Genomic DNA, 219,060 nt, shown 5'->3' on the forward strand with positions numbered 1-219,060 from the left:
CATCGTCGCGCGCGTGAGGAAGTAGCCGTCGGCGTTCTCCGCGCGCGAGGGATAGCGTGCGTTCTCGCCCGCATCGGCATAAGCGCCGACGACGTCGGTGACAGGATAGACCAGGAGCTGCGCGGCGAGCTTGATCCCGGCATCGCGGCAGGCGATCGCGGTCGTCGCTGCGAGATTGCCGCCGGCGCTGTCGCCGGCAACGCCGAAGCGCTTTGCGTCACCGCCAAATTCCGCGATGCGGCCAAACACGTCGCTCACCGCGGCGAAGGCATCCTCGAAGGCGCCGGGAAAGCGCGTCTCGGGCGGACGTCGATAGTCGACGGAGACGACGACCGCGCCGGTCTCGATCGCAAGGTTGCGCGCCTGCCGGTCGTGGGTTTCGAGATCGCCCGCAACCCAGCCGCCGCCATGGAAGAACACCACCGTCGGTGCCGGCGTGGCGCCGACCCGGTAGACCCGCGCAGGAAGCGGACCGGCGCCGCCTTTCACCTTGATATCCTCGACGCTATCGACGGGCGGCGGCGGAATGGCGGCACGCGAGGCAGCGAGTGCGCGCAAGGAATCGCGGGCGCTCTGTGGCGTCATGACCGTGGGATCGCGCATCGGCATGAGCGGAATGATCTGGGCGATGACGGGATCGAGCGGTGCGGCCATGGGCTTTCCTCACAGGGTTCTTGGTCTTGCTTGGTCATTAGCATAGGTTTTGCGCGCCGCATCGGCAACCGGTGGTCTGTCGCAACGCCGGACGAGCGGGCAGGGAGGTTCACGAGGTGGAATTCGAGACGCTGGTCCAGTCGCGCCGCAGCGTGCGTGGCTTCAAAAACACGCCGGTGCCGCGCGCGGTGATCGCACCCGGCAGGTCGACATCGCCATGCGCTCCGACATTGTGCGCGAGGTCGCCAAGATTCCGGAAGGACGAGGTCATCATGAGCGTCGCGATGGGCTATCCCGACGACAGCTTTGCCGCGAACGTAGTTCGCTCGGACCGCGAGCACAACCACGAGTTCGTGCGTCACGTGGGTTTTGCCGATTAGCGCGAGCAAGAGGAGATTATTCTCTGGCGGAAATTTTTTTGGTGCGGCGTCGCGAGTGGCCTCTTGCAATCTCGAAGTTGCGGGAGGAACAATATGCGGACTGAGAGGTTTGTTGCTGGCGCGAGGGAATTGACATGCGGCGGCTGGCTAGCCTGGTTCGGCGGTTCTTCGGTCCGCGATTGCGGCACAAGATCGATGATGATCCAAGTCTTCCTTTCACACCCGAAGAGTTCGGCCGACTGATTCGCAGCGGCCGGCACGAGGACATGAAGCTGCTGGCCGACGGGCTGGCCTGCCGCTCCATCCCGCGCCGCGCCAGCTATCGTGCGACGCATTAAGGCGGCGTTCGAGACGGGGTACAGCGCTCATCGTGTGAGCGCGACCTGCTTGAACGAGCGGACCAGCGCCTTTTCCAGCTTGCCATTCATCCCGCACAGAACGTCGTAGGCCTCCGCGCGCGGCATGGTCGGCTTGTAGTGCCGGTGCTCGATCAGCGCTGCGAAGATGTCCGAGATCGTTAGAATCCTGACGATATCGCCAATGCTCTCGCCGCAGAGCGCATCGGGATAGCCGCTCCCGTCCAGATACTCGTGATGGTGGCGAACGGCATCGAGGATCTCCCGCGAGATTCCGTCATGGTCCTTGAGAAAGTCGTAGCCGGCGGCCGGATGCGTTTCGATCAGCGCGCGTTCCGTGGCATCGAGGCGACCAGGCTTGTCGAGCACCGCGAGCGGAATCTGCGCCTTGCCGATGTCATGGAACATGGCCGCCGAGTAGAGACGTTCCAGGTCGGCCCTGCCGACGCCAAGGCTCAGTCCGAAGTCGATGGCGAGACCGGTCACCAGCAGGCAGTGCTGATAGGTTCCTTCGTGGTGGCGCCGCACCGTCATGAGCCACTCGGTCAGGCCCTGCCGGGTGATGCGCTCGGCGATCTGGCGACCGGCCTCCTTGGCACCATCGACATCGAGCGGCTGGCCCAAGGTGACAGCCGCGAACATCGATGCGATCGCGGTCGCTGCGGTCTCGACGGCGTTGTCGGATTGCAGCGTATCGCCTGACGAAGCGGACGGCCCGTCGGCCGGATCGGCCAGTGCCGCCAGCAGCTTGGTCCGGCCGACCGTGCTGGGAAGGACCAGCGTCGCCCCGAGCGCATAGGCCTGGGAAATGCAGACGTGGGAGGTGTGCTCGAGCAGGAAGATGCGCTTCCCGACCTTCGCCAACTTGGCAGCCCGCTGCTTGATGGCGGCGATATTGTCGACGTCGCGCAGCTCCGCGCGAATGACGATGGCGACCGGTGTCTGCGACAGCCTGGAATCGGCATCGAGCCGCTCGCCTGCAATGGCGAACCTCTCCTGGAGGATCGAGCAGATGCCCGAGAGCTTGTCGGACGTGTCGGCCAGCACGTGCAGGAGGGGACGAGCCGTTGCCGTCGTTCGGATGCCGGCGTCACCATTGACGGAGCCGGATCTGGTTCGCGCGTCTTGCACGGTCTGACCTGGATTGCGACTATCTGGATGTGAAAACTGCGGGTGGATCTTCGAATTCTATTTGCCTCTATTTGACCTGGACCGCGTTCTGCCCGGGCGCTGGTGCGCCGGCAGATTTCTTCTTGCCGTCAACGGTAATGAAATGGACGCCGGCGGTGGTGCCGTCGATCCAGACCAGCTCGCAGCGCCGGTAGGCGAGGCCTGTCGACGACAGCACCATGAAGAATTCCTTGGCCTTGAGCACGTCGAGCGTGCCCTCGACCTCGACCTTCGCGCCCGTCTGCGATACGTCGAGCAGGACGCAGCTGCGCCGCCAGGTGCCGTCGGACCCCATGAGATTGACCGGCTGCCTGTGGTCCAGCTTCACGCGGGCGGCTTTTCGACCGTCGAACTTCATCAGCTAACCCCCATGCTCTTTGCGTCCCGATGACCCCGACCGCTCTCCTTGGCGTTTGCGGCAATTTCGCCCCAACGCACCGTCCACTGGCTGGTCGACAGCAGCAACGTCTCGAAAATGTGCTGTGCGCGTCCGCGCTCGGCGAAGGAAAGCCGCGTGCCGCAGCGGTTGCTCAGGATGGCGAGCGTGGTCTGCCAGTTCAGCCGCGAGGCGCGGCAGGCCATGACGAGACCCTCGCAATCCTCGTCGGTGATGACATGCTCGACGATCTCGATGGGAGTCCCCGACAGCACCGACAGCGCCGTAACGAGGTTGGCAGTCTCGCCGCGAATGGCGAAGCGGTTTACCGTGGAATCGTTGAGCTTGCCGGTGCGGTTGAGCGCGACGATTTCCGGCCGCGCGCGTGCATAAGCGGCGGCGCAGGGCAGCCTGGCGACGTTCGGCGCGGCCGTTGCGGTCTGATGCGAGCCGATGGCCTTCGGCCCTGTGCCAGATTTCGGCGCTGGCAAGGCCGACAGCAACTCCCGCATGACCCTATCGGGCGTGTCCGGCCTGAGCGCCAGAGCTTTGGTCAGTCCGTCATCCGACAGGCACTTCTCAATCAACGCAACGTAGGCGGCATCGGAGAATCTTGCCTCCCTGTTGCCGATCAGTGCGAGACAAACACTGGGGGCGCCAGACTTGATCAGCGTCTCGATCACCAGTGGATCGATCGGCGCGCGGCCGGCGATCGCACATTGTTGTCGTTCGCCGCTCGCGGCTGCGACCGACTTGAGATCGGCCGTGGACAGTGATTGCGAGCGGAGCAAGACAGGGCAGGCGACTTCCGGATCGTGGTGCGAGGCGAGACGTCGCACGGTCTTCGGCGGAGCCACTTTGAGCTCTGCGAGCGCCGCGCTGACATCAATCAGCGTGCTGGCCTCAACCCGCTCGACCAGCCGCAGCAGGACGCCGTCGGCCATGTCGGCGAGTAATTCCTGAGATCGGTCGCGGCTGCTTGTGAGCAGTTGCAATATGCCTGAGAGGATGCGAGCACACCGGTCCAGCGGACATGTTGCAACCGCGTTCTCCAGATCGACCAGACTATCAGCAGGCGAATTTGCCATCATGGCAGGAGCCTGAAATTAAATAAATTGAACGATCAAACGACGGTCATTCCGCCTCAAAGGCGTTAATTTGAATTTTAATCGTCGAAGGCTGGGGTATTGGCGCACCGGCTGCCTTGTAGGAAACGTTATCGAAATTCGGCGAGGCAGGGTTGTCCCGGATTGTTCTTTCAACCGACCTCTCTCCATTTAATCAGGACATAGTTAGGATCGATTCTGACGAAATAATCTAAGGAGGAAGCGAACCGGCACCCCGCGGCCGGACGCACATCCAGAGCGGCGCGGCATTTTTTTCTTGTTCCATGAACAGCATCGACGATGTGCCGAGGTCGGCACTCAAAACATTTCGCTTTTCAGACGTCGACGAATTTCGAAACGCCATACGCGGGCTGAACTTCGAATTCACCCCTTTTGTGCGGAAGATTTCGGCTGAGCAGACAATCCTTGCCTTGCCCGGCTGCGACGTGAATTTGACGCGCGCGTTTCCGCGGGTGGTTGACGCACAACTCGTGGAGAATTGCACTGCGATCGGCTTCACGATGGACGATCTCAACGTGCCGATTCGCTTCAACGGCTCGCAACGTGCGCGACCGGTCGTGGTCATTGGCAATGGCGGAGCGGCCTACACCACCATCGAGGAGGTGCAGCGGCAAATCGCCTCGGTGATTTTCCGGCCCGAGGTGAGGGATCGTGGTTGGCCGCTCACGCTCTCGAGCTTCAAGATCTTTGAAATCTCCACGGTCGGCTTGCAGCGGTTGCGCGGCGTGGTTCGCGAAGTGCTGGCCGAGGCGTCCGGCCCGGTCGAGGCGCAGGAGCTCTTGTTGAAGGGCGCGGCGATGAAGGAGTCCCTGCTCGGAGCCGTCGACGAGGCCTTTGCAGCGATCGTTGCGGCCCGCTGGACCCTGGGTCCCAACGACGGACGGAAATTCAAGATGTTCCAGGACATCCGCGCGCTGCTGTCTGAGGACCTGTCGGAGCCGATTTATAGCGATGAGATCGCGCGCAAGCTCGGGCTGTCCGTTCGCACCATGCACGACGTCGTTCGCCGCTATCGCGGCATGAGCCTGCACCGCTACTTGCGTCTGCACCGGCTGTGGCTGGTTCGCCGGCGCCTTATAGCCGGGGCCGACAGCGTCAAGGCGGTGGCGCTGGCGTATGGCTTCTGGCATCTCAGCGATTTCTCCAGAAGCTACCGCGACCAGTTCGGCGAGACGCCGTCGCAAACGCTGGACCGCGGTCGCAGAAGGTAGCGCGACAAATCGGGTAGGGCTGGGCGCCGGCTTCGTGCTACCGTTCGGCCATGAGCAATCGCATTCTCGTTCTCTACGGTTCCTACCGTTCCGACCGCATGGGCATCCGCCTTGCGAATTTCGTCATCAACCGGCTGCGCGGCCGCGGCGAGGACGTCGAGTTCATCGACGCCAAGGCGATCGGGCTGCCGATGCTGGACCGCATGTACAAGGAACATCCCAAGGGCTCGGCGCCGGAGGCGCTGGAGAAGCTGGCCGGGCAGATCCGCGACGCCAACGGATTCGTCTTCGTCACCGGCGAGTACAATTGGGGCATCCAGCCCGGCCTGAAGAACCTCACCGACCACTTCCTGGAGGAATGGTTTTGGCGCCCGGCCGCGATCGTGAGCTATTCGGCCGGCCGGCTGTCCGGCGCCCGCGCGGCGACGGCCTGGCACGGCACGCTCTCGGAGATGGGCATGGTGGTGGTGTCGAGCACCATCGGCGTCGGCCCGATCGCGCAGACGCTGTCGGAAGCCGGCGAACCGATCGGCGACGGCGGCAAGGCCCTGGAGCGCGCGTTCCCGCGCTTCGCCGACGATCTGGCCTGGTGGATCGAGGCGGCGAAAGCACAACGGGCGCGCAAGGCACCGCCGTATTGACGTCGCGCTACGCCGACCGGACCTCGCCGAGAAAGCGCTCGAACTGGCCGGCGAGATCGCGCGACTGGGTCGAGAGCTGCTCGGCTGCGCCCAGCACCTCTCTCGCGGCGGTGCCGGTATCGTCGGCGGCGCGCTGCACGCCGGAAATGTTGCTGTTGACCTCCTGCGTGCCGCGGGCGGCCTCCTGAACGCTGCGGGCGATCTCCTTGGTCGCCGAGCCCTGCTCCTCGATCGCCGCCGCGATCGCGGTGCCGATCTGGTCGATCTCGGCGATGACGTCGGCGACGTTGCGGATTGCCGCCACCGTCTCGTCGCTCGCGGACTGGATCGCGGTGATCTGCTCGGAGATCTCGGTCGTGGCCTTGGCGGTTTGGCCGGCCAGCGACTTGACTTCGGAGGCAACCACGGCAAAGCCGCGGCCGGCTTCGCCGGCACGGGCAGCCTCGATGGTCGCGTTCAGCGCAAGCAGGTTGGTCTGCTCGGCGATGCTCTGGATCAGCGTCACGACGTCGCCGATCTTCTGGGCGCCCTCGGCGAGCGTGCGCGCGGTGTCGCCGGTGCGGCGGGCATTGTCGACGGCACGGGCCGCGATCTCGGTGCTTTGCGCGACCTGACGCCCGATCTCCGCGATCGAGGAGGTCAGCTCTTCGGTGGCGCTCGCGACGGTCTGCACGTTGGTCGAGGTCTGCTCGGAGGCGGCGGCGACCACGGCGGCCTGGCTGTTGGTCTGCGCCGCCGTCGAGGTCATCGACTGCGCGGTGCTTTCCATCGCCGCCGAGGCTCGCGAGAGGCCGCCGACCAGCTCGGTGACCTTGGCCTCGAAGGCGCGGGTGAGATCGTCGAGCGCCTGGGCGCGGCGCATCTTGCCGTCGTTCTCGGCCTGCTTCTCGGCCGCGAGCCGGTCGGCCCGGATCATGTTGTCCTTGAAGATCTGAACGGCCGCGGCCATCGCGCCAATCTCGTCGGAGCGCTCGGCGCCGGGAATCTCTTCCGCAACCTCACCGTCGGCGAGCCGCGACATCCGCGTCGTCAGGCCGACGATCGGCGCGCAGACGCGGCGGCGAACCGTCACGATGAGGCCGGCGCTGGCCATCAGCACGGCGACAAGGCCGACGAGGGCGATCGTGAAGCTGGTGCGCGCGGCGGAGGAGGCCCCGGCGAGGATCTGCTCCGCGTTGTCGTAGAAGGCGTCGCGGACCTCGATGACGGTGGACAGGCCGCGCTGCGTGGCGGCGTAGTAGGTATCCACGTCGTGCTCGTACTTGCCGGTGACGGCGCCGTCCTTCGCCAGCTTGAGCTCGCGGCCGAACTCCTCGACATAGACCGAATTGAACTTCTCCAGCGCCGCGGCGACGTTGGCGGGCGTTGCCGGATTGCCGCGCAATTCCAGCAGCGCCATCACGAGCTGGTCGTTGCGGCCCTGCGAGCGGCTGATGTCGGCCTTCTCGGCATCGGTAGCCGGCTTCTTCCCGCCAACGAGATTCTTGTGCAGGCTCGAGTTGAAGCCGCCGACGTCGCGCAGCGTCATCGCGATATTGGCGTAGCTGGCCTGCCGGTAGGCGTCACCGTTCAGGATCGCCATGCGGCGGACCTGCTCGTTGAGCAGCGCGGTCACGCCGCCGTTGAGCACGGCATTGTCTGCGACGATCTTCTTGGCCGCGTCCTTGCGCGCCTCGGCGGGACCTGCCAGCGCCTTGTCGATGGCCTCGCGCAACGCGATGAACTTCGCGTTGATGCCGTCGATGTTGCTGCCGATCGTGGTGCCGTCGTCGAACGGGCCGGGCAGCTCCTTGCGCAGCGCGTTCATCTTGTCGCGGGCGCTGTCGGTCTGCTTGCGCAGCTTGTCCTGCTCGGCCAGCAGCGCGGGGTCGATGGCCGCAGGCCCGTACAGGATGTTGGTGGAATAGCCGCGCTCCGGATTGAGATAGCGCGGGATGTCGCTGACGGCACGGACGATCGCGAGCCGCCCCTGCGCCTCGGTGATCCGCTCCATCGTCTGGTATTTCGTCACGGCAACGTAGACGGCGAGGCCGCCCCCGACGGTCGAGAGCGAGACGATGGCGCTGGTCAGGAGCGTACCGATTTTCATGGTCAGTCCGGCAAATAACGGAGAATTATTTTGCCCGGACGATAGGGCGGCCATGTTAATCTGCGGTTTACGCTACCTGGCCGGCTCAGCCGGATGTCCGATCGAGCCTGGCAAGGATCTCCAGCGTGGCGCCGTCAGGCTCGCTTGCGAAATATCGGGCGAGCGCCTGATCGAAGACGGGCTCGTCGGATACCGCGCCGAACAGCGTCATCGACGAGCGGAATTTGGCGTCATCCGGCGCGCCGAGGATCGCGTTGATGGTCCGGCCCTCGACCGCGAGCACCAGCCTGGTGCATTCGATCAGCCGCCCGCCCAGGATGGGGTGGGTGAGATAGGCCTCGGCTTCAGTGCGCGAGCCGATGGCGTAGCGCTGCGACATGGCGCTAACGCCGAGACCTGCGATCTGGGGGAAGATGAACCACATCCAGTGAGTCTGCTTCCGGCCCCGGGCTAGCTCGCCCTGGACGTCGCGAAAAACCGGGTTTTGGGCGTGGACGAACCGTTCTAGGTCGAAAGTATCGGTCATCGGATACCCCCGAAGGTGTCTTACCGGCCCCGATTATGCCTAACTTTTGGCTCCCAATGTGGTAGCTGGTATAGAGTCTCCGGGTGGGTGGGTAAGCCCCCGGGGTCGATTTGGGGATCTGATGGTTTCCGACGCAGCACACGCCGAAAGGCTGTTGTCGCGCCGCCGTGTCGGGCGGGCTGAAAGGATTCTGCTGTCTCTGGCAGGGATCGCGCTGGCGCTCGGCGCCGCCGCGTGGGTCGCCGACATTAGCGATTCGACCCCGCTGGTCTCCGCCGCGTTGCCGCCGGCCAGTGCCCCCTCATTCGAGGACCGTTTCGCTTCGGCCTCCGCCGGCCCGTCGCCGCGCGAGCTCGGCCTGCGGGTGTTGGAGCGCTCGGCGGTGAATGCGGTCCAGCTCAAGCTGCGGGACGCCAAGGCGATGCTCGCCCAGAAGCTCCAGGGCGACGACTGGCGCTCGATGCTGACCGAGGACGACCGGTCCGCGGCCGAGGAGGCGAGGTCCTCGCAGCGCGCCGACGCCATCCCGATGCCGCGCGCGCGCCCGGTCCAGGCGGACTTCTCCGCCCAGATCGCCTCCAGCCAAGCCTATGCGGACACGAACCTCAGGGTCGACAACCGCAATTTCTTCGAAAAATTCACCGACAAGATCAGGCTGGCCTCGCTGACGCCCGGCGACGGCCTGTTCAGCAAGGCGCCGGATCTCGCCGCTCTCGGCTACGATTCGCGCACGGCGGTCTACGATATCTCGGCCAAGGCGGTTTACCTGCCGAGCGGCGTGGCGCTGGAAGCCCATTCCGGCCTGGGTGCGCTGATGGACGACCCTGAACATGTCGACCGGCGGATGGTCGGCGCGACGCCGCCGGCGACCTACGACCTCAAGCCGCGCGAAAAGCCATTCCACGGCGTCCGTGCGCTGCGCATGACCCCGGTCGAAGGTACCAGCGCGCTCGGCCGCGTCGGGCTGCTCACCCACAACTACTTGCTCGGGCCGCGCGGCGATTCCAACGGCTGCGTCTCGATCAAGGACTATGATCGGTTCATCAAGGCCTACGACAATGGCGAGTTCAACCGCCTGGTCGTGGTGCCAAACCTGCGCGGAGCGGCGACCGCCTCGCAGCGCGCGAGCACCGATTCCTGAAATTCGCCTGCGACGGCGGGGCTGCCGTTTCCCCTTCGTTAAGCCGTCCTCGTCCAGAAGCAGCCCATGAGTGATCCATCCAGTTCCGAAACCCCGCTGCGCACGACGTTCAAGATCAAGCTGAACGGCGACACGTTGGCGATCGCGACCGTCGGGCAGGCCTATCAATTCCTCACCAACTTCAAGTCGGTCGAGTGGATGGAATTTCGCTCGCTGCACGAGGATGCCGTCGCGGCCCTGGAAGGCGCTGCCGGTAACGCCATGCTGGCGGTGCAGGCAACCAACGCCGTGCGCGCGCTGTTCGTCAGCGCCAAGCTGCTGTGAAGCGAGCTACAGGCCGTTCTGTCGCATCTTGAACTCCGCTTTGGGAACGGGCAAACGGTCCGCGAAGGCCGTCGCCGTGCAGCCGCATGTTTGAAACTTACTTCAAGGGAGAGTCCTCATCATGAAACGCCGTACATTCCTGCAAGGCGGCGCGGTTGCCGGCGCGACGACGCTGGTTGCTGCGCCTGCGATCGCGCAGAGCGCGCCCGAGATCAAATGGCGCCTGACCTCGAGCTTCCCGAAGTCGCTCGACACCATCTACGGCACGGCGCAGACCTTTGCGAAATATGTTGCCGAGGCCACCGACAACAAATTCCAGATCCAGACTTTTGCCGCCGGCGAGATCGTCCCCGGCCTGCAGGCGCTGGATGCGGTCAGCACCGCCTCGGTGGAGATGGCGCAGACGCCGCTCTATTTCTACATCGGCAAGGAGCCCGCGCTGGCCTATGCCACCGGCGCGCCGTTCGGCATGAACCATCGCCACCAGGAATCGTGGTGGCATTTCGGCGGCGGCGCCGATCTCACCAACGAGGCGCTCAAGCCGTTCAAGGCGCACGCCATCCTCTGCGGCAATTCCGGCACCCAGATGGGCGGCTGGTTCCGCAAGGAGATCAAGACCGTCGACGACCTCAAGGGTCTCAAATTCCGCATCGCAGGCTTGGGCGGCCACGTGCTGGCAAGGCTCGGCGTCGTGCCGCAGCAGATCGCCGGTGGCGATGTGTATTCGGCCCTCGAGAAGGGCACGATCGATGCCGCCGAATTCGTCGGTCCCTATGACGACGAGAAGCTCGGTTTCCACAAGGTCGCCAAGTACTATTACTTTCCCGGCTGGTGGGAAGGCGGCGCGATGCTGCACATGGTCGTCAACGACGAGAAATGGGCCTCGCTGCCCAAGCACTATCAGGCGATCGTCAACCAGGCGGGCGCGGCGGCCGGGGCCTGGATGCTCGAAAAATACGACAGTGTGAATCCGGCGGCGCTCAAGCGCCTGCTCGCAGGCGGCGCGGAGCTGAAGGCGTTCCCGCAACCCGTGCTGGAGGCCTGCTACAACGCGACGCAGGACCATCTGAACGAGCTCGCCGCCAAGAGCGACCTGTTCAAGCGCACCAAGGACAGTCACGACGCGTATATGAAGGAGCTGTTGTTCTACACGCAGATCGCGGAGAATTTTTACGACAATTATCTGCTGAGCAAGATGCGCAACAAGAGCTGAGCGTACAGCTCTCGTAGGGTGGGCAAAGGCGCACTTGCGCCGTGCCCACCATCTTTCCGGGAATCGGAGAGAGGCGGTGGGCACGCTTCGCTTTGCCCACCCTACGGGACTACGAGATCTGAGCGAGCGGCCTACGCCGCGCCCAGGCCCAGCTTCGCGTAGATCCGCCGTGCATAGGCGCCGAACGCGTCCGTGGTCTTCAGCGGAAGGTCGCGCGGGAAGGGCAGGTCGATCGCGAAATAGTCGGCCATCTTCGCCGGGCCGGCGGTCAGCACGGCGCAATGCGACGACAGGAACACCGCCTCCTGGATCGAATGCGTGACGAAGATGATGGTCTTGCCGCTCTCGCGCCAGATCCGCAGCATCTCCAGATTCATCTGCTCGCGCGTCAGCGCGTCCAGGGCGCCGAACGGCTCGTCCATCAGGATCAGTTTTGGATCGTGAATGAAGGCACGCGCGATCGCGGTGCGCTGCTGCATGCCGCCGGACAGCTGCTGCGGATATTTCTGCTCGGAGCCGGCGAGCCCGACGAGGTTGAGCAGATCGCGCGCCCGCTCGCGCGCGGCCTTCATCGGCAGGCCGACGATCTCGGCCGGCAGCAGCACGTTGTCCAGAATCGTCCGCCACTTCAGCAGCAGCGCCTGTTGGAACACCATGCCGATGTCACGCGTCGGATCGAACGGGCTGTTGGCATTGCCTATCCTGACGCTGCCGCCGTCGGCGCCATGCAGGCCGGCCAGGATCTTCATCACCGTGGTCTTGCCGCAGCCGGACGGGCCGACCAACGAGACGAGTTCACCCTCAGCCACGTCCATCGTGACGTCGGAGACCGCCAGAAATTCGGCGCCGCCGCTCCGATAGACCTTGCGGACGCCTTGCAGGCTGATGAACGGGTCTGAGCTCATGCCAGCCATTTGTTCAAGTTGGCGGCGACGAACTGATCATCGCTGAGGTCGGCGTGCTCGCGTGTGACGCGGTCGATCTCCTCCTTCTGGCCTGGGCTGAGGCTCTCGTTCGGATCGAGGCACCACAGGCCCCGCATCAGGCCCTGGCGCCGCAAGACTTCGTGGCAGCCGGCGATGCAGCCGTGAAAATTGTTGGCCACATCGAAGAATGCGCTGTTGCAATCTGTGACGCGGGCATCGAGCGCGAGCAGGTCGGCGGGTACGCTGTCCTTGTGCCGCGCCGCCTTGCAGCGCTCGAACTGCTTGATCGCTTCGGCCGTCCAGACCGACCAGTGGCCGAGCAGGCCGCCCCTGAAATAGGTGCGGGTGGTCACGCCTTTGTCGCGAAGATCGAACGGCAGCACCAGGTCGAGCAGGATGTGATCGTCATTGCCGGTGTAGAGCGCGACGCGGTCGAGCGCGCTCGCCGCCGCGACGCCGCGCAGGACATCGAGCGTGCGGTAGCGGTTGAACGGCGCGATCTTGATGGCAATGACATTGTCGATCGAAGCAAAGCGTTGCCAGAACCGGCTCGACAGGATGACGCCGCCCACCGCCGGCTGGAGGTAGAAGCCGACCAGCGGGATTTCTGCGGCAACGGCCGTGCAATGCGCGATGATCTCGTCCTCGGAGGCGCTCTTCATCGCGGCGAGGCTGAGCAGGCCGGCGTGGTAACCGATATCGCGCGCGGTGCGGGCCTCGCTGACCGCCTGCTTTGTCGGACCCGCGAGGCCGGCGACCATCGCCAGCGGCCGCGTGGTCCAGTTCGCGGCGGTCTCGGCGGCGAGCTCGAGCACGGGACGGTAGAGGCCGACATCGCGGATCGCGAATTGCGTGGTGTGCACGCCGACCGCAAGGCCACCGGAGCCGGCGTCGATGTAATAGCGCGTCAGCGCGCGCTGGTGCGTCTTGTCGAGCTGGCGCTCGGCGGTCAGCGCGAGGGGATGTGCCGGCAGCACGGTGCCTTGGGCGATCAGCTTGCGGATTTCGCTGTTGATCTGGCTGTGGTGCATGATGTCCTATCCGAATTCGGGGCCGGCGACGGCGAACGGCGTTTCGTCCGCAGCGATGGTAGTGGGGCCGAACCGCATGCGCTGGAACGGGCGCTCGATGGTCCAGCCGGAGGCGGTCAAGCCGTCCAGCAACGCGGTTTGCGAGGCGACGGCATCGAGCAGCAGCGGGCCGGTCTCGGAGCGCATGATCGCCTCGACCAGAGCCAGAGCTGCTGCGGCATCGTCGGCCAATAGCGGGCCGATATGGCGGGCGGTGCGGCCGTCGCGGACCAGCGCAATGGCGCCATTCGCGGCGAGGATGCGCGAGCCCGGACGCTGGGCGAAGGCAGAGAGCAGGGCGGTTCGGTCGAAGCCGGTGGCCCGCCGGTCGCGCGCACAAAGCGCATCGAGTGTTGCGGATGACGATGGCGCCGCTTCGGCACGTCCGGGCCTCGCCAGCTTCAAGCGGCGCAATTGCAGCGTCGGCGTAAACCCGAGCGGTCCATAGACGGCGGCGCCGTCGGGCGTGGCATCGAGCCAGCTCGTCAGGCCGTTCTTGCGCGCGGTTTCCAGGCAGGCATCGACCAGGCGCGTTGCAAGGCCGCGGCGGCGGTGCGTGCCTGATACCAGCACCATGCTGACCCAGGCGTTGTTGCCGGAATAGGGCAGCAGTGCTGCGGTGGCGACCAATCGCGCGCCGTCGCGGATGCCGAACACGACACCATCACGCAGGAAGATGCGCCAGTCCTCTTCGGTCTGGTTCCACTGCGCTTCCGTCGAGAGCGCCAGGGCGGCGATCGCATCCTGGACGCCGAGCTTGAGGATGGGTGGAGCGTCAGTAGCGTCCATCGCGCACCTCGTATTTGGTGGGCTTGCCGAGGCTCGGCATGGCACGAGAGACCCAATCCGCGGTCCAGCCGATCAACTGCTCGGTGTCGACGACGGGCAGGCCGAACAGCTCGACCGCCTTTGATGTGTCGGTCAGCCACGCCGTCGGCTCCTCCTTGCCCGTCAGCACCGGCGCGCGGCCGAACCTTGCGCCGAATTTCTCGGCGAGATCGCGTACCGCCAGGATCTCGTGACCGCTGACATTGATCGGCGAGGTCGGCGTCGTGCAATAAGCGAGACAGCGCAGCGCCTGTGAGGACGCATCGCCCTGCCAGATGAAGTTGACGTGGCCCAGGCTGACATCGATCGGCGTGCCGGTCAGCACTCTTGTGGCGATATCGTGCAGCACGCCGTAGCGCATGTCGATCGCGTAATTGAGGCGGAACAGGCGGCCCGGCGTGCCGAACTTGCGGGAGAAATGTTCGAACATGCGCTCGCGGCCGACGCAGGACTGGGCGTATTCGCCGGGCGGGTTCGGTGCCATGTCCTCGGTCGAGCCCTGGCCGTCGACGGGAACGAACGGATAGATGCAGCCGGTCGAGAACGCGACGATGCGCGAGGACGGGAACGCCTGCGCGACCAGCGCCGGCACATGCGCGTTCATCGCCCAGGTCAGCGACAGATCGCCCTCGGCGCCGAACTTGCGGCCTGCCATGAAGACGATGTTCGGCGCCTTCGGCAGCGCCGCGATCGGCTTCTCGTCCATCAGGTCGCAATTGATGGTTTCGACCCCGCGCGCTTGCAGCCAATCCTTGACGCTCGCGTCGCTAAAGCGGGCGACGCCGATGATGCGGCGATCCGGCACGGCGGCTTTCGCGAGCCCCGCCAGCGTCGGACCCATCTTGCCGGCAACGCCGAGGATCATGATGTCGCCCTCGACCTTGGCGAGGTCGTCGATCAGCGCCTGGCTCGGCCGGCACAGGAGATCGTCGAGGGCTGCGACATCGGGGATGGTTTTCGGCAGCGTCTGGCGGGTCAAGATCATGGATTCGTCCTTGGTCTTCAGGTCTGTCTCGCATCGCCGACCACGAACATGCGTTCGAGGGCGAGCACGAGGCCGTAGAGAGCGACGCCGAGCAGCGTCAGCAGCACGACCGCCATCACCATCGCGGGCGTGTCGAGCGAGGACTGCACCTGGATCATGAGGTAGCCGAGCCCGCGCTCGGAGGCGATGAACTCGCCGACGATGGCGCCTGCGACCGCCAGGATGGCGCCGACCTTCATGCCGGAGAACACGTAAGGCAGCGATCCCGGCAGCTGGATCTTGCGGAACAGCGTCCAGCGCGAGCCGCGCAGCGATTTGACGAGGTCGAGCAGGTCGGGCTCGACCTCGCGCAGGCCGCGCGCGGTGGTGAGCAGGATCGGGAAAAAGCAGATGCTGAAGGCGATCAGGATGTTCGGCACAATGCCGTAGGAGAACCAGACGATGAAGAGCGGGCCGAGCGCGACCTTCGGAATCATGTTCAGCGTCACGAACAGCGGCAGCAGCACGAGGCTCAGCAACGGCGCCCAGCTGAAGATCACCGCGAGCGCCACGCCGACGAACGCACCCAGTGCGAAGCCGCCGAGGATCTCGATCGCCGTCACCAGCGTGTTGGCGCCCCAGGCATAGCCTGTGGTTCCCAATGTTTGGATCGTCGCGAGCGGGGAGGGCAGGATGAATTTGGGCACATGGAAGGCGTCGACCGCGACCTGCCACAGCACGAGCACGGCGAGGTGCACGATCAGGATGATCGCAAAGCTGCGCCAGCTGCGTGCGCTGTCTCCTGCCACCGACTGCTCCTGTTGTCGGCAGTCACCCTGCCGCCGGCTGCAAGCCTAGCCGTCCTCCAGGGAAGTTTCAACCAGTTGGTTGATTATGGCCGGAGCGACTGCAGCACGAGATCCGCGACATGCCGTCGCCGGGCGCGCCGTGCGCTGCGGCTCGACAGGTCCTTGCCGAAGATCGCCGACAGCGTCGGCGTGTTGGAGAAGAAGAAATAGCTGAGGCCCGCTATCGAGATATAGAGCTGGATGGGGTCGATCCCCTTGCGGAACACGCCCACGCGGACCCCTTCGTGGAGGATGTGCGAAACACTCTTCACGAGCGGTGAGTGCATCGCCTCCAGCCGGGTCGAGCCGCGGACGTGGCGGGCGCCGCCGCGGTTCTCGTCGTTCAAAAGCACGATGAAATCAGGGTTCGCCGCCAGGTGATCGAACGAAGCTTCGATCAGCTTGCGGATCGCCTTCTCCGGCGCCAGACCCTCGAGATTGAGTCTGCGCTCCTGCGCGCGGATGTCCTCATAGACCCATTCGAGCACCGAGAGGTACAGCGCGTCCTTGTCGCCGAAATAATGATAGACGAGCTGCTTGTTGACGCCGGCGCGCTCGGCGATCTCGTCGACGCGGGCGCCCGCAAATCCGTGCCGGGCGAATTCCTGGCGCGCCGCGGTCAGCAGCTTCTTGCGGGTGGCGACGGGGTCGCGGCGCTGCGGCACGGTGTCGCCAGATCGTTTTGCGGGCATTTCCAACCAAACAGTTGACAAGTGAAGGGCGGGCTTGTTGCATTGGTATCCTCACAAGGGGAGAGCGACAAGCCGGGTCGCGGCAACGAGGAGAGATGCGATGAAGCGTTTGCAGGCGGCGGGCTCTGCCCTGATGTTGGCCTTGGGGCTCGGTGTGTCGGTCGCGCCCGCGCATGCGGGAGAAGCCGTCAATCTGATCCTGAACTGGACGCCGACGGCCGACCACTCGCCCTATTATTTTGCCAAGGCGCAGGGCTGGTACGAGAAGGCCGGCATCGACCTCACCATCGAGACCGGCAAGGGCTCCGGCGTCTCCGCCGCCAAGGTCGGTTCGGGCGGCTCGCCGTTCGGCGTCGCCGATCTCGCCACCATGCTGGTGGCCAAGAGCAAGGGCGCCGACGCCGTTGCGGTGATGAGCGTCTATGCCAATACCGGCCAGACCTTCTATTGGCTGAAGAGCTACGGCGTGAACGGCGTGAAGGATTTTGCCGGGCACAAGATCGGCAATCCGCCGGGCGATGCCTCGCGCGTGATGTGGCCGGCCTTCGCCAAGGCCGCAGGCCTTGCGCCCGACTCCGTCGGCTTCGTCAATGTCGGACCGACCGCGAAGATCGCAGCGCTGAAGAGCCATACGGTGGACATCATCAGCGACTTCTACAACGAGCACGACCTCAAGGTCATCGAGTTCGGGCCCGATCTCGGCTACGTCAACTGGAAGGACATTGGGCTCAACCCTTATGGTAATTCGCTGATCGTCAACGGCGCTTACTTGCAGAAGAACCCGAAGGTCGTCGAAGACTTCGTGCGCGTCACGCAGAAGGCCTTTGCAGCCTGTGTCGCCGACGTCGCGCCATGCCTGAAGGCGCTGCTCGATCAGGTCTCGGGTCTCGACAAGGAGAATCAGGAGCGCCAGTGGGAGCGCATCAAGTTCCTGATGACCGACGAGTTCACCACGAGCAAGGGGCTCGGCTGGATCGACGGCGAGCGGATGAAGAAGGACTATGAGCTGGTCCAGACCTATCTCGGCATGGAGAAGCCGTTCGACGTGACGACGGCGTTCACGACCAGGATGCTGGACCAGAGCATCAAGATGGACGCGAGCAAGGTGAAGAAGTAGGGCGTTTGCCCATGGACGGAGTCATGCCCCGGCTTGACCGGGGCATCCAGTACGCCGCAGCCCATCGATTCAATCACAACGGTCTCGGAGTACTGGATCGCCCGGTCAAGCCGGGCGATGACGGCTGTGCTGGGGGGGAGCGCGCTCCTAATACCGTGAGCCCCGCGGAGAAATTAACCCGCCGTTAACCATATCCGCCGCATCGTTAACCATTCAATAACAGGGAACGAGTCGGCCGCCATGGAGGCTGCAGCAAAGGTCCAACGTCAAATGGTGCGCCTGCGGGGGCGCTCCTATGTGGCTTTCGTGTTCACGCCGACGGTTCCGGTCCAGGACTGGCTGCACGAGATTGATGCCACGATTGCGCGCTCGCCCGGCTTCTTCGCCGGCCGGCCCGTGGTGATCGACCTGTCCTCGGTCGATCTCAGCCAAGCCGGCATCGGCCATCTCCTCACCAGCCTCCAGGACCGCAATATCCGTGTGCTCGGCATCGAGGGCGTGGAGGAGGGCCGGCTGACGCCGGCGATGCCGCCGCTGCTGTCGGGCGGACGTAGCTGCGTGGTCGAGCCGAGCGCGCCGAAGAAGGCCGACGTGAAGGCCGAGACCAAGCCGACCTCCCTGCTGCTCGATAGCCCCGTGCGCTCGGGCCAGACCGTGATCTTCCCGGACGGCGACGTCACCATCCTCGGCTCGGTCGGCTCCGGCGCCGAGGTCGTCGCCGGCGGCTCCATCCACGTCTACGGCGCGCTGCGCGGCCGCGCCATGGCCGGCGTCAACGGACACACCAGCGCGCGCATCTACTGCCAGAAGATCGAGGCCGAACTGCTTGCAATCGACGGGTTTTACCAGACTGCGGACGACATCGACGCCGCCTTGCGCGGCAAGCCGGCGCAGGCCTGGCTGCAGGGGAATACCATGCGAATTACAGCACTGAACTGACCAGCAAAGGAGACATTTCAGATGAGTAAGGTACTGGTCGTGACATCAGGCAAGGGCGGGGTCGGCAAGACCACGACGACCGCCGCGCTGGGAGCTGCCTTGGCGCAGCGCGGCGACAAGGTCGTCGTCGTCGATTTCGACGTCGGCCTGCGCAACCTCGATCTCGTGATGGGGGCCGAACGCCGCGTCGTGTTCGATCTCATCAACGTCGTGCAGGGCGTCGCCAAACTCCCGCAGGCGCTGATCAAGGACAAGCGGCTGGAGAATTTATGGCTGCTGCCGGCTTCCCAAACCCGCGATAAGGACGCGCTGACGGAAGAGGGCGTCGGCAAGGTCATCGCCGAGTTGCGCAGCCGGTTCGACTGGGTGATCTGCGACAGCCCGGCCGGCATCGAGCGCGGCGCCTCCATGGCGATGCGCTTTGCCGACGAGGCCGTGATCGTCACCAATCCGGAAGTCTCCTCGGTGCGCGATTCCGACCGCATCATCGGCATGCTCGATTCCAAGACGGTGCGGGCCGAGAAGGGCGAGCGCGTCGAGAAGCACATCCTGATCACCCGCTACGATCCCTCGCGCGCCGCGCGCGGCGAGATGCTGACCATCGATGACATCCTGGAGATCCTTGCCACGCCCTTGCTCGGCATCATCCCCGAGAGCCAGGACGTCTTGAAGGCCTCCAACGTCGGCACGCCCGTGACTCTGTCGAATGCCGATGGAGCGCCGGCACGAGCCTATATGGACGCGGCCAAGCGCCTCTGCGGCGAGAACGTGACGATGCACGTTCCTGCCGAGCGCAGAGGATTTATGGACCGCCTGCTGCGACGGAGGGCTGCATGAGCATGGGTCTGCTTCGACTTCTCCGCGGCAAGAAGGCCTCGGCACCCGTCGCGCGCGAACGGCTGCAGATCCTGCTTGCCCATGAACGCGGAATGCGCGGCCAGCCCGATCTGCTCGGTGTGCTGCGTGAGGAAATTCTCGCCGTCGTGTCCAAGCATGTGACGCTGGACCCGACCAAGGTCATCGTCCGGCTCGAGCGCGGCGACGAGGTCTCGACCCTCGAGGTCGATATTGAGGTGCCCAACGACATCGAGCGGAAAAAGGTGGCGGTCGCGTAGGGACGCGGCCGCAGCCTCCCGTCTTGGGGTGGGTGAGAAGGCGGTCCGCCGGGCATGGCGGGCCGCCTTTGTCTTGCCGCTCGCATCGATGGGACGGAACGCGCCCCGCGCCTCGACCGTTGTAACAACCCGCGGCAGCGTTGCACCGCGGCCGGTCAGACGGGAGAGCGCCCATGATGTCCGAGGTCCAGGTCCATACCGTTGCCAGGCAGATGCTCGAAAAGCACGGCTTTGCTGCGATCGCGAAGGCCGCGGAGCAGGCCCAGGCCTGCGAGGGCCGCGGCGAGGCCGACGAGGCGAGGGAATGGCGTCACATCGTGGACGCCATGAAGATCATGCGCGGCCCGCATCAGAGCTGACATTCGAACGCGCGAACGTCTTCAACGCTCCTCGCGATCGGCGCCTTGCTGCGACGTGCGATTTTGTGTCTGTGGCTGCGCGCGCTCGCGCGATTCCCTGCAGGGCAGCGGTTCCCACGTGCCGTCCGGCGCCTGCTGATAGGCACTGCAGGACGGCGAGGTGGACTTTTCCCCGCCCTTCTCGGCGTCGGAATTCCTCGCCAGGGCGGGCGCAGTCAGCACCGCGGCGGCTGCAATCGCGCCGGCGAAAACGAAATGGATATTCCGCATGAGGACCTCCTGTTCGAATTCGGAAAGAGGCCGCATGCTTTCGAGCATTGTGACGTTTTTGGGCCGCGGCAGAGGTTCCGTCGCGGCGTGCTTAACGCGGCAATGCCGGGGCGCTAGCCGCCCTTGCTCCGGATCAGGCCGGCGAGATTGGTCTTCTGGGCTTCGCACCAGCCGGACATGCCGAGGCGGCGCTGGTCCATGTCGGTCGCCTGGGTCGCAACCGCGACTTCCGCCATCAGATCGTCGTCCTGCTTCTCGCCCATCTTGCCGCCGGTGTGCATCCAGGCGATCGCCTTGCGCACCTTCTCGGTGGTGCCGTCGGGCAGTTGCATCTGCTGCGCCCTCTGCACGAGGTCCTGATAGACGAGATCGGTGTTGGGGCACTCGACCTTGGCGGCGAAGGCCTGCAACACCATCGTCACATAGGTCGCCCGCGGTGGCGCCTCGCCCGCGAGGGCCGGCGCGGCCAACAGCAACAGGGCCGTCATCAGAAAACCGGTGCGCATCCTTGGGACCTCCTCCGTTTTCCCGAGAGGCTAGCGTCCGGCGCGCCGCTCCGCAATGGTGCGCAGTGCGATTGTCGTCCGTCGGGGCGGTGGGCTAACCTGCTGCTTCCCAGCATCGGAGCGCGACATGAGCCTGTTCAGCACGCCGTTCGATCCCGCACGCGACACCGCGCTCGTCACCGGCGCGGGCAATGGCATCGGCCGCGCCATCGCGCTCGGCCTGGTCGGCGAGGGCGTCCGCACCGTGTTCGCGGATGTGAGCGCGGAGCGGGTGCGCGCCGCGATCGGCGCGAGCGAGAGGCCTGGTCTCGCCGTGCCCTGGGTCGGCGATCTCGCCAGCCTCGAGGCCTGCGATGAGCTGCTGACGGCCGCACACGCCGCGCTCGGCGAGGTCACGCATTTCGTCCACAGCGCCTCGCCGCCGCGACGCGAGGCCGATCATGCGCTCGCGGTCGATCGCAAGACCTGGCAGGAGATGCATGCCGTCAATCTCGATGCCGGCTTTCACCTCGCTCGCGCGCTGGCAAAGCGGCTGATCGCGGCGAAGCGACCGGGTTCGTTCCTGTTTCTGACGTCGCTGCATGCGGGCACGCCGCGCAACCTGGCGCATTATTCGACGGCAAAGGCCGCCATGGCGATGCTGGTGAAGGAGCTGGCCAAGACGCTCGGACGTTACGACATCCGCGTCAACGCACTGGTGCCGGGCGCGATCGCAGCCGGCGGGTTCGTCGCCGATCCCGCGCTGGCGCGGCACATTCCGCTCGGGCGGCTCGGCGAGGCCATTGACCTCGCACCGATGGCGCTCACGGTGCTGTCGAACAAGCTGTCCGCTTACGTCACCGGCGCAGCCTTCGTCGTCGACGGTGGATTGTCGCTGACGAACTGGTTCGAGGCGCCGGCGCTGGATTAGCCTAGCGCTGCCAAGCCGGCACGGGATCGAGCGGCGTGCGATACAGCTCGTTGTGATCGCGATCGGTGACGCGCACCGCGCAGCCCTTCTGCTGCAGCTCCGGCTTCACCTGCGACAGCTCGCAAGCCAATTGATCGGCGCGATCGGAGGCAACCTCGATGTCTTCGAGGATGATTCCACCCTGGTTCTTGAACTCTTCACCAACCACGAGATCGAAATAGTAGTAGGGCATCCGAATTCCCCGGTGTGACGATCTGAGCTTCAGTGCAAGTCTCAACGCATGTCGGATGATACCACTGAGTCGATATCTATCGAACGAACAGAGCGCGCAATCTCTGAGCTTATGGCGCAGAAATGATGTGCAGTGTGCAGGGTCGTTAGGAATTTATTAAATATGCCTGCGCAATCATTAAGGCATGGAATTGCAGCAGAACCGGGCTCCGGGAACCGGGAGCTGCAAGAGAAGGCCGCCGGCATAGATCCCGACGGCCTTTTCTCTTGAGCGTGAGATCGCTTCCCGTAATTCCCCGGAGTTAACGCATCGCATCGACTCGGACAGCGTACGCGAGCGCACGACAGCGAGGCCGCGGCGTTGCTCTAAAGCGCGATGCGATGAATCGTCATCGCGCCTCAGGTTAGTGTTTGAGCATGATCTCTTCGGAAAACCGCTACGCGCTTTGCGCTAACGCGGCCCTTCGGGTCCGGATCATGCTCTAACGCAGCGGCATCGGCGGGCGCACGATCGGTCCGTCGTCATCGGCAACGGCTTGCGTCGTCGTGGTCGGCGCAGCTGACGGCGGCGCGGCAGCGGCCTGCGATGCCGGCGGCGGAGGTGCGAGCGGCGAGGGCGAAGAGGCCGGCATGTAGGTCCGCGTCACAGGCGGCTTGGGCTTGCGAACCGGCGGCGCGACAGGTTGCGGCGGCAGTGCAGCTGCGCGTGCGCGCGGATCGACCGGCGGCCGCGCTTCGGTGACCGGCTTCGGTGCAGGAGGCCTGGCCATCTCACGCGCCATCTGCTCCTGTCCGGCCTTCAACTCGGCGATGTTGGCCTTGAGCTGCTCGATCTGCTGCGCCATCGCGGCGAGATCGCGTGTCATCGATTGCACCTGCGCTGCATCGACAGGCTGTGTCGCTGCAGGCGCGGCCGCAGCAAGCTGAGCCGCGGGCGGGGTCGCAGCTTGATCCGCCGTTTGGTTGGGTGTGGCTTCGGCTGCGGGCGGCGCAGCCTCGGCGGCGGCGACCGGCGCGCTTTGCTGCGGTGTCGCAGACAGCAACGAGGTGGTCGGGAGCAGCGAGGTCAGCGCCGGCGTCCATTCGGCCAGCAACTGCTTTGCCGTGTCGCCGTGCTTCTCCCAAGCGACGCTGGCGGCCACGCTGGCGCCGGCAAGCAGGAACGTGACGAACGCGCCGCGCAGCCATTTGCGGACCGTGGATCGCTTCTTCATCACGGGACCATCGCTGGACGTGACGCGGACAGCCGTGTCGATCGACGGGGCCGCGGCGGATTTTCCGTAGACGACGTTGATGGTGGGCTCGGGGGCGCGCGCGGGCTCCAGCGTGAATTTCGGCATGAGCTTGGGCTCCGGGGCAAACTTGGGCTCCGGACGCCGCGCGATCTCCGGCGCCAGCGCAGGCGACACGCTGGTGGGGCGTGAGGCGAGCACGATCTCGGGCGAGATCTGGACCGCGTCGTGCGGATCGTTGTCCTTGACCGTGTCCTTCACGATCTCATCGACGATTTGCTTGGCGTTCAGCGTCGCGAGCATCGCAGCTCCTTTGAAGCGCAGTGTTCGAGGTTTAAGTCATCCGCATTGGCGCGGGGCTGATCCGAGGTGAGCCCATGCCGGTCCCCATGACGCACGAGTCCAGCCGGGTTTGACCAAAGCAAGGCGAGGGGATGGAGATGATGCGACAGTCTTCCGCCCTTTGTGGTGATGGAACCCAATTTGCCGAACACGCGCATGTGTTCCCGCACCGCCTTGTTTTCAGCATGATTTTGGCAATATCTGGCGCTGCTGGGGGCGCTGTTGTTCCGCTATTGGGGGGCCGGCGGTGCCAAGATCTCTACTCGTTTTGTTCGTCGCAGCCCTGTTGCCGCTGGGCGGCTGCATGCAGACGACACTTTCGCCATCGACGGATGCGAGCATGACACCGCGCGACCGTCAGTTGCTCGCGCACGCGCCTTACGCGAAGGCGAACGTGCCCGAGCAATATCTGCGTCACATCGTCGATTACCACCGCAAGGAGCAGCCGGGCACGATCCTGGTCGATACCGACGCGCGCTATCTCTATTACGTCCTGCCCGAGGGCAAGGCGATCCGCTACGGCGTTGCCGTCGGCGAGGAAGCCATGGCGTTCTCCGGCGTGGCGCGGGTCGGTCGCTTGGCGGAATGGCCGGACTGGGTTCCGACCGCGGATATCCAGGCGCGACTCGGCCCGTATCCGGCGCGCGTTCCCGGCGGTCCCGCCAATCCGCTGGGCGCGCGGGGCATCTATCTCTTTGTCGGCAACAAGGACACGCTCTATCGCATCCACGGCACCAACCAACCCGAATATATCGGGCAGGCGATCTCGTCCGGCTGCATCCGGATGCGTAACGAGGACGTCATCGATCTCTACGACCGGGTGAAGCTCAATTCGATGGTCGTGGTGCTGCCGCCGGGGCAGAGCGCGCAGGCCGAGGCGGGTGGACGCTGGCGGGGGTAAGGCCGCCCGACCGGCCGGATCGCGTTCTCGTGGATTGTTTGTGCGCGGCTACTCAGGCCGGGCGACCCGCCATTGCAGCGTCGTGGCGTTGCCGTTGGCGTCGCCCGGCGCCTTGTCGGCGGGCGAGGTATAGAGCGGGCGATACCGGTACGCCCACATCTTGCTGCCGTCGTTGCGGCTGATCACGGTGAAATCGCCGACGGCCTTGGCGTCTGCGGTTGCTGGCAGCGGGACCCAGCTCTCGGTGCACTTGCCGTTGCAGTTCGACGTCTTTCCGGTGGTGTCGCGCTCGTAATAGTAGAGCGTCATACCCTTGAGATCGACGAGCTTGGGACCTTGCTTGGTCAGGACCACCTTCGCCGGCGCAGTCGTCGCCTCGGGCTTCGGCGGCGCGGCATCGCCGCCGCCATGGCCGTTGGCGAGCGCGTGACCGGTCGAGAGCGCGATGGCCGCGGCTACAACGAGGAACCTGAACATCCGAAACTCCGCCCCGCAAAGTTAATCGCGCGTTAAGCGCCCAATGCGCGCCGACGTTAGCAGCCGAAGGTTAGTTCCTGGTTTCGTGCGCTGCGACAATTACGGACATGGCCGGAGATCAGACTTGCGCATCGCGCAGCGGCGCGCGGCTGAGCTCGTTGCCGGCGGCGATGGCCTTGCGCAGCAGCCGCATCAGCTCCTCGCCCTCTTTCGCGCTGAGGCCGCGCAGCATGATACGCTGCGCAGATTCAACGGCCGGGGTGATCTTGCGCAGCGTGCGCCGGCCCTCGTCGGTGATCTCGAGCTCGCGCGCGCGGCGGTCGCGGCTGGACGGACGACGCTCCACGAGGCCCTTCTGGACGAGGCGATCGATCACGCCGGTGATGGTGGTGCGATCGTAGGCGATCAATCCGGCGAGCGTCACCTGGTCGAGCCCCGGATTGGCCTTGATGGTCGCAAGCGCGGCGTACTGCACCGGCGTGAGATCGAATCCGGCGTCCTCGACCTCGGCCAGGAACACCGCGACCGCGATCTGCTGAAAGCGGCGCGCCAGATGGCCGGGCATGTCGTTGTTGTCTTTCACCGAAATCTCCTCTGCGGGCAGGGGCGCCGCGGGTCGTTGACAAGCATACTGATAGTCAGCATACTGAGCAATATTCAAGCAGAAACTGGCGGGAGAGGTGCTCATGCAATTCCATCTCAATGGATTTCAGCCGGGCGACCCTGAAATCGCCGATCCTGCCGCGCGCGTTCAGGCATCGGGGGCGGAGGGCGCCGTGCCTGGCGAGGTCGATGTCCTCATCGTCGGCTGCGGGCCGGCGGGCCTGACGCTCGCCGCCCAGCTCGCGCAATTCGCTGACGTCAAGACCTGCATCGTCGAGCAGAAGCCGGACCGCCTGCTGGTCGGCCAGGCCGACGGCATCGCCTGTCGCACCATGGAGATGTTCCACGCCTATGGCTTCGGCGAGCGCGTGCTGAAGGAGGCCTATTGGGTCAACGAGACGACGTTCTGGAAGCCCGATGAAGGGACGCCGGAGAACATCGTCCGCAGCGGCCGGGTGCAGGACGTCGAGGACGGGCTGTCGGAATTCCCGCACCTCATCCTGAACCAGGCGCGCGTCCATGACTGCTTTCTCGACGTCATGCGCAAATCGCCGGCGAAGCTCGCGCCGTATTACAGCCGACGTGTGCTTGATCTGAATGTCGATCCGGCCGCCGCTGCCGACAATCATGCCGTGACCGTGCGCCTCGAACGCGTCGATGCCGCAAACGAGGGCAATGTCGAGACGATCAAGGCCCGCTACGTCGTCGGCTGCGACGGCGCCCGCAGCACGGTGCGCAAATCGATCGGTCGCGAGCTGCACGGGGATTCCGCCAACCACGCCTGGGGCGTGATGGACGTGCTGGCCGTGACCGATTTTCCGGACATCCGCTTCAAGTCGCTGATCCAGTCGGCGAAGGACGGCAGCCTGCTGATCATTCCGCGCGAAGGCGGCTACATGGTCCGCATCTATGTCGAGCTCGCCAAGCTCGATGCCGGCGAACGCGTTGCCAATCGCAACATCACGGCCGACGACGTGATCGCGAAAGCGCAGCGGATCCTGAAGCCGCATCGGCTCGAGGTGAAGGAAATCGCCTGGTGGTCGGTCTACGAGATCGGCCAGCGCCTCACCGACAAGTTCGATGACGTGCCGGAAGGCGAGGTCGCTGCGCGCCTGCCGCGCATCTTCATCGCCGGCGATGCCTGCCACACCCACAGCCCGAAGGCGGGGCAGGGCATGAACGTCTCGATGCAGGATGCCTTCAATCTCGGCTGGAAGCTCGCGGCCGTGCTGCGGAGGCAGTGTGCGCCGAGCCTCTTGCATTCCTACTCGGCCGAGCGCCAGGCGGTCGCGAAGGAGCTGATCGATTTCGATCGCGAGTGGGCGGGGATCCTCGCCTCCGCCGCCAAGGCCGGCGGCGCCGATGCCGCCAAGACGCAGGACTATTTCGTCCGGCACGGACGCTACACGGCGGGTACGGCAACGCATTACAGGCCCTCGGTGCTGACAGGCGCGGCCACGCATCAGCATCTCGCGCAGGGCTTTATCGTCGGCAAGCGCTTCCATTCCGCGCCGGTGATCCGGCTGGCGGACGCCAAGCCGGTGCATCTCGGCCACGCGGCGCAGGCCGACGGACGCTTCCGCATCTACGCATTCTCGCCCGCTGAGAACCCGGTTGCGTCGGGCTCGGCCACTCGCGCCTTGTGCAATTTCCTCGCGGAGTCCCGGAAATCACCGATCCGTCGGTATACTCCTGTTGGAGCCGACATCGACAGCGTGATCGATTTGCGCTCGGTGTTTCAGCAGGACCATCGCGAGCTTGCCATCGAGGCGATGCCGGCGATGTTGCTCCCGAGCAAAGGCCGTTACGGCTTGCACGATTACGAGAAGATGTTCTGCCCTGACCTCAAGAGCGGCCACGACGTTTTCACGATGCGCGGCATCGATCGGACGGCCGGCTGCATGGTCGTGGTGCGGCCCGACCAGTATGTCGCAACCGTGCTGCGGCTCGACGATTTTGCCGGGCTCGCTTCCTTCTTCGACGCCTTCATGCTGCCGGTGGAGTGACGCCGAAAGCGCCGTGCCGATGAACGATGGATGAATATTGAACTTCGCGCGTTCGCGCGTTCTCAATCTTTCTGCTGATGCGATGATGACGGGCGGAACGCTCGTTCCGCCTGCGCGTTCCGTCGAAAGAGGAGGAACACGCCATGAAATTCAGAAGCGTTCTGGTTGCCGCATTGCTACTCGTCCCGACAGCCGCGCTGGCCGCGCCGGGCATAGTGACCATCTCGACCGGCTTGCGGGCCGGGCCGGGCACGGGCTTTCCCCTGGTCGATCGCATCCCCGGAGGCGCCCGCGTCAACATCCATGGCTGCCTGCGCGGCAAGGCCTGGTGCGACGTCAGCTTCTCCGACGATCGCGGCTGGGTGTCGTCGCAATATCTCGAATATCTCTACCGCAATCGCTACGTCTATCTCCCCGACTATGTCGACGAGATCGACGTGCCCGTCGTGCCGTTCGTGCTGACCTCGTACTGGTCGAGCTACTATGCGGGACGGCCCTGGTACCGCCGCCACGCTTATTGGAATAATTACTGGAGCTCGCACGAGCGCTTTGCGACGCGGCTGACGCTCGATCCGCGCGCAGCCCGCATCGGTCGCGCGGCGACGCGCGATGCGGCGGTCGCACTCGAGCGCAGCGGCGTGCGCGGCAAGGGCGAGGCCGCCATCTCCGGACGTGACGCCGTCACCGCGCGGCCGGACGCTGCGATCGCAAAACGCGATGCTGCGATCGGAAAGCGCGACGGCGCGATCGCAAGGCGCGACGCTGCGATCGGAAAGCCCGACGCTGCGATCGCGAAGCGCGACGCTGCGATCGCCAAGCGCGACGCTGCGATCGCCAAGCGCGACGCTGGAGTAGCAACCGACCGGACGCGCGCCGGCAGCAGCGAGCGCATCGCGCACGAGCGGGTCAATGCGCAGAGCCGCAATCCGCGCGATGCACAGGCGCGCATGATGCACGAGCAGGCTGCAGGCCGTGCTGCCGTCCGCACCCAGCCGATGCCGCGCGCGCATGAAGCACCGCGCGTGTCGGCCGCGCCGGCCGCGCGGCCCTCGATGCCGCATGCGGCGCAGCCGAGCGTCAGCCATGGTTCGCCGATGAACGCGCATGCGCAGACGCCGGCGCCGCGTGCCGCTGCGCCTGCCATGCCGCACGGCGGTGGCGGCGCTCCGCGCGTCAATGCCGCGCCGCATGGCGGCGGTGCACCGGCGGGCGGGCCCGGCGCGCACCAGAAGCGCTAGCTCCCACGAAAGCCCGGCCCTCGTGCCGGGCTCTCCGCTTGCGCGCCCTCCGGTTCCGTGCGCGTACAATTTAAGAAAGTTCTTCGCGGGCAGATTTCATCGATCGTAAGATGTCTATCCAAAGCTGTAAGCATCCACTCGGGGCAGCGGGGCACCGGAGGATGACGATGAGACAGAACCAAGCGGAGACGCGCCGTCAGCAAAATGTCGCGAAGCGGTCGATGACCAAGGAGGCCAAGCAGCTGGCCGGCTTGATTGCCGGACTGCGCGAATCCCTCGAGGAGATCCACAAGGAGCGGGCGGGTGCCAAGCTCTCGGGCGCAGAAATGGGACTACTCGATGAGCGTCGCAACAATCTGCTGCTCACCATCGCAGCCCTCAATGACCGCCTCTCGGCGGTGCAGGGCCTGATCAATCTCGGCCGCCCTCATATTATCCGCGTGCACTAGCGCCGATCCGAGGTCACGAGATCGGCTCTGTTGCGACGGCACGGGGCCGGCCACAGGCCTCGTGGACGGCACCAAATTGCCACGCTCCCGGCGAATTGCCGCCAAAGCCCGCTGCCACGAGAAGGCCGGGTGCAGGGCGACGCAAGGGGATGCGAATTGGCCTACAAGATGGTCGCAGAACGCGACAACGAGAAGTACAGTTTCGCCCGCGAAAGCCGGTTGCTCATCGTGGCGAAGGCGAAAGTGTGGGCGAGCGAAGGATGGCGGGTGGTCATCACCGACCAGGATGGCAAGGCCTACGCGCCGCCCGAATTCGATCAGCTGTCCGCAGCGTGATGGTGAGGCGGGGCCTGACTGCGCCTCTGCTCATTCTAACGGCCGCCATGCTGCCGGCGACGGCCGCCGTCGCGCAAAATCTGGATGCCGGCAAGTCGCCCGCGAAGCTGTTCGCCGAAGGCTGCGCGACCTGCCACCGCAGCCCGCGCGGCCTGGCCAAGGGACGCTTCAGCCTGACGCTGTCCTGGTTTCTGAGGGATCATTACGTGACCAGCTCCGATTCGGCGAAAGCGCTCGCCGCTTACCTGGCATCGGTTGATGAGCCGCCGCCCCGGGGGGCGGCCAAGCCCGGTGCCAAGGCGCCCCGGTCCGCCCCGCGTCCGCCCACGCCCGCTCAGAGCCGGTAACCGCGCGCGTCAACGCAACGTGGTCTCCGAGAACAGGTTGATGATCACGACTCCTGAGACGATCAGCGCAATGCCGACGAAGGCTGCGGCGTCCAGGATCTGACGGAACAGCACGAAGGAAACGGTGGCGGTCAGGATGATGCCGACCCCGCCCCAGATCGCATAGGCGATGCTCAACGGGATCACCCGGATCGCCACCGAGAGCGCGTAGAACGAGGCGACGTAGAACAGCACCATCGCCAGCGTGGGCCAGGGACGGGTGAACTGGGCGGATTGCTGCAGGAACGCCGACGCGGTGACCTCGAACACGATGGCGAGGGCGAGAGCCGTATAAGCGTTGAAGGCGGAGGTCATGAGCCTCTCGGCGTGAGGAAGATACCGCGCGGCTGTCGCGAATATCACGTGGGAATGACGAACCTGCGACACGACGGGCAGACGGGAGGCCGCCGCGCGACGATCGTGCGGCGGCTCGAGATGGCCCGATTCTTCGACCCGGCCCTAACCGATCCGCACCGAGAGTTCGACATCTTCGGCAAAGGGCGTCGACAGGTAGCCGCCGACGGGCGCGCGCACCCGTGCCAGATAGTCAGGGCTGTCGTCGGCATTGTCGGCGACGATGATCGCCCCCGGCCGCAGACGGCCTTCGACCAGATCCAGGATCTCGGGGTAGAGCGCCTTGGCACCGTCGAGCAGTACGAGATCGATCGTTTCGGGCAGGCCGGTGCTGAGCGTCTTCAGCGCGTCGCCTTCGCGGATGTCGACGAGATCGATCAAGCCGCCGGCCGAGAGGTTGTCTCGCGCCCGGGCAACCTTGGACGGCTCGAACTCGCTGGTGATGAGGCGCCCCCCGCCATTGTCGCGCAGGCCTGCGGCAAGGTGCAGTGTCGAGATGCCGAACGAGGTGCCGAACTCGACGATGGACCGGGCGCGGGAGCTGCGTGTCAGGATGTAGAGCAGCGCTCCGGTCTCGCGCGAGACCGGAAGCGGTGCGTCCTTCAGGCGTCCATAGAGATTGCGATATTCGGTTTTGCTCCGCATCATCCGCTCCCGCTCTGCGTCGGACAGGTCTGCGACTGCGGCTTCCGTTGCCTCGCTTGCTGCCTCGGCTTCGCCGAACAGGCGATCCAGCAGCGGCGCAAGCGAAGTGATGGTCGGGATGGTCATCGAAGTCTCCAGAGTTGGCGAAAGAAGCGCGTGCTTGCGCGCCGATTGAAATACGACTAATTCGTCGCGTTTCCTATTCGCATTGCCCGAGCGAGCCATGGCCGACCGTCGAAGCCGTTCAATTTCCTCACGAAAACAGCCGCAGCAAGCTCGCTCAACGGAGCTGGTGGCGGCCATTCTGGATGCGGCTGTTCAGGTTCTAGCGAAGGAGGGCGCGCAGCGTTTCACCACGGCGCGGGTGGCGGAGCGGGCCGGGGTGAGCGTCGGGTCGCTCTATCAATATTTTCCAAACAAGGCCGCGATCCTGTTTCGTCTCCAGAGCGACGAGTGGCGGCATACGAGCGAGCTGCTGCGCGGTATCCTCGCGGATCGCGCCAAGCCGCCACCGGCGCGGTTGCGCGCGCTGGTCCATGCCTTCATCCGCTCCGAGTGCGAGGAGGCTGCGATGCGCACGGCCCTCAACGACGCCGCGCCGCTCTATCGTGACGCGCCCGAAGCGCGCGAGGCCCGGGCGGCCAGCAGGGGCATCGTCGATGTCTTCATGCGAGAGGCGCTGCCCAAAGCTTCCAATGCGACGCGCGGCCTCGCCGGCGAGCTGATCACGACCACGCTCAGCGAGGCCGGCAAGCGATTTTCGGAGACCCGGCGCAGCGAGGCCGAGATTGCGCGTCATGCCGACGGGCTGGCCGACATGTTCTGCGCCTATCTCGGGGAATTGGCCCGACGCTGAAGCGCGAGATCCGGGCGACACTTGCATCGCCCCGCGTTTGTCCGTACGGACCTCCTTCATGCTCGTCATCTCGATCCAGAGCCAGGTGGTCCACGGCCATGTCGGCAACAGCGCGGCCGCGTATGCCATGCAGGCGGAGGGCGTGAACGTTGCGGCGGTGCCGACGACGCTGCTGTCCAACCATCCGCGCTATCCGAGCCTGCGCGGGCGGGTGCTGGAGACCGAGCTGGTCGCCGATCTCCTGAAGGGTGTCGAGGAGCGCGGCCTGGTCGACGAGGCTGCGGTGCTCGTCACCGGCTATCTCGGCTCGCCCGGCAATGCCGCCGTGATCGCCGATTTCGTCGAGCGGGCGCGTTCGCGGAATGCGAAGCTGGTCTATCTCTGCGACCCCGTGATCGGTGACGACGGCCGCGTCTATGTCGCGGACGGCATTTTGGACGTGGTCCGGCACCGGCTGCTGCCGGCGGCGAACCTGACGACGCCGAACCAGTTCGAGCTCGAGCTGCTCTCGGGAGCGACGATTGCAGATGCCGAGGGCCTGAGTGCGGCGTGTGCGATGCTGGCAGGGACGGGCCGCACCGACGTCGTCGCCACCGGCTGCACCCTCGCTGACACGGCGGCCGGGCAGGTCGAGACGATCCTGTGCAGCGACGGGCGATTGTCGCGCTTTGCGACGCCGCGCCTGCCGATCCGCCCCTACGGCACCGGCGATCTCCTCACCGGGCTGATCGCGGCGCATCTGGCCAAGGGCGAAGCGATGGGCTCGGCCGTGCGGCGCGCGGTCGACACGGTTTTTGCGGTGCTGGTGCGGACGCAGGACGCCGGCTCGGCCGAGATGCGGCTGGTGCCGCTGCCGACGGCGGAGCGCAAGCCGTAAACCGTCAGGTCGCGCGCTTGACGGCCGATTGCGCCGATTTCTGCGGCTTGGCCGGGCTCTTCTGCTCGCGCGCGGCGTGGGCCTTCGGCGGCTTGGCGCTGGCGATGGCGCGCGGCTTCTTCGGCTTGGCGCTGGCAACGTCCTTGCGATCGGAGGTGCCGCGCTTCGAGATATATTCCTTGCCGTCGATCGGGCCGACATGCGGCGGATCGCGGCCGAGATAGGGCCTGCCGATGCCGAACGCCTTGCCGTTGGCATCGACCCACTTCCACAGGATTTCGGTCGAGACCCAGCGCTGTGCCCGATTATTGCCTTGCGTGCTGACGATGTCCGCGGCCATGCCGTGGCCATACCCGCCGCGTGTGCTGCCGCCATGATAGGAGCGGTTGGACGCGGCCTTCAGGCCGCTTGCGATCGACTGGCGATAATCGTCGCGGAACGCGCTGGTGATGCCCGGCGACAGGCCGGCAGCTTCGGCCGCGAGCATCATGCGGAACAGCTTCTGCTTGAAGCTCTTGTCCATGCCGCCGATGACGTAGTCCATCATCGACATGCCGGCGCGCTCGGCCGCGTTCGGATCCTTCCAGGTGAAGTCCTGATCGACCAGCTTGGTGAAGCTGCGCATCACCGTGACGGTCTTGCCCTTGCGCTTGATGGTGACCGCGCGCCGCTCCTGAACCTTGATCGTGTCTTCCTTGGCGGTGCGCTGATAGAGCGCCCAGAGATAGCGGTCGATGCAGGTATCCATGACGAAGCATTCGTCGAGCACGGCGACGGTGTCGGCGGGCGGAGACGCCTTGCTCGCAGGCGCGACAGGACCGCTCGCGATCGCCGCGGGCGACAATGCGTCCGTCGTCACGATCTCGGTGGGATCGGCGGATGCGAGCTTGACGGGGTCGGGCAGAGGGGCGGGGGCAATCTCGCTGACGATCGGCTCCGGTTCGGGGGAGATCTGCGGCGCGGGAGCAGGTTCCGCCGGCAGGATCAGCACCGGGTCGGCCGAGGCAAGCTTGACGGTGGAGGCGGGCTGCTCCGGCGTTGCCTCTGCTGGCGTAGCAGGGGTGGCAGCGACGGCGGCAGCGATGTCGGCGGTCAAGGCGAGGCCATCCTCGATGGTCGCAGCCCGCGGCACGTCGGCGAGGTCGATGCGGCCGTGATCCTTGGCGTGATCCTTGGCGCGCGAGATGGCGGCTGCATTGGCACCGCTGTTCTCGATCAGCGCAGGCGCATAGGCCGAGAGAGACAATGCGAGCCAGCCGGCGAGAACGGCCGAGGGACACGACACCGCCACCAGAAGAGACCGCCGATCGTTCATGATCCCTGCCTCCAAACGGTCTGTTCGAAGCGTCTGGCTCGAACAGTGGTGATGCAAACAGTCTGACGAAACAGTCTTGCACGGAAAGGCACGCAGCACGCCCATTGTTCGGGCCACGTTGTGGCGGCGCAATGGCGCAAATCGGCGGTTGCGGGCTTTTCGAGGCAGGTGTTGCCCAGGTGCAACGCCCGGTTCCATGCGGCATTGCCGCAACTTTGTTGCTGCTGGTGCGTTGGAGGCGCCATGACGCATCCCTCGCTTCGTCCCATGGACGCCTTCGACCCCACCGAGCCCGCCATCCTGCACGATCGTGTTTCGGACACGATCATTACCTGGACCGCCGATCAGGCCGAGGACTACCGGCGCGCCAGCCGGCCCGGCGCGGATGGGACCGTGGCCTGGAAGACCTACCTGTTCGATGGCTGGGGCAACGTGCTCGGTGGCTGAGCACCGCCCTGAAGCGCGAGCTAGGCCTTCCTCACGAACTCCGACTTCAGATTCATCGCGCCGATGCCGTCGATCTTGCAGGCGATGTTGTGGCCGTCGCTGGCGTCCTGCAGGCGGATGTTGCGCACCTTGGTGCCGCCCTTGACCACCGAGGACGAGCCCTTGATCTTGAGATCCTTGATCACGATGACGCTGTCGCCGTCGGCGAGCACATTGCCGTTGGCATCGCGCACGCCCGCATCCTGCGCCGTGTCTGCAGCCGCTTCCGCTGCGCCGCTCCATTCATGGCCGCATTCCGGGCAGACCCAGAGATCGCGGTCCTGATAGGCGTGCTCGGAATTGCAGGTCGGGCATTTCATCGTGTCGGTCATGACGGGTCTTGTCTCGCGGGTTCGTTCGCGGCGCGACCGTAGAGGCGGGAACCGGGAAAGCAAGGAAAAGCTGCCAACGGCGTGGGCCGAGCGTTACCTGCCGGTGCGATATCACCGAGAAACGCGCGACGAACGTGGCGAGTGAGGGCGCGGCCAAGCAAGAAGTTTTTCGAAAAACAACCCCATGCACAGTAGACATGCCTTTGGAATCCTGGGGCTTTGTTTATATTCGGTAATCCCGAACGAACATTTGACCCGTCGGGCAAAACAATGGCATGATGCCATGGTGGCGTTCGTCCGTTGCGGGGTGATTCATCAGGGCCGTCGGGTGCGGCACCATCCCGGATTACGCTGACGCTCCATCCGGGCTAGGCTCGCTCCGCAATCTGCGACGAGCCCCTCATGAGCTTCCTTCTCAACATCGATGTTCCCGACGTGGCGAAAGCCACGACGTTCTACACTGAAGCCTTCGGCCTCACGGTCGGCCGCCGCTTCGGCGCCGACTTCGTCGAGCTCAACGGCTGGCCGGCGCCGGTGTATCTCCTGACCAAGCAGGCCGGCACGGTCGGCGCCGGCGGCGATCGTCGCCGCTATGAGCGGCACTGGACGCCGGTGCATATCGACGTCGTCGTCGACGATGTCGACGCAGCCGTCGCGCGTGCGCTCGCTGCGGGCGCGATCCTCGAGGCGGACGCGCGCGATGCGCCCTATGGGCGGATCGCGATGCTGGCCGATCCGTTCGGGCACGGCTTCTGTCTGCTGGCGTTCAGCGCGCAAGGCTATGACGCGCTGCTGGGACGTGAGTAGCCCGGATTGCGCTTTGCTCCACCCGGGCTACGCTCGCTCGCGGAAAGCTGCGCCGGCATCGGAGCGACATGCCAAAGAAACTGAAGACCTACCAGACCTCGCTCGGCTTCTACGATCAGGCGATCGCCGCGCCCTCGATGAAGGCGGCGCTTGAGGCCTGGGGCGCCAGCTCCAATCTGTTCCATCAAGGCGTTGCCAAGGAGACGGACGACCCCGACATCGTCGCCGCGACCATGGCAAAGCCGGGTGTCGTGCTCAGGCGCCCGGTCGGCTCGGATGGCCCGTTCACCGAAAGCGCGGAGCTGCCGAGCGATCTCGGCGAGGGCGAGACGAGGCCCAGGAGAAGATCGAAGAGCAAATCGGGAGCGCAGAAGCGTCCCGCCAAGGCGGCGCGGAAAGCAAGCCGCGAAATCGATGATGCGGCGGCCCGCAAGGCCGCAGCGGAGTTCGAGAAGGAGGAGCGACGGCGCGAGGCCGCGCGTGCCAAGGAAGAGGCCGCCCGCGCCAGGGAGCGCGCACGCCGCGACAAGGCGGTCGCCGCAGCGGAAGCTGCGCTCGACAAGGCGCGGCGCGAGCACGACGCCAAGGCCGAGGCGATCGAAGCCGAGCGCGCCGCGCTCGATGCGCGCGCCGAGGCCGAGCAGGAGCGCTGGGACAGGCAGAGGAAGAAGCTCGAGCAGGCCCTGCGCCGCGCGCGCGAGTGACTTTCGCAGGTGGGGAGGAATTTCTTTACCATGCCGTCCGGTCCCCGCCGTTTCGCCCGACGTTTAGGAGTTGAGCCAAAATTCCGCGCTATCTTCGCCCCGATAGGAATTGCGCTTCGGGAGCCGTCATGGGTGATCATCGCGCCGCAGTCAGGCATCACACGCTGAGGACCGGCATCGTCGAATTCGACAATGGCAGCGGCGGCACGGTCAGCGTGCCCTGCACGATCCGCGACGTTTCCGCCGCCGGCGCGCGGCTGGAGTTCAATTCGTCGCTGTGGGTCGCCGAGCAGTTCACGCTGATCTTCAGGGGCGGCCTGCGCAAGGGCTGCCGCGTCGCCTGGCGCAAGGGCCGGCTGATCGGCAGCGCGTTCGCGGACGGCTATGCGAGCGCGGACGAGCAGGCGGTGATGATGACCATGGAGGAGCAGGCCCGGCACCGCCGCGGCATCGGCGCCCGCGTCAAGGCGACGCGCGAGGCCCGCGGCTACACCACAGCCCAGCTCGCCGAACACCTCAGTGTCACGCCAGCCTTCGTGGCGTCGGCCGAGCAGGGCGAGGCGGACATTCCGCTGTATCAGCTGATGCACATCGCCGATCTCTTGATGGTCGGCCTCGACCGGCTGGTGGCGGGGGCGGCGGAGGAGATGGATGCGGCGTAGGTTTCGTAGCCCGGATGAGCGAAGCGACATCCGGGACTCTGTTGGTTATTCGGAATACTTTTGCATCCATTCTCCGTCATTGCGAGCGCAGCGAAGCAATCCAGACTGTCTCCGAGGAGGGACTCTGGATTGCTTCGCTGCGCTCGCAATGACGGGGAGAGGTCGGAGCGCAAAAGCCGACAGCCCTTATGTCCGCACCTCGCGCGAAATTTGCTTGCCTTGCGCGGCATCCTTTTGCACTCTTTGAGCGAAGGAGACCACCGCATGACAAAGATGACCGCCGCCTTTGCGCTCGGAACGGCGCTCGTGCTGAGCAGCCTTGCAACATCAGGTGCGGAAGCGAGGGCGCGGAAAGCCGTCGTCGTTCGCGCCCCACAAGAGCGGCTCATCGTCACGGCGCCCGTGCTGAGGCCGACGCCGTGGGATTACAACATCGTCCCGCGCTATCGCTATCGCCCCGAGGACGACAAGGTCGATCCCTACGGCCCGCCCTTCGTGCCGTCCTACGTGCGCTATGAGGGATGGCGCTGGCCGTATTGGTGGTAGGCGGCAATTCGCAGGGTGGGCAAAGCGACTTGTCCGCCGTAGCTCGAAGAGCGAAGGCGGAAGCGTGCCCACCATTGCGTGTGATTGTGAGAGTACGTGGGCACGGCGCAAGGGCGCCTTTGCCCACCCTACGGCACCACGTCATTTGGTACGCGGACAAATTGAAGTTTGATGCCTGCCCATCTCTGCGTGCAGGGATTGCGATTGGGCAAAAATGGCAAAGTGGAGACTGTCAAGAATACATAGAGGTAGAACGGCACTTATCCCCGTAATAAACCCAATGCTGCTTGGGGTTCTGGGCGCGTATTGGGAGAACAGTCATGGCAAGTGTCGAACAATTGCACAGACGGGACGGAGTGAACTTGGTCCAACTCGAAGCCGATATCAGTTCGATCCGGTCGGGAAGCTCCATTACTTCAATTAATCTACCTGATTACGTCGAGCACACCGCGGGCGTGTCGCGCGTCGGTGCGCTCAGTGCCGAAGCGGTCATTCGCGACTATGAGTCCGCTGCGAAAGAGATCGAGGCCATGGGCACCGAGTTGATCGACGCCGCGCAAAAGTGCGAGGCGCTGACGGCCCAGGTTCATGATGCGATCGCCTTCATGCGGGAAACGGCGGCAGGCTATCGGGAAGAAGGACGGAAGATTTTCAAGCGTATCGAAGAATGCGCGCTGTTCACCGAAGACGTTCGCAAGACCTGCGAACAGGTCAAACGCAGAATGACCGACGTCTCGTTCGGCCCATCTTCCGATGAGGAGCTGGCGCCGCAAGAGCCCGAGCTGACGGGGATCGCGGCCAAGGTGACGATGAGCGAAGTCCGGTGAGGGGAGCGTAGGTCCGTAAGGGTGGGTTAGCCCTGTGATTGCGCGAAGCGCAATCACAGGGCGTAACCCACCATACCTGCCTCCGCGGAAATCAAAGAGCGGGTTACGCGAGCGGACTGCGCTTCGCGCCGCCGCAGGCTAACCACCCTACGGCACTTCAAATCCAAGCGCGCCCTTCGCGAAACGGGCTCACCAATCCGGATCGCCGTAATAGGGGCCGGCCATATAAGGCGGCGGCATCCAGGGGCCTCGCGGCGGTCTGGAGCGCCGTGGCGCGGCGTCTGGTACGTGCGCCCGGGCACGCGCATCGTTGTTCACCACGCTGCGCACGACGGGCTTGGCGGCCGCAGAGGCGGATGAGGCCGATGTTGCGCTCAGTTGCGTTTGCAGCGCCTGGACCTGGGCGGCGAGGCGCGCATTGTCCGCCGCATCCTTCTCCTGCGCGCCCCTGAGCTGCTCGATGGTGGCGGCCTGGTCGCGCAGGGTCTGCTCGCTGCGGCTCTTCAGCTGCTCGAGCTTGCCGCTGATGTTCGCAAGCTCGCTCGTGATGGTCTTGAGCGATTGCGCGAGCTCGGACGATGACGGCTCGGCCGCCGCGGCGGCAGGCCTGGAAGCGCTTTCCGGGTCCTTGGGCCCCGGCGGCGGAGACACCGGGCTCGGCTCATCCGCGGCCGCCAGCAGCACCGTCGCCGGCTGCGCCGGATTGTCCGCCGCGGACGCCTGTGGGGGTGTGCTCGCGGCCGGCGGAGCCCATCGCGCCATGATCGACTTGCCGATCGATGTCGCCTCGCCGCTGTATTGCGAGGCGACGGCGGCACCGAGCAGGCCGATCGCCAGCACGAGAATGACCAAAGCGCGCATCATGGCCTTGTCTCTCCTCAGGCCCTGATCGCGAGGCTTGGTGCTTAGAGGCTTGGTGTTGAGAGGCTTGGCATCAGGCGCCGCCGCCTTGTTTGCGGACGTGGCGGCTGCCGTGGCGGCGGCGCTTGCGTGCGAGGTCCGCGGGGCTTCGCTGCTGCGTTCCATTCCGGAAACCAGCCGGTCCAGCCGCGCAAGGTCTTCTTCTGCGCTCTTGATCCGGTCGTAGGCCCGAGTCAGCCCGCTGTCGGCACGTGTCTCGTCCGGCTTCGCTGCATCGGGCTTGGCGTCATCGGCCTTGCGGGTCTCTGGTTTGGGGTCGTTCGTGTCAGGCATCGATGCGCTCTCCATTCGGTCGGGCGTCAATGGGAGGCAGTCCGATCAAGGATAGGTCTCGCCGCTGTCCGACACAACGCGTGTGCAAAGGAGAAATTATGGCGGGCTCGGCACATGATGCGCGACACGGCGCTGTCGTGCGATCGCCTTGCTGGTCTCACCATGACCGTTCGCTGAGAGGAACGGGCGCTGGTCCATTCCGTTTTCTTTGAGGGGGCCTGTTCGAGGAGGACAACATGAAAGCAAGGATCATCGCGCTTTCGGCTGCCGTTGTCATGGCTACAGCCCCAGCCGTATTTGCTCAGGGTGTATCGAGCAAGACGCCAGGTCAGGAGATGCAGCAAATGGGTTCCCAGAAGGGCGAGCCGGGCGCTTCCAGCTACGCTCCTGGGCATAAGAAGAAGCATCAGGCGAAGGCCTCGAAGAGCACCAGCCCCGGCGCGTCGAGCTACGCTCCAGGAAAAACTACCGGACAAACCACAGGTCAAACCACCGGCGCGAGCACAAGGCCGACCACCGGCACGAAGTCAGGGTACTGAACTCCAGGCGGTCCTTAAGCGGGTAGGGTGGGTTAGCTCCGCGAAGGCGCAAAGGGCAGTCGCGTAGCGTAACCCACCTCATTCATCTCGGCGCGCGGAGAGCCGGAGGGTTACGCCGGCGCCGCAATACGCAGCTAGCGTTTAGTGACGTAGCGCGCGGATTTCGAGCGTCGTCTGGGTGAGCCTGGCCACGAACCCCTCAAGATGCATGACCCTTTGTCTGGTCAATTGTTCATGCAACTCGGTGATCTTCTGGGATTCGGCGACAAACGAGTCGCATGCCTGTTTCGCATACGCCATCTGAAGCTCAAACGCCTCGACGGGTGAGCGCGCCGTCGCGAGCTTTCCCAGGAAGTTCCAGGCTTGCTCGAGCGACGTCCTGACGTAGTCGCTATAGGCGTCGGCAATCGCCTGCGTGCTGGCCTCCAAGGGTTCGACCGGTGCGACGGGCGGGCCTGCAGCGATCTGCATCCCGGAAGCCTCGTCCGGCAGGGCTACAGCCGACGGTATCTCCGCACTGATCGGTCGGCTCGGCTCTTGCTCGGTCTCTTGCTCGATCTTTTGCTCGATCTTTTGCTCGGTCTCTTGCCTGTTCTCCGCCGAGGCATCCGGCAATTGATGCTCTGCACTGGCGCGTTGCTCGCTGGCCCCGGTCCGTTGTCCCGACTTCTTCTTGCCGCCGCGCCGGCCGGATTTTCCGGTTGGCTTGTTTCCCACCGCACTCAACATTGCAAATGGCTCCCGAATATCGATGAAGCCGCGAGCCTCCGTCGCGTTTGCGCTGAAATCGCGATTGTGGGCTGTCGCCCGCGTGGCGGCCATGTGGTGAGATTTTGCCGCTGCATCTTCGGTGTATCCGGCAAAGAGTCGCGGATCGCGATACCTGCGGATGGCCGCCTTTGTTGCCACATCCCACGAGCTCTTTTGCCGAACGCGTAATCCACCATTCTTGCTTCTGCGGAGGCGGGCTACGCCGAGCAGACGCGCTTCGCGCGTCTGCATGACGAAATCCAACCTGCGCGCTCAGATGAGGAAGTCGGTCGCGTGCAGGCTCGCAGCGTGGACGCCGTCGAGGGTGATGGTGTCGTTCGCCGAGAGGTGAACCACGGCATCGCCGGCGGCATTGTCCTTGATCTGGCTCGATAGCGCCGTCCAGTCAGCAAAGCCGTAATCGTGCACGTCGATCAAATCGTGCTCGGTCGCGGTGCTGCCCATCGCCTTGTTGCCTTGGTCGAAGTCGTTGAGCATGTCGTTGCCGGAACCTTTGTTGAAGACGAAGATGTCGCCGTTTCCTCCGCCCCAAAGCTGGTCGTCGCCGGCGCCGCCGTTCAGCGTATCGTTGCCGCCGGTGATCGAGCCTGGTGATGCAGGCGTGTAGATCCGCGCATCGCCATACATGAAGTCCCGGCCGGCGCTGCCGTTGAGGACATCGTTGCCGCCACGAGCATGACCCGCCATGACCGGCGCGTCGCCGAACAGCGACGAGCTCGCGTCAGCGTACTGGCCGGCCATCTTGACGGTCAAGATATCGTCGCCGCCCTGGGTCAGATCCATCAGGGACGTCGACGAATCCCCCGACAGGCTGGCGCCGGATATCGGGCTGTCGCCGTCCAGGGTGGCGCTCAGATTGTCGTTGCCGCCTTGCGCAAGGCCGCGCATGGCGCCGATCGCGTCGCCGCTGACGGTTGCTCCGCCATCGATGGTGAGAACGCTGACATCGATCGTGTCATTGCCGCCGTGCGAGGTGTCGATCATGGAACCGCCGGCATCGCCCGCGAACAAATTGGCGCCGCCACGCCACCCGATCGAGCCGGTGATGTCGTCATTGCCGCCCCGCGCGTTGCCCGACATGTCGTCCGCGACGTCGCCGAAGGCCGAAACGGTGGTGTAGACGGTGCCATAGGCATCCGCGACGATGGTGTCGTGGCCGCCTTTGGCGTCGTCGATCATCGATTGGGTGTCGCCCACCACGAGCGCGGTGTTCCAGCCGCCGCCGATGTCGGCAATGAGCGTGTCGTTTCCGCCTTGCGAGTGACCAAGCAGCGTCGTGTGGTCGTCGCCGAAAACAGTGAGTTGCGTATTGCGCTCGGTGACGGTGGCCGTCACGGTGTCGTTGCCGCCGACGACGTCCGTGCTTGAAGGAAAGCCGGGGTCTCCGTACACGGTCGCGATTTGACCAAACTGGTCGAGGGTGACGTCGAAGGTGTCGTTCGGCAGATGCTGCATGGCGTAACTCCCAGTTCCATTGTCGGAAGCGGGCCCGCGTGCAGATTTTCTTGCAAGTCGCGTTGTTGACCACGCTTCACCGGCAGCATTCTACCTTTGGTCGATGGCAGAGATTTGTAGGAATTCGGGAGAGAGTTTGATCGTGAGGCTGGAACTGCGGGCGCGAGCGTGGAGATGGTGCGTAGGGTGGGTTAGCCCCGCGACTGCGCGAAGCGCAGTTCGCGCGGCGTAACCCACCGCTTCTGTCTCTGCGGATACGAACAGAGGTGGGTTACGCTGCGCTAACCCACCCTACAAGCTACGAGCTATCACCAGAGATTCTGGCGACGACAATCAATAGCGCCCGCCGCTGCTCTTCTGCTGCGTGATCCAGTCCGACAATGATTTCGGTGTCGATTTCGCCGTCCGGCCCGCTGATGCCTTCGGATTGTCGCGGACGCCTTTCGCCGGACGGGTGCGCGGCGCTTGCGTTGCGCCAGCGCCCTTCAAGGCAGCCGCCGATGCCTCTGCGGCTTCCTTCTCCAGCCGCAGCTGCTTCAATCGCGCCATCTTGATGCGCTCTGCCTCGACTTCGGGGCGTTCGGCTAGCTGCGGCTTGTGTTGAGCAAGCTCGGCCGGGACCAGGACGCCGAGAATGGTCGTCTCGCCGAGCGCCTTGCAGGCCTCTAACCGATGCAGTCCCTCCACCAGAACCAGGCGGTCTCCGTCGAGCCAAACGGAAATGGGGGCCTGTTGTCCGATCTCCAGAATACTTTCCGCGATCTCCCCGACGATTTCGGGCTTGATGGCTTTCTTCTGCTTCGTGGGAACGAAGATCTTTTCGATCGGGAAGCTTTCCGGTTTGGGCATGACTTCTACTCCGCTTCTACCGGGCTCGTCGGAACCCATGCCGGTGGGGTTGGGAGTTTAAGAGGGAAGGGCTCGGCCGCAAAGGCAATTATGGCGAGGGGGAATGATGGGTAGCGAAGCCGGAGCCAAGATGCGATCAGGAGGGCAGTGCACTCAGTCCGGGGGCGCATGTGAAAGTCAGCGGAATTGGCCGATCCGGCAATAGCGAATAATATCGTGCACTCACCGTAATTCGGGGCGAAGCGTAAATCCGGGGGCTCACCAAGTTGCACTGTCCCGGATTGCGCTCCATCCGGCTACGCTTGCTTACTTCCGTTTGTCGGTCATCCGTTAAGCTCGAGCCACCGCGGTACCTGTACCGTCTTCCCGAATGTATGGCTAAAGCCTCGTCCATCCGCGTAGTCGAACGAACAATCGAGAAGGAGGTATGTTGCTTTTCTCGGAACGCGCGCGACGTAGGAGTATTTTGCGACCACGGACGGCCCTACCGTGAAGTATTCGAAAGTCTTCGGTATGAAAGATCCTTTGACGACCTTATGCGGGAACTTGACTTGCCCGCCGTATTTCCGCGTTACGTCGATACTGTCCTCTGCATAGATCGCAGCGAGGTCGAACTCGAACTTGTTTATCTTATGCTGCACCTTGCCCTTGTTATTCAGGATGGCAATCAACTCCACAATCCAGAAGTCACCCTGCGAGCCTACGAAGGTAATCTCCGAGGAGGTCTCGATGTGTGGATAGTTGTTCTCTTCAACGATATAGCGCCGGTAAGCCCAGATGCCGCCGACGATGAGCGCGCCAGGCGTGATAACATGCTGAATTAGTTCAGCCACGGTTTCCCAATATTTGATATCCATTTGGATTTTCTCAGCCGAAACAAAAAGTGTGCGTAGTCCGGTAGGATGGATGGAGCCCTTGCGAAGCCCAAAGTTGTCTTGGCCGCCGATGGGTTTCGCTCCGCTCTACCCATCCTACGAGCTGGTCAACCCTGACGGTGGGTATTGCTTCGCTTCATCCATCTTTGGCTTATTTCCTTGGCCAAGGCGTATCCGGCTCGACATGTTCAGGTAGGGGCCAAGGTTCGTGTCTTGGAGTGGGCGGCGGCGCCGGGCGAGGCTCGGGACGAGGGGCTGGGCGTGGCTCGGGGCTGGGTTGGGGCTTGGGTTGGTTACTCGTTTCAAAAGACGTGGTCACGGCCTCACTCCGCTGGGATGAAAAAACTTTCAGGAGGCAATTCTTGGCGGACCTCCTCCTCACACATCCGCTTCACTCTCTTGGACTCACGTGTTTCTGGATTCTTTGAGATGAGAATCTTTTCGCGCTGAATAGCTTTCTTCAATTCGCTCTGATGTATCTGGTCGTATTTCTGCTTCTGCTCGATTGATGACTTAATCTCCATGAGGTCGTATTCGAGTGTACGGTATCCAGACAAAATGTTTTCGTAGTCCTTTATACGTTTAGTGAGACCTAGAAGCGGCTTTGTGACAGCTGCTACCGCAGTCAGAATTCCCAGGTATTGCCATACATATTTCCCGTACTCCGTTCCCCAAAACCAGAGTCCTGCGATTGCTGAGGATGGCGCAGATGCTAGGAGCAGGAGTTCAATCCAAAAATTAGTTCTTTCGGCCAGCTGAAGGCGGCAGCTGTAATATTTTACGTTAAGCCTTGCGGAGCGCAGTTTATCGTACACCGTCCAGACGGGGTGGGTATCACGATCCATCTTCTCAAATCGTTCTGCTGCTTGCGGGTGGAAAATAGAGTCAGTTCTGAAAAGCCAAAAGACGAAATTTTCTGTTAAGTTGTCTATTGTTAAGATGCTATGCTCTGGTTGTAAATAGAAAAGGCGGCCTTTCGGCCGCCCTTCGCAGATGTTCGGGTCAATTCGAACTAGCTTCGGCGCGCTCTACCCCCTCACGAACACCCCGTCGTGCTGCCGCAAGTATCGCACTTCATGCACGTGCCATTCCGCACCAGCGTGAAGTTGCCGCACTCGCTGCACATCTCGCCCTCGTAGCCCTTGGCCTTCGCCTCTGCGCGGCGCTCGGCCTTGCTCGGGACCAGCGTTGCGGCGCTGCCGGCCTTGCTCCACTGCAGCTGCTCGAGCTTCTCCGTCGGCGACAGATCGTGCTGGGCTTCCTGCTTCAGGGCGACGGCGCCTTCGATGGTGTCACTGAGGCGGGACGAGGTGCCGTGGGCGGCCAGCGCCGTGACCCGGCTGCCGCCGGAGGGCGCGCTGTCGTTGCCTTGGCTGACCGCGGCCGAGCCGCCGCGCATCACGACGAGGTTGTCCGTGCGCGAGCGGGTGAGGCCGCGCGAGACCAGTTTTGTCGCGTGGTGGCCGCCGTCCTCGTCCGGCTCCTTGCCTTCCTCGACGCCCTTGCCGAGCGCGTCGAAGCCCGTCTCGTTGGGATCGACGTGGGCGAGGTCGAAGCGCGAGAGATAGCTCACCGCCAGCTCGCGGAAGACGTAGTCGAGGATCGAGGTCGCGTACTTGATGCTGTCGTTGCCCTGCACGGGGCCCGCCGGCTCGAAGCGGGTGAAGGTGAAGGCGTCGACATATTCGTCCAGCGGCACGCCGTATTGCAGGCCGAGCGACACCGCGATGGCGAAGTTGTTGATGAAGGAGCGCAGCGCCGCGCCTTCCTTGTGCATGTCGATGAAGATCTCGCCCAAACGGCCGTCATCGTATTCGCCGGTGCGCAGGTAGACCTTGTGGCCGCCGACCACCGCCTTCTGGGTGTAGCCCTTGCGGCGATCCGGCATCTTCTCGCGCTCGCGCATCACGACGATGCGCTCGACCAGCTTCTCGACGACCTTTTCGGCCACATGGGTGGCGCGCGCCGCCATCGGCTTCTCGTGCAGCAGCTCGACCGCATCGTCCTCGTCCTCATCGTCGCTGATGAGCTGCGAGTTGAGCGGCTGGCTGAGCTTCGAGCCGTCGCGATAGAGCGCGTTGGCCTTCAGCGCCAGTTTCCACGACAGCATGTAGGCGGACTTGCAGTCCTCCACCGTGGCGTCGTTCGGCATGTTGATGGTCTTGGAAATCGCACCCGAGATGAAGGGCTGCGCCGCCGCCATCATGCGGATGTGGCTCTCGACCGACAGATAGCGCTTGCCGATCTTGCCGCAGGGGTTGGCGCAGTCGAACACCGGATAGTGCTCGGCCTTGAGGTGCGGGGCACCCTCCACCGTCATCGCGCCGCAGATGTGGACGTTGGCCGCCTCGATCTCACGCTTGGTGAAGCCGACGGCCTGGAGCAGGTCGAAGCCCGGAGCCGCAATGGCTTCGGCGCCGATGCCGAGCTGGTCGCGGATGAAATCCTCGCCAAAGGTCCACTTGTTGAAGGCGAACTTGATGTCGAAGGCGGTCGGCAGGGCCTTCTCGACCTTGGCGATGGCTTCATCGGTGAAGCCCTTGGCCTTGAGGGTCGAGGCGTTGATGCCGGGGGCGTTGGAGAGCGAGCCGTGGCCGACGGCGTAGGCCTCGATCTCCGCGATCTCGCTCTCGCGATAGCCGAGCGCGCGCAGTGCGGCCGGCACCGCACGGTTGATGATCTTGAAGTAGCCGCCGCCGGCGAGCTTCTTGAACTTGACCAGCGCGAAGTCGGGCTCGATGCCGGTGGTGTCGCAATCCATGACGAGGCCGATCGTGCCGGTCGGCGCGATCACCGTGGTCTGGGCGTTGCGATAGCCGTGCTTCTCGCCGAGCTCGAGCGCCGCATCCCAGGCCGCCTGGGCATGGCCCACGAGATCTCCTTGCGGGCAGGAGACGAGGTCGAGCGGCACCGGGTTGACGCTGAGCGCCTCATAGCCGGAGGCCTCGCCGTGCGCGGCGCGGCGGTGGTTGCGGATCACGCGCAGCATGTGCGCGGCGTTCTTCTTGTAGCCGGGGAAGGTGCCGAGCTCGGCGGCGATCTCGGCCGAGGTCTTGTAGGTGATGCCGGTCATGACGGCGGTCAGCGCGCCGCAGAGCGCGCGACCTTCCTTAGAGTCATAGGGCAGGCCCATGGTCATCAGGAGGCCGCCGATGTTGGCGTAGCCGAGGCCGAGCGTGCGGAACTCGTAGGAGAGCTCGGCGATCGCCTTCGACGGGAACTGCGCCATCATGACGGAGATTTCCAGCACGATGGTCCAGAGCCGGCAGAGGTGCTCATAGCCTTCGACGTCGAAGCGCTTGGTTTCGGTGTTGTAGAACGTCAGCAAGTTGGCCGAGGCGAGGTTGCACGCCGTGTCGTCCAGGAACATGTATTCCGAGCACGGATTGGAGGCGCGGATGTCGCCGGACGCCTTGCAGGTGTGCCAGTCGTTCATCGTGGTGTTGAAGTGCAGGCCCGGATCGGCCGAGGCCCAGGCGGCGTAGCCGATCTTCTCCCAGAGGTCGCGCGCCTTCAGCGTCTTCGTCACCTTCCTGGAGGTGCGGGCGTTGAGATTCCAGTCGCCGTCGGTCTCGACCGCGCGGAGGAAGTCGTCCTTGAGCGAGACCGAGTTGTTGGAGTTCTGGCCCGAGACGGTGAGATAGGCTTCGCTATCCCAGTCGGTGTCGTAGGTGTCGAACTGGATGTCCTTGTAGCCTTGCTTGGCAAACTGGATGACGCGCTTGATGTAATTGTCGGGCACGAGGCTGCGGCGCGCGAGCTTGATTTCCCGGCGCAGGGCAGGGTTCTTCTCGGGGTCGAAGCAATCGTCGCCCGAGCCTTCGCAGTTGACGCAGGCCTTCAGCACCGCCTTGAGGTGCTTCTGGTTGATCTTGGAGCCCGTGACGAGGGCGGCGACCTTCTGCTCCTCCTTCACCTTCCAGTCGATATAGGTCTCGATGTCGGGGTGATCGACGTCGACGACGACCATCTTGGCGGCGCGGCGCGTGGTGCCGCCGCTCTTGATCGCGCCCGCGGCGCGGTCGCCGATCTTGAGGAAGCTCATCAGGCCCGAGGAGCGGCCGCCGCCGGAGAGCTTTTCGCCTTCGCCGCGCAGGCGCGAGAAGTTGGAGCCGGTGCCGGAGCCGTATTTGAACAGGCGCGCCTCGCGGACCCAGAGGTCCATGATGCCGCCTTCGTTGACGAGGTCGTCACCGACGCCCTGGATGAAGCAGGCGTGCGGCTGCGGGTGCTCATAGGCCGACTTGGACTTGGTCAGCTTGCCGGTGAAGGGGTCGACGTAATAATGGCCCTGGCCGGGGCCGTCGATGCCATAGGCCCAGTGCAGGCCGGTGTTGAACCATTGCGGCGAGTTCGGCGCCACCATCTGCATGGCGAGCATGTAGCGGAGCTCGTCATAGAAGGCCTGGGCGTCGTCGTCGGTCGAGAAGTACTTGCCCTTCCAGCCCCAATAGGTCCAGCAGCCGGCGAGGCGGTCGAACACCTGCTTGGCCGAGAGCTCGCTGACATAGCGCTCTTTCTCGGGCAGCGCATTGAGCGCATCGGTATCGGGCACGGAGCGCCACAGGAAGGAGGGGACGGATTCCTCCTCGACCTTCTTCAGGCGCGCGGCAACGCCGGCTTTGCGGAAATATTTCTGGGCCAGCACGTCGGAGGCGACCTGCGACCACTCCGTGGGCACCTCGACATTGTCGAGCTTGAACACGACCGAGCCGTCGGGATTGCGAATCTCCGACGTGGTCAGGCGGAAGTCGATTCCCGCATAAGGTGACTGTCCTTGGGTGGTGTGGCGCCGCTCAATCCGCATTGTCTTGCCCCGTCCTTTTCTTTGACCAGTCCCGCCCCTCGTTGTGGGCGTGCCGGGTCGTCATTGCATCTCGCGGGCGCCTTCAGCCGTTCGGCCTTGGGGCACCGCAGTTCAGCCGGTGGATCCGGCCCTGTTTTTTCCCGGCACGACCCCGATGCGTCGCATCGATCATCCCGCCGGCATGTCCACACCCATCCGCCCCCAAGGGGATGCGTGCGACATGCGTCCAACGCCCCACAACGTCACTTCGTCTTCGATGCCATCCGAGCCTGTTGCCGGCCCGTTCTGGCGCCCGAAGAGCCTGCATTCCGAGGGCAGACAAGCCCTCATCCGCAGCCTTTGGCCGGCTGGCGGAGCGGAGATTTGCGAGACCCTTTGGGGGAGTGCCGGCGGGACGCAAACTCACTCGCGCCGAACGGACCGAAAACTAGGACTCTCCGTTGCGCCCGTCAAGAACTAGTGCGAGTTCCTGAATCAAATACTAAATATGGTGGATTGTGGGGGATAACAGGGGCAGCGCCGCGCCTGTTGTGGACCCAAGTATCAGTGAGTCCTCAGGGATTCCCAACCGAAAAAATTTGCATCCCGTGATGATGCGGAAGCTTCATCCCGCTGTTCACAGGGCAGCTATATTTTTGAGCAATGGGATTGCGTCAGCAGGACTCACGTAGCCCTACGGAAGGTGAGGGCAGGCATGCCCGCCGAAGTGGTGGTGGGACCTGCGAATCCGGGCCAAGCTGACTGTCGATTTTGCCGGACTACCTGACATGCTTGATTCGACGACGCCGGGCGTGCGGCCGCGCATCGCCCCGGCCGGCCTGATGTTCCTTGCGATCACCTCGGTCGGCTGGGGCTTCAACTGGCCGGTGACGAAATTCCTGCTCGCCGAGCTGCCGCCTTTGACGCTGCGCGGGGTCACCGGCGTGCTCGGCGCGCTGCTGCTGGCACTGCTTGCGGTGATCCGCCGGCAAAGCCTGCAGGTGGAGGGCGCGATCTGGCCGCGCCTCCTCACCTCGGCCGTGCTCAACGTCACCGGCTGGATGGTGCTGATGGGGCTGGCGCTGCTCTGGCTGCCGGCGAGCGAGGCGGCGCTGATCGCCTACACCATGCCGGTCTGGGCTTCGGTCATCGCCTGGCCGGTGCTCGGCGAGCAGCCGACGCTCCTGCGCACGCTGGGGCTGCTGCTGGCCTTCGCCGGCCTTGCCACGATCATGGGCGGCAACGGCTTTGCCGCCAGCGTCGAGAAGCTGCCAGGCATCGTCATGGCGCTCGTCGGCGCATTCGGCTTTGCCGTCGGCACGGTGTTCTCGAAGAAGTACCCGATCCGCCTGCCGCCGCTCACCGCCGCAGCCTGGCAGATCGGGATCGGCTGCCTGCCGGTCTCGATCGTCGGCCTCCTGGTCGAGACCACGCATCTGTCGCAGGTGACGCCGCTCGGCTGGTGGCTCCTGGTCTATTCGGTCGTCGGGCAGTTCTGCATCGCCTATGTCAGCTGGTTCGCTGCGCTCGCGCGCCTGCCGGCCTCGGTCGCGGCGATCGGCACCATGGCGGTGCCGGTGATCGGCGTCGTGACCTCGGCCGTGGCGCTGGGCGAGCCGCTCGGGGCAGGGCAGATCGCCGCGCTGCTGCTCACGCTGGCCGCCGTGGTGATGGCGACGCGTTAGCCTTCCGGACGCTGAGATATCAGTGGTCCTGAAGCTCTTTCTCTCGCCGGCGTTGCGCCGAGCCCGGCGGTTTCAACGGCAGGTCAGCAGGTGCGACAGCAAAGACTTCGAGAGCCTGGTCGTAGCCTTTGATGCTCCGCTGTCCGAGCGAGGCCAACGGAACGCTGTCCCTTACCCTTCCGGCGATCGTGGGATCGGCCAGGATCTGCGCGTCCTTCGCGAGATTGCAGAGCCGCGATGCCAGATTCACCACGGCTCCCATCGCCGTGTAGTCCAGCCGACCGTTATAGCCAACCGTTCCTACCGTTGCCGGACCCATGGCAACGCCCACACCAAAGCCGATCGCGTGGCCGGCGTCACACCATTTGCCGGCAAGGGACTGCACCGTCATTTGCAGGTCGATCGCGAGCCGGACCGCTTGCGTTGCCGGCTGTTCGCATGCGATCGGGGCATTGACCAGGAGCATGACTCCGTCGCCATCAAAGCCGATGAGCGTTGCCTCGTGACGAGTCGTCACGGCGCCGACGGCCTCGTAGTACTCTCGCATCACGGCCATGATGACATCGGGTTCATTTCGCGTGGAGAACGCCGTGAAGCCGCGCAAGTCGCCAAAAATGACAGCCACTTCGCGTCGCTGCCCTTCGAGCAGTTCATGAGAATGCTCGACCAATTCGGCGACCTGTGACGGCAGGAACTGCTTCAGCCGTTCGATCCGCGCAGATTTCTGCTGCGAGATCGCCAGTTCAGAAGCCATTTCGTTGAAGCGCAACGCCAGTTGCTGCAACTCGTCACCGCTGAAGATCTTGATGCGATGCTCGAATTGTCCGGTTCTGATCCGCTCCACGCCCTCCTCCAGTTGCTTGATAGGACCGGACATTCTGTGCGCGCGCCAATAGGCGAGCGCCAGCGCGATAAGAACACCAAAGGCAATGAGAATTGACGAGCGCCACAAGGCCGCGCGAATTGATGCAAAGGCTTCCGAGGTCGGCTGCATCGCGATCACCGTCCATCCCACATCGGCGGCCTGAACGGATAGCGCCACCACCGGGTTGCCTCGCTCCCCGGTTATCACCGCCGCTCCGCTCGTCGCGCCAACGAGATGCTTGATCGGGCCAAAACTGCCGGAGCTGGCGCGGCCGCGCAGAACCCGACTGATATCGGGATGTGCGATCAGATGACCGGAATCATCGACAACTATGGCGTAGCCGGTCTCGCCAATTCTAATGGCTGCGATGACATCCCAGATCAGCTTCAGATTGACCTCGGCGATCGCAACCCCCGCGGCCGGCAGGCTCCCGGCAACCGCGATCCTCATATAGGGCTCTGAATCTCGCCGGTACTGAACCGGTCCGTACCAGACTTCGTTGGCGCGTGCGCCCAGAACAGCGGGATCCGTCGACATATCAATGCCGCGCCCGGTCCTGTTCAGAAGCAGCCTGGAAACAAAGACCCGTTCGGTGCCGGTCTCATCAAGAAGCGAAACCGAGACGATTGCAGGGACCTGCTGCAGGAGGCGCAAGGCATCGATCTTATGTTGCGCATCACCTCCGGCAGACCAGGGAAGCTGCACCACCCAACCCAGCTGATCTCGGATGCCATCGGTGAACGCCTCGATCCTGTCGGACGCAGCGCGAGCATCGGCCTGCAGAACCGCGCTGATCTGGCGGCGCTGGTCCCGGTACCCGAAAGAAGCCTCGACGGCCGCGCCGAGTATCAGAGGCACGACCGCAGCGACAAACAACGTCGCGAAGTACTTACAGAACAGCGAGCGACGCGGAGGCATCGTGCACGAAGAGGACTGCGCAGCACCGTCCGTCATGACTACTCTCAGGAGATCACCTTGCTGGCGCGAAACAGGATCGACGACACATCCAGCTCGATACCCAGAAGCCTGGCTGTCTTCAGATTGACTGCAAGTTCAAACTTGTCGGGACGCATGACCGGAAGATCCGACGGATCTTCACCGCGCAGGATGCGATCGGCATAAGTGGCAAGCCGAAAATAGGTCGTGCGCTGGTTTGCGCCGTAGCTCAAGAGGCCTCCAGCGTCACAATATTCAGACCAGCCAAACATCGAAGGCAGCCGGTGCGCGATTGCAAGCTCCGCAATCTTCGCACGATGCACCAGCGTCACAGCGTCGGGAAACACGAGGAGAGCATCCGCGTCCACCTTGCCGGCAGCCATCAACCCATTCTCGATTTCGCGAGCGCCAGAGAACGGAACGTAGGCTGCCTCAATGCCAAGATTTCGGCACGACTCCAAAGTCGCACGCCATTCCAGTGGCTCTCCCGGATGATCCGTGTTCGAGAACACCGCCAGTTTTCGCAGCCTTGGATAAATGTCCTTGAGCAGCTCAACGCGCTTTCCTGCCAGCTCGAGCGACAGGAATGTGCTGCCGGTGAAATTGGTGCCGGGGTGAGCAAGGCTCTTCACCACACCCAAAGCGACGGGGTCACCGCTCAATGCAAACAGCACGGGGACTTCGGTCACCGCAGTCATGACGCGTGTCGCCGGACCGCTCGAGACCACAAGGTCGACATCCCCTCGCTGCAACTCGGAGACGATCTTGCGCAGTGCCTGCGGGTTTTCAGGGGCATAATGCGTCTCGATTGTTACGGTCCTGCCCTCGACGTATCCCAGCGCGCGCATTCCCTCGCGAAAGCCGTCCAGGAAGGGATCCGGTCCGGACTGAGTCGAGACCCAGAAGATGCGATGCAGCTTGGCTCCGCCCTGCGCCCGTGCGATCGCAGGCCAGGCCAGCCCCCCGCCAATCAACAAGATGAACTCTCGTCTTTTCATGCGAGCACCTGTCGAAGCTGAGCCGTCAATTCCGGCCGCAGACCAAGATCCTAGCTGTGCATCTGATGACTGCGCTCGGTACTGCGCTCCGCAAGCGGACTGTCGCGACACCGGCTCCTACATTTGTCGCCGAGAGCATGCTCAGAGACTGGTCTGGCGAGACGATTTGTCCTTGAGGTGCGCTTGATTTTTGCTTGAGACCGACCCGATGACGATCAAAACGGCCTTACGCGGTGCATAGCGCGGTGTCAAAATACCTCCGGCGCGCGGATCCGGGCGAGCTACGGCGTCTCAAGAGGACAATTGGAACTCACATCCTGAGGCAGTGCCCTCGGCCTCATATATGGTGTGACTGCAGCGCGCCTTCGGCAGTTCACGCGCTAGCTCGCCGCCATCCCGCTGCCGTTCAGCGCCTTGCGGATCATCTCGGCGAGCTGGTTGCGGCGGTAGGGCTTGGTCAGCAGCAGCACGCCGTCATCCAGCTTGCCGTGATGGACGATGGCGTTGTCGGTGTAGCCGGAGGTGTAGAGCACCTTCACGCCCGGCCGACGCCTCGCCACCTCCTCGGCGAGCTCGCGGCCGCTCATGCCGCCGGGGATGACGACGTCGGTGAACAGCAGGTCGAAGCTCTGGCCGGCCTCGATCAAGTCGAGCGCAGCCTTGCCGTCGGACGCGGCCACCGTCTTGTAGCCGAGGCTCTGCAACTGCGCGGTGACGAAGTTGCGCACCAGCGGATCGTCCTCGACCACGAAAATGGTCTCGGCGCCGCCTTCGGCCTGCGGCGTGACGCCAGCTGCGACGTCCGCGCCGCCTTCGCCCGGCGGCAGATAGAGCTTGATCGTGGTGCCGTGGCCTTCCTCGCTGTAGATCTTGATGTGGCCGCCCGACTGCTTGACGAAGCCGTAGACCATGGAGAGGCCGAGGCCGGATCCCTTGCCGACCTCCTTGGTGGTGAAGAAGGGCTCGAACGCCTTCTGCTGGATCTCCACGGACATGCCGGTGCCGGTGTCGCTGACCGCGAGCATGACATAGGGTCCGGGTGTCACGTCGGCATTGGCCTGCGCGTAGGCCTCGTCGAGCGCGACGCGGTGGGTCTCCAGCAGCAGCTTGCCGCCGTTCGGCATGGCGTCGCGGGCGTTGATCGCCATGTTGAGCACGGCGTTGGTGAGCCTCGACGGATCGATATGCGTCGTCATCGGCCCCTGTTCCAGCACGGTCTCGATCTGGATCTGCTCGCCGAGGGTGGGGCGCAGAAGCTTTGCGATGTCGGAGATCGCGGCGTTGATGTCGACGTTGCGCGGCTCGAGCGGCTGCCGGCGCGCGAACGCCAGCAGATGCTGGATCAGCTCGGCGCAGCGCTCGGCGGCATCGTCGATCAGCCGCGCCGTGCGCTGCAGCTCGGGCTGGTCCTTCAGGCTCTCGACCAGCGTCTCGGTGTTGCCGGAGATGACGGTGAGCATGTTGTTGAAGTCGTGCGCGACGCCGCCGGTCAGCTTGCCGATCGCATCCAGCTTCTGCGACTGGTGCAGCTGCCGCTCGGTTTCGCGAGAGGTCGTCGCATCGTGATAGACCAGGACCGCCCCGGAGACGTTGCCTTGCCCGTCCCGCATCGGCCGGCCGCTGACCATGAGTTGGCGTGGCGGGTTGCCGCTGTGCGGGCGGACGATCATCTCCAGCTCTTCGAACTGCTCGCCGCGCAGCACGCGCGTCGACGGCAGCTCGTCGGCCAGAAGCGGCGTGACGCCGTCGCCGTGAAACACGTCCGACAGCGCGCGCAGATTGCCGACGTTCATGCCGGTGCGATGCAGCAGCATGCGCTCGGCGGCCGGATTGGACAGCAGCACCATGCCCTCGGCGTCGATGACCAGCACCGCCTCCGCCATGCTGCGGAACGTGCTCTGGAGCACGTTGACCGACAGGCGCAGCTCGTCATGGGCGGCGACGAGGTGCTCGGTGCGCTCGGCCACCGCCGCCTCGAGAGCGGTCTTGGCGGCCTGGGTCTGCTCGAGCGAGCTCTGGAGCTCACCCGTCGTGCGGCGACTTTCGCGCATCACCAAAGCGACCAGGAGCAGGATCAGCACGGCGCCGGCGACGTCGATGCCGAGCAGCACGATTCCGGTGCGGCGCGAATCCTGGGAGCGGGCGGCGAGCAGGCGTTCTTCCTCCGCGCTCAGACGGTCGAGATTGCCCATCACCGTGTCCATCAGCCCGCGGCCCTCGGCCTTGCTGTTGAGCGCGGCAATGCCGGCCTGGTCGTTGGCGGCGCGCAGGCGCATCGCGGTGGCGGCGATCTCGATCCGGCGCAGCGCCAGCGGCTCGGTGCCCTCCAGCAGCGCGACCTGATCGGGACTGTCGTGCACGTCGCGCTTGAGCTCGGCGAGGGCCGGCGCGATCTTGGCGTGCACCGCCTGGAATTCGTCGCTGAAGCCCTGGCTGCGATAGAGCTCGTAGCCGCGCGCGGCGCTCTCGGCCCGGCGCAGCAGCACGCGCAGATCGGAGATCTTCCTTTGCACCTGGACGGTGTGGTTTAGCCGCGCCGCGTCGGACCGCGACTTGACGTCGAGGGCGATCGAAGCCGCGGTGATGATCAGGAGGATGGCGAGTCCAACACCGAGAATGACGCGTTGCGTTGGAATCAAGGGGCTTCTTTCTGGTCCTTCGGCGGCGCGCTCGCGCCGGCGAGGCATTCCCGGATCGTGGTCAGCAGCGCTTCGGGCGTGAACGGCTTGCGCAGGCAGCGCGTTGCGCCGAGTTCCAGCGCCATGCGGAGAAAATCGGGAGAGGGCGAGGCAGACGAGGCGAAGGCGTAGCCCGACATCGCGATCAGCGGCGTGGCCGGGGCGCGCTCGTGAAAGATGCGGATGGATTCGAAGCCGCGCATATGCGGCATGAAGATGTCGACCAGCATCACGTCGAAGGCGTGCGATTCCAGCGCAGCCAGTCCTGTTTCGCCGCCGTCGGTGAGCGTGACGTCGAAGCCCTGACGTTGGAGGAGGACCTCGATGGTCGCGCCGACCATCGGATCGTCATCAACCACGAGAATACGCGGCATGACACTTCCCAGTAGATCGAAGTCCCCACTGTGGTTTGTGATATCCGCGAATCGTGGGTCGGGTCAATTTGGGATTGGATCGCGAAGGATATGCACGGTTCGGTGCATAAAGGTCCATTTGCATCGATTTGTATTTATCCTTGCACGTGCGAGCCGGTGAGGAAGACGCCGATTGCGAAAAAGGCGCCGCATCGCTGCGACGCCTTCTGCCTCACGCTTAGGCGATCCGATTACGGGCAGGGATGCCGCAGGCCGTCGTAGCCGAGATAAGTGCCCGAGGCCGGGTCGTACGATTTGTAGCGCTGCGCGCAATAGGCAGCGGAGTCGCCGCCGCTATCGGGCACCACCGCAACCGTCGGCTCGTCATAATAGCTGTCGTAGTAGTAGGGATCGTCATAGTAGCCGTACCCGCCACCGTAATAGGCGTAGGAGCCGAGGCCACCGATTGCGGCGCCGGCCGCAAAGCCCGGCCAGAAACCGCCGCCGCGACGATGGTGATGGTGGCGCCAGCCGCCGCTCCAGGTGCCGCCGCTGCCGCTCCACGTGCCCGGCGAGGCGGTCGCGACGCTGCGCGTGCCGCTGAACGTGGGCGAGATGCCGGGGCGGGCCGCCACGCCGCCTACAAAGCTGCCGCCGCTCGGACGGACCGCAGGGGCGGCCGCGAAACTGCCTCCGCTCGGACGCATCGCGGCGCCGCCTCCGAAACTGCCGCCGCTTGGGCGCATAGCGCCGCCGCCCGCCGCGAAATTGCCGCCGCCGCCATGGAAGGCCGCGCCGCCGCCACCCATGCGCGCGCCGCCACCGAAGCCGCCGCCGCCGATGTGAGCACCGCCGCCACCGCCGCCGACATGGGCGCCACCGCCCGCTCCGACCGCGGCGGCACGACTCTGTGCAAAGCTCGGGCTCGCCAAGGGAAGAACCAACGCCGCTGCTGCGGCAGCACTCAACAATTTCAGACTGTTCATGGTCAAACTCCTTTCCCGGAAAGCAAACCCTATGAATGCATTGGGGTTCCTGGGATCACGCCGGTTTGCGCGCGAATGGAGGCTCAGGCCCTGCTGCTGTACGGGGCATGAATGAATCGCGTCCGCTTTGCGGCAGGGGCGTGCGCGGTAGGCGGATTTGCGGGGGCGCCGGCGCGCCTGCCGAACTGGACATTTCGCCCCCCGGATGGCATCAGGACCCGACGAAGCAGGGCCCTTGCCGCATGAAACAATTCTTCCTCAAGTTCTTCACCTGGTGGAGTGGCCAGACGTTTGGCACCCAGCTCTGGACCAAGCGGTATGGCGAGCTGGTCGGGGAGGACGAGCAGGGCAACCGTTACTACCGCACGCGGGGCGGGGCGATCGATCCGACGCTCGGCTTCGAGCGGCGCTGGGTGATCTATAATGGCTACGCCGAAGCGAGCCGGATTCCGCCGGAATGGCACGGCTGGATCCACCACGTCGTCGACAAGCCGCCGACCGAGGTCAACTACCAGCCGCGCGAGTGGGAAAAGCCGCACCAGCCGAATCTCACCGGCACGGCCAAGGCCTATCGTCCCTCCGGCTCGACGCTCGCCAGCGGCAGGCGTCCCAAGGCGACCGGCGACTATCAGCCCTGGACGCCCGGCTAGCCTTTTCGGCGCACCCACGAACCACCATCGTCCAAAGCGGATGCATCTGCATCCGCGCCGCGCCGCTGTGGACAACGGGAACAGCGGGGACGCTGCTTGCGCGGGCGTTGCCTCGAGGCGGGCGATGCGGCTCAATGATCCCATCTTACGGAGATGGGAGACCATCGCGTTCGGTTCGGGCAACAGTTCGCGACTGTCCCGAGATGCAGCGGCCGCCGAGGAAGGACTCGATCGGGAGATAGGCCCCCGGTCTGGAAGCTCCGACATCGCCCGATGTGAATGTGCAGCCACCGTGAGACAGGAAAGGCCGCTCGGGAAACCGAGCGGCCTTTTTCTGTTGGGGCCCTCGTGAGTCTCGTGCCCCGGACGCTGCGCAGCGCGAAGTGGTGCGCAGCTGAGCCGGGGCCCATTCTGCTGCGTGCTGTGTGGCTCCCTGGGTCCCGGCTCTGCGCCGCATCGCTGCGCGCTGCAGCGCGTCCGGGACACGTGAGCGGAGTCTAGTTCACCCGCTCAGCCGCGCGCTGCACCGCTTCGAGACGGCGCGCCTGGTTCTGCGCGCCGCGCTCCCTCAGCAGCGCCAGCACCCCGGCGGGCGCGGTGTCGGGCGAGCCCGCATTGAACGGCGGGGCTGGATTGTATTCCATCTGGAGCTGGATCGCTTCGGCCGTGGTGCGATTGACCATGATCGAGACCAGCGTCAGCGCGAAATCGATCCCGGCGGTGACACCGCCGCCGGTGATGCGGTTGCGATCGACGCAGACGCGTGTCTTCGTCGGTGTCGCGCCGAACTGTGCGAGCATCTCCATTGCGCTCCAATGGGTGGCCGCGCGGTAGCCCTTCAGGAGGCCGGCGGCGCCGAGGGCCAGCGATCCCGTGCACACCGAGGTGACGTATTTGGCGCCTGCCGCCTGCTTGCGCAGGAATTCCAGCACGTCCTCGTCGTTGAGAAGGTCGTTGGTGCCCTGGCCGCCGGGCACGCAGATGACATCGAGCTGGGGGCAATCCGCGAACGTCGTGGTCGGCGTCAGCGTCAGCACGGAATCGCTCGGCACCGGCTCGATCCGCTTCCAGATCAGGTGCAGTTTTGCGTCCGGGACCATGGCGAATACCTGCAAGGGGCCGGTGAAGTCGAGCTGGGTGACGCGTGGAAACACCAGGATTCCGATCTGGAGCGGTGACGACATGGGAGCCTCCGACAATGCGCTTGACGGCGGCAGAATGGCATGGTGCCCTGCTGTCAGAAATGGCTTAATTCCCTCGCTTTCGGACATACCTGCGGCCTAGCCCATGATCGGCATCCTGATCTTCCCGGACTTCCAGCTGCTCGATGCGGCAGGCCCGATCTCGGCATTCGAGATCGCAGCGCGCTGCATCGGCAAGGCGCCGGCCATCCGCGTGCTGGCGGCCAAGCCGGGGCTGGTGCGCAGCTCGTCGGGCGTCGAGATGATGGCGCGTGACTTCAAGACGGCGAACGCGATCACGACGCTGCTCGTGGCCGGCGGCAGCGGCGTCGCGGAGGCCGCGCGCTGCGAGATCACGCGGGCCTTCGTGCAGCGGCTGGCAAGGCGCGGCGTGCGGGTCGCGAGCGTCTGCTCGGGCGCCTTCGTGCTCGCCGAGGCGGGACTTCTCGACGGCCGCCGGGCCACCACGCATTGGGGGCGGACGCGCGAGTTCGTCGCATGCTTTCCCAAGGTCAAGTTCGAGCCGGACCAGATCTTCACCCGCGACGGCAATGTCTGGACTTCGGCCGGAATCTCCGCCGGCATCGACCTCGCGCTCGCGATGGTCACCGAGGACCATGGCGAGGAGATCGCGCAGGCGACCGCGCGCCAGCTCGTGCTCTATCACCGCCGCAGCGGCGGGCAGTCGCAATTCTCGTCGCTGTTGGAGCTGAAGGCGCCGAACGGGCGCTTCGGCGCACTGTTATCCTGGGCACGCGAAAATCTCGACGCGCCGCTGACGGTGGAGGATCTCGCCGACCGCGCCGGCATGAGCGCCCGGCATTTTGCCCGCGCGTTCGCCGCGGAGACCGGCACGACGCCCTCCAAGGCGATCGAGCGGCTCAGGCTCGAAGTCGCGCGCGAGCGCGTGCAGTCCTCGCGGGAGGCGATCGAGCGCGTGGCGGAAACGACTGGCTTCCGCGATCCCGAGCGCATGCGGCGCGCCTTCATCCGCGCGTATGGCCAGCCGCCGCAGGCGCTGCGGCGCGCGGCGCAGGCGGGGTAGGGCGCCCGGCACAAGCCTCCACTTGAAGGGGCTCTGCCGGGCTTTCGGTGTGAACGTCAGCTCGCGCGGTCAGCCGAATTCCTTGCCGACCTCTCGTCCGACGGAGGCAATCACCTCGTTTTGCCCGCTCATGGCGACAGAGGCGCCCGTGAGATAGACTGCGACGATGAGCGCCGAGCGCTGAGGTGGCCATACGATCGCAACGTCGTTGTTGGTGCCGCGACCGCCCGCTCCAGTCTTGTCGCCCACGCGCCAGCCCTGCGGCAGACCGGCGCGCAATCGGCTGTCGCCTGTCTTGTTTGCGATCATCCATTTGGACAGCTGCTCCCGACCTGCCGGCGGAAGCACGTTGCCCAGCACCAGACGCCTGTAATTCTCAGCCATCGCGTTCGGGCTTGTCGTGTCGCGAGGATCGCCTGGCGCAGCTTCGTTCAACTCGGTCTCGATGCGGTCCAATCGGGTCACGTCATCACCGAGGCTGCGGGCGAAGGCGGTCAGGCCGGCAGGGCCTCCTATTTCCCTGAGAAGCAGGTTGCCGGCCGCGTTGTCGCTCCTCGTAACGGCGGCCTCGCAGAGTTCCCGCAGCGACATGCCGTCCGGTCCCACATGCTCACGGGTGACCGGCGAATATTCGACGATGTCGGATTGATCGATGCGAACGCGTCGATCGAGGCCGTCCAGCTTCTCTCCTACCTGTTTCAATATTGCTGCGGACGCGAGCACCTTGAAGGTGCTGCACATCGGAAATCGTTCGTCTCCCCTATGTTGAATCGACGCTCCGGTTTGCGTGTCGAGCACGGTGACGCCGAGCCGACCGCCGCTTTTGCTTTCAAGCTGCCTGATGGCCTCCAACAGCCGTGTTGTTTCAAGTGTCGAAGCACCCGAGACTTTCGAGAGGAAGAGCTGTACTGAAAGAACAAGTGTAGATGATCCGAACTGACGTCGCGTTAGCATCGTGAACTCCGATTGAACGTGCGCTTTTTTGCTGCGTGCTGCCGCGATTGACAAACGATGCTTCGTAAGGCCATCCATAAGTAAAACTTGGATCAGACGTGGCCCGCCGACCTCCCAACGTTTCCAGTCTTCCGCTGAACGCGCTCCGCGCGTTCGAGGCGGCAGCGCGTCACCTCAGCTTCACCAAGGCCGGCCTGGAACTCCGGGTGTCGCAGGCCGCCGTGAGCCAGCAGGTGCGAACTCTGGAGCGAAGCCTGCGTGCGGAGTTGTTCAGGCGGCTCACGCGCGGGCTTGCCCTGACAGAGGAAGGCGAGGCGCTGTTGCCTGCGATTTCGGATGCTTTCGGTCGGATCAACCAGGTGCTGGACCGTTTCGAAAACGGCCGCATGCGGGAGACGCTGATGATCGGCGTCGTCGGAACGTTCGCGGCAGGCTGGCTCGTTCCTCGCCTCAAGAGTTTCACCTCGATCCACCCGCAGGTCGATATCAAGATTTTTGCCAACAACAATCGTGTCGACCTCGGCGCCGAGGGCTTGGACTACGCCATTCGATTTGGCGACGGCGCCTGGCACGGTACCAACGCAGAGCGTTTGGTCGATGCTTTCTTCACCCCGATGTCCACGCCAACGATAGCGAAGCGCCTCAAAGACCCGATAGATCTCCATCAACAGGTGCTGCTGCGTTCCTACCGATCCGGCGAGTGGACACAGTGGTTCGAGGCGGCGAAATGCCGGCAGCCTCGCATGACGGGCCCGACGTTTGATTCATCGGTCTCCTTGGCGCACGCTGCAGCTCAAGGAGGCGGGGTCGCACTTTTGCCGGTCGTCTTGTTCTCGGAGGATGTAGCCCGGAAACGCCTGGCCTGTCCTTACGACACCCGCGTCCATCTTGGATCGTACTGGCTCACGTCCCTGAAATCAAAGCGGCACACGCACGCGATGCAGGCATTCCGGCAGTGGATATTGGCTGAATGCAAGAAGATGAAAGTTGAATGAGCATGGCGCATCGAGATGCCTTTGCTCAAAGGCATCGCGGCGCGGTGAGGGCTGGCTAGGTGATGTGGCCCGTGGCCGCCCCGCCGGACGTATCTGCGCGCACGATCACCCGCCGTGCGATCGGCATCAGCATGTACGGCGCGAGGTGAATCGGAAACTGCGTCAGCGCGAAATAGAGCCAGGTGGTGGGCGGCAATGCGCCGGCGGTGGCCGCCAGCATCAGGCCCAGATTGCGCTGTGACACCATCAGGCCGATCGCAAAGGCGCGCTCGTTGCCGGCGCGGCGAAAGATGAATGTCGTGACGGCGAGCAGGGTGAAATAGACCGCGAAGGCAAGCAGTGCGACGCCGATCGCAAACAGCGGATCGGCGAGGAAATCGTGCACCACGTCGCCCATGACGGCGGATGCGAACACCAGCAGGATGAGGATGTTGAAGCCGTCGATCGGCCGCCTGTGGCGCTGGATCGCGTCGGTGCCGAACAGTCGGCGGATGACGGTCGCGGCCAGCAGCGATGCGGCGAGGATGCCGAGCAGCTTCAGGCCGAGCGCGAGCGGCGAGATGCTGAGCATGCCGCCGAGAAAGAGGCTCGCGAACAGCGAGGCGGTCAAGGGCACGAGCGCAGTCGCGGTGACCAGCGTGACCAGCGGCAGCGTGGCGTCGAGGCCGATCAGCGCGGCGAGCGCGGGTGCTGCCATCATCGGCGAAGCCATGCCCTGGAGCATCAGCGCAAGGAAGAGACCAGGTGAGCTGCTGTCGAGCCCGCTTCCATGGGCGATGAGGCCGACGATCAGCGGCACACCGATCGTGGTCCAGGCCGTGGCGGCCCCGACCAGCGCCGGCCGGCGCAGATGTCCGTACAGCGCGACGAGATCGACGCGCATGAAGGAGATGCAGAGCAGAAGGAAGATCGCTTCGGTGACATAGGGGCGCAGCAGCGCGCCCAGCGGCGGCACCGCGACCGCGATGAAGGCGATCGCCGCCACGGCGCGCGTGCCCTGGCCGCCGAGCCAGCTCAGGGCGCGCAGGGGAAGGGCGAGGGCGGCTTCGAGGAGGAAGGGCATCTCTGTCGGGATTGTCGGTTCGGGGGCATTCCCGCTTTCGGCCCCGGGGAGGGGCTCACGACTATCCCATCCGGGAGCTGGCCTGGCCAGACCGCGCCGGGAAGGGCTGGGTTGCCGCCCTTCCCCCGCCGTATTCGGCGTGTTAACCGGAGGGCCTGCGAGCGGCGGTATCCCCTGTAGAATGTCCAACGAGCCCGATTCGCTGTTGAAGCCGCGCGAAATGTTCAAAATCTTTTCCCTGACCGGTCTTGCGGCGCTTTTGGCCGCCACCGCACTGACGGCTGCGACGCCGGCAAGTGCGCAGATCGGCACGATCTTCTCCGATCCGCCGCCGCTGCGGCCGCCCGGCAACATTCCGCGCGGCCAGCCCCAGCCGCAGCCGATGCCCGAGGACGACGAAGAGGTGCCGGAGCTGCCGCCGCAGGGCCGGGTGCTGCCGTCGCGCCCGATGCCGCCGCCGGGCCGGCAGGGCAACGTGATGCCGGGGCCGGTCGAGACCCAGCCTCTGGCGCCGCCGCCGGGCTCGACCCTCGCGCCGCCAAACCAGCCGCCCTCCGCCGCGATCGCTCCGCCCGGGCCGCAAGGCGCGCCGGGTGCGCCCGGTCAGCGCCAGCCCCAGCAGAAGGGCGGGCCGGGCGGCGCCGTGCCACAGACCCCGGCCAGCCTGCAGCCGGGCGACGAGGTCGTGACCGAGCCGCCGGCCCAGAAGATCGTGAACAAGAAGGCGACCTTCTCCGGCCTCGACAAGATCACCGGGCGCATCATCAATTTCGACGAGGAGATCGGCGAGACCGTCCAGTTCGGTGCGCTCCGCGTCAAAACCAACGCCTGCTACACGCGTCCGGCGACTGAAGCGGCCAACACCGACGCCTTCGTCGAGGTCGACGAGATCACCTTGCAGGGTGAGGTGAAGCGGATCTTCTCGGGCTGGATGTACGCGGCAAGCCCGGGCCTGCACGGCGTCGAGCATCCGATCTACGATATCTGGCTGACCGACTGCAAAGAGCCGCAGCAGACCGTCGCCACGGCGGCACCGGATCCGGCCGCGGCAAAGCCGCCGCCACCGCCGCCTGCGCAGAAAAAGGCCGCCCCCAAGCAGGTGCAGCAGCGCCCGCCGCAGCCGCTGCCGCCGATCCAGCAGCAGCAACAGCCGGCACCGCCACCGCCGCCCCCACCGGAGCAGCGCCCAGGCCTGTTCGGCATTCCCGGATTCGGCCGCTAACGAGCTGTTCGTTATTGCCGCGAAGCGATGATCTCCAGGGCGCGTGCGCCCGGGATCGCTTCGCCGGCGGAGAGCCTGAGGAAATCGCCGGGTTCGCCCGCCAGCGCCTTGTCGAGCAGCGCGGTGTAGCGTCGCCGCGAGATCTCGACTGCGCCGAAGCTCTTCAGGTGCTCGGTGACATATTGGGTGTCGAGCAGCTCGAAGCCGCCGTGAATGAGCCGCGCGACCAGATGTACCAGCGCGACCTTCGAGGCATCGCGCACATTGTGGAACATGCTCTCGCCGAAGAAGGCCCGCCCCAGGCTGACGCCGTAGAGACCGCCGACGAGCTCGTCGCCCTGCCAGGCTTCGACGCTGTGGCAATGGCCGAGCTCGAAGAGCCCGCCATAGAGGTCGCGGATGCGCTTGTTGATCCAGGTGTCCTCGCGTCCCACTTGCGGCGCAGCGCAGCCGGCGATCGTCGCCTTGAACGCGGTGTTGACGGTGACGCGAAACTGATCCGAGCGCACCGTGCGCGCGAGGCGCGAGGCGACGCGGAAGCCGTCGAGCGGGATGACGCCGCGCAGCTCCGGCTCGACCCAGAACAAGGTCGGATCGTCGGCGCTTTCCGCCATCGGAAAGATGCCGCAGGCATAGGCGCGCAGCAGCACGGCCGGCGTGATTTCAGACGGGGCGGAGTCGCGCGAAGTCATGGCTTGCCATCATAGCAGGATCGCAACGCAGTTGCGATGGGTGGCGGCCGGACCGCTCAGCTCGCCGCAGCGGTGCTGGTCTTGCCGACGCTTGGGGGCACGCGGCCGAACTTCAGCACGACCCGGGTTCCGGAATGCGTGGGATCACGCTCCACCGTCGCGTCGAGCTTGGTGGCCATGGCTGCGACGATGCGCTGGCCCATGCCGGTGGAGCGCGGATCGGCCTTGACATTGTCGCCGACGCCGTCGTCGGAGATCGAGAGCAGGAGATCGTCGCCTTGCGAGATCAGCTCGACATGGATCGGGCCGGCGCCATCCGGATAGGCGTATTTCACCGCGTTCATCACCAGCTCGTTGACGATGATGCCGACGGCGACCGCACGGTCCGGATCGATCTCGATCGGCTCGGCCTTCAGCGTCAGGCGCGACATCCGGTTGCCTTCGGCGGACCGCCTGAGATCCTCGAGCAGCGAGTCCAGATACTGATTGAGGACCACGCTCTTGAGGTCCTGCGAGGTGTAGAGGCGGCGGTGCACCTGCGCCACCGCGGCGACGCGGCCCATCGCATTGGTCAGCGCCGCCTTGACCTCGTCCTGCGCTGCGGAGCTCGCCTGCAGGTGTAGCAGCGAGGCGATGATCTGGAGCGAGTTGCCGACGCGGTGGTTGACCTCGCGCAGCAGGAGCTCGCGTTCGGCGGCGAGCGCCGCGTAGCGGTCGCGCGAAGCGTGGATCTCGGCCTCGGCTTCCTCGCGCGCCCGCTGCAGCTCGGCTTGGCGCAGCGCGCCCTCGGCGGCGACGTGGAGGAGCGGGATGAAGTCGCCCTGGACGTCCTTGACGAGATAGTCGGCCGCTCCCGCCTTGAGCGCGGTCACCGCGATGCTGGAATCCTGCGAGGCGGTGACGAACACGACCGGCGGCGCGTCCGGGATCGCCATGATCTGCTCGAGCGTCTCGAGCCCATCGAGGCCCGGCATGTACTGATCGAGCGCGACGACATCGATGCCGCCTTCGGTGCTGTTCTGGGCGGCGGCGCGGCGGATGCGCTCGAGGCCTTCCTCGCCGCTTGCGGCATGGACGACCCGGAAGCCGCGCCGCGTCAGGCCGCGATCGACCAGGCGCGCCAGCGCCTCGTCGTCGTCGATGTAGAGCAGTGTCGGCGTGGGCTGGTTCATGTGGCGGCGGGCGGGACCTGGATGACCGAGAAGAACAGCCCGAGCTGCCGGATGGCGTTGGCGAAATTCTCGTAGTTGACGGGCTTGGTGATGTAGACGTTGCAGCCGAGCTCGTAGCAGCGCTTGATCTCCTGGGAATCGTCGGTGGTGGTCAGCACCACCACGGGCGAGGCCTTCAGATACTTGTTCTCCTTGATCTGCCTCAGGATGTCGATCCCGGTCATATCGGGCAGGTTGAGGTCGAGCAGGATCAGGAGCGCGTTGCCCTTCTGCACGAGCCCGGAGCCGTCGGCGCCGAACAGGTGCCGCATGGCCTCGGTGCCCGTGGCGAAGGAGACGATCTCGTTGTTGACGCCCGAGCGGCGGATGTTGCGCTCGATCAGGCGGGCATGGCCCTCGTCGTCCTCGATCATGATGATGGTGACAGGCTGGGTCATCGATCTCGGTTCCGGTTGCTCACGTTCCAGGCGATCGGCAGCGTGATCGTGAAGGTGCTGCCCGCATTAAGTTCCGATGATACCGACATGGTGCCGCCGAGGCGACGCACAAGTGCACGCACATGCGCAAGGCCGATACCCTGGCCGGGCTTATCCTGGGTTCCCGCGCGGCGGAACAGGTCGAATATCCGCTGGTGGTCCTTCGGATCAATACCGCGGCCGTTGTCGCTGACCTCGAAGATAGCGTAGCCGAGCTTGGTCCGCCCGCGGATTCTGATCTCGCCGGGCACGCCGGGCTTGAGATATTTGATCGCGTTGTCGATCAGGTTGGAGAAGATCTGCTCGAGGGCGAGGCGGTCGCTCACGAGGTCCGGCAGGGGCTCGAGATGGATCTCGGCCTGCGCCTCGGCCGCCTGGTGCGCCAGCGTCGTTGCGATGGCCTCGATCAGCTCGCGCGTGTCAACCTTCACCGGCTGGAATTCACGCCGGCCCTCGCGGGTGAGGTTGAGGATGGCCGAGATCAGCCGGTCCATCTTGGCGATCGACGATTTGATGAAGCCGAGCGCTTCGGAGAAATCCTCCGAGAGCTGCTTGTCGGCGCCTTCGAGCGCGATCTCGCCCGGCGCGGCAGGCGCGAGCGGCGCTGCCCCCGCGGGGACATGCGCGAGGCTGCCGATGCGGCGGAAGATGTCGCCGCCGAGCTCTTCGAGCTCGCTCGTGAAGCCCATGATGTTGACGAGCGGCGAGCGCAGATCGTGGCTGACGATATAGGCAAAGCGCTGGATCTCGTCGTTGGCTTCGCGCAGATCCGCCGTGCGCTCGTCGACGACGGCTTCCAGATTGAGGTTGGCATCGCGCAGGCGCGCCTCGGCCTCGTCGCGCACGCGTGCCGAGCGCCGCACCAGCCAGATCGAGATCAGCGCCAGCACCACCACGAGGCCGGAGCCGATACCAGTCATCGAGGCGGCCAGGGTCTGGCTGTGGTCGGAGTTGGTCGTGCGGAGGCGGAACAGGCGCTCCTCCTCCTGGATCATCGCGTTCGCGACGCTGGTGATCCTGGTTGTGGTGTCCTGCGCCGCGGCCTCGCGAACCAACGCGGTGGCCCTGTCCGGCTGGCCCTGCTGCATAAAGATCATTTCCTGCGCAAACTGACCGAGACGGATTTCGATCGCCGCGCTCAGCTTCTCGACATTCGCGCGTTGCTGCGGATTGTCGGCGTTGAAGCGCGTGAGCTTGTCGAGGGCTGGAATGATCGCCGAAACGGCCTTTTCATGGTCGACCCTGAAGTTGTCCCCCTGGGTCAGCAGAAAGCCTCGGGCGCCGCTCTCGGCGCGCCGGATCTCCAGCAGCAGGGCATTGATCTGGTTCTCCACCTCGATGGTGTGAAGCACCCATTTGCTGTCCTCGCGCGCCTTGTTGACGAGGTAGACGGAGCCGGCGCTGATCACGGTCAGCACCAAAATGCCCGCCGCGAACAGCAGGACCTGCCAGAATGCCCGCCGTCGCTGGCCTTCAGCCGTCACGACGGTTCACCTGTTTGCGTGCGATGGAGTTCAAAACGCCCCCTTGGAATTGGCCCCAACCCTCCAGAACGCGATCGGGGCCAAAGGGTTCCACAAGGGGACGAGGTTATCGCGGGGCGGGTTCCGCCTTGCCGGCCAGGTACTGCTCCAGCCAGTGGATGTGGTAGTCGCCATTGATGATGTCGGCTTCGCGCACCAGCGCACGGAACAGCGGCAGCGTGGTCTCGATGCCCTCGACCACCATCTCGTCCAGCGCCCGCCGCAGACGCATCAGGCATTCGGCCCGGGTCTTGCCGTGCACGATCAGCTTGCCGACGAGGGAGTCGTAATACGGCGGGATGGTGTAGCCCTGGTAGACGGCGGAATCGATCCGCACCCCGAGGCCGCCGGGCGGATGATATTGCAGGATCCGGCCCGGCGAGGGGCGGAAGGTCTGCGGATTCTCGGCGTTGATGCGGCACTCGATCGCGTGGCCGATGACCTGGACCTCGTCCTGCCTGGCCGGCAGGTCGCCGCCGGCGGCGATGCGGATCTGCTCCAGCACGAGGTCGATGTCGGTGATGCTTTCGGTGACGGGATGCTCCACCTGGATGCGGGTGTTCATCTCGATGAAGTAGAACTCGCCGTCCTCGAACAGGAACTCGATGGTGCCGACGCCGAGATATTTCATCTCGCGCATGGCTTTGGCGCAGGTCTCGCCGATCTTGGCCCGTGCGGCGGCAGCGAGGACGGGCGAGGGGCCTTCCTCCCAGACCTTCTGGTGGCGGCGCTGCAGCGAGCAGTCGCGCTCGCCGAGATGGATCGCGCCGCCGCGGCCGTCGCCGAGGATCTGGATCTCGATGTGGCGCGGCTTCTGCAGGTATTTTTCCAGATAGACGGAGGCATCGCCAAAGGCGGATTTGGCCTCGTTCGCCGCCGTCGACAGCGCCACCTGCAGGTCCGCCTCGCTGTGCGCGACCTTCATGCCGCGGCCGCCGCCGCCGGCCGCCGCCTTGACCAGCACCGGGAAGCCGATCTTCCTGGCGATCGCCAATGCATCGTCGTCAGGACCGACGGCGCCGTCCGAGCCGGGCACCACGGGGATGCCGAGCCGCTTGGCGGTCTTCTTGGCCTCGATCTTGTCGCCCATCAGGCGGATGTGCTCGGCTTTCGGACCGATGAAGTGCAGATTGTGCTCGGCGAGGATTTCCGCAAAGCGCGCGTTCTCGGAGAGGAAGCCGTAACCGGGATGCACGGCATCAGCGCCGGTGATCTCGCAGGCCGCGAGCAGGGCGGGCACGTTGAGATAGCTGTCCTTGGACGCCGGCGGCCCGATGCAGACGCTCTCGTCCGACAGCCGCACATGCATGGCATCGGCGTCCGCGGTGGAGTGCACGGCGACGGTCGCGATCCCGAGCTCCTTGCAGGCCCTGAGGATGCGAAGAGCGATCTCGCCGCGATTGGCTATGAGGATCTTGTCGAACATGTTGTCCTGCAGCGAATGGCGAAGTGGCGAATGGCGAGTAGGGAAGGCTGACGCCATTCGCTAATCGCTATTTCCCCATTCGCGTCACTCAATGATCACCAGCGGCTCGCCGTACTCGACCGGCTGGCCGTCCTCGACCAGGATCTGCGTCACCGTGCCGGCGCGCGGCGAGGGGATCTGGTTCATCGTCTTCATGGCTTCGATGATCAGCAGCGTCTGGCCGACCGAGACCTTGGTGCCGACGTCGATGAACGGCTTTGCGCCCGGCTCCGGCGCCCAATAGGCGGTGCCGACCATCGGCGAAGTCACGGCGCCGGGATGCTTCGACAGATCGGCCGCGGCCGCTGCTGGCGCCGCGGGGCTTGCCGCCAGCGGCAGGGCGGCCGGAGGAGCCGTCACCTGCATCGGCATGGTCGCGGCAACGCTGATGTTGCGGGCGACGCGCAGGCGCAGGCCCGCCCGCTCGATCTCGATCTCGGTGAGGCTGGTCTCATCGAGCAGAAGTGCCAGCTCGCGAACGAGCGCGGAATCCTCGCTGGAAAACTTTGCGGCTGCTTTGTCGTCTGGCTGGCGCGCCATGTTGTTTGATCCGAATGTTCTGATGGAAGGGAGCGTCAGGCGTTGGGCTTGATGCCGAGCTTGGCGGCAAGGCCCTGGATGGCGAGGCGGTAGCCCTCGATGCCGAAACCGCAGAGCGAGGCGAAAGCCGCGCGTGCGGTGTAGGAATGGTGACGAAAACTCTCGCGGGCGTGGATGTTGGTCACATGCACCTCGACCGTCGGAATCTGCACGGCGAGCAGCGCATCGTGCAGTGCGATCGAGGTGTGGGAATAGCCGCCGGCATTGATGATGATGCCCTTCATCTTGCGCCGATGCGCCTCGTGGATGAAGTCGATCAGCTCGCCTTCGCGGTTGGACTGCCGGCAGTCCGCCTTCAGGCCGAACGTCGCGGCCGTCTCCCGGCACAGCGCCTCGACGTCGGCCAGCGTCGCGTGGCCGTACTTGTCGGGCTCGCGCGTCCCCAGCATGTTGAGGTTCGGCCCGTTCAGGACGAGGATCGTGTCGGTTGCAGGTTCGGCCATTCCAATCCCGGAAGAGGTGTTTCGGCGTGGCGGGGGTTATAGGTAACAAAGCGCTTGAGGGGAAGCCTTGAAGGGCCTCGAGGGCAGCTTCAAGCACCTCATCCAGTGCGCAAAAACCTGTGCGGAAACTACGGAAATTGCTTGTTAACCAGGCCGAAGCATGGCTGCCGGGCGCATGCAAAGGGGCGGGCATCGCTGCCCGCCCCCGATTGCCGTGTTCTGCGTCAGACGTTCAGGACGGCCACAATCTCGTAGGTGTCCGGATTGATGATGACGATCTCATCGCGGACCAGGACGTACTTGTAGGTCCGCCACTCCGGATAGATGGTCACGACCCGGGACGGCAGGGCGTGCAGGGTAATGCCCTCGCGCGGGATGCGGGTGCCGACCGAGATCGAGAAGTTCACGTTCGTCACGGGGGCGACGCGCTCCTCGCGGATCACGGACGTGATCTGCGTCCGCTGCTCGGTCGAAAGCTTGGCAGCGGCGCCGGCCTGGCCAACCGTGGTCGAGCTCTGGCCCTGCACGTTCTGGGTCGAGCTGGTGCCGGTCTGACCCTGCGCGTTCTGGTTCGTGATGCCAGTCTGGCCCTGAGCATTCTGGTTGGTGCTGGTGCCGGTGCCCTTCTGGGTCTCGGCGTTGTTGGTCGAGGTGCCGCTCTTGCTGCCCTCAGCCTTCATGTCCTTCTGGTCCTTGCTGCCGGACTTGCTGGTGTCCTGGCTCATGCTCTTGGACTTGTCCTGCTGGGACTTGTCCATCTGACCCTGTGCGCGCTCGTCGGTGCGCTGGCCCTTGGTGGCGCCGGCCTTGTCTTCGGCCGCGTTCTTGTGCATCGCGCCGCCCGAGCGGTCGTCCTTCATCGCGCCGGACTTGTCTTCGGACTTGGTCGCGCTGGAGCCGCCGGCCTGGCCGACAGTGCCCTTATCGTGGCTCATGGAATCGCGACCCATCGCGCCGCCGCGCTCGGCGCCGCCGCCGGAGGGCTGGGAATGCTGCATCTGCTGCGAGCCAGCGCCAGTGTCGCGGCCCTTGTCTTGTGCGTTCGCCAGACCGGTGCCCGCGACGAGTGCGACTGCGGCAACCGAAATCATAAAGCGGTTCAACATCGAAATTCTCCTCACGTGTTCATTCGCGTCATTGCCCGCGCCGACAACGAAAGGAGATTTGAGTTGTTCCGGAACTTCGACTGTTCCACGGCATTTGTTTGTTGAATGCCAGATGAATGACTTGGCACGAAGGCGCCAACGTTCCGCGCAACAAAAAAGGCCGGCAGATCCGCCGGCCTTTGCTGTTCTCGCTAGCGTCAACGTGTGATCAGCAAGTCGCCTTGCCGCAACGGGCAATGCCGATCTTTTCCTTCAGGCTTTCGACGCCGACGGCGCCGATCACGATCTGCTTGCCGATCACATAGCTCGGCGTGCCGTTCATGCCCATCGCTTCGGCGAGCTTGAAATTCTCCTCGATGGTGGCGCGCACCTCGGGGCTGGCGATGTCCTTCTCGATGCGAGCCGTGTCGAGACCGGCTTCCTTGGCGGCCTGCATCGCGCGGGCCTTGTCGGCGGCGCCGCGACCGCCGAGCAGCTTCTGGTGGAAGTCGAGATATTTCTTGCCGGAGGGATCCTGCATGCGCACGGCGACCGCGACCTGCGCCGCTTCGACCGAGCCCTGGCTCAGCACCGGAAACTCCTTCAGCACGACCTTCAGCTTCGGATCGCCCTTCATGATGGTCAGCATGTCGTCCATCGCGCGTTTGCAATAGCCGCAATTGTAGTCGAAGAACTCGACGAAGGTGACGTCGCCGTCCCGGTTGCCGAGCACGACCTGGCGCGGCGAGTTGAAGATCGCCTCGGCGTTCTGCGCGATGCTGGCTTCGTGCTTCTGCGTTTCGGCCGCGGCCTGCCGCTTGCTGAGCTCGGCCATGGCCTCCTCGAGCACCTCGGGATGGCTGACGAGATAGTTCTTGATGATCTTCTCGATGTCGGTGCGCTGGCTGTCGGAAAAACTGTCGGCGGAGGCGGGCACGGCCGCGCCGAACATGGCGAGCGCGAACAATGCAGGAGCGAGCAGGCGCAGCGAAGGCATAGTCAAATCCTCTTATCCAAAGCAGGTTTCGAGAAACGTCCCGGCGGATTCAGGGCCCGGTGTCGTGACGTCGTGGTCGGCCGTCGTTCGAGTTGCGTCAATTGCGCGGCGGCTTCGCCGCAACGATGTCGTCGGCCTTGACCCATCCGGGCGTGCCGACAGCGAAACGGGTTTTCGCGCGCGTCGCAAGCTCGCGGGCGGTCTTGTTGTCGCCGCGCAAATAGGCGGCCTGGGCCGAGGCGAGATCTGCCTCCGCATAATCTCCCTTTCGGCCATAGGCCATCGCGAGCTGGGTGTAGCCGAGCGCCGCCTCGGGCTCCCGGGCCACCGCGGCGCGGAGAATCCGAACGGCCTCGTCGGTGTAGGCCTTATTATCGGTTCCGACCAGAGCCTGCCCAAGTAACATCTCGATGAGGGGGGCGTTGTTCGAGAGAGCGACGGCCTTGCGCAAGGGAGCGATCGCTTCGGCCGCCTTGCCGCTTTCCAGGAGCGCCTGGCCGCGCACCTCGTAGAAATACGGGTTGTTCGGCTGCACCTGGATCAGCGCGTCGATCTGGGCGAGCGCGCTGCGCAGATCGCCGTGGAGGTAGGTGCTGATGGCGCGCGCATAGCGCGCCGGCAGGCTGTCGTTGGTCTGGGGATAGCGGCGGTACACCGTCTCCGGCCGCTCCATGAAGGCGGAGATCTTGGCACGGACCATGTCGTGCCGGAGCTGGAGCGCGGGATCGTCCTTCTTGTTCCAGTACGGGCTGGAGCCTGCGAACTCCTGCAGCGCGGCGACGCGATCGGCCGGCATCGGATGCGACTGGAGGTAGGGATCGGCACCGCGCGCGGCGAACAGGCTCTCGCTGGTGAAGCGCTTGAACGTCTCGTACATGCCCTTGGGCGATTGCTGGGTCGCCGCCAGGAATTTCACGCCGGCACGGTCGGCGTTCTCCTCCTGCTGGCGCTGATAGGACAGCAGCGATCGGCGGATCACCTCCTGCGGAGCGGCGATCGCGGCCGCGCCGGCATTGGCGAGCCCGTTGTTGCCTGGGCTGCTGCGCTGGGTGCTGCCAGCCGCAATCGCGCCGGCGCCGAGCAGCATCGCGATGATCATCTGGGTCTGGGCAGCGGCGAGCTGCTCGCGCAGCTTGGACAGATGGCCGCCCGCCAGATGCCCAGTCTCGTGCGCGAGCACGCCGATGATCTGGTTCGGCGTCTCCGATTGCAGGATGGCGCCCCAATTGACGAAGATGCGGCGGCCGTCCGCGACGAAGGCGTTGAACGAGCCGTCGTTGATGATCACCATCTGGATGTTCTGCTTCTCCAGACCGGCAACGCGCAGGATCGGGCGCGTGTATTCGCGCAGCAGTTGCTCGGTCTCGGTGTCGCGCAGGACCGGCGGCCCCTTGGCCTGCGCGTGCGCGGCCGAGAACGGCGTCAGCGCGATCGCCGTGGCCGTGACGAGGGCGGTGAGGGCGGAGGCCTTCTTGCGCAATGCGATCTGGAGCGACATCAAGCGGTCTTGGTCAAACGGGCTCGGTCAAGTGTTCTTGGTCAAGCAGTTTCGTGATTGGTTTTGGTGATTGGCGGCGGACCGGATACGCGATATGCCCTTGTGAGCGTTGCCCTTATTGAGCCGCACAATGCGGCCAGTCTGGGGCGCAAGCGCCTCGTTTTCGGACCGGACGGACCGGTTCGCCAGCCAATAGCAGAAATCGATGCACGATGCGACATTGAGGAACCGGTTGGGGCAGTGGCTCGAGCCCTCCCGCCGCAGCGATGTTCCCCCGTTCATGGTGATGGACGTCATGGCCGCGGCGGCCCGAATCGAGGCCGCCGGTGGTCATGTCATCCACATGGAGGTCGGCCAGCCCGCGGCCGGCGCGCCCAGGACCGCGATCGCGGCCGCCCATGCGGCGCTCGAGGCTGGACGGATCGACTATACCTCGGCGCTCGGCATCCCCTCCTTGCGCGCGCGCATTGCGCGCCATTATCGCGACACCTATGGCAGCGACGTGAGCCCCGATCGGATCGTCGTGACGACGGGCTCGTCGGGCGGCTTCATCCTGGCGTTCCTGTCGATGTTCGAGCCCGGTGATCGCGTCGCCGTGACGGTGCCGGGCTATCCGCCGTATCGACACATCCTGACCGCACTCGGCTGCGAGCCTGTGCTGATCGAGACCACGAACGAGACGCGGCACGCGCTGACCGGCGAGGCGCTGCTCGCGGCCCATCGCAAGGCGCCGCTGAAGGGCGTCCTGGTCGGCAGCCCCGCCAATCCCACGGGCACGATGATGTCCCGCGACGCGCTCACCGGCCTGATCGCGGCGGCGGAAGACGCCGGCATCCGCTTCATCTCGGATGAGATCTATCACGGTCTCGATTACGCGTTTCCAGCCGTGACGGCGGCGGCGCTGTCCGAGCATGCGCTCGTGATCAACTCGTTCTCGAAGTATTTTTGCATGACGGGCTGGCGCGTCGGCTGGATGGTGGTGCCCGAGATCCTGGTGCGGCCGATCGAGCGGCTGCAGCAGAACCTCTCGATCTCGGTGCCCTCGCTGTCGCAGATCGCGGCGGAGGCTGCATTCGACGGCACGGCCGAGATGGAGGCGATCAAGCACGGCTATCAGGAAAACCGGCGTGTCCTGATCGATGGTTTGCCCAAGGCCGGATTGACGAGATTCCTGCCGGCTGACGGCGCCTTCTATCTCTATGCCGATGTCTCGGACTTCACCTCGGACAGTTTCGAGTTCGCCAAGCAGATGCTGGAGCAGGCGGGCGTGGCGGCAACGCCCGGCCTCGATTTCGATCCCATCCATGGCCGTTCATTCATCCGCTTTTCCTATGCCCGCTCGCTCGATGAGATGCGGGAGGCAGTTGACCGGATCGCTCACTGGCTTAAATAGCCGCCAGTTTTAGACAGCCTTCCGGAGTTCGACGTGCCTGACCGTTCCGCCGCTACGCCACATTCTTCTCTCGCCGCATTGATGTGGCCGACCCGACCGGGCGAAGCCGTCGGCACGCTGCGTGCCGTCGTGCTGATTGCGCTCGGCACCGCGTTGATGGCGCTGTCAGCCAAGGTGAATCTGCCGTTGCCCTACGTGCCGATGACGCTGCAGACGCTGGTGGTGCTGATGATCGGCGCCGCCTATGGCTGGCGCCTTGGCAGCGCAACCATGATCGCTTACCTCGCCGAGGGCGCGATCGGGCTGCCGGTGTTCGCCGGTCCCGTGGGTGGCATCGCACCGCTCGTCGGCCCGACCGCGGGCTATCTGTTCGGCTTCGTATTGGCTGCGTTCGTGACCGGCTGGCTCGCCGAGCGCGGCTGGGATCGCAGCGTGACGCTGCTGTTTGCGGCGATGGCTGCGGGCCACATCGTCATTCTCGCGACCGGGTTCGGCTGGCTGGCATTCGGCCTTGGTCTCGGCGCCGCCAAGGCCTGGCAGGTCGGCATCGTGCCGTTCATCGCGGCCTCACTGGTCAAGAATGCGCTCGGCGCGACCCTGATGCCGGCGGCGCGCCGGCTCGTCGAGCGCCGCGGGTAAAACGCGCCAACACGAGCAGTTCCAATTGACAGGGCCGGCCAAGTTGATCTTGGCTGGCCCAATGTTGTGAGGGGAGTGAAACTGATGACGACGACAACGATGGCGGGGGCGCCGGTCGCGCCGCCCGTTGCCAAGCCGTGGTACAAAGTCCTCTACGTCCAGGTGCTGATCGCCATCGTGCTCGGCGCCATCGTCGGATGGCTGTGGCCGACCGTCGCCACCAACGAATGGATCAAGGCGCTCGGCGACGGCTTCATCAAGCTGATCAAGATGGTGATCGCCCCGATCATCTTCTGCACCGTGGTCTCCGGCATCGCCCATATCCAGGACGCCAAGAAGGTCGGTCGTATCGGCGTCAAGGCGCTGGTCTATTTCGAGGTCGTCTCGACCTTCGCGCTGGTGATCGGTCTCGTTGTCGGCAATCTCGTCAAGCCGGGCTCCGGCTTCGGCAATGCGGCGGCAAACGAGGCAGCCGTTGCCAACTACGCCAAGCAGGCGGCCGGCCAGAAGTCCGTCGACTTCGTGCTGCACATCATTCCGGACACCGTGGTCGGCGCCTTCGCGCAAGGCGAGATTCTCCAGGTGCTGCTGTTCGCAGTGTTGTTCGGCTTCGCCTTGATGAGCCTCGGCGAGCGCGGCCACACCATCCGCAGCTTCATCGACGATGCCGCGCACGCGGTGTTCGGCGTCATCTCGATCGTGATGCGCGCGGCGCCGATCGGCGCGTTCGGTGCGATGGCCTATACGATCGGCAAGTTCGGCACCGGCGCGATCCTGAATCTGGTCGGCTTGATCGCGACGTTCTACGTCACGGCTGCGCTGTTCGTGTTCGTCGTGCTCGGCCTCATCGCGCGCATGGCGGGGTTCTCGATCTTCAGGTTCCTCGGCTACATCAAGGACGAACTGCTGATCGTGCTCGGCACCTCGTCCTCGGAAAGCGCGCTGCCGTCCTTGATGGAGAAGCTGGAGCGGCTCGGCTGCTCCAAGTCGGTGGTCGGCCTCGTCGTGCCCACGGGTTACTCGTTCAACCTCGACGGCACCAACATCTACATGACGCTGGCGACGCTGTTCATCGCGCAGGCGCTCGGCGTCGAGCTCTCCTTCGGCCAGCAGATCACCATCCTCGTGGTGGCGATGCTGACCTCGAAGGGCGCCTCCGGCATCACCGGCGCGGGATTCATCACGCTGGCGGCGACGCTCGCCGTGGTCGATCCGCGGCTCGTGCCGGGCATGGCAATCGTGCTCGGCATCGACAAGTTCATGAGCGAGTGCCGCGCGCTGACCAATCTGTGCGGCAACGGCGTCGCCTGCGTGATCGTCGCCTGGTGGGAAGGCGAGCTCGACCGCGACAAGCTCAAAGCCAACCTCGCCAAGGAGATCGATCCGACCGACATGGAGACGGCGATCACGACGGACTGATCCTTGCAGCGCGAGCTGCGCTGTCAGAGCTCGAAGTAATAGGGCTGGTCGAGATCCTCGATCAGTCCTTTTTCCTTGAGGCTAGAACCGCTCCGGCCGATACGGCGTAGGATCGACCGCCGGAGTTTCGCCGCTCATCATCTCCGCGAGCAGGCGTCCGGTCGCCGGTCCCAGCGTGAAGCCCTGATGGCCGTGGCCGAAATTCATCCAGAGGCCGGGGTGGCGCGGGGCGGGGCCGAGCACCGGCAGCATGTCGGGCGTGCAAGGCCGCGTGCCGAACCACGGATCCGGCTCGGCCCGCTTGCCGAGGTCGATCAGCTCGCGCGCGGAGGCTTCGGCGCTGGCCAGCTGCACCGGCGTTGCCAATGCGTCCGCGCCCGTCAATTCCGCGCCGGTGGTGATGCGGATGCCCTTGGCCATCGGCCCCATGGCGTAGCCGCCGCTTTTGTCGATGAGGGGCAGGTCGAGCGAAGCGCCGCCGCTGTAATGCATGTGGTAGCCGCGCTTGCGCACCAGCGGGATGCGATAGCCGAACTTGTACAACAAATCGGGCGACCACGGCCCGAGCGTCACGACGGCGTGGGCCGCGTCGATGCGCCCCTCGTCGGTGTCGACCGACCAGCCGGTCGCGGTCTGCCGCAAGCTCTGCGCATCACCGAGCACGATCCTGCCGCCGAGGCGCGCGAACAGCTCGGCATAGGCCGTGACCAGCGCGCCGGGGTCGGACACGGTCCAGGTGTCGAGCCAGTGGATCGCGCCCGGAAGATCGTCGCGCAGGATCGGCTCGGCCCTGGCAAGCTCGCTGCCCGACAGGACGCGATAGTTCACGCCGAATTCGCGCTGATCTTCCTCGGCGGCCTTGATCGACAGATCCAACGAAGCGCGATCGCGAAACAGCGCTCGGTAGCCGGCGCGGCGGATGAGATTGTCGGCATGCGCCTCGCGGATCAGGATGTCGTGCTCGGAAGTTGCGTAGGCGATCAGCCGTGCCCACGCCTCGATCGCCTCGCGATGCCGATTCGGCGCCGAATGCCACCAATAGCGGAGCAGGGGCTCGATGTGCAGATGAAGCGAGGAGAGGCTGTAGCGCACGTCGTTGGTGCGGCCGGTCGCGATCTTCAGGAGCGAGGCGAGGTCGCGCGGCATCGGATAGGGGCGCACCGCTTCGGCCTGGATCATCCCGGCATTGCCGTAGCTGGTCTCGCGGCCCGGCTCCCGGCGATCGACCAGCGTCACCGACCAGCCGCGCTGCTGCAGATGCAGCGCGGCGCCCACGCCCACCATGCCGCCGCCGAGAATGATCGCGCTTTGCATTGCTGCTGACCTCATCAAAATCAAAACCGCCCGGTTTGGCCGGGCGGTTTCAACTCTTTTGTCCCTTTACTCGCCGCCGCCGAAACGGCGTGACCACCAGCCAGCCCGGCGCGGGGCGGTCGGGCTTTCGCTTGCCGCCTCCGGTGCGGGCTCAGCTGCCGGCGCGGGCGCAGCAACCGGCTCGGTCGCCTCAGCTGCCGGCGTTGCGGGCTCCGGCTGGCTGTTCAGCAGGAAGCTGACCTTTTCGCGCACGGTGGAGCGGCGCCGCGCGGCCCTGTCGCCGGCAGGCTCTTCGTCCGGCGTTGCGGCCGTCGTGGCGGGAGCCGGCTCCGGCTGCTGGGCCGGCGCCTCGGTCTGCATCTCCGCGCGCGGCTCGGGCTGCGCAACTTGCGGCTCGGTGCTGGGCTCGGCTTGCGCGATCGAGGGCGAAGCCTGGCCGCCGAAACCGTCGAAATCGGCGACTGCGTCGACAGCTTCCGGCGGCTGGCCGGTGCCGAGCTCGTCGCTGATGGAGCCGGCAAGACCTTCCTCGCCGCCACCGCGACGGCGGCGTCCGCCGCGGCGACCACGCCGGCGCCGGCGATCACTGCTGCCCTGCTGTTCGCCGCGGGCCGCCTGTTCCTCGCCTTCCTCACCGTCCTGCTCGGACTCGGTCTCGTCCTCGCCTTCGGCGGCGACCATCGCGGGCTCGGGCAGGGTCGGCGCCGTATCCTCGCGCAACTCACCCTCGCGCTGGCCACCGCGACCACGCCGACGGCGACGGCGCTTGCGGCGCTGGCCGTCCTGCTCGGAGGCTGCCTCACCGCCGGCTTGCTCGTCAGCAAGACCTTCGGTCTCGTCGGTCTCGACCTCGGATTCAGTCTCCAGGTCGAAGCCGTCCTCGTCGTCGTAGACTTCTTCGGCCAGCGGCGGCGGGCTCGCCGCGGCTTGGGCTGCAAGCAGCGCCTTGGCGGCTTCGAGCGTATGCACCTGCTCGCCGCGGTCGATCACATAGGCTTGCGGGCCGCTGACGCTAGCGTCGGCGATCACCGACAGCGTGACCTTGAAGCCGTTCTCGAGGTCGCGCAGATGGCCGCGCTTGTGGTTCAGCACATAGAGCGCGACGTCGGTGCGGGTGCGGACCACGAGATTGTGGGTCGCGCCCTTCATCAGGATCTCTTCGAGGCCGCGCAAGAGCTGCAGCGCCACCGAGGACACCGAGCGCACATGGCCGGTACCGCCGCAATGCGGGCACGGATCGGTCGAAGATTCCAGCACGCTGGCGCGGATGCGCTGGCGCGACATCTCCAAGAGGCCGAAATGCGAGATGCGGCCGACCTGGATGCGCGCACGATCCTGCCTGAGGCAGTCGGACAGCTTACGCTCGACCGCGCGGTTGTTGCGCTTCTCGTCCATGTCGATGAAATCGATGACGATCAGGCCGGCGAGGTCGCGCAGGCGAAGCTGGCGGGCGACCTCTTCGGCCGCTTCCAGATTGGTCTTGAGCGCGGTGTCCTCGATATGGTGCTCGCGGGTCGAGCGGCCGGAGTTGACGTCGATCGAGACCAGCGCCTCGGTCTGGTTGATCACGATATAGCCGCCGGAGCGCAGCTGCACGGTCGGCGAGAACATCGCGTCGAGCTGGCTCTCGACGCCCATGCGCGAGAACAGCGGCTGGCCGTCGCGATACTGCTTCACCGCGCTGACATTGGCGGGCATCAGCATCTTCATGAAGTCGCGGGCTTCGCGGTAGCCGGCTTCGCCGGCGACCTGGATCTCGTCGATCTCCTTGTTGTAGAGGTCGCGGAGCGAGCGCTTGATCAGCGAGCCTTCCTCGTAGACGAGGGTCGGGGCCTGCGACTTCAGCGTCAGGTCACGCACCGTCTCCCACATCCGGATCAGATATTCGAAGTCGCGCTTGATCTCGGGTTTGGTGCGGGAGGCGCCTGCGGTGCGCAGGATGATGCCCATGCCCTCGGGCACGTCGAGATCCTGCACCACTTCCTTCAAACGAGAACGGTCCTGCGCGCTGGTGATCTTGCGGCTGATGCCGCCGCCGCGTGCGGTGTTCGGCATCAGCACGGCATAGCGGCCGGCGAGCGAGAGGTAGGTCGTCAGCGCCGCGCCCTTGTTGCCGCGCTCTTCCTTGACCACCTGCACCAGCATCACCTGGCGGCGCTTGATGACTTCCTGGATCTTGTACTGGCGGCGCGGACGGAAGGTGCGCTCCGGCACTTCCTCCAGCACGTCGTCGCCGCCGACGGATTCGACGACTTCCTCTTCGGCATCCTCGCCGTCTTCCTCATCCTCGTCGTCGTCCTCACCGGCTTGGTCTTCACCGGCTTGGGCGGCCTCGGCATGCGGCGCTTCAGTGCTTTCGCCGGCGGCGTAAACGGCATCGGCCGGCTCGGCGGCCGACGTCACGGCTTCGGCCAGAGGCTCTGCCTGCGCTTCGGCGGCTGGAGCTTCGGAAGCGGGAACGTCGAAGGTTGGGGCCGGCTGCGGCTCGGCAATTGTCTCGACCGCGGGCTCGGCGCCGACCGCCGCGACAGGCGCGGGCGTCTCGCCGGCGCGATCATGGTCATGATGATCGCGCTCGTCCTCATGGCCGTGGGCGTCATCGTGAGCGTGATGGTGCTCGTGATCATGATGATGATCGTCATGATCATGGTCATGGTCGCCGTGATCGTGATCGTGGCCCTCGTGCTCGCCGTGATGCTCCGTAGCGGCGTGCAGATGCTCGCCCTCGGCATGCTCCGGCAGTGCGGCACCTTCGACCGGCTGGGCGGCGGGATCGGCGCCGGCCTCGAGGCCCTCGACGATGTCGCTGCGCACGCGCTCGCCATGACCGCGTCGGCGGGCGTTGCGGTGGCGCGAGCGGCGGCGCCCGTGCGAGCGATTTTCGCTCTCTTCCTCGGCCTCGCGATGGGCCTGTTCCTCGGCCTCGATCAGCGCCTGCCGGTCGGCGACCGGGATCTGGTAGTAATCGGGATGGATTTCGCTAAAGGCGAGGAAGCCGTGGCGGTTGCCGCCATATTCGACGAAGGCGGCCTGGAGCGAGGGTTCGACCCTTGTGACCTTGGCGAGGTAGATATTCCCGCGCAGTTGCTTGCGTTGCGCGGTCTCGAAATCAAACTCTTCGACGCGATTGCCGCGGACCACGACGACCCGGGTCTCTTCCGGGTGGGTGGCATCGATCAACATCTTGTTGGGCATGTCTTAACTCTTGGCGGCGGCGGGCGCGATAAGCCGTGGGCGCGTATCGCGCCGCCGGGTGACGCGACGGTCCACCTGATTCGGGGGTGAGGGGAAGGCCGAAACGCCGTCTCTCGCGCCTTGCCGAACCGGAAGCTTCAGGACCATTGCGACGCGCGGGATTGTCACTCCGCAGCGTCGCGAATGCTCCTTCAGATTTCGTCGGCACAGTCTGGCGCATCAAGCGTCGGCCCGTATGAAACACTGGGCGGCGAGGCCGCCCTTCAATCAGTTGCTGCTGGCCAGGCACGGCGCGAGCGCGCTCGCCTTGGGGATCACGAACCGTCCCCTTGGGATCAAGGGACCGGGTAATGGGTTACGCCGCTGTCAGAACCGTCCCGGTAACATGAGTGGTAACCCGAGACCGTCCGCCGCCGGGGCTTGACCCGCTCCACCTCGCTGCCGCGCACCGCGCTGGTCTTAGAGGGAAACGGAAAACGCTGGAATTCCCAAACCTTGAGAGTTCCGGCGCTGCACCGGGAGGCTGAATGCGACACAACCGGAAATATCGGCCGTCAGCATTCCGTACATACGAGGAATGAGCCATCGGTGCAAGGGAGCGTCGCACGGCGGTCACAGTCGGAGAGTTTCGCGTTTCCGTCATTAAGGATCGATTAACCCTGTGGTTTTATTGCGTTAAGAGAGCTGCTCGGAGGCACGGAATTGGTGGCGAGCCGCACAAATCGACGGATTCTGCTGGGGGGCGTGTTGCTGTGCATCACGGCATTGCCGTGTGCCGATTCCTCGCGCCTGATCGCCGCCGAAAGCCGGCCGCAACCCGCTGCCGTCGCAGCGAATTTTCCGGTCGCCTCGGCCGCCCGGCTGGCTGGCGACGGCAAGCAGACCCGCTTCATCCTCGACCTCGACCAGACCGTTACCTTCCGCGCCGTCACGCTGGCCGACCCCTATCGCGTGGTGGTGGACGTGCCGCAGATGAATTTTCAGCTGCCCGCCGGGATCGGAAGCGGGGGGCGGGGGCTGGTGAAGGCCTTCCGCTACGGGCTCGTCATGCCCGGCGGCTCGCGAATCGTATTCGACCTGACCGGGCCGGCGAAGATCGCCAATTCCTACGTGCTGGAGGCGGCCAACGGCCAACCGGCTCGGCTCGTGCTCGAGCTGGAGGAGGTCGACCGCACCGCCTTCGTGTCGTCGCTGCCGGTCGAAAACCGTCCCGAGTTGCGGCCCGCGATCGCCGAAGCGCCGCCTGCCACGGTTCCGAGCGCGCCGGCCCCGGATGGCACGCAGCAGAAGCCCGACGGTCGCCCGGTGGTGGTGATCGATCCCGGCCATGGCGGCATCGACAACGGGACCCAATCGAGCGGCGAGAGCGAAAAGAACCTGGTGCTGGCCTTTGGCCTCGCGCTCCGCGACAAGCTGGAGAAGGCCGGCAAGTACCGCGTGGTGATGACGCGGGACGACGACACCTTCATTCCGCTCAATGACCGCACCAAGATCGCCCGCAATCTCAAGGCGGCCTTGTTCGTCTCGATCCACGCCGATGCGCTGCCGCGGGCCGAGGGCGATGCGCAGGGCGCGACCATCTATACGCTCTCCGACAAGGCGTCCGATGCCGAGGCCCAACGGCTGGCCGATGCGGAGAACCGCGCCGATGCGATCGCCGGCTTCAACCTCGCGGAGGAGCCGACCGATGTCGCCGACATCCTGATCGACCTCACGCAGCGCGAAACCCGCACCTTTTCAAACCGTTTTGCCCGCCTTTTGATGAGCGAAATGAAGCAGACGGTGCGGATGCACAAGCATCCCCTGAAGTCTGCCGGCTTCCGGGTCCTGAAGGCGCCCGATGTGCCCTCGGTGCTGGTCGAGATCGGCTACGTTTCCAACAAGGCGGATCTCGGGCACCTTGTCTCCGAGGGCTGGCGGTCTCGTGCCGTGGGCTCGATGGCCCAGGCGATCGACGGATTTTTGACCAAGCGGATGGCCACGGCCGGATCGTCAAATTGACGACCGGGGGGACGTCGAACTGAGCCGGCTTGTTCCTCCTGAGCCAAAGGCCCTAGTTTGGCCACAGCGGACGCTTTATAGAAAACCCGTAGAGGGTTCCGGAATCGGCGAGAATCCTGTTCGGCAAGCGTCTTAAGTCCGGCCTTGATGTGATTGCGTAAGCCGGTGAATTCGCGATGTGAGGTTGGCGCCAGTTTTGGGGTGCCAGTTTTAGGTCCCATGGGCTGAATACTGGGCTGATCCAGAGTTTGAACGGATAAACAGATAATGCGCTTGCTGGTGCGGTTCATGGGCTTCCTGTTCGCCGCGGGAACAGTGGTGTTCCTTGTCGGTGTCGGGGCCGTGGCAGGCCTGATCTGGCATTTCTCCAAGGACTTGCCGGACTACTCTCAGCTTCAGGATTACGAGCCGCCGGTGATGACGCGCGTGCACGCGGTCGACGGTTCGCTGGTCGGCGAATACGCCAAGGAGCGACGGCTGTATCTACCGATCCAGGCAGTGCCAAAGCTCGTCATCAACGCGTTCCTCGCGGCCGAGGACAAGAATTTCTACGAGCATGGCGGCATCGACTACACCGGCATGGCGCGCGCAGGCCTGCTCTATCTCCAGAATTACGGCTCCAACCGCCGTCCGCAGGGTGCCTCCACGATCACCCAGCAGGTCGCCAAGAACTTCCTGCTCACCAACGAGGTCTCCTTTGCCCGCAAGATCAAGGAAGCCTTGCTGGCGATGCGCATCGAGAAGACCTATTCGAAGGACAAGATCCTCGAATTGTATCTCAACGAGATCTATCTCGGCCTCGGCGCCTACGGCATCGCGGCGGCCTCGCTGGTCTATTTCGACAAGTCCGTGAACGAGCTGACGGTGGCGGAAGCGTCCTATCTGGCGGCGCTGCCGAAGATGCCGGCGACGCTGCATCCGGTCCGCAACCGCGACCGCGCCATCGAGCGCCGCAATTACGTGATCGACCGTCTGGTGGAGAACGGCTGGATCAAGCAGGCCGACGCCGACAAGGCGCGCAAGGAGCCGCTCGCCGTCACCAGCCGTTCCAACGGCGCCCACACCTTCGCCGGCGAATATTTCGCCGAGGAAGTCCGCCGCGACATTTTCGAGCGCTACGGCGAGAAGAAACTCTACGAGGGCGGCCTGTCGGTTCGCACCACGCTCAATCCGAAGATCCAGGTCATGGCGCGCAAGGCCATGGTCACCGGTCTCGTCAACTATGACGAGCAGCAGGGTTATCGCGGCGCCATCAGCAAGCTCGATATTTCGGGCGACTGGGGCGTGAAGCTCGCCGAGATCAAGTCGCTGTCCGACATCTCACCGTGGCGCATGGCGGTGGTGCTGGAGACCAGCGACCAGTCGGCGCGCATCGGCTTCCAGCCGAGCCGGGAGCTTGGCGGCGCCGTCAGCAAGCAGCGCGAGACCGGCATCGTCACGCTCGACGGCGTGCGTTGGGCGCGGGCCGCGCAAGGCAACGCCAAGGGCAAGACGCCGACCTCGGTCGCGCAGGTGCTTGCGCCCGGCGACGTGATCTATGCCGATCCGCTCTATTCCAAGGAGGGGCAGCCGGTCGAGGGCCAGTACCGTCTTCGCCAGATCCCGGAAGTCTCGGGCGCGATGGTGGTGATGGATCCCTGGACCGGCCGCGTGCTCGCGATGGTCGGCGGTTTCTCGTTCGACCAGAGCCAGTTCAATCGCGCCACGCAGGCCTACCGGCAGCCGGGTTCGTCGTTCAAGCCGATCGTCTATTCGGCCGCGCTCGACAACGGCTATACGCCCTCGACCGTCGTGCTCGACGCGCCCATCGAAATCGACCAGGGCCAGGGTGCCGGCGTGTGGCGGCCTGAAAACTTCTCCTCCGGCAAATTCCAGGGACCGGTGACGCTGCGCAATGCGCTGCGGCAGTCGCTCAACACGGTGACGGTGCGTCTCGCGCAGGACATCGGCATGCCGCTGATCGGCGAATATGCCCGCCGCTTCGGCGTCTATGACGAGCTGCCGAACTATCTCTCCTACGCACTCGGCGCCGGCGAGACGACGGCGATGCGCATGGTCACGGCGTACTCGATGCTCGCCAATGGCGGCCGCCGCGTGAAGCCGACGCTGATCGACCGTATCCAGGATCGCTACGGGCGCACCATCTTCAAGCACGACCAGCGCGAATGCCGCGGCTGCGACGCGCCCGGCGGCTGGAAGAACCAGTCCGAGCCGCAGCTGATCGACCGCCGCGAGCAGGTGCTGGATTCCATGACCGCCTATCAGATCACCGAGCTGATGGAAGGCGTGGTCCAGGCCGGCACCGCGACCGTGATCAAGGAAGTCGGCAAGCCGGTCGCCGGCAAGACCGGTACCACCAACGAGGCCAAGGACGCCTGGTTCGTCGGGTTCTCGCCCGACGTCGCGGTCGCCATCTACATGGGCTACGACAAGCCGCGTCCGCTCGGCAAAGGCAACGCCGCAACCGGTGGCCATCTGGCCGCTCCGATCGCGCGCGATTTCCTCAAGCTCGCGCTCGCCGACAAGCCCGCCGTTCCGTTCAAGGTGCCGGCCGGCATCAAGCTCGTCCGCGTCGTCGCCAAGACCGGCATGCGTGCCGGCCCCGGCGAGACCGGCGGAATCATCCTCGAAGCCTTCAAGCCGGGCACGGCGCCGCCGGATAATTACTCCGTCATCGGCGTTGCCGATGCCGACGGGCGCGGCGGCATGCCGGCCTCGCAACAGCAGCCGGATTCCGGTTTCCTCATGCGGCCGGGCACCGGCGGGCTGTGGTAGCGGATAACGTCTGATACGGACGAGGGGGGCGGTTGCGCTTTCGCGCCGCCGCCGTTACATCCCCAGCGCGGTGAGATGAACTGCATCGCGTCAGATTTTTGTTTGCGCATGATGCTTTCGGGAAAGCGCTGCACACTTTCCCGGATCATGCGCTAGACCAGAGAACAACATGCGCGCCGAAATCGAACGGTTGGTAGAAGAGATCAAGCAGTCAGTCGGGCTGCTGAGGAGGCATCTTTGACGTCGAGAAATCGACGGCGCGCCTCGCCGAGCTGAACAAGCTCGCAGAAGATCCCAATCTCTGGAACGACCCGCAGAAAGCCCAGAAGCTGATGCAGGAGCGCACCTCGCTGGAGGATGCGCTGTCGGGCATCGGCAAGGTCGAGCAGGAGCTCGAAGACGACATCGGCATGATCGAGCTCGGCGAGGCCGAGGGCGATGACGGTGTCGTTGCCGAAGCCGAAGCTGCGCTGAAGAACCTCAAGAAGGAAGTGGCGCGGCGCGAGCTCGAGGCGCTGCTGTCGGGCGAAGCCGACCGCTTCGATTCCTATCTCGAAGTCCATGCCGGCGCCGGCGGCACCGAGAGCCAGGACTGGGCGCAGATGCTCCTGCGCATGTACACGCGCTGGGCCGAAACGCACGGCTTCAAGGTCGAGTACCTCGAAGAGTCCGAAGGCGAAGAGGCCGGCATCAAGTCGGCGACCATCCAGGTTTCCGGGCACAACGCCTATGGCTGGCTGAAGACCGAAGCCGGCGTGCACCGCCTGGTGCGCATCTCGCCGTTCGATTCCAACGCACGGCGGCACACCTCGTTCTCGAGCGTGCAGGTGTTCCCCGTCATCGACGACAGCATCAAGATCGACATCAAGGAATCCGACGTCCGTGTCGACACCATGCGTTCGGGCGGCGCCGGCGGCCAGCACGTCAACAAGACCGAATCCGCGGTGCGCCTGACGCATATCCCGACCGGCGTCGCCGTGGTCTGCCAGGCCGGCCGCTCCCAGCACAAGAACCGGGCGCAGGCCTGGGACATGCTGCGCGCGCGTCTCTACGAGATCGAGCTGAAGAAGCGCGAGGAGAAGGCTGCCGCCGACCAGGCCGCCAAGACCGATATCGGCTGGGGCCACCAGATCCGCTCCTACGTGCTGCAGCCCTATCAGATGGTGAAGGATTTGCGCACGGGCGTGCAGACCTCCGACACTTCGGGCGTGCTCAACGGCGAGCTCGACGAGTTCATGGCCGCGACGCTGGCGCAGCGCGCCTTCGGCACCACGAGCGGCGACATCGAGGACGTGGACTAGCCATGCCCCGCGTCGCCTTCATCGGGCTTGGGCGGATGGGCCACGGCATGGCCGGCCGCTATCTCGATGCCGGCTTCACGGTGACGGTCTGGAATCGCAGCAAGGCAAAGGCCGAGGACCTGATCGCGCGCGGCGCGACTTGGGCGACCTCGCCGGAAGATGCCGCGATCGATACCGACGCGGTCGTGACCATGGTCGCCGACGACGAGGCTTCGCGCGCGGTCTGGCTCGGGCCGCAAGGAGCGGCCAAGACGGCCAAGGCCGGCACCATCGCGATCGAATGCTCCACCGTCTCCTATGACCATTCCCGTGAGATGGGCCGCGAGCTCAACGCGCGCGGGCTGATTTACATCGATTGCCCCGTGACCGGATTGCCGGACGCGGCGGCGGCCGGGAAGTTGACGCTTCTGGTCGGCGCCGACGCGGCCGATCTCGAGCGCGCGCGGCCCTATCTCGAACCGATCGGCTCGACCATCCGCCATTTCGGCGCGGTCGGCTCCGGCACGGTCTACAAGCTCATCAACAATCTCATGGGCGCAATCCAGATCGCCGGCCTCGCCGAGGGCCTTGCGATGGCCGAGCAGGCTGGGCTCGACATGAACCTGGTGCTGGAATCGATCCAGGCCGGCGTCGCCGCAAGCCCGCAGGTAGCGCGTCATTCCAAGCGCATGGTCGCCCGCGATTTCAGCGGCGCGACCTTCACCGCAGCGCTGCGGCACAAGGATGCCGCCTACGCCGTGAAGCTCGCCGAGAGCCTGCTCGCGGGCAAGCCGCTGGTCGCGCGCGCTGCGGTCGAGGCCTACGCGCAGGCGAAGGCGGTGATGCCGGATGAGGATGAAGGCAAGATGATCGAACTGGTGTCGCGGCCGAAGCAGCGGTAGGACGTGTACTCACAAACTTCTGCTTAGCGATGCAAAGCGGAAGTCTCCGACCATGAAAGCTGTTTGGCTTCTGGACCCGAAGCGGACTATTGCTCGACCGCTTGTCCCGCCGTGAGCCGACGATCAGGGCACTAGCGGCGCGACAATCCCGCGTCAGACCGATCTGTGTACCAAGTCCTTGACAAACAATGGACGTAGACGGGAGTGTTAAGGACCATTGACCTGCGCAATCAGGGGTCTGCAATGCCCGAATCGGTCGAGACCATTGTTATTGGTGGTGGCCAAGCCGGTCTTGCTGTCAGCCATCATCTTGCCCAACGCGGGCGCGAGCACATCATCTTTGAGCGTGGCCGGGTCGCCGAGCGTTGGCGCAGCGAGCGCTGGGATTCGCTGTACTTTCAGTTCCCCAACGGGATGATGCGGCTTCCGGGGCACGCTTATGCAGGAGATGACCCTGACGGCTTTAGCCGGCGTGATGACGTCGTTCGCTTCATCGCAGATTACGGTGCGCGGATCGCGGCGCCGGTGCGATGCGGCGTCAACGTCACCGGTGTACGTCAAACCGAAGATGGGCGCTTGCTGGTGCAGGCGGGGACCACTTCAATCGCGGCTCGCAATGTGGTCGTCGCAACCGGACCATACCAAGTTCCGACCGTGCCGCAGTGCGCCGCTCATTTGCCCGCCGGAATTTGTCAGGTTACAGCGAGCCGCTACACACGCCCATCCGAGCTTCCTCCTGGCGGCGTGCTGGTCGTCGGCTCCGGTGCGTCCGGCTGTCAGATCGTCGAAGATCTGCTGCTCGAAGGCAGAAATGTGTACTACGCCCTGCGTGGCCATCGGCGTCAGCCGCGACGCTACCGCGGACGCGATTCAGGCTGGTGGAACGAAGACACCGGCGCCACCAATCGAACGACGGACATGATACCTCCCGGTTTTCGCGGCCCGTTGGTCACCGGTTACAAGGGTGGAAAAACCGTTGATCTGTACGAGTTGGCGCAACGTGGCGCGAGGCTGCTCGGCAGCCTCAAAGACATCCGCGAAAATCAAATTTTGCTCGCGACGGACCTTAACGCCAACCTTGAGGTCGGAGATGAAACCTTTCGGCAATGGCTCTCCACCATTGACGCCTACATAGCCGCCAAGGGTATTGATGCTCCCCCTGGTGGGGAGTACGACGAAATTCTTAGCGCAAGGCGGGCGCGTCTCGCCGAAATTGAATCGCTCGATCTGCGTGATGCTAATATCAGTACGGTGATCTGGGCGTTGGGCTACGGCTACGATTTCAGTTGGATCGATTGCGATGTACTCGACGCGCGTGGTGCTCCACGTCAACAACGTGGTGTCACGAGCGTGCCTGGACTTTACTTTCTCGGCCTGCATCGCATGCACAAGATAAAATCGGGATTTCTTTGGGGGGTCGGCGAAGACGCCGAGTTTCTCGCAGATCATATTGAGGAACGCAGGCGATCCCCCGCGAACGGTATAAGAGCCGACGTGCAATGACCGCTTCTGGCCCATCGCTTCCGTTGGCACGTCGCAGCGAGATGTCAGCAGCCAGGGGCAAACCGGAACTGCCCGACCGCCGGTCAAGTCGGCGCTTTTGACCGAAGCGGTCATCATTGCCCACGTGCGCTGGAAACCGTTCACCGACCGGGTTTCTTAGTGCAGACCGGGTCACCCTTTGGCATGACTTTGCAATCCCAATCGGGACCGAAGCCAGTCGCCTGATGGAAATAGGGAAATCGGAGGACAACGAAAACGAACAGACACGTTACGAGAAGGGTAAGTAGGATGCCCACTATGTCACCGCGCGTTGGGTACCACTGAGGCCATCGCATTTGTCGATCCACAACTCCCTCAATCGAGCCCTGCCCATTAGGGCTTGCTCCTGATGTTGCGCCAGTATTCCTCCGCGACGTCGGGGTCGATTTCAACAGGCGAGGAGCTTTCGGCATAGAGCCGGTCTTTGCCATCTTTTCGCGGTCCTGAAATCCAAAACCTCTCTCCCGTCTCTGTGTCGAAATAGTTTGCCTTGAACCCGCTCCCCTTCAGGCTCTGGAAAGTACGCCCTCCATAACTGATCGATTTGCTCGTTTTAGAGAACGTGACACGGCCAATCCGCGCCGGCCCATTCAGCGATGCGGATTTATTCTCGATATACATGATGCGCGTCTTCGGCATGCCCGAGGCTTATCCGTTGGCATTTCCCTAGCGGTCGAATAGCACGGCGGCTTCGCCGGGCCGAGAGCCTCAGCATTCAATCATAGCGGGTATGCCTAACAATTTACTCCTTCACGCGCAGCTCTGAAAGAGCGAACCACAGGCGTTGGCCGGACGGTCTCAAATGTCTCTTCTTGGCCCGTGGCCGACCTGCGCTCGAAGAGCCGAAACGTCTGCTTGCAAGAGATGAACCGACCAAGGTGAAGCAGCCCGCCAGGGGCAGCGTTTGACCCTGGCTGTGTGAAAAGCCGCGAGTCGGTTACGATTCCTCCGTTTCCTAATGGGGGGATACGGATGGGACGCTTCGTTGAAGGCGCGGACAGATCCCAGCTGACGCTCTTGCCGGAATGTCTGGAGGATTGGGTAGACGAGGGCAACGCGGTCCATGTGATCGACGTGTTTGTCGAGGCGCTCGACCTGCATGGAATGGGATTTGAGCGTGTGATCGCCAAGGAGACGGGCCGGCCTTCCTATCATCCGGCAGTCCTTCTGAAGCTTTACATCTACGGTTATCTCAATCGGGTGCAATCCAGTCGCCGCCTGGAACGTGAGGCGTGCCGCAATATCGAGGTGATGTGGCTGATCGGCCGCCTGGCTCCCGATCATAAGACGATCGCCGATTTCCGGAAGGACAATGGTGCGGCGCTTCGGAAGGTTTGTGCGAAGTTCGTTGCGCTATGCCGGCAAATGGGCCTGTTGCAGACCCCAAGCGTCGCAATCGATGGCAGCAAGTTCAAGACAGTGAACAACCGCGATCGCAACTTCACACATGCCAAGATGGCGAGGCGGATGGCGCAGATCGAGGAAAGCGTCGGGCGATATCTGCGTCAACTGGATAGCGCCGATCGGCAGGAGCCATCGGAAGCGATCAGCATCAAGACAACGAGGATTAAGGAAAAAGATCGCTCGACTGAAGCAGGAGATGGGCCGCCTGGAAGTGCTCGATGCGCAGATGCGCAAGACGCCGGATCAACAGATATCGCTGACCGATCCGGATGCCCGTTCGATGGCCACCAGTGGACGCGGATCGGGTGTCGTCGGCTACAATGTCCAGGTCGCGGTGGACACCGAACACCATCTGATTGTTACGCATGAGGTCATAAACGTCGGCAATGACCGTGGGCAGCTTGCTCGGATGTCGAAGCAAGCCAAAGAAGTGCTCGAAGTGGACAAACTCGAGGCGGTCGCCGACCGTGGCTACTTCGACGGAGAGGAGATATTGGCCTGCAAAGAGGCTGGCGTTGCAGTCACGCTGCCCAAGCCCATGACGTCGAACGCCAAGGCGGAGGGTCGGTTCGGCAAACAGGACTTCGCCTATCTACCTGACGAGGACGTCTACCGCTGCCCGTCCGGCCAGGTGCTGCCCTATCGCTATACCAACATCGAGCATGGAATGACGCTGCGCCGTTACTGGTCGACAGCAGCGTGCCAAGGCTGCGCAATCAAGAGCCAATGTACGCCGTCCAAGGAGCGCCGCATCACACGCTGGGAGCATGAGCATGTGGTCGAGGAGGTCCAGAGACGGCTCGATTCCGACCCCGACGCCATGCGGAGGCGGCGCGAGACGGTCGAGCATCCCTTCGGCACGATCAAGGCCCGTATGGGGGCGACCCACTTCCTGATGAAGCGCCTACGGAACGTCGCCGCCGAAATGGCGCTGCATGTTCTCGCCTATAACCTCACACGGGTGATGAACATCGTCGGCAAACCGCGCCTGATTGCAGCCATCCGCGCCGCCTGAAGCCCGGAAAGTGCGTCCAAAAGCGCAATACCGCGTCGCGATACCTACTTTGGCCGGTCATTGGACGATCCGACGCGAGAACATCGGCCGCCTGCAATGATTGGCGACCCACGGCCGCGTGCCGACCATCCGTTTGCACACAGCCAAGACCCAAACCGGAAGTCGCCCCTCTTGGCCTATTCAACGGCATAAGGGTTGAGCTTCGGAAGGCCCTGCTTCCACTTCACCCATTCTTCGGCGTCACGGAGGGACACGAAGTCCGCAACAGGAATGTCCTCGCGATCGGGGCGACGCTCACTAACCCGCCAGCCGCCCTCGACCAGACGCTCGATGATAAAGCTCTCGACAGGCAGATCAAGGTTGGTCATTTCTAACTGTATCAATCTGTCGGCTCTAGCGGAAGCGTAGAGTGTTCATGAACGAAAATCTTGACATGGCCGAGCGGTGTGCTGAAATTTCCCAGACCACGAGCGACACGACACTTCGCTCGATATTTGGCAGGATGTCAGAACTGTATCGTCAGTTGCACGCGGAAGAGGAAAAACTTGCTGACTGGAAGAGCAAGCAAGACCCTTCGTCAACATTAGATTTCATTTTCAAGAAGCCGCGAGATTAGTGTAACGCATCGCAGTGGACGATTGGGCGAAGAAGTGATTTCCGTTTCTGGTCCATCTGCGAAGTCGCGCTGGGTCTCACGGAGGTCCGATTATCGCGGGAGAGCGGGCCAAATTTGCTCAACCTGAGTTCTTCGCGTTTTGGCCCTTCTCGGACCTCACGAAACGTCAGCTTCCACGCCGCTCATGGGAGATAAGCGGACGTAGCGGATCTTGTAAGTAGACGCGCTGACCATCATTTGACCCGTCGGGCAAAACACCGGCATAATGGTATCGTCTGGCGCTAGGCGATCACGTCTTCCTTTTCAGCCCCTCGCGCCACGATTTTCAATATGTTGTCTCCAAGCGGCCGCTGCAACGCCTTGGCTTCATCCCAAGGGGCCCGCAGCCACACGTCCCATTCCTCCGCGCTCGTCAGGATCGCCGGCATGGCCTTGGGATGGATCGGTTCAACGACCGCGTTCGGGCTCGTCGTGAGAAACCCATAGACCTGATGCGGCCCCGGAACGGGTTTGGACTTCGTGCCGCGCTCGCCGTTGAACGTGGTCCAGATGCCGGCGAACGCGTAAAGTGGGCGCGCCTCCGCAAGCGCGAACCAAACAACATCCTTCTTTTTCGTCTCCGGGTTCGGCTCGGGCGCATACTCGGCAAAGCTATTGGCCGGTACGAGGCAGCGGTGCTCGGGCTTGAGCCAGGCGCGCCAATGCGGCGACGAGGTATTGCGGATGTTGGTGACGGGCGGCCCGCCAGTGCGGGGCGGCGGCGGCATGCCCCAGCGCATCATCACCAGCTCGCGCTCGCCGCCGGCATCGCGAATGACAGGGGCGGGGTAGTCCGGAAAGACGCCGGGCATCGGCGGCAAGTTGCCTTCGTAGCGACGGACGACACGGAAGAGATCAGCGATGGCCGCCTGATTGGTCGTGATCGAATACAGATTGCACATGGGTGAGATTGTGTCTTATCGCTCGCCCGGCCACCAGGTTGTGGGCGGTTGGCTGGCTGAAATCTTTGTCGGCCGCAGTGCCACAAGCTCGCTGCGCTTGTAGGGACGCCGTCGCAGCTGCGAGCAATCCTTGCAGCGCATGTAGCGTTCGAGTTCGTGGATCGGAGTCGTTTTTGGCCGCCGAATGATCTCGAGCGCTATCGTCTGATTGGTATCGCAGCCCTGGCAGCGGACCTCGAGGTAGGGGTATCCTCCGTTGATCGCATCGCCGATGGTCGGTGAGGGCTGCGCCGGTCCCTTGTAACCGAGCATGCGGCTGTTCCACGCCACGCAGGCGAGCTTGTCAGCTTCCTTGCGCGCCTCCCTGGCGCGCTCGGCTGACATCTTGATCTGAGTGCCGAAGAGATATTGGCGCGACTTCGTGGACATGCGGTCATCAAAGGCATGAGCCGGCAGGGTTTGGCAAATTATCGATTCCTAGTAGGCGAGGGTGCCGGCGAGCTACTGCTTCTCGTGGCTGTGGACAACAAGGCTGTCAGATGCTCACCAACTGTCGGACGGTGCCTTTATGGACATTCGGTTGCCGGCTAGCCTAAGCCCGTCCAATCCACTCGATGGTAGAGCAAGAAGTCGCTTGCAGGAGCCGATTGGCATTGACCCGTCGGGCAAAACACTGGCAGAATAGCATCATCGAGACGAGTTTGTTTGCACCCGCGCCGGTTCTCCCGCCGCGGGTTTTTTGCGTCTCGATCCAGGATGATCGGAGTAAATTTCAGACGGATTTTCCAAATGACTGAAGTGGTGAACTACAACCTTCTTTCCCAGAATGCTCTCGCGAGGGCGGCGGCCCGCCGCGCTCTAAAGCAGCGCACGCTAACCGAGATCAAATCCTTGGCGCGAACTCACACGAATGTCGCCATCAAGACCCTCGTGCAGATCGTGCGCAACAAGGACGCTCCCGCCCATGCCCGTGTGATGGCTGCCAACGCCATTCTCGATCGGGGATGGGGCAAGCCGTTGCAGCCGATTGCGAGCGAAGACGAGAACCCCATAAGGTTCGTGCACCGCATCGAACGGGTGATCGTGCATCCCGGCGACGACGTGACGATGGAGGCACATATCGAGGAGAGCGTGCGAGCACCGATCAGTGTGCTTGGCAGCCTCGGCGGGGTGCGCGATGAGGATGCCGATTATGAAGAGCTTTGGCTGGAGTCGCAGGAGCAGGCATGAGCGATATACTTCAGCAGTTGCTTCAAACGCGGGTTGAACCAGGGCCGAAACCCGAATGGCCGCGATGGATCGCCGACGCACTTGCTTACAAGCCTGAGAGTCCGGCGCTGGTGGACGCCTCGCCAACCAAGCCGGTCTCACCGGAGGCCGAGGATCAGCGCAATATTCGGCGATTGACCCGCGTATCGAACTCTTGAAGCTCAAGCCCGCGGGATACCGCGGGCTTTAGACTGCCGATGTCGGCTGCTGGGGTCCGAGTGGACATGTTCTAAGGGCCAGAGCATTTCGGCGTCTGACCCGAGGCGGCCCTCAATCTAGATAATCGACGGCTTGTCCCGGCAAGACGTACCCGTACACGCGGAAGCCATCACCGGTTTCCACTGCGGGCAGATGGATCTTTTTGAGGGCGCTTCCAACCTGTTGGCGGTGAGGCTGGTCGGTCGCGAAAATATCGACATACCGAATGTCGTCGTATCCGCCTTCTTGGAAGTGATAGAACCATTCGGCGTCCGGATTTGAGTAATATCCGTTGACCCTCATAATTCGATAGATTGTTGCCGATCCAATAGCGTACATGGCATCCCGCAATTCTCTCCACTTTGTATCGTTCATTACAGGATGAAGTTCAGCCACTCTTATCTCCGGTAGGTTCGCCTCGTCAGCAGCCTAACCTTCATATCAGGACATTGCGCTTTCGGTGAGATCATTCATAGAATGCTCCCGCGACAATGATCTTCGCTGCACGACGCCAGATATCAGGCGCCTTTGCCTCAAGACCGGACGTGTCCTGCGTCGCTTCGGCCCAGGCCGCCGCAGCTTCCAAAAAAGCCTCTATCGAACCATTTTCCCAGCCGTTAGCTCCGGGTCCGTATGGCGAGCTTGGGGCCGCCAATTCCTTCTGCTGCTCATCCCCCCGATCGAATGCCATTTTTCGCAGAAGTCGAATGAAACCCTGCTCGTCAGAAACGGCATCAGCTATCGACATCAAATCCTGAATCACTGGTCCTCCGAACTATCGAAATTTCGTCGAAGGTTATCACGACAGGCCGCAACGTCGCCTATTGGCCCATGGCTGCCGCGTCCCGCGGCCGAGGATATGTCGGCTATCAGGGGCAGACCCGACTATCTCAAACGTCATCACCGGAGAGGTCGGCCACCAGCGGAGTCAGTAAACAACCGGCCGCGCGGACCTAGCCCGCGCTGAGCCGCACGCCGGCGCGCAGGAATTTCTGCGGATCGACCGCTTCGCCTTCGATGCGGGTCTCGTAGTGCAGGTGCGGGCCGGTGGAGCGGCCGGTCGAACCGACGAGGCCGATGACCTGGCCGATCTTCACGACCTCGCCGACCTTGACGTTGATCTCGGAGAGATGGCCGTAGCGGGTCGAAAGCCCGTTGCCGTGATCGACCTCCACCATGCGGCCATAGCCGCCGGACCAGCCGGCGGAAACCACCTTGCCGTAGGCGGTGACGCGGACGGGGTCACCGCTGGCGGCGCGGAAATCGAGACCGGTGTGCATCGCGGGCCGACCCAGGAAAGGATCGCTGCGCACACCGAAGCCCGAGGTGAACTCGACCTCGCCGATGACGGGCTTGCGGTAGGGCACCAGCGCCAGCGTGCGGTTGAGACGGTCCATCTCGGCGCGCGTGGTGTGGATGCGATAGAGCTGCTTCTCGAACGGTCCGGCATTCGCCGTCAGCTTGACGGGAACGAACGGTCCGCCCATCGCACTGCGCGGCACGGCGGCTTCGAGATGGGAAAGGTTCAGGCCGAGATCGCTGACCACGCTGCGCATCCGGCGCATGCGCGAATCCATGCTTTCCTCGACGGCACTGAGCGCCGCCATCTGGCGACGCTCGACCTGGTCAAGCGAGGTCGTGAGCCGGACCAGCACGTTGTCGAAACCCTGGTTCTTGGCGAACTGGCTGGTTGGCGCTGCCACGACGCTCGGCGCGCGCGATTCGAGGCGCGCTTCGCGATCCGGCGGTGCCACGAAGATCACGGTGTCGCTGATCGGCGACGGTTTGGGCGTGCTCGGGCTTGCATCGCTCCGCTGCGGGGCGGCGCGGGGAATCGAGCCGGTCACGTCGGGCATGGCGCCGAGCGCCGTGGCCCGGGACTCCAGCGCCGTCTGGCGCTTCATGATCTGGTCGAGCTTCTGGTCGAACTGTTCCTGGTCGAGCAATTGGCGGCTGGTGGTGCGGTCGACCTTGGCGCGCAGCTCGGCGATGCGGTCCTCATAGGCGTATTGCATCTCGGCCTGACGGGCGATCAGCCGGGTCAGGACGTCGTCACGGAACGCGAAATAGGTGGCAGTGGCAGCCGACCACAGCCCGAGCAGCACCACGGTGCCGACCACGATCCAGAACACCACAGGCCCGAAGCGGACCTGCTTGCCGGCATGAACGATGGTGTAGGCATCGTCGGGGGCGGGCAGGGGAATCGCGGTTGCCGGCGCCGGGACACCCAGGCGACGCTGGAAGGCCCGTCCGTGGTCGTGGGGATGATGTTGGGGGTACTGCGAGTATTGGGCAGAACTTTTCGACATCGGCACTCCCGCGCCGGTCGGATGGGTTCCTTGCGGCTCAATTGCCGCAGCAATCTGGGCCGGTCATGGTTAATTTTCCGCAAATGGGAACGCGCGAATTGAAAGGATTGGTTAAAGGCTCCTTGCCGCCTCCAGCACCTGGTCGGCATGGCCGTCGACACGGACGTTGCGCCAGATCCGCGCGACCTTGCCGTCGGTCCCGACCAGGATCGTGGTGCGAAGAATCCCAAGGAAGCTCTTGCCATACATGGACTTTTCGCCCCAGGCGCCATAGGCCTCCAGCATTTCGTGCGTCTCGTCCGAGATGAGGGGAACGCCGAGCTTGTGCTTGTCGCGGAACTTCTCCTGGGCCTTTAACGGATCGGCGGAGATGCCGAGCACCGCAGTGCCGGCGGCGGCGAAGGCGTCGGCCAGGCGGGTGAAGTCGATCGCCTCTCTGGTGCAGCCGGGCGTGTCGGCCCGCGGGTAGAAGAACAGGACCAGCTTCTGCCCGGCATAATCCGCCAGCGTGACCACGTCGCCGCCATCCCGCGGCAGGCTGAAGGCGGGGGCCTTTTGGCCCTCCGCCAAGCCGGACTTCAAGCCGGACTTCAAGCCGGACTTCAAGCCGGACTTCAAGCCGGACTTCAAGCCGGACTTGGCCGCAGCCGGAGAGGAGGCCGATTTGGAGGATTTTAACTGTTTCGATGCGGCCTTATGTGATCCTGCTTTTGCTATGGTCGCGGCTGATTTGCGTGCCGGTGTCCGCTGCGTTTTCGCGGACCTTGTTTGGATGGATGCCCGCGTTTTTGCGGTCTTCTTTTTGGCGGTCGGACTGCCGGAGGGCGTTTTGGACGATTTCTTTCGGGATTTCTTGGACATACGCCTTCCTTTCGACGCTTTCGGCAGGTCAACCGAAGCGGTATTGCAGCTCTTGTCTGGCGAGCCGGAATCGCGCCCTTGGCTGGGCAAGTCTGACGACGCCGGAGTATGGTTACAAGGAATTCCACGCACCACCCCACTGCTCGTTGAACGCGCTCCCGGGGCGAAATGACGAACAGCAGGAATATTCGAGGTATGGCGGCAGTGCCGGCGCAGGGAGCGTCACTTCCCGCGAACGGCTGCGGTCCCGGCGGCGCTCAATCCTATGACGGGCGCCTGTATCGAGAAGCAATGGCAAGGAATACGTCGCCCCAGGACTACAACCGGGATCTTGATCGGCGCGGCGGCCAAGTTGAGCCGCAGGAATGGGACGACGCCGACTGGGATCCGGATCAGGAAGCGGCGGCGGGCCATCGCGCACGCCGGCTGCTGGCGCGTTCCGGTTCGGGCTTCCTCCGCATCGGTGACGGATTCGGCGCGTTGCGCCGCCGGGCGGGTGGGGGGCGCTGGCTGAAGCGCACGGCCGTGGTCATCGCCACCATCATCGTCATTTTCGTCGGCTGTTTCGGTGCGCTGTGGTGGCGGCTCGGCGCCGGTCCCATCAACCTGGACATCGCAACGCCCTGGCTCGCAGCCGCGATCGAGGACAATATCGGCCACGGCAACACGGTCGAGGTCGGCGGCACGCAGATCGAGCGTGCCGGGCGGGTCCGCATCGCCGTGCGCATCCGAGACATCATCGTTCGCGACCGCGATCATGCCGTCGTCGCCAGCGCGCCGAAGGCCGAGGTGAAGCTGTCGGGTGCGGCCCTCCTGATGGGCCACCTGCGGGCCGAGAGCCTCAACCTCGTCGATGCCGAGCTCGCCATCCGCATTGCGCCAGACGGCACCGTCACCGTGTCCGCCGGCGACACCGCAAAGCCGCTGGCGACCGGTGTCGCGTCCAAGAAGGACGCGGGCCTGCCGCCGACATTCCCGCGCAGCGGCGTCCCTCCGCCGCCATTCGCGACCGCGCCTGCGAACCCGGACGCCTCGCAGGCCGCACCGCAGGCGACCGCGCAGAGCGGCATCCTTCAGGGCCTCGACTGGCTCGACAGCCTGAGCATGACGGGCCTCGACGGCCAGAACCTCAACGAGATCGGCCTGAAGAACGGCAATCTGATCGTCGACGATCAGCAGCGCGGCAGCAAATGGTCGTTCGAGAACATCACGCTCAGCCTGCGCCGGCCGAGCCGCGGCGGCGTCGCGCTCAGCCTCGGCGAGGAGGGCGCGCGCCCGTGGATGCTGCGCGCCACGATCGGCCCGGCCGAGAACGGCGTGCGCTCGGTCGACATCAAGGCCGACAAGGTCTCGACCTCCAACATCCTGCTGGCGCTGCGGGTCAAGGATCTCACCTATACCGCCGACCTGCCGCTCACGGGCGAGCTCAAGGGCGAGCTCGGCCGCGACGGCGTGCCGACCTTCTTCCGCGGCAAGATCGCGGTCGGCGCCGGCAACATCATCGACACCGACACGCCCGACTACCCCATGGCGATCGACTCGGCCGAGATCAATGTCGAGTGGGATGCAAACCGGCGGGTGCTGGTCGCGCCGTTCAAGATTCTCTCCGGCGCGAACCGCCTGACGCTGCTGGCGCATCTGGAGCCGCCCAACGGCACCACCAATGACTGGCAGCTCGGCTTCAGCGGCGGTTCGATCCTGCTCGGCGGCATCGACAACGAGCCGCCGCTCGTCTTCAACCGCATTGCGATCGGCTTCCGCTTCGACACCGACCACAAGCGCATCCTGCTGACGCAGGCCGACGTCTCCAACGGCGAGATCGGCGTCGCCGGCACCGGCGCGCTCGATTATTCGGGCGAGCCGCGGCTGACCCTCGGTTTTGCGGGCACGCCGATGTCGGCCTCCGCCCTGAAGCGGATGTGGCCGACGCTGATCGTCCCCGAATTGCGTGAATGGGTGATCGAGAGGATCGAGCGCGGAACGCTTCAGCGCATCGAGATCGGCGTCAACTCGCCGACCAGGAACCTGCCGCGCAAGGGCCCACCCATTCCGGACGACGGCCTGTCGGTCAATATCGTGGCGAGCGGCGTTGCGGTCCGGCCCGTGGATGGCATGCCGGTGGTGCGCGATGCGGATCTGAAGGCGCGCGTGACCGGGCGCACCGCGACCGTCAACATCGGGCAGGGCATTGCCGATACGCCCGCGGGCCGCAAGGTCACCATCTCCGACTTCGTGTTCGAAGTGCCCGACATGGCGCCCAAGCCGTCGCCGTCGCGGAGCAGATTCCGTGTCGAGGGCCCGGTGCCTGCGGCCGCCGAAATGCTCGCCAATGATCGGCTGAGCGACCTGTCGGCGACCGTCGTCGATCCCAACACCAGCAAGGGAACGTTCGCGGCGAACATCCAGCTCGGCATGCCGGTCAAGGGCGAATTGACCAAGGCCGACACCACCTATGCGGTCACCGCCGATCTCAACGGCTTTGCCGCCGACAAGCTGGTGATGAACCAGAAGCTGGAAGCCAACAACCTCAAGATATCGGCCAACAACCAGGGCTACCAGGTCAAGGGCGACGTCAAGATCAACGGTCAGGCGGCCTCGCTCGATTATCGCAAGCCGGCCGAGGGCGACGCGGACGTCAGGCTGCAGGCGACGCTGGACGATGCCAGCCGCTCGCGGCTCGGCTTCGATCTCAGCCCTGCCGTCAGCGGATCGTTGCCGATCAAGCTGTCGGGCAAGATCGCGAGCGGTGCGGATCAGACGACGAAGCTCGGCGTCGAGGCCGACCTGACCTCGGTCCGGCTCGACAACATCCTGCCCGGCTGGGTCAAGCTGCCGGGCAAGTCCGGCAAGGCCAGCTTCAAGGTTGTGCCGACGGCGCAATCGACGCGTTTCGAGGACATCGTCATCGAAGGTGGCGGCGCCTCGATCAAGGGCTCGCTCGAGCTCGACGCGAACGGCGATCTCGTGAACGCGAACTTCCCGACCTACGCGCCGTCCGACGGCGACAAGGCCTCGCTCAGAGTGGAGCGCAGCCAGGACGGTGTGGTGCGCGGCACCATGCGTGGCGACGTCTTCGACGGCCGCGGCTTCCTGAAATCGGCGATCTCAGGCAATTCCAAGGACGACAAGAACAAGTTGAAGAATCTCGATTTCGACATCGACGTGAAGCTCGGTGCCGTCGCGGGCTTCAACGGCGAGGCCATGCGCAGCGTCGACGCCAAGATGTCGAAGCGCAACGGGGCCATCAAGGCGCTCACGCTGAGCGGCAAGATCGGCCGTGACACGCCTGTCGCGGCAGATCTGCGCGGTGGCCGCGCCCAGGGCAACCGCGAGGTGATCTACCTGCAGACCAATGACGCGGGCGCGCTGCTGCGCTTCACCGACACCTACACCAAAGCGGTCGGCGGCCAGATGGTGGTGGCGATGGAGCCGCCGTCTTCCGAGCCGAACACGGCGCGCGAGGGACTCATCAACGTGCGCGACTTCACCGTGAAGGGCGAGGCGCAGCTCGAGCGCGTGGCCGCCGGCGCCCCCAACGGCACCGGGAATGGCGTCTCCTTCAGCGCGCTGCGCGCCGAGTTCACCCGGCAGAACGGCGCGCTCACGATCCGCGACGGTGTGGTCAAGGGGCCGATGATCGGCGCCACCATCGAGGGCTCGATCGACTATCCCGGCAACCAGGTGTGCATGAGCGGCACCTTCGTGCCGATGTACGGCGTCAACAACATCTTCGGCCAGATCCCGCTGTTCGGCATCTTTCTCGGCGGCGGCAACAATGAGGGGCTGATCGGCGTGACCTACGAGGTCGTCGGTACGCCGGCCGCGCCCGTGATGCGCGTCAATCCGATCTCGGCGATGGCGCCGGGCCTGTTCCGCAAGATCTTCGAGTTCAACACCGGCAAGCAGAACTCGCCGTTCGAGGAATTCCCGTCGCAGTCGAACGACGGCTCGACCGGATCGACGCGCCAGCTGTCGAGCGGGTGCACCGTCGCGCGGCGGTAGTAGCGGGGTCCGCGGTCGTACATCGCGGTCAGATTCGATTGCAGCCATGAAGTAGGATGCGCTCCCTCTCCCGCTTGCGGGAGAGGGCTGGGGAGAGGGTGCCTCCGCAGAGACTCCCGATGAGGAGAAAGCCCTCACCCGGCGTGCGGGACGATGCTTCGCATCGCCCGGAACGCCGACCTCTCCCGCAAGCGGGAGAGGTGAAGCGCAGCCTACGCCGCGCGCACGCCCTTCAGGAACGTTCCGACTTCGCCGGAGAGCTGCTCGGCCTGCTTGGACAGGTTGCTGGCTGCCGTGAGCACCATGCCGGCGGCGTTGCCGGTCTCGTTCGCCGCCGTAGAGACGCCGCCGATATTGGTGGTGACCTCCTTGGTCGCCTCCGCGGTCTGCGAAACGCTGCGGGCGATCTCGGCGGTGGCGGCGCCTTGCTCCTCGATCGCTGCGCCGATCGAGGTGGCGATGCGGCTGACCTCCTCGATGGTGGCCGTGATGCCGCCGATCGCATCGACCGCTTCCTTGGTCGCGCCCTGGATCTGGGCGATCTTGTCGCCGATCTCGCGGGTGGCTTCCGCAGTCTGGCTCGCCAGCGACTTCACCTCGGAGGCGACGACGGCAAAGCCGCGGCCGGCTTCGCCGGCACGGGCCGCCTCGATGGTGGCGTTGAGCGCGAGCAGGTTGGTTTGCGCCGCGATGTTGGAGATCAGCTCGGCGACGTGCTCGATCTGCTGGGCGCCGTCGGACAGCGCGCGCACGATGGTGTCGGTGCGGCGGGCGCTGTCCACCGCGCGGCCGGTGACCTCGGCGGATTGCGCGACCTGCCGGCTGATCTCGGTGATCGAGGAGGAGAGCTCCTCGGCGGCGGAGGCGACGGTCTGGACGCGCTGGCTGGCCTCATTGGCGGCCGAGCCGACCAATGCGGCGCGGCGGTTGGTGCCCTCGGCGGTCGACGACATCGACTTGGCGGTGGTCTCCAATTCACCGGAGCCGGAGGCCATCAGGCCGACGAGCTGGCCGACGGAGGCATCGAAGCGGTCGGCAAGCGCGATCAGGGCCTCGCGCTTCTCCTGCTCGCTGCGAGCCTTGGCCGCGACCTGCTCGGCCTCGAGCGTGCGGGCCGTGAGCGCGGTCTGCCTGAGGACTTCGAGCGTCTCGGCCATGCGGCCGATCTCGTCGCCGCGGTCGGTCTCCTCGACCGGCTTGTCGATGGCGCCTTCGGAAATCGCCTGCATGCGGTTCTTCTGACGATCGAGCGCGCCGAGCACGTCGCGCGCGATCAGCCAGGACAGCGCCGCCATCAGCAGCATCAGGCCGACGCCGACCGCAGCAAGCTCCAGCGTCAAGGAGCGCACGTCGGCGTCGATGTCGTCGACATAGAGGCCGTAGCTGATGGTCACGTTCCAGGGCGCGAACTTGCGCGCGAACACGGTCTTGCGGAGCGGCTCGGTCTGGCCCGGACGGGGATAGAGATAGGAGGTGACGCCACCCTGCGCGGTCTCGTTGCCGGCCTTGATGATGGCGTCGGCGATCAGCACGCCGTTGGAATCCTTGGCGCCGGTGATCTTGCCTTCGAGCTGCTGATTGGCGCCGTTCACGACGAGCGAGCCGTCCTGATTGTACACCACCGGATAGCCCTGGTTGCCGTTGAAGTTCATGCGACGGCCGCGCTGGTGAAACAGGCTCTTGGCCTCGGCCTGCGTCAGCTTGCCGGCGGCCACCTCGTCCTGGAGCGCCTGGGCGTAGTTGTAGAGGAGCTCGACGGCGGTCCGCATCTGCTGGACGCGGTCCTCCATCATGCGGCTCTTGCTGAGCACGGCCGATACGCCGATGATGGCTGTGAGGGTGAGCGCCGCAAGGCAGACCATGCTGGCAAGCTTGGTGCGGATCTTCAGATGGCTCAGCAGCTTCATCACAGCCCCTACGGAATGGTTGTTATTGCTCGCAGCGGTAGCATGAAGTTCTTACCAATCATGAATGGAGATATGCGACGGCCTGCCGCGCGGACAGCGTTCGCAGGCGTGTGCGCAATGGTGCAGGCAAATTGCTCTGCCGGCGGGCTGCAGCCGATCTGAGGAAGGGAATCGATCTTGGATTTTGGTGGCTATGGAGTGGAGCCGGACGCGCAATGAATCGATTCGTTCATCGCATCATCATGTCCGTGCTGCTCGTCGCGGCCCTGGTTCTCATGTGGAACGTGCTGGGGACGCGTTGAAACGGCACCGGCGGGTCCGCCGGTGCCGTCCTGCTTGCGAAGTGATCTGGAGGCGCCTCAGCGCCGCGCGAACGCGTCGCCGGCTGCGCCGCTCTCCTTGCCCATCGCGGCATCGACGCTGATCGGACCGCCGCCGGCGGCCGACAGGTAGAGGCAGGCGAAGCAGAACAGGATCGCTGCGGTACCGCCATTGAGCAGCGGCAGGAACACCGGCGCATCGCCCCTGAACATGTGCCCCATGAAGTAGGCGAAGGCCATTTCACCCGAGAGGATGAAAGCGGAGAGGCGCGTGAACAGGCCGATCATCAACAGCCCGCCAACCACCAGTTCGATCGTGCCGGCCGCGCCGTAGAGCGACATCAGTTCGACCTTCGCGAACATCGGCACAGCCGGGAACTTGAACAGCTTGGCAATGCCGTACTGGAACAGCAAGAGGCCGGTGATGAAGCGAAACAGGCTCAGCAGAACCGGTTGAAAGCGAGAGAGAAAAGAAAAGTCCATTTTGGTTTGCCCTCCATCCAATGCAGCGACTTGGACCGCATTCGGTTCCTCCTCGCAAGCCACCCGAGATTGATTCTGCGCTGACATTTTCGTCATGTCGGACATAACACCGCAGGCCGGGGTTTCGGCCGCGTGCGATCCGCATTTTTTGCGCGTATTCGTGCCGGTCCCACCCGTAATTTTCCGGTGACACGAATGCGATCAGGTTACCCCTGAGATACCTAGCGCCGCAAGGCGGGCACGATCAGGAATGGAATCATTCCGAGGATCACGCTCGCAAGTGCGAAGGCGAGCAGGGCGTTGTAGCCGTGCGTCGCGTCATGGATCAGGCCGCCGCTCCAGGAGCCGAACGCCGAGCCGATGCCGCTGCCGATCGAGATCGTGCCGTAGATGGTGCCCACGCGCTTGCCCTGGAAGATCCGCATCGCGGTCGCGCTGATCAGCGGGCCGCGCGAGCCCATCATGCTGCCGAAGCAGACGATGAAACCGGTGAGCAGCAGCATGTTCGGGGAATATTGCAGCAGCCAGAGCAGGGCGATGCCGAGGATCGAGATCGCGTAGCTCAAGAGCACGGACGGCCTTCGCCCGATCAGGCCGTCGAGCGCAGACACACCGAGCATGCCGAACACCAGCACGACGCCGGAAAAACCCCAGGCGGTCGCGGCCTGGAGCGGGGGGAAGCCGGCATCGATCAGATACGCCACGATCTGCGCGGCGATCGCGTACATGCCGACGGCGGTGAAGAAGAACGTCGAGAACAGCGCCCAGAAGGCGTGGTGACGCATCGCGCGGAGCAGCGTCCAGCCGTTGTCGACGAAATCAGGATCGGTCTTCTTCACGACATGCGGCGAGCCCGCGGCGAACAGCCGCCACGGCAGCAGCAGTAGCGGGACCAGGAGGCCCAAGGCGGCGAAGCCGAACAGCTGGTAGGTGCCGCGCCAGCCGATGTGATCGATCAGCAGCTGCGAGGCCGGCAGCAGCACCAGCACGCCGCCGCCCATCGCCGAATACACCACCGACATCGCGGTCGGCAGGCGCGGCCCGAACCAGCGGCCGAGCAGGATCGAGTTCGGCACGATGCCGATGAAGGCGATACCGACGCCGACGCAGAGGCCGATCGAGAGCTGGAACTGCCACAGGCGCTGCGCGTGCGCCGCGATCAGGAAGGCGGCGCCGAGCAGCAAAAGGCCGAGCGCATAGACAATGCGCGGTCCGGAATGATCGAACAGGCGTCCGACGAAGGGGGCGGTAAGGCCGCTCGCAAGCCAGGTGAGTGAATAGACCGAGACGATCTGCGCGCGGTCCCAGCCAAAGCTTTCCGAGATCGGCTTCAGGAATACCGTAAAACTGTCGCCGAGCCCGCGGCCCAGCACGGCCAGCGTGAAGCAGAGTGCGAGCACGGTGAGCGCGACGCGCGCGACGCCTTGCGGTGTCGCCGCGACGCCGTCACGGTGCGTATCCTTGCTCGCTTCCCTAGGCTTGTTCTGGTCCATTGCCCTCAGGGAGCGCGCTCCGGCGCCCCCTGACAAGCAGTGAAAAGCTCATACGCCTATGCAGGCTTGATGAGCACGTGCTTCTTCTTGCCGAAGGACAGCTTGATCACGCCTTCCGGCGTCAGATTGCCTGCCGACAGCGCCATCTTCTCGTCGGTGACGGGCGCATCATTGACGCGCAGGCCGCCGCCTTTGATCTGGCGCCGCGCTTCGCCGTTGGAGCCGACGAGGCCTGCCTTGACGAAGGCGTTGAGCACGCCCAGGCCGGCGTCGAGCTCGCCGCGCGGAATTTCCACGGTCGGCAGGCTTTCGGCGAGCGCACCTTCCTCGAAGGTGCGGCGCGCGGTCTCCGCGGCTTCGCGCGCGGCGTCGCGGCCGTGCAGCAGCGCGGTCGCTTCGGTCGCGAGCACCTTCTTCGCCTCGTTGATCTCCGAGCCGCCGAGCGCCTCGAGCTTCTTGATCTCGGCCATCGGCAGCGTCGTGAACAGTTTCAGGAACTTGCCGACGTCGGCGTCCTCGGTGTTGCGCCAGTACTGCCAGAAGTCGTACGGGCTGAACTGGTCGGCGTTGAGCCACACCGCGCCTTGCGCGGTCTTGCCCATCTTCGCGCCCGAGGCGGTCGTCAGCAGCGGCGTCGTCAGCGCGAACAGCTGGTGCGTGCCCATGCGGCGGCCGAGATCGACGCCCATGATGATGTTGCCCCATTGGTCCGAGCCGCCCATCTGGAGTCGGCAGCCGGTGCGCTTGGCCAGCTCGACGAAGTCGTAGGCCTGGCAGACCATGTAGTTGAACTCGATGAAGCTCATCTCCTGCTCGCGCTCGAGGCGCAGCCGCACGGAATCCATGGTCAGCATGCGGTTGACCGAGAAGTGCCGGCCGACGTCGCGCAGCATCTCGATCCAGTTCAGCTTGGTCAGCCATTCCGCATTGTCGAGCATGACGGCGTCGCTCTTGCCCTCGCCGTAACGCAGCACCTTGGCGAACACGCCGCGGATCGATTCCTTGTTGGCCTCGATCTCGGCAATGGTGCGGATCGCGCGCGTCTCGTCCTTGCCGGAGGGATCGCCCACCATGGTGGTGCCGCCGCCCATCAGCGTGATCGGCTTGTTGCCGGACTGCTGCAGCCAGTAGAGCATCATCATGGTCAGATAGTTGCCGATGTGCAGCGAGCGGGCGGTGCAATCGTAGCCGACATAGGCCGTGGCCTCGCCCTTGGCGGCGAGCGCGTCCAGCCCCTCGAAATCGGAGCACTGGTGGATGAATCCACGTTCCTGCAGGGTGTTGAGGAAATCCGATTTAAATGCAGTCATCTGTCGGCGTACCTGACAATTCTTGGTTTACCGTTTTGGGGGCAATTTAAGGGTCTTCCGCGGGAACCCGATTGGCCGCCCGCCACTTGGCGCGTTGGCATTATAAGATGTGTCCCTCTGGCACAAGATCGGCATGCCAGGGCGGGTTTCTTGAGGACGCTGGTCCATGATGTTGACGGCACTCGGTTTGATGAGCGGCACCTCGCTGGACGGGGTGGATGTCGCGCTGATCGAAACCGACGGAAAGCAGGTGAAGGCATTCGGGCCATCCGGTTACCGGCCCTACGGCCCGGCCGAGCGCAACCTGCTGCGCCAGGCGCTGAGCGAGGCCGTGCATCTGCAGCAACGCGACGCCCGCCCGGGCATTCTGGGCGATGCCGAGCGTGCGGTAACGCAGGCCCATGCCGAGGCGGTTGCGGCCTTCCTCGCCCAGAACCGGATGAGGGCGGAGGACATCGACATTGTCGGCTTTCACGGCCAGACCGTGCTGCATCGGCCCGAAAGACGGCTGACGGTGCAGATTGGCGACGCGCCGGCGCTGGCAAGGGCCATCCACATTCCCGTGATGCACGACTTCCGCGCCGCCGACGTCGAGGCGGGCGGGCAGGGCGCGCCGCTCGTGCCGGTCTACCACCGCGCGCTCGCCCATTCGCTGGAGCGCGAAGGGCCAATCGTCGTGGTCAATGTCGGCGGCGTCTCCAACATCACCTATATCGACGGCAACGATACGCTGATCGCCTGCGACACCGGCCCCGGGAACGCGTTGCTGGACGATTTCATGTACCGCACCATGAACCAGGCGTTCGATGCCGAAGGAAAGTTCGCCGCGCTCGGCAAGGTAGACGAAGCCTGGATCGCGCGGGCGCTGGAGCTGCCGTTCTTCGCAAGCCCGCCGCCGAAATCGCTCGACCGCAACGATTTTGCGGCCCTGCGGCTCGGCGAGGTGGCGCCGGCCGACGGCGCGGCGACGCTGACCGCCTTCACCGCCGCCGCGATCGCCCGTGTCATTCCGCTGTTGCCGCGCCGGCCGCGGAGCTGGATCGTCTGCGGCGGCGGCGCCCGCAACCTCACCATGCTGCGGATGCTGCGGGAGCGGGTGGGCTCGGCGACGGTCGAGGCGGCCGAAACGCTCGGCTGGGCCTCCGACGCCATCGAAGCGCAGGCCTTCGGCTTTCTCGCCGTCCGCGGCATGAAAGGCCTGCCACTGTCCTATCCCGCCACCACGGGCGTGCCGATGCCGATGACGGGCGGGGTGATTGCCAGGCCCTGAAGATTACTGCCTGACGATCACGCCCGGTTGATGCAAATGCATTGACCTTGACGGGTAGATGCAGTTGCATTTATATTTGATGCAGTTGCATCTAACCGCCGGGATCGTTGCCATGACCGCTTCACTGAAACTGATCAGCCACAAGCTTTGTCCCTATGTGCAGCGCGCGGTGATCGCGCTGAAGGAGAAGGGCATGCCGTTCGAGCGGATCGACATCGATCTCGCCAACAAGCCGGACTGGTTCTTGAAGCTCTCGCCGCTCGGCAAGGTGCCGGTGCTGGTGGTGACGACCGAGAGGGGCGAGGTCGCGCTGTTCGAGAGCAACGTGATCTGCGAGTACATCGAGGAGACGCAAGCAGGCAGCAGGCTGCATCCGGCGGATCCGTTGCAGCGGGCCGAGCACCGTGCCTGGATGGAGTTCGGCTCGGCGATCCTCGGCGACCTCTGGGGCCTGGAAACGACGACCGACGCGGCGACGTTCGAAAGCAAGCGCCAGGCGCTGGTCGCAAAGTTCGCGCGTGTCGAGGCCGCGCTCGGCGCGGGGCCGTTCTTTGCCGGTGACGCCTTTAGTCTCGTCGATGCCGTGTTCGCGCCGGTCTTCCGCTATTTCGATCTGTTCGACGAATTGACCGAGCACGGCATCTTCCGCGATGTGCCGAAGGTGCGCGCCTGGCGCGCCGAGCTCGCAAAGCGTCCGAGCGTGCGCGGCGCGGTTGGCGCGGACTATCCGCAACTCTTGCGCGCCTTCCTCGTTCGCCACGACGCGCATCTGCTCAAGCTCGCGGCCTGAGCGCATGTCGCAATCCGTGGCCTGGCTGTTGCTGGTGATCGCCGGCGCGCTCGATGTCGGCTGGGCGATCTCGATGAAGTACGCGGAAGGCTACACGCGGGCAGGCTGGAGCGTTATTTCGCTCGTGCTGCTTGCTGCTTTCGTATTCCTGCTCGGACGCGCCTTGAAGGTGCTCGAGGTCGGCGTCGCCTATTCGGTTTGGACCGGCATCGGTGCGGCCGGCACCTTCATCATGGGCGTCGTATTGTTCGGCGAGAGTTTGAGCGCGATGAAGCTTGCCGGCATCGCGCTCGTCTTGATGGGGATCGTCGCGCTCAAGCTCGCTTGAGCCGCAGCCTTCACCGCACGTTGGCGAGGCGCATGTCGAGATAGGCCGTGATGGTTTCCATCAGCGGCTCGAGCTTGGAGTCGAAGAAGTGGTTGGCGCCGGGGATGATCTGCTGGTCGATCACGATGCCCTTTTGCGTCTTCAGCTTCTCGACCAGCGTGTTGACGTCCTTGGGCGGCACCACCGCGTCCTTCTCGCCGTGAACGATCAGGCCTGAGGACGGGCAAGGCGCGAGGAACGAGAAGTCGTAGAGGTTGGCCGGCGGCGCGATCGAGATGAAGCCCTCGACCTCGGGGCGGCGCATCAGGAGCTGCATGCCGATCCAGGCGCCGAAGGAGAAGCCGGCGACCCAGCAGGCGCGCGCCTCGGGATTGATGGTCTGTGCCCAGTCGAGCGCGGCGGCTGCATCCGACAATTCGCCGGTGCCATGGTCGAACGAGCCCTGGCTGCGGCCGACGCCGCGGAAATTGAAGCGCAGCACCGAGAAGCCGCGATGCGCGAAAGCGTAGTAGCACTGGTACACGATCTGATGGTTCATCGTGCCGTGGAACTGCGGATGCGGATGCAGGATCATCGCGATCGGCGCGTTCTTCTGCTTGGCCGGGTGATAGCGGCCCTCGAGGCGGCCGGCAGGGCCGGTGAAAATGACTTCAGGCATCGATGATCTCTGATTTAAGTCCCTTGGAGGTGATCCCTGCGCAATCGTCCGATTGTGGCTCTCGCAGCGTTGCCGCCGACGAGAGCACGGATGAAAGGTGGAGAGGCGCGCCCTCGGATGATGCGCGAGTGGCGCGCGGGTGAACTGACGCGCGCTTCTAACACGAGGCCAGGGTCAAAAAGCAAGCTTCTTCGACATCTCTCAATCAGCTCAACAGCTTAGCCAGTCATTGTGCTGTCATCTCCGGCCCGCCTCCCAGGATCGGGACCTGCCTGAATCAACCGGAGCCGGCAGGGGTTGCCCGCTGCGCCGGAGGGCAGCGCTCAACCGATTGGAATCACGATTGTTTATGGATCGCCGGTGGCGCTTCCCGCCGGGGCGGTTCGGCTTCCGAGCGCGGCGACGGTCGACCGGTAACGCCGGCTGCCGCCGAGGGTCTGGCCGTTGTCGAAGGCGAGCTCGAAATCTCCTGACGGCTTGAGGTCCACGCCGCGCACCCGGTCGAGATTGGCAAGCTTGGTCCGATGAACGCGAACGATGGAAAAGCGCGCCAGCTCGCTTTCCGCCGCCGCCAGCGTGCCCCGGATGAGGTGCTGGGTGCCGTCGGCGAGGCTGTATTCGATGTAGTTGCCGGCGGACGCCACCCAGAGGATGTCGCGCGGCACCACGCGAATGCGGCTGGTGCCGTCACGCAGCCAGATCAGATCGGGAGACGGGGGCTGCGGGGCGGGCGGCGCTGACGAAGCGATCGCGGCCCTCTTCAGCTCACGCCGGCTTTCGAGCAGCCAGATCGTGGCGCCGATCAGGACAACGGCCACGGCGTCTTTCCGGAATTCGTACAGGACCGTCGCGAGCGAGAACCGGAAATCGTAGGCGCCGCCGGCGAGCCAGAGCGCGAGCTTCCGCACCCAGACCATGCCGGCGATGTGGAGGGTGGAGAAGCCGAGCAGGGCGATCGCCCCGATTGCCGCCTGTGCGGCGAGGCCCGGTGTCCGGCGCATGCGGCGGACCGCCAAGACCAGGATCGGCAGCAACAGCAGGATGACGCCGATGCTCGACATCTCCCAGAACAGCCGACGGCCGATGTCGTAGCTGTCGCCACGCCAGGCCGCGTCCTGCGCGCCTGAAAACGCATTGACGATTCCGATCGCGAGCGCGACGGCCGCGATCGCTGCGAACATCATCCGGTCGCCGCCGCTGATCCCAAAAGACCCGCGACTCGTCCCAGCTGCCGGCGGCTCATCCCCTCGCGTCCGATTCTGATCCCAAACCGGCTCGACGCGCGCCGCAGACGGAGCATTTTCGGTGTCAGCCATTTTCGATGTCAGCTCTGGCCCCAAAACCGCGTTCGTCGTCCCGTCAAGGAGCAGAAAACCATGACAACACCACAGCAATTCCAAAGCTCGGAAAGACGTATCGACCTGGACCGGGTGCGGATTTTAGCCTTCGGGCTCTTGATCTTCTACCACGTCGGCATGCTCTACGTGTCCTGGGGATTCCACATCAAGAGCGCGCACCGGCTGACCTGGCTGGAACCGGTGATGCTATTCCTCAACCCCTGGCGGCTGTCGCTGCTGTTCCTGGTGTCCGGGGTTGCCACCCGCTTCATGCTCGGCAAGTCCAGCCTGGCCTCGCTCGCGGGTGCGCGATCGGCGCGGCTCCTGATCCCGCTCATCTTCGGCATGCTCGTGATCGTGCCGCCGCAGGCCTATCTCCAGATCGTCGAAAGCCTCGGCTATCCCGCCGGCTTCCTCGATTTCTACACCAGGCACTACTTTGCCTTCGGCCCGCAGTTCTGTCCGAACCCGTGCATCGTGTTGCCGACCTGGAACCATCTCTGGTTCGTGGTCTATCTCTGGGTCTACACGATGGCCTTGATCGGCGTGCTCGCGCTGTGGCCGGCGGGGGCTGACTGGATTGGCCGTAAGCTTGCTGGCATGCTCGCCGGACCATGGCTGCTGATCGGGCCCTGCCTGCTGTTTGCGGCCTGGCGCCTGGTGCTGTTCCCGGCTTTCCCGTCGACGCACGCGCTGTTCGGCGACTGGTATAACCACGCCGACCACGCGACGGCCTTCCTGATCGGTTTCCTGCTGGCCCGGCAGGAGGGGATCTGGCGCGAACTGGAGCGCCAGCGCTTCGTGGCCCTGCTGGCGGCCGTCGCCTGCTTCTCTGCCTTCATCCTGGTACGCGCCGGCCTGTTCGCGCCGTCGCCTGCGCTGAAGTGGGCCGCGGCCTCGGCCTATGGTTGCTATCAATGGCTCGCGATCGCCGCCGTTCTGGGGTTTGCGCGGCGCCATCTCACCGCCGACAGCCCGGCGCGGCGCTATCTCACCGACGCGATCTTCCCGTACTACATCGTGCACCAGACCGCGATCATCGTGATCGCTCATCGATTGCGCGACAGCGGTCTGCCGGCCGGGACCGAAGCGCTGATTGTCATCGCTGGGACCGCGCTCACATGTGTGGCGACCTATGAAATTGTCCGGCGCGTTGCCTGGCTGCGGCCGCTGTTCGGATTGCGGGCGGTGCCGCGAACGGTGCGAAGGGTGGAACGGCAGCCGGCCTGACGAGTGCCCACGCTCCGATTGGCCGGACGACAAAAGGTGCTAAGAGGGCGAGATGCCGAACCGTGTCTATCTCGACTGGAATGCGACCACGCCGCTGCGCGCCGAGGCGCGGGCGGCGATGGTGGCGGCCTTCGACCTGGTCGGCAATCCCTCCTCGGTCCATGCCGAGGGGCGGGAGGCGCGGCGGCTGGTCGAAGAAGCTCGCGCGACGCTTGCGGCCGCGGTGGGGGCGCAGCCGCGCAACGTCGTCTTCAGCTCAGCTGGAACCGAGGCCAATGCGCTGGCGCTCTCGCCGGGCTTGCGGGGTCCGTCCGGCGGACCTGTCGCGCGGCTGCTGGTCTCGGCGGTTGAGCACGCCTCGGTGCTGGCCGGCGGCCGGTTCCCGGCGGACAAGATCGGCCTGATCCAGGTCACGCGCTCCGGCGTGGTCGACCTCGATCAGTTGAAGCGGCAGCTGAAGGACGGCCCGCCAGCCCTGGTCTCGGTCATGGCCGCCAACAACGAGACGGGCGCCGTTCAGCCCGTCACCGAGGCTGCGAGCATCGTCCACGAGGCCGGCGGCCTCCTGCATGTCGACGCGATCCAGGCACTGAGCAAAATACCGTTCGATATCAATTCGGTAGGCGCGGACCTTGCCACCTTTTCTGCGCACAAGATCGGCGGTCCCAAGGGGGTCGGCGCCCTGGCGCTGACCGAGGGGATAAGCGGCCTTGAGCCGGTGCTGCGGGGCGGCGGGCAGGAGCTCAACCGTCGGGCCGGAACCGAGAACATTGCCGGGATCGCCGGCTTCGGGGCCGCGGTAAAGGCTGCGCTTCAGGCTCTGCCGGAGGATGTGAAGCGCATGGCAAGCCTCAGAGATCGTTTGGAAAATGGCCTTCGTGACGTACCCGGGACGACCGTCTTTGCGACAGAGGTGGCGCGGTTGCCAAATACCGCCCTTTTCACCGCGCCGGGCTTGAAGGCCGAAACCGCCGTGATCGGGTTCGATCTGGAGGGAATCGCGGTGTCCTCCGGCTCCGCCTGCTCCTCCGGAAAGGTCCAGCCGTCTCACGTCCTGTCGGCGATGGGCTATGATCCCGCGGTGGCCCAGGGAGCGGTGCGTCTCAGTCTGGGCTGGTCCACGGAACCGGAGGACATCAATCGGGCGTTAGAGGCTTGGCGAAAGCTTGGTAATACCCTACTTAAGAGATGAGCGACGAAACACGGCTTGAACGGTTCTAAGCCCGTGCTTTCCGCGGAGAAATATCGTAATACTCGTCCAAGTTTGATCCACCGCGGTCCTTGAAACCGCGAGCGGAGGATGGAATGCCAGCCGTACAAGAGACGGTCGAGCGCGTGAAGCGCATCGACGTCGACCAGTATCGTTATGGGTTTGAGACCCTGATCGACACCGAGAAGGCCCCCAAGGGGCTATCGGAAGAGATCGTAAAATTCATCTCGCAGAAGAAGAACGAACCCGCCTGGATGCTGCAGTGGCGGCTGGAGGCCTATCGGCGCTGGCTGACCATGACGGAGCCGACCTGGGCCCGCGTCGACTATCCCAAGATCGACTTCCAGGACCTCTATTACTACGCGGCGCCGAAGCCGAAGAAGACGGTCTCCTCACTGGACGAGATCGATCCGGAGATCCTGAAGACCTACGAGAAGCTCGGCATCCCCTTGCGGGAAGTCGCCATGCTCGAAGGCGTCGAACCCAAGCCCGGCGAGGAGGATCCGACCCGCCGCAAGATCGCGGTCGACGCCGTGTTCGACTCGGTCTCGGTTGCGACCACGTTCAAGGCCGAGCTGAAGAAGGCCGGCGTCATCTTCATGCCGATCTCCGAGGCGATCCGCGAGCATCCTGAGCTGGTGCAGAAATATCTGGGTTCGGTGGTTCCGACCTCGGACAATTTCTATGCGACGCTGAACTCGGCGGTGTTCTCCGACGGCTCGTTCGTCTACGTGCCGCCGGGCGTGCGCTGCCCGATGGAGCTGTCGACCTATTTCCGCATCAACGAGCGCAACACCGGCCAGTTCGAGCGCACGCTGATCATCGCCGACAAGGGCTCCTACGTCTCCTATCTCGAGGGCTGCACCGCGCCGCAGCGCGACGAGAACCAACTGCATGCCGCGGTGGTCGAGCTCGTCGCGCTCGACGATGCCGAGATCAAATATTCGACGGTGCAGAACTGGTACCCCGGCAATTCGGAAGGCAAGGGCGGCATCTACAATTTCGTCACCAAGCGTGGCGACTGCCGCGGCGCCAATTCCAAGATTTCCTGGACCCAGGTCGAGACCGGATCGGCGATCACCTGGAAATATCCGAGCTGCATCTTGCGCGGCGACAACTCCCGCGGCGAGTTCTACTCGATCGCGATCTCGAACGGCTTCCAGCAGGTCGATTCGGGCACCAAGATGATCCATCTCGGCAAGAACACGTCGAGCCGGATCATCTCCAAGGGCATCGCCGCCGGCAAGTCGCAGAACACCTATCGCGGTCTCGTCACGGCGCATCGGAAAGCGACCGGGGCGCGCAACTTCACCGCCTGCGATTCGCTGCTGATCGGCGACAAATGCGGCGCGCACACCGTGCCGTACATCGAGGCCAAGAACTCGTCGGCGACCTTCGAGCACGAGGCGACGACCTCGAAGATCTCCGAGGACGTGCTGTTCTACTGCATCCAGCGCGGGCTCAGCCAGGAAGAAGCGGTCGGCCTCGTCGTCAACGGCTTCGTCAAGGACGTGCTGCAGCAGCTGCCGATGGAATTCGCGGTGGAAGCGCAGAAGCTGATCTCGATCTCGCTCGAAGGGTCGGTCGGCTAATTGCCGACCCTCGCGGCGCGCGCCTCGCGCACCAACATCAATTGAATTGAATAGACTGGATACCAAGATGGCTTTGCTTGAAGTGAAAGACCTCAAGGTTCGTGTCGAGGAGCGTGAGATCCTCCACGGCCTGACGCTGACCGTGAACGAGGGCGAGGTGCACGCGATCATGGGGCCGAACGGCTCCGGTAAGTCGACGCTTTCGCACGTCATCGCTGGCAAGCCCGGCTACGAGGTCACCGACGGCCAGATCCTGTTCAGGGGCGAGGACCTCTTGGAGATGGACCCGGACGAGCGCGCCGCCAAGGGCGTGTTCCTGGCGTTCCAATATCCGGTCGAGATTCCCGGCGTCACCACCATGAATTTCCTGCGCACTGCGCTCAATGCGCAGCGAAAGGCGCGCGGCGAGAGCGAGCTGATGGTGCCGGACTTCCTGAAGAAGGTCCGCGAAGTCTCGAAGTCGCTGAACATTCCGCAGGACATGCTCAAGCGCGGCGTCAATGTCGGCTTCTCCGGCGGCGAGAAGAAGCGCAACGAGGTGCTGCAGATGGCGCTGTTCGAGCCGAGCCTGTGTATCCTCGACGAGATGGATTCCGGTCTCGACATCGATGCGCTGCGGATCGCGGCCGACGGCGTCAATGCGCTGCGCTCGCCGGGGCGTGCGATGGTCGTCATCACCCATTATCAGCGGCTGCTCAACTACATCGTGCCCGATTTCGTGCACGTGATGTCGAGGGGCCGCGTCGTGAAGAGCGGCGGCAAGGATCTGGCGCTGGAGCTGGAAGCCTCCGGCTACGCCCAGTTCGAGGATGCCGCGTAAGGAATTTTCAAGATGAACGTTGCTGTGGCAAAGACCGGGGGCGGCCGCGCGGTGAGCGATCTCTTCGCCAGCGCCGAGGGCCGCTTGCCGGGTTCGCCTGATGTGGCAGCAGTGCGCCGCGAGGCGTTCGAGACCTATGAGCGTCTCGGCCTGCCGCACCGCCGGATCGAGGAATGGAAATACACCGACCTGCGCGCGCTGGTCGGCGAGATGCTGCCGCTGGCAGGCGCGCCCGATGCCGCCGCGGTGAAGCGCGCCGCGGACGCGGTCAAGGCGCATGCCATCGCGGGCGCCCGCAAGCTGGTGCTGGTCGACGGCGTGTTCGCAGCCGAGCTTTCCGACGTGAAGGCGCTTGCGTCCGAAGTGAGCTTCGAGACGCTGCGCGAGACGCTGGACAAGGATGCCGGTCTCCTCAAGACCGCGTCCAGCGATGCCGTGATCGCGCTGAACGCAGCAATGGCGACCGACGGCGTCGTGTTGTCGATTGCGGATGGCGCGCAGCTGTCCGTGCCGATCCAGATCATCCACATCGCGACCGCCGCGTCGACCTCGGCCTTCACCCGCTCACAGATCGCGGTCGGGAAGGGCGTTCGCGTCACCATCGTCGAGACTTTTGTTGCGGCGGAAGCCAAGGCCTATCAGGTCAACGACGCCGTCATCGTCTCGGTCGGTGACAACGCCGACGTCGCACATATCCGCCTGATGGACGACGCGCCCGACGCTGTGAACGTCACCTCGCAGTTCGTCACCATCGGCGCCAATGTGAAGTTCAATTTCTTCAACATGACCACGGGCGCCGCGGTGAGCCGTCTTCAGGGCTTCATCACGCTGGCCGGCGAGGGCAGTGAGCTCTCGGCCAACGGTGTCAACTTGTTGAAGAAAACCGAGCACGGTGACACCACGCTGGTGGTCGACCATGCCGTGCCGAATTGCGTCAGCCGCGAGATCTTCCGCGCCGTGATCGACGACCGCGCCCATTCGGTGTTCCAGGGCCGCATCATCGTCCGCCCCGACGCGCAGAAGACCGACGGCAAGATGATGACCCGGGCGCTGCTGCTGTCGGACGAGGCCGAAGCGGACAACAAGCCCGAGCTGGAAATCTTTGCCGACGACGTCTCGTGTGGCCACGGCGCGACCGCCGGCGCGCTGGACGAGAGCCTGCTGTTCTATCTGAAGGCCCGCGGCCTGCCGGAGAAGCAGGCCCAGGCGCTGCTGATCCAGGCCTTCGTCGGCGAGGCGATCGAGCAGATCGCCGACGATACCTTGCGCGAGCACGTGATCGGCATCGCCGAGCGCTGGCTGGAGCGGCGGTCATGAGCACGCATCCGGCGGTCAAGAACGGGGCCTATGACGTTGCGCGCGTGCGCCAGGATTTTCCGGCGCTCGCCATGCAGGTCTACGGCAAACCGCTCGTGTATCTCGACAACGCCGCCTCGGCGCAGAAGCCGAGCGCCGTGCTGGACCGCATGACGCAGGCCTATACGTCCGAATACGCCAACGTGCATCGCGGCCTTCACTACCTCGCCAATGCCGCGACCGAAGCCTATGAGGGCGGCCGCGCCAAGGTGGCGCAGTTCATCAACGCTGCGCGCACCGAGGAAGTGATCTTCACCCGCAATGCGACCGAGGCGATCAACCTGGTCGCATCCTCCTGGGGTGCCCCCAATATCGGGGAAGGCGACGAGATCGTCATTTCCATCATGGAGCACCACTCCAACATCGTACCCTGGCACTTCCTGAGGGAGCGCCAGGGCGCGGTCATCAAGTGGGCGCCGGTCGACGACGAGGGCAATTTCCTCATCGACGAGTTCGAGAAGCTCTTGAGCCCGAAGACCAAGCTGGTTGCGATCACGCAGATGTCGAACGCGCTCGGCACCATCGTGCCGGTCAAGGACGTCGTCAGGATCGCCCATGCCCGCGGCATTCCGGTGCTGGTCGACGGCAGCCAGGGCGCGGTGCATCTGCCCGTCGACGTCCAGGACATCGGCTGCGACTTCTACGTCTTCACCGGCCACAAGGTCTATGGCCCGACCGGCATCGGCGTGCTCTGGGCCAAGTACGACCACCTCGTCGCGATGCGCCCCTTCAATGGCGGCGGCGAGATGATCCGCGAGGTCTCACGCGAGGTCGTCACCTATGGCGATCCCCCGCACAAGTTCGAGGCCGGCACGCCGGCGATCGTCGAGGCCGTCGGCCTTGGCGCCGCCATCGACTACGTCAATTCGATCGGCAAGGAGCGCATCGCCGCCCACGAGGCCGATCTCACCGCCTACGCCCAGGAGAAGCTGCGCGAGATCAACTCGCTGCGGCTGATCGGCACGGCGCGGGGCAAGGGCCCGGTGATCTCCTTCGAGCTCAAGGGCGCGCATGCCCATGACGTCGCCACCGTGATCGACCGCCAGGGCATCGCGGTGCGCGCCGGCACCCATTGCGTCATGCCGCTTTTAGAGCGGTTCAACGTCACGGCCACCTGCCGGGCCTCGTTCGGCATGTATAATACGCGGGAAGAAGTCGATCATCTGGCACAGGCGCTGCTGAAGGCGCGGGATTTGTTCGCATGAGTGACACGGCCGAAATCAAAGCCAATCCGATGGAGACCCATTCGGCGCTGCCGCCGGAGGAGACCGAGCGTCTCACCACCGAGATCATCGCCGGGCTCAAGACCGTGTTCGATCCGGAAATTCCGGCCGACATCTACGAGCTCGGGCTGATCTACAAGGTCGAGATCAAGGACGACCGCTCGGTGGACGTCCAGATGACGCTGACGACGCCGAACTGCCCGGCCGCCGGCGAGCTGCCGACCATGGTCGAGAACGCGGTCGCCAGCGTCCCCGGCGTCGGCGTGGTCGACGTCAAGGTCGTCTGGGAGCCGCCGTGGTCGCCCGAGCGCATGAGCGACGAGGCGCGCCTCGTGCTGAACATGTGGTGACGGCCTCGGCCCGCATTGAATTCGCTCCGCAACGGACCACATAAACAACATGACCCAGGCGACACCAGCATCCTCCACTCCGAAGCCGCGGCGTCCGCGCCCGCAGGTGATGCGGCTGACGGACGCTGCTGCCCAGCGCATCACCGAGCTGACCCAGCGCGCCGATTCCGAGATCGTGGGCCTGCGCGTCGGCGTCAAGAACGGCGGCTGCGCCGGCCAGTCCTACACGGTCGAATACGCCCACGAGATCCGCCCGACCGACGAGGTCGTCGAGGACAAGGGCGTCAAGATCCTGGTCGATCCCAAGGCCGTGCTGTTCCTGCTCGGCACCGAGATGGACTACAAGGCCGACAAGATGCAGGCCCAGTTCGTCTTCAACAATCCCAACCAGATCTCCGCCTGCGGCTGCGGCGAATCGGTCGAGCTGCGGCCGGCCAAGATCGACGGGTAATCTCTCCACCGTCATTGCGAGGAGCCCGCGACAAAATTGCGAAGCAATTTTGCGCTGGCGACGAAGCAATCCAGACTGCCTCCGCGGCGGAAGTCTGGATTGCTTCGCTTCGCTCGCAATGACGGAAATGCTATGAAGGCTCACTTGCTTGCGCAGGGTAGCCTCCGATGGACCGCGAATTCCTGATCGACCTGTTCGCCGATTTCGGCCCGGTCACCATCCGAAAAATGTTCTCGGGCTTCGGCATCTCCGCCGACGGCGTCAATTTCGCGCTGTCACTGCGCGCCGGCCTGTTCTTCCGCGCCGACGAGACGACCATTCCCGATTTCGAAGCCGAAGGCTCGAAGCCGTTCCAGTATTCGACCCGCGCCAAGACCGTGGTGGTGAATTCCTACTGGGAGCTGCCGGCGCGCCTGTTCGATGATTCCGCAGAGCTGGCGCAATGGGCGAGGGCGGCGCTCGCCGCGGCGCAGCGCGCCAAGGTGAAGAAACGACCGAAGGCGAAGAAGGCGGTGAAGAAGAAGGTTGCGCCGAAGAAGCGTCTGGCGAAGAAGGTTGCCAAGAAGACGGTGCGTAGGGTGGGTTAGCGCAGCGTAACCCACCACTTCATCCATCTTGATAGACAAGAGGTGGGTTACGCTGCGCTAACCCACCCTACAAATGCGAGGATGAACGTCACGCCACCCGGCTGTGGCTCTCGATCGCGAATTCCGGATCGGCTTCGCAGATCACGCGGTTGCGGCCGTTGCGCTTGGCGGCGTAGAGGCAGGCGTCCGCACGCTCGATCAGCGCGTCGGTGTCGTCACCCTCCCTCAGCATGGAAACGCCGACGGAGATGGTGACGCGGCCGAGGATCTCGCCGGTCGATTTCTTCTTCAATTCCTTCGCCATCACGGCGCGGCGGATGTGATCGGCCACCGTGAGCGCCTGGCGCATCGCGGTGTTGGGCAGCACCACCGCAAATTCCTCGCCGCCGTAGCGCGCGGTGATGTCCTGGCCCTTGATGGTCTGCTTGAGCGAAAGGCCGACGAGCCGCAGCACCTGGTCGCCGGTGAGATGGCCGTAGGAATCGTTGAACGACTTGAAGTGATCGATGTCGAACAGCAGCAGCGACAGCGGCTCGCCCGAGGCGAGCGCGCTCTGCACAGCCATGCCGATCATGCGGTCGAAATATTTGCGATTTCCCAGGCCCGTGAGCGGATCGGTCAGGCTCTCGGCGCGGATCGCCTCCAGGCTCTGCTGGAGATTGCTGATCTCGTTCTTCGACAGCGTCAGACGGTCTTCCAGCGCCTTGTTGGCCTCGCGCATCTCGCTGGTCGAGCGCAGCAGGGTCTCAACGATCGCCTTGATCTGGTCGCGGCTCTCGGCCGACGACAGTTTCTCGGTCGCACCCGAGAGGCTGGTATCGTAGGCCCCGGTCATGCCGAGCGCCTCGCCGAGCACCTTCACCACGTCGTCGATCTCGCCGACGACGCGCGCGCCGACCTTGTCGATGCGGTCGGTGGTCTTGATGTGGGAGAGATAGGTCTCGTAGATCTGCTCGAGATCGGCTTCGGTCAGCTTGCCGCTGCGCGCCAGCGTCTCATTGATGATCTTGTTGAGCGGTGCGTTGTAGCCGGTCGCGTAGACGTACCAAATCTCGTAATTGCGGGGAATGGCGGTCTGTCGCAGCGATCGGATCTGGCCGAGCGCCACCTCGGCGAACGCCATCGTGCGTTCGTGTTCGTCGAGCACCTTGATCACGGAACATCCCCACAGCGGCCGACGCGCCATCGACCGCAGCAATACTTAAATTATGTTCGTAGGCTAACGGACGATTGTGAACACCCCGTAAATATACGTTCACGGGCGCATCCAGATAATTGCAAAGCGAGGATTTTCAACCGAAGTCAGGTAGTACCGGCGCGCGTCAGGCGCCGGCGGGGGAGCGGACCGGCCGTAGCAGAAAAGCCGGCAGATGCGAGTGATCGCCCGGCTCGGTATCGACCTCGCGCTGGCGGCGCGGCTCGGGACGGCCGATCGAGGGCACATGCGACGAATTCGCTTGCGGTCGCGCACCATTGCGCGGCTCGGATGGTTGCCTGGCTTCGCGCGAAGGCCGTGCCTCGCGTGCGGGCCTCGCCTCGGGAGCCGGCCGGGCCTCGCCACGTGCCTCGCGCGGCTCGTGGCCGCGTTCGCGGTCATGACCGCGCCGCTCGCCGCGCTGCGGCTTGCCGCGTCCGCCGCGTGAACGCTCGCGGCCGCGCTGTTCGCGCGGACGCTCGCCTTGTTCGCCCGCTTCGGCGAGGACGTCATAGTCGCCTTCGGCGCGCGGAATGCTCTGGCCGATCAGCTTCTCGATCGCCGCCATCGATTTCTGGTCGAGCGGTGTCACGATCGAGATCGCGGTGCCGGTTCGGCCGGCGCGGCCGGTGCGGCCGATGCGGTGGACGTAGTCGTCGGCGTGGTGGGGAACGTCGAAATTGAAGACATGGCTGACCTCGGGAATATCGAGGCCGCGGGCGGCGACGTCGGAGGCGACGAGGAGGGGCAGCTCACCCTTGCGGAACTGGTCGAGTGCCGCCATGCGGGCCGGCTGGTCCATGTCGCCGTGCAGGGCGCCGACGCTGAAGCCGTGCTTCTGCAGCGATTTGTGAACGATCGCGACCTCGCGCTTGCGATTGCAGAAGATGATCGCGTTCTTGAGGTCTTTCGCCTCGCGCAGCAGGCGGCGGAGCAATTCGCGCTTCTCGTGCGCCTCGCGGCCGGCGGGTACCTGGGCTTGCGTCACGGTGACGGCGGTCGTGGCGGGCCTGGAGACCTCGACCTTCTGCGGATTGTGCAGGAAGGCCTCGGTGATGCGCCGGATTTCCGGCGGCATGGTCGCGGTGAAGAACAGGGTCTGCCGGGTGAAGGGGACGAGCTTGCAGATGCGCTCGATGTCGGGGATGAAGCCCATGTCCAGCATGCGGTCGGCTTCGTCGATGACGAGCAGCTCGACGCCGGTGAGCAGGAGGCCGCCGCGCTCGGTATGGTCGAGCAGGCGGCCCGGGGTGGCGATCAGCACGTCGACGCCGCGCATCAGCTTGGCATCCTGGTCGCCGAACGAGACGCCGCCGATCAGGAGGGCGACGTTGAGTTTCTGGCCGGCGCCGTAGCGGTCGAAGTTTTCCTTCACCTGGGCCGCCAGCTCGCGGGTCGGCTCAAGGATCAGCGTGCGCGGCATGCGCGCCCGGGCGCGGCCCTTTTCGAGGATGGTGAGCATCGGCAGCACGAATGCCGCGGTCTTGCCGGTGCCGGTCTGGGCGATGCCAAGCACGTCCTTGCGTGCGAGGACGTGGGGGATCGCCTGTTCCTGAATGGGGGTGGGGGTGGTGTAACCGGTGGCCGCCACTGCGGCGAGGACTTTTTCGGACAGTCCGAGATCTGAAAAGGACATTGAGCCTCTGGTCGAAACCGCCGTTCGGAATCGAGGGTAATAAGGCTGTCGCGTTCCACCCCGAAACGGCGCGCTCTCAAAGAAGCTGGGGGTGCTGACTCACGCGGACAAAGCGCAAGGCTCAGGAATCGCTCTTCGATCTGAGCCGCGTCGCCCCGGAACATAGGCGGGAATTGGCCAAAGTCAATGGAGCGGGCGCGGGAAGAGCCTAAAAAACCTGAGGTTTTTGCCCAAATCACGGGCGCGGCTCGGGTTTTCCCGCGAGGACCTCAGCCCGCCCGCCCGCGCCCAAGACGGCAGCTAACGCCCGTCCGTGCCCTTGTCAGTCCCCCTTGGCCCGGAAGTCGCCGGGGGCCATGCCATAGGCGGCGTTGAACACCCGGTAATAGGTCGCGAGGCTTTCGAAGCCGCACGAGGCCGCGATATCAGCGATCAGCCGCTCCGGCGCCTCGCGCAGGAGGCGGCGGCTCTGATTCAGGCGCTCGTCGGTCACCGTCTGGGAAAAGCTCTTCTCCGCCATCTCGAACAGCATGTGCAGGTGACGCACGGAGACGCCGAGCAGGTCGGCCACCATGGCCGGCGCCAGATTGGGGTCCTCAAGGTGGCGCACGATCAGCCGCCGGGCTTGCGAGAGGCGGGCGGTCCGCAGTGCCTCCTGTCCCCGACGGCTGCCGGGCCGCACGACGCCGCGCTCGATCAGCGCCAGATGGGCCAAAGCCTGGACCAAGGAGGTCTGGACGGCAGAGGCCGCATCGTCCGCGGCGATCTCGCCGAGATCGGCAAAGCAGGCCGCGAGAAGGGATGCCAGGGCCGGATGGTTGAAGGTCCTGGGCGCAAGCTCGCGCATGCGCTTGTCCTGCACCGGGATGCTGCTCACGGGGATCTTGAGGATCCGCAGGTGGAACCCCCCGGTGCCCAGCGGCGCGGTGCGGTAGGGCAGGTCGGTATGGCTGGTGGCGAAGCTGCCATTGGCAATCGCAAAGTCGCTCGTGCGCATGCCGCCGAACCAGCCACCGCTGCCGAGCTGCTGGTAGACGCAGATCGCCTCGCCCGGGGCGTAGGCGATGTCCGACGCGCTGCGCTCGACCGCGTAGGGCGAGGCTTTCAGCTCGACGAGGCCGGCGCCGCCCAGCCGACGCAGCGAGAATTCGCCGAAAAAGTCCGCGCGCCGTTCGCGCGCGAGCTCGGCGGTGACGCCGAACAATCCCCTGGCGCGCACCTCGCGCCAATAGTCGAACCGATCCTTCGGGTCGACCTCGTCCGTACACCAGTGCAACACGGCAGTCCCTCGCTTTCAGCGAAATTGTCCAAAGGGAAACAGATTCCAGCGGAATCGGCCATAGCCGGATCGCGCAACCGGAGCTCCAGGTCCCTTGAACCGTCGTCTGGTCTCGGCCGACTATCACACAGCGGCGGGGGGTCCCATGAACTGCCGTTCGAAGATCGGCGGCAGGGCCGGTTCTACAACAGGAATTTGCGATGACGCGTCGGCTTTTCAGAATTCTGGCGGCCCTTGGCCTCGCAGCAAGCCTGAGCGGCTTCGCCGCGCCCGCCTGTGCCGAGAAGCGCGTCGCGCTCGTCGTCGGCAACAACGACTACAAGAACGTGCCGAAGCTGCTCAAGGCCGTCAACGATGCCCGCACCATGGGCGACACGCTGAAGCAGCTCGGCTTCTCGGTGATGGTCGCCGAGAACCAGAGCCGGCAGCAATTCTCCGAGACGCTGCTCGCCTTCGACAAGGCGATCGAGCCCGGCGACACCGCGTTCTTCTTCTATGCCGGCCACGGCTTCGAGATCGCCGGCCAGAACTATCTGCTGCCGACCGACGTGCCGGCGGCGACCGAAGGGCAGGAAGAGCTGGTGCGCGACGCCTCGATCCTGGCCGACCGCATCGTCGAGCGGCTTCAGAACAAGAAGGCACGGACCTCGATCCTGGTGTTCGATGCCTGCCGCAACAATCCGTTCGAGCGCAAGGGCACCCGCGCGGTCGCCGGCGGCGGCGGGCTCGCGCCGATGACGCAGCTGCCCGAGGGCGTGTTCTCGGTGTTCTCCGCGGGTCCCCGCCAAACCGCGCTCGATCGCCTCTCCAATGACGACGCCAATCCGAATTCGGTGTTCACGCGCACTTTCGCCAAGGAGCTGCTCAAGCCCGGCGAGAACCTGGTGCAGGTGGCGCAGCGGACCCGCCGTGCCGTCAGCGAGATGGCCGATACCGTGAAGCACAGGCAGGTGCCTGTTTATTTCGACCAGATGGTCGACGATGTCTTCCTCAGCGGCCTCGCCAAGGACGCCGTCGCGCGTTCGGACGATCCGCCGCCGCAGAAGCTCGCGGCGCTGCCGCCGGTGTCGGTGCCGCAGATGCCCAAGGAGGAGGCCCTCAACGCGCCGATCGCGAGCTTCTCGCGGCACAATGGCGGCTGGAGCGTGACGTTCTCCTTCGCCGATCCGACGCTCGGCATTTCCTGGCGCATGGCCGGCGCGGGCGATTTCCGCGAGACCGGCTTCATCGACACGCTCGATCCGCGCACGCGCAAGCGGATGCCGAACCCGTCGATCGAGCTGCCGCCGGATGCGCAGGCCGGCACCATCGAGGTTCGCTACGTCGACCAGTCCGGCGACATGCAGGGCCCGTTCCCGATCAGGTTCGATCCCGAGGCCGCGCTGATCCGCGACCAGCGCAAGATCCTCGACATGACCTCGACGAGCTGGCTGTCGTTCCGCGAGTTCAACGGGCTGCTCGTCTATTACACCCACCTCGTCTCCTATCGCTGCGCCATCCGCGAGGTGCGCATCGGCATCGACACCGCCGTGCCCAATCAGGTGCTGAAGATGCCGGCCTGCGACATGCGTGATCCCAGCGCAGTCAGCGCCGGCATGCCGCTCTACATGAAGCTCGCGCCAAGCACGAAATCCGTCTCGGTCGAGCTGACCTATCGCGACGGCAGCGTCTCGGAGATCAAGAGCTTCAGGAGCGCGAACCGGAGCAACAATTGATGCGCTGTTCGGCCGGCGGATTGTGACAGGATCACCTTACGGCGTGAACGAAGTTAAATCGGACAGGTCAAGGTGAAAGTGCTAGAGCCGGGGATGACAAAATTCATCATCGCAGCGTTCCTTACGACGCTTCCGGTTCTGGCCCAAACGACTGCGGCCCCCGGCGCGCCGCCACTCACCGACCGCGAACGCGTCCAAGCGGATCGGGCGAAAGCCGCTGAAGAAGAGAGGGTCGCTCCGATCACCCGACCCTGGGATCGCGACGCTGACGGCAAGCGCCCGTGGGAACGGAAGTCGCAAAAGCCCTGAGGCAAGCGAACGTCGAGTCTCTCGGAAGGAACTACTCCTGCTGACTCGGATTGTCTGCCAAACCAGGGAGACGATCCATGATCCGCAAATCCATTCTCGTGATGATCGCTTGTGCTGCAGTCTCGACGACCGCCCTTGCTCAAGGCGGAGGTGGCGGCGGCGGTGGTGCGGGCGGTGCCAGTGGTGCCAGCGCGGGATCTGCGGCAAGCTCAGGTGCCGGAACGGGCACGTCGTCCAGCAGCGCCAATTCGGGACCGTCGGCTCCGTCCGGAATGGGGACCCAGGGAACCACCACCGGAGCGAACGTCAAGACCAACAACAGCCCGAACAATCCGAATGTTCAGCCACCGACCGCGAACGGTAGGTCGCCTGCTGCCGCCCAGGCCGAGCGAAACTCCGGCGTCGGTCATGCGCCCAATGGCATGCCGATCGGCAGTCCGGGGTCCGGGACCAGCAACGAAGACCAGAAATAGTCATCCCCGCATCAAGCAAAGGCCCGCGCTCCTGCGGGCCTTTGTATGCTGCGAACGGCCCGCACGGGCTGTCGCTGCAAATTGAGACCGTCTCGCCGTGAATCGCGCTAGTATCGTCAGGTATTTCTTGATCGATAGTAGATCGCGGCGGCAATGACATCCGATCAACAGGCGAAGCGGACCATGAAAGTCCGCTGCTGCATCGTCGGCGGCGGACCTGCCGGCATGATGCTCGGCTATCTCCTGGGACGTGCCGGAATCGACGTCGTGGTGCTGGAGAAGCATGCGGATTTCTTCCGCGACTTCCGCGGCGACACCGTGCATCCCTCGACGCTTCAGGTGATGGACGAGCTCGGCCTGATCGACGACTTCCTGAAGCTGCCGCACCAGCGCCTGCAGAAGATGGACGGCCTGTTCGGCGGCACGCCGGTGCGCATTGCCGATCTCAGCCGGCTCCATACCAAATACCCCTTCATCGCCTTCATGCCGCAATGGGACTTCTTGAATTTTCTGCGCGAGGCCGGCCGGCGCTTTGCTTCCCTCGAGGTGATGATGAGCACGGAGGCGATCGATCTGATCCGCCGTGGCGAGACGATCGCCGGCGTGCGGGCGAAGACGCCTGACGGCAATATCGACATCGAAGCCGATCTCACCATCGCCTGCGACGGCCGGCATTCGACGGTGCGTGAGCGCGCTGGGCTTGCGATCGAGGAGATCGGCGCGCCGATGGATGTGCTCTGGTTCCGGGCCGGCCGCAGACCCGACGAGACCGAGAACGTGTTCGCGCGGGTCGAGCCCGGCAAGATGATGATCACCTTCGACCGCGGCGATTACTGGCAATGCGCCTATGTCATCGCCAAGGGGCAGTACGAGGCGGTGAAGGCGAGGGGGCTGCCGGCGCTGCTCGACGACGTCGTGCGGATGGCGCCGATGCTCCGCTCCGGCATCGCCGAGGTGAAGAGCTTCGACGACGTCAAGCTGCTCACCGTCGCGATCAACCGTCTGGCGCGCTGGACGCAGCCCGGCCTTTTGTGCATTGGCGACGCCGCGCATGCGATGTCGCCAGTCGGCGGCGTCGGCGTCAATCTGGCCGTGCAGGATGCGGTTGCGACCGCGAACCTCCTGGCGGACAAGCTGCAGCATGGCTGCCCGTCCGAGCACGAGCTCGATGCCATCAGGCGCCGTCGCGAGTTCCCGGTGAAGATGACGCAGCGCATGCAGGTGGTCGTGCAGAACAACATCATCAGCGGCGCCTTGCAGGGCGGCGATCGACCACTGAAGGTGCCGCTGGTCGTGCGCCTCATCACCGCGCTGCCATGGCTGCAGGGCATTCCGGCGCGCCTGATCGCGCTCGGCGTGCGGCCGGAGCACGTGCATTCGCGGGCCGCACCGGAATTTTAGCGTAGGACTTCGGTAGGGATAACGTTGCGTGAAATCGCGCGCGGCGCGTTGCGCGCCTGCAACAGCGCTACCGGATTGACGCCACGGTGCACGTTCAACCGCCACGTTAACCGTGTTGATTTCAATTTTAGTAAGGGCCGTCTGTGACCGTGCGCCCATCAAGGACACGGGGTGTACCATGCGTAATAAATTGATTGCCGCCTTCGCCTGCACGACCGCTCTGGTTTCGACGGGTGCTGCTTCCGCCGCCGATCTCGGTGCGCGCTACACGAAGGCGCCCGCTTACGTCGAGCCGCTGTTCAACTGGACCGGCTTCTATGTCGGCGGCCACATCGGTGGCGCATGGACCAACGAACAGTTCATCAACAGCGGCAACACGACGGCATTCGGCGATCTCGCTCCGGGCCAGGGCTATCGGCAGCGTGGTTCGGGCCTCATGGGCGGCGCCCAGATCGGCTACAACTGGCAGGCCAACAACTATGTGTTCGGCGTGGAAGGCACGATCTCCGGCCTCGACAACAAGGGCTCGTTCACGAACACCGCGTTTGGTGCCGGGGATGACGTGTTCTCCTGGCGCGCCAACGTGCTCGCGACCGTCGTGGGCCGTGCGGGCTTCGCCGTGCAGAACAACCTCTTCTACATCAAGGGCGGCTATGCCGGCGTGAACAACCGTCTCTCGGTCGCCGACACGGTCGCTCCGGCGACGGGCTCCGGCGGTCAGACCCACTGGGCCAACGGCTGGACCGTCGGCGCTGGATGGGAATACGGCGTCACCCGCAACTGGATCGTCGGCCTCGAATACAATTACGCGGCCTTCGGCAGCCAGACCTATCAGCTCGGCGGCACCGGCGGCAGCTACACCTTCGATGCCAAGCCGCGGGACATTCAGTGGGCCGTCGTGCGCGCGAGCTACAAGTTCGATGCCCCCACCATCGCCCGCTACTGAGCACGTCGACGCAACGCGACCAACGATCAAGAAAAGCACTGCCTAAATTAAAAGCCCCGGCCTTGTCCGGGGCTTCTTTTTTTTGCGCTATCGGCGGGCGGGCGGGCCTCAGGCCATCACCGAAAATCCGCCGTCGACCGGGATCGCCGTGCCCGTGACGAAATTCGACGCGGGCGATGCCAGGAACACGGCGATGCCGGCGAAGTCGTCGATGTCGCCCCAACGCCCCGCGGGCGTTCGCGCCAGCACGCGCTCGTGCAGCCCCGAGACCTGCTGCCGTGCGCCGCGGGTGAGATCGGTGTCGATCCAGCCCGGCAGGATGGCGTTGACCTGGATGTTGTCGGGCGCCCAGGCATTGGCGCAGGCGCGGGTGTACTGCACGATGCCGCCCTTGCTGGCCGCATAGGCAGTCGCGAAGCTCGCGCCGAAGATAGACATCATCGAGCCGATGTTGATCACCTTGCCGTTGCCGGACGCCTTCAGCGCGGGATAGGCCAGCTTCGAGCACACGAAGGCGCTGGTGAGGTTGGTGTCGATCACCTTGTTCCACTCGTCGAGCTCGAGCTCGTGCGGCGGTTTGCGGATGCTCATGCCCGCATTGTTGACGAGGACGTCGATGCGGCCGAGCTCCTTGACGACGCGCTCGATCATGGAGGCGACCGCCGCCTTGTCGGTGACGTCGGTGGCGACGGCGATCGCCTTCACGCCGCGCTGCCTGAGATCGGCCACGGCGGCCGCGGACTTGGTCTCGTTGCGTCCGACCACGGCGATATCGGCGCCGGCATCGGCGAGGCCCCGCGCCATGCCGAGCCCGATGCCGCCATTGCCTCCCGTGACGATCGCGACCTTGCCGCGGAGATCGAACCGGCTGGATGTCATGCTTGTATTCCCTGGTTTCTTTATTGGTTGCTCTGCCAGATCAGCACCAGACCGAACCCGGCCATGGCTGCGCCATAGCCGGCCCATTGCAGCTGGTCGACCATGAAGCTCGATCGGGGCCACGGAACCGTGCCGGTGCCCTGTCCGATCCAGAGCAGCCCGAGAGCGGTGGCAAACAGGCCTGCCACCAGGAGAAATCTGCGCATGCCTTCCTCCCATCGGTCCGCTTCTGTCGCGGTCCACGGCATTCAATGAATGCCGCAGCCACGAAAACTTGGCGCCAGACTAGCCGTAGCTCTGGTGCGGATACAATGGGCGGTGGCCGCAAGGCCGCGCGGAGGACGCATGTCGATGCGCAAGATCGTCCAGGGCGCGCCCGGCTCGCCGGCCCATATGAAGCGCTCAAGGTCAGTGTCGGACGATAGAACCTCAAACGAAAAAGCCCCGGCGATGCCGGGGCTTTGACGCTTGATCGTGAGATCAGATCAGTACTTCGCGACGACCGGACCGGTCCAGTTGAAGCGGTAGACCAGCGAGGTCGAGATCGTCTGGTTCCAGCTGTTAGCGCGGATGCTGTTGCCGACCGGAAGGTTGCTGACGTCGAACAGTTCGTCCTGAGTCTTGGCATTGTAGAAGGCCGAACGATACTCGGTCTTCATGAACCAGCCGGGCGACGTGATGCCGAAGATGTTCAGGCTGTTCTCGACGCCGCCACCCACGAACCAGCCATGCCGATCGTAGCTGCTGAGATGGACGCCCACGGGAGTGCCGCCCAGCGTCGTGAAGTTGGTCTGGCCGAAATGAGCGCCGGAGTAACCGCCATTGACGTAGGACAAAACGTTCGGGGCGACCAGCCAACCGAGGCGAACACCCGCAGCCCAGGAGGTTTCCAGCTTCTGGTTGCCAGTGATGCCGAGGGTCGGATCCTGGATGGTGGCGCGGATGCTGCCGAACTGACCGTCGGCGAACACACCAGCGACCCAAGTGCCGCTGAACTGCCAGTCGTAGCCGGCGCCAACCGTGCCGAACCAGCCCGAGCCGCCCTGGCGCTGAGTGATCGTCAGCGGGGTACCCGTGCCGGTATCGACAACGCTCTGGTCAGCATTCGAGAGACCGCCGCCGCCGCCGCCGAAGACGTAGAAGCCGGTCCAATTGGCGACGGGCGCCGGCATCGGGGCCTTCGCGTAGGGACGGGCAGCCAAGTCGGCAGCCGAGGCCGAACCGGTCATCGCCGCGACCGCGGTCAGAGCGAGCAAAATCTTCTTCATGTTAAAATCCCCAAACCTTGTCGGCGCGAGCGCACTGAAGTCCGTGTCATCTGATGCCCGAACTATAGACGGTTCTCGCCGAAATGCTGTTGCAGGGCAGGCACAGTCGCCGGAAAACGCCGGTGCGGAGGTATTTGCGGCGTTGTCGCGGGAATCTGTAATATCGATTGTATTTCAATAACTTGAGCGAATTCCGGCGTTTCGATTTTGGTAACGTCTCGTTAGCAAATTCGGCTTTGTCCGAAATGGAGGCAAACATGCCTCGGTCGCGGCATCCGTTGAGTCGCTGGCCGAGTCGCCTTGAGACGATCCGGGAATTAACGAAATACCGGCAGTCCACCCGGAAAGCCGGCCGGATCGGGCACCCGCTCCTCAAACGACACAGCCCCGGCTTAGGACCGGGGCTGTGATTGGCGTGTGGCCGGTTGGGTTGCCGCCTCAGACGTCCAGCAGCTCGTCGCTGGCAAACTCGGCCTTGTCCGAGATGAAGGCAAAGCGGGCCTCGGCCTTGGTGCCCATCAGCCGCTCGACCGAATCCGCCGTGGTGTCGCGGTCGTCGGCCAGCAGCACCACCTTGAGCAGCGTCCGCTTGGCCGGGTCCATGGTGGTCTCCTTGAGCTGCGCCGGCATCATCTCGCCGAGACCTTTGAAGCGGTTCACCTCGACCTTGGCGTTGGCGTTGAACGCGCTCTTGAGCAGCGCCTCCTTGTGGGCGTCGTCGCGGGCGTAGACCGACTTCGAGCCGTGGGTCAGCTTGTAGAGCGGCGGCACTGCGAGGAAGAGGTGGCCTTCGTCGATCAGGCGCGGCATCTGGCGGTAGAAGAAGGTGATCAGGAGCGAGGCGATGTGGGCGCCGTCGACGTCGGCGTCGGTCATGATGATGATGCGCTGATAGCGCAGATCCTCTTCGCGATATTGCGCGAGCGTACCGCAGCCGATCGCCTGCACGAGATCCGAGAGCTGCGCGTTCGCCGTCAGCTTGTCCTTGCCGGCGGAAGCGACGTTGAGGATCTTGCCGCGCAGCGGCAGCACCGCTTGCGTCTTGCGGTCGCGCGCCTGCTTGGCGCTGCCGCCTGCCGAGTCGCCCTCGACGATGAAGAGCTCGGAGCCGTCGGTGCCGGCATCGGTGCAGTCGGCGAGCTTGCCGGGCAGGCGCAGCTTCTTGCCGGCGGTTTTCCGCGCGGTCTCTTTCTCCTGCCGCCGCCGCAGGCGCTCCTCGGCGCGGTCGATGACGAAATCGAGCAGCCGGTTGGCCATGTTCGGATTGCCCGACAGCCAATGGTCGAACGGATCCTTCATCGCCTGCTCGACGATGCGCTGTGCTTCGGCGGTGGCGAGGCGATCCTTGGTCTGGCCCTGGAATTCGGGCTCGCGCACGAACACCGAGAGCATCACGGCGGCGCCCACCATCACGTCTTCCGAGGTGACGGAGGCCGCGCGCTTGCCCTGGCCGACGCGCTCGGCGTGATCCTTCAGGCCGCGCAGCAGCGCGCTGCGCAGGCCGGATTCGTGCGTGCCGCCGTCGGGCGTCGGCACGGTGTTGGTGTAGGACGAGAGGAAGCCGTCGGCATCAGCGGTCCAGGCCACCGCCCATTCGCAGGCGCCGTGCGCGCCGTTGCGCCCCGACTTGCCGGAGAAGATGTCGGGATGCACCAGCGTGTCGGCGTGGATCGCGGCCGCGAGATAATCCTTGAGGCCGCCGGGGAAGTGGAAGGTCGCCTCCGCCGGCACGTCCTCGACGCCCTTGAGCAGCTCCGGCGCGCAGTTCCAGCGGATCTCGACGCCGCCGAACAGATAGGCCTTCGAGCGCGTCATCTTGAACAGCCGCTGCGGCTTGAACGCGGCCTTGGCACCGAAGATGTCGGTGTCGGGCTTGAAGCGCACGCGCGTGCCGCGGCGGTTGTTGATCTTGCCGAGATCCTCGAGCTTGCCCTTGGGATGGCCGCGCTCGAACGTCATGCGGTAGAGCTTCTGGCTGCGCGCGACCTCGACCTCGAGACGGGAGGAGAGGGCGTTCACCACCGAGATGCCGACGCCGTGCAGGCCGCCCGAGGTCTCGTAGACCTTGCTGTCGAACTTGCCGCCCGAATGCAGCGTGCACATGATGACTTCGAGCGCCGACTTCTTGGGGAATTTCGGATGTGGGTCGACCGGGATGCCGCGGCCGTTGTCGGTCACGGTCAGGAACCCGTCTGCGCTGAGCTCGACTCCGATAAAGGTTGCGTGTCCGGCCAGCGCCTCGTCCATCGAGTTGTCGATGACCTCGGCGAACAAATGATGCAGCGCCTTCTCGTCGGTGCCGCCGATATACATGCCGGGCCGGCGCCGCACCGGTTCCAGCCCTTCGAGCACTTCGATGTCGGCTGCCGTGTAATCGGCTTCCCCGCCGCTTCCGCGCGGCGCCGCCTTGGCGGCGCGGGGCTTCGGCTCGTCACCGCCGAAAAAGTCATCTTTTGCTTTGGGCTTCAATTGCTTGGACATGTATCTTGATACGTTTTGAGGGCCGCGGAAGCGGCGAATCGGTTAGGCCGACTATGCCACTTCTCACCTGGAAAGGTTACCGGAGGGCGGGCCGCGCGCTGTGGGTTGGGAGCCAATCCCGGCGATTTTACGCCGCAGGCCCGCCATTTCCCGGCAATTTGACGTTCCCGCCTTAGTCATGTCGGGTTTTGTGACTTGATGTCACACAAGTCCTTGGCTTACCAGTCCTTTTCATCGAGCAGCACCTTGAGACGGGGCGGGAAGGCTTTTTTGGATGGAGCAGTTTGCGCACGCCCTGGCTGACTTCGTGCGCGTTCACCAGGCCTGGGCGGCGCCAATCGTGTTCCTGCTGGCGTTCGGCGAGTCGCTCGCGTTCATCTCGCTTCTGGTCCCGGCCTGGGGTGCGCTGGTGGCCATCGGTGCACTGATCGGGGCGAGCGGCATCAGCTTCTACCCGATCTGGATCGCCGGCGGCCTCGGCGCGGCGCTGGGCGACTGGGTCTCCTACTGGTTCGGCTACCGCTACAAGGAGAGGGTTGCCCAGATGTGGCCGCTCTCGCGCTATCCGGAGCTCCTGCCCCGAGGTGAGGCCTTCGTGCGAAGCTGGGGCATCCCCAGCATCTTCATCGGCCGCTTCTTCGGCCCCTTGCGCGCCTCCGTGCCGCTCGCGGCCGGCATTTTCGAGATGCCCTATTGGAGCTTTCAGGCCGCCAATTTCGTCTCGGCCCTGATCTGGTCGGCCGTGCTGCTGCTGTTCGGCGACGTGCTCGCCAAGATCATGGAATGGATCTGGCGGGTGATCTGACCGGGCAACCGGGCCGCCCGGTCAGGGCGTCAGGCCAAGCCTACAGCGTTGCGTTCCAGATCGCGGGGATCCAGCGATAGCCGGAGCCGTCCTTTTCCTTCTCGACCCGGACGAGACCGGGGAAGGCGGCGTGGAAGGCCTGGATCGGCATCTTCTCGGCAATCGCCATGTCGTAGAGCTTGCGCCGCGTCTGCTGTGCCAGCGGTTTGTCGACATCGGATGCGATGTTCCATTCGGGATGCTTCACGAACAGGAACGCTGCGCCCGCGGTGATATCCACCTGTACCAGCACCTTCTCGGCGCCGGAGGCGACGACAAAGGAATTGTGGCCCGGCGTGTGGCCGGGGCTAGCCACCGAGGTGATACCGGGCGCGACCTCCTTGCCGGCCTCGTATTGCGTCACCTTGCGACCGAGCGCATCGAACACGCGGCGGATGTTCTTGAAATTGTTTTCGAGGATCGGATTGCCCATTCCCTTGCTCATCTCGCCGTCGTCCATCCAGAACTTCCATTCCGCCGCCGGCACCATGATCTCGGCATTGGGGAAGGCGGGCTTGTTCTCGGCTGCCAGCAGGCCGTTGATGTGGTCGCCATGGAAGTGGGAGATGATGACGGTGTCGATCGCCGCGCGGTCGATGCATGCGGCTGCCAGGTTGTTGTGGAACTGGCCGACCTTGCCCTTGGTCTGCGCGAACTGGTCGGGCCCAAGACCGGTGTCGATGACGACGAGCTTCGGTCCGGTGTTGACGACCACGGGGTTGAATGTGTGGGTGACCTTGTCGGTCGGCAGGTGATGTTCGGCGAAGACCTTGTTGATGTCGTCCTTGCTGGCACCGGCCGCGTAATTGTCGGTCAAATTGACGGTGGCAACGCCGTCGCAGACCACCGTGACCTGATGGGTGCCGACATTGTAGCGATAAAAGCTCGCATTCTGCTTTTCGGCCGGGGGCGCGGCGGCGCTTGCGGGAGAGGTCTTCACGAAGGGCAGGAGCGCCGAGGCGGCGGCACCGGCCAGCGTAGCGCGACGTGTGATCTCGGTCATGACGATGTCCTGAGGCTGGGTTGCGAAAGGGAGGACCCGGCGAGGTTGTGGCCCGCCGGTCATTCTCGGGAACACCCACGCTTAAGGGAAATTCCGCTGCAAGCCGATGACATCCGTGCGGCAACGTGCGGTCCCGTCACCAGTGCGGCAACGTGCCGTCACCAGTGCGGCATTGTGGCGGTCGACCCCGGCATCCCGCAAGCCGATTTGGACTTGACCCTGGAACCCGCAGGCCTTATAGCCGCGCGCCATGATCAACGCCGCGACCATCATGTTCGCTCGCCGCCGCCGCCGCAGCTTAGCGGTTTGGGCGGTCGATCGCGTTTGAGATCATCGTCTTTGCCGCTGGACCCGATCCGCGGCATCCTCTCTCCTGTCAGCGCGATCTGATCCGGCGGCTCCCCCGAGGAGGCCCAGCAGGAGACCACGATGTACACGCCACCCTTTTTCAAGCAGGACCGCGCCGCGAGTTTGAAATTCGCCGAGGAGCGCGGCTTCGGCACCATGTGCGCGTTCGACGGCAGGAAGCCGATCGCCTCGCCATTGCCGTTCTATTTGACCTATGCCGCAGACGGCACGCCGCAGGCCGCGTTTCATCTCGCCCGTCACAATGCGCTGCTAAAGCAGGCGGGCGGCGATGCGTCGTGGCTGCTCGCGGTCAACGGCCCCGATGCCTATGTATCGCCGGACTGGTACGTCTCGCCGGATCAGGTTCCGACCTGGCTCTACCAATCGGTGCATCTGAGCGGTCCAGTACGGCCGTTGTCGGATGAGGAGCTCGCGGTGCAGGTCGACACGCTCAGCGACAAGTTCGAGAATTGGCTGCTGCCGAAGAAGCCATGGACCTCGGACAAGATGACGGCGGGCCGGCTGGAAGCGATGAAGAAGGGAATCGTGGGTCTGGTCATGACGGTTGAAGAGGTCGAGGGCAGCTTCAAGCTCAACCAGCACAAGTCCGACGCCGACTATACGGCGATCGCCAATGCGCTCGGCGCGCAGCCCGCGGCCGACGCCAGGAAAATCGCGCAACTGATGCAGGACGTGAGGCCGGAAGCCTTTGCGGCCGAGACCAACAAGCTCGAAAGGAGCGTTCCATGAGCCTCACCGAAACCACGAAAGCCCCGATCACCGGCGCGGCCAAGAAGCCCGCCACCGTCTTCGTCGACGGCGGCTCCGGCACCACCGGGCTCGGCATCAACGAGCGGTTGAAGCTCCAGAGCGACGTTGCGGTCAAGACCATCGCCGACGACAAGCGCAAGGATCCGGCCGCCAAGAAGGCACTGATGGAGGAGGTGGATCTCGTCATCCTCTGCCTGCCCGACGACGCCGCCAAGGAAACCGTTGCCCTGGTCGACAGCATGGGCAATCAAGGGCCGAAGGTGCTGGATGCCTCGACCGCCTACCGGGTCGCGCCGGACTGGGCTTACGGCTTTCCGGAGCTGACGCCGGACCAGGCCGGCAAGATCAAGGCCGCCAAGAAGGTCTCCAATCCCGGCTGCTATCCGACCGGCGCGATCGCGCTGTTGCGGCCGATCGTCGATGCTGGCCTGCTGCCATCGGATTATCCCCTCACCGTCAACGCGGTGAGCGGCTATTCCGGCGGCGGCAAGTCGATGATCGCAAGCTTCGAGGATGGCAGCGCGCCGTCCTTCGAGCTCTACGGCCTCGGCTTCGAGCACAAGCATCTGCCGGAGATGCAGCTCTATTCGAACCTGACGCGGCGGCCGATCTTCATCCCCTCGGTCGGCAACTATCGACAGGGCATGCTGGTCTCGGTGCCGCTCCAGCTCGACACGCTGCCGGGCAAGCCTGGCGGCGCCGACCTGCAGGCGGCGATGGCGAAGCGTTACGCCGGCTCGAAATACGTCAAGGTGATGCCGCTGCAGAGCGAGGCGAGCAAAGGCGGCCGGCTCGAGCCGGAGGCGCTCAACGAGACCAACATGCTCGAGCTCTACGTCTTCGCCAGCGACAAATATCACCAGGCGCTACTGGTCGCCCGGCTCGACAATCTCGGCAAGGGCGCATCCGGTGCAGCGGTGCAGAACATGCGGCTGATGCTGGGACTGCCGGAGGAGTAGGGCAGTCTCGTGTCCCGGACGCGGTGCAGCGCTTAGCGCTGCTCCGCAGAGCCGGGACCCATAACACGACAAGCGAAAGCAAGACCATGGGCCCCGGCTCTGCAGCGCACCGCCAAGAGGCGTTGCACTGAGTCCGGGGCACAAGCTCAGTACTTCGCGACGAGCGGCCCGCCGAACCGGTAGTTGATGCGGGCGGTGATCAGATCGACGTCCTGACCGATCCGATCGGTGCGCGAGAACGTGCCGGCAGGCGCCAGCGCGCCGGTGGAGGTCAGCGTGACGTCGCGCCGGCCCATGAACAGATGGTCGTATTCGAGGCCGACCGACCAGTTCGGGGCAAAGCCGTACTCGAAGCCGACGCCGACCGCGGCGCCCCAACGAGTCTCGTTGGCACGGTCGAACTCGGCTCCGGCCAGACCGCCCGTGCCGGCGCCCCGGTAGCGATCGCTGGTGACGGCGGCGCCGCCCTTCACATAGAGCAGCGCGCTGTTCCAGGCGTAGCCGACCTGGCCGGTGAACAGGCCGAAAGCCTCGATCCGGGTGCGGTTCTCGACGCCGAGAATGGCGCTGGCATTCCGGCCATAGAGATCGGCCCAGTCGCCCTGCGCTTCGAGACCAAACACGAAGGCACTGCTCTGCCAGCGATAGCCCACCTGGCCGCCGGCCACCGCGCCGGTCGCATCATGGCACCCTTCGGCAACGCCGGGGCCGAAGCCGGCGATCTGGTCCCAGCACTTGCGCGACGTACCGTATCCGCCATTGGCGCCGATGTAGAAGCCGCTCCAGTCATAGATCGCGGCGATCATCGGCGGCGCCTTGGTGTAGGGGCGGGCGGCGAGATCGGCGGCACTGGCCTGCGTCGTGATGGCTGCGAGCGAGAGCGCGCCGAGCGCGGATGCAATCTTCCAATTCATGTCTGCCCCGAATCAATCAATTGCGATGGGTAAATATAGCTGTGGAAGAACGAGCCAGCGCATTGGCAGAGCGGGCCGTTGCCGATTCTTCCGGACTGTCATCCTTCGGCAACAGCCTATCGGTCATCCAACCGCTGGTTGCGGCTGCGAAAGCGTGACTTCGGCGCAAGCCTGCCGCTTCAAACCAATCCGAAGATCGCCAGCGCCAGCACGGCCTGGGCGAGGAAGCCGACGGTGAAGGCGAGGGTACGGAACACCGGAATTCCGAGCGCATAGACGATGGTGTGCGCGACGCGCGACCAGAAATAGACGGCGCAGGCGAGCACCGTCCATTTCGTGGAATAGTCGATCGCGTTCAGGATCAGCACCAGGGGGGCGAAGATAATGAGGTTCTCGACCGCGTTGTCATGCGCGAACATCAGCCGGTTCGCCCATTCCGCCTGCGGCTTGTCGCCCCGCGAGGGGTTGGCCATGGCACCGCTCAACCCGCGAACCTGGCAGCGGTTGATGATGTAGGGAATCCACAAAACCCCCGTCAGGATCACCGTCAGTGTCAGCCAGAACAATTCGCGTGTCATAGTGCCGGTCCCCTGTGTCGTCGCTGGATTGAGGCGAGTCTATACGAAAGCGCGCCGGATTCCGCTACGCGCGAACTCTGACGTAGCTGCCGGGCGCGTCCTCGATCGGCGGGAAAGCTTCGCTGCCGACCGCGCGCGCCGGGACTTCCTCGGGATCGAGCTCGCCCAGCCATTGGCGCCAGTCCGGCCACCACGAGCCCTTGTGCTCCACGGCGCCCTTCATCCACTGCGCGACGTTGACGTTCTTGATGTTGTCGTTGGTCCAATATTGGTACTTGTTCGCGGCAGGCGGATTGACCACGCCCGCGATGTGGCCCGAGCCGGACAGCACGTATTTCACGGGGCCGCCGAAGAACTGCGAGCCGTACAGCACCGATTCAGCGGGCGCGATGTGGTCCTCGCGGGTGGCGAGGTTGTAGACGGGCACCTTGACCTTGGAGAGATCGAGCAGGGTGTTCTCGAGCACCATCGTGCCGGTGGAGAGCCGGTTCTCGAGGTAGCAATTGCGCAGGTAATAGGAATGGTTGGCCTGGGTCATCCGTGTCGCATCGGAGTTCCAGTGCAACAGGTCGAACGCGCTCGGCTGCTGGCCCTTCAGATAATTGCTGACCACATAGGACCAGATCAGGTCGTTGGAGCGCAGCATGTTGAAGGCCATCGCCATCTTCGAGCCTTCGAGCACGCCGGCCGTCTTCATGTCGTGCTCGAGCGCTGCGATCTGCTCCTCGTCGACGAACACGAGGAGGTCACCCGCATGGGTGAAGTCGACTTGCGCCGCGAAGAACGTCGCCGAACTCACGCGCTGGCGGCGCTTCTCGGCAAGCCAGGCCAGCGTGGTCGCGAGCATGGTGCCGCCAACGCAATAGCCGGCGGTGTGCACCTTCATCTCGCCGGTGACCTTCTCGATCACGTCCATCGCCGTGAGCGGGCCTTCCTTCATGTAGTCTTCCCAGCCCTTGGTGCCGAGCCGCTTGTCGGGATTGACCCATGAGACCACGAACACGGTGATGCCCTGGTCGACGCACCACTTGATGTAGGATTTCTCCGGCTTGAGATCGAGGATGTAGAACTTGTTGATCCAGGGCGGCACGATCAGGAGCGGGGTGCGCAGCACCTTCTCCGTCGTCGGCGAATACTGGATCAGCTGCATCATCTCGTTCTGGTAAATCACCTTGCCCGGCGTCGTCGCCATGTTGACGCCGACGACGAGATTATCCGGGTTGGACTGGCGGATCTTCAGCATGCCCTTGCCGGCGGCGATGTCCTCGGCCAGCATCTTCAGGCCGCGCGCGAGGTTCTCGCCGCTGGATGCCACCGTCTCGCGCAGCACCTCGGGATTGGTCAGCACGAAGTTCGATGGCGAGAGCGCGTTGGTGACCTGCTGGACGTAGAAGTCGGCCTTGCGGCGCGTGTTCGGATCGAGCCCTTCGGCGTCGCGCACCAGCTCCTGCGCCCATTTGGTCGTGAGCAGATAGAGCTGCATGACGAAGTCGAAGAACTGGTTCGACTTCCACTCCGGATCGGCGAAGCGCTTGTCGCGCGGCGAGGGCGCGATCGCCGGCTCGGCGTTCTGACCGGCCATGCGGCGCGCCGCCGAGCCCCAGAGGTCGAGATAGTCCTTGGCGAGCTTGGTCTGCAGATCGGACGAGCGCGAGGAGTCCGACAGCCAGTATTCGGCGACCGCGGTGAAGGTCTTGACCATCTCCGTGAGCTCGGGCGGCGGGCGGTCCTGCACCTCGCCGCTCTCGCGCGGCTTGAGGTATGCGGCGAGCGCCTTGCCGCCGCTCTCCATCGCCCGCGCGACGTTCATCGCGAAGGCTTCGGCATCGAACTTCGTCTCGGGTTTCGGCGTATCGGTCGTGGCCATACTCATGAGCAGAACAGTAACGATTCATTCCGTATTCGTCACCGCGAAGCTCGCATGTTTGACGTTAAACACTCTCGAAGATGTGTTGCACTGCGACAAATCTTCTTGGTTCCGTCACAATCGGGCCGCACGTCTCGGTTTGTTGGGCATCGGCTGTTTTCTCGCTCCTACCATTTTGGGCAGCAATGGTTTGAGCTTGGGCGCGGTCTTGGGTAAGCTTGCCCGGGGCCGTGCTTTGGGACGAGTAGGGGATTTCCCAAGTGTTGGCGGTATGGGACCTGCAAAAGACGCTGCCGATTTGCGGCGCGGTGCTGATCGCGGCGCTCGCCCTGGGCGGGTGTTCGAGCCAGTTCGCGGATCTGGCGCCTGCGGATGCGCCGCCGCGTGCCAGGGAGCCCGGCACCTATCTGCCGGTGCACGATCTGCCGCCGGATCGCGATCAGGCGATCATCCCGCTGGAGCAGCGCGCCAAGATCGAAGCCGAGCTCGCCGCCGCGCGCGACCGCCAGGCCGCTGCCGCCAAGGACGGCAAATAGGTTTGTGCCCGCGAGACCGGCAAGGTAATCGCTGGCGCGTCCGTGTTGCCGTGCTAAAAGACCTCGGTTCAGCCAAGAGTCAGGGCGAACGACTTCAGTCTTCGTCGCCGACGATTGCTCTAAGTATTTGATTTTGAGTAATTTTCGCGATGAGACCTGAGGGCTTTTGGAATGGCCCTCGCGGCCCCTCGATTCTGTCCTGACCGGTTGCCCGGAGCCCAGAGAGCCATGGAAGAATTTTACCGCATTCGCCGCCTTCCGCCGTACGTGTTCGAGCAGGTCAACCGGGCCAAGGCGGCTGCGCGGAATGCCGGTGCCGACATCATCGACCTCGGCATGGGCAATCCGGACCTGCCGGCGCCGGCGCACGTGCTGGAGAAGCTGAAGGAGACGCTGGGCAAGCCGCGCACCGACCGCTACTCCGCCTCGCGCGGCATCCCCGGACTGCGCCGGGCCCAGGCCGCCTATTACGCCCGCCGCTTCGGCGTGAAGCTGAACCCCGACACCCAGGTGGTGGCGACGCTGGGTTCGAAGGAAGGCTTTGCCAACGTGGCGCAGGCGATCACCGCGCCCGGCGACGTCATCCTCTGTCCGAACCCGAGCTATCCGATTCACGCCTTCGGCTTCTTGATGGCGGGCGGCGTGATCCGCTCGGTGCCGTCGGAGCCGACGCCGCAATTCTTCGAGGCGGCGGAGCGCGCGATCGTGCATTCGATCCCCAAGCCGCTCGCGCTCGTCGTCTGCTATCCCTCGAACCCGACCGCCTATGTCGCGAGCCTGGACTTCTACAAGGACCTCGTCGCCTTCGCCAAGAAGCACGAGATCCTGATCCTGTCCGATCTCGCTTATGCCGAGGTCTATTTCGACGAGAGCAACCCGCCGCCCTCGGTGCTGCAGGTGCCGGGCGCGATGGACTGCACCGTCGAGTTCACCTCGATGTCGAAGACCTACTCGATGGCCGGCTGGCGCATGGGCTTTGCGGTCGGCAATGAACGCGTGATCGCTGCGCTCGCCCGCGTCAAATCCTACCTCGATTACGGCGCGTTCACGCCGGTGCAGGTCGCGGCGACCGCGGCGCTGAACGGCCCGGACGATTGCATCAAGGAGATGCGCGACACCTACCGCAAGCGTCGCGACGCGCTGGTGGAATCGTTCGGCCGCGCCGGCTGGGACATCCCGCCGCCGGAAGCCTCGATGTTCGCCTGGGTGCCGCTGCCGGAAGCCTTCCGCAGCATCGGCAGCATGCAGTTCGCCACCCTGATGGTGGAGAAATCCGGAGTCGCGGTGTCGCCCGGCGTCGGCTTCGGCGAGCATGGTGAAGGATATGTCCGCATCGCCATGGTGGAAAACGAGCAACGGATCAGGCAGGCCGCGCGCGGCGTGCGCCGCTTCCTTGAAAGCGGGATCGAAACGTTGCACAACGTCGTTCCGCTCGCCAATCGGCGTTAATTCTCTTCTGCAGGTTTTCTGAAGTATCATGGTCGCACCCCTGAAAGTGGGCATAGCGGGGCTCGGCACCGTGGGTGCCGAAGTTGTCCGCTTGATCGAAACGCAAGCGCGCGTGCTGGCGGGCCGCAGCGGCCGCGGCATCCGCGTCGTCGCCGTCACCGCGCGTTCGAAGGCGAAGAAGCGCGGCATCGACCTGCGCGGCGTCGACTGGGCCAAGGATCCGATGGCGCTCGCCACGCATCCGGAGGTCGATTGCTTCGTCGAGCTGATGGGCGGCGCCGGCGATCCCGCGCTGTCGGCGGTGGACGCTGCGCTCAGTGCCGGCAAGTCGGTCGTCACGGCCAACAAGGCGCTGCTCGCCAAGCACGGGCTCAAGCTCGCCAAGGCGGCTGAAAAGCACGGCGGTGCGCTGAATTTCGAGGCAGCCGTCGGCGCCGCAATCCCCGTCATCAAGACGTTGCGCGAAGGTCTTGCCGGAACCGGCGTCAACCGCGTCTACGGCATCCTCAACGGCACCTGCAATTACATCCTGACCCGGATGGAGCAGGAGGGCCTGTCCTTCGCCGAATGCCTCAAGGACGCGCAGCGGCTCGGCTATGCCGAGGCCAACCCGTCCTTCGACGTCGACGGCCACGATACCGCGCAGAAGCTCGCCATTCTCGCCAGCCTCGCTTTCGGCACGAAAGTTGCTCAAAGCGCCGTGTATGTCGAAGGCATCTCATCCATCGCGCCGGAAGATCTTCGCGCCGCCGCCGATCTCGGTTACCGCGTCAAGCTGCTCGGCGTTGCCGTTCGCACCGCCAAGGGCATCGAGCAGCGCGTGCATCCGACCATGGTGCCGAAATCCTCCTCGATCGCGCAGGTGATGGGTGTCACCAATGCGGTCACGATCGATGGCGAGGGCATTCCGCCGATCACGCTGGTCGGCCCCGGCGCCGGCGGTGCCGCGACCGCATCTGCCGTCGTCGCCGACATCGCCGACGTCGCGCGCGGCATCCGCGCCAATCCGTTCGGCCGGCCGATCGCGCAGCTGCGCGACACCAAGAAGGCGCCGATGGAGCGCCACGAGGGCGGCTATTACATCCGCCTGCTCGCGCGCGATTTCCCCGGCACTGCGGCCGCGATCGCGACGCGGCTCGCGGAGCAGAAGATTTCGATCGAGTCGATCGTGCAGCGTCATCCCAATGGCGGCGCAGCACCCGCTGACGGCAAGGCGGTCCCCGTGCCCGTCATCCTGATCACTTATGCGACGCATGAGGACGCCGTGCGCCGTGCGCTCGCTGCCGTGCAGAAGGACAAGGTGATCAGCGGACGTCCGCAGGTCATCAGGATTGAGAAGAACTGAGCATGCTCCGGAAAAGTGTGACGCGGTTTTCCGGCAAGAGCATGCTCAAACCATAGAGCACGGTTCGAACGAACTGTGGGTGTTGCGAGTTGATGCGGACGGAGATTTCCGTCCCAAACGTTTCGAAGGAGTGAGCCGATGTCGACCCATATTGAAGTCCCCCCGCACGCCTTGCTCGAGCGCATCCTGACGCTGGAGATCGTGCGGGTGACGGAGCGGGCGGCGGTGTCGTCGGCGCGGTTGCGCGGCCACGGCAACGAGAAAGCGGCCGACCAGGCTGCGGTCGACGCCATGCGGCGCGAGCTCAACAAGCTGCCGATCCAGGGCACCATCGTGATCGGCGAGGGCGAGCGCGACGAGGCGCCGATGCTGTACATCGGCGAGCAGGTCGGCCTCAAGGCCGGCCCCGAGGTCGATATCGCGGTCGATCCGCTCGAAGGCACGACGCTGTGCGCCAAGAACATGCCGGGCTCGATCGCCACCATGGCGATGGCCGACGGCGGCACGCTGCTGCACGCGCCCGACGTCTACATGCAGAAGCTCGCGATCGGCCCCGGTTACGACAAGGGCGTCGTCGATCTCGATGCCTCGCCGGCGGACAATGTCCGCCGCCTCGCCAAGGCCAAGGGCGTCAAGCCGGAGGGTATCACGGTGCTGGTGCTCGACCGTCCGCGCCACGCCGACATCATTTCGAGCGTGCGCTCGACCGGCGCTGCCGTGCGCCTGATCACCGACGGCGACGTCGCCGGCGTCATCCACTGCGCCGACCCCGACAACACCGGCGTCGACATGTATCTCGGCACCGGCGGTGCACCGGAAGGCGTGCTCGCCGCCGTGGCGCTGCGCTGCATCGGCGGCCAGATGCAGTGCCGCCTGATCCTCGACTCCGACGAGAAGCGCGAGCGCGCCGCCAAGATGGGCGTCAACGATCCCAAGATGATCTACGGCATCGAGGACATGGCGCGCGGCGACTGCCTGTTCGCCGCCACCGGCGTCACCACGGGCTCGCTGCTGTCGGGCGTCAAATTCCGCAAGGACGGCGTGATCGAGACCGAGACGGTCGTGATGCGCTCCGTCACCGGCACGGTGCGCTACATCAAGGCCGAGCACCGCGAGTTGGCCAAGTTTCATCTGGACTGAGGTCGCGGTCATCCGCGCCCGCTTGTTCGGCGCTTTGGTCGCTGCCGAATCCGTGCTCTGCCTGCTATGGGCTGCGATGCGGTGCCGGGGCGAACATGTGCAGGTCGCGCAACATCAGAGCGAGCATGACGGCCCCCTGGAGCTGCCCAACCTCATCGGCCCAGGGCTGAAGAACGGACTTCGCCGTCGCCGTGTCTCCGCGCGCGAGCGCGCTGCGCGCGCTTATGTCGGCCTCGGCATAGGCGTCAGTTGCGATCATACGGGACAGCGCCTGCGTGAGGCCTTCATCGAAGCTCTCCAGGCGTACTTCGGAGAGGTAGTGATCAGGCTTGAGACCGATTTTGTTTCTTGGATGCGCCGGATCGAAATGCCCAACCTTTGCCAGCATGATCAGCAGGGGATGATTTGCGGCGATGGAAGGGGGAATGATCGGATAGGTCTTGTTTCTCCCCGCTCGATCATCAAGAGATGAGAAGGAGATGACCGGCCCAAGGTTGAAGCGCGACTTGCGATGGAGCACAGCGACGCGATGGTCGATCTCGGAGTCCGGTTTGAACACTTCACCGTTCTTGAAACTGGTGTCGGGATCGGCAGCGATGAGAAATGCCGAGAGCTGGGCAACCCGGCCGGTGACGGTGCGTTCGTCAAGCCCGTCCACCTCAAACTCGATCTCTCGTCCAGCGAACGCGGACAATCCGAGCGTATAAGCCCCCACGGTCTCGCCGGAACGGAAGGGAACGATGTCCATCCACAATCCGAACGGCTGATCTGGATACGCCTCGAACGCACGGCTTGACTGCTCCAGCCACATCTCGGGGGAACGGCCGACCTTTCCGCCCCAGATGACGGCGACGACACCGGGCATCGCCGCGAGCACTGCGCCTAGAAAGGCGGTCGTGAGGGGCGTGCGCTCGGCAAATCCCAGCGCTTTCGTTTCAGCATTGCTTTTGGCCGGGTCCATTGCCGCGACGACGAGGTGCGCGCGATGGCGTCCGGCGGCGTGAAAAGCTTCCGGCCATAGTGACGAGGCCCGCTCCCAAAGCCGCTGATCAAAAGGCACCGGCTCCGGTATCAGGAAGATCGTCATGACGTGATCTCCGATGCCGATGAGCATCGGACGGGCCGCGCTGTCGCTTGGTGCGACAGTGCTGCGACTGCACCGCAAGTCGGGATGACGAACCCGTATTGACTGGATTAGAGCTTCCTCATCCGGGAGACGGGCATCTTCGAGCAATATGAAAGCGATAGGAATGTTTGTCATGGAAGATGCGATTGCAAGCGATAGGCAGGCTGATCACGCCGCTCGCGCTGGGCGAGCCTGATGCGGCGGGCAACCGCTATTGTTGCATGGAACGGATCATGCTTTAAAGCCCCCAATCTCGGCCGGAGCTAGCCCGGGCCAAAACATAATGAGCGGAGCGAAGCATGACCACACCATCCGATCTCTCCGCCGTCAAAGCCCTCGTCTTCGACGTCTTCGGCACGGTCGTGGACTGGCGCACCAGCCTGATCACCGACTTCATGTGGTGGGGCAAGCAGCGCGGCATCAGCGCCGATTGGACCGCGCTCGTCGACGGCTGGCGCGGCATGTACATGGCCTCCATGGACGACGTGCGCAAACATCCCGAGCGCGGCTATGTCATGCTCGATGATCTTCACCGCCGCTCGCTGGAGCAGCTCGTCGAGAAATTCGCGATCAAGGGCCTCACCGAGGCCGATCTCGATTACCTCACCAAGGGCTGGCATCGGCTCCATCCCTGGCCCGACAGCGTCGCCGGCCTGACGCGGCTGAAATCAAAATTCGTGATCTCGCCGCTGTCGAACGGTAACGTCGCGCTGCTCACCAACATGGCGAAGTTCGCCGGCCTGCCGTGGGACCTCATCCTGTCGGCCGAGCTGTTCGAGCATTACAAGCCCGATCCGGAAACCTATCTCGGCGCCGCGCGCCTGCTCTGCCTCAAGCCGGAAGAGGTGATGATGGTCGCCGCCCACAATGGCGATCTCGCGGCCGCGCAGAAGAACGGATTGAAGACCGCCTTCGTCGCGCGACCGACGGAGTACGGGCCGCTCCAGAAGGTCGATTTCGAAGCAACCGGCAATTGGGACATCGTCGCGAAGGATTTTGGCGGCATCGCCGACAAGCTCGGCTGCTAGGATGGGCAAGGGGATTCCCGAGCCGTATCGACATCTCCGAACCTTCGCGTTCGGCGACAGCCCCGCGCTGGCGGACGAATTGGTCGAGCTCGTCGTCAAGGGCATCAAGACCGCGACGTGCAGCACCGAGGACGAGCCGAACACCTCTACGCCAGGCGAGCGCTGGGTCGTGCTCGACGGGCGCGGAGAGCCGCGCTGCGTCATCGAAACCATCGAGGTGACATACCGGCGCTTCAATGAGGTCGATGCAGCCTTTGCACACGACGAGGGAGAGGGCGACCGGAGCCTGGCTGATTGGCGCCGTGCCCATCAATCCTATTTCGGCAGGCTCGGTCGCTACAGCGACGACATGATGCTGATGTGCGAGCGATTTCGCCTGGTCGAGGTCTTCGGCGATGCCGATATCGATCCATAACGGGACGAGGAGATCCTAACTCAGGATCGCTCGCACGAGACCGGCTTGTGGGGCGCCTCGCGCCGCGAGAAACAGTCCGGGCGGCCCGCGCCGCCCGAACCTGAACTAATAGCTACAACGTCATCTTCATCGGCTCCGGATAGTAGCGGAAGCCATCTCCGGCCTTGGCGACGTGGCCATAGCCAGGCCAGGCGAAGTGATAGGACATCACCGGGATCTTGTTCGCCGCCAGCATCGTCAGCAGCTTGACGCGCGACTCGGCCGCCTGCTTCGGGTCGGAGTCGTAGGAGAACTCCATCCGTGGTTTCTCCAGCAGCAGCACCGAATGGTGCGAGAGATCGCCGAGGAATGCGAATGACTTGCCTGCCGACGAGACCATGAAGATGGTGTGGCCGACGGTGTGGCCGGGCGCCGCGATCGCCTGCACGCCGGGCAGGAATTCCTCGCCATCCCTGAAGAACTTGATCCGATCCCGGACCGGCAGCAGGTTCTTGCGGGCGTGGACGACGAAGTCCTTTGCCGCGCTGCCAAGCTTGCCTTCGTCGGTCCAGAAGTCGAAATCGCTCTGGGCAATGTAGACTTGCGCGTTGGGGAACAGCGGCTTGCCGCCCTCGTCGACGATGCCACCGATATGATCGATATGGGCATGCGAGCACACGACGGCATCGATGTCCTCCGGCTTGATGCCGGCCTCCGTCATGCTCTTCTGCTGACGTCCGGTGCTGGCGCCGAACATCTTCGATGAGCCCATGCCGGTGTCGAACAGGATGAGTTTGTCGCCGGTGTTGACGATCGGAGAATTCTGTTCGAGCACGACATTGTCCGGCGACAGGAAATTGTCGGCCAGCATCTTCTTGACCTCTTCCTTGGGAACGCCGGTGAAGGTCCCGGAGGGATCGCCGAGCGGAAGCGGTCCGTCGGATACGACGGTCACCTCGGCATCGCCGAGAACGAAGCGGTGCCAGTAGGGCGTCTGGGTGCCGAGCTTGGGCGCCCGCGCCATCGCGCTGCTGCCGAGCATGGCGCTGGCGCCGAGGCCGGCTCCGAGTGCGAGTAGGGATCGACGCGAGACGTCAAGTGTCATTCGTATCCTCCATTTTCTGTTTTGATCCGCGCGATTGTTCGCGCGTGATGTGCGGCTTTGGGCCGGCAGCGGGATGCTGCGCCGGTTCAGACAGGCTCGCAAGAGGAAACGGATTGATGATCGCGTGGCGCGCAAGCATCAATCAATGATTGTGTCGCGATTGTGTTCGCTGGATCGTCGCTGCAGAAATCTCACGCGATACGGAGCGAGGGCTCACTTGCATCCGTCTCGGCAAAGCCCGCCTGCAGCACCTCTTCGCGCTTGTGACGAAGATGCGCCCGCAGGATGTGGGCGAGGCCGACTCCGTCGCGGCGCTGAAGTGCGTTGAGGATCGCCTCGTGCTCCTTCACGGCGAGCGCCCAGCGCTGCGGCGTCATCGGCGTGACGTAGCGCGCGCGCCGGATGCGCGCGGTCACCGAGGCGTAAAGCCCTGCGAGCACGGGATTTCCTGCTGCGGTCACGATGCCTTCGTGGATGGCGCGGTTGCCGCGATAGTACTGGATCAAATCGCGGTCGCGATAATGCTGCACCATCTCGTCATGCGCGGCGGCGATCGCGTCGATCTCGGCATCGCCAATGCGCTCGCAGGCGAGTTCGCCGGCGAGGGCCTCCAAGCCCTGGCAGACCTCGAACAGGTCGCGCATGTCCTTGTCGGTCAGTTTTGCTGCGCGCGAGCCGCGATGCGGCAGCAGCTGCACGAGCCCTTCCGCGGCCAGCACCTTGAGCGCCTCGCGCAGCGGCGTGCGCGAGATTTCGAGCCGCTCGCACAGCTCGCGCTCGGGAATCCGCGCGCCCGGCGGGATTTCGCCGTCGAGCAGGATGGCGCGGATGCGGCCGACAACCTCCTCGTGAAGCATGGAAGCGCTCCGTTTTGAATGCAAAAGCGGGATTATATGGCGATATTCAGAAGTTTCCGCTTGCTAATCGCAAATTTTGCATTCAAAAATGTAAAAAACAAGAGGACATGAGGAAATGGACCTTGCTACGGAGGCGGACGACCTCGTTTTTGAATCCAACGACGGCATCGGGCGGATCACCTTCAACCGCCCGCAAGCCCGTAACGCCTTCACCTTCGCCATGTACGAGCGGCTTGCCGCGATCTGCGAGCAGGCCAACCGAGACCATGCGATCAAGGTGCTGGTGCTGCGCGGTGCGGGCGACAAGGCCTTCGCGTCCGGCACCGACATCAACCAGTTCCGCGAATTCAGGACGCCGCAGGACGCCATCGATTACGAGAACCGCATCGATCGTGTGCTGACCACGCTGGAGCGGTGCCGGGTGCCGACGGTCGCGGCGATCAACGGGTTCTGCACCGGCGGCGGCGCCGGCATTGCCGCGGCCTGCGATCTCCGCATCGGCACGAAAAGCGCAAAGATCGGATTTCCCATCGCGCGGACGCTCGGCAATTGCCTGTCGATGTCCAATGTCGGCCGTCTCACCGCCCTGATCGGCGCGGCGCGCGTCAAGGATCTCATCTTCACCGCGCGCCTCGTCGATGCCGCGGAGGCCGCAAGCGTCGGACTGCTCGGCGAGGTCGTCGAGGATCTTGCCGCCCTTGAAGGACGCGCGGACGAGGTCGCCCGGCTCGTTGCGAGCCATGCGCCGCTGACGCTGAATGCGACCAAGCAGGCTGTCGGCCGCCTGCAACGGCGGCTGACGCAGGACGAGGGCGAAGACCTCATCCTGATGTGCTACACGAGCCAGGACTTTCGCGAAGGGCTCGATGCTTTCCTCAACAAGCGCGCGCCGCAATGGCGCGGCCAATAGGATGAGCCGATGCAAAGTTCACAATCCACCTCTCGCCGTTCGGGGCCGCTGGCCGGCCTCAAGGTCATTGACCTTACCCACGTCATGGCCGGACCGACCTGCACCTTGATGCTCGCCGACATGGGCGCCGACGTCATCAAGATCGAGAAATGGCCGAACGGCGACGACACCCGCCATTCGGTGCCGCCGAAGATCGGCGACGAGGCGGCGTCCTTCCTGATGATGAACCGCAACAAGCGCGGCATCGTGCTGGATCTCAAGACCGACGGCGGCAAGGAGGTGCTGCGCCGGTTGATCGCGGATGCCGACGTGCTGGTCGAGAACTTTGCGCCTGGCGCGATGGAGCGCCTCGGCTTCGGCTATGAGGCGCTGCACGCGGAATTCCCGGCACTGATCTATTGCTCCCTGTCGGGCTTCGGCCGTACCGGCCCCTACAAGCATCGCAGGGGATTCGACCTCGTCGCGCAGGCCATGAGCGGCATCATGAGCTTTACCGGCGAGCGGCCCGACGGTCCTCCGGTCAAGTGCGGGCCGCCGCTGTCCGACATCACGGCCGGCCTGCTCGCGAGCATGGGCATCCTTGCGGCCTACACCCATCGCCTCAACACGGGCGAGGGGCAGTGGGTCGAGACCTCGCTGTATGAAGCCGCCTTGGTGCAGACCTATTGGCAGTCGACCATCGCGCTCGCCGCGGGCACCGCGCCGCGCGCGATGGGCTCGGCGCATCCGCTCAACGCGCCATATCAGGCCTTCGAAGCCTCGGACGGCTGGCTCGTGGTCGGCGGCGCCAACAAGAAGCACTGGCTGTTGATGCTGGAAGCGCTCGGCGCAAGCGAACTCGCCGACGATCCGCGCTTCGTCACCGGCGCCGATCGCATGGCCAATCTGAAGAAGCTCGAAGCCGTCCTCAGCGAGCGCTTCCGCACCCAAACGCGGGCGCATTGGCTCGCGGCGCTGGACGAGAAGGGCGTGCCGTGCGGCCCCGTGCACGACATGCTGGAGGCGCTGAGCGATCCGCAGACGCTGGCGCGGGAGATGGTTGTCGAGGTCGAGCACTCCACGCTCGGTCCCGTCAAGACGATCGGGCTTCCCATCAAGTTTTCGGAGACCCCGGGCAAAGTGCGATCAGGCGCACCGGTCTATGGTGAACACACGCGAGAGGTTCTGGCCGAGCACGGGTTCGACCAGTCACGAATCGAAGCGCTCGAAAAAGAAGGCGCAATCGTTTCCGCCCAGGAAAAGCGCGAGGAACGCGTCGCCTGAACGGACGTCGATACGACAACAATAAAAGACAAAAAAATCAGCTGGAGGAAATCATGGGTCGGACGTCAACATTTCTGCTCTCCGCAGCCGCAGTCGTGCTCGCCGGCACCATGCCGGCGCTCGCCGCCTGGCAGCCGCAAAAGCCGATCGAGTTCATTGCCACCGCCGGCCCCGGCGGCGGCACCGACAATCTCGCGCGCGCGGTGCAGAACATCATCACCAAGCACAAGCTGACGGACCAGCCGATCGTCGTCGTCAACAAGGGCGGCGGCAGCGGCGCCGAGGGCTATGTCTACGGCAAGGCCTCCGCGGGCGATCCCTACAAGGTGATCTTCGGCACGTCGAATGCCTGGCAGCAGCCGCTCGTCTCCAAGGTCGCCTTCAACTACACCGATCTCACGCCGATCGCGGCGATGGCGCAGGACGAGTTCCTGCTCTGGGTCAAGCAGGACGCGTCGTACAAGACCGCGGGCGACTATCTGAAGGCGGCCGCATCGGGCGAATTCAAGATGGGCGGCGCGCAGTCCAAGGACACCGACGAGGTGCTGACCCGCATGATCGAGAAGGCCGGCAAGGTCAAGCTGACCTACATCCCCTTCAAGAGCGGCGCCGAGACCGCCGTGCAGCTCGCCGGCGGCCATCTCGACTCCCACGTCAACAACCCCAGCGAGAGCCTCGGGCAATGGCGCGGCGGCACGCAGCGACCGCTTTGCGTGTTCAGCCCGAAGCGGCTGCCGCAGGGCCCGAAGGTCACCGCGACCGAAGGCTGGGGCGACGTTCCGACCTGCGTCGAGCAGGGCCTCGACATCAAGCAATACGAGCAGCCCCGCACCGTGTGGCTGCCCGGCAAGGTCACGCCGGAGCAGGCCGCGTTCTATGTCGACCTCATGAAGAAGGTGCAGGCAACGCCGGAGTGGAAGGACTACATCGAGAAGACCTCCCAGGTCGACACGTTCCTGACCGGTGCCGAGCTTGACAAGTTCATCAAGGAGGACCTCGAGCACGTCAAACAGGTCGCAGGCGAGCAGGGCTGGCTGGTCAAGTGAGGCCGAGGATGGCCTTCGATCGCGCAGCCGACTACAGCCCTGGTCCTCATCCTGAGGAGCCCGCCGGAGGCGGGCGTTTCGAAGGATGGCCGTGGATGCGATCTCGCCTGGAGCCGTCCTTCGATACGCGCGCCAAAGCGCGCTCCTCAGGACGAGGACTGTTTCGCCGGAGCTGCCCATGATCTCACGCCGCGCGCTTGAACTTGCGACCGCCGTGCTCACCGGCAGCTTCGGCGTGGCTGTCGTCGTCTCCAGCCTCGACAACGGCATCGGTTGGTCGAGCGCAGGCGTGGACGCCGGCACATTCCCGTTCCTGACCGGGATCATCGTCGTGCTCGGCAGCCTCTACAATCTGGGACGAGGCCTGCTGCCGGCCGCGACGCTCGCAAACGTACCGATCGCGATCACGTCCATCGAGCTGCGGCGGCTCGCGGGCCTGTTCGTGCCGGCTGCGATCTTCGTCGCCGCGATCCCGCTCGCCGGGATGTACGTCGCCTCGGCTCTGTACGTCTTCGCGGTGCTGGCGATCCCGCGGCACCAATCCGTGCCGCGCGCGCTCGCCATGGCAGGAGCCACGGCGCTCGCGCTCTATCTCGTGTTCGAGCGCATGTTCCAGGTCAGCCTGCCGCACGGCGCGCTCGCCGCCGCCTTCGGGTTCTGACGGAGGGCCCGATGGACAATCTCGCAGAGCTCCTGCACGGCTTCACCATCGCGGTCACGGCGCCGCATCTGGTTCTGATGGTGGTCGGCGTGCTGCTCGGCATTCTCGTCGGCGTGCTGCCGGGGCTGGGCGCGCCGAACGGGGTGTCGCTGCTCTTGCCGCTCACCTTCGGCATGCAGCCGGTCTCGGCCATCATCCTGCTCTCCAGCATGTATTGGGGCGCACTGTTCGGCGGCTCGGTAACCTCGATCCTGTTCAACATTCCGGGCGAGCCGTCGTCGGTGGCGACCACCTTCGACGGCTATCCCATGGCGCGCGACGGCCGGCCGACCACGGCGCTCGCGACCGCCTTCGGCTCGGCGGCGTTCGGCGCGCTGGTCGGCGTCATCCTGATCACGTTCCTCGCCTCCTGGGTGGCGCAGGTCGCGCTCGCCTTCGGACCGGCCGAGTATTTTGCGGTGTATTTCCTGGCCTTCGCCAGCTTCGTCGGCATGGGCGGCGCGGCACCGATCAAGACCGTCGTGGCACTCGCGATCGGCTTTGCGATCGCCGCCATCGGCATCGACACCGTGTCCGGCAGCGTCCGCCTCACCATGGGCGTCGATGAGCTGGTCAAGGGCGTCAGCTTCGTCGTCGCGGTGATGGGCCTGTTCGGCATTGGCGAGCTGCTGGTCGCCGTCGAGGAGGAGTTTCACGCCCGCGCGGTCTCCTCGAAGATCGATTGGCGCGAGGTGTTCCGCGCGGTCGGCCGCCTGCCGCGGCACGGCGTGGCATTGCTGCGCAGCGCCGCGATCGGCTGCTGGATGGGCATCACGCCGGGCGGCCCGACCGCGGCCTCCTTCATGAGCTACGGGATTGCGCGCCGCTTCTCGCGCCGCGGCCGATGTTTCGGCACCGGCGAGGTCGAAGGCATCATCTCGCCGGAGACGGCCGATCATGCCGCCGGGACCAGCGCGCTGCTGCCGATGCTCTCGCTCGGCATTCCCGGCTCGGCGACTGCGGCCGTGATGATGGGCGGGCTGATGATCTGGGGCCTCAATCCCGGGCCCATGCTGTTCGTCGACAGCAAGGATTTCGTCTGGGGCCTGATCGCCTCGATGTATGTCGGCAACATCGTTGCCGTGGTGCTGGTGCTGCTGACTGTGCCGGTATTCGCCGCCCTGATGCGGATTCCGTTCGTGGTGATCGCACCGCTGATCGTCATCATCTGCGTCGTCGGCGCCTATTCGGTGTCGAACTCCTATCTCGATGTTGTCATGATGCTCGGCTTCGGGGTCGTCGGCTATCTCTTCAAGAAGCTGTTCTATCCGCTGGCGCCGCTCGTGCTCGCAATCGTCATCGGCGACAAGGCCGAGGACGCGTTCCGGCAGTCGATGCTGATCTCCAAGGGCTCGCTGGGCATCTTCTTCGCGAACAAGCTGGTGACGTGCCTGATCGTGGGCGGCATCGCGCTGCTGCTGCTTCCGCTTGTGCTGCAGCTGGCGCGGCTCTGGCGCAAACCCTCTTCGCCCGCGACCGATACGCCAGTCCAGGAAAAGGTGATCATATGACCGCAAAGCCGCTGATTGCGCTGGCCATGGGCGATCCCGCCGGCATCAGCCCGGAGCTGACGGCGAAGCTGGTGGCGCAGGACGACATTCGCGCGAGCTGTCGGCTCGTCGTCATCGGCGATCGCCGCATCTTCGACGAGGGGGCGCGCGTCGCCGGCGTCCGGCCGGACTTGTCCACGGTGGAGCAGGGGACCGAGCTTCGCGCGGCGGGGGAGGATGCACTGTTCATCGATCTCCGCCACCTCGACCCCAGGGAGGTCGAGCCGAAGACGGCGACCCTTGCCGGCGGAAAATTCGCGCTGGCCAATTACAGACATGCGCTCGAGCTCGGCCGCGACGGCCATGTCGACGCGGTCTGTTTCACCCCCTTCAACAAGCAGGCGATGCGTCTTGCCCGTGCCGAGTACGACGACGAGATCGCGTTCTCGGCCGAGGTCGTCGGTCTCAAAACGCCGGCAAGCGAATTCAACGTGCTCGACCGGCTCTGGAACGCACGGGTCACTTCCCACATCCCGCTCAAGGACGTCGCTGCGAAGCTGTCCGGCGAACGCATCCATCGCGCGCTCAAGCTGACCGATTCCTGCATGCGCAACGCCGGCTTTGCGCGGCCGCGGATCGCGGTCGCAGGCCTCAACCCTCATGCCGGCGACGGAGGCAATTTCGGCCGCGAGGAGATCGACGTGATTGCGCCGGTGGTCGCGGCGAGCCAGCGCGAGGGCATTGCTGCGGAGGGACCGTTTCCCGCCGACACCGTGTTCCTGCGCGCCAAGGCCGGCGCCTTCGATGCCGTGCTGACGATGTATCACGACCAGGGCCAGATCGCGATGAAGCTGATGGGTTTCGATCGCGGCGTGACCTTGCTCGGCGGCTTCCCGTTCCCGATCTGCACGCCCGCGCACGGCACCGCCTACGACATCGCTGGGCAAGGCATCGCATCGATTGGCGCCAGCCGCGCGGCACTGCTGCTCGCAGCGGAGATGGCTCGGCGCACCCGCTAATGAATCAGGGATATTCAGGCCGTCGCGAGCCACTTGGCGAGCGGCGTCGTCCCGAGCCGCGCCTCGCCGAGCGGGTTCAGCGATTGGTCGTCGATGAGAGCGCCGTAATAGGGCGCCTTCGGATCTCCGACCACAGGCCGGGCGTCGCCGGATGCCCTCAGACGCCGCGCGATGAATTCGTTGAAGGGCGCCTTCTCGGGTCCGGCGATATCGATCGTCCCGTTGAGCGGCTGCTCCGTTGCGACTTCGGCGAGGCGGTCGGCGACGTCGGCTGCCGCGATCGGCTGAAACAATGCGGAGGGAACGACGATCTTCCCCTCGCGCACGCTGGTCTCGGCGATGGCGCCGAGGAACTCGAAGAACTGGGTGGCGCGCACGATCGAGTAGGGGACCGAGCCGGACTTGATGACGGTTTCCTGCGCCAGCTTGGCACGGAAATAGGCGTTGTCGGGCGAGCGGTCGGTGCCGACGATCGAGAGCGCCACGTGATGTCTCACGCCTGCTGCGGCCTCGGCCGCGACGAGATTCTCGCTCGATCGCTGGAAGAACGCGAGCACCGCGGCCGGCTCCCAGGACGGCGCGTTGGCGACGTCGACGACCACATCCGCGCCCGAAAGCGCTGCGGCAAGGCCTTCCCCGGTGACGGCGTTCACGCCGGATTTCGGCGAGGCAGCCACCGCATCGTGGCCGTGCAGCTTGAGCTTCGCCACGAGCCTGGACCCAATCAATCCGGTTCCGCCGATCACGACGATCTTCATGGCATGTCTCCTTGCGATTGCGGAGCGCGAGATGATCGAAGCCAATCGAAAGTCGCGCCTCCCACGTCACCCATATGGTGCGAAGTGACTCTAGCCGATCCACGGCGCAGGCTCTTGCCTGTAACAGGCATACCTTGGCGGAAAATGCTGCCCGCATTTTGCCCGACGTTTCAAAACGTCCTGATGAACGCAAGGTGGCGCAGGCCCCTAAAAAAGGCCAATGAAAACAACCCTGAGGCTACTGTGCATGGGGTTGTTTTCGCAGTTTGGGATTGGACGGGCGACCGCGTCCGATTTCGGGAAGGCGGCCCCTGGTCGCGTCACGCCCCGCAGACGATCACGCCGTACCAGCCGAGCCCGCGATAGGTCTCGTAACCCGGGGTGGCATGGAAAGCGACCAGCGTGCCCGTGCGGTCGTGGTAGAAGCCGGAGCGCTGGCCGTTCAGCGACAGCGAGATGCGTTCGCTGAGGATGCCCTGGCCGTCGGAGGCCGCGATCACGCGGAAATTCGAATCGACCAGCAGCACGCGGGCCTTGTCGCTGTCGCCGACGCGCACGCCCTGTACGATGGCGCGGGCCTGCGGCTCCCAGTCGAAATGGATGGCGAGCACCCCGATCGGCGCGCCGTTGGCCTGGCCGCCGGCGCGGACGCTGGCGCAATAGGTCGCGACCTGGGCATTGCCGAGCAGCGGCTGGTTCTCGACGTCGCCGGCGACATAATCGTCGCCGGAGCGCAAGGACCGCGCGTCGCGAAACCATTTGGTATGGGCGACGTTCTGGCCGACGACGCGGAAGCGGTCGGCGCGGCCGTTGGCGATGACGTTGCCGTCGAGGTCGCAGAGCCAGAGATCGAGATAGACGGTGTAGGCCCCGAGGATCACGCCGAGGCGCTGCGAGGCATGGGAGACGGCCGCAGCACTGGGCGAGGCCGCGCAATCGACCACGGCGGAATCGGTCGCCCACCAGCGCACGTCGCAGGTGCGTTCATAGAGATTGCGGTCGATCAGCTCGATCGCGTTGAGCGACAGGTCGACCATCCGCTCGCCGCGGGAGCGCTGGCTCATGCGGTCGATCGAGGCGACGAGATCGCCGGTGCGTTTGGTCAACTGGGTCTCGAGCTCGCGGGCAATGGTCTCGACCTGCTGGCCGACGCCGCGCACCTCCTGCGCCACGACTGCAAAGCCCGCGCCTTGTGCGCCGGCGCGCGAGCTTTCGATCAGCGCGTTCAGCGCCAGCATCTTCATCTGGTTGGTGATCTGCTGGATCGACTTGGTCTTGTCGACCGCGATCTGGTTGACCTCCGCGGTGAGGCGATTGATCAGCGCGGAGATGTCGGAATCATCGTCCGCAGGTGCGGTGGCGATCGGCTTGGCTTTCAGACCCAGCGCAGCAGACATCGGGAACTTCCCTTGGCAATGAGGTCTGATCTGCAATGAACCCGGAACAACAACTTACAGATCGAATACGATTCTTTTTCGAGGATTCCGCCTAACGCCTGCTTAATTTGCTGTTTGACGGAATGCCTAAATGATAGTCACTCCGGCCCGCCGACCTGCCATCCACCGCTTTGTGCGCCCCAGCCGTTGCAAATCGCCGGGGTTTCCCAGCCAATCCTTTCAAGCCAGTCCCGGCCGCGAGCGTGATCGCCCGGACCCGAGTTCCCAATCGATAGCCCTCGCCATGACGCCTCCCGCATCCGCACTGCCCGTCGAAGCGCCCCAGGCGTTCCTGGGCGTGACGCGCTCGCTCACCGACAAGCTGTGGCGCGACCGGCTCGATGCCCGCGGCGCGGCCCAGGCGCTCGCCATGGTGCAGCGGCACCAATTGCCGGAGCTGCTGGCGCGGGTGCTGGCGGGGCGCGGGGTCGATATCGACGCCGTCGCCGATTTCCTCGATCCGACCATCCGTAAGCTGCTGCCGGACCCGTTCACGGTGACGGAAATGGAGGCCGCCTCCAAGCGCGTCGCGGATGCCGCGACCAAGGGCGAGAAGGTCGCGATCTTCGGCGATTACGACGTCGACGGCGCGACCTCGGCGGCGCTGCTGGCCTGGCATCTGCGCCATTGCGGGCTCGATCCGCTGATCCACATTCCCGACCGGATTTTCGAGGGCTACGGCCCGAACGTCGAGGCCGTGCGCGGGCTCGCCGCAAAAGGCGCGACGCTGCTCGTCACCGTCGATTGCGGCACCACCAGCATCGAGCCGCTCGCCGAGGCCAAACGCCTCGGCATGTCCGTGGTGGTGATCGACCACCACCAATGCGGTCTCGATCTCCCCGAGGTCGATGCGCTGGTCAACCCGAACCGCCCCGATGATCTCTCGGGCCTTGGCCATCTCGCCGCGGTCGGCCTCGTGCTGGTGACGCTGGTCGCGGTGAATCGCGAGCTGCGCCAGCGCGGCTTCTGGAATGCGGAGATGCCCGAGCCGGATCTGCTCGGGATGCTGCATCACGTCGCGCTCGGCACGGTCGCCGACGTCGCGCCGCTGATCGGGCTCAACCGCGCCTTCGTGGCGAAGGGGCTGATCGCGATGCGTCGGCGCGACCATGTCGGCCACACTGCGCTGATGGACGTGGCACGGCTCAACGGCCCGCCGGAAGCCTGGCATCTCGGTTTCATGCTGGGGCCGCGCGTCAATGCCGGCGGCCGTATCGGCCGCGCCGATCTCGGCGTCCGGCTGCTGCTCGAAGGCGACAGCATCGAGGCGGCGCGGATCGCGGCCGAGCTCGACCGTCTCAACAGCGAACGCCGCGTCATCGAGCAGGCGGCGGAAGCCCAGGCCGAAGCCGAGGCGCTGGCCTCGATCGGGTTGGAGGACAAGCTCGCCGTGATCGTCACGGCCTCGGAAGGCTGGCATCCGGGCGTGGTCGGCCTCGTCGCCTCCCGCCTGAAGGAGAAGTTTTCGCGGCCTGCCTTTGCCATTGCGCTGGAGCCCGGCGGCATCGGCACCGGCTCGGGCCGCTCGATCGCGGGCGTGGATCTCGGCAAGGCGGTGCGGCAGGCGGTCGCTGACGGCATTCTGCTCAAGGGCGGCGGCCACGCCATGGCAGCGGGCGTGACGCTGCGCAAGGAGAAGCTCGCCGAATTCCGCGCCTATCTCGAGAAGGCGCTGGCGCGCGACGTCGCCGAGGCGCGCCACGTCAACGAGCTCTATATCGACTGCGCGGTCTCGGCGCGCGCGGTGACGCCGGAGCTGGCGACGACGCTCAACCGCGCCGGTCCCTTCGGCAGCGGCAATCCGGAGCCGGTGCTGGCACTGCCGGCGCACCAGCTCGTCTTCGCCGACGAAGTCGGGCAGGCACATCTGCGCCTGCGCTTCAAGGCGGGTGATGGCGCCATCGTCAACGGCATCGCGTTCCGTTCGATCGGCCAGAAGCTCGGCAATGCGCTGCTCGCCAATCGCGGCCAGCAGATGCACGTCGCGGGCTCGTTGTCGGTGGACCGCTACCAGGGCGCCGAGCGTGTGCAATTCCGCGTCGTCGACGTCGCGCTACCGGACCAGGGGCCATCCGTGATTAGATGACGCATGATCGACGAGATCATGCGTCAGAAGCAGGTTGCTCAAACAACAAAAAAGGGAGCGAACATGGCAGGGCAGGTTGAGGGCAAGGTCGCGCTGGTGACGGGCGGCGCCTCCGGCATTGGCGAGGCTATCGTCGAGCTGTTCGCGCGCGAAGGCGCGACCATTGTCATCACCGACATCGACGAGCTGCGCGGGCCCGACCTCGCCAAACGCGTGACGAATGCCGGCGGCAAGGCGATCTTTCTGGAGCAGGACGTCACCAGCGAGGAGCGCTGGATCGAGATCGTCGCCGAGATCGCAAGGCGCTTCGGCCGGTTCGACGTGCTCGTCTCCAATGCCGGCATCGGCATTTCCGTGCCATCGATCGTCGACATGACTCTCGCTGACTGGCGCAAGCAGAATGCGATCAATCTCGATGGCGTGTTTCTGTCGGTCAAGCATTGCCTTCCCCTGATGCGTAAGACCGGCGGCGGCTCGATCGTCCTGATGTCCTCGCTGGCCGGCCTGCGCGGCTCGCCCGGATTGTCGGCCTATTCGGCGACCAAGGGCGGCGTGCGGCTGTTCGCCAAGTCGATCGCGATGGAGTGCGCGGCGGCAGGCGACGGCATCCGCGTCAACTCGGTTCATCCCGGCATCATCGACACCCCGATCTGGGGCAAGATCCCGACGGGGGCGGCCGGCTCTGGCCAGAACGCCCCGATCGATCCGGAGGAGCGCGCCCGTGTCGTCACGCCGCTTGGCCGCGCCGGCCAGGCCGCGGAGATCGCCTCGGGCGTGCTGTATCTCGCCTCCGATGCCTCGCGCTATGTCACCGGCAGCGAGCTCGTCATCGATGGCGGCATGAACGCCGGCGGGGTGCCGCGGCGCGCTTGAACTGCGCAGGGCAGGGTGGCGGCCGCAGGGGCTGACGCGAAGGCGCCAGCCCTGTACAACACTGGCCAGCTCCCCAACCGACAGAGGTCTCCTTCGCCATGGCGCACAGCCTTCACGCGTCCTCACCCGCGCCCGCGACCTTCCGCTCCAATCGGCCGGATCTCGCCACCGACGCGATCCGCACCGCGCGCGAGGATCTCGCCGCCTGCTTCCGCATGGCCGCGCGCAACGGCTTTGAGGAGGGCATCTGCAATCACTTCTCGGCGGTCGTGCCGGGCCATGACGACCTCTTCCTGGTCAACCCCTACTGCTACGCCTTCCGCGAACTGACGGCGTCAAAGCTCCTGATCTGCGATTTCCACGGCAACGTGCTTGACGGCGAGGGCGTGCCCGAGGCGACCGCCTTCTACATCCACGCCGAGATGCACAGGCTGCTGCCGCGCGCCAAGGTCGCCTTCCATACGCACATGCCCTATGCCACGGCGCTGTCGATGACCGAGGGCGAGCCCCTGATTTGGGCCGGCCAGACCGCACTGAAATTCTACGGCCGCACCGCGGTCGACCGCGACTATAACGGCCTCGCGCTCGACAGCCGCGAAGGCGCGCGTATCGCCTCCGCCGTTGGCGATGCCGACATCGTCTTCATGAAGCATCACGGCGTGATGGTGCTGGCGCCGACCATCGCGGAGGCCTGGGACGATCTCTATTATCTCGAGCGCGCCGCCGAGGTTCAGGTGCTGGCGATGTCGACGGGACGGAAGGTGCTGCCGGTCGATCCCGCGATTGCGGCCGAGACCTACAGGCAGATGCGCGAGGGCGATTCCGAATCCGCGCGGCTGCATCTCGCCGCGATCCGCAGACAGCTCGATGCGGAAGAGCCGCAGTACCGGCACTGAGAAAGGGAGCACCAGCCACGGTGTCATTCCGGGGCGCGCCACTTGGCGCGAACCGGGAATCCATTTTTCCGCGCGCTTGCTGCCCGATGGATTCGGGGCTCGCGCTTCGCGCGCCCCGGAATGACGAGCGCGACTATCCACCCTGCCGCAGCTTGGCCAGCACCTTCAGTCCACCATAGCCGTCCGCCGGCGTGATGCCGGCGCGCTGCTGGAAATCCTTGACCGCCTTCATGGTGTCGTTGCCGACGCGGCCGTCGGTGCCGCCGGTGTCGAAGCCGGCCATGGTGAGGCGCGTTTGCATCTCCTGCACCTCGGCGAGCGTCAATGCACGCTCGGAGCCGGGGAAAGGCTGGATGAAGGGCGGAGCTCCCAGGCAGCGATCCCCGAGATGGCAGATCGCCAGCGCGTAGTTCATGGAAGGGTTATAGCTCTTCACCGAATAGAAGTTCGGTCCGAGCAGGAAGGTCGGCCCGCCCGCAACCGGCGTCCACATCTGTGCGGATGCGGAGGCTTGCGGAAACGGCTGACCGTCGGCGCGGGTGACGCCGGCCGCCTGCCAGGCTGCATAGGTGCGGCTGCCGCTCATGTTGCCGGACGCGCGCACCTCGTAGCCCCAATGCTCGCCGCGATGCCATTTGCCGCGATTGACAAGGTATTTTGCGGTCGAGCCCAGCGCGTCGTCGGGCTTGCCGAACGGCGAGACCTTGCCGTCGCCGTCATAGTCGATGCCGACATTGAGCCAGACTTCCGGCATCCATTGCGAATGCCCCATCGCGCCGGCCCAGGAGCCCCGCATTTCCTCAGGCGTGCTCCAACCCTTGTCGACGATGCGCAGTGCGTTGATCAGCTCGGTCTCCCAATAGGTCTTGCGGCGCGGCTCGTTCCAGGCGAGCGCGGCGAGCGAGGGAAACACCGGCCTCATATGGTTCTGCTGCACCAGGGGATCGCCATAGGCGGACTCGACGCCCCACAGCGCCAGCAGCGTGCCGCGCTCGACCCCGAAATCGCGCTCGACGCGGGCGAGCAGCGCCTCGTTGTTCTTCAGCGCGACCTTGCCGTTGATGATGCGCCAGTCCGAGACGCGACGGTTGATGTACTGCCAGACCTGCTCGTGGAATTCGGGCTGGTTGCGCATCTGCGCGAACACGCTCATGTCCGGCTCGACCCGTCCCAGCGCGCGCTGCCATGTCGCGGCGGAAATACCTTTTGCCGTCGCGCGTGCGCGAAAGCTGTCACGCCATTCGTCGAAGCCGGGAGGCGCGGCGAGAGCCCGGCTGGGAAGCGCAAGCAAAGCGGCCGCACCGAGCGTCGACTGGAGCAGGGCGCGGCGGGTGTGACGGGGCGAGGAATCAGCGTGCTTCATGGGCACATTCTAGCCGGAAACATGGCCCGTGTGAGTGGGTTCCAGGAACGGCAATGTGCGTGGATCGTGCCTGAGCGCATCGGCTGTTCCCACCGGAACAAGTGTCGCTCTTCCCGCATTCCCTCCGCGTCCGGAAGGAGGAGAAGATTCGGCCGTGGGCCGGTCCTGCCTTCCGTACGTCTGTTCATCGAAAAACGGGGTGGAATGAAGATACGCACGCATGCGGAAAGCCATGTCGTCGAGCTCGACGACGGATCGCAATGGAAGATCTTTCCCGGCGACCTCGCAACGACGCTGAGCTGGAAGCCCGAAACCGATTTGCGTCTCGAGCCGAGCAGTGAGCGAGTGAATTCGCACGTGCTGGTCAATACCGCGGACCAGACCCGCGTGCGGGTGATCGCGGCGGACGAGACCTGGCCCGACGGCGCAGTCAAGAACGCCTTGAAAGGCGGGTAGAACTGCGGCCGCGACAGCTGCGATGCCGGTCGCCTAGTCCTCCTGCAGGTCAGCCGCAATTCCGGCAAGCCAGCGCCGGATCGTGGTTTCCGCCTTTGAATCCAGATTTCGAGCGAGGCGCTTCTCCAATTCGAGCACACGCTGCCGGCACGTCTTCAAAAGTGTCGCGCCGCGCGGCGTCAGCGTCCATTGCTGGATGCGGCCGTGGACGGGATGAGGCGTCATGACAATGGCACCGTCGCGTTCGAGGTTGCGAATGATGACGCCGACGGTCTGGGGCGTCAGGAAGGTGAGGCGGGCGACATCGGCCCCCGACAAGCCCGGATAGGCGTTCAGCATCGTCAGCACCGCGAATTGCGGCGACGTCACGCCGAGATCGGCCAGGGTGCGCTCCATCGTCAGACGAACCGCGGCGTGGGCCTGGCGCAGCAGATAGCCCAGATAGCCTTGCTCGCCGCGCTTGCCTTCACCCGGCGCGGGAACATGCACGGCGCCGTGTTCAACTGCCTTTCGTCCCGATTGCGATCTCGTGACGTCATTCGTCTTGCGCGGCATATAAGAGCTCTTATAAGATATCCGAGCTCTTATAATAGGCCGAGGTGAATGGCAATGTCACACGCCCGCAGCGAATATGAAGATTTCAAACGGATCGCGCCCGATGCGTATGATCTGGTGCTGGCGCTGGGCCAGCTTGCGGCCAAGGCCGGCCTCGACAAGCAACTGCTCGAACTGGTCAAGCTGCGCGCCTCGCAAATCAACGGCTGCGCCTTCTGCGTGCAGCACCACGTCCTGCTGTCGGAACGGATCGGCGTTCCCGTCGACAAGGTCCATCTGGTCGCGGTCTGGCGCGAGGCGCCGATCTTTTCGCCGCGCGAGCGGGCTGCGCTCGCCTGGGCCGAGGCGCTGACCTGTCTGCCCGACGGCGTCGGCGACGAGGTCTATGCGGAAGCGTCCGGCGAATTCTCCGAGACTGAATTGACGTACCTGACCTCGGCCGTCGCCTCGATCAACGTCTGGAACCGCTTCGGCGCGGCGTTTCGCTGGACGCCTGCAAAGCGGCCGGTTGCAACGGCCGCCGCTGCGTTCTGACGGCGGCAAGGGGAGATCACGATGACAGCCATGAGCTTTTCTGCCGTGCAGTGGCCGGCGCCGTCGCGTTCGACGACGCTCGCCGTCGTCGCAGGGGTCGCCTGCGCGCTCGCGATCGGCAAGACGCTGCCGGTGACGATGGACACCGTCGCAGGCGTACTGACCCCGCTCTGCGCCACGGCCGCGGAGGGCTCGCCGCTCGACAAGGTCGAGCCGATCGGCTCCTACGCGCTGCCGAACGTCCCGGGCAAGCGCGTCACCATCGTGCGCGTGTCCTATGGTCCGGGCGGGTTTTCGCGGCCGCATCGCCACTCGGGATCCGTTACCGCCTACATCACCAAGGGCGAGATCCGCTCGCAACTCGGCGGCGGCCCGGTCGAGACGTTCGGCGTCGGCCAGTCCTTCTTCGAACCACCGGGCTCGACGCACCTGGTCTCGGCCAATGCCAGTATGACGGAGCCGGCGGAGTTGATTGCGGTGTTCGTGGCCGATGAAGGCGCGCAGCTGACGACTTTCCTGGAGTAGCCTACACGGGGCATTCGCGACGGCCGTGCTCAGGCCGATCGCGATCGCCTCAGCCGTTTCCATGCCGGTGCGAGTCCGTATTCGACGACCGGAATGGCAACCGCGCCGATGAGCAGTCCAAGCGCGCCCGAGATGGCTGCCTCGACCGACCATTCGATGATGCCGGCAACGGATGGAAGGAGATGTGCGGCAGCCTCGGTTGCGGCATGGACCGTGTCACCAATTGCGGGCGGGCCGTACTTTTCGATGCCGTGCAGGATGATGCCGCCGCCGACCCAGATCATGGCGGCGGTGCCGATCGCGCTCAGCACCGCCAGGAAGGCGGGCATGCCGCGGACGAGCGCGCGTCCAAGCAAGCGGATCGCGCGACCAACGAGTGAAGTGCCGCCGTAGCGCGCAAGGGCGATGCCGACATCGTCCGCCTTCACGATCAAGGCGACCACGCCATAGACCCCAACGGTGATAAAGACGCCGACCAGCGCCAGCACCAGCGCCTGCGTCCAGATGCTGCCCGCAGGGATAGCCGCCAGCGTGATCGCCATGATCTCAGCCGACAGGATGAAATCCGTCTTGATGGCGCTTGCGACCTTCTCGTCCTCGACCGATCGCGTATTCAACGCAATCGGCTGCAGCTGAGCTTCGTGCTGGTGCGCATGATGCGGCAGCACGGCTTCGAGCACCTTTTCGGCGCCCTCATAGCAGAGAAAGGCGCCGCCCAGCATCAGCAGCGGCGTGACCGCGGCGGGAAGGAAATAGCCAAGCAACAGGGCAACGGGCAGCAGAATCAGCAGCTTGTTGCGCAGCGATCCGATCGCGATCTTCCCGACGATCGGCAGTTCGCGCTTCGATGCAAAACCGATGACGTAGTTCGGCGTGACCGCCGCATCATCGATGACCACGCCGGCCGCCTTTGTGCCCGCCTTGGCAGCCTGGGCCGCGACATCGTCGAGCGAGGCTGCAGCCACCTTTGCGATCCCCGCGATGTCGTCGAGAAGACCGATCAGTCCGACACTCATCAACCTGTCCTTCTTCGTTCGAGCCGGCGAGATGCGCGACCAGATGCACGCTCCGGCAACGAACGAGTACGCTCTCAGTTCTCCTCGCCGCCCGCCCCCTCGCGCAAGTCGGGCTTGAGCACGTCCTGCGGCAGCGCATGGGCCACCGGTTGCGGCGTGATTGCGATCTCCGGGCCGATCTCGCGGCCGCGCGCGCGGATCAGCCGCTCATAGGCCGATACCAGCGTGACGTAGGGATTGACCCAGATCCAGCCGTCGCGGGTGAATACCTGGACGTCGAAATGCAGGTGCAGCGACGTTCCGGCGGGACGGTCGAGATAGTTCGAGACCACGCCGATCTTCTCGCCTTCGCTGACGAGGCGGCCGTTGACGAGGCCGTCGGCGTTCATCGCGTGCGGATTCATGTGCATGTAGCGGAAACGGATGTGCTCGGTGCGGCTATTGACCTGAAGCGTCGCCGCCTGGTCCTTGACACCGCGGATGACGATTGCATCACGCACGGCGACGACGCCGCGCTGCTTGGGATCGCAGGGCTCGCGGCCTTCGCCGGGCGGCGGACAGCCGGCGGCGCGGATGTCCTCGCCCTGATGGCCGTAGCCTCCGCCGCATTGCCACACTTCGAAACTGCGCGACTCGCAGAAATTGTCGCGCCAGGGAAAAGCGGTCGGGCCTTCGCTCTTGTCACGTTTGCCGTAGGATTGCGAGCGCACGAAGGCGGGCGCCTTCTCCAGCGGAAAGCGGATCTGGGCGTAGGCCATAGCGTCGGGATGGCCGCCCTGTTTGCGGTAGCCGGTGTTCGGGATGATGTCGCCGCTCGGCCGGTAGCTGAAATCCGGTGAACGCACCGCGGGGCGATCGATGATGTTGGACGCAACGTCCGTCAGTGGCCGCATGCGCTGGCCGCCAGCGATGCGCAGCGCTTTCAGGAAACGCTCGGCGACCGGATAGGCCTCCTTGCAGGCGAGCCGCCGCGGCCTCGCGACGCTGTCGAGGCACTGGATCGAGACCACATAGGCGGCGCCGAAGCGGGTGAAGGCGTAGCGCACATAGCCTTCCCGGATGAACCTGCGCAGATCCGGGTAGGCTGCTGCGAGCGGCTTGACTGGCTCGCCCTTGCCCCCGGCGGGATCGGCGATGTCGTAGACGAGCGCCGAGCCCGTGATCTGCACCTCGACAGGCCTTGCGTACACCCGGCTTGGCATGCCCTCACCGGCGCCTGGATCGAGCGAGAAGGTCGCGCTGTAGCCGGCGGGCCCGGCATCGAACATGTCGACAGGATTGAAATCGGCCTGGTAGCGCGACAGCGCGAGCGTAGCCGGCGCGCCGCTGCGCTGCGCATCGAGATACGCGGCGGCGTCGAACGGCAGCAGCACGGGGACGGGACTTCGGGTAATGCCGGTGAAGAAGCGCGAGGAGATCGCGTTGAGCTGCACCAGTGCGGGCATCGCGCGCGGGTCGTAGCGCGGCACTGTACGGCGGGGTGCGAAGATGAAGTCGCCCGCAATCTGGGGACGGCTGTTGATCTCGCTGCGAAGCTGGTCGAGCGCCGCGCGCCAGTCGACGCGCAGGGCCGTCAGGGAGGGGCTGCGGAATTCATCCGCAGCGAGCGGAGTGGCAATGAAGAGCGAAAGCAGCGCCAGAAGCAGCGAGACGAAGCGGAAACCCTTCCCAACCACTGCCTCGCCCCCCGGCGGTACCTGTTGCGATCGCTCGGTTCCCCGTCAGTCCTTGGCGCGCTCGGAGTAGGAGCCGTCTTCGGTCATCACCACGATACGGGTGCCGACCGAGATGTGCGGCGGCACGGTGGTGCGCACGCCGTTGGAGAGCACCGCCGGCTTGTAGGAGGAGGAGGCGGTCTGCCCCTTGGTCACGGGCTCGGTTTCGACCACTTCGAGCGTCACGCGCTGCGGCAGCGCCATCGACACCACATTGACGTCGTGGGTCGACAGCTTGACGGTCATGTCTGGCTGAAGATAGGCGGCCGCGTCGCCGACCACGTCCTTGGAGACCTGGACCTGGTCGTAGGTCTCGGGGTTCATGAAGTGGAAGCCGTCGCCGTCTTCGTACAGGAAGGTGTAGTTGCGCTCTTCGATCGTGGCCTTTTCGACCTGGTCGGTGGTCTTGTAGCGCTCGGAGATCTTTACCCCGTCCGAGATTCGGCGCATTTCGATCTGGCTGACCGGGGTGCCCTTGCCGGGATGGATGTTCTCGGCGCTCACGACGACATAGAGCTTGCCGTCTTGCTCGATCACGTTGCCCTTGCGAATAGAACTGGCGATGACTCTCAAAGCTGTATTTCCTGCTTGCTTGGCCCGGCTGCGGCCAGGACGTGGTCAAATTGATGGGGGACTTGGGGCCTCAAATCGGACCTCGGCGCCCGTTTCGGGCCGCAACATACTGATTTTGCCGTTGGATGCCAGCACTTTGCTGCCGGACGGGGCGGTCGGTTGATGGCTGGGGACAAGCCGATGTCGCCGTTTTGGTCGCCCTCGCGGCACCTCGACCGGCGGCCGTTCCTCCAGGCCAGGGGCGCCGTGACCGGAGCTTTGCGGGGGTTTTTCGCCGAACAAGGGTTTGTGGAGGTCGAAACCTCCGTTCTCCAGATCTCTCCGGGCAACGAGACCCATCTGCACGCCCCCCGGACCGAGATCATGCGGCCGGACGGCAGCCGGGCCAGCCGATACCTGCGGACCTCGCCCGAATTCGCCTGCAAGAAGCTGCTGGCGGCGGGCGAGACGCGGATTTTCGAGTTCGCACGGGTGTTCCGGGACCGCGAGCGCGGCGACCTGCATCTGCCCGAATTCACCATGCTGGAATGGTACCGGGCGGGCGCCCCCTATGATGCCATCATGGCCGATTGCGTCGTGGTGATCGCCCGTGCGGCGCAGGCGACCGGGATCGGGACCTTCTCCTTCCGCGGCCGGACCGCCGATCCCTTCGCCGAGCCGGAGCTCCTGACCGTCGCCGGCGCCTTCGAGCACTTTGCCGGCATCGACCTGCTGTCGACAATTTCGGGCGGCGAGGGTAACCGTGCGGCGCTCGCCGCGGCGGCAGCCGGAAAGGTCCGTGTCGCCGAGGACGACACCTGGTCGGACATCTTCAGCAAGGTCCTGGTCGAGCATGTCGAGCCGCAGCTGGGGCAGGGGCGTTTGACCATCCTGTTCGAATACCCATCTCCAGAGGCGGCACTGGCGCGGGTGAAGACGGACGATCCGAGGGTCGCCGAACGTTTCGAGGTCTATGCCTGCGGCGTCGAGCTCGCCAACGGCTTTGGAGAGCTGACCGATGCCGAGGAGCAGCGCAAACGCTTCACGGAATCGATGACGGAGAAGCAGCGCCGCTACGGCGAAGCCTATCCGCTCGACGAGGATTTTCTGACGGCGGTTGCCGCAATGCCGGAGGCAAGTGGTGTCGCGCTCGGCTTCGATCGGCTGGTGATGCTGGCGAGCGGCGCGACACGAATTGATCAGGTGGTGTGGACACCCCCTGCGGATGAGAGATGACAAAGACCAATCTTGCACGCACTCTGCGCGAGCCTGCCGAGCTGGTGGCGGAGGGGCTGGCGCCTGCATCGGCGCTGCCGGCGCTCGAACGCGTCGCCGCGCGCTATGCCGTGGCGATCACGCCTGATCTGGCCGGATTGATCGACCCGACGGATCCCGACGATCCCATCGCGCGGCAGTTCGTTCCGACCTCGGCCGAGCTCGAGGCGCAGCCGGGCGAGAATGCCGATCCGATCGGCGATCACCCGTATTCGCCGGTCGCCGGAATTGTGCACCGCTATCCCGACCGCGTGCTGTTCAAGCTCGTTCATGTCTGCGCGGTCTACTGCCGCTTCTGCTTCCGCCGCGAGATGGTCGGCCCCGGCAAGGACAATGCGTTGTCGGAGAGTGCCTATCGCGCCGCGATCGACTACATCCGGGCGCATGGCGAGATTTGGGAAGTGATCCTGACCGGCGGCGATCCCCTGATGCTGTCGCCCCGGCGAATGAGCGAGATCATGGCCGATCTTGCGGCCATCGATCACGTCAAGATCATCCGTCTTCATACCCGCGTTCCCGTGGCCGAACCTGCACGCGTCAGCGCTGAGATGGTTGCGGCCCTGAAGGTCGCGGGCGCGGCCACCTGGGTCGCGGTACACGCCAACCACGCGCGGGAACTGACGGGTCCCGCGCGCGCCGCCTGTGCGCGGCTCGTCGATGCTGGTATACCGCTTGTGAGCCAGTCCGTGCTGTTGCGCGGCGTCAACGACGACATCGCCGCGCTGTCGGATTTGATGAGAGCTTTCGTCGAATGCCGGATCAAGCCCTATTACCTGCATCATGGCGATCTCGCGCCGGGCACCGCGCATCTGCGAACGACGCTGGCGCAAGGCCAGGACTTGATGCGGCAGTTGCGCGGACGGGTGTCAGGCCTGTGTCAACCGGACTATGTCATCGACATTCCCGGCGGCGCCGGCAAGTCGCCGGTAGGGCCGAATTACGTGTTGGCGGTGCAAAATACCGCGGACGAGGCGCGTGAAGCGGAATCGGAAACGCGCTATCGTATCGTCGACTATTGCGGCGACGTTCATCTCTATCCGCCCGAGACATGAGGGGCGATGGCATGGACGCTGATTTGAGAATGGAGAAACGGACATGAAGAAGATCATGCTGGCAACATCCCTCGTGGTCTTGCTTGGCGGCGCGGCTGTTGCGCAGACCGGCGGCTCCAAGGGATCGACATCAAGCGGCGCATCGTCCGGATCGGTGTTGCCGGCGCCGGTCGGTCATCGCCAGCCGCGTGCCGGGGATGTGCCGAGCGAGAAGAATCTGAGCGATGCGAACGATCCGCTCAGCAAGGAAAACCAGGCGCTCGACAAGAAGATCAAAAGCATCTGCCGCGGCTGCTGAGACTTTCACCTCTCCCCGTCGGGGAGAGGTGAGGAACGAGCCATCTAACCCAGTGATCCGTCAGGCTGACCTCTCGTGCAGTCCCGCGCGCTGGGTGTTGCGGCGGATCTCGACGGCGTCGGCGAGCTGCTCGAGCGTCTTCGACGTCGTTGCCCAGTCGATGCAACCGTCAGTGATGCTCTGCCCATAGGTGAGCGGCTTGCCCGGCACGACATCCTGGCGGCCGGCGACGAGATTGCTCTCGATCATCACGCCCATGACGCGGCTCTCGCCGCCCGAGATCTGGCGGGCGATATCGGCCATCACCAGCGGCTGGTTCTCCGGCTTCTTGCTCGAATTGGCATGGCTGGCATCGACCATCACCAGCGGGGCAACGCCGGATTTGGTCAATTCATTGCAGGCGGCCGCAACGCTTGCCGCGTCGTAGTTCGGCTCAGCTCCGCCGCGCAGGATGATGTGGCAGTCCTCGTTGCCGGCGGTCGAGGCGATCGCCGAGCGGCCGAGCTTCGTGACGGCCATGAAATGATGGGGATGCGAGGCTGATTTCACCGCGTCGGCCGCGATCCGCACATTGCCGTCGGTGCCGTTCTTGAAGCCGACCGGGCAGGACAGCCCCGATGCCAGCTCGCGATGGATCTGGCTCTCGGTCGTACGTGCGCCGATCGCAGCCCAGGAGACGAGGTCGGCGATGTATTGCGGCGTGGTCATGTCCAGGAACTCGGTGCCGGCGGGCAGGCCGAGATTGTTCACGGCCGCGAGCACGTTGCGCGCGAGCCGCAAGCCCTTGTTGATGTCGAAGCTGCCGTCGAGGTCGGGATCGTTGATCAGGCCCTTCCAGCCGACCGTCGTGCGCGGCTTCTCGAAATAGACCCGCATCACGATCTCGAGCTGATCGGCGAGATCCTCGCGCAATTTTGCCAGACGCTCGGCGTAGTCGAGCGCGGCCTTGGGATCATGCACCGAGCATGGGCCGACGACGACCAGAAGGCGGTCGTCCTGATTGCTCAGGATGGCGTGGATGGCGTTGCGCGCGGCCATCACCACACGCGTTGCGGTGAGCGTACGGGGGACTTCCCGCATCACCTCTTCAGGCGTGCTCAGCTCTTTCAGTTCGCGGATACGAAGATCGTCGGTCGTGCTCAGCACGGCGGGCTCCTGTCTGTTCTAGAACCTGCCGGCCAATAAAAAAGCCGCCAGGTCTGGCGGCTGTTCGGACGTTTGCTGCAATGTTTTAGATTGAGCGCGATCCTCCCGCCGCCAGCGAGCTGTCGTAGCTAAAGTACCAAAAATAGCTGGTGGCGACGGTGATCATGGGAAGGCCATATAGCGTGCCGCTGGCGCCTTGTCACCCCCAAGACGGCACAAGACGCAACGCGCGTTTCAGGTGTTGTTTTTGCGTGCCGCCAGCGCCATGCCGATCAGGGTGGCACCGCCGAACAGCAGGTTGATACCGACGAGGACGCCGATCGCCCACTCCGCCGAGCTTGGCAGTCCCGTGATCACCATGAACGAGATCGCGATGTCGACGAGGCCCGAGATCAGGAGCCACGACCAGCGGCCGCTGAGCTCGCGGCGGTGCTCCAGCGCGTACATGATGGTGGCGACGCCCTCGGCGAGGAAATAGGCGCCGAGCACGATGGTCAGCGTCAGCACGGCCTGCATCGGCCGGGCCAACAGCAGCATGCCGGTGAGCACGGCCAGCGCAGCCGAGATCAGCGACCACCAGAAACCCGGCGTGCTGCGGGCCCAATAGGTCGCGATCAGTCCGCCGATGCCGCCGATCAGGAACATCCAGCCGAGGAAGATCGCGGTCGCAAGACTGGCGAGCGGCGGCAGGACAAGCGCAGCAATGCCGAGGACGGCAAGCAGGATGCCTTCGAACAGAAAAGCCTTCCAACGCGTCTTGACCGCCTGGTTCATCTCGGATTGGAGGCGAGCAAATTCCTCGGGCGATGTCATCGTCGGGCTCCGGAACGAGAGGATTACCCCAATCTAGTAGGCCGATGGCGCGTTCGCCATGCGGTGGATCAACTGCTGCCGGGCGCCGAGGAGAAGCCCTCCGCGCTGGTGCGGATGCGGTTGCGGCCGAGAATGTAGATCGCCGATGTGACAATCAGAAGCGCAAGGCCGAGCAGGATCGAGACGAAACCGATCGGGATCAGCGCCAGCGTCAGGTTACGCTCGGGGTTGATCAGCCAGTGATGGATCGAGGTCAGGACGAAGGCGAGCCCGACAAAGCCGATGCCACCGCCGGCGAGCAGCAGCGCCCACATCCGGCGCAGCTGGCTGAGCCGCTCGCGTGCGACATCGGTCCGCGGCGCATGGTGGCGAGCGACGCGCCGGACCAGGCGGATGGCAAAGGCGATCGAGCCGAAGCCGATCAACAGGCTCGCCGCGCCCAGCCACATGCGCAAGCTGGGATCGAGATCGGGCATGCGCTGGAGCGTCAGCAGCGGGAAGTCGAAGGCCGAATGCAGCGCGAGCGGGCCGGCGAAGATCAACAGCCGGCTGGACAGACGGGCCCAATCGCGATGATGGCGGTTCGCGCCCAGCGCCGTGCCGGCGCGCGCGATGGTCAGGTAGGCGCCCGCGATGATGCCGAGCGCACCGTGGAAGGGCACGGTCAGGACGCTGCGCAGCGCGGCTAGCGAGCGCCACATGTCGGCGTGCTGGACCAGGTAGGCGAGGTTCTCGTAGGCGGCGAAGCCGAGGCCGACCGCGGCTCCGTAGACCACGGTGTCCATCGGATTGGCAAAGGTCCGCCGCTTGGTGGAAGAGACCAGCACGATGGCGACCACCTTGACGGCCTCCTCGGGCAGCGCGACGCCGAAGATCGAATGCATGGCCAGCGCCGCCCAGGGGTCGTCCGGGGCGGCGACCATCTTGGCGAAGGGGGCGCGCGCGAGACCCAGGAGTGAAATGCTGGCCGCCCCCAGCAGGAATGCGGTCCAGACCTGGGCCGGCGGGCCGGGCCGCTCTTCGGCGGCGATGACGAGCCAGAGCATCAGCAGCGCCGGGGCGATGGCGGCAGTTCCAATGACGGTGGGGAGCGCTTCGATCAGGTACATTGGCGCCGAAAATAGGTTCCCTTGATCCGCTTATCTACGTTCACCGATGCGACCATGTGTCATGCGCCTGCTGTCGGGTCGCTTAACACGCGCGACAGCTGCCGTTCATGCGCTCCTCTCCCGTTACGAGGTGGAATACAAGCGCAATCAATTGCATGACAAAAGATGCTCGTCATCCATGGCAACGAGTGCGCGGCGGGCGCGGTATTGAGATTTGCAAGCCAGATCAAGGCAATGCGTTGGTTTCTTCGATTCCCGGCGCACATGGCCCGGCGGCGGCCGGTCCTAGTCTCGCTTCGCTATGCGCCCGTGGCGCGGGGCGTCGATCCGGCGTGCGCGCAACCGCTCCAGCTCCCAGAACGCGCGGACGAGGCACGTGCCGAGGCAGAGGACGATGAGCAGCAACAGAAAGGCCTGATCGACGGCAGGGATGTGTATCATGGCGATGATAAAGCAACGCCCATGCCAGGCGTTCCCGCGACGGTCCACGCTTTTTCCAGCTCAGTGCGTGGTGATCGCAGGCGGCGCGTCGGGTGCGACGTCGAAGGCGCCGAGATGGAATTCCTCGCCGGTGGAGTCGGGCGATTCGGAACTCTGCGCCAGCAACGTGAACGCGGCTTGTGGGTATCGCTTCCAGATCTCGAGATCGCCGGCGGTGATGGTGAGCCAGCCGAACGTGTACATGTAGCGTCCGGGCTCGGTGACCCGGCCGACCCTGTCCCAGGTGATCTTACCAACCTTGATCTTTTCAGCCGTGATCTTGTCGACTGCCATTCGGTCCCCCGATCGCAAGTCTGCAAAATGACGTCCGGCCCGAGGCACAGACCTGCAAAAGCTGATCCGGCATTGGGGCCGCTATAGGGCGGCGTGGCGGAGGGTCAGGCCGACTTCAGCAAGGGCGCGCGCACGATCAGGCGGCCGAGGTCGTCCCGGTCCTGCTTTTCGGCGAATTTGACCGCAAAGCCGTGGTCGAACTTGCGGATCACCCGCCCGACGCAGCCGCCGACAGCAAGCGGGGTTCCGATCGCCGGATCGTATTCGGAGGACACCGCGACGCCGGCCGTCGAGACGTCGATGATGAAGCAGGAATGGCTGCTGCCGTCCGCGAGGGTCAGGACGGTGTGCGAGATTTGCGGAACGAAACGCGCGTCACGCCGCAGCTCCCGAACGCTGGCATCCTTCTGCTTCTTCTCCAGCCAGGTCAGCTTTTCCGACATCCAGGCGCGCCGCGCCCGCGTCATCTCGAGCTCCATCAGGAAGCCTGCCTTCAATGTCGCACTGATGGTGCCCTGAAATTCGCCGAAATCCTGGAAGTAAGAGGTCAAGCGCTCGCCGACCTTGCCGACCACAGGCACGTCCACGATCATCCGGAAGGGTGAGACGCGCTTGGTCCGGCAGGCGAAGCTGCGGAGCTTGCCCTCGCAATCGTACCAGCGGGGCAGCGAGTAGCTGCCGCTGACCGCAACATCCACTGCTCGCTGCCTCAGGAATTCTGCGACGGACATGAGCGCCAATCTGCTTTGGATGACTTCCGTACTTTCACGGTAACTGCGAAACTCTAAGCAAATGATACTGAAGCCCAAGAGCAGGGGTAAATTTTCAGTAAATGCGCGGCTCGGCGGCACAGTAGGGCGCGCGGCATAAAGCCCCGTTGTGCTAGAGGCAATCGCACAGCGTTGTCCACTCAGGGTGCAGCGAAGACACGGCGCTCCGCGGCGGCCCCTAGAGGAGTCCGAACAGCACCAGAATAGTCAGCGCGGCAGCGGCCACGGCGAACTGGATCGTCCTCCACGTCGGGCCGTCCGGGCGGATCTCCCATCCTAAACGCGGCAATGCGCGCCGCAATGCGAGCGCCGTCAATGCCTCGACGACGGCGAGCAGAAGGGCAACGCCTGCCAGGGAAGGCCATGACTCGGTCGGAGGCATCCATGGTGCGAGCCACACGGGGACGGAGCCTTTCAAAGCGCCGAGCAACGCGAACCATCCGAACCAGAATACAGAGCGCTTGACGAGGTCTGGGCCGATCGTTTCGGGCTCGAGGCGGATACCGATGCTTGCCAGCGCGCGTTCAATGCGCTCGCCGTCGGTCAGGAACAGAAACGCGCCGAAATAGAGAGGAACGTGCGACTGGAAGAGCAGCCCGCCGACACCGAACAGGACGACGTAGGCGATGACATCGCTAACAACGTCCTTGGCGCTGCTGCCAGACGGCACGGGTGCGGCCGGCGCAAAATCGGCTTGGGGCCGCGGCGCCGACCGGGCGCGCGCCATGTGCTCGAGCATTTTGGCGCGTCGCTCCGGCGAATATGGCGCGGTGCGGCGCATCCATGCCAGTGGCGTGGTCGTCGTGGAGGGGAGGCCGGACTGGCCTTCCAAGGTCGGCTTGCCCTGCTCCATGAGTCGAACCAGATCCTTCAATGCGCGGCGCCGCCGCGGCGGTGGTTTCCTTCAGACATTGGTTGCGGGTGAGGGCTGGGGAGTTCATGCCGGGTAACGGATTTTGCCGCTCATCGTCGCCGGCCGAGGACGAATGGATGGCGGCATATCCGGCGATCCACGTCGATGATCTTCCTGTTGATCTCGCTCTCCAGTTGCGCTTGAGTACGATTAGGTCTGGGGGACCATATTGATGTCTAATTTGGTGGCTGCGGCGTCCTGCGCCGCGGCGTTGAATTTTGCGGTCAATTTCAGTTCGAGCAGTCTCAATGAAACCTGCATCTTGCCATGGACATGACCGCCGTCTCGGGCTGCCTGTCCCCGCGGAAGGCAGGCATTCTCGATCACGCCGACCGGATCGCCGCGGATCGCGTGGCCTGGCGCGAGAAGAACCGCTTTTTTCACGACGAGGATGAGCGCTATCTCCGGTTTCTGATCCCGCCGGGAAGCCGCGTCCTCGACATTGGTTGCGGCATCGGCGATACGCTCGCGCGTCTTGCGCCATCACATGGCGTCGGGGTCGATCTCTGTCGCAAGCAAATCACGATCGCGCGGCAGCGCCACCCCGATCTCACCTTCATCGAAGGCGATGCCGAAGACCCCGCGACGCTCGATGGGCTGCAAGGTCCGTTCGACTATATCCTCGTCCTCGATACGATCGGTTCGGTGGAGGATTGTCAGAGGTTCATCGCCCAGCTGCATCCGTTCTGTACGCGGAATACGCGCCTGGTGATCGGCTACTTCTCGCATCTCTGGTATCCCCTGCTGAAATTCGCCGAATTCGTCGGCCTGCGGATGCCGCAACCGGACCAGAACGTGCTGTCGCCGACCGACCTGCGCAGCCTTGCCAGGCTTGCGGATTTCGATCCGGTGAAGTCGGAGCAACGCGTGCTCTCTCCGGTCGGGATGTTCGGGGTCGGCCGTTTTCTCAATCGTTTCGTCAGCGTGCTCCCGGGGATCCGCCAACTGGCGCTTCGGCATTATCTGGTCGCTCGCTCCGGCCGCAGCGCGAGGGAAGAATTCGCTTCGGCCACCGTCGTCGTCCCGGCGCGCAACGAACGCGGCAATATCGAGCCTGCGGTCCTGCGAATTCCCGACTTCTGCAGCGACATCGAGATCATCTTCATCGAAGGTCACAGCCAGGACGGTACGTTCGAGGAGATGGAGCGGGTCAAGCAGGCGCATCCATCCAAGGACATCAAGGTGATGCGGCAGCCGGGCAAGGGCAAAGCCGACGCCGTCTTCACCGCCTTCGACGCGGCGCGCGGCGACGTGCTGATCATTCTCGACGCCGACCTGACGATGCCGCCGGAGCAGATTCCGAAATTCGTCGAGGCGCTGCAGGCGGGCAAGGGCGAATTCGTCAACGGATCGCGCCTGGTCTATCCCATGGACGATGGCGCGATGCGCTTCCTCAACCTGATCGCCAACAAGATCTTCTCCTATCTGTTCTCCTGGCTGCTCAATCAGCGCTATACCGACACGCTGTGCGGCACCAAGGTTCTGCGCCGCAGCGACTATCAGCGCCTGAAGGCCGGCAAGGCCTATTTCGGTGATTTCGATCCGTTCGGCGACTTCGACCTGATCTTCGGCGCATCGAAGCTCAACCTGAAGACCGTGGATCTCCCGATCCGCTATGCCGCGCGCACGTACGGCGAGACTCAGATCTCCAGGTTTCGCCATGGCTGGATGTTGCTGAAGATGGTGGCTTTCGCCTTCTTCAAAATCAAGGCGATCTAGGCCGCGGAAGCCACGGTTCGATATGTCAGACGATTGCTTTCCCGACGCACGGTTGAGCGGAAGGATCAGAACGCTGCTGATCCTCATCGTGCCGTCGCTGTATCTGGCGGCGACCTTGCTCTATTCGGCCTACCAGGCCGTTTGGGGCGTCCAGGTCGATCCGGAATCGGCCTACACGATGAACGGGCTGGCGATGGCGGCGGGATACGGCTCGCTGAAATTCGATCACCCGGGTACGACGACGACGCTGCTCGTCGCGTTGATCGTCAGGGGCTGGGCTCTGGTCGCCGGGGCCGGGGATATCGTCGCGTTCGGGCTCGAACACTACGATGCCATCACATGGGCAGGCCGAACCGGAGAGGCACTGGCGCTCACTGGCGCGTTGCTGGCGGGCGGACTCATCGTCGGTCGGACGACCCAGAGCGCGATCGCTGCGATGCTGTTTCAGGCCGGTGCGTTCGTGCACTCCGACTCGTTTCACTTCCAGACCGTGCTTGCGCCGGAAAGCCTGATGGCCGCCTTCGCGCTGTTCGGCATGGCGATCGTGATCAAGGCCGCGCTCGATGCGCGCCCGCCGGGGACGGGGCTCGGCGTCGTGTCCGGGGTCATCTTCGCCGTCGGATTTTCGACCAAATATCTCTATCTGCCGCAGGCGCTGTTCGCCGTGTGCCTGCTCAGAAACAGGCGTGCGTTCGTCGCCGCCACGATCGCCGGGGCGATCGGCTTCGTTGGCTTCAGCCTGATCTTCAATCCGGGAACGATCACGCGCGGATTCGGATGGCTTGCGCAAATCGCCACCCACAAGGGAAACTACGGCGAGGGCGAGCCAGGGTTCATTGATTTCGGAATATTCTGGTCGAACATGGCCGCGATCGTCAAAGCCGCGCCGCTTGTGCTCGCCGTGTACGTCGTCGCCGCGGCCGTGGCGCTGACCTGGTGCGTCAGGAGCCGGAGCTGGCGGGATCCGGTCAGCCTGACGCTCGGTGCCGCCGTCCTCATCTATGCCGCGCACCTCGTGGCAACGTCGAAGCATTATGCGGTCCATTACATGCTGCTGCCCTGGGTGCTGACGGGTGGCGTACTGGTCCTTGTGGTGGTGCAGGTCAGACGGCTCGTCCCGGCGGTCCCGTCGGCCGCGCTGAGCCTGCTCGCTGGCAGCCTGTGCGTGGCGATCAGCGCGGGGACGTTGATCGAAGCCCGCGGCGCAGCGCTGCATTCGTATCGCTTGAACGCGATCGGAGCCAGGCTCTCGAAGGCCGTGGTCGCGGCAGGCCCCGCCTGCGCCAACGTCTCCAGCATGTTCGTGCGCGCGCCGGAAAACGACATGAACCACGGCTGGGACATGACGGTGCAGCTCTGGGGCGACAAGGCGATGCGGGACAGGTTCTCTGCGGCCTATGCGAGCGTCTTCAGGATCCCGCTCCTGGACCACAACGGCTACACGCACGTCCTCAAGAACAACTTTCGTCCGGACAGCTACGCGAAGCTCGCGGCGGATTATCCCTGCATCATCGTCCGCGCACCGGAGGCGCTCGATGCCGAAAGCTCGATCGGGCTGCTGGGCCTCAATCCCGACCATTGCCTGATCGAGGGGATCCACGTCTATATCGTCGGGCTTGCCTGCGCGAAGGTCGGCAGCAGCTTCCTGGAGCAGCGGTGAGGGGGATTGCGGACTGGCTGGCGCTCCCTAGCGGAATCGAACCGCTCTCTCCACCGTGAAAGGGTGGCGTCCTAACCGATAGACGAAGGGAGCAAACGCAGGGCCCTGCCGATTGTCCCGGCACGGCCGCTGGCCGGCCGAACAGGGTCCGGCGGCTTGCAGCGGGCGAACGTATAGTGGCCTTTGCGCTCCCGGGCAAGCCGTTCGGGAACGGTCTTTTGGCTCCGGTGGATAGTCCCGAGCCCGGGATCATTCGGAGGCGATTTCAACGGTTTGTTAGGGTTCCCTGCGTAGCGCTGGACGGGGAGATTTTGCCGATGCCACCGCCGAAGAAGCGCGCAGCCCGCAAGCTGCTGTCGCAGCACGCCTGGATTACGCTGGACGGCGGATTCGCCGCGCGGCACTGCCTGGTCCAGGACATTTCGGATTCGGGCGCCAAGATCACCCTCGACGAGGACGCAAGCCAGCTTCCCGGCGTGATCCGGATGGCCTTCGCGCGCGATGCGCGCACGGGGCGGAGCTGCCAGGTGATCTGGCGCCGCGGCAAGTCGGCCGGCGTCAGGTTCCTCTGATCGCGGACCGCCTGATGGCGCGCGCGGCCGGTCCGGGCTACAAGGCGGCGATGCGCACGCCGCTCCTCATCCTGCTCTGTCTGCTGGCCACGTCCGCGACCGCGGCCGAGAGCCTGCGCCTGCCGCCTGCCGAGCCGCCACAGGCGGGCAAGGCGCTGCCGCTGGCCGGCAGCACGGCCGGGAAGGCGAAGGCAGGCTCCTGCGCCGCTTACGGCCCGCGCTTCGCGATGGTCGAGGGCACCGTGACCTGCGTCCAGCTCGGCGGCGCGATCAGCGTCGACACCATCCGGCGCTGAAGGCCATGCCTGCGGATCTGGTGCGGCTCGACATCATCGTTCCAGTGCTGATGTATTGCGCGCTGCTGTGGTGGGTCGGCCGCGGCCTCAGCTGGACCGCGCGCCTTGCGACCGCCGCGGTGACGCTGTTGCTGATCATCGCCGTGCTGCTGGTCGAGCGCGGCTGGCGCTAGCGCACGTCAAAAGTTGAGAAAACAACCCCATGCACAGTAGCCGTCAAGCGCGGCCGTGACGCCGCGGGGCGTGCGCCGGAACGAGGATTCCCCGCGCGATCGCCGCAGCTTGACCCGCGCGAGGTGCTCACGACATCGGCGGTGCGACGAATTGCGCAAATCCCGGCCGCTTGCCGAGCTCGGCGAGCCAGCGCGTGAGGTGCGGCTGTGCCGGCCGGCTGATGCCCTCGACCCCGAGCCAGCGCCGCGCATAGGATCCGACCGCGATATCGGCCAGCGTGAACGTATCGCCCTCGATGAAGCGGCGCGTGGCGAGCAGGCGGTCGGCGATCGCCCAGACCTCGGCAGCGGCATCGGCATCGCGCTGCACCTGGATCATGTCGCGCTCGGCGGGCGCGGTGCGTACGATGCCCCAGAACACCGGGCGGTCGACCGGCTGCACCGTCGCCAGCGTCCAGTCGAGCCAGCGGTCGACCGAGGCGCGCTGCTTCGGCGCCTCGGGGTAGATCGGCGTGCCGCGCCCATGCGCCATGCAGAGATAACGCATGATCGAATTGGATTCCCAAAGCACGAAGTCGCCCTCGACCAGCGTCGGAATCCGCGCATTGGGATTCATCGACAGATATTCGGCCTCGCGCGTCTTGCCGTATTGCATGCCGGCATCGATGCGCTCGTAAGCGAGGCCGAGCTCGGTGCAGCACCACAGCACCTTCTGCACGTTGACCGAGTTGGCGCGGCCCCAGATCGTCAGCTTGGTGTCAGGCATGAAGCGTCTCCCCGCATTGTCGCTTGCTGCGGGTGATAGCGGAATTCGGCGCGCCGAGCGATGCGCGATTGCATCGTGCCCCTCATGCAAAAAGCTCCGCACGCGGCGGAGCTTTCATTGCAAAGTTCAAGCCTTTCACTCAGCGGCCGAAGAACAGCCACAACAGAATGATCACCGGGATCGGCACGCCAAGCATCCACAGCAACAGCCCTCTCGCCATCGCATCCTCCTCCAATCGCATCGCTTGGAGGGTGAACGCGGGCAGTGGGCGCTTGTTCCTGCGCGAAAGGGCCTACCAATGGCCAGTATTGGGCATCGACGCCCAGGGCTCCTGCGGCGGCTTCGGATCGCCCTTCTGCAGCAGCTCGATCGAGTGCAGGTCCGGCGAGCGGACGAAGGCCATGTTGCCGTCGCGCGGGGGACGGTTGATGGTGACGCCCGCCTTCATCAGCTTCTCGCAGGTGGCGTAGATGTCGTCGACCTCATAGGCGAGATGGCCGAAGAAGCGGTCCTCGCCATACTTCTCCTCGTCCCAATTGTAGGTGAGCTCGACCAGCGGCGCCCCGCGGGTCGGCGGCTGCTTCTTCAAGGCTTCGAGATCGTCCGCCGAGCACAGGAACACCAGCGTGAACCGCCCCTTCTCGTTCTCGATCCGCCGCACCTCCTTCAAGCCGAAAGCATCAACATAGAATTTCAGCGCGACATCGAGATTGCGCACGCGCAGCATGGTGTGGAGGTATCGCATGGTTGTTGCTCCCTGGAACGGACGGAGGGTTTTGTCTTGGGCCGGGACGGCGGGTAGGAAATAGCAGGAAACGGGGAGGAGGGGCAGGGGGAAGGCTCGCGCGAAGCCGAAGCGTCAGCGAAGATTGCCAGCCGGACACACGATGCTGACGGCACCCGATGAGTCCCTTTCCGACGGCAGCTGCAGTGATCTTCCACGAGGTGTCTCGACTTTGGATTGTTCACGTGAAAAGATGCACGTGTTCTCGTTGAGGGAACGCGACCCCCTGCATATTGCGCAGGGACAAAATTGGGGGATCTCCGTGCGCGAATTTGAAGAAGGCGCCGTATTGCACGTGCGCGCAATTGCTGGACTGCACGTCGTTACGCTGGCTTGGGACTTCGCACCGGGCCAGGAAGCCAAGAAGACCGGACTATTGGGCTTTGCCATCGAGCGCACCGAGTTCGACAGGAACGACAATATCCACGAGCGCTACTTCATTAGAGGGATCAAGCGCTTCAAGCACAAGGACGAGGGACTGGCTCCTGGAACTCCGGTGCCGACGTCGGAGCATCCGATTCAGACATTTCAGTGGGGCGACTACACCGCCAAGCCCGAGACAACCTACGAATTCCGCGTCATCCCGGTGTACGGCAAGCCAAAACTCCTCGAGCTCGATGTTGCATCGGCAACCAAAATTCGTGTGAGCACGGAGGCAGAAGAGGGTGGAAACAAGCCGGGAGAAATCACTCACGACATCTATTTCAACCGCGGCGCCGCCGGTTCTCAGGCGTTCGCACGCAAGTTCGGCAAGACCGAGCTCGATGAAAACGATCCCAGCTCGGATGCGATGAAATGGCTTTCCCGTGGCCTGTTCGAGGCACTCGTCAAGTTCATCGAATATCCCTCGACGCTGCAAAACCCCGGTGACTACGCCTTGCGGGCGATGCTTTACGAGTTTCGTTACAAGCCCGTCGGCCTGGCGTTCAAGAAAGCGAAGAATGCCGGCGTCGACGTCGATATCCGCTACGAGGCACAAAGCTATGTGGACGAAAACGAGGAGATGATAGCTGCGGCCAGGATCAAGAGCATCTGCACGCCGCAGAAGTCGCGCGCCGGAATTAGGCACAATAAGTTCATCGTTCTGCTCCACAACGACGTGCCGATCGCCGTCTGGACGGGGTCGACGAACATTTCCTCGGGCGGCATCTTCGGCCATTCCAATGTCGGCCATGTCATATGGGATGGGGAGATTGCACAGAGCTTCCTCGATTATTGGGAGCGCCTGGCTGCACCGGACGTCACGCTTGCTCCCCTGAAGAAAGCAAATCTCGCTGTCGATGCGACGCCTGCGCGCCATACTTTGCCGCCGAAGAATCGCATCTTGCAGCTGTACTCGCCGCGCGACGACAAGACGAAGCCGACGACACTGGAATGGTATGCGGATCTCATCGCCGACGCCAAGCGGATGGCCTGCATCACGTTCGCCTTCAACCTGGACGACTTCCTCTACAAGGCGCTGGCAAAAGACGATGATACTCTCCGCTACTCGCTGTTCGACAAGGATCCGGGAGACGAGTTTGCCGACGAAATCAAAGTCACGGGCAACAGCGTCATGGCGCCCGGAGCCAAGCTTTCAAAAGGCGATCTCGAATTCTTCCTCGGCGAGAAGCTGACCGGTTTCAACCGCAACTTCTATGTTCACGACAAGTTTCTGCTAGTCGATCCGCTGGGAGGCGACCCGGTCGTCGTCACCGGCACTGCAAATTTCAGCCAGCCGTCACAGAACGCCAACGACGAGAATATGCTGGTCATCCGCGGTAACACGAGAGTCGCCGACATCTATTTCGGCGAGTTCATGCGCGTGTTCGACCACTTCTACTCGCGCTATGTCGTCAAGAAGATCAAGGAGGCGGGCAAGGGCGACCCGGACGCCGGTTTCCTGAAGGAGAATTGGAAGGAATGGGTGCCCGGTCATTTCAAGGCGGGGCAAAAGCAGTTGCGGCGCGAGATCTTCATGAAGCAGGATTGATTGGAAGCTGTTGGGATTAACGTCGCCCGAAGAGGCGGCTTCGACTTAGGGTGACGTGCACCAGACTCCCGGAGTGTGGGGCGGGACGCCGGACACTGACTTAGTTCGTAGGATGGGTAGAGCACTTGCGAAACCCATCATGCTTCGTCACGCAACAAGGCTCTCGATGGGTTCGCTTCGCTCTACCCATCTACGAGCTTACGTTGCTGGCGACGGAGAGCGTCGATCGAGAAGGTTTCGCAAGGGCTCAACCCATCCTACGAGCTGCATCACGTTCGAAGCAGTGCCGCCATCTCATTCCAATGATAGATTCGCACCTTCTCCGTTTGATGCCGCGCGGCTTTGGCGATCGCCTGCGCGATGTCGTTGCCGGCGAGCCCGCGATATCGGTCGGCCGGGCCAAGGAGCAGCGGATTGAGCACGCCCCATATCGCGATGATGAGGCGCTCACGCGGGCGGTCTTCGTCGCGGGCGCCGAGGATCATCGAGGGGCGGAAAATATGCGTGTGCTCGAAATCGAGCGAGAGAATGTCGCGCTCCACCTCGCCCTTGGTCCTGAGATAGAACACGCCGGAAGCAGCGTTGGCGCCAACGGCCGTGACCAGAAACACCGACCGCGCGCCGTTCGCTTTTGCGATCTCGACCGCCAACAGCGGATAATCATGATCGATCTTGTAGTACTCGGCCTCGTCAGGGGTGTGCTTGCGCGTCGTCCCCAGCGCAATGAAGATCTCGTCCGCAACCAATTGCGGCTTGAGTGCGGGCAGGGAAGCGAGATCGCCGATCAGCACCGTGAGCTTCGGATGGCTCACCGCCAGCGGCTTGCGGGCCACCGCCACAACCCGCGAATAGTCGGGACTGTCCAACAGGTCGCGCAGCAAATGCGAGCCGATGAAGCCGGTTGCGCCGAAGACAAGTGCGGTTTTCATTCAAGCCACCGTTTCGCGTTGAGAGCCCAAAGGCCAGGTTGATGAATGCAGATCAGGAGGCCCAAGGCAAACCTGGGTTAGCTCGTAGGATGGGTAGAGCACTTGCGAAACCCATCATGCTTCGTCACGCAACAAGGCCCTCGATGGGTTTCGCTTCGCTCTACCCATCCTACGAGACTGTGAATCTTTTGTACCGCGCGTCAGACGAATGTGATTCTCTGGGCAGACTGATCTGCTGGAGAGGATGATGGCTGACGACGGACTTTTTGGTGAATTGCCGGAGCAGTCGGCACGAACCGAAGCGGTGCCGCAAGGCGCACCTCGGCTGCGCGAGCCTGTGCGCAATCAGGTCGAATTGCGAGCGGTCGATATCGACAGCCTGATCGGGCAGGATCATCCAGCGCGGGTGATCTGGGCTTATGTCGAAGGGCTGGACCTGAGCGAGCTGGAAGATCGCGTCAAGGCACGGGAAAACAGGCCGGGCCATCCGGCGCCATCGCCACGGTTGTTGCTGGCGCTTTGGCTGTACGCCGCGAGCGATGCCGTTGGCAGCGCGCGGGCGCTGGACCGGCTCTGCGACAGCCACGACGTCTACCGCTGGCTCTGCGGTGGCGTGTCGTTGAACCATCACGGGCTGTCGGACTTCCGGGTCGGCTGTGCCGACTTGCTCGACCGTTTGCTGGTTGAACATCTGGTGGCCCTGAACGAGGCAGGGCTGGTCGATCTGGAGAAGCTGACCCAGGACGGGGTGCGGATACGAGCGAATGCCGGGACCGGATCTTTCCGGCGGGAGGCGACGCTGGATCGGCAGATGGCGCAGGCCGAGGCCATTGTGGAAGAGCTCAAGCGCGAGGTCGATGCGGACCCGGAAGCCAGCAATCGGCGGATCCGGGCCGCCAAAGAGCGGGCGGCGCGCGAACGCAGCGAGCGGGTGCAAGCCGCGCAGGCCGCGCTGGCCGAGATCAAGCGCAAGCGAAAACAGCTCGACGACAAGGGCGGCAATGGCAAGAAGCCGAAGGAGCCTCGGGCCTCCACCACCGACCCGCAGGCCAGGGTGATGAAGATGGCCGATGCCGGCTTCCGTCCGGCCTATAATGTGCAGGTGGCTAGCGCGGCTGGCGAACTGATCGTGGTCGCGATCGATGTCGACAACAGCGGCTCAGATCGTGGCTTGATGCGCCCGATGCTGGAGCGAACGCGCGCTCGGCTGAAGCGCTTGCCACGCCGCTACCTCGCCGATGGCGGGTTCTGCACTGGCGACGACATCGAATGGGCGCATGGCGAGGGCATCGAGGTTTACTGTCCACCGCCCCAATCCAGGAGCGGTGTCGATCCCTTCTTACCCCGGAGCAGCGACGGTCCTGGCATAGCGGCCTGGCGTGCTCGCATGGCCAGCGAAGCCGGCAAGGCACAGTACCAGGCCCGTACCATCTGCGAATGCATCCATGCCCGCTGGCGCAACTGGGACCTCAGGCAACTGACCGTGCGCGGCATCGAGAAGGTCCGTGCCGTCGTGCTCTGGTACGCCCTCACCAACAACATCCTGCAAGGGCATCGTCTCGCAAAAGCATAGATAACCAACAGCCTGACGCCGCCGGCTTCCCCCATCAAGGGGCGATACCACCCCTTGATGCCGAAGCCGAAACAAAACGAATTGGCTCACAGGCTCTACGAGCTGATCGGTTGTTGAAAGTCAGGGGGAGTGGCGGCCGTAGGTCGTGCAGGATGCGCAACATCCGGATCGAGCCTTCCGCTACGGTATAGGCCGCGACATGGCGTGCCGACAATGACGAACTCGCCTGTGCCGGCCATTTGGCCGATCAAGACGCCGCGATGTCCGGCCCAATGAACCCCGCCAGCAGTGGCGCCGACCAAACGCCATGGCCGCATTGCTTGCAGAACTCCTGTTCGATCTCGTCAGAGCCCTCGTGGGCAGCTGGCTGAGAGAGGCTGCGTTCGCCATCGGTGCGTGGCTCGATACGAAGATTCACAGCCGCTCTGCACGCATTTTCGTCGGCCTCCTGCTCGGGGCCGCCGCCTTTTTCCTCATTCCTGTTATCTCCGGCCTGCTGGGTCTTTGATGCTCTCCGTGAGGACACACCTCGTCATCGCATTGGCCGTCGGGGCGCTCGTCTCGACGGTGCTCCTCGTCCTGGAGCCGCTGACCGACTTCGCGTTTCTTTGGCTGGAGTGGCCGGGCATCACCGCAGCGTATTTCTTCTGGGGAGCGGTTGGAGGGTCGACCTTCGCCGGCATCGCCATGTCCTGGGTCGTGAATGCACTGACCTACGGTCTCGGTGCTTTCGTCATTCTCAGCGCCTTCAAGGTGCTGAGGGAAGCATGATCCTCACGCCGTCTCGTCGTCACCCTTGGCGACGATCTCGACTTCGAAATAGCCCATGTCGCGGAGCTCGGCGGCCTTCTTCTCGGCCGCTTCCCTTGTGTCTCTCTTCAGGATGATCTGGCCCGCTCCGTCGCGGGCGCAAACGAAATAAGGCATTCTCGATTCCCAATTTCGTTTGCATACGCACGGAGCCGGGTTCCCGCAATCGGACGGCTCACTCCTCCAGCCCGGCCTTTTGCCGCATCTTGTCGATCAGCTCCGATGCCTCGGCCTTGGTCAGCTCCTGCTCGGGCAGGTCCTGGTGAGCCTGCTCGGCCAAGGTCTTGAGGTAGGATTCCTGGGCTCCGGTCATCGGATCGTCGCCGGAAACCCAATCCTTCGGGTCCTTCTGGGTGTTGTCGGCCATCGCGCATCTCCCATTCCGTTTTCCGTAGAACGTCGGACTCGACTCTTCGTTCCGTTTTTGTTCTCATGGGTCACATCTAGAATTCGCGAGGCGGAACAATGCCGGACCTGGACTTTCTCAGGCGGGAGATCGAACGGATGCGCAGCCAGATCGGCAGGCAGAGGAAGGAGATCCTCCAGCTGCAGCGGGCGGGCATCGGCACCGCCTCGGCCGGGGCGCTGCTGTCGCGGATGGAGGCGAAGGTCGAGAGCCTGTGCGCGGAACGCGACGCGCTGAAGGCGGCGGAGCCGCGCCAGATCAAGGGCCGGGTGCTCGGCGGGAGGACATGGTGAGCAGGCGGTGGTTCGACGACGAGAGAGACCTGTCGCCCTTCCTGACCGCGCTCGAGGACGTTCGCCGACGCGCGACGCGGGAAGGGTGGTGCTATGCCCACGTCCAGGCCATCATCGTCGCCATTGATCAATACGCGGAAGCTGCGACAGGCAACCGCGAGTATTTCCTGAACAAGCCGGTTTCGATCGGAGACAACCGGAAGGCGGCGGACATTCCGTGAGCGTTCCAGCGGCTCTCTGCCGCTGAGGTCCGGCAAGGCCGTCGGATGCGAATGAGCCCGCGAGCAAGTCTTGAAGGTGAGAAGGGCCAGGTCCGCGGGTTCACGAAAGATGCGTCACGTAGGCTTGCGCCGCTTCGGTTATGTCGCGAGCGCGCAAGCAACCCCAAGCATGCGCGCTTGTCGCTGCCGCCGATTAGCGCGGTGAGACGGAGGAGAGAGTCGACCTGGTGCGCCTGGGCGAGGCAGTCTTGCTTTGCGGCGAAGCAGTGCTCTTGCCGGACCTCCGACGAGCTTTTGGCGTGATCCCGTTCTGCTCATCGAACTGCTTCAGCCAGGCCGCGATATATCGCGGGTCCTCGGGACAAAGCCGCTCGAGCAAACGAAGGTTCTGCGCTCTGAATTCCACAAGGGTTTTCGGCATCACGGCTCCTCAAAACCCTGCCCGTCGCAAAAAATGCGTCTGGAGGGCTGCCGGGTCAACGGCAAAGAGCGCTTGAAATCCCGGGCGAGCTGATGCAGCGCCAAAAGCGAAAACCCCGCCCTTGGGAAGCGGGGTTCTCTGTCGAGGTGAAGCTTAGGGACGCTTCAACTGTAAGACGCGCAAGCGGCAAGAAAGTTCAAATGAGGACGCGGATGCACTCGCGCCGGGCAATTACAAATCCGTAACTCGGTTGAAAATCGACGCCCAAAAACTATCTCTGCGTCAGGCGGCAGCGTAACAAGCCGCCCTTCAACTGACACCCAGCCGCCGCGCTCAGAACAGGCGAAGCTGGGTCCTTTGACATTCTCCCGCTTAAGGTCCCGCCTCATTGGCCTCAGAGGCAAACGTCCATGGCTGCCCGCACCTACAATCACGAACGCTGGTCGGAAGACGACGACCGGCTGCTTCGATCCATGTGTGATAGCGGCAAGAGCCTCACGCTGATGATCGTGAAGCTGAAGCGGCCCATTGCATCGATCAGATCGCGCGCGATCGAGCTTGGCATCAATCTCCCGGGCACGCGCATCGGCCTGCGACGGAAGCGGCGAACCGCTTGAGCCTGCGCGTCCGGACAAAGCTGCTGAGCGACCTGCCTCCATCGCTGAAAGCCGGTGCGCACTTGCACGCCCTTGCGGCCGGGCTAGGCCGCGATCCGGTGTTCGACCGGCGTCGTCAGGAACTTGAGCGCTTCGGCATGTGCGAGATCCGGAACCGCGATCGCCGTGTGGCTGTACATCGCGTGTGTCCGCGACGCCGCGATCTTGTCCAGGATCTCCTTGCCCTTGATGACGTGGAGGCCCATGCCGTCATCGACGGGGAAGATCGCCAGCACCACGTCGTAGGCCGCGATGACCGCTCTGAGCGCTTCAGCCTTGTCTTCGGCGACGTCGACAAAAATACGAACATCAGCTGCGAGTTCACGCAGCTCGTTAAAATCCAGCACTGTCAGGATACTCCAACGCAACCAACCTGATCGAAGCTTGGTCGCGTTAGGTTACTGAAGCGTCAACAATGGGCGCCGAGCCACAAGTTTCACGCCGAGGTGACTTCGCTTTAGCGCTTGGCTTCGTTGTTGCGAAGCCTGGCCTCCGCGGCCTCGTCGACGAGGTTCAAGGTGGCGCCATCATAGCTCAGCTTGAGCCCGCGGCCGACGATCCAAGTCCAGCCGTCGCGGTCCTTGATGGCCGGTGCATTGAACTGCTCGGAAATCGATTTGACGGCAGTCTCCTGCGATCCCGGATTGTTCAGTGTTGCATTGACGCGCCAGATCGGATGCCTGGCGTCAGTCTCTTCGCCATGGGCTGTGACCTTGGCGCCGTTGATCTCGCATTCGAGGGTGTACGGACCTCGGCTCTGCCGGCAGAGATAGTGGCGTTGACTGACGAGCTTGCTCGCCTCATCGAATGTCATCCCCGGCGAGAAGCCGAAGATGTCGGACTTTTTCACGAGGGCAAGCGACGCAGGCTTCAAGAAGCCTGGCTGGATCGCGACGAGGGCTGCGACAGCGAACACGATCAAACCTGCAATGACGATAGCGACCTTCATCAGCACCCCATCGGAAAACTTGCGACCTTATAGCAGGCGCGGTGCTCTCACAGGTTCAAGAAAATTGCAGGTCTTACAACATCTTGCACAGGAAGTCCGGAACCCCGCAGAGCCCATGCTTGCGTTTTCGGCCTCGATAGGGTCTAAGCCCGATCACTTCATGACTTCTGGCATGAATCAGCAGCGCGCATTCGCGGGTCCGGCCGCGTCCCCAGCAGCAGATTGCTCCGCGCACCCATTCAAAGGAATTCAGACCATGGCAAAGATGACGAAGACCCAATTGATCGATGCAATTGCCGAGGGCACGCAGCTTTCGAAGAACGACGTGAAGTCCGTGATCGAGTACATGGCGACCGTCGGCTACAAGGAGCTCAACGAGTCCGGCGAGTTCGTCATTCCCGGCTTCGTGAAGATGTCGGTCGTGAACAAGCCGGCGACCGAAGCCCGCATGGGCGTCAATCCCTTCACCAAGGAGCCGATGCAGTTCGCGGCGAAGCCCGCCAGCAAGTCGGTCAAAGCCTCGCCGCTGAAGGTGGCCAAGGACGCCGTCTGACGTGCCGGCGATGTCGTTGCGGCGCGCTCATTGGCGCGACGCCGCAGCGATCAACCGCTGAAGACCAGGTGGTGCTTGGCCATGGCGATGCCGAACATCACCAGACCATCAGGACAAGCCGCAGCGCGCGGTGCTCGCGCCATCGGGAACGGCGAGCCCCGTTCCGTCACCATCCTCACCCGCTTCACAAGAAAAAGCCCCGCGCTTTCGCGCGAGGCTCTTGTGGCTGACGGCGTTGGGATTTCAGCGCCTGGCCGACAGCCATGGCTCCTAACCTAAAGTTGAAATTGCAAAAAGCAACAGCGCCGCCGTGACGGAATATGTTCGTCAGGCGGCGCTGCCGTGTAACTGGGCGCTGAAATCCCCAGCTTCAATGAGTGCTTGCTGCGCCGCAAAGGTTCAACGTCGCCCCGAGGAAATTTCGCCTGTGGGGGCTGGACTTTTTGTTCTCATTTTGTTCTAGTGTGAGCCGCCCAGGTGGACCGTTGGAGGTTGCTCATGACCGTCGAAAAACAGCGCGAAGTGATCAGGCTCTGGAACGAGCTCAGGAAGCTCGAGGGCCCTGCCGCGGAAGAGCTCCGCATCCAGATCCTCGAATGCTTCTCGAAGGAGAAGACGAAGCGGGCGGCCTGACCTGCATCGACGCCGCGCGGCGACGCGCAAGCGCGACCCCGCTCTGAGGGGAGCGCGCTTGATCTGTCGCCGCGTTGCTTGCCGGCGAACTCTTGCCGGCGAACTCTTGTCGCGGAGTTTTGTCGGAAGGGTCTTTATGCAGAAGGGTCTTGTTGCAGGGTCTTGCCGCCGAAGAGTCCTGCCGCGTCGAACGTGTGAGCGTGCGCGCTTTCATCGATCGTTAGGAATCGCTCTGCGCTGATTCTTGCGACTCCGATTCGTTCTTCGCGAACGAAATGGAGTCGAAGCTGGAACAAAGCGGGTCGTGTTGTTGCAGCTCATCACTGCGGAGCTGCCGGCTGCGGTCTGGCTAACGAGAGCTTGCGTGGTTGCCGATAACCCTATTCGGTTAGGTTAAAAGCCCAATCGCGTTGCGCTTGCTGCGCCTTGGAGTAGGTGTCCAGCAAAGACAAGCAAGAACGACGTTCCCAAAGAAACGACTTTGCCAAGAAGCAATTTGCCATGATGCCTTTTTCAGAGCCGTCCTTTTTTCAAGGCGACCGGCACACCTACCGGCGCGTCGCCGTCGTCGGCGCGCTGTTCTGTCTTGCCTTCGTCGTGATCAGCTTCTCGCTGCGGCCGCAGGCCGAGGACACGCGCGTTGCGGTCAAGGCCGACCGGCTGGTCCGCACGGCAGGTCAGGCACCGCGCGCCAATTAACGCTCGTCGCCGCAGCGGCGGTCGTCGGCCCGTGCCTGCGGGCATGCGGCACCGCGCGAGGCGAGCGCCACAAAGCCGGCATAGCCGGACAGGTTGAGCAAGACTTCGAGCCAGACGGGCATATCGGCCTTCTTTCCCTCCGCTCAGCGGGAGGAAAGATTCAACGTCCGCGCGTAATCCCGGTTCCGTGCTCCCGCAGAGAAATTCAAAGCGGAGAGGAGGGGTCGAGCCTTCGGCCGAGGGTGGCGACGGATTCGCTCGACGGCTGCTCCTTCAGGAACTCGGAGATCGCCTGCGCCAGCTCGCGGTCGCTCATCGGCGTCGGCGGCGGGCGCAGCGTGCCGACACCGAAGCTGCGGACGATCTCGTCGTAGTGCTCATCGTCGGATCTGGGAACCAATTTGCGGATACGGGCCAGCAAAGCGGATAACGGCAAGCTTTCCTCCTCGATCGTCGTCCCTGCTGGCAACCGTCATGGTCTGCTGCCATCTGCTCCCGTGAAACTGAAAACCCCGCCAGCATCGCGGAGATGCTGACGGGGTCTTCGTGCTGTCGCCTCAACCCGGATGGCGGAGGCGCCCGCACTCGGAACGTCAATCCGCCACAGGCGATTTCGTTCCCGCTGCATCGACATTTTTTGACCCCGATCGGTTCCCTGCGTTCCGCGCAACCATCGCAGGCGCTCGCGGTTACCCCCTGCAGCGAAGGAGGAGAGCATGAAGAAGACACTGGCAGTTCTGGCCACCGTCGCAGCCGTTGGCGTGACCGCGGTCGCGGCCCCTGCGCCCGCCGAGGCAGGTCACCGCGGCATCGGGCCGGGCCTGGCGTTCGGCCTTGCCGCCGGCGCCATCACCGCGGGCGCGGTCGCAGCCTCCCATCCCTATGGCTATTACGGCCCCCGCTACGGCTATTATGACGGCCCGAGCTATTATTACGGACCGGGTCCGTATGCCTATTACGGCGGGCCGTACTACCGACGCCACCACCACTGGCGCCATTGGTAAGTCCGGCAATTGAGTGATCGCCAATAGCGAAAAGCCCGGAGCGCTGCTCCGGGCTTTTTTCATTCGCATGTCGTCGCGCCCTGCCGGCGCGACCGATTACGGCCAGAGCGAGGGCCGCTCGACCTTGCGGGCATTCTCCAGCGTCGACACGAAGTATTCCTCGCGCTCGCGCTTGAACTTTTCCTGAGTGGCACGGAAGGCGGCGACACGGGCGGCGATCTCTTCGCGTTCGCGCTCTTTGCGCTGTTCGTCCTCGGTCATGTCAAATCTCCCCTCTACACCTTGAGTATGTGCACATCTGAACTCAAGCACTGCCGCCGCAATCACGTTGAGTCGCGTCAACACATCCATTGGCACTTCCGAATGGGGCGTCAATGGGGAGGAGGCATTGCAGGATTGTGATATGCGAAGGTCGGAAGAAATTGCCGAGCGCGTTGCGTTGGCGCTTGATAAGAGCGTCAACGATCTTGCCGCTTGCGCATGTTGCTGTCAGGCCAAACGGAGTCGGGAGGCGCGATTGATCGCATCGGATCTTCAGAGCGGTATCGAGCGGCTCGGCGACATGATCGCCGATGCCAGGACCATCGTGCCGTTCACCGGTGCCGGCATCTCGACCGAGTGCGGCATTCCCGACTTCCGCTCGCCGGGCGGAATTTGGACGCGCAACCGTCCGATCCCGTTCGACGAGTTCGTCGCGAGCCAGGAGGCGCGGGACGAATCCTGGCGCCGGCGCTTTGCGATGGAGGCGGTCTTTGCGGCAGCGAAGCCCGGCCGCGGCCATCGGGCGCTGGCATCGCTCTACCGCGCCGGCAAGGTTCCCGCCGTCATCACCCAGAACATCGACAACCTGCACCAGGCCTCGGGCTTCGCGCCGGAGCACGTGGTTGAACTTCACGGAAATACCACTTATGCGCGCTGCATCGGTTGTGGGCAGGCCTATCCGCTCGACTGGGTGAAGCGCCGTTTCGACGACGATGGCGCGGCGCCCAACTGCACCGCCTGCGACGAGCCGGTGAAAACCGCCACGATTTCCTTCGGCCAGATGATGCCGGAGGACGAGATGCAGCGCGCGACAGCGCTGTCGCAGGCTTGCGATCTCTTCATCGCGGTCGGTTCCTCACTGGTGGTCTGGCCGGCCGCCGGTTTTCCGATGATGGCCAAGCGCGCCGGTGCACGTCTCGTGATCATCAATCGCGAGCCGACCGAGCAGGACGACATCGCCGACCTCGTCATCCAGCACGACATCGGCGAGACTCTCGGGCCCTTTGTCGCAAATTGAGGCGTCAATTTGATTCGCGGCTGTGCAAGCTGTTCATAGGTTCCGGCGAATCTCTTTTTTGTCTATGCGTCGCAACCGGGAGTGTTATCTTTTGAGTCGAAAGATTCGCGTCGCGTCGAATTGAGAACATTCTCTTAAGACGCGTGATTCGAGCGCCGCCAATGTGGCGGGTTGCATGGCAGTGTGGGGTCCGGGGTTATGGGGTCGTCGGACGGATTTGAGTCCAAGAAGCTTGGAGTTCCCGGACAGGGCACCTCGCCGGGGCGCTTGACGCCGAGCGAGCATGGCAGCGCCGGCCGCGACACCGCACTCAGTCCCTTCACCGGATTGGGCGAAGCCAGCGCCAACCTCGTCGAGGTCACCGGCGTCATCAAATGGTTCGACGCCTCCAAAGGCTACGGCTTCATCGTTCCCGACAATGGTTGGCCCGACGTCCTGCTGCACGTTACCGTGCTTAGGCGCGACGGCTTCCAGACGGCTTATGAAGGCGCCCGCATCGTCGTCGAGTGCATCCAGCGCGCCAAGGGCTACCAGGCTTTCCGCGTCGTCTCGATGGACGAATCGACAGCGATCCATCCGGCGCAGATGCTGCCGCCGCGCACCCATGTCACGGTCACCCCGACCAGCGGGCTGGAGCGGGCCCAAGTCAAATGGTTCAACCGGCTGCGCGGCTTCGGCTTCCTGACCTGCGGCGAGGGCACCCCTGACATCTTCGTGCATATGGAGACGCTGCGCCGCTTCGGCATGACCGAGCTCAGGCCGGGCCAGTACGTGCTGGTCCGCTTCGGGCCCGGCTCCAAGGGCATGATGGCGGCCGAGATCCATCCCGAGACCGGATCGCCGGGATTGCAGTCGCACTAAGAATTCCCGCAATCGTGAGCAGAGGCGCGCTGCGAGTCCGGCGCGCCTCTTCCTTTTCGGGCGGTCGCCGCGTAAGGACTGACTTTAGGTCCCACGCCGCGAGAGCCCCCATGAATTCTGATCGAAAGGCCGTCTGGTCCGCTCTGAAGGGCTGGCTGGCCGCCATCCTCGTCATCGCCTTCTGGGCCGTCGCCGGCGCGCCGGTCGGCGCCGCCAGCTTCCAGCCGCTCGAGATCGTCACCAAGAATGGCGTGCAGGTGTTCTCGGTCGAGATGGCAACGACCGCGGAGGAGAAGGAGACCGGCCTGATGTACCGCAAGGAATTGGCCGACGGCAAAGGCATGCTGTTCGACTTCAATCCCGAGCAGGAAATCTCGATGTGGATGAAGAACACTTATGTTTCGCTCGACATGATCTTCATCCGCGCCGATGGCCGCATTTTGCGCATCGCCGAGAATACCGAGCCGTTGTCGACGAAGATCATCTCCTCCCGGGGGCCCGCCCGGGCCGTGCTGGAGGTGGTGGCGGGAACGGCGCAGAAGTACGGCATCCGTCCCGGTGACCGCGTCGGTCACCCCCTGTTCGGCGGCAAATAGGGCGGGCAGGGCTATTGCCGCCCCGGCCGGCGGCTTTTGGAAGCTTGCTGGCGCTCCGGGAAGCGTGTATCGACGGGGCTCGCCGGACATTCGGGGTATAGCGCAGCCTGGTAGCGCGGCAGTTTTGGGTACTGCAGGTCGTTGGTTCGAATCCAGCTGCCCCGACCAGTCCCGGGCGGCGCTGGCCCAGAGGTCAGCATCCAACCGGCAATGGCCACATCCACGCGTCCGGCCTCCGCATCGCGCGGAAATCAGCAAGACCTCATCGAACCTTCGCCCGTCGCCATCGACAAATCCGTGTTGGGGATTTCAGCGCCCAATGTCTAAACGGACGCCGCCAAGCGATGAATATTCCGCTTGTGCGGCGTTGCGCTTTTCGGGCCGCGCTCGTCAGTTCGACGCGCACCAGCCGGGCGGAAATGGGACGTACGACCAGGCCATCTGGTTGTCGTTGGCGGCTTGCGGTGGCTCTTGCGATGCCGTGCTCACGATTGACGCGGGCCGCGCCACGCGGAGCGCGAGGCGCAGACGTGCCCATTGCAATTTCAACATTATTGTCCCCCCGCAATCTACTTGCTTCCAAACGTCCGATCGTCTGCAAAGTTCAGTCTAGAAATCACTGTGCGCCGAAACGGCGCGCTCGCCCTCAAATCACGGACATTCTAGAAAAACCGGCGCCGACTTTCAACCGATCGCGCCGCCCCATCCCAAGAAGTAAGGTTGATCGGCAAGGTTAAAGGCGAGCGGCTGTTGCGGTCGTCTGCGTGGCTGTTATCACGTCGGTCCCGGCTCGCGATGGGCTGCTTTCACTCTGTGCGACCACAGATGACGGTTCGTCGCGGCGCGCGCATCTTTTGAGTTCTGCGCCAGCGAGTTCTGCCCATGTCTCTTGATCCCAACATCAGGACCGTCGGTCCGCAATCGAACTGGACCGAGATCTGGCACCTCTGGACGGTGATCGTACCGCGCCGCTCCATCAACGGGCAGTTCGTGCTCGGCAAGGTCTGGCGTCGCCACGACGGCCGCGACTGGATCTACAAGAAGTTCACCGAGTTCGACGGCGAAGAGGCGGCTTAGCCGCCTCTCTCAGGCCGCCTTCGCTTCGGCAGCCGGCTTGGCCGGCGGCGGCTTCAGCGGCTTGTCCTGCTTCTTCGACCACGAGATGTAATAGGCCACGGTCGTCATGATCGCGATGCCGGCGACACTGACGAAGATCTGCGCGAGCAGCGAGCCCGAGCTCATCGACAGCTCGAAATGACCGACGAAGGACAGGAACACGCCGACGCAGAACACGGCGAGCGACTGCTGGCCGCAGACGATCAAGGGGTCGAACACCTTCCACTCCAGCCCCGGCCACTCCTTCGGCACGAAGCGGATCACCAGGATCACGATCACCACGAAATGGAGGAAGCGGTACGGCGCGAGGTTGGTCTTGTCATTGGGGTTGAAGGCCGAGAACAGCCATTCCGGGAACATGCCGCCGAAGGCGGGGAAACGGCCGGCCATGGTCATGACCAGCGCGAACAGGAGATAACCGAGGCAGACCCACAGCGTAACAGGCGAATTGATCAGCGCGATCGAGCGGCGCGCGCCGCCCATGGAGCACCAGGCGCCGAACACGAACAGCACCTGCCAGCAATACGGGTTGAAGTACCACTGGCCGGCCGGATAGGCGGTGAGATTCCAGCCGAAATGGCGCGCGGCGAGCCACAGCACGATCGACAGGATCATCGTCAAATCGGGCTTGCGCAGCATGAACCACAGCACCGGCGGGAACAGGCCCATCAGCACGATGTAGAGCGGCAGCACGTCGAGGTTGAGCGGCTTGAAGCGCAGGAACAGGCCCTGGCGCAGCGTCTCGGTGGCGTTGTCGACGAGGCCGGCGACATTGAACTCGTTGATCATCTCGGAATCGCCGAAGCGCAGCGCGAGATAGCTGATCGAGGCAATGTAGATCACGAACAGGATGATGTGGGCGACATAGAGCTGCCAGACCCGCTTGGTCAGCCGCGTCGCGCCGACGATGAAGCCGCGGTCCAGCATCATCCGTGCATAGACGAAGGAGGCGGTGTAGCCGGAGATGAACACGAACAGGTCGGCCGCGTCGGAAAAGCCGTAGTTACGGGTCGTGATCCAGTTCACGACGTTGTCGGGGATGTGGTCGAGAAAGATCGCCCAGTTCGCGACACCGCGAAACAGGTCGAGCCTGAGGTCACGGCCCTTTTCGGGCAGCGTGGCGTTGATGTTCAGGAAGGCCATGCGACAGAAGCTCTCGAAGAGGACGGATCTGCTGGTATCGACGAGACGGCGTCGGGCGGGATCCCGGCGCGGAAGGCGGGTACGCAATTGTCACGGTGCAGCATAGTGACTATACCGTTGGCGAGGGTGCCGGGGCCGGAATCACGATCAGTTCCCAACCGGTTTCTCTATACTATCCCCGAGATTTCCACCAACTGCCACCGTGACGCATCGAAATCGAACGAAAAGACGAAGAGGCCCGGACCAGTCATGACCGCACGCATTTTCAAGCCTGCCAAGAACGCGATGCAATCCGGCCGGTCCAAGACCAAGGTATGGCAGCTCGACTACGAGCCGGAGCAGCCGCGGTCGGTTGAGCCGCTGATGGGCTGGACTTCGTCGGCCGACATGAAGCAGCAAATTACGCTGCGCTTCCACAGCAAGGAAGAGGCGATCGCCTATTGCGAGCGCAAGGGCATCGCCTATCAGGTGATCGAGCCCAAGGAGTCGATCCGCCGGCCGGTTGCCTATGCCGACAATTTCTCGTTCCGTCGCGGCGAGCCCTGGACGCATTGAGGGGCCATTCTCATCCGAAGCATCCAAAGTGCCGTCATGCCCGGGCTTGTCCCGCCTGCGCGGCCGAAGCCGCTTCGGCGAGGCGAAGGCCCGGGCATCCACGTTTTTGTAGATGAAGAACGTGGATGGCAGGGACGAGCCCGGCCATGACGAAGGGAGCGGCTGGTCGCCCGAGCCCAAGAACCCTTGCCCAAGAACCCTTGCCCAAGAACCCTTGGCAGCCATTTCCCGCCGTGCTTCGCTGGCCGCCATGACACGACCATGGCGGGGCGGGGTATGGCGGGGCGTGACCAGCTCGACGGCGTCGATCTGAAAATCCTATCCGAGCTGCAGCAGGACGGGCGGGTTCGCAACAACGAACTGGCGCTGCGGGTCGGTGTATCCGCGCCGAACTGCCTGCGGCGGCTGAAGTCGCTGTTCAGCCGCGGCGTGATCCGGGCAGTGCGCGCCGTGATCGACGAGCGGCTGCTCGGCTACGAGGTGGTGTCGTTCGTCTCGATCCAGCTCGGCAGCCAGGCCCAGCCGGTGCTGGAGGCGTTCGAGAGCTCGATCGCTGCGATCCCGCGCATCCAGCAATGCTGGCGGATCTCCGGCGATACTGACTATCTCCTCAAATGCGTGGCGCCGAGTGTCGAGAGCATGCGCCAACAGCTCCTGCATTTCGCCGCGATGCCAAACGTCAAGAACGTCCGCAGCTTCCCCGTGCTCGGGGTTGCCAAGGACGTGCCGCTGCCTTTGCAGGAGGTCGCGGTGGCGGAGGCGGCTGGGTAGGGCTTCTAATATCCCACCATCAAATCTGAAGTTCAGAGGCGCGTCTCAGCGATACCGGCCCCGAAACTCGCGCGGGCTGGCACCGGTCCAGGTCCGAAAGGCCCGCGAAAAGCTCTTCTCGTTGCGGAATCCGGCGATCTCCGCGATGCGCTTGATCGGCGTGCGGCCGCGCATCAGCTCCTGTTTGGCGAGCTCGAATTTCGCCTCCTCCTTGAGATCGCGCAGCGAGGTGGACTCCTCGCGCAGGCGGCGATGCATCGTGCGGGTGGAAAGCGCGAGCTCACTCGCGACGTCCTCGGCCCCGAGGACGCGTCCGCGCGCATTGCGCAGCACGCGGCGGACACGCTCGACCAGCAGGCGGTCGCGTCGGTAGGGCAGCACGGTGAGCCGGAGCGCGCCCTTGAGCATGTTGTCGAGATCGGCCGCGCTGCGCGTCAGCGGCAGCGACAGATAGTGCTTATCGAAGATGATGGCCGCGCGGTCCGCATTGAAGCGGACGGTCCGGCAAAAGATGGTCGGATAGACCGAGACGTGGCCGGGCTTGGGATAAGGGAACTCAGCCGCCCGGAGTGCGATCTGGGAGTCGACAGCCCAGCAGGAGAAGCCGAGCACATAGCGGAGCAGGGTGACCAGGCAGAATTCGCGCAAAGCCCCGAGGTCACGCTGCTCCCGGATTGCCACGCCCGCAGTCTCCTCGCCGATTTCGAGTTCGAGCAGCACGTCCTCGGTGAGCAGGCGGTGATGCCGGCACCAGCGCTTGAGCGCGACCTCCAGCGTCGGCGCGGTGATCGAGGCGCGGCACAGCATGCCGTAGGAGCCCCACGGCAGCCGGCGCGAGAACCAGCCGAGCGCCTCGTCATCGAGCTCGCGCATGGCGTGGCCGGCGAGGGCCTCGAACTGGGCGGCGGTGACCCGCCCATCCGGAGAATTGACCAAGTCCGGCGCAACCTGACCCCGGCTCAACGCCTCCGCGGGATCGCGGCCGTAACGCTCGTAGGCTGCGACCACGCCGCGGACGAAGGCGGCAGGGGTGACGGCGCGACGCGGGATCGCGGTTGCGGCTTGAAAAGGCATCGGAATTCCCTCCGGAAAATCCTCGCCAAGTTTGGCGGAAAATGCAACCTTTTCGACCGGAGAAGGTCCCGGACCTCGCTAGGTTCGGACCCAAATTACGGAGGAATCGCCTTGAACATCCCGAGCATCGATTTCGATCTGGGCGAAGACATCGGCATGCTGCGCGACACGCTCCGCGCCTTCGTGGAGGCGGAGATCACGCCGCGCGCGGCCGAGATCGAGAAGGCCAACCTGTTCCCGGCAGACCTGTGGAAGCGCCTTGGCGACCTCGGCCTGCTCGGCATGACCGCGCCGGAGCAATATGGCGGCTCCAACATGGGCTATCTCGCCCATATCGTCGCCATGGAGGAAATCTCGCGCGGCTCGGCGGCCGTGGGGCTGTCCTACGGCGCCCACTCCAACCTCTGCGTCAACCAGATCCGCCGCAACGGCAATGACGCGCAGCGGCAGCGCTATCTGCCGAAGCTGATCTCAGGCGAATATGTCGGTGCGCTCGCGATGTCCGAGCCGGGCGCCGGCTCCGACGTCGTCTCGATGAAGCTGCGCGCCGACAAGCGCGGCGACCGCTACGTGCTCAACGGCTCCAAGATGTGGATCACCAATGGCGGCGATGCCGACGTGCTGGTGGTCTATGCCAAGACCGATCCGGAGGCCGGCCCGCGCGGCATGACCGCCTTCCTCATCGAGAAAGGCTTCAAGGGCTTCACCCACGGCCAGCATCTCGACAAGCTCGGCATGCGCGGCTCCAACACCTATCCGCTGTTCTTCGACGATTGCGAGGTGCCGGAGGAGAATGTGATGGGCAAGGTGGGCGAGGGCGTCAAGGTGCTGATGTCCGGCCTCGACTACGAGCGCGCGGTGCTCTCGGGCGGCCCGCTCGGCATCATGGCGGCGTGCATGGACGCGGTCGTGCCCTACATGCACGAGCGCAAGCAGTTCGGTCAGCCGATCGGCGATTTCCAGCTGATGCAGGGCAAGCTCGCCGACATGTACGCGACCTGGCAGGCCACGCGCGCCTATGTCTATGCGGTGGGACGCGCCTGCGACCGCGCCGACCATGCGCGCAGCCTGCGCAAGGACGCTGCTGCTGCGATCCTCTATTCAGCAGAGAAGGCAACGTGGATGGCTGGCGAGGCGATCCAGGCTCTGGGCGGGGTCGGCTATACCTCCGAATTCCCGGTCGGGCGCCTGTGGCGCGACGCAAAACTCTACGAGATCGGCGCCGGCACCTCCGAAGTTCGGCGCATGCTGATCGGCCGCGAGCTGATGGCCGAGACGGCTTAAGTCCTTCACTCCATTGGAATCACCATGCCGCTCCATTCCAGCATCGATCCGTCTTCATCAGATTTCGCGCGCAATTCCGAGGCCATGCGCGGCCTCGTCGCCGACTTGCGCGAAAAGCTTGCCCAAGTCGCCGGCGGCGGCGGCGAGGCCTCGCGCCAGCGCCACACCGCGCGCGGCAAGATGCTGGCGCGTGAGCGCGTCGACCTGTTGGTCGATCCCGGCACCTCGTTCCTGGAGCTGTCGCCGCTCGCGGCCTACGGCCTCTATGGCGGCGACGTGCATTCGGCCAGTGTCGTCACCGGGGTCGGCCGCATCTCGGGGCGTGAATGCGTGATCGTCGCCAACGACGCCACCATCAAGGGCGGCACCTACTACCCGATGACGGTGAAGAAGCATCTGCGGGCGCAGGACATCGCGCGGCAGAACAATCTGCCCTGCGTCTACTTGGTGGATTCCGGCGGCGCCTTCCTGCCGCTGCAGGACGAGATCTTTCCGGACGAGCGGCACTTCGGCCGCATCTTCTACAATCAGGCGCAAATGTCGTCGCAGGGCATTCCGCAGATCGCGATCGTGATGGGCTCCTGCACCGCCGGCGGCGCCTATGTGCCGGCGATGTCGGACGAGAGCATTATCGTGCGCAACCAAGGCACCATCTTCCTCGGCGGCCCGCCGCTGGTGAAGGCCGCGACCGGTGAGGTCGTCAGCGCCGAGGAGCTCGGCGGCGCCGATGTTCATTCGCGGCAGTCCGGCGTGACCGATCACTACGCCCAGAACGATGCGCATGCGATCGGCATCGCCCGGCGCATCGTCGGCACGCTCAAGCCTTCCACGCGGCCGAACCTGAACATGCATAAGCCGCGCGATCCGCTGTTTGCGGCGGAGGAGATTTACGGCGTGGTGCCGGTCGACGGCCGCAAGCCGTTCGACGTGCGCGACATCATCGCGCGCATCGTCGACGGCTCGGAGTTCGACGAGTTCAAGAAGCTCTATGGCACGACCCTGGTGTGCGGATTCGCCCATATCTGGGGCTTTCCGGTCGGCATCATTGCCAACAACGGCATTTTGTTCAGCGAGAGCTCGCTGAAGGGCGCGCATTTCATCGAGCTGTGCTGCCAGCGCGGCATTCCGCTGGTGTTCCTGCAGAACATCACCGGCTTCATGGTCGGCAAGAAATACGAGGCCGGCGGCATCGCCCGCGACGGCGCCAAGCTGGTGACGGCGGTCGCGACGGCGTCGGTGCCGAAATTTACGGTCGTGATCGGCGGCTCCTATGGCGCCGGCAATTACGGCATGTGCGGCCGCGCCTACGCGCCGCGCTTCCTTTGGATGTGGCCGAACGCGCGCATCTCGGTGATGGGCGGCGAGCAGGCTTCGATGGTGCTGAGCCAGGTCCGCCGCGACAATATCGAGGCCAAGGGCGACAGCTGGTCCAGGGAAGAGGAAGATAAATTCCGCGAGCCCATTCGCGCGCAATATGAGAGCCAGGGCCATCCATATTACGCAACCGCGCGGCTGTGGGACGACGGCGTGATCGATCCGGCCGACACGCGCCTCGTGCTCGGCCTCGGTCTCTCGGCGGCGTCGAATGCGCCGATCGAGCCGACGAAATTCGGCCTGTTCAGGATGTGATGCGATGGACCGCTCAATGCTCTACCGGCGTTTTCGCACCCTCCTGATCGCCAACCGCGGCGAGATCGCCTGCCGCGTCATCCGCACCGCCCGCGCCATGGGCCTGCGCACGGTCGCGGTCTATTCCGAAGCCGATCGCGATGCAATGCATGTAGCGCTCGCGGATGAAGCTGTGCTGCTCGGGCCGGCGCGTGCCCGCGACAGCTATCTCAATATCGAGCGGCTGATCGAGGCCGCGCGTAAGACCGGCGCCGAGGCCGTGCATCCCGGCTATGGCTTCCTGTCGGAAAATGCCGAGTTTGCACGAGCCTGCTTCGACGCCGGGTTGGTGTTCGTCGGCCCGACCGCCGGGATGATGACGGCGATGGGCTCGAAATCCGGCTCGAAAGAGCTGATGGAAAAGGCCGGCGTGCCGCTGGTGCCCGGCTATCACGGCGAGGCCCAGGACGAGGCGACGCTTGGGAAGGCGGCCGACAAGATCGGCTTTCCCGTGCTGGTGAAGGCCTCCGCCGGCGGCGGCGGCCGCGGAATGCGCATCGTGCGCTCGGCTGATGAGCTTGCATCCGCGATCGTCAGCGCCAAGCGCGAGGCCAAGGCCGCATTCGGCGATGACCGCATGCTGATTGAAAAGTACGTCGATAATCCCAGGCATATCGAGGTCCAGATCATCGGCGACAGCCATGGCAATCTGCTCTCGCTGTTCGAGCGCGAATGCACGTTGCAGCGCCGGCACCAGAAGGTGATCGAGGAGGCGCCATCGCCAACGCTCAATGCCGCGCAGCGCGAGACAGTTTGTGCTGCCGCGCGAAAGGCAGCGGGCGCCGTGAACTATGTCGGTGCCGGCACCATCGAGTTCGTCTCCGACGGCAAGGACGTGTTCTTCATCGAGATGAACACGCGTCTGCAGGTTGAGCATCCCGTAACGGAGCTGATCACCGGGATTGATCTCGTCGAGTGGCAGCTGCGCGTCGCCTTCGGCGAGGCGCTGCCGCTGAAGCAGGACGAAATCAAGCTCAACGGCCATGCCATCGAGGCGCGCGTCTACGCCGAGAACCCGACCAAGAACTTCATGCCGTCGGTCGGCAGAATCTCGACCTGGCGCATGCCGGCGGAAACCGGCGGCCTGCGCATCGACGCCGGCTATCGCGAGGGCGATAGCGTCTCGCCCTACTACGATGCGATGCTCGCAAAGACGATTGCATGGGCGCCCACGCGGGACGTCGCGATCGACCGCCTGAACCGCGGCCTGGAGGAATCCGATGTCCGCGGCATCGTCACCAACATCCCGTTCCTTTCCGCGCTGATCACGCACCCGAAGGTGCGGGCGAACGCGATCGACACCGGCTTCATCGAGCGCGAGCTGGCGGTACTGACGTCGGCGGCGCCGGCGCCTGGAGAGCTCGAGCTCTGCGCCGCAGTCGGTGCAATCGTCAACGAGGAGCGGCAGACGGCGCAGGCGGAAGCGAATTCGCCCTGGCAGACCTTTGGCTGGCAGCCGGTCGGCCGCCGCCAGCGCAGCTTTGCCTTCCGCGTCGGCCATGGTCCGGAGCAGAAGATCACGCTGAACTACGGCAGCGGGCCGGCGACGCTGGTGATCGGCGAGCGCGAGCTGGCGTTCACGATCGCGGCGAAGGACGGCGGCTTCGACCTGACCCTGGACGGCGTCAAATCATCGGTTGCGGCCGTGATCGGCGGCCATGAACTGTACCTGCGCACGCGCAACGGCCGGTTCGACCTGCACTGGGTCGATCCGTTCGGCGGCGAGAGCGAGGAGCATGTCGGCGAAGACAAGATCGCAGCGCCGCTGCCGGGAACCGTCGTCGCCGTGCTGGCCGAGGAGGGTGCCAAGCTGGAGAAGGGTGCGCCGATCCTCACGCTCGAAGTGATGAAGATGGAGCAGACGCTGCGCGCGCCCTATGCCGGTGTGCTGAAATCCATCAAGTGCAAGGTCGGGGACATCGTGCAGGAGGGCGTCGAGCTCGCCGTGGTCGAGCCTGCAGGAGAGTGACATGAGCGACCAGGTCCGCATCATTGAAATGGGGCCGCGCGACGGCCTCCAGAACGAGAAGACGCCTGTCAGCGTCGAAGCGCGCATCGCGTTCGTCGAGGCGCTGGTCGCGGCCGGGCTACATACGGTCGAGGTCGGCGCCTTCGTCTCGCCCAAGGCCATCCCGCAGATGGCAAGCTCGGACGCCGTGCTGCGCGGCGTCGCGCATGTGAAGGACGCCGAATTCCACGTGCTGGTACCGAACGAGAAGGGCTATGACGCCGCGCGCGCTGCGGGCGCCAAAGTGGTCTCCGTGTTCGCGGCGGCCTCCGAAGGATTTTCGCGGGCGAACATCAACTGCACGGTTGCGGAGTCCATCGAGCGCTTCAAGCCGGTGCTGGCGCGCGCCAGGGACGATGGCGTCAAGGTGCGCGGCTATATCTCCTGCGTGCTCGGCTGTCCGTTCGATGGCGAGATCAAGCCGAAGGCGGTGGCCGATCTTGCGAGCACGCTGTGGGAGCTCGGATGCTATGAGATCTCGCTCGGCGACACCATCGGCGTCGGCACGCCTGATAGGGCGAAGGACATGTTACGCGCGGTCAGCGCCAACATCCCGCCAGCAAAACTCGCGATGCATTTCCACGACACCTATGGTCAGGCGCTCGCCAATCTCTATGCCGGCCTGGAGGAGGGCGTTCGCGTCATCGACGCCGCCGCCGGCGGCCTCGGCGGCTGTCCCTACGCACCGGGCGCGACGGGGAACGTCGCAACGGAGGACGTCGTCTACATGCTCGAAGGCATGGGCGTCAGGACCGGTGTCGATATGCAGAAGCTGCTCGTGGCGACGAACGCGATGAGCGTCGTGCTGGGCAAGCCGCCCGTGAGCCGCGTGGCCTCCGCGCTGAACGCGAAGAAGAAGCGGGTGGTCTCCTAGTTCTCCGTCATTGCGAGCGAAGCGAAGCAATCCAGAGTCTTTCCGTTGAGGCGGTCTGGATTGCTTCGTCGCTTCGCTCCTCGCGATGACAAGTGAGAGAGCCTTCGTAGGGTGGGCAAAGGCGCGAAGCGCCGTGCCCACCATCTTTCACAATCGTTGGCGGAAGGTGGGCACGCTTCGCTTTGCCCACCCTACGAGACCTGCCGTTAGGCCGCCTTCAGCCCGACATCCGGCAGACGCGGCCGGTTCTTGAGCGCCTTGGCCATCATGGCCTCGACCTCGGCCTTCTCGTGCGGCAGCAGTGCGAGGCGGGGCGGGCGGGTCAGGGCGGTGCCGCGGCCCATGATGTGCTCGCACAGCTTGATGCACTGGACGAGGTCCGGGCGGGCATCGAGATGCAATAGCGGCATGAACCATTCGTAGAGCGGCATCGCTTCGGCCAAGCGTCCGGCCTTGGCGAGGCGGAACAGCGTTTCGCCTTCGCGCGGGAAGGCGTTGGACATGCCGGAGACCCAGCCGACGGCACCCATGGCGACGCTCTCGACGATGACGTCGTCGAGACCTGCGAACAGCACGAAGCGGTCACCGACCATGTTCCTGGTGTCGATGAATCGTCGCGTGTCGCCGGAGGAATCCTTGAAGCAGACCACGGTCTCGACGTCGGCGAGCGAGGCCAGGATGTCGGGTGTGACGTCGTTCTTGTAGATCGGCGGATTGTTGTAGAGCATCACCGGCAGGTCGGTCGCAGAGGCGACGGCGCGGAAATGCGCAGCGGTCTCGTGCGGCTTGGAGGAATAGACCAGCGCCGGCATCACCATGACGCCGTCGATGCCGATGCGTGCGGCTTCCCTCGCCGTCTCCACCGCAAAGGCGGTGGTGAACTCGGCGATGCCGCACAGCACGGGCACGCGGCCCTTCGCGACCGCCTTCGCGGTCTCCATGATCGCGACCTTCTCCTTGCGCTCCAGCGAGGTGTTCTCGCCGACCGAGCCGCAGACGATCAGGCCGGAGACGCCGTCGCGGATCAATCCGTCCATCACCTTGGCGGTCGCGTCGATGTCGAGCGAGAGATCGTCGTGGAATTGGGTGGTGACGGCCGGGAAGACGCCTTCCCAGGCAACGCGGCGGCTCATTGTTTTGACTCCAGGTAAATATGCCGGCGGGGGGCTGGAGCCGCCGGCTTTTGTGAAAGGGATGGGGAACCGGATCAGAGCGTCGCGCCGACCTTGCGCAGCTCGGCGAGGACGGGGGCCTTGGGCAGCCAGATCTTGTCGAACTCGGCGATCACGGCCTCGGTGTCCTTGGCATCGACCTGGCGGATCGGGATCGGCGCTTTCTTGAAGTTCTCGATCAGCGTGGGCTCGTTGCCGGCGAGCTCGTCGATCTGCGCGTCCAGCGTCGACTTGATCGTCTTGGTGATCAGCTCGCGGTCGGCGGCGGGCAGAGACTGCCAGACCCGGCCGGATACCACCGCGGCCATCGGCATGAAGACGGCGTTCATTTGCAGGATCACCTTCGACACCTTGTCGAAGCGCTGGTTCCAGGAGAATTCGAGATCGGCTTCGAGGCCGTCGACCTGGCCGTTGGCCATGGCATCGAACACCTGCGGCGTCGGAATCGGCGTCGGCGCTGCGCCGAGCGATGAATAGAAATCGCGATAGACCGGTGTCGGGTTGATGCGCAGCTTCATGCCCTTGATGTCGGCGAGGGAGTTCAAGTCCTTGGAGGAGAACACCGCGCGCATGCCGGTGATGCCCCAGCCGAGCCCGATCGTGCCGGTCTCCTGCGGCAGCACCTCGAACAGCTTCACCGCCGCCGGATGCCGCACGAACTTCGCGACCGCCGGCGTCGAGCGCACGATGTAGGGCGCGTTGATCGCGGCGATGTGCGGCACGCGCGAGCCGAGCTCGGCGGCCTGGATGAAGCCCATGTCGAGCGCGCCGGATTGCAATTGCTGCATCATCGCGGTCTCGTTGCCGAGCTGGCCGGAGTGAAACACGGTCAAGGTCAGGCGGCCGTTGGTGGCAGCCTTGAGCTCGTCGCCGAATTTGAGCGCGGCCTTGTTCCAGGAATGGCCGTTCGGCGTGATCAGGCCGAGACGGAATTCCTTGGCCTGGGCGAGCGCCAGCGACGGCGCGAACACCGAGGCGGCGGCACTGGCGGCGAGAAAGTGGCGGCGTGAAAGCGGCATGGTCGGGCTCCTTTCGGATGGGCCTATTTGACGAGGATCAGCGAGAGCGAGGGATAGAGCGAGAGCAGCACCAGGAGGACGCAGGAGATGACGAAGAAGGGCAGCGTCACCATGAACATCCTGCCGGGCTTGGCGCCGGTGACGGCGGCCGCGACGAAGAAGCAAAGCCCGACCGGCGGCGACAAAAGGCCGAGCACGAGGTTGATCACCACGACGACGCCGAACTGCCGGGGGTCGATGTGATAGATCTCGGTTGCGACCGGCAGCAGGATCGGCACCGTCATGATCAGGCCGGGAATGCCGTCGATCACAGTGCCGATCACCAGCAGGATGGCGTTGCAGATCAGCATGAAGCTGACGGGATCCTTGGCGGCGGTCTGGATCCAGGCGGCGGTCTCCTGCGGCACCTTGCCGAAGATCAGGACCCAGGAGAACACGGCGGCGGCCGCGACCAGAAACAGCACGATCGCCGAATAGATGGCGCTGCGCAGCATCATCTGCGGCAGCTGCGAGAACTCGAACTCCCTGGTCCAGAACTTTCCGACCAGCGCTGCGGCCACGGCGCCGACGGCGGCGGATTCCGTGGCGTTGGCGAGGCCGCCGAGAATGGTGCCGACGATGACGATCGGGATCAGCAGCGTCGGCGAGGTCCGCAGGATCGTCATGACGCGCTGGCGCGGCGTCTGATAGTCGGCGCGGGGATAGTTGTAGATGTAGCCCATCAGCGCGATGACGAGGCAGAACATCACGGTGAGGATGACGCCGGGCACGATGCCGGCGATCAGCATGTCGCTGACCGAGACCTGCGCCAGCACGCTGTAGACGACGAACATCACCGACGGCGGGATGATCGGGCCGAGCATGCCGCCATAGGCGGTGAGGCCCGCCGCGAAAGTCTTGTCGTAGCCCTTCTTCTCCATCTCCGGCACCATGATCTGGGCCATGATCGCGACCTGCGCAGTCGCCGAGCCCAGGATCGAGGAGATGAACATGTTGGCGAGGATGTTGACGTAGGCGAGCCCGCCCTTGAGCGAGCCGACGAAGGCCATCGCCATGTCGACGATGCGCCGCGTGATGCCGCCGCCGTTCATGATCTCGCCGATCAGGATGAACAGCGGGATCGCGATCAGGCCGTAGCTGTCGACGCCGCCGAACAGCTGAAGCGGATAGGACTGGAACAGCACCGGGTTGCCGGACGCCGCGATATAGACGAGCCCGGCGAGGCAGAGGCAGAGGCCGATCGGCACGCCGACCAGCATGAACGCCATGAAGGCTGCTGACGTGATCATCAATTGACCCCGTCGAGCTCGGAGAGCTGGAAGCCTGTCAGCGGCGTGCGCGGGACCAGCCCGAGATCTTCCAGCAGATTGGCGAGGCCGTGGATGGTCATCGACACCGCGAAGATCGGCAGCGTCAGATAGAGCACCCAGGTCGGCCAACTCAGCGTCTGGGTGCGCTCGGTGTAGAGGAAGTTGAAGGTCTCGGCGGCCAGCTTGCGCCCGTCGAAGCCGGCGCGGGCGAGGCCGACCGGGTCCATCCAGAGCACGCAGGTGATGATCAGCGCGACGCCGAACACGACGACGAGCCCGGTCGAGATCACTTTTGCAAGTTTCTGGCGCCGCGGCGACAGCCGCTCCGTCAGCATGGACACCGCAAAATCGAGCCGCAGCCGCGTCATCGCGGACGCCCCGATGAAGGTCAGCCAGACCACGCAATAAACGGCGGATTCGTCGATCCAGTAGATCGGGAAGTGCGAGTAGCGGGTGACGACGTTCACCAGGATCAGGCCGGTGAGCAGGTACATCAGGCCCATCAACACCAGCCGCTCAAACGCGAGCAGGGCGCTCGACATCCGGACGATCATGCGTCGGAGGCTGAGTGCGCGCGTGGCCGGCATGGTCTGCTCGATCATGAAAGAGGCCCCAACCCCCTGAAGATTTGTCGTGCGATTGCCGAATGTATAATTTATACATTTTGGGAGTCAAACGGAGTTTGCGGTCGTTTCGTCGGCAGGGTGCGCTTTTGCTGGGCACTTTGGTTGTGGCGCCTTGGCTTTTGCCGGGCAGCTCGACATGCAAGACAGGGACCGCGTCGGCCGCACGAGTCGGGAAGGACAACGGACGATCAGATGAAACAGCCTCTGAAGCATCGCACCCTGTCGGCTGCGATCGTCGACCAGCTCCGCCAGGCAATCCTCGACGGCACCTATCCGGCCGGATCGCAACTGCGCCAGGACGCGCTCGGCGAGGCCTATGGCGTCAGCCGCATTCCCGTGCGCGAGGCGTTATTCCAGCTCGAGGCGGAAGGCCTGGTGCGGATCGTTCCGCAGAAGGGCGCCATCGTATCCGAGCTGTCGCTGGACGAGATCAACGACGTTTTCGACCTGCGCCGCATCCTGGAGCCGCGATTGCTGGCGCAGTCGGCGCCGCGTTTCACGACTGAGGATTTCGACGGGCTCGATAACATCCACAGGAGTTTCGAGAAGGCGATCAAGGCGCGCAACGTCAGTGAGTGGGGCCAGCTCAACGCCGACTTCCACATGGCGCTCTACGTTCACGCGCCGCAGCCGCGCACCCGCGCGATCGTGCTGTCGCTGCTCCAGACCAGTGACCGCTACACGCGCCTACAGCTCTCCAACACCAAGGCGATGGGCATTGCCGAGAAGGAGCACGCCCAGCTGATCGCGCTCTGCCGCGCGCAGAAGGTGGACGAGGCCTGCCGGTTTCTGGAGCGACACATCGAAGCCGTGCGCAAGGACCTGCTGCAGGTCGTCGCCAACGCGCCGAAGTCGCGGCGAAAAGAGAACCCGTAGGACCTCCTACCCTTGGTCAAGGGGAACGTCCTTATAGGGCAATATGGTAGCGCCGTGCTCGATGCAGTCCAGGACGCTGCGCGCCGGCTTTGCCGGTGCCTTCGGCATCCTGGACAGCATCTGCGGGCGGCGCTCTGGCGCTCGGCAGGTCGGGACGAAGGAATGGTCGCCCGGCCGAACAAAGGAATGGGGCTCACCCGTTCGCGGAGTTCTTTGTGCCGTTATGGTCCGCATCGTATGGGGTCTGTCGCTTGAGCGTCGTGCACAGGGCAAAAAGCAAGCGATCTCCCACGCTGCGCAGAGCCCGCGCGTGACCGTGTCCTTTTCTGCGCAAGGCATCATACCGTCGCCTGCTGGCAGCGTCGTGTTGGATGGCGACACGCGACCAGTGATGGACGGCGCTCTGTAGCCGCCTGTTGCAGGCGAGGCGGCGGATCACGAAGCGTTGTTTGCCGCTTTGCCGCGTCACCGGCGCAGCCCCTGCCAAGGCGCGCAGAGCATGGTAATCTCGTCTGCGCAGGGGCTCTGCGGCCTCGGCGAGCAGTGTGGCGAGATTGATCCTGCCGATTCCTGGCCAGGAGCGTAGGATCGTCACGTCGCACTGCTCCGAGCTCTGCCCCGACGGCTTCTCCTCTCCTTCGAACTCGGCACATAGCCGGTCCAGGTTCTGATGAGCCTCTTTGATCTGCCGATTGACCAGGTGCAGACGTGCCGCCAGGCTGCGGATGTGAGCGCAGGCTGCCTCCGTCGTGCCGGGGGCTACGAACAGCGGTGCCTCGCGCAAAGTCCCGAGCACCGTCGCCGCATTGAGACGGCGGATACGATAGTCCCTGAGAACACCTGCGATGGCCTTCTCGCTGGCCTTGACCGCACTGGCGGGGGTCGGCACCTTCTGCCAAAGCGCCAGGAACCATTCGTCGGCGACATCGTCGGTCAACTTGGTGGCCTGGGGATAATATCGCCACAACTGCTGACGCAAGCGGTTGGCAAGCCGCGTGCGTTCCTGCTGCAGTTCGTCCGCCAGGCGCGACCACTCCCGCAGCTCAATCATCGCCGCATCGTCTGCCACAAGCCGACGGAAAGCAGCACGGTCAGTGCGCAGCGAGGCGCCGAGCACATGAGCATCGCGGCGGTCGTCCTTGGCACCGGCCACCGTGAAGCGATCGCGGAAGCGATCCAGTTGCTTGGGATTGATGGCAAACACCGCAAACCCGTGCTCGAGCAGCATCTCCACCACCGGGCCGTGCGGCATCTCGATCGCCACGGCGATCTGTCCCGGTGCGGCCTTGGTCTTCTCCAGCAGCCAGTCACGCAACTCCGTCAGCCCGGCGCCGCCATGGTCGAACTCGTGCTGCGCAACCTGTCTTCCCGCGGCATCCAGCAGGCAAACGCTATGGCTCCGCGTTGCCCAGTCGATCCCGACGAACCAGCGTACATCTTCGATCATTGTTGAGACCTCCTTGCTCGCAAGGCGGGCCACCACGATCCTGATCAGTCCCTGTACCGGCGCTCTTGGCGCGACCTCCTACCGGATCTCGATCGCGGTCGCTCCGCCGGGGCGCGGTTCCTACGTCGGTGCTCGAGGCACAGGTGGACAAGGCTGCTCCCGGCGGATCGGCCCGGACGGCCAGTCTACATCCGAAGGCCGCCACGAACCCCACAAGGGTACAGGGTGGGTTAGTCGAGCAGATGCGCGAAGCGCATGTGCTCGGCGTAACCCACCACTGTTCGTCTCCGCGGAAACAGAAGAGGTGGGTTACGCCGAGCGACTGCGCTTTGCGCAGCCGCTGGTCTAACCCACCCTACGGCAGTTGTGATTGTAGCTACCTGCTGCCGTCCGGCCCCATCACGAGGTCCGGCAGCCAGGTCGAGATTCCCGGCACGAAGCAGAGCAGCAGCACCGCGAGCATCATCAAGAGCACGAAGGGCAGCGTGCCCCAGATCACCTCGCGCAGGGGAATATCAGGCGCGACGTTGCGGATGACGAAGATGTTGAGGCCGACGGGTGGATGGATCAACCCCATCTCCATCACGATGGTCATGACCACGCCGAACCAGATGATGTCGAAGTTGGCGGCGCGGAGCGGCGGCAGGATGATCGGCGCCGTCATCAGGATGATCGAGACCGGCGGCAGGAAGAAGCCGAGCACGACGACCATGACGAGGATCGCGAACAGCAGCTCCCAGCGCGGCAAATGCATCGCGACGATGGCTTCGGCCACCGATTGCGAGATGTGCAGATAGCTCATCACGTAGGAATAGAGCAGCGACATGCCGATGATCATCATCAGCATGGTCGATTCCCGGATCGTCGACTTCATGATCGGGGCGAGGTCGCTCGGCCGCCACACGCTGTAGATTGCCGCGATCAGCGCCAGCGCCAGGAGGCCGCCGAGGCCCGCGGTTTCCGACGGCGTGGCGTAGCCGCCATAGAGCGCGACCATGACACCGGTGAGCAGCAGCACGAAGGGGATCACGCGCGGCAGCACGCTGAAGCGCTCGGCGAGCGTATATTCGTCGCGGGTGAGGATCGCAGCCTCCGGCCCGCCGTTCTTGTAGACCGCTTCGGCCGCCCTGTATTCCTGGCGGAAGCGGATCACGGCATAGGCGCCGAACAGCGTGACCAGCAGCAGGCCCGGTCCGATGCCGGCGAGGAACAACCGCCCGAGCGACTTTTCGGCGGCGACCGCGAACAGGATCATGGTGATCGAGGGCGGAAGCAGGATGCCGAGCGTGCCGCCGGCGGCGATGATCCCAGCTGCAAAGCCGCCGGAGTAGCCGCGCTTGCGCATCTCGGGGATACCGGCCGAGCCGATCGCCGAGCAGGTCGCGGGCGAAGATCCCGCCATTGCCGCAAACAGCGCGCAGGCGAACACGTTGGCGACGCCGAGGCCGCCGGGCACGCGATGCAGCCAGGCGTGCAGCGCCGAATAGAGATCCTGGCCCGCGCGCGACTTGCCGATCGCCGCGCCCTTCAGGATGAAGAGCGGGATCGACAGCAGCGTGATCGAGGCCATCTCCTCGTAGACGTTCTGCGTCACCGTATCGAGCGAGGCCGAGGGCATGTAGATGCCCATGAACACGACCGCGACCGCGCCGAGCGCGAACGCAATCGGCATGCCCGAGAACATCACCAGCAGCGTCGCAATGCCGTAGGCAAGGCCAATGCCGAAAACGCTCATGGCCGCTTGGCTCCGGTGAAGGGCAGCGCAAGCTGCACGAGGATCTGGAGGCAGAGCAGGCTCATCCCGAGCGCCATCAGCGAGTAGGGAATCGCGAGCGGCGGCGACCACATCGAGTTGGAGACCTGGCCGTCGACATAGGCCTCATGGGCCAGTGTCCAGGACTTCCAGGTGAAGAAGGCGCAGAACAGGAATGTGGCGGCATCGACCAGCCAGAGGCGAACCTGGTTCGCGAATGGCGACAGCAGGCCGACGAAGGCCTCGATGCCGATATGACCGCGATTCTGCTGCACATAGGCCGCCGTCATGAAGGTGGCGCCGACCAGGAGGAACACGGCGGCCTCGTCCTGCCAGTAATTGGCGGCCTTGAACAGCGCGCGGCTGAGCACGCTGTAGCTCAGGATGGTGCAGGCGGCGACCAGCGCAATCGCGGCGAACACGACGATGATGCTGTTGAGGACGGCGAGACCGCGATCGATCGCCGCCGCAGGGCCGGTCCCTGCGGCAACGCTCGCCTGGTCGTCACGATCCGGAAGCGGACCGTGGCTCATGCCGCGACGTCGATGGCGAGCTTGAGCAGGTTTGCGGCGGTCGCGGTCTTGGCGCTGTAATCCTTCCACGCGGTGTCGCGCGCGATGTCGCGCCATTTGCCGACGGTCGCGGCATCCAGAACCGAGACCTTGGCGCCGGCCTTCTCATAGACCTTGGCGACCTCGACGTCGTCGTCCTGCGCGCCCTTGCGGCCGAAGGCTTCGAGCTCGGTGCCGACCGCGAGCAGGATGTCCTGATGGTTCTTCGGCAGCTTGTCGAAGATCGCTTTCGACATCATCAGCGGCTCGAGCATGAACCAGTAGGAGGCGCCTGCCCCTGATGTCAGCGACTTCGCGACCTCTTCCAGGCGGAATGAGATCAGGCTGGTCGAGGAGGTGATGCCGGCATCGCAGGCGCCGGTCTGCATCGCCGCGTAGATTTCGTTGGAAGGCACCGACAGCACCGAGGCGCCGGCGGTCTGCAGCACCATGTCCATCTCGCGCGAGCCGCCGCGCACCTTTAGGCCCTTGGCGTCTTCCGGCGCGACGATCGGCTTGGAGCGGCTGGCGACGCCGCCGGCCTGCCAGACCCAGGTGAGCAGGATGATGCCCTTGTCGGCGAGGAAGTCGGTCAGCGCCTTGCCGACGGGCTC

The 219,060-nt window shown here is 64.6% G+C and carries 224 protein-coding genes, 2 tRNA genes and 2 pseudogenes (2 of these 228 only partly in view); 115 read left to right on the forward strand and 113 right to left on the reverse strand.

Features of this window, described 5'->3' with window-relative positions; translation table 11 throughout:
* Together N2602_RS18235 and N2602_RS18240 are read right to left on the reverse strand one after the other, a co-directional pair.
* Positions 1-654, reverse strand: the 5' portion of a protein-coding gene (locus tag N2602_RS18235; protein ID WP_260383471.1) for an alpha/beta hydrolase. It extends 309 nt beyond the left edge of the window; only the first 654 of its 963 coding nucleotides appear in the window; it begins with the start codon at positions 652-654; the stop codon falls past the left edge of the window.
* Positions 655-763: 109 nt separating this feature from the next.
* On the reverse strand, positions 764-928 hold the full coding sequence (locus tag N2602_RS18240; RefSeq protein ID WP_260383472.1) for a hypothetical protein: 165 nt from the start codon (positions 926-928) through the stop codon (positions 764-766).
* 240 nt (positions 929-1,168) lie between these two features.
* On the opposite strand from N2602_RS18240, the gene N2602_RS18245 reads away from it, so the two are divergent.
* A complete protein-coding gene (locus N2602_RS18245; protein WP_175422601.1) occupies positions 1,169-1,372 on the forward strand; it encodes a hypothetical protein in 204 nt (67 codons plus the stop codon).
* A 27-nt stretch (positions 1,373-1,399) separates the two neighbouring features.
* Here the strand turns inward: N2602_RS18245 and N2602_RS18250 are convergent, their stop codons facing one another.
* The 3 genes from N2602_RS18250 to N2602_RS18260 form a co-directional block, all read right to left on the reverse strand.
* Complete coding sequence (locus N2602_RS18250) at positions 1,400-2,521, reverse strand: HD-GYP domain-containing protein (RefSeq protein WP_212258440.1); 1,122 nt, start codon at positions 2,519-2,521, stop codon at positions 1,400-1,402.
* 67 nt (positions 2,522-2,588) lie between these two features.
* Positions 2,589-2,918, reverse strand: coding sequence for a PilZ domain-containing protein (locus N2602_RS18255; protein WP_172788528.1), 330 nt, complete (start codon positions 2,916-2,918; stop codon positions 2,589-2,591).
* A complete protein-coding gene (locus N2602_RS18260; protein ID WP_260383473.1) occupies positions 2,918-4,027 on the reverse strand; it encodes a DUF2336 domain-containing protein in 1,110 nt (369 codons plus the stop codon). Before N2602_RS18260 ends, N2602_RS18255 begins: the two co-directional genes overlap by 1 nt.
* Positions 4,028-4,326: 299 nt before the next feature.
* On the opposite strand from N2602_RS18260, the gene N2602_RS18265 reads away from it, so the two are divergent.
* Complete coding sequence (locus N2602_RS18265; protein ID WP_260383474.1) at positions 4,327-5,274, forward strand: AraC family transcriptional regulator; 948 nt, start codon at positions 4,327-4,329, stop codon at positions 5,272-5,274.
* 50 nt (positions 5,275-5,324) lie between these two features.
* Positions 5,325-5,915: an NADPH-dependent FMN reductase gene (locus tag N2602_RS18270; protein WP_260383475.1), complete on the forward strand. Its 591-nt coding sequence runs from the start codon at positions 5,325-5,327 to the stop codon at positions 5,913-5,915.
* 7 nt (positions 5,916-5,922) lie between these two features.
* Here N2602_RS18270 and N2602_RS18275 read toward each other — a convergent pair whose 3' ends face one another.
* Positions 5,923-8,004, reverse strand: a complete 2,082-nt coding sequence (locus N2602_RS18275; protein ID WP_260383476.1) for a methyl-accepting chemotaxis protein — start codon at positions 8,002-8,004, stop codon at positions 5,923-5,925.
* An 85-nt stretch (positions 8,005-8,089) separates the two neighbouring features.
* The gene (locus N2602_RS18280; RefSeq protein WP_260383477.1) at positions 8,090-8,530 is read right to left on the reverse strand and encodes a DUF1810 domain-containing protein; all 441 of its coding nucleotides are present in this window, start codon (positions 8,528-8,530) and stop codon (positions 8,090-8,092) included.
* Positions 8,531-8,720: 190 nt separating this feature from the next.
* Between N2602_RS18280 and N2602_RS18285 the strand changes: the two genes are divergently transcribed.
* From N2602_RS18285 to N2602_RS18295, 3 genes are all read left to right on the forward strand, one after another.
* On the forward strand, positions 8,721-9,671 hold the full coding sequence (locus tag N2602_RS18285; protein ID WP_260383678.1) for a DUF2778 domain-containing protein: 951 nt from the start codon (positions 8,721-8,723) through the stop codon (positions 9,669-9,671).
* A 66-nt stretch (positions 9,672-9,737) separates the two neighbouring features.
* Complete coding sequence (locus N2602_RS18290) at positions 9,738-9,995, forward strand: hypothetical protein (protein WP_024338019.1); 258 nt, start codon at positions 9,738-9,740, stop codon at positions 9,993-9,995.
* A gap of 121 nt (positions 9,996-10,116) precedes the next feature.
* Positions 10,117-11,208 (forward strand): TRAP transporter substrate-binding protein, encoded by a 1,092-nt coding sequence (locus N2602_RS18295; RefSeq protein WP_260383478.1) that lies wholly within the window; start codon positions 10,117-10,119, stop codon positions 11,206-11,208.
* 131 nt (positions 11,209-11,339) lie between these two features.
* Here the strand turns inward: N2602_RS18295 and N2602_RS18300 are convergent, their stop codons facing one another.
* The 6 genes from N2602_RS18300 to N2602_RS18325 all read right to left on the reverse strand — a co-directional run bounded on the left by N2602_RS18300 (position 11,340) and on the right by N2602_RS18325 (position 16,536).
* Positions 11,340-12,122, reverse strand: coding sequence for an ABC transporter ATP-binding protein (locus tag N2602_RS18300; RefSeq protein ID WP_260383479.1), 783 nt, complete (start codon positions 12,120-12,122; stop codon positions 11,340-11,342).
* Positions 12,110-13,165, reverse strand: coding sequence for a dihydrodipicolinate synthase family protein (locus tag N2602_RS18305; RefSeq protein WP_260383480.1), 1,056 nt, complete (start codon positions 13,163-13,165; stop codon positions 12,110-12,112). Before N2602_RS18305 ends, N2602_RS18300 begins: the two co-directional genes overlap by 13 nt.
* Positions 13,166-13,171: 6 nt before the next feature.
* Positions 13,172-13,993 carry a GNAT family N-acetyltransferase gene (locus N2602_RS18310; protein ID WP_260383481.1) on the reverse strand — a complete coding sequence of 274 codons (822 nt, stop codon included), beginning with the start codon at positions 13,991-13,993 and terminating at the stop codon, positions 13,172-13,174.
* On the reverse strand, positions 13,980-15,017 hold the full coding sequence (locus N2602_RS18315; RefSeq protein WP_260383482.1) for an NAD(P)-dependent oxidoreductase: 1,038 nt from the start codon (positions 15,015-15,017) through the stop codon (positions 13,980-13,982). Before N2602_RS18315 ends, N2602_RS18310 begins: the two co-directional genes overlap by 14 nt.
* Positions 15,018-15,034: 17 nt before the next feature.
* Positions 15,035-15,805 (reverse strand): ABC transporter permease, encoded by a 771-nt coding sequence (locus tag N2602_RS18320; RefSeq protein ID WP_172788541.1) that lies wholly within the window; start codon positions 15,803-15,805, stop codon positions 15,035-15,037.
* A gap of 83 nt (positions 15,806-15,888) precedes the next feature.
* On the reverse strand, positions 15,889-16,536 hold the full coding sequence (locus N2602_RS18325) for a TetR/AcrR family transcriptional regulator (RefSeq protein ID WP_260383483.1): 648 nt from the start codon (positions 16,534-16,536) through the stop codon (positions 15,889-15,891).
* A 100-nt stretch (positions 16,537-16,636) separates the two neighbouring features.
* On the opposite strand from N2602_RS18325, the gene N2602_RS18330 reads away from it, so the two are divergent.
* From N2602_RS18330 to N2602_RS18350, 5 genes are all read left to right on the forward strand, one after another.
* Positions 16,637-17,653, forward strand: a complete 1,017-nt coding sequence (locus tag N2602_RS18330) for an ABC transporter substrate-binding protein (protein WP_260383484.1) — start codon at positions 16,637-16,639, stop codon at positions 17,651-17,653.
* 240 nt (positions 17,654-17,893) lie between these two features.
* A complete protein-coding gene (gene minC, locus N2602_RS18335) occupies positions 17,894-18,592 on the forward strand; it encodes a septum site-determining protein MinC (protein WP_212258463.1) in 699 nt (232 codons plus the stop codon).
* A 21-nt stretch (positions 18,593-18,613) separates the two neighbouring features.
* Positions 18,614-19,429: a septum site-determining protein MinD gene (minD, locus tag N2602_RS18340; RefSeq protein ID WP_036022837.1), complete on the forward strand. Its 816-nt coding sequence runs from the start codon at positions 18,614-18,616 to the stop codon at positions 19,427-19,429.
* Positions 19,426-19,707: a cell division topological specificity factor MinE gene (gene minE, locus N2602_RS18345; RefSeq protein ID WP_172788545.1), complete on the forward strand. Its 282-nt coding sequence runs from the start codon at positions 19,426-19,428 to the stop codon at positions 19,705-19,707. The genes minD and minE overlap by 4 nt, the downstream gene beginning before the upstream one ends.
* A gap of 173 nt (positions 19,708-19,880) precedes the next feature.
* Positions 19,881-20,066, forward strand: coding sequence for a hypothetical protein (locus N2602_RS18350; RefSeq protein ID WP_172788546.1), 186 nt, complete (start codon positions 19,881-19,883; stop codon positions 20,064-20,066).
* 21 nt (positions 20,067-20,087) lie between these two features.
* Here N2602_RS18350 and N2602_RS18355 read toward each other — a convergent pair whose 3' ends face one another.
* On the reverse strand, positions 20,088-20,336 hold the full coding sequence (locus N2602_RS18355) for a hypothetical protein (protein ID WP_260383485.1): 249 nt from the start codon (positions 20,334-20,336) through the stop codon (positions 20,088-20,090).
* A gap of 113 nt (positions 20,337-20,449) precedes the next feature.
* Positions 20,450-20,842 (reverse strand): hypothetical protein, encoded by a 393-nt coding sequence (locus N2602_RS18360; RefSeq protein WP_212258465.1) that lies wholly within the window; start codon positions 20,840-20,842, stop codon positions 20,450-20,452.
* A gap of 127 nt (positions 20,843-20,969) precedes the next feature.
* Between N2602_RS18360 and N2602_RS18365 the strand changes: the two genes are divergently transcribed.
* The gene (locus tag N2602_RS18365; RefSeq protein WP_260383486.1) at positions 20,970-21,752 is read left to right on the forward strand and encodes an SDR family NAD(P)-dependent oxidoreductase; all 783 of its coding nucleotides are present in this window, start codon (positions 20,970-20,972) and stop codon (positions 21,750-21,752) included.
* A gap of 1 nt (position 21,753) precedes the next feature.
* Here the strand turns inward: N2602_RS18365 and N2602_RS18370 are convergent, their stop codons facing one another.
* Complete coding sequence (locus tag N2602_RS18370; RefSeq protein ID WP_025035960.1) at positions 21,754-21,984, reverse strand: DUF6894 family protein; 231 nt, start codon at positions 21,982-21,984, stop codon at positions 21,754-21,756.
* A gap of 481 nt (positions 21,985-22,465) precedes the next feature.
* The gene (locus N2602_RS18375; RefSeq protein WP_260383487.1) at positions 22,466-23,518 is read right to left on the reverse strand and encodes a septum formation initiator family protein; all 1,053 of its coding nucleotides are present in this window, start codon (positions 23,516-23,518) and stop codon (positions 22,466-22,468) included.
* Between the two features lie 343 nt (positions 23,519-23,861).
* Between N2602_RS18375 and N2602_RS18380 the strand changes: the two genes are divergently transcribed.
* Positions 23,862-24,458 (forward strand): L,D-transpeptidase, encoded by a 597-nt coding sequence (locus N2602_RS18380; protein ID WP_172788550.1) that lies wholly within the window; start codon positions 23,862-23,864, stop codon positions 24,456-24,458.
* Positions 24,459-24,506: 48 nt separating this feature from the next.
* On the opposite strand, the gene N2602_RS18385 is transcribed toward N2602_RS18380, so the two are convergent.
* Positions 24,507-24,935 (reverse strand): hypothetical protein, encoded by a 429-nt coding sequence (locus N2602_RS18385; protein WP_260383488.1) that lies wholly within the window; start codon positions 24,933-24,935, stop codon positions 24,507-24,509.
* A 118-nt stretch (positions 24,936-25,053) separates the two neighbouring features.
* Positions 25,054-25,518 (reverse strand): MarR family winged helix-turn-helix transcriptional regulator, encoded by a 465-nt coding sequence (locus N2602_RS18390; RefSeq protein WP_260383489.1) that lies wholly within the window; start codon positions 25,516-25,518, stop codon positions 25,054-25,056.
* Between the two features lie 103 nt (positions 25,519-25,621).
* Between N2602_RS18390 and N2602_RS18395 the strand changes: the two genes are divergently transcribed.
* The 5 genes from N2602_RS18395 to N2602_RS18415 all read left to right on the forward strand — a co-directional run bounded on the left by N2602_RS18395 (position 25,622) and on the right by N2602_RS18415 (position 29,914).
* The gene (locus tag N2602_RS18395; RefSeq protein ID WP_260383490.1) at positions 25,622-27,544 is read left to right on the forward strand and encodes an FAD-binding monooxygenase; all 1,923 of its coding nucleotides are present in this window, start codon (positions 25,622-25,624) and stop codon (positions 27,542-27,544) included.
* Positions 27,545-27,687: 143 nt separating this feature from the next.
* Positions 27,688-28,782, forward strand: a complete 1,095-nt coding sequence (locus N2602_RS18400; RefSeq protein WP_212258469.1) for an SH3 domain-containing protein — start codon at positions 27,688-27,690, stop codon at positions 28,780-28,782.
* 167 nt (positions 28,783-28,949) lie between these two features.
* Positions 28,950-29,231, forward strand: coding sequence for a hypothetical protein (locus N2602_RS18405; RefSeq protein WP_172788569.1), 282 nt, complete (start codon positions 28,950-28,952; stop codon positions 29,229-29,231).
* 129 nt (positions 29,232-29,360) lie between these two features.
* Positions 29,361-29,567, forward strand: a complete 207-nt coding sequence (locus N2602_RS18410) for a hypothetical protein (protein WP_018322958.1) — start codon at positions 29,361-29,363, stop codon at positions 29,565-29,567.
* Positions 29,568-29,614: 47 nt separating this feature from the next.
* Entirely contained in the window at positions 29,615-29,914 is a 300-nt protein-coding gene (locus N2602_RS18415; RefSeq protein WP_246571638.1) for a hypothetical protein, read from the forward strand.
* A gap of 9 nt (positions 29,915-29,923) precedes the next feature.
* Here the strand turns inward: N2602_RS18415 and N2602_RS18420 are convergent, their stop codons facing one another.
* Positions 29,924-30,268 (reverse strand): multidrug efflux SMR transporter, encoded by a 345-nt coding sequence (locus N2602_RS18420; protein ID WP_212258471.1) that lies wholly within the window; start codon positions 30,266-30,268, stop codon positions 29,924-29,926.
* 144 nt (positions 30,269-30,412) lie between these two features.
* Positions 30,413-31,078 carry an O-methyltransferase gene (locus N2602_RS18425; protein ID WP_260383491.1) on the reverse strand — a complete coding sequence of 222 codons (666 nt, stop codon included), beginning with the start codon at positions 31,076-31,078 and terminating at the stop codon, positions 30,413-30,415.
* 97 nt (positions 31,079-31,175) lie between these two features.
* Here N2602_RS18425 and N2602_RS18430 point away from each other — a divergent pair, with 97 nt between their 5' ends.
* Together N2602_RS18430 and pdxY are read left to right on the forward strand one after the other, a co-directional pair.
* Positions 31,176-31,808 (forward strand): TetR family transcriptional regulator, encoded by a 633-nt coding sequence (locus N2602_RS18430; RefSeq protein ID WP_172788556.1) that lies wholly within the window; start codon positions 31,176-31,178, stop codon positions 31,806-31,808.
* Positions 31,809-31,866: 58 nt separating this feature from the next.
* On the forward strand, positions 31,867-32,685 hold the full coding sequence (gene pdxY, locus N2602_RS18435) for a pyridoxal kinase (protein ID WP_260383492.1): 819 nt from the start codon (positions 31,867-31,869) through the stop codon (positions 32,683-32,685).
* A 4-nt stretch (positions 32,686-32,689) separates the two neighbouring features.
* On the opposite strand, the gene N2602_RS18440 is transcribed toward pdxY, so the two are convergent.
* On the reverse strand, positions 32,690-34,000 hold the full coding sequence (locus N2602_RS18440) for a hypothetical protein (protein WP_260383493.1): 1,311 nt from the start codon (positions 33,998-34,000) through the stop codon (positions 32,690-32,692).
* A gap of 243 nt (positions 34,001-34,243) precedes the next feature.
* Here N2602_RS18440 and N2602_RS18445 point away from each other — a divergent pair, with 243 nt between their 5' ends.
* On the forward strand, positions 34,244-34,447 hold the full coding sequence (locus N2602_RS18445; RefSeq protein ID WP_260383494.1) for a hypothetical protein: 204 nt from the start codon (positions 34,244-34,246) through the stop codon (positions 34,445-34,447).
* A 20-nt stretch (positions 34,448-34,467) separates the two neighbouring features.
* Here the strand turns inward: N2602_RS18445 and N2602_RS18450 are convergent, their stop codons facing one another.
* Positions 34,468-34,818 (reverse strand): zinc ribbon domain-containing protein YjdM, encoded by a 351-nt coding sequence (locus N2602_RS18450; protein ID WP_100234511.1) that lies wholly within the window; start codon positions 34,816-34,818, stop codon positions 34,468-34,470.
* A gap of 402 nt (positions 34,819-35,220) precedes the next feature.
* Here N2602_RS18450 and N2602_RS18455 point away from each other — a divergent pair, with 402 nt between their 5' ends.
* The 5 genes from N2602_RS18455 (at position 35,221) to N2602_RS18475 (ending at position 38,364) form a co-directional block, all read left to right on the forward strand.
* A complete protein-coding gene (locus N2602_RS18455) occupies positions 35,221-35,625 on the forward strand; it encodes a VOC family protein (protein ID WP_260383495.1) in 405 nt (134 codons plus the stop codon).
* Positions 35,626-35,693: 68 nt separating this feature from the next.
* Entirely contained in the window at positions 35,694-36,329 is a 636-nt protein-coding gene (locus N2602_RS18460; RefSeq protein ID WP_260383496.1) for a cell envelope biogenesis protein TolA, read from the forward strand.
* Positions 36,330-36,457: 128 nt separating this feature from the next.
* Positions 36,458-36,991: a helix-turn-helix domain-containing protein gene (locus N2602_RS18465; protein WP_260383497.1), complete on the forward strand. Its 534-nt coding sequence runs from the start codon at positions 36,458-36,460 to the stop codon at positions 36,989-36,991.
* 264 nt (positions 36,992-37,255) lie between these two features.
* Positions 37,256-37,537 (forward strand): hypothetical protein, encoded by a 282-nt coding sequence (locus N2602_RS18470; protein ID WP_172788634.1) that lies wholly within the window; start codon positions 37,256-37,258, stop codon positions 37,535-37,537.
* A 320-nt stretch (positions 37,538-37,857) separates the two neighbouring features.
* On the forward strand, positions 37,858-38,364 hold the full coding sequence (locus N2602_RS18475) for a hypothetical protein (protein WP_172788635.1): 507 nt from the start codon (positions 37,858-37,860) through the stop codon (positions 38,362-38,364).
* Positions 38,365-38,553: 189 nt separating this feature from the next.
* Here N2602_RS18475 and N2602_RS18480 read toward each other — a convergent pair whose 3' ends face one another.
* Complete coding sequence (locus N2602_RS18480; RefSeq protein ID WP_260383498.1) at positions 38,554-39,558, reverse strand: hypothetical protein; 1,005 nt, start codon at positions 39,556-39,558, stop codon at positions 38,554-38,556.
* A gap of 236 nt (positions 39,559-39,794) precedes the next feature.
* Between N2602_RS18480 and N2602_RS18485 the strand changes: the two genes are divergently transcribed.
* A complete protein-coding gene (locus N2602_RS18485) occupies positions 39,795-40,097 on the forward strand; it encodes a hypothetical protein (RefSeq protein ID WP_260383499.1) in 303 nt (100 codons plus the stop codon).
* A 141-nt stretch (positions 40,098-40,238) separates the two neighbouring features.
* Here the strand turns inward: N2602_RS18485 and N2602_RS18490 are convergent, their stop codons facing one another.
* The 6 genes from N2602_RS18490 to N2602_RS18515 all read right to left on the reverse strand — a co-directional run bounded on the left by N2602_RS18490 (position 40,239) and on the right by N2602_RS18515 (position 48,854).
* A complete protein-coding gene (locus N2602_RS18490) occupies positions 40,239-41,099 on the reverse strand; it encodes a phasin family protein (protein WP_260383500.1) in 861 nt (286 codons plus the stop codon).
* A 21-nt stretch (positions 41,100-41,120) separates the two neighbouring features.
* Positions 41,121-42,323, reverse strand: a complete 1,203-nt coding sequence (locus N2602_RS18495; RefSeq protein ID WP_260383501.1) for a calcium-binding protein — start codon at positions 42,321-42,323, stop codon at positions 41,121-41,123.
* Between the two features lie 333 nt (positions 42,324-42,656).
* Positions 42,657-43,172, reverse strand: a complete 516-nt coding sequence (locus tag N2602_RS18500) for a ParB N-terminal domain-containing protein (RefSeq protein ID WP_260383502.1) — start codon at positions 43,170-43,172, stop codon at positions 42,657-42,659.
* A 323-nt stretch (positions 43,173-43,495) separates the two neighbouring features.
* On the reverse strand, positions 43,496-44,029 hold the full coding sequence (locus N2602_RS18505; protein ID WP_260383503.1) for a hypothetical protein: 534 nt from the start codon (positions 44,027-44,029) through the stop codon (positions 43,496-43,498).
* Between the two features lie 341 nt (positions 44,030-44,370).
* On the reverse strand, positions 44,371-44,892 hold the full coding sequence (locus N2602_RS18510; protein WP_260383504.1) for a hypothetical protein: 522 nt from the start codon (positions 44,890-44,892) through the stop codon (positions 44,371-44,373).
* A gap of 191 nt (positions 44,893-45,083) precedes the next feature.
* On the reverse strand, positions 45,084-48,854 hold the full coding sequence (locus tag N2602_RS18515; RefSeq protein ID WP_260383505.1) for a vitamin B12-dependent ribonucleotide reductase: 3,771 nt from the start codon (positions 48,852-48,854) through the stop codon (positions 45,084-45,086).
* 767 nt (positions 48,855-49,621) lie between these two features.
* Here N2602_RS18515 and N2602_RS18520 point away from each other — a divergent pair.
* The gene (locus N2602_RS18520; protein ID WP_260383506.1) at positions 49,622-50,518 is read left to right on the forward strand and encodes a DMT family transporter; all 897 of its coding nucleotides are present in this window, start codon (positions 49,622-49,624) and stop codon (positions 50,516-50,518) included.
* A gap of 19 nt (positions 50,519-50,537) precedes the next feature.
* On the opposite strand, the gene N2602_RS18525 is transcribed toward N2602_RS18520, so the two are convergent.
* From N2602_RS18525 to N2602_RS18545, 5 genes are all read right to left on the reverse strand, one after another.
* Positions 50,538-52,337, reverse strand: coding sequence for an adenylate/guanylate cyclase domain-containing protein (locus tag N2602_RS18525; RefSeq protein ID WP_212258504.1), 1,800 nt, complete (start codon positions 52,335-52,337; stop codon positions 50,538-50,540).
* 8 nt (positions 52,338-52,345) lie between these two features.
* Positions 52,346-53,317, reverse strand: coding sequence for an ABC transporter substrate-binding protein (locus tag N2602_RS18530; protein WP_172788644.1), 972 nt, complete (start codon positions 53,315-53,317; stop codon positions 52,346-52,348).
* A gap of 380 nt (positions 53,318-53,697) precedes the next feature.
* Complete coding sequence (locus N2602_RS18535; protein ID WP_212258513.1) at positions 53,698-55,956, reverse strand: CHASE3 domain-containing protein; 2,259 nt, start codon at positions 55,954-55,956, stop codon at positions 53,698-53,700.
* Positions 55,953-56,369 (reverse strand): response regulator, encoded by a 417-nt coding sequence (locus N2602_RS18540; protein WP_172788646.1) that lies wholly within the window; start codon positions 56,367-56,369, stop codon positions 55,953-55,955. The genes N2602_RS18535 and N2602_RS18540 overlap by 4 nt, the downstream gene beginning before the upstream one ends.
* A 230-nt stretch (positions 56,370-56,599) precedes the next feature.
* The gene (locus N2602_RS18545) at positions 56,600-57,334 is read right to left on the reverse strand and encodes a BA14K family protein (protein WP_172788647.1); all 735 of its coding nucleotides are present in this window, start codon (positions 57,332-57,334) and stop codon (positions 56,600-56,602) included.
* A gap of 242 nt (positions 57,335-57,576) precedes the next feature.
* Here N2602_RS18545 and N2602_RS18550 point away from each other — a divergent pair, with 242 nt between their 5' ends.
* Positions 57,577-57,984 carry an NADH:ubiquinone oxidoreductase subunit NDUFA12 gene (locus N2602_RS18550; RefSeq protein WP_172788648.1) on the forward strand — a complete coding sequence of 136 codons (408 nt, stop codon included), beginning with the start codon at positions 57,577-57,579 and terminating at the stop codon, positions 57,982-57,984.
* 497 nt (positions 57,985-58,481) lie between these two features.
* Here N2602_RS18550 and N2602_RS18555 read toward each other — a convergent pair whose 3' ends face one another.
* Entirely contained in the window at positions 58,482-59,168 is a 687-nt protein-coding gene (locus N2602_RS18555; RefSeq protein WP_260383507.1) for a DJ-1/PfpI family protein, read from the reverse strand.
* A gap of 103 nt (positions 59,169-59,271) precedes the next feature.
* On the opposite strand from N2602_RS18555, the gene N2602_RS18560 reads away from it, so the two are divergent.
* The gene (locus N2602_RS18560; protein WP_260383508.1) at positions 59,272-60,210 is read left to right on the forward strand and encodes a GlxA family transcriptional regulator; all 939 of its coding nucleotides are present in this window, start codon (positions 59,272-59,274) and stop codon (positions 60,208-60,210) included.
* A gap of 69 nt (positions 60,211-60,279) precedes the next feature.
* On the opposite strand, the gene bla is transcribed toward N2602_RS18560, so the two are convergent.
* Complete coding sequence (bla, locus tag N2602_RS18565) at positions 60,280-61,164, reverse strand: class A beta-lactamase (protein ID WP_409241920.1); 885 nt, start codon at positions 61,162-61,164, stop codon at positions 60,280-60,282.
* 98 nt (positions 61,165-61,262) lie between these two features.
* Between bla and N2602_RS18570 the strand changes: the two genes are divergently transcribed.
* Positions 61,263-62,159, forward strand: a complete 897-nt coding sequence (locus tag N2602_RS18570; protein ID WP_260383510.1) for a LysR family transcriptional regulator — start codon at positions 61,263-61,265, stop codon at positions 62,157-62,159.
* Between the two features lie 55 nt (positions 62,160-62,214).
* Here N2602_RS18570 and N2602_RS18575 read toward each other — a convergent pair whose 3' ends face one another.
* Positions 62,215-63,222 carry a Na+-dependent transporter gene (locus N2602_RS18575; protein WP_260383511.1) on the reverse strand — a complete coding sequence of 336 codons (1,008 nt, stop codon included), beginning with the start codon at positions 63,220-63,222 and terminating at the stop codon, positions 62,215-62,217.
* Between the two features lie 181 nt (positions 63,223-63,403).
* Here N2602_RS18575 and N2602_RS18580 point away from each other — a divergent pair, with 181 nt between their 5' ends.
* Positions 63,404-64,444 carry a DUF2155 domain-containing protein gene (locus N2602_RS18580; protein ID WP_260383512.1) on the forward strand — a complete coding sequence of 347 codons (1,041 nt, stop codon included), beginning with the start codon at positions 63,404-63,406 and terminating at the stop codon, positions 64,442-64,444.
* A gap of 11 nt (positions 64,445-64,455) precedes the next feature.
* On the opposite strand, the gene aat is transcribed toward N2602_RS18580, so the two are convergent.
* The 10 genes from aat to N2602_RS18630 all read right to left on the reverse strand — a co-directional run bounded on the left by aat (position 64,456) and on the right by N2602_RS18630 (position 74,395).
* Positions 64,456-65,136 (reverse strand): leucyl/phenylalanyl-tRNA--protein transferase, encoded by a 681-nt coding sequence (aat, locus tag N2602_RS18585; RefSeq protein WP_260383513.1) that lies wholly within the window; start codon positions 65,134-65,136, stop codon positions 64,456-64,458.
* A gap of 56 nt (positions 65,137-65,192) precedes the next feature.
* Positions 65,193-66,308: a sensor histidine kinase gene (locus tag N2602_RS18590; RefSeq protein WP_260383514.1), complete on the reverse strand. Its 1,116-nt coding sequence runs from the start codon at positions 66,306-66,308 to the stop codon at positions 65,193-65,195.
* Positions 66,305-66,745 carry a response regulator gene (locus tag N2602_RS18595; protein WP_172788656.1) on the reverse strand — a complete coding sequence of 147 codons (441 nt, stop codon included), beginning with the start codon at positions 66,743-66,745 and terminating at the stop codon, positions 66,305-66,307. Before N2602_RS18595 ends, N2602_RS18590 begins: the two co-directional genes overlap by 4 nt.
* Positions 66,742-68,268 carry a CHASE3 domain-containing protein gene (locus tag N2602_RS18600; RefSeq protein WP_260383515.1) on the reverse strand — a complete coding sequence of 509 codons (1,527 nt, stop codon included), beginning with the start codon at positions 68,266-68,268 and terminating at the stop codon, positions 66,742-66,744. Before N2602_RS18600 ends, N2602_RS18595 begins: the two co-directional genes overlap by 4 nt.
* 106 nt (positions 68,269-68,374) lie before the next feature.
* The gene (gene accC, locus N2602_RS18605) at positions 68,375-69,733 is read right to left on the reverse strand and encodes an acetyl-CoA carboxylase biotin carboxylase subunit (RefSeq protein WP_172788658.1); all 1,359 of its coding nucleotides are present in this window, start codon (positions 69,731-69,733) and stop codon (positions 68,375-68,377) included.
* Between the two features lie 84 nt (positions 69,734-69,817).
* Positions 69,818-70,312: an acetyl-CoA carboxylase biotin carboxyl carrier protein gene (accB, locus tag N2602_RS18610; RefSeq protein WP_172788659.1), complete on the reverse strand. Its 495-nt coding sequence runs from the start codon at positions 70,310-70,312 to the stop codon at positions 69,818-69,820.
* A 35-nt stretch (positions 70,313-70,347) separates the two neighbouring features.
* Complete coding sequence (gene aroQ, locus N2602_RS18615) at positions 70,348-70,815, reverse strand: type II 3-dehydroquinate dehydratase (protein ID WP_025036005.1); 468 nt, start codon at positions 70,813-70,815, stop codon at positions 70,348-70,350.
* 224 nt (positions 70,816-71,039) lie between these two features.
* Positions 71,040-71,921: a DUF1236 domain-containing protein gene (locus N2602_RS18620; protein WP_260383516.1), complete on the reverse strand. Its 882-nt coding sequence runs from the start codon at positions 71,919-71,921 to the stop codon at positions 71,040-71,042.
* A 208-nt stretch (positions 71,922-72,129) separates the two neighbouring features.
* On the reverse strand, positions 72,130-72,897 hold the full coding sequence (locus N2602_RS18625) for a DsbA family protein (RefSeq protein ID WP_172788661.1): 768 nt from the start codon (positions 72,895-72,897) through the stop codon (positions 72,130-72,132).
* A 97-nt stretch (positions 72,898-72,994) separates the two neighbouring features.
* On the reverse strand, positions 72,995-74,395 hold the full coding sequence (locus N2602_RS18630) for a M48 family metalloprotease (protein ID WP_260383517.1): 1,401 nt from the start codon (positions 74,393-74,395) through the stop codon (positions 72,995-72,997).
* A gap of 205 nt (positions 74,396-74,600) precedes the next feature.
* Between N2602_RS18630 and N2602_RS18635 the strand changes: the two genes are divergently transcribed.
* From N2602_RS18635 to N2602_RS18645, 3 genes are all read left to right on the forward strand, one after another.
* Entirely contained in the window at positions 74,601-75,788 is a 1,188-nt protein-coding gene (locus N2602_RS18635; RefSeq protein ID WP_260383518.1) for a pyridoxal phosphate-dependent aminotransferase, read from the forward strand.
* A gap of 81 nt (positions 75,789-75,869) precedes the next feature.
* Complete coding sequence (locus N2602_RS18640; RefSeq protein WP_172788700.1) at positions 75,870-76,427, forward strand: biotin transporter BioY; 558 nt, start codon at positions 75,870-75,872, stop codon at positions 76,425-76,427.
* Positions 76,428-76,511: 84 nt separating this feature from the next.
* Complete coding sequence (locus tag N2602_RS18645; RefSeq protein ID WP_172788664.1) at positions 76,512-77,846, forward strand: dicarboxylate/amino acid:cation symporter; 1,335 nt, start codon at positions 76,512-76,514, stop codon at positions 77,844-77,846.
* Between the two features lie 81 nt (positions 77,847-77,927).
* Here N2602_RS18645 and N2602_RS18650 read toward each other — a convergent pair whose 3' ends face one another.
* Together N2602_RS18650 and N2602_RS18655 are read right to left on the reverse strand one after the other, a co-directional pair.
* Complete coding sequence (locus N2602_RS18650) at positions 77,928-79,160, reverse strand: FAD-binding oxidoreductase (protein ID WP_260383519.1); 1,233 nt, start codon at positions 79,158-79,160, stop codon at positions 77,928-77,930.
* A 66-nt stretch (positions 79,161-79,226) separates the two neighbouring features.
* Complete coding sequence (locus N2602_RS18655) at positions 79,227-81,563, reverse strand: ribonuclease E/G (RefSeq protein WP_311739303.1); 2,337 nt, start codon at positions 81,561-81,563, stop codon at positions 79,227-79,229.
* On the opposite strand from N2602_RS18655, the gene N2602_RS38800 reads away from it, so the two are divergent.
* The 6 genes and pseudogenes from N2602_RS38800 (at position 81,498) to N2602_RS18680 (ending at position 90,816) form a co-directional block, all read left to right on the forward strand.
* Positions 81,498-82,445 carry a hypothetical protein gene (locus N2602_RS38800; protein ID WP_311739304.1) on the forward strand — a complete coding sequence of 316 codons (948 nt, stop codon included), beginning with the start codon at positions 81,498-81,500 and terminating at the stop codon, positions 82,443-82,445. The genes N2602_RS18655 and N2602_RS38800 overlap by 66 nt on opposite strands.
* 615 nt (positions 82,446-83,060) lie before the next feature.
* On the forward strand, positions 83,061-84,356 hold the full coding sequence (locus N2602_RS18660) for an N-acetylmuramoyl-L-alanine amidase (RefSeq protein ID WP_260383521.1): 1,296 nt from the start codon (positions 83,061-83,063) through the stop codon (positions 84,354-84,356).
* 267 nt (positions 84,357-84,623) lie between these two features.
* A complete protein-coding gene (locus N2602_RS18665) occupies positions 84,624-87,131 on the forward strand; it encodes a penicillin-binding protein 1A (RefSeq protein ID WP_172788668.1) in 2,508 nt (835 codons plus the stop codon).
* Positions 87,132-87,300: 169 nt separating this feature from the next.
* Positions 87,301-88,432 (forward strand): peptide chain release factor 2 gene (prfB, locus tag N2602_RS18670; protein ID WP_260383522.1). Its coding sequence is split into 2 segments (ribosomal slippage): positions 87,301-87,369 and positions 87,371-88,432, totalling 1,131 coding nucleotides; the frame shifts between segments, so codons are not numbered across the junction.
* Positions 88,423-89,313 (forward strand): annotated as a pseudogene (locus N2602_RS18675) (NAD(P)-dependent oxidoreductase); the annotation flags it as partial. The gene prfB and the pseudogene N2602_RS18675, both read left to right, overlap by 10 nt.
* Positions 89,314-89,556: 243 nt before the next feature.
* A complete protein-coding gene (locus N2602_RS18680; protein WP_260383524.1) occupies positions 89,557-90,816 on the forward strand; it encodes an NAD(P)/FAD-dependent oxidoreductase in 1,260 nt (419 codons plus the stop codon).
* Positions 90,817-91,188: 372 nt separating this feature from the next.
* Here the strand turns inward: N2602_RS18680 and N2602_RS18685 are convergent, their stop codons facing one another.
* Entirely contained in the window at positions 91,189-91,494 is a 306-nt protein-coding gene (locus tag N2602_RS18685) for a 1-deoxy-D-xylulose-5-phosphate synthase (RefSeq protein ID WP_260383525.1), read from the reverse strand.
* 333 nt (positions 91,495-91,827) lie between these two features.
* Between N2602_RS18685 and N2602_RS18690 the strand changes: the two are divergent.
* A pseudogene (locus N2602_RS18690) lies at positions 91,828-93,274 on the forward strand (IS1182 family transposase).
* Between the two features lie 176 nt (positions 93,275-93,450).
* On the opposite strand, the gene N2602_RS18695 reads toward N2602_RS18690, so the two are convergent.
* Entirely contained in the window at positions 93,451-93,642 is a 192-nt protein-coding gene (locus tag N2602_RS18695) for a hypothetical protein (RefSeq protein WP_260383526.1), read from the reverse strand.
* A gap of 47 nt (positions 93,643-93,689) precedes the next feature.
* Between N2602_RS18695 and N2602_RS18700 the strand changes: the two genes are divergently transcribed.
* Entirely contained in the window at positions 93,690-93,890 is a 201-nt protein-coding gene (locus N2602_RS18700; RefSeq protein ID WP_036013408.1) for a hypothetical protein, read from the forward strand.
* A gap of 281 nt (positions 93,891-94,171) precedes the next feature.
* Here N2602_RS18700 and N2602_RS18705 read toward each other — a convergent pair whose 3' ends face one another.
* Both N2602_RS18705 and N2602_RS18710 read right to left on the reverse strand, forming a co-directional pair.
* The gene (locus N2602_RS18705) at positions 94,172-94,831 is read right to left on the reverse strand and encodes an SOS response-associated peptidase (RefSeq protein ID WP_260383527.1); all 660 of its coding nucleotides are present in this window, start codon (positions 94,829-94,831) and stop codon (positions 94,172-94,174) included.
* A gap of 15 nt (positions 94,832-94,846) precedes the next feature.
* Positions 94,847-95,260, reverse strand: coding sequence for a hypothetical protein (locus N2602_RS18710; RefSeq protein ID WP_260383528.1), 414 nt, complete (start codon positions 95,258-95,260; stop codon positions 94,847-94,849).
* Between the two features lie 360 nt (positions 95,261-95,620).
* Between N2602_RS18710 and N2602_RS18715 the strand changes: the two genes are divergently transcribed.
* Complete coding sequence (locus N2602_RS18715) at positions 95,621-96,061, forward strand: hypothetical protein (RefSeq protein WP_175421760.1); 441 nt, start codon at positions 95,621-95,623, stop codon at positions 96,059-96,061.
* On the forward strand, positions 96,058-96,258 hold the full coding sequence (locus N2602_RS18720) for a hypothetical protein (RefSeq protein ID WP_172788678.1): 201 nt from the start codon (positions 96,058-96,060) through the stop codon (positions 96,256-96,258). Before N2602_RS18715 ends, N2602_RS18720 begins: the two co-directional genes overlap by 4 nt.
* Positions 96,259-96,370: 112 nt before the next feature.
* Here the strand turns inward: N2602_RS18720 and N2602_RS18725 are convergent, their stop codons facing one another.
* From N2602_RS18725 to N2602_RS18740, 4 genes are all read right to left on the reverse strand, one after another.
* The gene (locus N2602_RS18725; protein ID WP_257187404.1) at positions 96,371-96,694 is read right to left on the reverse strand and encodes a DUF6678 family protein; all 324 of its coding nucleotides are present in this window, start codon (positions 96,692-96,694) and stop codon (positions 96,371-96,373) included.
* A 70-nt stretch (positions 96,695-96,764) separates the two neighbouring features.
* Positions 96,765-97,061, reverse strand: a complete 297-nt coding sequence (locus N2602_RS18730) for a hypothetical protein (RefSeq protein ID WP_210268499.1) — start codon at positions 97,059-97,061, stop codon at positions 96,765-96,767.
* 190 nt (positions 97,062-97,251) lie between these two features.
* Entirely contained in the window at positions 97,252-98,607 is a 1,356-nt protein-coding gene (locus tag N2602_RS18735; protein ID WP_260383529.1) for a M23 family metallopeptidase, read from the reverse strand.
* Positions 98,608-98,718: 111 nt separating this feature from the next.
* Positions 98,719-99,468 (reverse strand): peroxiredoxin, encoded by a 750-nt coding sequence (locus tag N2602_RS18740; protein WP_260383679.1) that lies wholly within the window; start codon positions 99,466-99,468, stop codon positions 98,719-98,721.
* A 195-nt stretch (positions 99,469-99,663) separates the two neighbouring features.
* Between N2602_RS18740 and N2602_RS18745 the strand changes: the two genes are divergently transcribed.
* The gene (locus N2602_RS18745; protein ID WP_260383530.1) at positions 99,664-103,470 is read left to right on the forward strand and encodes an AsmA-like C-terminal region-containing protein; all 3,807 of its coding nucleotides are present in this window, start codon (positions 99,664-99,666) and stop codon (positions 103,468-103,470) included.
* A 212-nt stretch (positions 103,471-103,682) separates the two neighbouring features.
* Here the strand turns inward: N2602_RS18745 and N2602_RS18750 are convergent, their stop codons facing one another.
* The 4 genes from N2602_RS18750 to tyrS form a co-directional block, all read right to left on the reverse strand.
* Complete coding sequence (locus tag N2602_RS18750) at positions 103,683-105,377, reverse strand: methyl-accepting chemotaxis protein (protein WP_260383531.1); 1,695 nt, start codon at positions 105,375-105,377, stop codon at positions 103,683-103,685.
* 359 nt (positions 105,378-105,736) lie between these two features.
* Positions 105,737-106,180 carry a DoxX family protein gene (locus tag N2602_RS18755; RefSeq protein WP_260383680.1) on the reverse strand — a complete coding sequence of 148 codons (444 nt, stop codon included), beginning with the start codon at positions 106,178-106,180 and terminating at the stop codon, positions 105,737-105,739.
* Positions 106,181-106,401: 221 nt separating this feature from the next.
* A complete protein-coding gene (locus tag N2602_RS18760) occupies positions 106,402-107,673 on the reverse strand; it encodes an MFS transporter (protein ID WP_260383532.1) in 1,272 nt (423 codons plus the stop codon).
* Between the two features lie 56 nt (positions 107,674-107,729).
* On the reverse strand, positions 107,730-108,983 hold the full coding sequence (tyrS, locus tag N2602_RS18765; RefSeq protein ID WP_172788683.1) for a tyrosine--tRNA ligase: 1,254 nt from the start codon (positions 108,981-108,983) through the stop codon (positions 107,730-107,732).
* 166 nt (positions 108,984-109,149) lie between these two features.
* Between tyrS and N2602_RS18770 the strand changes: the two genes are divergently transcribed.
* The 3 genes from N2602_RS18770 to N2602_RS18780 all read left to right on the forward strand — a co-directional run bounded on the left by N2602_RS18770 (position 109,150) and on the right by N2602_RS18780 (position 111,371).
* Positions 109,150-110,253 (forward strand): anhydro-N-acetylmuramic acid kinase, encoded by a 1,104-nt coding sequence (locus tag N2602_RS18770; RefSeq protein WP_172788684.1) that lies wholly within the window; start codon positions 109,150-109,152, stop codon positions 110,251-110,253.
* A gap of 112 nt (positions 110,254-110,365) precedes the next feature.
* Positions 110,366-111,043 carry a glutathione S-transferase family protein gene (locus tag N2602_RS18775; RefSeq protein WP_260383533.1) on the forward strand — a complete coding sequence of 226 codons (678 nt, stop codon included), beginning with the start codon at positions 110,366-110,368 and terminating at the stop codon, positions 111,041-111,043.
* Positions 111,044-111,047: 4 nt separating this feature from the next.
* Positions 111,048-111,371 (forward strand): multidrug efflux SMR transporter, encoded by a 324-nt coding sequence (locus N2602_RS18780; RefSeq protein WP_260383534.1) that lies wholly within the window; start codon positions 111,048-111,050, stop codon positions 111,369-111,371.
* A gap of 10 nt (positions 111,372-111,381) precedes the next feature.
* Here the strand turns inward: N2602_RS18780 and N2602_RS18785 are convergent, their stop codons facing one another.
* Both N2602_RS18785 and N2602_RS18790 read right to left on the reverse strand, forming a co-directional pair.
* Positions 111,382-112,029 carry an alpha/beta hydrolase gene (locus tag N2602_RS18785; protein WP_025036034.1) on the reverse strand — a complete coding sequence of 216 codons (648 nt, stop codon included), beginning with the start codon at positions 112,027-112,029 and terminating at the stop codon, positions 111,382-111,384.
* 347 nt (positions 112,030-112,376) lie between these two features.
* Complete coding sequence (locus tag N2602_RS18790) at positions 112,377-113,213, reverse strand: LytTR family DNA-binding domain-containing protein (protein WP_260383535.1); 837 nt, start codon at positions 113,211-113,213, stop codon at positions 112,377-112,379.
* Between the two features lie 192 nt (positions 113,214-113,405).
* On the opposite strand from N2602_RS18790, the gene N2602_RS18795 reads away from it, so the two are divergent.
* From N2602_RS18795 to N2602_RS18835, 9 genes are all read left to right on the forward strand, one after another.
* Complete coding sequence (locus N2602_RS18795; RefSeq protein WP_260383536.1) at positions 113,406-114,596, forward strand: acyltransferase family protein; 1,191 nt, start codon at positions 113,406-113,408, stop codon at positions 114,594-114,596.
* A gap of 52 nt (positions 114,597-114,648) precedes the next feature.
* Entirely contained in the window at positions 114,649-115,788 is a 1,140-nt protein-coding gene (locus N2602_RS18800; RefSeq protein ID WP_260383537.1) for a cysteine desulfurase family protein, read from the forward strand.
* Positions 115,789-115,901: 113 nt separating this feature from the next.
* Complete coding sequence (sufB, locus tag N2602_RS18805; protein ID WP_260383538.1) at positions 115,902-117,398, forward strand: Fe-S cluster assembly protein SufB; 1,497 nt, start codon at positions 115,902-115,904, stop codon at positions 117,396-117,398.
* Between the two features lie 67 nt (positions 117,399-117,465).
* A complete protein-coding gene (gene sufC, locus N2602_RS18810) occupies positions 117,466-118,218 on the forward strand; it encodes a Fe-S cluster assembly ATPase SufC (protein WP_172788691.1) in 753 nt (250 codons plus the stop codon).
* Positions 118,219-118,230: 12 nt separating this feature from the next.
* The gene (gene sufD / locus N2602_RS18815; RefSeq protein ID WP_260383539.1) at positions 118,231-119,535 is read left to right on the forward strand and encodes a Fe-S cluster assembly protein SufD; all 1,305 of its coding nucleotides are present in this window, start codon (positions 118,231-118,233) and stop codon (positions 119,533-119,535) included.
* Positions 119,532-120,779, forward strand: a complete 1,248-nt coding sequence (locus N2602_RS18820) for a cysteine desulfurase (protein ID WP_172788693.1) — start codon at positions 119,532-119,534, stop codon at positions 120,777-120,779. Before sufD ends, N2602_RS18820 begins: the two co-directional genes overlap by 4 nt.
* Positions 120,776-121,147 (forward strand): SUF system Fe-S cluster assembly protein, encoded by a 372-nt coding sequence (locus N2602_RS18825; protein ID WP_063683732.1) that lies wholly within the window; start codon positions 120,776-120,778, stop codon positions 121,145-121,147. The genes N2602_RS18820 and N2602_RS18825 overlap by 4 nt, the downstream gene beginning before the upstream one ends.
* A 49-nt stretch (positions 121,148-121,196) precedes the next feature.
* Positions 121,197-121,598 carry an iron-sulfur cluster assembly accessory protein gene (locus N2602_RS18830; protein ID WP_158671097.1) on the forward strand — a complete coding sequence of 134 codons (402 nt, stop codon included), beginning with the start codon at positions 121,197-121,199 and terminating at the stop codon, positions 121,596-121,598.
* A gap of 167 nt (positions 121,599-121,765) precedes the next feature.
* Positions 121,766-122,185 (forward strand): TfoX/Sxy family protein, encoded by a 420-nt coding sequence (locus N2602_RS18835; protein ID WP_260383540.1) that lies wholly within the window; start codon positions 121,766-121,768, stop codon positions 122,183-122,185.
* An 88-nt stretch (positions 122,186-122,273) separates the two neighbouring features.
* Here N2602_RS18835 and N2602_RS18840 read toward each other — a convergent pair whose 3' ends face one another.
* The 3 genes from N2602_RS18840 to N2602_RS18850 form a co-directional block, all read right to left on the reverse strand.
* The gene (locus N2602_RS18840; protein WP_172788695.1) at positions 122,274-123,341 is read right to left on the reverse strand and encodes a GGDEF domain-containing protein; all 1,068 of its coding nucleotides are present in this window, start codon (positions 123,339-123,341) and stop codon (positions 122,274-122,276) included.
* Positions 123,342-123,507: 166 nt separating this feature from the next.
* Positions 123,508-125,016 (reverse strand): DEAD/DEAH box helicase, encoded by a 1,509-nt coding sequence (locus tag N2602_RS18845; protein ID WP_260383541.1) that lies wholly within the window; start codon positions 125,014-125,016, stop codon positions 123,508-123,510.
* 322 nt (positions 125,017-125,338) lie between these two features.
* Positions 125,339-126,295, reverse strand: coding sequence for a helix-turn-helix transcriptional regulator (locus tag N2602_RS18850; protein WP_260383542.1), 957 nt, complete (start codon positions 126,293-126,295; stop codon positions 125,339-125,341).
* Positions 126,296-126,495: 200 nt separating this feature from the next.
* Here N2602_RS18850 and N2602_RS18855 point away from each other — a divergent pair, with 200 nt between their 5' ends.
* From N2602_RS18855 to N2602_RS18875, 5 genes are all read left to right on the forward strand, one after another.
* Positions 126,496-128,010 (forward strand): caspase family protein, encoded by a 1,515-nt coding sequence (locus tag N2602_RS18855; RefSeq protein WP_260383543.1) that lies wholly within the window; start codon positions 126,496-126,498, stop codon positions 128,008-128,010.
* A 93-nt stretch (positions 128,011-128,103) separates the two neighbouring features.
* On the forward strand, positions 128,104-128,319 hold the full coding sequence (locus tag N2602_RS18860) for a hypothetical protein (RefSeq protein WP_172789126.1): 216 nt from the start codon (positions 128,104-128,106) through the stop codon (positions 128,317-128,319).
* 77 nt (positions 128,320-128,396) lie between these two features.
* The gene (locus tag N2602_RS18865; protein ID WP_212258594.1) at positions 128,397-128,792 is read left to right on the forward strand and encodes a hypothetical protein; all 396 of its coding nucleotides are present in this window, start codon (positions 128,397-128,399) and stop codon (positions 128,790-128,792) included.
* Positions 128,793-128,945: 153 nt separating this feature from the next.
* Positions 128,946-130,193, forward strand: a complete 1,248-nt coding sequence (locus N2602_RS18870) for an FAD-dependent oxidoreductase (protein ID WP_260383544.1) — start codon at positions 128,946-128,948, stop codon at positions 130,191-130,193.
* A gap of 178 nt (positions 130,194-130,371) precedes the next feature.
* Positions 130,372-131,139 carry an outer membrane protein gene (locus N2602_RS18875; RefSeq protein ID WP_212258596.1) on the forward strand — a complete coding sequence of 256 codons (768 nt, stop codon included), beginning with the start codon at positions 130,372-130,374 and terminating at the stop codon, positions 131,137-131,139.
* Between the two features lie 108 nt (positions 131,140-131,247).
* On the opposite strand, the gene N2602_RS18880 is transcribed toward N2602_RS18875, so the two are convergent.
* From N2602_RS18880 to parE, 4 genes are all read right to left on the reverse strand, one after another.
* Complete coding sequence (locus tag N2602_RS18880) at positions 131,248-132,018, reverse strand: SDR family NAD(P)-dependent oxidoreductase (protein ID WP_212258597.1); 771 nt, start codon at positions 132,016-132,018, stop codon at positions 131,248-131,250.
* A 20-nt stretch (positions 132,019-132,038) separates the two neighbouring features.
* Positions 132,039-132,224 (reverse strand): hypothetical protein, encoded by a 186-nt coding sequence (locus tag N2602_RS18885; RefSeq protein WP_172789131.1) that lies wholly within the window; start codon positions 132,222-132,224, stop codon positions 132,039-132,041.
* Between the two features lie 279 nt (positions 132,225-132,503).
* Positions 132,504-133,286 carry an outer membrane protein gene (locus N2602_RS18890; RefSeq protein ID WP_172789132.1) on the reverse strand — a complete coding sequence of 261 codons (783 nt, stop codon included), beginning with the start codon at positions 133,284-133,286 and terminating at the stop codon, positions 132,504-132,506.
* 438 nt (positions 133,287-133,724) lie between these two features.
* Positions 133,725-135,767 (reverse strand): DNA topoisomerase IV subunit B, encoded by a 2,043-nt coding sequence (gene parE, locus N2602_RS18895; protein WP_260383545.1) that lies wholly within the window; start codon positions 135,765-135,767, stop codon positions 133,725-133,727.
* A 274-nt stretch (positions 135,768-136,041) separates the two neighbouring features.
* Between parE and N2602_RS18900 the strand changes: the two genes are divergently transcribed.
* Positions 136,042-136,572: a DedA family protein gene (locus tag N2602_RS18900; RefSeq protein WP_172789134.1), complete on the forward strand. Its 531-nt coding sequence runs from the start codon at positions 136,042-136,044 to the stop codon at positions 136,570-136,572.
* A 40-nt stretch (positions 136,573-136,612) separates the two neighbouring features.
* Here the strand turns inward: N2602_RS18900 and N2602_RS18905 are convergent, their stop codons facing one another.
* Positions 136,613-137,614: an MBL fold metallo-hydrolase gene (locus N2602_RS18905; RefSeq protein WP_260383546.1), complete on the reverse strand. Its 1,002-nt coding sequence runs from the start codon at positions 137,612-137,614 to the stop codon at positions 136,613-136,615.
* A gap of 429 nt (positions 137,615-138,043) precedes the next feature.
* Here N2602_RS18905 and N2602_RS18910 point away from each other — a divergent pair, with 429 nt between their 5' ends.
* Together N2602_RS18910 and argC are read left to right on the forward strand one after the other, a co-directional pair.
* Positions 138,044-138,712 (forward strand): FMN-binding negative transcriptional regulator, encoded by a 669-nt coding sequence (locus N2602_RS18910; RefSeq protein WP_212258604.1) that lies wholly within the window; start codon positions 138,044-138,046, stop codon positions 138,710-138,712.
* A complete protein-coding gene (gene argC, locus N2602_RS18915) occupies positions 138,709-139,692 on the forward strand; it encodes an N-acetyl-gamma-glutamyl-phosphate reductase (RefSeq protein WP_260383547.1) in 984 nt (327 codons plus the stop codon). The genes N2602_RS18910 and argC overlap by 4 nt, the downstream gene beginning before the upstream one ends.
* A 146-nt stretch (positions 139,693-139,838) precedes the next feature.
* Here the strand turns inward: argC and N2602_RS18920 are convergent, their stop codons facing one another.
* The 3 genes from N2602_RS18920 to N2602_RS18930 all read right to left on the reverse strand — a co-directional run bounded on the left by N2602_RS18920 (position 139,839) and on the right by N2602_RS18930 (position 143,057).
* Positions 139,839-140,606, reverse strand: coding sequence for an outer membrane protein (locus tag N2602_RS18920; RefSeq protein WP_260383548.1), 768 nt, complete (start codon positions 140,604-140,606; stop codon positions 139,839-139,841).
* A gap of 179 nt (positions 140,607-140,785) precedes the next feature.
* Positions 140,786-141,184: an MAPEG family protein gene (locus N2602_RS18925; protein ID WP_172789140.1), complete on the reverse strand. Its 399-nt coding sequence runs from the start codon at positions 141,182-141,184 to the stop codon at positions 140,786-140,788.
* 64 nt (positions 141,185-141,248) lie between these two features.
* Positions 141,249-143,057, reverse strand: coding sequence for an alpha/beta hydrolase (locus N2602_RS18930; RefSeq protein WP_172789141.1), 1,809 nt, complete (start codon positions 143,055-143,057; stop codon positions 141,249-141,251).
* A gap of 254 nt (positions 143,058-143,311) precedes the next feature.
* On the opposite strand from N2602_RS18930, the gene N2602_RS18935 reads away from it, so the two are divergent.
* The 4 genes from N2602_RS18935 to glpX all read left to right on the forward strand — a co-directional run bounded on the left by N2602_RS18935 (position 143,312) and on the right by glpX (position 147,521).
* Entirely contained in the window at positions 143,312-143,587 is a 276-nt protein-coding gene (locus N2602_RS18935) for a hypothetical protein (RefSeq protein ID WP_172789142.1), read from the forward strand.
* A gap of 228 nt (positions 143,588-143,815) precedes the next feature.
* On the forward strand, positions 143,816-145,036 hold the full coding sequence (locus tag N2602_RS18940) for an LL-diaminopimelate aminotransferase (protein ID WP_172789143.1): 1,221 nt from the start codon (positions 143,816-143,818) through the stop codon (positions 145,034-145,036).
* 28 nt (positions 145,037-145,064) lie between these two features.
* Complete coding sequence (locus N2602_RS18945; RefSeq protein WP_172789144.1) at positions 145,065-146,381, forward strand: homoserine dehydrogenase; 1,317 nt, start codon at positions 145,065-145,067, stop codon at positions 146,379-146,381.
* A 138-nt stretch (positions 146,382-146,519) separates the two neighbouring features.
* Positions 146,520-147,521, forward strand: coding sequence for a class II fructose-bisphosphatase (gene glpX, locus N2602_RS18950; protein WP_172789145.1), 1,002 nt, complete (start codon positions 146,520-146,522; stop codon positions 147,519-147,521).
* A gap of 64 nt (positions 147,522-147,585) precedes the next feature.
* Here glpX and N2602_RS18955 read toward each other — a convergent pair whose 3' ends face one another.
* Positions 147,586-148,608, reverse strand: a complete 1,023-nt coding sequence (locus N2602_RS18955; RefSeq protein ID WP_246709028.1) for a hypothetical protein — start codon at positions 148,606-148,608, stop codon at positions 147,586-147,588.
* A gap of 338 nt (positions 148,609-148,946) precedes the next feature.
* Between N2602_RS18955 and N2602_RS18960 the strand changes: the two genes are divergently transcribed.
* Together N2602_RS18960 and N2602_RS18965 are read left to right on the forward strand one after the other, a co-directional pair.
* Positions 148,947-149,675 carry a haloacid dehalogenase type II gene (locus tag N2602_RS18960; protein WP_172789147.1) on the forward strand — a complete coding sequence of 243 codons (729 nt, stop codon included), beginning with the start codon at positions 148,947-148,949 and terminating at the stop codon, positions 149,673-149,675.
* A 1-nt stretch (position 149,676) separates the two neighbouring features.
* On the forward strand, positions 149,677-150,090 hold the full coding sequence (locus N2602_RS18965) for an ASCH domain-containing protein (RefSeq protein WP_172789148.1): 414 nt from the start codon (positions 149,677-149,679) through the stop codon (positions 150,088-150,090).
* Positions 150,091-150,202: 112 nt separating this feature from the next.
* Here the strand turns inward: N2602_RS18965 and N2602_RS18970 are convergent, their stop codons facing one another.
* The gene (locus N2602_RS18970; RefSeq protein WP_172789149.1) at positions 150,203-151,174 is read right to left on the reverse strand and encodes an MBL fold metallo-hydrolase; all 972 of its coding nucleotides are present in this window, start codon (positions 151,172-151,174) and stop codon (positions 150,203-150,205) included.
* A gap of 191 nt (positions 151,175-151,365) precedes the next feature.
* Positions 151,366-152,031, reverse strand: coding sequence for a GntR family transcriptional regulator (locus N2602_RS18975; protein ID WP_172789150.1), 666 nt, complete (start codon positions 152,029-152,031; stop codon positions 151,366-151,368).
* Positions 152,032-152,146: 115 nt separating this feature from the next.
* Between N2602_RS18975 and N2602_RS18980 the strand changes: the two genes are divergently transcribed.
* The 6 genes from N2602_RS18980 to N2602_RS19005 all read left to right on the forward strand — a co-directional run bounded on the left by N2602_RS18980 (position 152,147) and on the right by N2602_RS19005 (position 158,459).
* Positions 152,147-152,941: an enoyl-CoA hydratase/isomerase family protein gene (locus N2602_RS18980; RefSeq protein WP_172789151.1), complete on the forward strand. Its 795-nt coding sequence runs from the start codon at positions 152,147-152,149 to the stop codon at positions 152,939-152,941.
* Between the two features lie 9 nt (positions 152,942-152,950).
* Positions 152,951-154,204 carry a CaiB/BaiF CoA-transferase family protein gene (locus N2602_RS18985; RefSeq protein WP_172789152.1) on the forward strand — a complete coding sequence of 418 codons (1,254 nt, stop codon included), beginning with the start codon at positions 152,951-152,953 and terminating at the stop codon, positions 154,202-154,204.
* A 53-nt stretch (positions 154,205-154,257) separates the two neighbouring features.
* Positions 154,258-155,250 (forward strand): tripartite tricarboxylate transporter substrate binding protein, encoded by a 993-nt coding sequence (locus N2602_RS18990; RefSeq protein WP_172789153.1) that lies wholly within the window; start codon positions 154,258-154,260, stop codon positions 155,248-155,250.
* Between the two features lie 178 nt (positions 155,251-155,428).
* A complete protein-coding gene (locus N2602_RS18995; RefSeq protein ID WP_172789154.1) occupies positions 155,429-155,911 on the forward strand; it encodes a tripartite tricarboxylate transporter TctB family protein in 483 nt (160 codons plus the stop codon).
* Between the two features lie 11 nt (positions 155,912-155,922).
* Complete coding sequence (locus N2602_RS19000; RefSeq protein WP_260383549.1) at positions 155,923-157,461, forward strand: tripartite tricarboxylate transporter permease; 1,539 nt, start codon at positions 155,923-155,925, stop codon at positions 157,459-157,461.
* The gene (locus tag N2602_RS19005) at positions 157,458-158,459 is read left to right on the forward strand and encodes a 4-hydroxythreonine-4-phosphate dehydrogenase PdxA (RefSeq protein WP_172789156.1); all 1,002 of its coding nucleotides are present in this window, start codon (positions 157,458-157,460) and stop codon (positions 158,457-158,459) included. Before N2602_RS19000 ends, N2602_RS19005 begins: the two co-directional genes overlap by 4 nt.
* A 14-nt stretch (positions 158,460-158,473) precedes the next feature.
* On the opposite strand, the gene N2602_RS19010 is transcribed toward N2602_RS19005, so the two are convergent.
* Entirely contained in the window at positions 158,474-159,217 is a 744-nt protein-coding gene (locus N2602_RS19010; protein WP_260383550.1) for an SDR family oxidoreductase, read from the reverse strand.
* A gap of 320 nt (positions 159,218-159,537) precedes the next feature.
* Positions 159,538-160,614, reverse strand: a complete 1,077-nt coding sequence (locus tag N2602_RS19015; protein ID WP_172789158.1) for a methyl-accepting chemotaxis protein — start codon at positions 160,612-160,614, stop codon at positions 159,538-159,540.
* Between the two features lie 283 nt (positions 160,615-160,897).
* Between N2602_RS19015 and recJ the strand changes: the two genes are divergently transcribed.
* From recJ to N2602_RS19030, 3 genes are all read left to right on the forward strand, one after another.
* Entirely contained in the window at positions 160,898-162,739 is a 1,842-nt protein-coding gene (gene recJ / locus N2602_RS19020) for a single-stranded-DNA-specific exonuclease RecJ (RefSeq protein ID WP_260383551.1), read from the forward strand.
* Positions 162,740-162,802: 63 nt separating this feature from the next.
* Positions 162,803-163,612, forward strand: a complete 810-nt coding sequence (locus N2602_RS19025; protein WP_260383552.1) for an SDR family NAD(P)-dependent oxidoreductase — start codon at positions 162,803-162,805, stop codon at positions 163,610-163,612.
* 98 nt (positions 163,613-163,710) lie between these two features.
* On the forward strand, positions 163,711-164,508 hold the full coding sequence (locus tag N2602_RS19030; RefSeq protein WP_260383553.1) for an aldolase: 798 nt from the start codon (positions 163,711-163,713) through the stop codon (positions 164,506-164,508).
* A gap of 133 nt (positions 164,509-164,641) precedes the next feature.
* Here N2602_RS19030 and N2602_RS19035 read toward each other — a convergent pair whose 3' ends face one another.
* Entirely contained in the window at positions 164,642-165,871 is a 1,230-nt protein-coding gene (locus N2602_RS19035) for a lytic murein transglycosylase (RefSeq protein ID WP_260383554.1), read from the reverse strand.
* Between the two features lie 204 nt (positions 165,872-166,075).
* Between N2602_RS19035 and N2602_RS19040 the strand changes: the two genes are divergently transcribed.
* Positions 166,076-166,327 (forward strand): hypothetical protein, encoded by a 252-nt coding sequence (locus N2602_RS19040; RefSeq protein WP_260383555.1) that lies wholly within the window; start codon positions 166,076-166,078, stop codon positions 166,325-166,327.
* Between the two features lie 33 nt (positions 166,328-166,360).
* Here the strand turns inward: N2602_RS19040 and N2602_RS19045 are convergent, their stop codons facing one another.
* Entirely contained in the window at positions 166,361-166,882 is a 522-nt protein-coding gene (locus N2602_RS19045; protein ID WP_172789164.1) for a MarR family winged helix-turn-helix transcriptional regulator, read from the reverse strand.
* A gap of 54 nt (positions 166,883-166,936) precedes the next feature.
* Here N2602_RS19045 and N2602_RS19050 point away from each other — a divergent pair, with 54 nt between their 5' ends.
* Both N2602_RS19050 and N2602_RS19055 read left to right on the forward strand, forming a co-directional pair.
* Positions 166,937-167,416: a carboxymuconolactone decarboxylase family protein gene (locus N2602_RS19050; protein WP_260383556.1), complete on the forward strand. Its 480-nt coding sequence runs from the start codon at positions 166,937-166,939 to the stop codon at positions 167,414-167,416.
* A gap of 21 nt (positions 167,417-167,437) precedes the next feature.
* Positions 167,438-167,941 (forward strand): cupin domain-containing protein, encoded by a 504-nt coding sequence (locus N2602_RS19055; protein WP_260383557.1) that lies wholly within the window; start codon positions 167,438-167,440, stop codon positions 167,939-167,941.
* A 29-nt stretch (positions 167,942-167,970) separates the two neighbouring features.
* Here the strand turns inward: N2602_RS19055 and N2602_RS19060 are convergent, their stop codons facing one another.
* The 3 genes from N2602_RS19060 to efp all read right to left on the reverse strand — a co-directional run bounded on the left by N2602_RS19060 (position 167,971) and on the right by efp (position 171,245).
* Positions 167,971-168,957 (reverse strand): DUF808 domain-containing protein, encoded by a 987-nt coding sequence (locus tag N2602_RS19060; RefSeq protein ID WP_260383558.1) that lies wholly within the window; start codon positions 168,955-168,957, stop codon positions 167,971-167,973.
* 74 nt (positions 168,958-169,031) lie between these two features.
* Entirely contained in the window at positions 169,032-170,633 is a 1,602-nt protein-coding gene (locus N2602_RS19065; protein WP_260383559.1) for a DUF4397 domain-containing protein, read from the reverse strand.
* Positions 170,634-170,678: 45 nt separating this feature from the next.
* Positions 170,679-171,245, reverse strand: coding sequence for an elongation factor P (gene efp, locus N2602_RS19070; protein ID WP_260383560.1), 567 nt, complete (start codon positions 171,243-171,245; stop codon positions 170,679-170,681).
* Positions 171,246-171,407: 162 nt separating this feature from the next.
* Between efp and epmA the strand changes: the two genes are divergently transcribed.
* Genes epmA through N2602_RS19085 form a run of 3 tightly spaced genes read left to right on the forward strand, consistent with a single transcriptional unit; the run spans position 171,408 to position 173,849 of the window.
* A complete protein-coding gene (gene epmA / locus N2602_RS19075) occupies positions 171,408-172,460 on the forward strand; it encodes an EF-P lysine aminoacylase EpmA (RefSeq protein WP_260383561.1) in 1,053 nt (350 codons plus the stop codon).
* Positions 172,457-173,551 (forward strand): lysine-2,3-aminomutase-like protein, encoded by a 1,095-nt coding sequence (locus N2602_RS19080; RefSeq protein WP_260383562.1) that lies wholly within the window; start codon positions 172,457-172,459, stop codon positions 173,549-173,551. The genes epmA and N2602_RS19080 overlap by 4 nt, the downstream gene beginning before the upstream one ends.
* 43 nt (positions 173,552-173,594) lie before the next feature.
* Positions 173,595-173,849, forward strand: a complete 255-nt coding sequence (locus N2602_RS19085) for a hypothetical protein (protein ID WP_172789172.1) — start codon at positions 173,595-173,597, stop codon at positions 173,847-173,849.
* 60 nt (positions 173,850-173,909) lie between these two features.
* Here N2602_RS19085 and N2602_RS19090 read toward each other — a convergent pair whose 3' ends face one another.
* The 6 genes from N2602_RS19090 to N2602_RS19115 form a co-directional block, all read right to left on the reverse strand.
* Entirely contained in the window at positions 173,910-174,995 is a 1,086-nt protein-coding gene (locus tag N2602_RS19090; RefSeq protein WP_311739340.1) for a 3-deoxy-7-phosphoheptulonate synthase, read from the reverse strand.
* A 234-nt stretch (positions 174,996-175,229) separates the two neighbouring features.
* Positions 175,230-175,808, reverse strand: coding sequence for an HdeD family acid-resistance protein (locus tag N2602_RS19095; protein ID WP_260383563.1), 579 nt, complete (start codon positions 175,806-175,808; stop codon positions 175,230-175,232).
* Between the two features lie 68 nt (positions 175,809-175,876).
* Positions 175,877-176,917, reverse strand: coding sequence for a PrsW family glutamic-type intramembrane protease (locus N2602_RS19100; protein WP_172789175.1), 1,041 nt, complete (start codon positions 176,915-176,917; stop codon positions 175,877-175,879).
* 501 nt (positions 176,918-177,418) lie between these two features.
* The gene (locus N2602_RS19105) at positions 177,419-177,691 is read right to left on the reverse strand and encodes a hypothetical protein (RefSeq protein ID WP_260383564.1); all 273 of its coding nucleotides are present in this window, start codon (positions 177,689-177,691) and stop codon (positions 177,419-177,421) included.
* A 104-nt stretch (positions 177,692-177,795) separates the two neighbouring features.
* A complete protein-coding gene (locus tag N2602_RS19110) occupies positions 177,796-178,422 on the reverse strand; it encodes a PilZ domain-containing protein (RefSeq protein ID WP_172789177.1) in 627 nt (208 codons plus the stop codon).
* Positions 178,423-178,639: 217 nt separating this feature from the next.
* Positions 178,640-179,314 carry a hypothetical protein gene (locus tag N2602_RS19115; RefSeq protein WP_260383565.1) on the reverse strand — a complete coding sequence of 225 codons (675 nt, stop codon included), beginning with the start codon at positions 179,312-179,314 and terminating at the stop codon, positions 178,640-178,642.
* Between the two features lie 327 nt (positions 179,315-179,641).
* Between N2602_RS19115 and N2602_RS19120 the strand changes: the two genes are divergently transcribed.
* Complete coding sequence (locus N2602_RS19120; RefSeq protein WP_409241908.1) at positions 179,642-181,093, forward strand: glycosyltransferase; 1,452 nt, start codon at positions 179,642-179,644, stop codon at positions 181,091-181,093.
* A gap of 52 nt (positions 181,094-181,145) precedes the next feature.
* On the forward strand, positions 181,146-182,753 hold the full coding sequence (locus tag N2602_RS19125) for a hypothetical protein (RefSeq protein ID WP_260383566.1): 1,608 nt from the start codon (positions 181,146-181,148) through the stop codon (positions 182,751-182,753).
* Positions 182,754-182,771: 18 nt separating this feature from the next.
* Here N2602_RS19125 and N2602_RS19130 read toward each other — a convergent pair.
* Positions 182,772-182,846 (reverse strand) — tRNA-Glu (locus N2602_RS19130).
* 224 nt (positions 182,847-183,070) lie between these two features.
* Between N2602_RS19130 and N2602_RS19135 the strand changes: the two genes are divergently transcribed.
* The 3 genes from N2602_RS19135 to N2602_RS19145 are packed head-to-tail and all read left to right on the forward strand — an operon-like array spanning position 183,071 to position 183,794.
* Positions 183,071-183,325: a PilZ domain-containing protein gene (locus N2602_RS19135; protein WP_172789179.1), complete on the forward strand. Its 255-nt coding sequence runs from the start codon at positions 183,071-183,073 to the stop codon at positions 183,323-183,325.
* Positions 183,326-183,375: 50 nt separating this feature from the next.
* Positions 183,376-183,621 carry a hypothetical protein gene (locus tag N2602_RS19140; protein WP_260383567.1) on the forward strand — a complete coding sequence of 82 codons (246 nt, stop codon included), beginning with the start codon at positions 183,376-183,378 and terminating at the stop codon, positions 183,619-183,621.
* Between the two features lie 5 nt (positions 183,622-183,626).
* Entirely contained in the window at positions 183,627-183,794 is a 168-nt protein-coding gene (locus N2602_RS19145) for a hypothetical protein (protein ID WP_172789180.1), read from the forward strand.
* Between the two features lie 127 nt (positions 183,795-183,921).
* On the opposite strand, the gene N2602_RS19150 is transcribed toward N2602_RS19145, so the two are convergent.
* Positions 183,922-184,560 carry a glutathione S-transferase family protein gene (locus N2602_RS19150; RefSeq protein WP_172789181.1) on the reverse strand — a complete coding sequence of 213 codons (639 nt, stop codon included), beginning with the start codon at positions 184,558-184,560 and terminating at the stop codon, positions 183,922-183,924.
* Between the two features lie 292 nt (positions 184,561-184,852).
* On the reverse strand, positions 184,853-185,305 hold the full coding sequence (locus tag N2602_RS19155) for a VOC family protein (RefSeq protein ID WP_172789182.1): 453 nt from the start codon (positions 185,303-185,305) through the stop codon (positions 184,853-184,855).
* A gap of 142 nt (positions 185,306-185,447) precedes the next feature.
* Here N2602_RS19155 and N2602_RS19160 point away from each other — a divergent pair, with 142 nt between their 5' ends.
* The gene (locus N2602_RS19160; protein ID WP_260383568.1) at positions 185,448-187,316 is read left to right on the forward strand and encodes a hypothetical protein; all 1,869 of its coding nucleotides are present in this window, start codon (positions 185,448-185,450) and stop codon (positions 187,314-187,316) included.
* Between the two features lie 269 nt (positions 187,317-187,585).
* Here N2602_RS19160 and N2602_RS19165 read toward each other — a convergent pair whose 3' ends face one another.
* On the reverse strand, positions 187,586-188,245 hold the full coding sequence (locus N2602_RS19165; protein WP_260383569.1) for an oxidoreductase: 660 nt from the start codon (positions 188,243-188,245) through the stop codon (positions 187,586-187,588).
* A gap of 244 nt (positions 188,246-188,489) precedes the next feature.
* On the opposite strand from N2602_RS19165, the gene N2602_RS19170 reads away from it, so the two are divergent.
* The 3 genes from N2602_RS19170 (at position 188,490) to N2602_RS19180 (ending at position 190,589) form a co-directional block, all read left to right on the forward strand.
* Positions 188,490-189,818: an IS1182 family transposase gene (locus N2602_RS19170; protein ID WP_212257604.1), complete on the forward strand. Its 1,329-nt coding sequence runs from the start codon at positions 188,490-188,492 to the stop codon at positions 189,816-189,818.
* A 307-nt stretch (positions 189,819-190,125) separates the two neighbouring features.
* On the forward strand, positions 190,126-190,326 hold the full coding sequence (locus tag N2602_RS19175; protein WP_172789550.1) for a hypothetical protein: 201 nt from the start codon (positions 190,126-190,128) through the stop codon (positions 190,324-190,326).
* On the forward strand, positions 190,326-190,589 hold the full coding sequence (locus tag N2602_RS19180; RefSeq protein WP_212257006.1) for a hypothetical protein: 264 nt from the start codon (positions 190,326-190,328) through the stop codon (positions 190,587-190,589). The genes N2602_RS19175 and N2602_RS19180 overlap by 1 nt, the downstream gene beginning before the upstream one ends.
* Positions 190,590-190,592: 3 nt before the next feature.
* On the opposite strand, the gene N2602_RS19185 is transcribed toward N2602_RS19180, so the two are convergent.
* Positions 190,593-190,745, reverse strand: a complete 153-nt coding sequence (locus tag N2602_RS19185; protein WP_172789552.1) for a hypothetical protein — start codon at positions 190,743-190,745, stop codon at positions 190,593-190,595.
* A gap of 58 nt (positions 190,746-190,803) precedes the next feature.
* Complete coding sequence (locus tag N2602_RS19190) at positions 190,804-190,995, reverse strand: DUF3072 domain-containing protein (RefSeq protein ID WP_260383570.1); 192 nt, start codon at positions 190,993-190,995, stop codon at positions 190,804-190,806.
* A 98-nt stretch (positions 190,996-191,093) separates the two neighbouring features.
* On the opposite strand from N2602_RS19190, the gene N2602_RS19195 reads away from it, so the two are divergent.
* The 3 genes from N2602_RS19195 (at position 191,094) to N2602_RS19205 (ending at position 192,586) form a co-directional block, all read left to right on the forward strand.
* On the forward strand, positions 191,094-191,327 hold the full coding sequence (locus tag N2602_RS19195; protein ID WP_260383571.1) for a hypothetical protein: 234 nt from the start codon (positions 191,094-191,096) through the stop codon (positions 191,325-191,327).
* Complete coding sequence (locus N2602_RS19200) at positions 191,321-191,548, forward strand: hypothetical protein (protein WP_025036169.1); 228 nt, start codon at positions 191,321-191,323, stop codon at positions 191,546-191,548. Before N2602_RS19195 ends, N2602_RS19200 begins: the two co-directional genes overlap by 7 nt.
* Before the next feature lie 831 nt (positions 191,549-192,379).
* The gene (locus tag N2602_RS19205; protein WP_260383572.1) at positions 192,380-192,586 is read left to right on the forward strand and encodes a hypothetical protein; all 207 of its coding nucleotides are present in this window, start codon (positions 192,380-192,382) and stop codon (positions 192,584-192,586) included.
* Between the two features lie 83 nt (positions 192,587-192,669).
* Here N2602_RS19205 and N2602_RS19210 read toward each other — a convergent pair whose 3' ends face one another.
* Both N2602_RS19210 and N2602_RS19215 read right to left on the reverse strand, forming a co-directional pair.
* Entirely contained in the window at positions 192,670-192,972 is a 303-nt protein-coding gene (locus tag N2602_RS19210) for a hypothetical protein (protein ID WP_260383573.1), read from the reverse strand.
* A gap of 110 nt (positions 192,973-193,082) precedes the next feature.
* Entirely contained in the window at positions 193,083-193,574 is a 492-nt protein-coding gene (locus N2602_RS19215; RefSeq protein ID WP_260383574.1) for a hypothetical protein, read from the reverse strand.
* Positions 193,575-193,830: 256 nt separating this feature from the next.
* Between N2602_RS19215 and N2602_RS19220 the strand changes: the two genes are divergently transcribed.
* Entirely contained in the window at positions 193,831-194,127 is a 297-nt protein-coding gene (locus tag N2602_RS19220) for an HU family DNA-binding protein (protein WP_018323108.1), read from the forward strand.
* A gap of 50 nt (positions 194,128-194,177) precedes the next feature.
* On the opposite strand, the gene N2602_RS19225 is transcribed toward N2602_RS19220, so the two are convergent.
* Complete coding sequence (locus N2602_RS19225; RefSeq protein ID WP_260383575.1) at positions 194,178-194,300, reverse strand: hypothetical protein; 123 nt, start codon at positions 194,298-194,300, stop codon at positions 194,178-194,180.
* Positions 194,301-194,625: 325 nt separating this feature from the next.
* Here N2602_RS19225 and N2602_RS19230 point away from each other — a divergent pair, with 325 nt between their 5' ends.
* Positions 194,626-194,760 (forward strand): hypothetical protein, encoded by a 135-nt coding sequence (locus N2602_RS19230; protein ID WP_257187419.1) that lies wholly within the window; start codon positions 194,626-194,628, stop codon positions 194,758-194,760.
* Positions 194,761-195,261: 501 nt separating this feature from the next.
* Positions 195,262-195,459 (forward strand): hypothetical protein, encoded by a 198-nt coding sequence (locus tag N2602_RS19235; RefSeq protein ID WP_212257284.1) that lies wholly within the window; start codon positions 195,262-195,264, stop codon positions 195,457-195,459.
* Here the strand turns inward: N2602_RS19235 and N2602_RS19240 are convergent.
* Complete coding sequence (locus N2602_RS19240; RefSeq protein WP_257187420.1) at positions 195,456-195,581, reverse strand: hypothetical protein; 126 nt, start codon at positions 195,579-195,581, stop codon at positions 195,456-195,458. The genes N2602_RS19235 and N2602_RS19240 overlap by 4 nt on opposite strands.
* An 83-nt stretch (positions 195,582-195,664) precedes the next feature.
* On the reverse strand, positions 195,665-195,895 hold the full coding sequence (locus N2602_RS19245; protein ID WP_212257011.1) for a hypothetical protein: 231 nt from the start codon (positions 195,893-195,895) through the stop codon (positions 195,665-195,667).
* Between the two features lie 280 nt (positions 195,896-196,175).
* Here N2602_RS19245 and N2602_RS19250 point away from each other — a divergent pair, with 280 nt between their 5' ends.
* Entirely contained in the window at positions 196,176-196,463 is a 288-nt protein-coding gene (locus N2602_RS19250; protein ID WP_172789561.1) for a hypothetical protein, read from the forward strand.
* Between the two features lie 96 nt (positions 196,464-196,559).
* Here the strand turns inward: N2602_RS19250 and N2602_RS19255 are convergent, their stop codons facing one another.
* Positions 196,560-196,724 carry a hypothetical protein gene (locus N2602_RS19255; protein WP_008558907.1) on the reverse strand — a complete coding sequence of 55 codons (165 nt, stop codon included), beginning with the start codon at positions 196,722-196,724 and terminating at the stop codon, positions 196,560-196,562.
* Positions 196,725-196,980: 256 nt separating this feature from the next.
* Between N2602_RS19255 and N2602_RS19260 the strand changes: the two genes are divergently transcribed.
* The 5 genes from N2602_RS19260 (at position 196,981) to N2602_RS19280 (ending at position 200,276) form a co-directional block, all read left to right on the forward strand.
* Positions 196,981-197,742 carry an NAD-dependent protein deacetylase gene (locus N2602_RS19260; protein ID WP_260383577.1) on the forward strand — a complete coding sequence of 254 codons (762 nt, stop codon included), beginning with the start codon at positions 196,981-196,983 and terminating at the stop codon, positions 197,740-197,742.
* 198 nt (positions 197,743-197,940) lie between these two features.
* Positions 197,941-198,603: a cold-shock protein gene (locus N2602_RS19265; protein ID WP_172789563.1), complete on the forward strand. Its 663-nt coding sequence runs from the start codon at positions 197,941-197,943 to the stop codon at positions 198,601-198,603.
* A 110-nt stretch (positions 198,604-198,713) separates the two neighbouring features.
* Positions 198,714-199,199, forward strand: coding sequence for a DUF192 domain-containing protein (locus N2602_RS19270; RefSeq protein WP_212257013.1), 486 nt, complete (start codon positions 198,714-198,716; stop codon positions 199,197-199,199).
* Between the two features lie 91 nt (positions 199,200-199,290).
* Positions 199,291-199,367, forward strand: a tRNA-Pro gene (locus N2602_RS19275).
* A 714-nt stretch (positions 199,368-200,081) separates the two neighbouring features.
* The gene (locus N2602_RS19280) at positions 200,082-200,276 is read left to right on the forward strand and encodes a hypothetical protein (RefSeq protein ID WP_172789565.1); all 195 of its coding nucleotides are present in this window, start codon (positions 200,082-200,084) and stop codon (positions 200,274-200,276) included.
* Positions 200,277-200,285: 9 nt separating this feature from the next.
* Here N2602_RS19280 and N2602_RS19285 read toward each other — a convergent pair whose 3' ends face one another.
* Positions 200,286-201,458 carry an OpgC domain-containing protein gene (locus N2602_RS19285; protein WP_260383578.1) on the reverse strand — a complete coding sequence of 391 codons (1,173 nt, stop codon included), beginning with the start codon at positions 201,456-201,458 and terminating at the stop codon, positions 200,286-200,288.
* Positions 201,459-201,707: 249 nt separating this feature from the next.
* On the opposite strand from N2602_RS19285, the gene N2602_RS19290 reads away from it, so the two are divergent.
* Both N2602_RS19290 and N2602_RS19295 read left to right on the forward strand, forming a co-directional pair.
* On the forward strand, positions 201,708-202,013 hold the full coding sequence (locus N2602_RS19290) for an ETC complex I subunit (RefSeq protein ID WP_260383579.1): 306 nt from the start codon (positions 201,708-201,710) through the stop codon (positions 202,011-202,013).
* Between the two features lie 276 nt (positions 202,014-202,289).
* The gene (locus N2602_RS19295) at positions 202,290-202,784 is read left to right on the forward strand and encodes an Lrp/AsnC family transcriptional regulator (RefSeq protein WP_172789574.1); all 495 of its coding nucleotides are present in this window, start codon (positions 202,290-202,292) and stop codon (positions 202,782-202,784) included.
* 45 nt (positions 202,785-202,829) lie between these two features.
* Here the strand turns inward: N2602_RS19295 and N2602_RS19300 are convergent, their stop codons facing one another.
* A complete protein-coding gene (locus tag N2602_RS19300; protein WP_260383580.1) occupies positions 202,830-203,858 on the reverse strand; it encodes an AraC family transcriptional regulator in 1,029 nt (342 codons plus the stop codon).
* 111 nt (positions 203,859-203,969) lie between these two features.
* On the opposite strand from N2602_RS19300, the gene N2602_RS19305 reads away from it, so the two are divergent.
* Genes N2602_RS19305 through N2602_RS19320 form a run of 4 tightly spaced genes read left to right on the forward strand, consistent with a single transcriptional unit; the run spans position 203,970 to position 209,692 of the window.
* The gene (locus N2602_RS19305; RefSeq protein WP_260383581.1) at positions 203,970-205,142 is read left to right on the forward strand and encodes an isovaleryl-CoA dehydrogenase; all 1,173 of its coding nucleotides are present in this window, start codon (positions 203,970-203,972) and stop codon (positions 205,140-205,142) included.
* A gap of 24 nt (positions 205,143-205,166) precedes the next feature.
* Positions 205,167-206,771 (forward strand): carboxyl transferase domain-containing protein, encoded by a 1,605-nt coding sequence (locus N2602_RS19310; RefSeq protein WP_260383582.1) that lies wholly within the window; start codon positions 205,167-205,169, stop codon positions 206,769-206,771.
* Positions 206,772-206,775: 4 nt separating this feature from the next.
* The gene (locus N2602_RS19315; RefSeq protein WP_260383583.1) at positions 206,776-208,779 is read left to right on the forward strand and encodes an acetyl/propionyl/methylcrotonyl-CoA carboxylase subunit alpha; all 2,004 of its coding nucleotides are present in this window, start codon (positions 206,776-206,778) and stop codon (positions 208,777-208,779) included.
* 1 nt (position 208,780) lies between these two features.
* Positions 208,781-209,692 carry a hydroxymethylglutaryl-CoA lyase gene (locus N2602_RS19320; RefSeq protein ID WP_260383584.1) on the forward strand — a complete coding sequence of 304 codons (912 nt, stop codon included), beginning with the start codon at positions 208,781-208,783 and terminating at the stop codon, positions 209,690-209,692.
* A gap of 206 nt (positions 209,693-209,898) precedes the next feature.
* Here N2602_RS19320 and N2602_RS19325 read toward each other — a convergent pair whose 3' ends face one another.
* The 4 genes from N2602_RS19325 to N2602_RS19340 form a co-directional block, all read right to left on the reverse strand.
* Positions 209,899-210,825: a dihydrodipicolinate synthase family protein gene (locus N2602_RS19325; RefSeq protein ID WP_175421761.1), complete on the reverse strand. Its 927-nt coding sequence runs from the start codon at positions 210,823-210,825 to the stop codon at positions 209,899-209,901.
* A gap of 74 nt (positions 210,826-210,899) precedes the next feature.
* Complete coding sequence (locus tag N2602_RS19330; protein WP_172789732.1) at positions 210,900-211,883, reverse strand: TRAP transporter substrate-binding protein; 984 nt, start codon at positions 211,881-211,883, stop codon at positions 210,900-210,902.
* A 23-nt stretch (positions 211,884-211,906) separates the two neighbouring features.
* Positions 211,907-213,172, reverse strand: coding sequence for a TRAP transporter large permease (locus N2602_RS19335; protein ID WP_212257020.1), 1,266 nt, complete (start codon positions 213,170-213,172; stop codon positions 211,907-211,909).
* Positions 213,172-213,795, reverse strand: a complete 624-nt coding sequence (locus tag N2602_RS19340) for a TRAP transporter small permease (protein WP_260383585.1) — start codon at positions 213,793-213,795, stop codon at positions 213,172-213,174. The genes N2602_RS19335 and N2602_RS19340 overlap by 1 nt, the downstream gene beginning before the upstream one ends.
* Positions 213,796-214,011: 216 nt before the next feature.
* On the opposite strand from N2602_RS19340, the gene N2602_RS19345 reads away from it, so the two are divergent.
* Positions 214,012-214,695, forward strand: a complete 684-nt coding sequence (locus N2602_RS19345) for a GntR family transcriptional regulator (RefSeq protein WP_260383586.1) — start codon at positions 214,012-214,014, stop codon at positions 214,693-214,695.
* Between the two features lie 193 nt (positions 214,696-214,888).
* Here the strand turns inward: N2602_RS19345 and N2602_RS19350 are convergent, their stop codons facing one another.
* From N2602_RS19350 to dctP, 4 genes are all read right to left on the reverse strand, one after another.
* On the reverse strand, positions 214,889-216,142 hold the full coding sequence (locus tag N2602_RS19350) for an IS110 family transposase (RefSeq protein ID WP_172789764.1): 1,254 nt from the start codon (positions 216,140-216,142) through the stop codon (positions 214,889-214,891).
* A 376-nt stretch (positions 216,143-216,518) separates the two neighbouring features.
* Positions 216,519-217,877 (reverse strand): TRAP transporter large permease, encoded by a 1,359-nt coding sequence (locus N2602_RS19355; protein WP_172789122.1) that lies wholly within the window; start codon positions 217,875-217,877, stop codon positions 216,519-216,521.
* The gene (locus N2602_RS19360; RefSeq protein WP_172789121.1) at positions 217,874-218,428 is read right to left on the reverse strand and encodes a TRAP transporter small permease; all 555 of its coding nucleotides are present in this window, start codon (positions 218,426-218,428) and stop codon (positions 217,874-217,876) included. The genes N2602_RS19355 and N2602_RS19360 overlap by 4 nt, the downstream gene beginning before the upstream one ends.
* Positions 218,425-219,060, reverse strand: partial view of a TRAP transporter substrate-binding protein DctP gene (gene dctP / locus N2602_RS19365; RefSeq protein WP_172789120.1) — the 3' portion only. Its footprint extends 387 nt past the window's final position; only the last 636 of its 1,023 coding nucleotides appear in the window; the start codon falls outside the window, past its right edge; its stop codon occupies positions 218,425-218,427. Before dctP ends, N2602_RS19360 begins: the two co-directional genes overlap by 4 nt.

The organism is Bradyrhizobium sp. NC92, assembly GCF_025200865.1.
Lineage (GTDB): Bacteria > Pseudomonadota > Alphaproteobacteria > Rhizobiales > Xanthobacteraceae > Bradyrhizobium.

What these genes read in the sequence shown, in the direction of transcription:
- N2602_RS18240 (WP_260383472.1), bottom strand. Translation starts at nt 928, where the DNA reads ATGATGACCTCGTCCTTCCGGAATCTTGGCGACCTCGCGCACAATGTC.
- N2602_RS18245 (WP_175422601.1), top strand. Translation starts at nt 1,169, where the DNA reads ATGCGGCGGCTGGCTAGCCTGGTTCGGCGGTTCTTCGGTCCGCGATTG.
- N2602_RS18255 (WP_172788528.1), bottom strand. Translation starts at nt 2,918, where the DNA reads ATGAAGTTCGACGGTCGAAAAGCCGCCCGCGTGAAGCTGGACCACAGG.
- N2602_RS18260 (WP_260383473.1), bottom strand. Translation starts at nt 4,027, where the DNA reads ATGATGGCAAATTCGCCTGCTGATAGTCTGGTCGATCTGGAGAACGCG.
- N2602_RS18265 (WP_260383474.1), top strand. Translation starts at nt 4,327, where the DNA reads ATGAACAGCATCGACGATGTGCCGAGGTCGGCACTCAAAACATTTCGC.
- N2602_RS18270 (WP_260383475.1), top strand. Translation starts at nt 5,325, where the DNA reads ATGAGCAATCGCATTCTCGTTCTCTACGGTTCCTACCGTTCCGACCGC.
- N2602_RS18275 (WP_260383476.1), bottom strand. Translation starts at nt 8,004, where the DNA reads ATGAAAATCGGTACGCTCCTGACCAGCGCCATCGTCTCGCTCTCGACC.
- N2602_RS18280 (WP_260383477.1), bottom strand. Translation starts at nt 8,530, where the DNA reads ATGACCGATACTTTCGACCTAGAACGGTTCGTCCACGCCCAAAACCCG.
- N2602_RS18290 (WP_024338019.1), top strand. Translation starts at nt 9,738, where the DNA reads ATGAGTGATCCATCCAGTTCCGAAACCCCGCTGCGCACGACGTTCAAG.
- N2602_RS18295 (WP_260383478.1), top strand. Translation starts at nt 10,117, where the DNA reads ATGAAACGCCGTACATTCCTGCAAGGCGGCGCGGTTGCCGGCGCGACG.
- N2602_RS18300 (WP_260383479.1), bottom strand. Translation starts at nt 12,122, where the DNA reads ATGGCTGGCATGAGCTCAGACCCGTTCATCAGCCTGCAAGGCGTCCGC.
- N2602_RS18305 (WP_260383480.1), bottom strand. Translation starts at nt 13,165, where the DNA reads ATGCACCACAGCCAGATCAACAGCGAAATCCGCAAGCTGATCGCCCAA.
- N2602_RS18310 (WP_260383481.1), bottom strand. Translation starts at nt 13,993, where the DNA reads ATGGACGCTACTGACGCTCCACCCATCCTCAAGCTCGGCGTCCAGGAT.
- N2602_RS18315 (WP_260383482.1), bottom strand. Translation starts at nt 15,017, where the DNA reads ATGATCTTGACCCGCCAGACGCTGCCGAAAACCATCCCCGATGTCGCA.
- N2602_RS18325 (WP_260383483.1), bottom strand. Translation starts at nt 16,536, where the DNA reads ATGCCCGCAAAACGATCTGGCGACACCGTGCCGCAGCGCCGCGACCCC.
- N2602_RS18330 (WP_260383484.1), top strand. Translation starts at nt 16,637, where the DNA reads ATGAAGCGTTTGCAGGCGGCGGGCTCTGCCCTGATGTTGGCCTTGGGG.
- minC (WP_212258463.1), top strand. Translation starts at nt 17,894, where the DNA reads ATGGAGGCTGCAGCAAAGGTCCAACGTCAAATGGTGCGCCTGCGGGGG.
- minD (WP_036022837.1), top strand. Translation starts at nt 18,614, where the DNA reads ATGAGTAAGGTACTGGTCGTGACATCAGGCAAGGGCGGGGTCGGCAAG.
- minE (WP_172788545.1), top strand. Translation starts at nt 19,426, where the DNA reads ATGAGCATGGGTCTGCTTCGACTTCTCCGCGGCAAGAAGGCCTCGGCA.
- N2602_RS18350 (WP_172788546.1), top strand. Translation starts at nt 19,881, where the DNA reads ATGATGTCCGAGGTCCAGGTCCATACCGTTGCCAGGCAGATGCTCGAA.
- N2602_RS18355 (WP_260383485.1), bottom strand. Translation starts at nt 20,336, where the DNA reads ATGCGGAATATCCATTTCGTTTTCGCCGGCGCGATTGCAGCCGCCGCG.
- N2602_RS18360 (WP_212258465.1), bottom strand. Translation starts at nt 20,842, where the DNA reads ATGCGCACCGGTTTTCTGATGACGGCCCTGTTGCTGTTGGCCGCGCCG.
- N2602_RS18365 (WP_260383486.1), top strand. Translation starts at nt 20,970, where the DNA reads ATGAGCCTGTTCAGCACGCCGTTCGATCCCGCACGCGACACCGCGCTC.
- N2602_RS18370 (WP_025035960.1), bottom strand. Translation starts at nt 21,984, where the DNA reads ATGCCCTACTACTATTTCGATCTCGTGGTTGGTGAAGAGTTCAAGAAC.
- N2602_RS18375 (WP_260383487.1), bottom strand. Translation starts at nt 23,518, where the DNA reads ATGCTCGCGACGCTGAACGCCAAGCAAATCGTCGATGAGATCGTGAAG.
- N2602_RS18380 (WP_172788550.1), top strand. Translation starts at nt 23,862, where the DNA reads ATGCAGACGACACTTTCGCCATCGACGGATGCGAGCATGACACCGCGC.
- N2602_RS18385 (WP_260383488.1), bottom strand. Translation starts at nt 24,935, where the DNA reads ATGTTCAGGTTCCTCGTTGTAGCCGCGGCCATCGCGCTCTCGACCGGT.
- N2602_RS18395 (WP_260383490.1), top strand. Translation starts at nt 25,622, where the DNA reads ATGCAATTCCATCTCAATGGATTTCAGCCGGGCGACCCTGAAATCGCC.
- N2602_RS18400 (WP_212258469.1), top strand. Translation starts at nt 27,688, where the DNA reads ATGAAATTCAGAAGCGTTCTGGTTGCCGCATTGCTACTCGTCCCGACA.
- N2602_RS18405 (WP_172788569.1), top strand. Translation starts at nt 28,950, where the DNA reads ATGAGACAGAACCAAGCGGAGACGCGCCGTCAGCAAAATGTCGCGAAG.
- N2602_RS18415 (WP_246571638.1), top strand. Translation starts at nt 29,615, where the DNA reads ATGCTGCCGGCGACGGCCGCCGTCGCGCAAAATCTGGATGCCGGCAAG.
- N2602_RS18420 (WP_212258471.1), bottom strand. Translation starts at nt 30,268, where the DNA reads ATGACCTCCGCCTTCAACGCTTATACGGCTCTCGCCCTCGCCATCGTG.
- N2602_RS18425 (WP_260383491.1), bottom strand. Translation starts at nt 31,078, where the DNA reads ATGACCATCCCGACCATCACTTCGCTTGCGCCGCTGCTGGATCGCCTG.
- N2602_RS18430 (WP_172788556.1), top strand. Translation starts at nt 31,176, where the DNA reads ATGGCCGACCGTCGAAGCCGTTCAATTTCCTCACGAAAACAGCCGCAG.
- pdxY (WP_260383492.1), top strand. Translation starts at nt 31,867, where the DNA reads ATGCTCGTCATCTCGATCCAGAGCCAGGTGGTCCACGGCCATGTCGGC.
- N2602_RS18440 (WP_260383493.1), bottom strand. Translation starts at nt 34,000, where the DNA reads ATGAACGATCGGCGGTCTCTTCTGGTGGCGGTGTCGTGTCCCTCGGCC.
- N2602_RS18445 (WP_260383494.1), top strand. Translation starts at nt 34,244, where the DNA reads ATGACGCATCCCTCGCTTCGTCCCATGGACGCCTTCGACCCCACCGAG.
- N2602_RS18450 (WP_100234511.1), bottom strand. Translation starts at nt 34,818, where the DNA reads ATGACCGACACGATGAAATGCCCGACCTGCAATTCCGAGCACGCCTAT.
- N2602_RS18455 (WP_260383495.1), top strand. Translation starts at nt 35,221, where the DNA reads ATGAGCTTCCTTCTCAACATCGATGTTCCCGACGTGGCGAAAGCCACG.
- N2602_RS18460 (WP_260383496.1), top strand. Translation starts at nt 35,694, where the DNA reads ATGCCAAAGAAACTGAAGACCTACCAGACCTCGCTCGGCTTCTACGAT.
- N2602_RS18465 (WP_260383497.1), top strand. Translation starts at nt 36,458, where the DNA reads ATGGGTGATCATCGCGCCGCAGTCAGGCATCACACGCTGAGGACCGGC.
- N2602_RS18470 (WP_172788634.1), top strand. Translation starts at nt 37,256, where the DNA reads ATGACAAAGATGACCGCCGCCTTTGCGCTCGGAACGGCGCTCGTGCTG.
- N2602_RS18475 (WP_172788635.1), top strand. Translation starts at nt 37,858, where the DNA reads ATGGCAAGTGTCGAACAATTGCACAGACGGGACGGAGTGAACTTGGTC.
- N2602_RS18480 (WP_260383498.1), bottom strand. Translation starts at nt 39,558, where the DNA reads ATGCCTGACACGAACGACCCCAAACCAGAGACCCGCAAGGCCGATGAC.
- N2602_RS18485 (WP_260383499.1), top strand. Translation starts at nt 39,795, where the DNA reads ATGAAAGCAAGGATCATCGCGCTTTCGGCTGCCGTTGTCATGGCTACA.
- N2602_RS18490 (WP_260383500.1), bottom strand. Translation starts at nt 41,099, where the DNA reads ATGCAGACGCGCGAAGCGCGTCTGCTCGGCGTAGCCCGCCTCCGCAGA.
- N2602_RS18495 (WP_260383501.1), bottom strand. Translation starts at nt 42,323, where the DNA reads ATGCAGCATCTGCCGAACGACACCTTCGACGTCACCCTCGACCAGTTT.
- N2602_RS18500 (WP_260383502.1), bottom strand. Translation starts at nt 43,172, where the DNA reads ATGCCCAAACCGGAAAGCTTCCCGATCGAAAAGATCTTCGTTCCCACG.
- N2602_RS18505 (WP_260383503.1), bottom strand. Translation starts at nt 44,029, where the DNA reads ATGGATATCAAATATTGGGAAACCGTGGCTGAACTAATTCAGCATGTT.
- N2602_RS18510 (WP_260383504.1), bottom strand. Translation starts at nt 44,892, where the DNA reads ATGGATCGTGATACCCACCCCGTCTGGACGGTGTACGATAAACTGCGC.
- N2602_RS18515 (WP_260383505.1), bottom strand. Translation starts at nt 48,854, where the DNA reads ATGCGGATTGAGCGGCGCCACACCACCCAAGGACAGTCACCTTATGCG.
- N2602_RS18520 (WP_260383506.1), top strand. Translation starts at nt 49,622, where the DNA reads ATGCTTGATTCGACGACGCCGGGCGTGCGGCCGCGCATCGCCCCGGCC.
- N2602_RS18525 (WP_212258504.1), bottom strand. Translation starts at nt 52,337, where the DNA reads ATGACGGACGGTGCTGCGCAGTCCTCTTCGTGCACGATGCCTCCGCGT.
- N2602_RS18530 (WP_172788644.1), bottom strand. Translation starts at nt 53,317, where the DNA reads ATGAAAAGACGAGAGTTCATCTTGTTGATTGGCGGGGGGCTGGCCTGG.
- N2602_RS18540 (WP_172788646.1), bottom strand. Translation starts at nt 56,369, where the DNA reads ATGCCGCGTATTCTCGTGGTTGATGACGATCCGATGGTCGGCGCGACC.
- N2602_RS18545 (WP_172788647.1), bottom strand. Translation starts at nt 57,334, where the DNA reads ATGAACAGTCTGAAATTGTTGAGTGCTGCCGCAGCAGCGGCGTTGGTT.
- N2602_RS18550 (WP_172788648.1), top strand. Translation starts at nt 57,577, where the DNA reads ATGAAACAATTCTTCCTCAAGTTCTTCACCTGGTGGAGTGGCCAGACG.
- N2602_RS18555 (WP_260383507.1), bottom strand. Translation starts at nt 59,168, where the DNA reads ATGTCGTCACCGCTCCAGATCGGAATCCTGGTGTTTCCACGCGTCACC.
- N2602_RS18560 (WP_260383508.1), top strand. Translation starts at nt 59,272, where the DNA reads ATGATCGGCATCCTGATCTTCCCGGACTTCCAGCTGCTCGATGCGGCA.
- bla (WP_409241920.1), bottom strand. Translation starts at nt 61,164, where the DNA reads ATGCTAACGCGACGTCAGTTCGGATCATCTACACTTGTTCTTTCAGTA.
- N2602_RS18575 (WP_260383511.1), bottom strand. Translation starts at nt 63,222, where the DNA reads ATGCCCTTCCTCCTCGAAGCCGCCCTCGCCCTTCCCCTGCGCGCCCTG.
- N2602_RS18580 (WP_260383512.1), top strand. Translation starts at nt 63,404, where the DNA reads ATGTCCAACGAGCCCGATTCGCTGTTGAAGCCGCGCGAAATGTTCAAA.
- aat (WP_260383513.1), bottom strand. Translation starts at nt 65,136, where the DNA reads ATGACTTCGCGCGACTCCGCCCCGTCTGAAATCACGCCGGCCGTGCTG.
- N2602_RS18590 (WP_260383514.1), bottom strand. Translation starts at nt 66,308, where the DNA reads ATGAACCAGCCCACGCCGACACTGCTCTACATCGACGACGACGAGGCG.
- N2602_RS18595 (WP_172788656.1), bottom strand. Translation starts at nt 66,745, where the DNA reads ATGACCCAGCCTGTCACCATCATCATGATCGAGGACGACGAGGGCCAT.
- accC (WP_172788658.1), bottom strand. Translation starts at nt 69,733, where the DNA reads ATGTTCGACAAGATCCTCATAGCCAATCGCGGCGAGATCGCTCTTCGC.
- accB (WP_172788659.1), bottom strand. Translation starts at nt 70,312, where the DNA reads ATGGCGCGCCAGCCAGACGACAAAGCAGCCGCAAAGTTTTCCAGCGAG.
- aroQ (WP_025036005.1), bottom strand. Translation starts at nt 70,815, where the DNA reads ATGGCCGAACCTGCAACCGACACGATCCTCGTCCTGAACGGGCCGAAC.
- N2602_RS18620 (WP_260383516.1), bottom strand. Translation starts at nt 71,921, where the DNA reads ATGTTGAACCGCTTTATGATTTCGGTTGCCGCAGTCGCACTCGTCGCG.
- N2602_RS18625 (WP_172788661.1), bottom strand. Translation starts at nt 72,897, where the DNA reads ATGCCTTCGCTGCGCCTGCTCGCTCCTGCATTGTTCGCGCTCGCCATG.
- N2602_RS18630 (WP_260383517.1), bottom strand. Translation starts at nt 74,395, where the DNA reads ATGTCGCTCCAGATCGCATTGCGCAAGAAGGCCTCCGCCCTCACCGCC.
- N2602_RS18635 (WP_260383518.1), top strand. Translation starts at nt 74,601, where the DNA reads ATGCACGATGCGACATTGAGGAACCGGTTGGGGCAGTGGCTCGAGCCC.
- N2602_RS18640 (WP_172788700.1), top strand. Translation starts at nt 75,870, where the DNA reads ATGTGGCCGACCCGACCGGGCGAAGCCGTCGGCACGCTGCGTGCCGTC.
- N2602_RS18645 (WP_172788664.1), top strand. Translation starts at nt 76,512, where the DNA reads ATGACGACGACAACGATGGCGGGGGCGCCGGTCGCGCCGCCCGTTGCC.
- N2602_RS18650 (WP_260383519.1), bottom strand. Translation starts at nt 79,160, where the DNA reads ATGCAAAGCGCGATCATTCTCGGCGGCGGCATGGTGGGCGTGGGCGCC.
- N2602_RS38800 (WP_311739304.1), top strand. Translation starts at nt 81,498, where the DNA reads ATGCGGCGCTTCAGTGCTTTCGCCGGCGGCGTAAACGGCATCGGCCGG.
- N2602_RS18665 (WP_172788668.1), top strand. Translation starts at nt 84,624, where the DNA reads ATGCGCTTGCTGGTGCGGTTCATGGGCTTCCTGTTCGCCGCGGGAACA.
- N2602_RS18680 (WP_260383524.1), top strand. Translation starts at nt 89,557, where the DNA reads ATGCCCGAATCGGTCGAGACCATTGTTATTGGTGGTGGCCAAGCCGGT.
- N2602_RS18685 (WP_260383525.1), bottom strand. Translation starts at nt 91,494, where the DNA reads ATGCCGAAGACGCGCATCATGTATATCGAGAATAAATCCGCATCGCTG.
- N2602_RS18695 (WP_260383526.1), bottom strand. Translation starts at nt 93,642, where the DNA reads ATGACCAACCTTGATCTGCCTGTCGAGAGCTTTATCATCGAGCGTCTG.
- N2602_RS18700 (WP_036013408.1), top strand. Translation starts at nt 93,690, where the DNA reads ATGAACGAAAATCTTGACATGGCCGAGCGGTGTGCTGAAATTTCCCAG.
- N2602_RS18705 (WP_260383527.1), bottom strand. Translation starts at nt 94,831, where the DNA reads ATGTGCAATCTGTATTCGATCACGACCAATCAGGCGGCCATCGCTGAT.
- N2602_RS18710 (WP_260383528.1), bottom strand. Translation starts at nt 95,260, where the DNA reads ATGTCCACGAAGTCGCGCCAATATCTCTTCGGCACTCAGATCAAGATG.
- N2602_RS18715 (WP_175421760.1), top strand. Translation starts at nt 95,621, where the DNA reads ATGACTGAAGTGGTGAACTACAACCTTCTTTCCCAGAATGCTCTCGCG.
- N2602_RS18720 (WP_172788678.1), top strand. Translation starts at nt 96,058, where the DNA reads ATGAGCGATATACTTCAGCAGTTGCTTCAAACGCGGGTTGAACCAGGG.
- N2602_RS18735 (WP_260383529.1), bottom strand. Translation starts at nt 98,607, where the DNA reads ATGTCGAAAAGTTCTGCCCAATACTCGCAGTACCCCCAACATCATCCC.
- N2602_RS18740 (WP_260383679.1), bottom strand. Translation starts at nt 99,468, where the DNA reads ATGTCCAAGAAATCCCGAAAGAAATCGTCCAAAACGCCCTCCGGCAGT.
- N2602_RS18745 (WP_260383530.1), top strand. Translation starts at nt 99,664, where the DNA reads ATGGCGGCAGTGCCGGCGCAGGGAGCGTCACTTCCCGCGAACGGCTGC.
- N2602_RS18750 (WP_260383531.1), bottom strand. Translation starts at nt 105,377, where the DNA reads ATGAAGCTGCTGAGCCATCTGAAGATCCGCACCAAGCTTGCCAGCATG.
- N2602_RS18755 (WP_260383680.1), bottom strand. Translation starts at nt 106,180, where the DNA reads ATGGACTTTTCTTTTCTCTCTCGCTTTCAACCGGTTCTGCTGAGCCTG.
- N2602_RS18760 (WP_260383532.1), bottom strand. Translation starts at nt 107,673, where the DNA reads ATGGACCAGAACAAGCCTAGGGAAGCGAGCAAGGATACGCACCGTGAC.
- tyrS (WP_172788683.1), bottom strand. Translation starts at nt 108,983, where the DNA reads ATGACTGCATTTAAATCGGATTTCCTCAACACCCTGCAGGAACGTGGA.
- N2602_RS18770 (WP_172788684.1), top strand. Translation starts at nt 109,150, where the DNA reads ATGATGTTGACGGCACTCGGTTTGATGAGCGGCACCTCGCTGGACGGG.
- N2602_RS18775 (WP_260383533.1), top strand. Translation starts at nt 110,366, where the DNA reads ATGACCGCTTCACTGAAACTGATCAGCCACAAGCTTTGTCCCTATGTG.
- N2602_RS18780 (WP_260383534.1), top strand. Translation starts at nt 111,048, where the DNA reads ATGTCGCAATCCGTGGCCTGGCTGTTGCTGGTGATCGCCGGCGCGCTC.
- N2602_RS18785 (WP_025036034.1), bottom strand. Translation starts at nt 112,029, where the DNA reads ATGCCTGAAGTCATTTTCACCGGCCCTGCCGGCCGCCTCGAGGGCCGC.
- N2602_RS18790 (WP_260383535.1), bottom strand. Translation starts at nt 113,213, where the DNA reads ATGATGTTCGCAGCGATCGCGGCCGTCGCGCTCGCGATCGGAATCGTC.
- N2602_RS18795 (WP_260383536.1), top strand. Translation starts at nt 113,406, where the DNA reads ATGACAACACCACAGCAATTCCAAAGCTCGGAAAGACGTATCGACCTG.
- N2602_RS18800 (WP_260383537.1), top strand. Translation starts at nt 114,649, where the DNA reads ATGCCGAACCGTGTCTATCTCGACTGGAATGCGACCACGCCGCTGCGC.
- sufB (WP_260383538.1), top strand. Translation starts at nt 115,902, where the DNA reads ATGCCAGCCGTACAAGAGACGGTCGAGCGCGTGAAGCGCATCGACGTC.
- sufC (WP_172788691.1), top strand. Translation starts at nt 117,466, where the DNA reads ATGGCTTTGCTTGAAGTGAAAGACCTCAAGGTTCGTGTCGAGGAGCGT.
- sufD (WP_260383539.1), top strand. Translation starts at nt 118,231, where the DNA reads ATGAACGTTGCTGTGGCAAAGACCGGGGGCGGCCGCGCGGTGAGCGAT.
- N2602_RS18820 (WP_172788693.1), top strand. Translation starts at nt 119,532, where the DNA reads ATGAGCACGCATCCGGCGGTCAAGAACGGGGCCTATGACGTTGCGCGC.
- N2602_RS18825 (WP_063683732.1), top strand. Translation starts at nt 120,776, where the DNA reads ATGAGTGACACGGCCGAAATCAAAGCCAATCCGATGGAGACCCATTCG.
- N2602_RS18830 (WP_158671097.1), top strand. Translation starts at nt 121,197, where the DNA reads ATGACCCAGGCGACACCAGCATCCTCCACTCCGAAGCCGCGGCGTCCG.
- N2602_RS18835 (WP_260383540.1), top strand. Translation starts at nt 121,766, where the DNA reads ATGGACCGCGAATTCCTGATCGACCTGTTCGCCGATTTCGGCCCGGTC.
- N2602_RS18845 (WP_260383541.1), bottom strand. Translation starts at nt 125,016, where the DNA reads ATGTCCTTTTCAGATCTCGGACTGTCCGAAAAAGTCCTCGCCGCAGTG.
- N2602_RS18855 (WP_260383543.1), top strand. Translation starts at nt 126,496, where the DNA reads ATGACGCGTCGGCTTTTCAGAATTCTGGCGGCCCTTGGCCTCGCAGCA.
- N2602_RS18860 (WP_172789126.1), top strand. Translation starts at nt 128,104, where the DNA reads ATGACAAAATTCATCATCGCAGCGTTCCTTACGACGCTTCCGGTTCTG.
- N2602_RS18865 (WP_212258594.1), top strand. Translation starts at nt 128,397, where the DNA reads ATGATCCGCAAATCCATTCTCGTGATGATCGCTTGTGCTGCAGTCTCG.
- N2602_RS18870 (WP_260383544.1), top strand. Translation starts at nt 128,946, where the DNA reads ATGACATCCGATCAACAGGCGAAGCGGACCATGAAAGTCCGCTGCTGC.
- N2602_RS18875 (WP_212258596.1), top strand. Translation starts at nt 130,372, where the DNA reads ATGCGTAATAAATTGATTGCCGCCTTCGCCTGCACGACCGCTCTGGTT.
- N2602_RS18880 (WP_212258597.1), bottom strand. Translation starts at nt 132,018, where the DNA reads ATGACATCCAGCCGGTTCGATCTCCGCGGCAAGGTCGCGATCGTCACG.
- N2602_RS18885 (WP_172789131.1), bottom strand. Translation starts at nt 132,224, where the DNA reads ATGCGCAGATTTCTCCTGGTGGCAGGCCTGTTTGCCACCGCTCTCGGG.
- N2602_RS18890 (WP_172789132.1), bottom strand. Translation starts at nt 133,286, where the DNA reads ATGAAGAAGATTTTGCTCGCTCTGACCGCGGTCGCGGCGATGACCGGT.
- parE (WP_260383545.1), bottom strand. Translation starts at nt 135,767, where the DNA reads ATGTCCAAGCAATTGAAGCCCAAAGCAAAAGATGACTTTTTCGGCGGT.
- N2602_RS18900 (WP_172789134.1), top strand. Translation starts at nt 136,042, where the DNA reads ATGGAGCAGTTTGCGCACGCCCTGGCTGACTTCGTGCGCGTTCACCAG.
- N2602_RS18905 (WP_260383546.1), bottom strand. Translation starts at nt 137,614, where the DNA reads ATGACCGAGATCACACGTCGCGCTACGCTGGCCGGTGCCGCCGCCTCG.
- N2602_RS18910 (WP_212258604.1), top strand. Translation starts at nt 138,044, where the DNA reads ATGTACACGCCACCCTTTTTCAAGCAGGACCGCGCCGCGAGTTTGAAA.
- argC (WP_260383547.1), top strand. Translation starts at nt 138,709, where the DNA reads ATGAGCCTCACCGAAACCACGAAAGCCCCGATCACCGGCGCGGCCAAG.
- N2602_RS18920 (WP_260383548.1), bottom strand. Translation starts at nt 140,606, where the DNA reads ATGAATTGGAAGATTGCATCCGCGCTCGGCGCGCTCTCGCTCGCAGCC.
- N2602_RS18925 (WP_172789140.1), bottom strand. Translation starts at nt 141,184, where the DNA reads ATGACACGCGAATTGTTCTGGCTGACACTGACGGTGATCCTGACGGGG.
- N2602_RS18930 (WP_172789141.1), bottom strand. Translation starts at nt 143,057, where the DNA reads ATGAGTATGGCCACGACCGATACGCCGAAACCCGAGACGAAGTTCGAT.
- N2602_RS18940 (WP_172789143.1), top strand. Translation starts at nt 143,816, where the DNA reads ATGGAAGAATTTTACCGCATTCGCCGCCTTCCGCCGTACGTGTTCGAG.
- N2602_RS18945 (WP_172789144.1), top strand. Translation starts at nt 145,065, where the DNA reads ATGGTCGCACCCCTGAAAGTGGGCATAGCGGGGCTCGGCACCGTGGGT.
- glpX (WP_172789145.1), top strand. Translation starts at nt 146,520, where the DNA reads ATGTCGACCCATATTGAAGTCCCCCCGCACGCCTTGCTCGAGCGCATC.
- N2602_RS18955 (WP_246709028.1), bottom strand. Translation starts at nt 148,608, where the DNA reads ATGACGATCTTCCTGATACCGGAGCCGGTGCCTTTTGATCAGCGGCTT.
- N2602_RS18960 (WP_172789147.1), top strand. Translation starts at nt 148,947, where the DNA reads ATGACCACACCATCCGATCTCTCCGCCGTCAAAGCCCTCGTCTTCGAC.
- N2602_RS18965 (WP_172789148.1), top strand. Translation starts at nt 149,677, where the DNA reads ATGGGCAAGGGGATTCCCGAGCCGTATCGACATCTCCGAACCTTCGCG.
- N2602_RS18970 (WP_172789149.1), bottom strand. Translation starts at nt 151,174, where the DNA reads ATGACACTTGACGTCTCGCGTCGATCCCTACTCGCACTCGGAGCCGGC.
- N2602_RS18975 (WP_172789150.1), bottom strand. Translation starts at nt 152,031, where the DNA reads ATGCTTCACGAGGAGGTTGTCGGCCGCATCCGCGCCATCCTGCTCGAC.
- N2602_RS18980 (WP_172789151.1), top strand. Translation starts at nt 152,147, where the DNA reads ATGGACCTTGCTACGGAGGCGGACGACCTCGTTTTTGAATCCAACGAC.
- N2602_RS18985 (WP_172789152.1), top strand. Translation starts at nt 152,951, where the DNA reads ATGCAAAGTTCACAATCCACCTCTCGCCGTTCGGGGCCGCTGGCCGGC.
- N2602_RS18990 (WP_172789153.1), top strand. Translation starts at nt 154,258, where the DNA reads ATGGGTCGGACGTCAACATTTCTGCTCTCCGCAGCCGCAGTCGTGCTC.
- N2602_RS18995 (WP_172789154.1), top strand. Translation starts at nt 155,429, where the DNA reads ATGATCTCACGCCGCGCGCTTGAACTTGCGACCGCCGTGCTCACCGGC.
- N2602_RS19000 (WP_260383549.1), top strand. Translation starts at nt 155,923, where the DNA reads ATGGACAATCTCGCAGAGCTCCTGCACGGCTTCACCATCGCGGTCACG.
- N2602_RS19005 (WP_172789156.1), top strand. Translation starts at nt 157,458, where the DNA reads ATGACCGCAAAGCCGCTGATTGCGCTGGCCATGGGCGATCCCGCCGGC.
- N2602_RS19010 (WP_260383550.1), bottom strand. Translation starts at nt 159,217, where the DNA reads ATGAAGATCGTCGTGATCGGCGGAACCGGATTGATTGGGTCCAGGCTC.
- N2602_RS19015 (WP_172789158.1), bottom strand. Translation starts at nt 160,614, where the DNA reads ATGTCTGCTGCGCTGGGTCTGAAAGCCAAGCCGATCGCCACCGCACCT.
- recJ (WP_260383551.1), top strand. Translation starts at nt 160,898, where the DNA reads ATGACGCCTCCCGCATCCGCACTGCCCGTCGAAGCGCCCCAGGCGTTC.
- N2602_RS19025 (WP_260383552.1), top strand. Translation starts at nt 162,803, where the DNA reads ATGGCAGGGCAGGTTGAGGGCAAGGTCGCGCTGGTGACGGGCGGCGCC.
- N2602_RS19030 (WP_260383553.1), top strand. Translation starts at nt 163,711, where the DNA reads ATGGCGCACAGCCTTCACGCGTCCTCACCCGCGCCCGCGACCTTCCGC.
- N2602_RS19035 (WP_260383554.1), bottom strand. Translation starts at nt 165,871, where the DNA reads ATGAAGCACGCTGATTCCTCGCCCCGTCACACCCGCCGCGCCCTGCTC.
- N2602_RS19040 (WP_260383555.1), top strand. Translation starts at nt 166,076, where the DNA reads ATGAAGATACGCACGCATGCGGAAAGCCATGTCGTCGAGCTCGACGAC.
- N2602_RS19045 (WP_172789164.1), bottom strand. Translation starts at nt 166,882, where the DNA reads ATGCCGCGCAAGACGAATGACGTCACGAGATCGCAATCGGGACGAAAG.
- N2602_RS19050 (WP_260383556.1), top strand. Translation starts at nt 166,937, where the DNA reads ATGTCACACGCCCGCAGCGAATATGAAGATTTCAAACGGATCGCGCCC.
- N2602_RS19055 (WP_260383557.1), top strand. Translation starts at nt 167,438, where the DNA reads ATGACAGCCATGAGCTTTTCTGCCGTGCAGTGGCCGGCGCCGTCGCGT.
- N2602_RS19060 (WP_260383558.1), bottom strand. Translation starts at nt 168,957, where the DNA reads ATGAGTGTCGGACTGATCGGTCTTCTCGACGACATCGCGGGGATCGCA.
- epmA (WP_260383561.1), top strand. Translation starts at nt 171,408, where the DNA reads ATGGCTGGGGACAAGCCGATGTCGCCGTTTTGGTCGCCCTCGCGGCAC.
- N2602_RS19080 (WP_260383562.1), top strand. Translation starts at nt 172,457, where the DNA reads ATGACAAAGACCAATCTTGCACGCACTCTGCGCGAGCCTGCCGAGCTG.
- N2602_RS19085 (WP_172789172.1), top strand. Translation starts at nt 173,595, where the DNA reads ATGAAGAAGATCATGCTGGCAACATCCCTCGTGGTCTTGCTTGGCGGC.
- N2602_RS19095 (WP_260383563.1), bottom strand. Translation starts at nt 175,808, where the DNA reads ATGACATCGCCCGAGGAATTTGCTCGCCTCCAATCCGAGATGAACCAG.
- N2602_RS19100 (WP_172789175.1), bottom strand. Translation starts at nt 176,917, where the DNA reads ATGTACCTGATCGAAGCGCTCCCCACCGTCATTGGAACTGCCGCCATC.
- N2602_RS19105 (WP_260383564.1), bottom strand. Translation starts at nt 177,691, where the DNA reads ATGGCAGTCGACAAGATCACGGCTGAAAAGATCAAGGTTGGTAAGATC.
- N2602_RS19110 (WP_172789177.1), bottom strand. Translation starts at nt 178,422, where the DNA reads ATGTCCGTCGCAGAATTCCTGAGGCAGCGAGCAGTGGATGTTGCGGTC.
- N2602_RS19115 (WP_260383565.1), bottom strand. Translation starts at nt 179,314, where the DNA reads ATGGAGCAGGGCAAGCCGACCTTGGAAGGCCAGTCCGGCCTCCCCTCC.
- N2602_RS19120 (WP_409241908.1), top strand. Translation starts at nt 179,642, where the DNA reads ATGGACATGACCGCCGTCTCGGGCTGCCTGTCCCCGCGGAAGGCAGGC.
- N2602_RS19135 (WP_172789179.1), top strand. Translation starts at nt 183,071, where the DNA reads ATGCCACCGCCGAAGAAGCGCGCAGCCCGCAAGCTGCTGTCGCAGCAC.
- N2602_RS19140 (WP_260383567.1), top strand. Translation starts at nt 183,376, where the DNA reads ATGCGCACGCCGCTCCTCATCCTGCTCTGTCTGCTGGCCACGTCCGCG.
- N2602_RS19145 (WP_172789180.1), top strand. Translation starts at nt 183,627, where the DNA reads ATGCCTGCGGATCTGGTGCGGCTCGACATCATCGTTCCAGTGCTGATG.
- N2602_RS19150 (WP_172789181.1), bottom strand. Translation starts at nt 184,560, where the DNA reads ATGCCTGACACCAAGCTGACGATCTGGGGCCGCGCCAACTCGGTCAAC.
- N2602_RS19155 (WP_172789182.1), bottom strand. Translation starts at nt 185,305, where the DNA reads ATGCGATACCTCCACACCATGCTGCGCGTGCGCAATCTCGATGTCGCG.
- N2602_RS19160 (WP_260383568.1), top strand. Translation starts at nt 185,448, where the DNA reads ATGCTGACGGCACCCGATGAGTCCCTTTCCGACGGCAGCTGCAGTGAT.
- N2602_RS19165 (WP_260383569.1), bottom strand. Translation starts at nt 188,245, where the DNA reads ATGAAAACCGCACTTGTCTTCGGCGCAACCGGCTTCATCGGCTCGCAT.
- N2602_RS19170 (WP_212257604.1), top strand. Translation starts at nt 188,490, where the DNA reads ATGATGGCTGACGACGGACTTTTTGGTGAATTGCCGGAGCAGTCGGCA.
- N2602_RS19175 (WP_172789550.1), top strand. Translation starts at nt 190,126, where the DNA reads ATGGCCGCATTGCTTGCAGAACTCCTGTTCGATCTCGTCAGAGCCCTC.
- N2602_RS19180 (WP_212257006.1), top strand. Translation starts at nt 190,326, where the DNA reads ATGCTCTCCGTGAGGACACACCTCGTCATCGCATTGGCCGTCGGGGCG.
- N2602_RS19185 (WP_172789552.1), bottom strand. Translation starts at nt 190,745, where the DNA reads ATGCCTTATTTCGTTTGCGCCCGCGACGGAGCGGGCCAGATCATCCTG.
- N2602_RS19190 (WP_260383570.1), bottom strand. Translation starts at nt 190,995, where the DNA reads ATGGCCGACAACACCCAGAAGGACCCGAAGGATTGGGTTTCCGGCGAC.
- N2602_RS19195 (WP_260383571.1), top strand. Translation starts at nt 191,094, where the DNA reads ATGCCGGACCTGGACTTTCTCAGGCGGGAGATCGAACGGATGCGCAGC.
- N2602_RS19200 (WP_025036169.1), top strand. Translation starts at nt 191,321, where the DNA reads ATGGTGAGCAGGCGGTGGTTCGACGACGAGAGAGACCTGTCGCCCTTC.
- N2602_RS19205 (WP_260383572.1), top strand. Translation starts at nt 192,380, where the DNA reads ATGGCTGCCCGCACCTACAATCACGAACGCTGGTCGGAAGACGACGAC.
- N2602_RS19215 (WP_260383574.1), bottom strand. Translation starts at nt 193,574, where the DNA reads ATGAAGGTCGCTATCGTCATTGCAGGTTTGATCGTGTTCGCTGTCGCA.
- N2602_RS19220 (WP_018323108.1), top strand. Translation starts at nt 193,831, where the DNA reads ATGGCAAAGATGACGAAGACCCAATTGATCGATGCAATTGCCGAGGGC.
- N2602_RS19225 (WP_260383575.1), bottom strand. Translation starts at nt 194,300, where the DNA reads ATGGTGACGGAACGGGGCTCGCCGTTCCCGATGGCGCGAGCACCGCGC.
- N2602_RS19230 (WP_257187419.1), top strand. Translation starts at nt 194,626, where the DNA reads ATGACCGTCGAAAAACAGCGCGAAGTGATCAGGCTCTGGAACGAGCTC.
- N2602_RS19235 (WP_212257284.1), top strand. Translation starts at nt 195,262, where the DNA reads ATGATGCCTTTTTCAGAGCCGTCCTTTTTTCAAGGCGACCGGCACACC.
- N2602_RS19240 (WP_257187420.1), bottom strand. Translation starts at nt 195,581, where the DNA reads ATGCCCGTCTGGCTCGAAGTCTTGCTCAACCTGTCCGGCTATGCCGGC.
- N2602_RS19250 (WP_172789561.1), top strand. Translation starts at nt 196,176, where the DNA reads ATGAAGAAGACACTGGCAGTTCTGGCCACCGTCGCAGCCGTTGGCGTG.
- N2602_RS19255 (WP_008558907.1), bottom strand. Translation starts at nt 196,724, where the DNA reads ATGACCGAGGACGAACAGCGCAAAGAGCGCGAACGCGAAGAGATCGCC.
- N2602_RS19265 (WP_172789563.1), top strand. Translation starts at nt 197,941, where the DNA reads ATGGGGTCGTCGGACGGATTTGAGTCCAAGAAGCTTGGAGTTCCCGGA.
- N2602_RS19270 (WP_212257013.1), top strand. Translation starts at nt 198,714, where the DNA reads ATGAATTCTGATCGAAAGGCCGTCTGGTCCGCTCTGAAGGGCTGGCTG.
- N2602_RS19280 (WP_172789565.1), top strand. Translation starts at nt 200,082, where the DNA reads ATGTCTCTTGATCCCAACATCAGGACCGTCGGTCCGCAATCGAACTGG.
- N2602_RS19285 (WP_260383578.1), bottom strand. Translation starts at nt 201,458, where the DNA reads ATGGCCTTCCTGAACATCAACGCCACGCTGCCCGAAAAGGGCCGTGAC.
- N2602_RS19290 (WP_260383579.1), top strand. Translation starts at nt 201,708, where the DNA reads ATGACCGCACGCATTTTCAAGCCTGCCAAGAACGCGATGCAATCCGGC.
- N2602_RS19295 (WP_172789574.1), top strand. Translation starts at nt 202,290, where the DNA reads ATGGCGGGGCGTGACCAGCTCGACGGCGTCGATCTGAAAATCCTATCC.
- N2602_RS19300 (WP_260383580.1), bottom strand. Translation starts at nt 203,858, where the DNA reads ATGCCTTTTCAAGCCGCAACCGCGATCCCGCGTCGCGCCGTCACCCCT.
- N2602_RS19310 (WP_260383582.1), top strand. Translation starts at nt 205,167, where the DNA reads ATGCCGCTCCATTCCAGCATCGATCCGTCTTCATCAGATTTCGCGCGC.
- N2602_RS19315 (WP_260383583.1), top strand. Translation starts at nt 206,776, where the DNA reads ATGGACCGCTCAATGCTCTACCGGCGTTTTCGCACCCTCCTGATCGCC.
- N2602_RS19320 (WP_260383584.1), top strand. Translation starts at nt 208,781, where the DNA reads ATGAGCGACCAGGTCCGCATCATTGAAATGGGGCCGCGCGACGGCCTC.
- N2602_RS19325 (WP_175421761.1), bottom strand. Translation starts at nt 210,825, where the DNA reads ATGAGCCGCCGCGTTGCCTGGGAAGGCGTCTTCCCGGCCGTCACCACC.
- N2602_RS19330 (WP_172789732.1), bottom strand. Translation starts at nt 211,883, where the DNA reads ATGCCGCTTTCACGCCGCCACTTTCTCGCCGCCAGTGCCGCCGCCTCG.
- N2602_RS19335 (WP_212257020.1), bottom strand. Translation starts at nt 213,172, where the DNA reads ATGATCACGTCAGCAGCCTTCATGGCGTTCATGCTGGTCGGCGTGCCG.
- N2602_RS19340 (WP_260383585.1), bottom strand. Translation starts at nt 213,795, where the DNA reads ATGATCGAGCAGACCATGCCGGCCACGCGCGCACTCAGCCTCCGACGC.
- N2602_RS19345 (WP_260383586.1), top strand. Translation starts at nt 214,012, where the DNA reads ATGAAACAGCCTCTGAAGCATCGCACCCTGTCGGCTGCGATCGTCGAC.
- N2602_RS19350 (WP_172789764.1), bottom strand. Translation starts at nt 216,142, where the DNA reads ATGATCGAAGATGTACGCTGGTTCGTCGGGATCGACTGGGCAACGCGG.
- N2602_RS19355 (WP_172789122.1), bottom strand. Translation starts at nt 217,877, where the DNA reads ATGAGCGTTTTCGGCATTGGCCTTGCCTACGGCATTGCGACGCTGCTG.
- N2602_RS19360 (WP_172789121.1), bottom strand. Translation starts at nt 218,428, where the DNA reads ATGAGCCACGGTCCGCTTCCGGATCGTGACGACCAGGCGAGCGTTGCC.